Annotated in this window: 220 protein-coding genes, 4 tRNA genes and 1 other RNA gene (1 of these 225 cut by a window edge); 110 read left to right on the forward strand and 115 right to left on the reverse strand. The window is 66.4% G+C overall.

The genetic code is table 11. From position 1 onward, the window contains the following. Positions 1–117: 117 nt before the first annotated feature. Positions 118–405, reverse strand: a complete 288-nt coding sequence (locus IE224_RS07590; RefSeq protein ID WP_167622607.1) for a co-chaperone GroES — start codon at positions 403–405, stop codon at positions 118–120. Positions 406–597: 192 nt separating this feature from the next. On the opposite strand from IE224_RS07590, the gene IE224_RS07595 reads away from it, so the two are divergent. Continuing rightward, the gene (locus tag IE224_RS07595; protein WP_191309212.1) at positions 598–1611 is read left to right on the forward strand and encodes a TraB/GumN family protein; all 1014 of its coding nucleotides are present in this window, start codon (positions 598–600) and stop codon (positions 1609–1611) included. Here the strand turns inward: IE224_RS07595 and IE224_RS07600 are convergent. After that, a complete protein-coding gene (locus tag IE224_RS07600; protein ID WP_191309214.1) occupies positions 1608–4586 on the reverse strand; it encodes a hypothetical protein in 2979 nt (992 codons plus the stop codon). The two genes, IE224_RS07595 and IE224_RS07600, sit on opposite strands and share 4 nt — an antisense overlap. A 188-nt stretch (positions 4587–4774) precedes the next feature. Between IE224_RS07600 and IE224_RS07605 the strand changes: the two genes are divergently transcribed. Next, positions 4775–5836, forward strand: a complete 1062-nt coding sequence (locus IE224_RS07605; protein ID WP_191309216.1) for an SIMPL domain-containing protein — start codon at positions 4775–4777, stop codon at positions 5834–5836. A gap of 30 nt (positions 5837–5866) precedes the next feature. Here the strand turns inward: IE224_RS07605 and IE224_RS07610 are convergent, their stop codons facing one another. Continuing rightward, positions 5867–7147 carry an O-acetylhomoserine aminocarboxypropyltransferase/cysteine synthase family protein gene (locus IE224_RS07610; protein WP_191309218.1) on the reverse strand — a complete coding sequence of 427 codons (1281 nt, stop codon included), beginning with the start codon at positions 7145–7147 and terminating at the stop codon, positions 5867–5869. A 129-nt stretch (positions 7148–7276) separates the two neighbouring features. Here IE224_RS07610 and IE224_RS07615 point away from each other — a divergent pair, with 129 nt between their 5' ends. Further along, positions 7277–7936, forward strand: a complete 660-nt coding sequence (locus IE224_RS07615; protein ID WP_191309220.1) for a hypothetical protein — start codon at positions 7277–7279, stop codon at positions 7934–7936. Between the two features lie 3 nt (positions 7937–7939). On the opposite strand, the gene IE224_RS07620 is transcribed toward IE224_RS07615, so the two are convergent. Then, positions 7940–8779, reverse strand: coding sequence for an AAA family ATPase (locus tag IE224_RS07620; RefSeq protein ID WP_191309222.1), 840 nt, complete (start codon positions 8777–8779; stop codon positions 7940–7942). A 162-nt stretch (positions 8780–8941) separates the two neighbouring features. Here IE224_RS07620 and dksA point away from each other — a divergent pair, with 162 nt between their 5' ends. Both dksA and IE224_RS07630 read left to right on the forward strand, forming a co-directional pair. Continuing rightward, positions 8942–9364 carry an RNA polymerase-binding protein DksA gene (dksA, locus tag IE224_RS07625; protein ID WP_167622600.1) on the forward strand — a complete coding sequence of 141 codons (423 nt, stop codon included), beginning with the start codon at positions 8942–8944 and terminating at the stop codon, positions 9362–9364. 4 nt (positions 9365–9368) lie between these two features. Then, complete coding sequence (locus IE224_RS07630; protein ID WP_191309225.1) at positions 9369–10502, forward strand: FAD-dependent oxidoreductase; 1134 nt, start codon at positions 9369–9371, stop codon at positions 10500–10502. 66 nt (positions 10503–10568) lie between these two features. On the opposite strand, the gene glmM is transcribed toward IE224_RS07630, so the two are convergent. The 7 genes from glmM to IE224_RS07665 form a co-directional block, all read right to left on the reverse strand. Further along, complete coding sequence (gene glmM, locus IE224_RS07635) at positions 10569–11915, reverse strand: phosphoglucosamine mutase (RefSeq protein WP_167622598.1); 1347 nt, start codon at positions 11913–11915, stop codon at positions 10569–10571. Beyond that, positions 11912–12889, reverse strand: a complete 978-nt coding sequence (gene folP / locus IE224_RS07640; RefSeq protein ID WP_191309227.1) for a dihydropteroate synthase — start codon at positions 12887–12889, stop codon at positions 11912–11914. The genes glmM and folP overlap by 4 nt, the downstream gene beginning before the upstream one ends. Further along, positions 12886–13668 (reverse strand): dihydroneopterin aldolase, encoded by a 783-nt coding sequence (locus tag IE224_RS07645; protein WP_191309228.1) that lies wholly within the window; start codon positions 13666–13668, stop codon positions 12886–12888. The genes folP and IE224_RS07645 overlap by 4 nt, the downstream gene beginning before the upstream one ends. 42 nt (positions 13669–13710) lie before the next feature. Continuing rightward, the gene (locus IE224_RS07650; protein WP_191309230.1) at positions 13711–14364 is read right to left on the reverse strand and encodes a cell wall hydrolase; all 654 of its coding nucleotides are present in this window, start codon (positions 14362–14364) and stop codon (positions 13711–13713) included. 296 nt (positions 14365–14660) lie between these two features. Next, positions 14661–17204 (reverse strand): putative PEP-binding protein, encoded by a 2544-nt coding sequence (locus IE224_RS07655; RefSeq protein ID WP_191309232.1) that lies wholly within the window; start codon positions 17202–17204, stop codon positions 14661–14663. 76 nt (positions 17205–17280) lie between these two features. Further along, positions 17281–17871 carry a peptidylprolyl isomerase gene (locus IE224_RS07660; RefSeq protein ID WP_167622593.1) on the reverse strand — a complete coding sequence of 197 codons (591 nt, stop codon included), beginning with the start codon at positions 17869–17871 and terminating at the stop codon, positions 17281–17283. After that, positions 17864–18370: a peptidylprolyl isomerase gene (locus tag IE224_RS07665; RefSeq protein WP_167622592.1), complete on the reverse strand. Its 507-nt coding sequence runs from the start codon at positions 18368–18370 to the stop codon at positions 17864–17866. The genes IE224_RS07660 and IE224_RS07665 overlap by 8 nt, the downstream gene beginning before the upstream one ends. A 163-nt stretch (positions 18371–18533) precedes the next feature. Here IE224_RS07665 and IE224_RS07670 point away from each other — a divergent pair, with 163 nt between their 5' ends. After that, complete coding sequence (locus IE224_RS07670; protein WP_191309234.1) at positions 18534–19739, forward strand: phosphoglycerate kinase; 1206 nt, start codon at positions 18534–18536, stop codon at positions 19737–19739. 81 nt (positions 19740–19820) lie between these two features. Here the strand turns inward: IE224_RS07670 and IE224_RS07675 are convergent, their stop codons facing one another. From IE224_RS07675 to mdh, 13 genes are all read right to left on the reverse strand, one after another. Then, positions 19821–20285: a lytic transglycosylase domain-containing protein gene (locus IE224_RS07675; protein WP_167623471.1), complete on the reverse strand. Its 465-nt coding sequence runs from the start codon at positions 20283–20285 to the stop codon at positions 19821–19823. A 70-nt stretch (positions 20286–20355) separates the two neighbouring features. Then, entirely contained in the window at positions 20356–21750 is a 1395-nt protein-coding gene (gene lpdA / locus IE224_RS07680) for a dihydrolipoyl dehydrogenase (RefSeq protein ID WP_191309236.1), read from the reverse strand. Positions 21751–21796: 46 nt separating this feature from the next. Beyond that, a complete protein-coding gene (locus tag IE224_RS07685) occupies positions 21797–22186 on the reverse strand; it encodes an MAPEG family protein (RefSeq protein ID WP_167622589.1) in 390 nt (129 codons plus the stop codon). 2 nt (positions 22187–22188) lie between these two features. Beyond that, a complete protein-coding gene (locus IE224_RS07690; RefSeq protein ID WP_191309238.1) occupies positions 22189–22443 on the reverse strand; it encodes a hypothetical protein in 255 nt (84 codons plus the stop codon). Between the two features lie 56 nt (positions 22444–22499). After that, on the reverse strand, positions 22500–24092 hold the full coding sequence (odhB, locus tag IE224_RS07695; protein WP_191309240.1) for a 2-oxoglutarate dehydrogenase complex dihydrolipoyllysine-residue succinyltransferase: 1593 nt from the start codon (positions 24090–24092) through the stop codon (positions 22500–22502). Positions 24093–24096: 4 nt separating this feature from the next. Then, positions 24097–27063, reverse strand: coding sequence for a 2-oxoglutarate dehydrogenase E1 component (locus tag IE224_RS07700; protein ID WP_191309242.1), 2967 nt, complete (start codon positions 27061–27063; stop codon positions 24097–24099). A gap of 50 nt (positions 27064–27113) precedes the next feature. Further along, a complete protein-coding gene (locus tag IE224_RS07705) occupies positions 27114–27578 on the reverse strand; it encodes a hypothetical protein (protein ID WP_191309244.1) in 465 nt (154 codons plus the stop codon). Between the two features lie 7 nt (positions 27579–27585). After that, the gene (locus tag IE224_RS07710; protein WP_167622583.1) at positions 27586–27984 is read right to left on the reverse strand and encodes a hypothetical protein; all 399 of its coding nucleotides are present in this window, start codon (positions 27982–27984) and stop codon (positions 27586–27588) included. A 63-nt stretch (positions 27985–28047) separates the two neighbouring features. Further along, positions 28048–28395 carry a hypothetical protein gene (locus tag IE224_RS07715; RefSeq protein WP_167622582.1) on the reverse strand — a complete coding sequence of 116 codons (348 nt, stop codon included), beginning with the start codon at positions 28393–28395 and terminating at the stop codon, positions 28048–28050. Positions 28396–28469: 74 nt separating this feature from the next. Next, positions 28470–29354, reverse strand: a complete 885-nt coding sequence (gene sucD, locus IE224_RS07720; RefSeq protein WP_167622581.1) for a succinate--CoA ligase subunit alpha — start codon at positions 29352–29354, stop codon at positions 28470–28472. A gap of 6 nt (positions 29355–29360) precedes the next feature. After that, complete coding sequence (gene sucC, locus IE224_RS07725; RefSeq protein ID WP_191309247.1) at positions 29361–30554, reverse strand: ADP-forming succinate--CoA ligase subunit beta; 1194 nt, start codon at positions 30552–30554, stop codon at positions 29361–29363. Between the two features lie 173 nt (positions 30555–30727). Then, entirely contained in the window at positions 30728–31063 is a 336-nt protein-coding gene (locus IE224_RS07730) for a hypothetical protein (RefSeq protein WP_191309249.1), read from the reverse strand. A 113-nt stretch (positions 31064–31176) separates the two neighbouring features. Then, positions 31177–32139, reverse strand: coding sequence for a malate dehydrogenase (gene mdh / locus IE224_RS07735; RefSeq protein ID WP_167622578.1), 963 nt, complete (start codon positions 32137–32139; stop codon positions 31177–31179). A 160-nt stretch (positions 32140–32299) separates the two neighbouring features. On the opposite strand from mdh, the gene IE224_RS07740 reads away from it, so the two are divergent. The 12 genes from IE224_RS07740 (at position 32300) to IE224_RS07795 (ending at position 40954) form a co-directional block, all read left to right on the forward strand. Beyond that, positions 32300–33046 (forward strand): sulfite exporter TauE/SafE family protein, encoded by a 747-nt coding sequence (locus IE224_RS07740; RefSeq protein WP_167622577.1) that lies wholly within the window; start codon positions 32300–32302, stop codon positions 33044–33046. A gap of 81 nt (positions 33047–33127) precedes the next feature. Further along, entirely contained in the window at positions 33128–33973 is an 846-nt protein-coding gene (locus IE224_RS07745; protein WP_191309251.1) for an HpcH/HpaI aldolase/citrate lyase family protein, read from the forward strand. A gap of 42 nt (positions 33974–34015) precedes the next feature. Next, positions 34016–34564 carry an NnrU family protein gene (locus IE224_RS07750; RefSeq protein WP_167622575.1) on the forward strand — a complete coding sequence of 183 codons (549 nt, stop codon included), beginning with the start codon at positions 34016–34018 and terminating at the stop codon, positions 34562–34564. Between the two features lie 3 nt (positions 34565–34567). After that, positions 34568–34774, forward strand: coding sequence for a DUF1737 domain-containing protein (locus IE224_RS07755; protein ID WP_167622574.1), 207 nt, complete (start codon positions 34568–34570; stop codon positions 34772–34774). Next, on the forward strand, positions 34771–35805 hold the full coding sequence (locus tag IE224_RS07760) for a MaoC family dehydratase (protein WP_191309253.1): 1035 nt from the start codon (positions 34771–34773) through the stop codon (positions 35803–35805). Before IE224_RS07755 ends, IE224_RS07760 begins: the two co-directional genes overlap by 4 nt. 224 nt (positions 35806–36029) lie before the next feature. After that, the gene (sdhC, locus tag IE224_RS07765) at positions 36030–36422 is read left to right on the forward strand and encodes a succinate dehydrogenase, cytochrome b556 subunit (protein WP_191309255.1); all 393 of its coding nucleotides are present in this window, start codon (positions 36030–36032) and stop codon (positions 36420–36422) included. Between the two features lie 13 nt (positions 36423–36435). Continuing rightward, the gene (locus IE224_RS07770) at positions 36436–36822 is read left to right on the forward strand and encodes a succinate dehydrogenase, hydrophobic membrane anchor protein (RefSeq protein ID WP_167622571.1); all 387 of its coding nucleotides are present in this window, start codon (positions 36436–36438) and stop codon (positions 36820–36822) included. Positions 36823–36829: 7 nt separating this feature from the next. Continuing rightward, positions 36830–38632 carry a succinate dehydrogenase flavoprotein subunit gene (sdhA, locus tag IE224_RS07775; RefSeq protein WP_167622570.1) on the forward strand — a complete coding sequence of 601 codons (1803 nt, stop codon included), beginning with the start codon at positions 36830–36832 and terminating at the stop codon, positions 38630–38632. After that, positions 38632–38997 (forward strand): hypothetical protein, encoded by a 366-nt coding sequence (locus IE224_RS07780; protein WP_191309257.1) that lies wholly within the window; start codon positions 38632–38634, stop codon positions 38995–38997. The genes sdhA and IE224_RS07780 overlap by 1 nt, the downstream gene beginning before the upstream one ends. A 4-nt stretch (positions 38998–39001) precedes the next feature. Further along, positions 39002–39316 (forward strand): hypothetical protein, encoded by a 315-nt coding sequence (locus IE224_RS07785; RefSeq protein WP_191309259.1) that lies wholly within the window; start codon positions 39002–39004, stop codon positions 39314–39316. Positions 39317–39319: 3 nt separating this feature from the next. After that, positions 39320–40162 carry a hypothetical protein gene (locus IE224_RS07790; protein ID WP_191309261.1) on the forward strand — a complete coding sequence of 281 codons (843 nt, stop codon included), beginning with the start codon at positions 39320–39322 and terminating at the stop codon, positions 40160–40162. Positions 40163–40174: 12 nt separating this feature from the next. Further along, complete coding sequence (locus tag IE224_RS07795; protein ID WP_103171372.1) at positions 40175–40954, forward strand: succinate dehydrogenase iron-sulfur subunit; 780 nt, start codon at positions 40175–40177, stop codon at positions 40952–40954. A 134-nt stretch (positions 40955–41088) separates the two neighbouring features. On the opposite strand, the gene glyS is transcribed toward IE224_RS07795, so the two are convergent. Genes glyS through IE224_RS07815 form a run of 3 tightly spaced genes read right to left on the reverse strand, consistent with a single transcriptional unit; the run spans position 41089 to position 44923 of the window. After that, a complete protein-coding gene (gene glyS / locus IE224_RS07800; protein WP_229849292.1) occupies positions 41089–43545 on the reverse strand; it encodes a glycine--tRNA ligase subunit beta in 2457 nt (818 codons plus the stop codon). Next, positions 43545–44009, reverse strand: coding sequence for a DUF6446 family protein (locus IE224_RS07810; protein WP_191309263.1), 465 nt, complete (start codon positions 44007–44009; stop codon positions 43545–43547). Before IE224_RS07810 ends, glyS begins: the two co-directional genes overlap by 1 nt. Further along, positions 44006–44923 (reverse strand): glycine--tRNA ligase subunit alpha, encoded by a 918-nt coding sequence (locus tag IE224_RS07815; RefSeq protein WP_191309265.1) that lies wholly within the window; start codon positions 44921–44923, stop codon positions 44006–44008. Before IE224_RS07815 ends, IE224_RS07810 begins: the two co-directional genes overlap by 4 nt. Positions 44924–45029: 106 nt before the next feature. Here IE224_RS07815 and IE224_RS07820 point away from each other — a divergent pair, with 106 nt between their 5' ends. Continuing rightward, positions 45030–46370, forward strand: coding sequence for a peptidoglycan-binding domain-containing protein (locus tag IE224_RS07820; protein ID WP_191309267.1), 1341 nt, complete (start codon positions 45030–45032; stop codon positions 46368–46370). A gap of 32 nt (positions 46371–46402) precedes the next feature. Then, the gene (locus IE224_RS07825) at positions 46403–46894 is read left to right on the forward strand and encodes a hypothetical protein (protein WP_191309269.1); all 492 of its coding nucleotides are present in this window, start codon (positions 46403–46405) and stop codon (positions 46892–46894) included. 2 nt (positions 46895–46896) lie between these two features. Here IE224_RS07825 and IE224_RS07830 read toward each other — a convergent pair whose 3' ends face one another. From IE224_RS07830 to IE224_RS07845, 4 genes are all read right to left on the reverse strand, one after another. Next, a complete protein-coding gene (locus IE224_RS07830) occupies positions 46897–48348 on the reverse strand; it encodes a TrkH family potassium uptake protein (protein WP_191309271.1) in 1452 nt (483 codons plus the stop codon). 66 nt (positions 48349–48414) lie between these two features. Continuing rightward, complete coding sequence (gene ccmE, locus IE224_RS07835) at positions 48415–48864, reverse strand: cytochrome c maturation protein CcmE (RefSeq protein ID WP_167623470.1); 450 nt, start codon at positions 48862–48864, stop codon at positions 48415–48417. Positions 48865–48883: 19 nt separating this feature from the next. Beyond that, entirely contained in the window at positions 48884–49696 is an 813-nt protein-coding gene (locus IE224_RS07840; RefSeq protein ID WP_167622562.1) for a glutamate racemase, read from the reverse strand. A gap of 91 nt (positions 49697–49787) precedes the next feature. After that, complete coding sequence (locus IE224_RS07845; protein ID WP_191309273.1) at positions 49788–53177, reverse strand: indolepyruvate ferredoxin oxidoreductase family protein; 3390 nt, start codon at positions 53175–53177, stop codon at positions 49788–49790. 151 nt (positions 53178–53328) lie between these two features. On the opposite strand from IE224_RS07845, the gene IE224_RS07850 reads away from it, so the two are divergent. The 10 genes from IE224_RS07850 to IE224_RS07895 all read left to right on the forward strand — a co-directional run bounded on the left by IE224_RS07850 (position 53329) and on the right by IE224_RS07895 (position 63383). After that, positions 53329–54252 (forward strand): LysR family transcriptional regulator, encoded by a 924-nt coding sequence (locus IE224_RS07850; RefSeq protein WP_167622560.1) that lies wholly within the window; start codon positions 53329–53331, stop codon positions 54250–54252. Positions 54253–54555: 303 nt separating this feature from the next. Beyond that, positions 54556–56736: a phosphoribosylformylglycinamidine synthase subunit PurL gene (gene purL / locus IE224_RS07855; protein WP_191309275.1), complete on the forward strand. Its 2181-nt coding sequence runs from the start codon at positions 54556–54558 to the stop codon at positions 56734–56736. Next, complete coding sequence (locus IE224_RS07860) at positions 56733–57875, forward strand: bifunctional 2-C-methyl-D-erythritol 4-phosphate cytidylyltransferase/2-C-methyl-D-erythritol 2,4-cyclodiphosphate synthase (RefSeq protein WP_191309277.1); 1143 nt, start codon at positions 56733–56735, stop codon at positions 57873–57875. The genes purL and IE224_RS07860 overlap by 4 nt, the downstream gene beginning before the upstream one ends. Continuing rightward, the gene (locus tag IE224_RS07865; protein ID WP_373305525.1) at positions 57872–58369 is read left to right on the forward strand and encodes a phosphatidylglycerophosphatase A family protein; all 498 of its coding nucleotides are present in this window, start codon (positions 57872–57874) and stop codon (positions 58367–58369) included. Before IE224_RS07860 ends, IE224_RS07865 begins: the two co-directional genes overlap by 4 nt. Beyond that, a complete protein-coding gene (locus tag IE224_RS07870; RefSeq protein WP_167622556.1) occupies positions 58366–58836 on the forward strand; it encodes a CinA family protein in 471 nt (156 codons plus the stop codon). The genes IE224_RS07865 and IE224_RS07870 overlap by 4 nt, the downstream gene beginning before the upstream one ends. Before the next feature lie 74 nt (positions 58837–58910). After that, a complete protein-coding gene (locus IE224_RS07875; protein WP_191309281.1) occupies positions 58911–59522 on the forward strand; it encodes a holin-associated N-acetylmuramidase in 612 nt (203 codons plus the stop codon). Continuing rightward, positions 59513–60034, forward strand: a complete 522-nt coding sequence (locus tag IE224_RS07880) for a holin family protein (RefSeq protein ID WP_191309283.1) — start codon at positions 59513–59515, stop codon at positions 60032–60034. The genes IE224_RS07875 and IE224_RS07880 overlap by 10 nt, the downstream gene beginning before the upstream one ends. Before the next feature lie 101 nt (positions 60035–60135). Next, the gene (locus tag IE224_RS07885) at positions 60136–62097 is read left to right on the forward strand and encodes a heme lyase CcmF/NrfE family subunit (protein WP_191309285.1); all 1962 of its coding nucleotides are present in this window, start codon (positions 60136–60138) and stop codon (positions 62095–62097) included. After that, entirely contained in the window at positions 62094–62549 is a 456-nt protein-coding gene (locus IE224_RS07890) for a cytochrome c-type biogenesis protein (protein ID WP_167622552.1), read from the forward strand. Before IE224_RS07885 ends, IE224_RS07890 begins: the two co-directional genes overlap by 4 nt. A 63-nt stretch (positions 62550–62612) precedes the next feature. Further along, on the forward strand, positions 62613–63383 hold the full coding sequence (locus IE224_RS07895; protein ID WP_191309287.1) for an enoyl-CoA hydratase-related protein: 771 nt from the start codon (positions 62613–62615) through the stop codon (positions 63381–63383). Here the strand turns inward: IE224_RS07895 and IE224_RS07900 are convergent. The 3 genes from IE224_RS07900 to IE224_RS07910 form a co-directional block, all read right to left on the reverse strand. Next, a complete protein-coding gene (locus IE224_RS07900) occupies positions 63380–64111 on the reverse strand; it encodes an NUDIX hydrolase (protein WP_191309289.1) in 732 nt (243 codons plus the stop codon). The genes IE224_RS07895 and IE224_RS07900 overlap by 4 nt on opposite strands. Next, positions 64063–64467 (reverse strand): DUF983 domain-containing protein, encoded by a 405-nt coding sequence (locus tag IE224_RS07905; RefSeq protein WP_167622549.1) that lies wholly within the window; start codon positions 64465–64467, stop codon positions 64063–64065. Before IE224_RS07905 ends, IE224_RS07900 begins: the two co-directional genes overlap by 49 nt. Positions 64468–64552: 85 nt before the next feature. After that, a complete protein-coding gene (locus tag IE224_RS07910) occupies positions 64553–65938 on the reverse strand; it encodes a diguanylate cyclase (protein ID WP_167622548.1) in 1386 nt (461 codons plus the stop codon). Positions 65939–66038: 100 nt separating this feature from the next. Here IE224_RS07910 and IE224_RS07915 point away from each other — a divergent pair, with 100 nt between their 5' ends. Genes IE224_RS07915 through IE224_RS07925 form a run of 3 tightly spaced genes read left to right on the forward strand, consistent with a single transcriptional unit; the run spans position 66039 to position 67901 of the window. Continuing rightward, a complete protein-coding gene (locus IE224_RS07915; RefSeq protein WP_191309290.1) occupies positions 66039–66326 on the forward strand; it encodes a DUF3572 domain-containing protein in 288 nt (95 codons plus the stop codon). Between the two features lie 52 nt (positions 66327–66378). Continuing rightward, positions 66379–66894 (forward strand): heme NO-binding domain-containing protein, encoded by a 516-nt coding sequence (locus IE224_RS07920; RefSeq protein WP_191309292.1) that lies wholly within the window; start codon positions 66379–66381, stop codon positions 66892–66894. Beyond that, the gene (locus IE224_RS07925; RefSeq protein ID WP_191309294.1) at positions 66891–67901 is read left to right on the forward strand and encodes a GGDEF domain-containing protein; all 1011 of its coding nucleotides are present in this window, start codon (positions 66891–66893) and stop codon (positions 67899–67901) included. The genes IE224_RS07920 and IE224_RS07925 overlap by 4 nt, the downstream gene beginning before the upstream one ends. Here the strand turns inward: IE224_RS07925 and tpiA are convergent. The 3 genes from tpiA to IE224_RS07940 all read right to left on the reverse strand — a co-directional run bounded on the left by tpiA (position 67876) and on the right by IE224_RS07940 (position 69581). Then, positions 67876–68619, reverse strand: a complete 744-nt coding sequence (tpiA, locus tag IE224_RS07930) for a triose-phosphate isomerase (protein ID WP_191309296.1) — start codon at positions 68617–68619, stop codon at positions 67876–67878. The genes IE224_RS07925 and tpiA overlap by 26 nt on opposite strands. Positions 68620–68707: 88 nt before the next feature. Then, on the reverse strand, positions 68708–69076 hold the full coding sequence (locus IE224_RS07935; RefSeq protein ID WP_167622543.1) for a HesB/IscA family protein: 369 nt from the start codon (positions 69074–69076) through the stop codon (positions 68708–68710). 151 nt (positions 69077–69227) lie between these two features. Beyond that, positions 69228–69581: an SUF system Fe-S cluster assembly protein gene (locus IE224_RS07940; protein ID WP_167622542.1), complete on the reverse strand. Its 354-nt coding sequence runs from the start codon at positions 69579–69581 to the stop codon at positions 69228–69230. Positions 69582–69704: 123 nt separating this feature from the next. On the opposite strand from IE224_RS07940, the gene tgt reads away from it, so the two are divergent. Further along, positions 69705–70835, forward strand: a complete 1131-nt coding sequence (tgt, locus tag IE224_RS07945; protein ID WP_191309298.1) for a tRNA guanosine(34) transglycosylase Tgt — start codon at positions 69705–69707, stop codon at positions 70833–70835. Between the two features lie 108 nt (positions 70836–70943). Further along, positions 70944–72113 carry a ribonuclease D gene (gene rnd, locus IE224_RS07950; RefSeq protein WP_191309506.1) on the forward strand — a complete coding sequence of 390 codons (1170 nt, stop codon included), beginning with the start codon at positions 70944–70946 and terminating at the stop codon, positions 72111–72113. A 33-nt stretch (positions 72114–72146) separates the two neighbouring features. Here the strand turns inward: rnd and IE224_RS07955 are convergent, their stop codons facing one another. Next, entirely contained in the window at positions 72147–72923 is a 777-nt protein-coding gene (locus IE224_RS07955; protein ID WP_229849294.1) for a PAS domain-containing protein, read from the reverse strand. 203 nt (positions 72924–73126) lie between these two features. On the opposite strand from IE224_RS07955, the gene gmk reads away from it, so the two are divergent. From gmk to IE224_RS08005, 10 genes are all read left to right on the forward strand, one after another. Beyond that, positions 73127–73756, forward strand: a complete 630-nt coding sequence (gmk, locus tag IE224_RS07960; RefSeq protein WP_167622540.1) for a guanylate kinase — start codon at positions 73127–73129, stop codon at positions 73754–73756. Beyond that, a complete protein-coding gene (locus IE224_RS07965; RefSeq protein ID WP_191309302.1) occupies positions 73753–74274 on the forward strand; it encodes a gamma carbonic anhydrase family protein in 522 nt (173 codons plus the stop codon). The genes gmk and IE224_RS07965 overlap by 4 nt, the downstream gene beginning before the upstream one ends. Then, the gene (locus tag IE224_RS07970) at positions 74274–75383 is read left to right on the forward strand and encodes a sensor histidine kinase (protein WP_167622538.1); all 1110 of its coding nucleotides are present in this window, start codon (positions 74274–74276) and stop codon (positions 75381–75383) included. Before IE224_RS07965 ends, IE224_RS07970 begins: the two co-directional genes overlap by 1 nt. 68 nt (positions 75384–75451) lie before the next feature. Further along, on the forward strand, positions 75452–76207 hold the full coding sequence (gene rpiA, locus IE224_RS07975; RefSeq protein WP_191309304.1) for a ribose-5-phosphate isomerase RpiA: 756 nt from the start codon (positions 75452–75454) through the stop codon (positions 76205–76207). 1 nt (position 76208) lies between these two features. After that, a complete protein-coding gene (gorA, locus tag IE224_RS07980; protein ID WP_191309306.1) occupies positions 76209–77606 on the forward strand; it encodes a glutathione-disulfide reductase in 1398 nt (465 codons plus the stop codon). Between the two features lie 104 nt (positions 77607–77710). Beyond that, positions 77711–79006 carry an FtsH protease activity modulator HflK gene (gene hflK / locus IE224_RS07985; protein ID WP_167622535.1) on the forward strand — a complete coding sequence of 432 codons (1296 nt, stop codon included), beginning with the start codon at positions 77711–77713 and terminating at the stop codon, positions 79004–79006. Continuing rightward, positions 79006–80286: a protease modulator HflC gene (gene hflC, locus IE224_RS07990; protein ID WP_373305526.1), complete on the forward strand. Its 1281-nt coding sequence runs from the start codon at positions 79006–79008 to the stop codon at positions 80284–80286. The genes hflK and hflC overlap by 1 nt, the downstream gene beginning before the upstream one ends. Before the next feature lie 173 nt (positions 80287–80459). Beyond that, the gene (locus IE224_RS07995; protein WP_167622534.1) at positions 80460–82019 is read left to right on the forward strand and encodes a Do family serine endopeptidase; all 1560 of its coding nucleotides are present in this window, start codon (positions 80460–80462) and stop codon (positions 82017–82019) included. A gap of 112 nt (positions 82020–82131) precedes the next feature. Continuing rightward, positions 82132–82668 (forward strand): 2'-5' RNA ligase family protein, encoded by a 537-nt coding sequence (locus tag IE224_RS08000; RefSeq protein WP_191309308.1) that lies wholly within the window; start codon positions 82132–82134, stop codon positions 82666–82668. A gap of 70 nt (positions 82669–82738) precedes the next feature. Then, entirely contained in the window at positions 82739–83062 is a 324-nt protein-coding gene (locus IE224_RS08005) for a 2Fe-2S iron-sulfur cluster-binding protein (RefSeq protein ID WP_167622532.1), read from the forward strand. Here the strand turns inward: IE224_RS08005 and hisA are convergent, their stop codons facing one another. Continuing rightward, the gene (gene hisA, locus IE224_RS08010) at positions 83063–83779 is read right to left on the reverse strand and encodes a 1-(5-phosphoribosyl)-5-[(5-phosphoribosylamino)methylideneamino]imidazole-4-carboxamide isomerase (RefSeq protein WP_191309310.1); all 717 of its coding nucleotides are present in this window, start codon (positions 83777–83779) and stop codon (positions 83063–83065) included. It lies immediately after the preceding gene. Positions 83780–83925: 146 nt separating this feature from the next. On the opposite strand from hisA, the gene IE224_RS08015 reads away from it, so the two are divergent. Beyond that, entirely contained in the window at positions 83926–84309 is a 384-nt protein-coding gene (locus tag IE224_RS08015; protein WP_191309312.1) for a DUF2147 domain-containing protein, read from the forward strand. A 234-nt stretch (positions 84310–84543) separates the two neighbouring features. Next, positions 84544–85218 (forward strand): DUF8692 domain-containing protein, encoded by a 675-nt coding sequence (locus tag IE224_RS08020; protein WP_191309314.1) that lies wholly within the window; start codon positions 84544–84546, stop codon positions 85216–85218. Here the strand turns inward: IE224_RS08020 and IE224_RS08025 are convergent. The 4 genes from IE224_RS08025 to IE224_RS08040 all read right to left on the reverse strand — a co-directional run bounded on the left by IE224_RS08025 (position 85215) and on the right by IE224_RS08040 (position 89351). Then, positions 85215–86378 carry an NAD-dependent epimerase/dehydratase family protein gene (locus IE224_RS08025; RefSeq protein ID WP_167622528.1) on the reverse strand — a complete coding sequence of 388 codons (1164 nt, stop codon included), beginning with the start codon at positions 86376–86378 and terminating at the stop codon, positions 85215–85217. The genes IE224_RS08020 and IE224_RS08025 overlap by 4 nt on opposite strands. Positions 86379–86490: 112 nt before the next feature. Beyond that, positions 86491–87507 (reverse strand): choline ABC transporter ATP-binding protein, encoded by a 1017-nt coding sequence (gene choV, locus IE224_RS08030; RefSeq protein WP_167622527.1) that lies wholly within the window; start codon positions 87505–87507, stop codon positions 86491–86493. Next, positions 87504–88352, reverse strand: a complete 849-nt coding sequence (gene choW, locus IE224_RS08035) for a choline ABC transporter permease subunit (protein ID WP_167622526.1) — start codon at positions 88350–88352, stop codon at positions 87504–87506. Before choW ends, choV begins: the two co-directional genes overlap by 4 nt. A 57-nt stretch (positions 88353–88409) precedes the next feature. Then, a complete protein-coding gene (locus tag IE224_RS08040; protein ID WP_191309316.1) occupies positions 88410–89351 on the reverse strand; it encodes a choline ABC transporter substrate-binding protein in 942 nt (313 codons plus the stop codon). 86 nt (positions 89352–89437) lie between these two features. On the opposite strand from IE224_RS08040, the gene betI reads away from it, so the two are divergent. From betI to betA, 3 genes are read left to right on the forward strand one after another with little or no spacing between them, the layout of a single operon-like run. Then, positions 89438–90004 (forward strand): choline-binding transcriptional repressor BetI, encoded by a 567-nt coding sequence (betI, locus tag IE224_RS08045; RefSeq protein WP_191309318.1) that lies wholly within the window; start codon positions 89438–89440, stop codon positions 90002–90004. Next, complete coding sequence (betB, locus tag IE224_RS08050; RefSeq protein ID WP_191309320.1) at positions 90001–91446, forward strand: betaine-aldehyde dehydrogenase; 1446 nt, start codon at positions 90001–90003, stop codon at positions 91444–91446. Before betI ends, betB begins: the two co-directional genes overlap by 4 nt. Positions 91447–91456: 10 nt before the next feature. Continuing rightward, complete coding sequence (betA, locus tag IE224_RS08055) at positions 91457–93076, forward strand: choline dehydrogenase (protein ID WP_191309322.1); 1620 nt, start codon at positions 91457–91459, stop codon at positions 93074–93076. A 72-nt stretch (positions 93077–93148) separates the two neighbouring features. Here the strand turns inward: betA and IE224_RS08060 are convergent, their stop codons facing one another. Then, positions 93149–93889 (reverse strand): DsbA family protein, encoded by a 741-nt coding sequence (locus IE224_RS08060; RefSeq protein WP_167622521.1) that lies wholly within the window; start codon positions 93887–93889, stop codon positions 93149–93151. A 157-nt stretch (positions 93890–94046) separates the two neighbouring features. Here IE224_RS08060 and IE224_RS08065 point away from each other — a divergent pair, with 157 nt between their 5' ends. The 3 genes from IE224_RS08065 (at position 94047) to IE224_RS08075 (ending at position 99022) form a co-directional block, all read left to right on the forward strand. Beyond that, positions 94047–95183 carry a pyridoxal phosphate-dependent aminotransferase gene (locus IE224_RS08065; protein WP_191309324.1) on the forward strand — a complete coding sequence of 379 codons (1137 nt, stop codon included), beginning with the start codon at positions 94047–94049 and terminating at the stop codon, positions 95181–95183. Next, positions 95180–96379, forward strand: a complete 1200-nt coding sequence (locus IE224_RS08070; protein ID WP_191309326.1) for an N-acetylmuramoyl-L-alanine amidase — start codon at positions 95180–95182, stop codon at positions 96377–96379. The genes IE224_RS08065 and IE224_RS08070 overlap by 4 nt, the downstream gene beginning before the upstream one ends. A gap of 93 nt (positions 96380–96472) precedes the next feature. Then, a complete protein-coding gene (locus tag IE224_RS08075) occupies positions 96473–99022 on the forward strand; it encodes a penicillin-binding protein 1A (protein WP_191309328.1) in 2550 nt (849 codons plus the stop codon). A gap of 7 nt (positions 99023–99029) precedes the next feature. Here the strand turns inward: IE224_RS08075 and IE224_RS08080 are convergent, their stop codons facing one another. Then, positions 99030–99533: an MgtC/SapB family protein gene (locus IE224_RS08080; protein WP_191309329.1), complete on the reverse strand. Its 504-nt coding sequence runs from the start codon at positions 99531–99533 to the stop codon at positions 99030–99032. Positions 99534–99676: 143 nt separating this feature from the next. Between IE224_RS08080 and prfB the strand changes: the two genes are divergently transcribed. The 3 genes from prfB to IE224_RS08095 all read left to right on the forward strand — a co-directional run bounded on the left by prfB (position 99677) and on the right by IE224_RS08095 (position 102064). Next, positions 99677–100804 (forward strand): peptide chain release factor 2, encoded by a 1128-nt coding sequence (prfB, locus tag IE224_RS08085; RefSeq protein ID WP_167622516.1) that lies wholly within the window; start codon positions 99677–99679, stop codon positions 100802–100804. 61 nt (positions 100805–100865) lie between these two features. Beyond that, positions 100866–101936, forward strand: a complete 1071-nt coding sequence (locus tag IE224_RS08090; protein ID WP_191309331.1) for a patatin-like phospholipase family protein — start codon at positions 100866–100868, stop codon at positions 101934–101936. Between the two features lie 52 nt (positions 101937–101988). Next, positions 101989–102064, forward strand: a tRNA-Val gene (locus IE224_RS08095). Between the two features lie 131 nt (positions 102065–102195). On the opposite strand, the gene IE224_RS08100 is transcribed toward IE224_RS08095, so the two are convergent. The 3 genes from IE224_RS08100 to IE224_RS08110 all read right to left on the reverse strand — a co-directional run bounded on the left by IE224_RS08100 (position 102196) and on the right by IE224_RS08110 (position 103627). After that, positions 102196–102271 (reverse strand) — tRNA-Ala (locus IE224_RS08100). A 361-nt stretch (positions 102272–102632) separates the two neighbouring features. After that, positions 102633–102707: transfer RNA gene (locus IE224_RS08105), tRNA-Asn, on the reverse strand. A 59-nt stretch (positions 102708–102766) separates the two neighbouring features. Next, a complete protein-coding gene (locus IE224_RS08110) occupies positions 102767–103627 on the reverse strand; it encodes an MBL fold metallo-hydrolase (protein WP_191309333.1) in 861 nt (286 codons plus the stop codon). Between the two features lie 34 nt (positions 103628–103661). Between IE224_RS08110 and IE224_RS08115 the strand changes: the two genes are divergently transcribed. The 4 genes from IE224_RS08115 to IE224_RS08130 all read left to right on the forward strand — a co-directional run bounded on the left by IE224_RS08115 (position 103662) and on the right by IE224_RS08130 (position 108440). Beyond that, positions 103662–105008: an ATP-binding protein gene (locus tag IE224_RS08115; protein ID WP_191309335.1), complete on the forward strand. Its 1347-nt coding sequence runs from the start codon at positions 103662–103664 to the stop codon at positions 105006–105008. Between the two features lie 131 nt (positions 105009–105139). Next, entirely contained in the window at positions 105140–107557 is a 2418-nt protein-coding gene (lon, locus tag IE224_RS08120; RefSeq protein ID WP_191309337.1) for an endopeptidase La, read from the forward strand. Positions 107558–107682: 125 nt separating this feature from the next. Continuing rightward, positions 107683–108078 carry a DUF2147 domain-containing protein gene (locus IE224_RS08125; RefSeq protein WP_191309339.1) on the forward strand — a complete coding sequence of 132 codons (396 nt, stop codon included), beginning with the start codon at positions 107683–107685 and terminating at the stop codon, positions 108076–108078. Between the two features lie 44 nt (positions 108079–108122). Beyond that, positions 108123–108440: a hypothetical protein gene (locus IE224_RS08130; RefSeq protein WP_191309341.1), complete on the forward strand. Its 318-nt coding sequence runs from the start codon at positions 108123–108125 to the stop codon at positions 108438–108440. Here IE224_RS08130 and IE224_RS08135 read toward each other — a convergent pair. Genes IE224_RS08135 through IE224_RS08145 form a run of 3 tightly spaced genes read right to left on the reverse strand, consistent with a single transcriptional unit; the run spans position 108437 to position 110278 of the window. Next, positions 108437–108877: a YcgN family cysteine cluster protein gene (locus IE224_RS08135; RefSeq protein ID WP_191309343.1), complete on the reverse strand. Its 441-nt coding sequence runs from the start codon at positions 108875–108877 to the stop codon at positions 108437–108439. The two genes, IE224_RS08130 and IE224_RS08135, sit on opposite strands and share 4 nt — an antisense overlap. Next, on the reverse strand, positions 108877–109803 hold the full coding sequence (locus IE224_RS08140; protein WP_167622504.1) for a bifunctional riboflavin kinase/FAD synthetase: 927 nt from the start codon (positions 109801–109803) through the stop codon (positions 108877–108879). Before IE224_RS08140 ends, IE224_RS08135 begins: the two co-directional genes overlap by 1 nt. Positions 109804–109834: 31 nt before the next feature. Then, positions 109835–110278 carry a MaoC family dehydratase gene (locus IE224_RS08145; protein ID WP_188715095.1) on the reverse strand — a complete coding sequence of 148 codons (444 nt, stop codon included), beginning with the start codon at positions 110276–110278 and terminating at the stop codon, positions 109835–109837. Between the two features lie 127 nt (positions 110279–110405). On the opposite strand from IE224_RS08145, the gene IE224_RS08150 reads away from it, so the two are divergent. Next, on the forward strand, positions 110406–111269 hold the full coding sequence (locus IE224_RS08150) for a class I SAM-dependent methyltransferase (RefSeq protein WP_191309345.1): 864 nt from the start codon (positions 110406–110408) through the stop codon (positions 111267–111269). A gap of 3 nt (positions 111270–111272) precedes the next feature. On the opposite strand, the gene IE224_RS08155 is transcribed toward IE224_RS08150, so the two are convergent. The 3 genes from IE224_RS08155 to IE224_RS08165 form a co-directional block, all read right to left on the reverse strand. Next, complete coding sequence (locus IE224_RS08155) at positions 111273–112142, reverse strand: TIGR01459 family HAD-type hydrolase (protein WP_191309347.1); 870 nt, start codon at positions 112140–112142, stop codon at positions 111273–111275. Further along, positions 112142–113059, reverse strand: coding sequence for a manganese-dependent inorganic pyrophosphatase (locus tag IE224_RS08160; RefSeq protein WP_167623464.1), 918 nt, complete (start codon positions 113057–113059; stop codon positions 112142–112144). Before IE224_RS08160 ends, IE224_RS08155 begins: the two co-directional genes overlap by 1 nt. A gap of 77 nt (positions 113060–113136) precedes the next feature. Further along, positions 113137–113211, reverse strand: a tRNA-Thr gene (locus IE224_RS08165). Positions 113212–113363: 152 nt separating this feature from the next. Between IE224_RS08165 and IE224_RS08170 the strand changes: the two genes are divergently transcribed. Further along, a complete protein-coding gene (locus tag IE224_RS08170; RefSeq protein ID WP_191309349.1) occupies positions 113364–114239 on the forward strand; it encodes a hypothetical protein in 876 nt (291 codons plus the stop codon). Here IE224_RS08170 and IE224_RS08175 read toward each other — a convergent pair. From IE224_RS08175 to acnA, 4 genes are all read right to left on the reverse strand, one after another. Further along, entirely contained in the window at positions 114236–114976 is a 741-nt protein-coding gene (locus IE224_RS08175; RefSeq protein WP_191309351.1) for a peptidoglycan-binding domain-containing protein, read from the reverse strand. The genes IE224_RS08170 and IE224_RS08175 overlap by 4 nt on opposite strands. A gap of 172 nt (positions 114977–115148) precedes the next feature. After that, entirely contained in the window at positions 115149–115316 is a 168-nt protein-coding gene (rpmG, locus tag IE224_RS08180; RefSeq protein ID WP_089389030.1) for a 50S ribosomal protein L33, read from the reverse strand. A 129-nt stretch (positions 115317–115445) separates the two neighbouring features. Further along, positions 115446–115821, reverse strand: an RNA gene (rnpB, locus tag IE224_RS08185) — RNase P RNA component class A. Positions 115822–115934: 113 nt separating this feature from the next. Further along, the gene (acnA, locus tag IE224_RS08190; protein WP_167622499.1) at positions 115935–118667 is read right to left on the reverse strand and encodes an aconitate hydratase AcnA; all 2733 of its coding nucleotides are present in this window, start codon (positions 118665–118667) and stop codon (positions 115935–115937) included. Positions 118668–118906: 239 nt separating this feature from the next. On the opposite strand from acnA, the gene IE224_RS08195 reads away from it, so the two are divergent. The 3 genes from IE224_RS08195 to IE224_RS08205 all read left to right on the forward strand — a co-directional run bounded on the left by IE224_RS08195 (position 118907) and on the right by IE224_RS08205 (position 121407). Continuing rightward, complete coding sequence (locus tag IE224_RS08195; protein WP_191309353.1) at positions 118907–119893, forward strand: DUF1223 domain-containing protein; 987 nt, start codon at positions 118907–118909, stop codon at positions 119891–119893. Positions 119894–119969: 76 nt separating this feature from the next. Beyond that, on the forward strand, positions 119970–120578 hold the full coding sequence (locus tag IE224_RS08200; RefSeq protein ID WP_191309355.1) for an inner membrane-spanning protein YciB: 609 nt from the start codon (positions 119970–119972) through the stop codon (positions 120576–120578). A 1-nt stretch (position 120579) separates the two neighbouring features. Further along, positions 120580–121407 carry a glycosyltransferase family 25 protein gene (locus IE224_RS08205; protein ID WP_191309357.1) on the forward strand — a complete coding sequence of 276 codons (828 nt, stop codon included), beginning with the start codon at positions 120580–120582 and terminating at the stop codon, positions 121405–121407. Here the strand turns inward: IE224_RS08205 and IE224_RS08210 are convergent. Beyond that, the gene (locus IE224_RS08210; protein WP_191309359.1) at positions 121360–122256 is read right to left on the reverse strand and encodes an alpha/beta hydrolase family protein; all 897 of its coding nucleotides are present in this window, start codon (positions 122254–122256) and stop codon (positions 121360–121362) included. The genes IE224_RS08205 and IE224_RS08210 overlap by 48 nt on opposite strands. A 542-nt stretch (positions 122257–122798) precedes the next feature. On the opposite strand from IE224_RS08210, the gene IE224_RS08215 reads away from it, so the two are divergent. The 15 genes from IE224_RS08215 to recN all read left to right on the forward strand — a co-directional run bounded on the left by IE224_RS08215 (position 122799) and on the right by recN (position 140923). After that, the gene (locus tag IE224_RS08215) at positions 122799–125510 is read left to right on the forward strand and encodes an Rne/Rng family ribonuclease (RefSeq protein ID WP_191309361.1); all 2712 of its coding nucleotides are present in this window, start codon (positions 122799–122801) and stop codon (positions 125508–125510) included. A gap of 111 nt (positions 125511–125621) precedes the next feature. Then, positions 125622–126365 (forward strand): cytochrome c biogenesis CcdA family protein, encoded by a 744-nt coding sequence (locus IE224_RS08220; protein ID WP_191309363.1) that lies wholly within the window; start codon positions 125622–125624, stop codon positions 126363–126365. 106 nt (positions 126366–126471) lie between these two features. Continuing rightward, positions 126472–127635 carry a putative lipid II flippase FtsW gene (gene ftsW, locus IE224_RS08225; protein WP_167622493.1) on the forward strand — a complete coding sequence of 388 codons (1164 nt, stop codon included), beginning with the start codon at positions 126472–126474 and terminating at the stop codon, positions 127633–127635. Then, entirely contained in the window at positions 127635–128735 is a 1101-nt protein-coding gene (locus tag IE224_RS08230; protein ID WP_167622492.1) for a UDP-N-acetylglucosamine--N-acetylmuramyl-(pentapeptide) pyrophosphoryl-undecaprenol N-acetylglucosamine transferase, read from the forward strand. Before ftsW ends, IE224_RS08230 begins: the two co-directional genes overlap by 1 nt. Further along, positions 128732–130159 (forward strand): UDP-N-acetylmuramate--L-alanine ligase, encoded by a 1428-nt coding sequence (gene murC / locus IE224_RS08235; RefSeq protein WP_167622491.1) that lies wholly within the window; start codon positions 128732–128734, stop codon positions 130157–130159. Before IE224_RS08230 ends, murC begins: the two co-directional genes overlap by 4 nt. Further along, a complete protein-coding gene (locus tag IE224_RS08240; protein WP_167622490.1) occupies positions 130156–130413 on the forward strand; it encodes a DUF2484 family protein in 258 nt (85 codons plus the stop codon). The genes murC and IE224_RS08240 overlap by 4 nt, the downstream gene beginning before the upstream one ends. Before the next feature lie 58 nt (positions 130414–130471). Continuing rightward, on the forward strand, positions 130472–130960 hold the full coding sequence (locus IE224_RS08245) for a DUF421 domain-containing protein (RefSeq protein WP_191309365.1): 489 nt from the start codon (positions 130472–130474) through the stop codon (positions 130958–130960). Between the two features lie 32 nt (positions 130961–130992). Further along, positions 130993–131934 carry a UDP-N-acetylmuramate dehydrogenase gene (gene murB / locus IE224_RS08250; protein ID WP_191309367.1) on the forward strand — a complete coding sequence of 314 codons (942 nt, stop codon included), beginning with the start codon at positions 130993–130995 and terminating at the stop codon, positions 131932–131934. 156 nt (positions 131935–132090) lie between these two features. Further along, positions 132091–133026, forward strand: a complete 936-nt coding sequence (locus IE224_RS08255) for a D-alanine--D-alanine ligase (RefSeq protein WP_191309369.1) — start codon at positions 132091–132093, stop codon at positions 133024–133026. Next, a complete protein-coding gene (locus IE224_RS08260) occupies positions 133014–133967 on the forward strand; it encodes a cell division protein FtsQ/DivIB (protein WP_167622486.1) in 954 nt (317 codons plus the stop codon). Before IE224_RS08255 ends, IE224_RS08260 begins: the two co-directional genes overlap by 13 nt. Positions 133968–133971: 4 nt before the next feature. Continuing rightward, positions 133972–135306: a cell division protein FtsA gene (gene ftsA / locus IE224_RS08265; protein ID WP_191309371.1), complete on the forward strand. Its 1335-nt coding sequence runs from the start codon at positions 133972–133974 to the stop codon at positions 135304–135306. A 219-nt stretch (positions 135307–135525) separates the two neighbouring features. Then, positions 135526–137097 carry a cell division protein FtsZ gene (ftsZ, locus tag IE224_RS08270; RefSeq protein ID WP_167622484.1) on the forward strand — a complete coding sequence of 524 codons (1572 nt, stop codon included), beginning with the start codon at positions 135526–135528 and terminating at the stop codon, positions 137095–137097. A gap of 214 nt (positions 137098–137311) precedes the next feature. Beyond that, positions 137312–138241 (forward strand): UDP-3-O-acyl-N-acetylglucosamine deacetylase, encoded by a 930-nt coding sequence (gene lpxC, locus IE224_RS08275; RefSeq protein ID WP_191309373.1) that lies wholly within the window; start codon positions 137312–137314, stop codon positions 138239–138241. Between the two features lie 155 nt (positions 138242–138396). Continuing rightward, positions 138397–139245, forward strand: coding sequence for an outer membrane protein assembly factor BamD (locus IE224_RS08280; protein WP_191309375.1), 849 nt, complete (start codon positions 138397–138399; stop codon positions 139243–139245). A gap of 31 nt (positions 139246–139276) precedes the next feature. After that, entirely contained in the window at positions 139277–140923 is a 1647-nt protein-coding gene (gene recN, locus IE224_RS08285; RefSeq protein ID WP_191309377.1) for a DNA repair protein RecN, read from the forward strand. Positions 140924–140929: 6 nt separating this feature from the next. Here recN and IE224_RS08290 read toward each other — a convergent pair whose 3' ends face one another. The 7 genes from IE224_RS08290 to IE224_RS08320 form a co-directional block, all read right to left on the reverse strand. Next, entirely contained in the window at positions 140930–141649 is a 720-nt protein-coding gene (locus IE224_RS08290) for a sulfate/molybdate ABC transporter ATP-binding protein (RefSeq protein ID WP_191309379.1), read from the reverse strand. 12 nt (positions 141650–141661) lie between these two features. Beyond that, positions 141662–142531, reverse strand: a complete 870-nt coding sequence (gene cysW / locus IE224_RS08295; protein WP_191309381.1) for a sulfate ABC transporter permease subunit CysW — start codon at positions 142529–142531, stop codon at positions 141662–141664. Continuing rightward, complete coding sequence (cysT, locus tag IE224_RS08300; protein ID WP_370528910.1) at positions 142524–143363, reverse strand: sulfate ABC transporter permease subunit CysT; 840 nt, start codon at positions 143361–143363, stop codon at positions 142524–142526. The genes cysW and cysT overlap by 8 nt, the downstream gene beginning before the upstream one ends. 2 nt (positions 143364–143365) lie before the next feature. Then, a complete protein-coding gene (locus tag IE224_RS08305; RefSeq protein ID WP_191309383.1) occupies positions 143366–144367 on the reverse strand; it encodes a sulfate ABC transporter substrate-binding protein in 1002 nt (333 codons plus the stop codon). 22 nt (positions 144368–144389) lie between these two features. After that, complete coding sequence (locus IE224_RS08310; RefSeq protein WP_167622476.1) at positions 144390–144602, reverse strand: hypothetical protein; 213 nt, start codon at positions 144600–144602, stop codon at positions 144390–144392. A 173-nt stretch (positions 144603–144775) separates the two neighbouring features. Beyond that, entirely contained in the window at positions 144776–145906 is a 1131-nt protein-coding gene (locus IE224_RS08315; RefSeq protein ID WP_191309385.1) for an aminotransferase class V-fold PLP-dependent enzyme, read from the reverse strand. 77 nt (positions 145907–145983) lie between these two features. Beyond that, the gene (locus IE224_RS08320) at positions 145984–146580 is read right to left on the reverse strand and encodes a LysE family translocator (RefSeq protein ID WP_191309387.1); all 597 of its coding nucleotides are present in this window, start codon (positions 146578–146580) and stop codon (positions 145984–145986) included. Between the two features lie 164 nt (positions 146581–146744). On the opposite strand from IE224_RS08320, the gene IE224_RS08325 reads away from it, so the two are divergent. The 3 genes from IE224_RS08325 to IE224_RS08335 are packed head-to-tail and all read left to right on the forward strand — an operon-like array spanning position 146745 to position 150102. Further along, a complete protein-coding gene (locus tag IE224_RS08325) occupies positions 146745–147443 on the forward strand; it encodes a type 1 glutamine amidotransferase (protein ID WP_167622473.1) in 699 nt (232 codons plus the stop codon). Further along, positions 147440–148798, forward strand: coding sequence for a glutamine synthetase family protein (locus IE224_RS08330; RefSeq protein ID WP_167622472.1), 1359 nt, complete (start codon positions 147440–147442; stop codon positions 148796–148798). Before IE224_RS08325 ends, IE224_RS08330 begins: the two co-directional genes overlap by 4 nt. Beyond that, complete coding sequence (locus IE224_RS08335) at positions 148795–150102, forward strand: NAD(P)/FAD-dependent oxidoreductase (protein WP_191309389.1); 1308 nt, start codon at positions 148795–148797, stop codon at positions 150100–150102. The genes IE224_RS08330 and IE224_RS08335 overlap by 4 nt, the downstream gene beginning before the upstream one ends. Here the strand turns inward: IE224_RS08335 and IE224_RS08340 are convergent. From IE224_RS08340 to IE224_RS08390, 11 genes are all read right to left on the reverse strand, one after another. Further along, on the reverse strand, positions 150099–150542 hold the full coding sequence (locus IE224_RS08340; RefSeq protein ID WP_167622470.1) for a tellurite resistance TerB family protein: 444 nt from the start codon (positions 150540–150542) through the stop codon (positions 150099–150101). The two genes, IE224_RS08335 and IE224_RS08340, sit on opposite strands and share 4 nt — an antisense overlap. A gap of 103 nt (positions 150543–150645) precedes the next feature. Next, a complete protein-coding gene (gene ppk2, locus IE224_RS08345) occupies positions 150646–151551 on the reverse strand; it encodes a polyphosphate kinase 2 (RefSeq protein ID WP_167622469.1) in 906 nt (301 codons plus the stop codon). Between the two features lie 80 nt (positions 151552–151631). Further along, entirely contained in the window at positions 151632–152102 is a 471-nt protein-coding gene (locus tag IE224_RS08350) for a hypothetical protein (protein ID WP_191309391.1), read from the reverse strand. Between the two features lies 1 nt (position 152103). Then, positions 152104–152490, reverse strand: a complete 387-nt coding sequence (gene mnhG, locus IE224_RS08355; RefSeq protein WP_167622467.1) for a monovalent cation/H(+) antiporter subunit G — start codon at positions 152488–152490, stop codon at positions 152104–152106. Then, entirely contained in the window at positions 152487–152768 is a 282-nt protein-coding gene (locus tag IE224_RS08360) for a K+/H+ antiporter subunit F (RefSeq protein ID WP_191309392.1), read from the reverse strand. The genes mnhG and IE224_RS08360 overlap by 4 nt, the downstream gene beginning before the upstream one ends. Then, positions 152765–153250 (reverse strand): Na+/H+ antiporter subunit E, encoded by a 486-nt coding sequence (locus IE224_RS08365; RefSeq protein WP_167622465.1) that lies wholly within the window; start codon positions 153248–153250, stop codon positions 152765–152767. Before IE224_RS08365 ends, IE224_RS08360 begins: the two co-directional genes overlap by 4 nt. Further along, on the reverse strand, positions 153247–154890 hold the full coding sequence (locus tag IE224_RS08370) for a monovalent cation/H+ antiporter subunit D (RefSeq protein WP_191309394.1): 1644 nt from the start codon (positions 154888–154890) through the stop codon (positions 153247–153249). The genes IE224_RS08365 and IE224_RS08370 overlap by 4 nt, the downstream gene beginning before the upstream one ends. Further along, positions 154887–155231 carry a Na+/H+ antiporter subunit C gene (locus tag IE224_RS08375; RefSeq protein WP_167622463.1) on the reverse strand — a complete coding sequence of 115 codons (345 nt, stop codon included), beginning with the start codon at positions 155229–155231 and terminating at the stop codon, positions 154887–154889. Before IE224_RS08375 ends, IE224_RS08370 begins: the two co-directional genes overlap by 4 nt. Continuing rightward, positions 155231–158113 carry a monovalent cation/H+ antiporter subunit A gene (locus tag IE224_RS08380; RefSeq protein WP_191309396.1) on the reverse strand — a complete coding sequence of 961 codons (2883 nt, stop codon included), beginning with the start codon at positions 158111–158113 and terminating at the stop codon, positions 155231–155233. Before IE224_RS08380 ends, IE224_RS08375 begins: the two co-directional genes overlap by 1 nt. Positions 158114–158396: 283 nt before the next feature. Then, positions 158397–159488 (reverse strand): FAD-binding oxidoreductase, encoded by a 1092-nt coding sequence (locus tag IE224_RS08385; protein WP_191309398.1) that lies wholly within the window; start codon positions 159486–159488, stop codon positions 158397–158399. Positions 159489–159495: 7 nt separating this feature from the next. Beyond that, positions 159496–160728, reverse strand: a complete 1233-nt coding sequence (locus IE224_RS08390; RefSeq protein WP_167623462.1) for an aromatic ring-hydroxylating oxygenase subunit alpha — start codon at positions 160726–160728, stop codon at positions 159496–159498. Positions 160729–161194: 466 nt separating this feature from the next. Between IE224_RS08390 and nrdH the strand changes: the two genes are divergently transcribed. The 4 genes from nrdH (at position 161195) to nrdF (ending at position 165018) form a co-directional block, all read left to right on the forward strand. Continuing rightward, entirely contained in the window at positions 161195–161416 is a 222-nt protein-coding gene (gene nrdH, locus IE224_RS08395; RefSeq protein WP_167622460.1) for a glutaredoxin-like protein NrdH, read from the forward strand. A gap of 6 nt (positions 161417–161422) precedes the next feature. Continuing rightward, positions 161423–161866, forward strand: a complete 444-nt coding sequence (nrdI, locus tag IE224_RS08400; protein ID WP_191309400.1) for a class Ib ribonucleoside-diphosphate reductase assembly flavoprotein NrdI — start codon at positions 161423–161425, stop codon at positions 161864–161866. Then, a complete protein-coding gene (gene nrdE / locus IE224_RS08405; protein ID WP_191309402.1) occupies positions 161851–163974 on the forward strand; it encodes a class 1b ribonucleoside-diphosphate reductase subunit alpha in 2124 nt (707 codons plus the stop codon). Before nrdI ends, nrdE begins: the two co-directional genes overlap by 16 nt. Before the next feature lie 87 nt (positions 163975–164061). Next, on the forward strand, positions 164062–165018 hold the full coding sequence (gene nrdF, locus IE224_RS08410; RefSeq protein WP_370528909.1) for a class 1b ribonucleoside-diphosphate reductase subunit beta: 957 nt from the start codon (positions 164062–164064) through the stop codon (positions 165016–165018). Here nrdF and IE224_RS08415 read toward each other — a convergent pair. After that, the gene (locus tag IE224_RS08415) at positions 165015–166622 is read right to left on the reverse strand and encodes an NAD(P)H-hydrate dehydratase (RefSeq protein WP_191309404.1); all 1608 of its coding nucleotides are present in this window, start codon (positions 166620–166622) and stop codon (positions 165015–165017) included. The genes nrdF and IE224_RS08415 overlap by 4 nt on opposite strands. A gap of 154 nt (positions 166623–166776) precedes the next feature. On the opposite strand from IE224_RS08415, the gene IE224_RS08420 reads away from it, so the two are divergent. Beyond that, complete coding sequence (locus IE224_RS08420) at positions 166777–167115, forward strand: P-II family nitrogen regulator (protein ID WP_103171477.1); 339 nt, start codon at positions 166777–166779, stop codon at positions 167113–167115. A gap of 79 nt (positions 167116–167194) precedes the next feature. After that, positions 167195–168601, forward strand: a complete 1407-nt coding sequence (gene glnA, locus IE224_RS08425) for a type I glutamate--ammonia ligase (RefSeq protein WP_167622455.1) — start codon at positions 167195–167197, stop codon at positions 168599–168601. Positions 168602–168646: 45 nt separating this feature from the next. Here glnA and IE224_RS08430 read toward each other — a convergent pair whose 3' ends face one another. The 8 genes from IE224_RS08430 to IE224_RS08465 form a co-directional block, all read right to left on the reverse strand. Next, positions 168647–169528, reverse strand: coding sequence for a LysR family transcriptional regulator (locus IE224_RS08430; protein ID WP_191309406.1), 882 nt, complete (start codon positions 169526–169528; stop codon positions 168647–168649). Positions 169529–169613: 85 nt separating this feature from the next. After that, positions 169614–169865: a hypothetical protein gene (locus IE224_RS08435; RefSeq protein ID WP_167622453.1), complete on the reverse strand. Its 252-nt coding sequence runs from the start codon at positions 169863–169865 to the stop codon at positions 169614–169616. 121 nt (positions 169866–169986) lie between these two features. After that, a complete protein-coding gene (locus tag IE224_RS08440; RefSeq protein ID WP_191309408.1) occupies positions 169987–170496 on the reverse strand; it encodes a gluconokinase in 510 nt (169 codons plus the stop codon). After that, complete coding sequence (locus tag IE224_RS08445; RefSeq protein WP_191309410.1) at positions 170493–171869, reverse strand: GntP family permease; 1377 nt, start codon at positions 171867–171869, stop codon at positions 170493–170495. Before IE224_RS08445 ends, IE224_RS08440 begins: the two co-directional genes overlap by 4 nt. Before the next feature lie 164 nt (positions 171870–172033). Continuing rightward, positions 172034–172912 carry a transglutaminase family protein gene (locus tag IE224_RS08450; RefSeq protein WP_191309412.1) on the reverse strand — a complete coding sequence of 293 codons (879 nt, stop codon included), beginning with the start codon at positions 172910–172912 and terminating at the stop codon, positions 172034–172036. Beyond that, positions 172912–175299, reverse strand: a complete 2388-nt coding sequence (locus tag IE224_RS08455) for a circularly permuted type 2 ATP-grasp protein (protein WP_191309414.1) — start codon at positions 175297–175299, stop codon at positions 172912–172914. The genes IE224_RS08450 and IE224_RS08455 overlap by 1 nt, the downstream gene beginning before the upstream one ends. A 6-nt stretch (positions 175300–175305) precedes the next feature. Continuing rightward, positions 175306–178638, reverse strand: coding sequence for a transglutaminase family protein (locus IE224_RS08460; protein ID WP_191309416.1), 3333 nt, complete (start codon positions 178636–178638; stop codon positions 175306–175308). Positions 178639–178714: 76 nt separating this feature from the next. Continuing rightward, positions 178715–179629 (reverse strand): threonine-phosphate decarboxylase, encoded by a 915-nt coding sequence (locus IE224_RS08465; protein WP_191309418.1) that lies wholly within the window; start codon positions 179627–179629, stop codon positions 178715–178717. A gap of 198 nt (positions 179630–179827) precedes the next feature. Between IE224_RS08465 and IE224_RS08470 the strand changes: the two genes are divergently transcribed. From IE224_RS08470 to IE224_RS08500, 7 genes are all read left to right on the forward strand, one after another. Beyond that, positions 179828–180331 carry a type III secretion system chaperone family protein gene (locus tag IE224_RS08470; RefSeq protein ID WP_191309420.1) on the forward strand — a complete coding sequence of 168 codons (504 nt, stop codon included), beginning with the start codon at positions 179828–179830 and terminating at the stop codon, positions 180329–180331. A gap of 35 nt (positions 180332–180366) precedes the next feature. Continuing rightward, positions 180367–181179 carry a pyrroline-5-carboxylate reductase gene (gene proC / locus IE224_RS08475; protein WP_191309422.1) on the forward strand — a complete coding sequence of 271 codons (813 nt, stop codon included), beginning with the start codon at positions 180367–180369 and terminating at the stop codon, positions 181177–181179. Continuing rightward, on the forward strand, positions 181176–181508 hold the full coding sequence (locus IE224_RS08480) for a tRNA-binding protein (protein ID WP_191309424.1): 333 nt from the start codon (positions 181176–181178) through the stop codon (positions 181506–181508). The genes proC and IE224_RS08480 overlap by 4 nt, the downstream gene beginning before the upstream one ends. After that, positions 181508–182455 (forward strand): 2-hydroxyacid dehydrogenase, encoded by a 948-nt coding sequence (locus IE224_RS08485; protein ID WP_191309426.1) that lies wholly within the window; start codon positions 181508–181510, stop codon positions 182453–182455. The genes IE224_RS08480 and IE224_RS08485 overlap by 1 nt, the downstream gene beginning before the upstream one ends. 70 nt (positions 182456–182525) lie before the next feature. After that, entirely contained in the window at positions 182526–182729 is a 204-nt protein-coding gene (locus IE224_RS08490) for a CsbD family protein (RefSeq protein WP_167622442.1), read from the forward strand. A gap of 101 nt (positions 182730–182830) precedes the next feature. Continuing rightward, a complete protein-coding gene (locus IE224_RS08495) occupies positions 182831–183793 on the forward strand; it encodes a magnesium transporter CorA family protein (RefSeq protein WP_191309428.1) in 963 nt (320 codons plus the stop codon). Between the two features lie 97 nt (positions 183794–183890). After that, positions 183891–184952 carry a DUF475 domain-containing protein gene (locus tag IE224_RS08500; protein WP_167622440.1) on the forward strand — a complete coding sequence of 354 codons (1062 nt, stop codon included), beginning with the start codon at positions 183891–183893 and terminating at the stop codon, positions 184950–184952. Between the two features lie 76 nt (positions 184953–185028). On the opposite strand, the gene IE224_RS08505 is transcribed toward IE224_RS08500, so the two are convergent. The 13 genes from IE224_RS08505 to IE224_RS08565 form a co-directional block, all read right to left on the reverse strand. Further along, complete coding sequence (locus IE224_RS08505) at positions 185029–185310, reverse strand: protealysin inhibitor emfourin (RefSeq protein WP_167622439.1); 282 nt, start codon at positions 185308–185310, stop codon at positions 185029–185031. 33 nt (positions 185311–185343) lie between these two features. Beyond that, entirely contained in the window at positions 185344–186444 is a 1101-nt protein-coding gene (locus IE224_RS08510) for a M4 family metallopeptidase (RefSeq protein WP_191309430.1), read from the reverse strand. Between the two features lie 67 nt (positions 186445–186511). Continuing rightward, positions 186512–187519, reverse strand: coding sequence for a sn-glycerol-3-phosphate import ATP-binding protein UgpC (locus IE224_RS08515; protein ID WP_191309432.1), 1008 nt, complete (start codon positions 187517–187519; stop codon positions 186512–186514). A gap of 5 nt (positions 187520–187524) precedes the next feature. After that, positions 187525–188373, reverse strand: a complete 849-nt coding sequence (gene ugpE / locus IE224_RS08520; protein WP_167622437.1) for a sn-glycerol-3-phosphate ABC transporter permease UgpE — start codon at positions 188371–188373, stop codon at positions 187525–187527. Next, complete coding sequence (gene ugpA, locus IE224_RS08525) at positions 188373–189251, reverse strand: sn-glycerol-3-phosphate ABC transporter permease UgpA (protein WP_191309434.1); 879 nt, start codon at positions 189249–189251, stop codon at positions 188373–188375. Before ugpA ends, ugpE begins: the two co-directional genes overlap by 1 nt. Before the next feature lie 60 nt (positions 189252–189311). Beyond that, positions 189312–190625 carry a sn-glycerol-3-phosphate ABC transporter substrate-binding protein UgpB gene (ugpB, locus tag IE224_RS08530; protein ID WP_191309436.1) on the reverse strand — a complete coding sequence of 438 codons (1314 nt, stop codon included), beginning with the start codon at positions 190623–190625 and terminating at the stop codon, positions 189312–189314. Positions 190626–190793: 168 nt separating this feature from the next. Next, the gene (locus tag IE224_RS08535; protein WP_191309438.1) at positions 190794–191777 is read right to left on the reverse strand and encodes a DUF808 domain-containing protein; all 984 of its coding nucleotides are present in this window, start codon (positions 191775–191777) and stop codon (positions 190794–190796) included. Between the two features lie 77 nt (positions 191778–191854). After that, complete coding sequence (locus IE224_RS08540; protein WP_191309440.1) at positions 191855–192817, reverse strand: Bug family tripartite tricarboxylate transporter substrate binding protein; 963 nt, start codon at positions 192815–192817, stop codon at positions 191855–191857. A gap of 23 nt (positions 192818–192840) precedes the next feature. Next, the gene (locus IE224_RS08545; RefSeq protein WP_167622433.1) at positions 192841–194349 is read right to left on the reverse strand and encodes a tripartite tricarboxylate transporter permease; all 1509 of its coding nucleotides are present in this window, start codon (positions 194347–194349) and stop codon (positions 192841–192843) included. Between the two features lie 10 nt (positions 194350–194359). Beyond that, positions 194360–194824, reverse strand: coding sequence for a tripartite tricarboxylate transporter TctB family protein (locus IE224_RS08550; protein WP_191309443.1), 465 nt, complete (start codon positions 194822–194824; stop codon positions 194360–194362). Positions 194825–194879: 55 nt separating this feature from the next. Next, positions 194880–195854, reverse strand: coding sequence for a tripartite tricarboxylate transporter substrate-binding protein (locus IE224_RS08555; RefSeq protein WP_191309445.1), 975 nt, complete (start codon positions 195852–195854; stop codon positions 194880–194882). Between the two features lie 131 nt (positions 195855–195985). Then, complete coding sequence (locus IE224_RS08560; RefSeq protein WP_229849296.1) at positions 195986–197932, reverse strand: MacB family efflux pump subunit; 1947 nt, start codon at positions 197930–197932, stop codon at positions 195986–195988. A 3-nt stretch (positions 197933–197935) separates the two neighbouring features. Beyond that, positions 197936–199150 carry an efflux RND transporter periplasmic adaptor subunit gene (locus IE224_RS08565; protein WP_191309447.1) on the reverse strand — a complete coding sequence of 405 codons (1215 nt, stop codon included), beginning with the start codon at positions 199148–199150 and terminating at the stop codon, positions 197936–197938. 206 nt (positions 199151–199356) lie between these two features. Between IE224_RS08565 and IE224_RS08570 the strand changes: the two genes are divergently transcribed. Together IE224_RS08570 and IE224_RS08575 are read left to right on the forward strand one after the other, a co-directional pair. Next, positions 199357–200076 (forward strand): response regulator transcription factor, encoded by a 720-nt coding sequence (locus IE224_RS08570; RefSeq protein ID WP_167622429.1) that lies wholly within the window; start codon positions 199357–199359, stop codon positions 200074–200076. After that, positions 200073–201326: an ATP-binding protein gene (locus tag IE224_RS08575; protein ID WP_191309449.1), complete on the forward strand. Its 1254-nt coding sequence runs from the start codon at positions 200073–200075 to the stop codon at positions 201324–201326. The genes IE224_RS08570 and IE224_RS08575 overlap by 4 nt, the downstream gene beginning before the upstream one ends. A 5-nt stretch (positions 201327–201331) precedes the next feature. On the opposite strand, the gene xylB is transcribed toward IE224_RS08575, so the two are convergent. Then, positions 201332–202783, reverse strand: coding sequence for a xylulokinase (gene xylB, locus IE224_RS08580; protein ID WP_191309451.1), 1452 nt, complete (start codon positions 202781–202783; stop codon positions 201332–201334). Positions 202784–202838: 55 nt separating this feature from the next. Further along, positions 202839–203531 carry an HAD family hydrolase gene (locus IE224_RS08585; protein WP_191309453.1) on the reverse strand — a complete coding sequence of 231 codons (693 nt, stop codon included), beginning with the start codon at positions 203529–203531 and terminating at the stop codon, positions 202839–202841. An 87-nt stretch (positions 203532–203618) separates the two neighbouring features. Here IE224_RS08585 and IE224_RS08590 point away from each other — a divergent pair, with 87 nt between their 5' ends. Together IE224_RS08590 and IE224_RS08595 are read left to right on the forward strand one after the other, a co-directional pair. Then, positions 203619–204368 carry a bifunctional sulfate adenylyltransferase/adenylylsulfate kinase gene (locus IE224_RS08590; RefSeq protein ID WP_191309455.1) on the forward strand — a complete coding sequence of 250 codons (750 nt, stop codon included), beginning with the start codon at positions 203619–203621 and terminating at the stop codon, positions 204366–204368. Between the two features lie 38 nt (positions 204369–204406). Continuing rightward, positions 204407–205864, forward strand: a complete 1458-nt coding sequence (locus IE224_RS08595; protein ID WP_191309456.1) for an MFS transporter — start codon at positions 204407–204409, stop codon at positions 205862–205864. On the opposite strand, the gene IE224_RS08600 is transcribed toward IE224_RS08595, so the two are convergent. The 3 genes from IE224_RS08600 to IE224_RS08610 form a co-directional block, all read right to left on the reverse strand. Further along, the gene (locus tag IE224_RS08600) at positions 205851–206078 is read right to left on the reverse strand and encodes a DUF1150 family protein (protein WP_167622423.1); all 228 of its coding nucleotides are present in this window, start codon (positions 206076–206078) and stop codon (positions 205851–205853) included. The two genes, IE224_RS08595 and IE224_RS08600, sit on opposite strands and share 14 nt — an antisense overlap. An 11-nt stretch (positions 206079–206089) precedes the next feature. Then, positions 206090–206500, reverse strand: coding sequence for an Hsp20 family protein (locus IE224_RS08605; RefSeq protein WP_191309458.1), 411 nt, complete (start codon positions 206498–206500; stop codon positions 206090–206092). A gap of 99 nt (positions 206501–206599) precedes the next feature. Next, the gene (locus IE224_RS08610) at positions 206600–207163 is read right to left on the reverse strand and encodes a hypothetical protein (protein ID WP_191309460.1); all 564 of its coding nucleotides are present in this window, start codon (positions 207161–207163) and stop codon (positions 206600–206602) included. A 150-nt stretch (positions 207164–207313) separates the two neighbouring features. On the opposite strand from IE224_RS08610, the gene IE224_RS08615 reads away from it, so the two are divergent. The 4 genes from IE224_RS08615 to IE224_RS08630 all read left to right on the forward strand — a co-directional run bounded on the left by IE224_RS08615 (position 207314) and on the right by IE224_RS08630 (position 209547). Continuing rightward, entirely contained in the window at positions 207314–207532 is a 219-nt protein-coding gene (locus tag IE224_RS08615) for a YdcH family protein (RefSeq protein WP_167622420.1), read from the forward strand. Positions 207533–207597: 65 nt separating this feature from the next. Beyond that, positions 207598–208083: a 5-(carboxyamino)imidazole ribonucleotide mutase gene (gene purE, locus IE224_RS08620; protein ID WP_191309512.1), complete on the forward strand. Its 486-nt coding sequence runs from the start codon at positions 207598–207600 to the stop codon at positions 208081–208083. Continuing rightward, entirely contained in the window at positions 208076–209110 is a 1035-nt protein-coding gene (locus IE224_RS08625) for a 5-(carboxyamino)imidazole ribonucleotide synthase (RefSeq protein ID WP_191309462.1), read from the forward strand. Before purE ends, IE224_RS08625 begins: the two co-directional genes overlap by 8 nt. Then, positions 209107–209547 carry an NUDIX domain-containing protein gene (locus IE224_RS08630; protein ID WP_191309464.1) on the forward strand — a complete coding sequence of 147 codons (441 nt, stop codon included), beginning with the start codon at positions 209107–209109 and terminating at the stop codon, positions 209545–209547. Before IE224_RS08625 ends, IE224_RS08630 begins: the two co-directional genes overlap by 4 nt. 55 nt (positions 209548–209602) lie before the next feature. On the opposite strand, the gene purF is transcribed toward IE224_RS08630, so the two are convergent. From purF to radA, 3 genes are all read right to left on the reverse strand, one after another. Continuing rightward, the gene (gene purF, locus IE224_RS08635; RefSeq protein ID WP_191309465.1) at positions 209603–211093 is read right to left on the reverse strand and encodes an amidophosphoribosyltransferase; all 1491 of its coding nucleotides are present in this window, start codon (positions 211091–211093) and stop codon (positions 209603–209605) included. Between the two features lie 136 nt (positions 211094–211229). Further along, positions 211230–211823, reverse strand: coding sequence for a CvpA family protein (locus tag IE224_RS08640; RefSeq protein WP_167622416.1), 594 nt, complete (start codon positions 211821–211823; stop codon positions 211230–211232). A gap of 42 nt (positions 211824–211865) precedes the next feature. Beyond that, positions 211866–213230 (reverse strand): DNA repair protein RadA, encoded by a 1365-nt coding sequence (gene radA, locus IE224_RS08645; RefSeq protein WP_191309467.1) that lies wholly within the window; start codon positions 213228–213230, stop codon positions 211866–211868. A 124-nt stretch (positions 213231–213354) separates the two neighbouring features. Here radA and IE224_RS08650 point away from each other — a divergent pair, with 124 nt between their 5' ends. Genes IE224_RS08650 through IE224_RS08665 form a run of 4 tightly spaced genes read left to right on the forward strand, consistent with a single transcriptional unit; the run spans position 213355 to position 216285 of the window. Continuing rightward, positions 213355–214656, forward strand: coding sequence for a lipoprotein-releasing ABC transporter permease subunit (locus IE224_RS08650; protein ID WP_191309470.1), 1302 nt, complete (start codon positions 213355–213357; stop codon positions 214654–214656). Next, positions 214649–215320, forward strand: a complete 672-nt coding sequence (locus tag IE224_RS08655) for an ABC transporter ATP-binding protein (RefSeq protein ID WP_191309472.1) — start codon at positions 214649–214651, stop codon at positions 215318–215320. Before IE224_RS08650 ends, IE224_RS08655 begins: the two co-directional genes overlap by 8 nt. Before the next feature lie 48 nt (positions 215321–215368). Then, entirely contained in the window at positions 215369–215779 is a 411-nt protein-coding gene (locus IE224_RS08660; protein WP_229849297.1) for a c-type cytochrome, read from the forward strand. Continuing rightward, a complete protein-coding gene (locus IE224_RS08665; RefSeq protein WP_229849298.1) occupies positions 215779–216285 on the forward strand; it encodes a phosphatase PAP2 family protein in 507 nt (168 codons plus the stop codon). Before IE224_RS08660 ends, IE224_RS08665 begins: the two co-directional genes overlap by 1 nt. On the opposite strand, the gene IE224_RS08670 is transcribed toward IE224_RS08665, so the two are convergent. From IE224_RS08670 to fabA, 4 genes are all read right to left on the reverse strand, one after another. Beyond that, complete coding sequence (locus IE224_RS08670; protein ID WP_191309474.1) at positions 216282–217103, reverse strand: alpha/beta fold hydrolase; 822 nt, start codon at positions 217101–217103, stop codon at positions 216282–216284. The two genes, IE224_RS08665 and IE224_RS08670, sit on opposite strands and share 4 nt — an antisense overlap. 68 nt (positions 217104–217171) lie before the next feature. Beyond that, a complete protein-coding gene (locus IE224_RS08675; protein ID WP_167622411.1) occupies positions 217172–217960 on the reverse strand; it encodes an enoyl-ACP reductase FabI in 789 nt (262 codons plus the stop codon). A gap of 11 nt (positions 217961–217971) precedes the next feature. Further along, positions 217972–219201: a beta-ketoacyl-ACP synthase I gene (fabB, locus tag IE224_RS08680; RefSeq protein ID WP_167622410.1), complete on the reverse strand. Its 1230-nt coding sequence runs from the start codon at positions 219199–219201 to the stop codon at positions 217972–217974. A gap of 36 nt (positions 219202–219237) precedes the next feature. Further along, positions 219238–219747: a bifunctional 3-hydroxydecanoyl-ACP dehydratase/trans-2-decenoyl-ACP isomerase gene (gene fabA / locus IE224_RS08685; protein WP_167622409.1), complete on the reverse strand. Its 510-nt coding sequence runs from the start codon at positions 219745–219747 to the stop codon at positions 219238–219240. Between the two features lie 158 nt (positions 219748–219905). On the opposite strand from fabA, the gene gshB reads away from it, so the two are divergent. After that, positions 219906–220853, forward strand: coding sequence for a glutathione synthase (gene gshB / locus IE224_RS08690; protein ID WP_191309477.1), 948 nt, complete (start codon positions 219906–219908; stop codon positions 220851–220853). Between the two features lie 52 nt (positions 220854–220905). On the opposite strand, the gene IE224_RS08695 is transcribed toward gshB, so the two are convergent. Next, a complete protein-coding gene (locus tag IE224_RS08695; protein ID WP_089388691.1) occupies positions 220906–221406 on the reverse strand; it encodes an Lrp/AsnC family transcriptional regulator in 501 nt (166 codons plus the stop codon). Between the two features lie 145 nt (positions 221407–221551). On the opposite strand from IE224_RS08695, the gene trxB reads away from it, so the two are divergent. Then, entirely contained in the window at positions 221552–222547 is a 996-nt protein-coding gene (gene trxB / locus IE224_RS08700) for a thioredoxin-disulfide reductase (protein ID WP_167622406.1), read from the forward strand. A 50-nt stretch (positions 222548–222597) separates the two neighbouring features. Here the strand turns inward: trxB and IE224_RS08705 are convergent, their stop codons facing one another. The 3 genes from IE224_RS08705 to IE224_RS08715 all read right to left on the reverse strand — a co-directional run. Further along, complete coding sequence (locus tag IE224_RS08705; RefSeq protein WP_167622405.1) at positions 222598–223545, reverse strand: D-ribose ABC transporter substrate-binding protein; 948 nt, start codon at positions 223543–223545, stop codon at positions 222598–222600. Between the two features lie 88 nt (positions 223546–223633). Further along, positions 223634–224665, reverse strand: a complete 1032-nt coding sequence (locus tag IE224_RS08710; protein ID WP_103171527.1) for an ABC transporter permease — start codon at positions 224663–224665, stop codon at positions 223634–223636. Positions 224666–224689: 24 nt separating this feature from the next. Beyond that, positions 224690–225514, reverse strand: the 3' portion of a protein-coding gene (locus IE224_RS08715; RefSeq protein WP_191309480.1) for a sugar ABC transporter ATP-binding protein. 708 nt of this gene lie beyond the right edge of the window; only the last 825 of its 1533 coding nucleotides appear in the window; the start codon falls outside the window, past its right edge; its stop codon occupies positions 224690–224692.

The following is a 225514-nucleotide window of genomic DNA, read 5'->3' on the forward strand; positions in this document are numbered from 1 at the left end:
TCACGGCATCCGCCAGAATGTTCACGCCCCGAAGCATCCGGTCGCGCGCGTCCGTGTTGAACTTCACTTCTTTCGCAGCCATTTGACTCTCCTGAATTTAGTGGGGAAGGACGCGGATCAGGCGATCACGCCCAGGATGTCGCTTTCCTTCATGATCAGCAGCTCTTCGCCGTCGATCGTGACCTCGGTGCCCGACCACTTGCCGAACAGGACGCGGTCGCCCGCCTTGACCGACGGTGCGATCAGTTCGCCCGAATCCTTGCGCGCGCCTTCGCCGGTCGAGATGACCTCGCCCTCGGCGGGCTTTTCCTTGGCGCTGTCGGGGATGATCAGGCCGCCCTTGGTCTTTTCGTCCGACTGGACGCGGCGGACCAGAACGCGGTCATGCAGCGGTTTGAATGCCATTGGTGAACACTCCGTGTTTCAGGTTGCAGTGTCGCTGTTGGCACTCAAGGCAGGTGAGTGCCAATGGCGGTGAGATAGGGCAACCGGCCGCGGCTGTCAACGGCGGGGCGTCGCCCAGATGTGACCGGCCTCGGCTGGTCAGGCCGGTGTGGTTGTGCCAGCCTGTCGCCGGTTCGATGAAAGGAGAGGGTGATGCGGGCAGTTCTTGCGGGCGTGGTGATGGCATGGGCGGCTGCCGCTGCCCCCGCCCTGGCCGAATGCGTGGGCAGCAACCTGTTCGACACCATGCCCTCCGAACAGCGGGCCGAGATCGAGGCTGCGGTGGAAGGCGTTCCCTTTCACCAGGGTATCCTGTGGCGCGCGACCAAGGCCGGGCAGGAGATGACGCTGGTCGGCACCTATCACTTTGGCGATCCGCGCCATGACCCGATGCTGGACCGCCTGGCGCCGCTGATCCGGCAGGCCGACGCCGTCTTTGTCGAGGCCGGCCCCGAGGAAGAGCGGAGGCTGACCGATGAGCTGTCCTCGGATCCGACGCTGATGGTCGATCCGGCAGGGCCGACGCTGCCCGAACGGCTGGATGATCGGGACTGGCAGGCACTGGCGGCGGCCATGGCGGAACGGGGGATGCCGGCCGTGATGACCGCGAAGCTGCGGCCCTGGTATGTGGCGATGATGCTGGGGATCAGCCCATGCATGATGAAGCAGATGGCCGAAGGCGACGCGCGGGGCCTGGACCACCGGATCATCGAGCAGGCCGGGTCGATGGAGGTTCCGGTCCGCGCGCTTGAACCCTGGGATACGGTCTTCACGCTGTTCAGCCACCTGTCCCCTGGGCAGGAGATCGAGATGATCCGCGCCAGCCTGCCTGCCGCCGCCCATGCCGACGATTACGCCGTCACCCTGACCGAGGCCTATTTCGCCGGCGATGTGTGGGCGATCTGGGAGTTTGGCCGCTTCGATGCCTATCGCAATTCGGGGCTGACCAGGGAACAGGTCGATCAGCAGATGGATCTGGCGCAGGAACATCTGATGGAGCGGCGCAACGAGGCCTGGATCGCGCCCCTGACCGCCGGGGCCAGCGACGCGGCCGACAGGGGCAAGGGCATCCTGGCAGCCTTTGGCGCACTGCACCTGCCGGGCGAGGGCGGCGTGCTTCGCCTGCTGGAGCAGGATGGCTGGACCATCGAGAGGCTGGACGGCTAGCGGCCGCCCAGCACAGACAGGGCCTGCTGTTGCCCGCCCTTCACGAAGGTGATCCGGCTGTCGCCGATATCGGTAATCGTGCCGCCGTTGATCCGGTCGCCTAGACGCAGCGTCAGCACCCGGCCGTTCGACAGCCGCACCAGGGCGCGGCTGGCCTTGCCCGCGCCGATCGTGCCGATGATCTGCGTGCGGTTGATCTGGATGCCATCCTTGACGGTCGCCGCATTGCCCGCGGTCGTGGGGGTCCGGCCGTCAGGGATGTTGGCCGCGACCTCGGGCTCGTCCTCGGCCTCGGGCGGGGCATAGCGTTGCTGGCGGGCGGCGGCGGCGCGCGCCTCGGCCTCGGCCTGGGCGCGGGCGCGGGCCTCGGCCTGGGCACGGGCCTGCGCCTCGGCCTGGGCGTCCTGGGCGGCGCGGGCGCGGGCGCGGGCCTCGGCCTGGGCCTGCAGCTCGGCGTCCAGGCGGCGCTGTTCGGCCAGGGCCGCTTCCTCGGATTGGGCTTGTGCCGCGGAACGCAGGTCGCTGGGCGTCGGCGTCAGTGATGTGGCGGCCAGGGTGGCGGTGCCTGCCGCGCCGGCAACGGCTGCTGCGGCGCCTGCGGCGCGCCGGGGCGGAAGGGCAGATGAACGAAGCGCCGTCAAAGCGACGGCGCCTGCGGGGGGAGAGTTTTCCGAAACGGCTTCGGCGACGGCCCGGTCGATGGCTGCGCCCGACAGGCTTGCGCTGCCGGGGCCGGGATCGCTGCGGGCGACGGTCCTTGCCCCGCCGGGCCGAGCCATCGGTCGAGCGGACTGGCCAAGGCCCGCAGCGGACCGGGTGCGCGGTGTCTCGGCCACGGCGGCCGCGACCGCGTCCTGCACGGCGCGTTGCGATGGACCGCCCACGGCCACCGGCTTGCGGGACGGGCGGGCGTCGGCCAACTGGATCAGGGCTCCGCGTTCTGCCGCGCTGAGACCGCCTGCGCCAGCCTGGGCGGTTCTGAGGTCGCGCAGCAGCTTGGTCAGGGACGCGCGTTCCGCCTGGGTCAGGCGGGTCGGCTGGTCTTCCTCGGCCCGGCTGCCTTCCTCGAGGCTGCTTTGCCGTTCCGGGCGCGCGGGCGGACGGCCCGATGTCCCCACGGACGGCGCGGCGCGGGAGGGCGCCACTGCCGGTGCTGCTGCCGGTGCCGTGGCGGCAGGCGATGCCGCCGGGCTGCTGGCTGGGGTGACCGAAGCGGGACGTTCCGGCGGGCGCGAGGCCGACAGTCGCGACGTCTGCGGACGCGCCGCCGCCGGGCGCGCGGCATCAGCCTGGGCGCGTGCCGCAAAGGGCTGCGGGTTTGCGGGGACGGTCGGCCGGGCATCGGTCCGCGCAGGCGGCGTGGCTCGCACGGGGGCCACGCGCGGCGGGCGGGCCGAACTGGCAAGCCGCTGTTGCGCGGGCGCTGCTGCAGGGGCCGGTGCAGCCGGGGCCACGGCCGCAGGGGGCTGCGCAGGGGTCTGCGTCTGCGCCGGTGCTTGTGTCGGTGTCTGCGCCTGGGCCTCGACCACCGGAGCCGCCATCGTTGCCGCGCTGATGGGGGTCTGCGAAACAGCGCCGGTCGGTGCGGCCATGGCTTCGGTCAGGGCCTGTGCCAGGGCATCGTCACCCTGGGCGACGGGCACTGCGGGCTGCTGCTGAGGCGCGGGCTGCGGCCGGGCGGCCGCGATGGCGGGCGCTGTCGCGGCGGGGGCAGCAGCCACCGGCGCGGGTTCAAGATCGACCGGCGCAGGTTGGGGCGCAACCTGGGGCGCTGCCGTGGCGATGTCGGTGCCCGAGACGGCCGGGCGGGCGTCTGCTTCGGCGGCTTCCTGCGGCCGAGGCTCTGCCGCCGGGGACGGGCTCTCAATGGCCGGGACAGGGGCCTGGGCTTGCTCGACCGGCGCGGCGGGGACAGCCGAAGGCTCGGGCGCGGCGCTCGCTTCGGGCACAGGATCGGTCGCGGCCACCTGCTGGGGCGCGGCGCCCTGATCCGGGGACGAGCCGAAGAAGACCAGAACCGCGACAAGCGCCAGGACCAGCACGCCCATCATCACCGGCAAGCGGCCCGGATCCAGGCGGCGCAGCCAGGCGAGGGCGAATTCACCTTCGTCGTCGCGCGGCGCCTCGGCGGCACGCAGGGCGCGCGCATCGCGGGCGCGGTCATGCACCGCCTGGGCGCGGGGCGACAGGGCGCGTGGGGCCGCAGGGGGCTTGACCTCGCCGTGGCGGATCACCCCGGGCACCGAGGCCGGGGCTGCGATGCTGCCGGCGTCAGCCCGGGCAGGTTCGGCTTTTTCCGCATCGGATCGTGCACTCGCAGGGGTTGCCACGACATGGGGCACGATGCGGCTGACGATGACCGGCGCGGGCCCTGTCATGGCGGGCACCACGGCTTCCGGGTCAGTCACGACCGGATCCGTGACGCGGGCCTGGGCCAGATCGGGCTGGCTGAAGGGCGGGCGGGTGAAGCCTTCCGCGGCAAGACGGCTGGGTCCGAAATCGGGCTGGCCGTCGAAGCGGTCGTCATCCGGACGCGCCACGAAGCCCGATGGGCGAAAGCCTTGGGCGCGGGCGAAATCCTCGGCCTCTTCCAGGGTGCGGCGGGCGACGGCGGCCACGCGCAGCGTCTCGATGTCGCCATTGGCCGAGGGGCACCAGTCATAGGCCAGGTCCGAGGCCGGATAGGGCGTCATCGCCTCAAGCGCGCGGGCCACGGCGGCGGGTGTGTCCGATCCCCTTGGAACGGTCAGCGTGGTATACAGGATCTGGTCGTCGGGGATGACCAGAACGGTGTCCAGATCGCCCGGCTCGACCCCCGCCTGCTCGCGCAGCGCGGCAAGCCGGGCGGTCATTTCCCGGCCCGCGAAGGGGGCTTTGCCAAGCGGCTGCCAGCCGAACCCGTCGCGGCGTTCAAGCAGGACCGCCTCGGGCGTGAAGCTCATGGCGAAATCGGGCGGGGCGATGGGTCTGTTCATGATGGATCACTGCTCGATGACGATCGCGTGTTTTAAGGGTCCGCGATTTGTTTGATTGTCCCAGATCTAGCGGATTTTGCATCCTGTGGAAAGGCAAACTGGCGGATCCGTGAATGCAATTGCTTTGAACTTCATCCTGCCGGATGCTGTTAATGGGCAACGACGATTTCCGCAGAAAGGACAGAGACATGACCAAGCTTCCGCGACGGCTGGCCCGGGCCGCGCTTGTGGCCTCGACCGCCCTGGCGCTTGGCGCCCCCGCCATGGCCGCACCCGGCATGGGCGGTCATTCCATGTGCCATCCGGGCATGTCGCGCCTGACCGTGACCGGCGAGGGCGAGGCGCGGGTGGCCCCCGACCTGGCGATGGTCCAGCTTGGCGTCACCACCCAGGCTGAAAGCGCAGCCGAGGCGATGCGCCAGAACTCGGTCCAGCAGACCGCGGTGATCGAGGCGCTGACCGGCGCCGGGATCGAGCCGGCGGACATCCAGACCTCGGGGCTGAACCTGAACCCGATGATGGATTACGGCGAAGGGCGCGCGCCAGCCGTGACGGGCTATCAGGCCAGCAACATTGTCGCGGTCCGGGTCAAGGACGTGGCACGCCTGGGCGAGGTTCTGGACGCCATTGTCGGCGCCGGCGCGAACGAGATCAACGGTATCAGCTTCACCCGCGACGACAGTTCGGCCACCGAGGATGAGGCCCGCCGCGCCGCCGTCGAGGATGCCCGCCACAAGGCCGAGATCCTGGCCGAGGCCGCAGGGCTGACCCTCGGCCCGGTTCTGGTGCTGCGCGACACGCCTTCCCCCGAAGGCCCGCGCCCGATGATGATGGAGGCGCGCGCAGCGTCAGACGCCGCCAAGGTCCCCGTCGCCGCAGGCGAGGTGGCGCTGTCCGCGATGGTCGAGATGCAGTTCGCACTGACGGGTCAGGATTGCGGGCCGATGGGTGGTCATCACGGCCATGGCGGCATGGGCCACGGACCCGCAGGCGGACACGGCGGATCGGGCCACGGCGGTCCGGACCAGGGCGGCGGTGCGCTGCCCGAGGGGCATCCGCCGGTTCCCGGCCTTGATCCGGCCCCGGCCCCCGACGCCGATGCAGGCCCTGCGCCCGATGCCGATCCCGCCACGCCCCCGGCAGGCGATCTGCCGCCGCCGCTGGGCACGGACACCGGCGCGCCGGAACCTGGCGAACCGGTCGTGCCGATGGGCAAGGCCCCTGCCGAAAGCCCGGCGCCCGCGAACTGAACTGGAACGGGGGCCGCATGGCCCCCTTTCCTATGCCACCGCCGCCGCCAGGGCCTGGTCCAGATCCGCGATCAGGTCGGCGGGATCCTCGATCCCGACCGACAGGCGCAGCAGGTCGGGGGCCGCGCCCGCCGCGCGCTGCTGATCCTCGGTCAACTGGCGGTGGGTGGTCGATGCCGAATGGATCACCAAAGACCGCGCATCCCCCAGGTTCGCCACATGGCTGAACAGCTTCAGCGCGCCGACCACCTTGACCGCCGTCTCATAGCCGCCCTTGACCGAGAAGGTGAACAGCGCCCCGGCCCCCTTGGGATAAAGGCGCCTGGCCGTCGCATTCCAGGGCGAGGATGCCAGCCCGGCATAGGTCACGGCCGTCACGCGCGGGTCGTTTTCCAGCCATTCCGCGACCTTCTGCGCGTTTTCGACATGACGCGCCATGCGCAGGCCCAGCGTCTCGATCCCCATCAGCGTGTAATGCGCGCCCTGCGGGTTCATGGTCATGCCCAGGTCGCGCAGCCCGATGGCGATGGAATGGAAGGTGAAGGCCAAGTTGCCGAAGGTCTCGTGGAACTTCAGCCCGTGATAGGCGGGTTCGGGGGCCGAGAGGCTGGGGAACTTGTCGGATGCCGACCAGTCGAAACGGCCGCTGTCCACGATCGCGCCGCCCGTGACCGTGCCGTTGCCGGTCATGTACTTTGTCAGGCTGTGGACGACCAGCGTCGCGCCCATCTCGATCGGGCGGCACAGGTATGGCGTGGCCAGCGTGTTGTCCACGATCAGCGGGACGCCTGCGGCCCTGGCGATCTCGGCCACCGCCGGAATGTCGGTGACATAGCCGCCGGGATTGCTGATCGATTCGCAGAACACCGCGCGGGTGTCGTCGTCGATGGCAGCGCGCAGGGCGTTCAGATCGTCGAAATCCACGAACTTGGCCGACCAGCCGAACCGCTTGATGGTCTGGCTGAACTGCGTGACCGTGCCCCCGTAAAGCCGGGTCGAGGCGACGATGTTGCGCCCCGGCGCCATCAGCGGGAACAGCGCCATGATCTGCGCCGCGTGCCCTGACGAACAGCAGACCGCCCCCGCGCCGCCTTCCAGTGCGGCGACCCGGTTCTGCAACGCGCCGACGGTGGGGTTGGTCAGGCGGGAATAGATGTATCCCACCTCTTGCAGCCCGAACAGGCGGGCGGCATGGTCGGCGTCCTTGAAGACATAGGACGTGGTCTGATAGATCGGCACCTGCCGCGCCCCGGTCGCGGGATCGGGTTCGGTCCCGGCATGGATCGCGGTCGTGTCAAAGCCCTGGGTCATGTCTCTCTCCTCTCGATGTCGTTTTAGGGGCAGAAGGTCATGACAGCGGCCCGGTTTCAATTGGGATTATGGGGTTGTCCCTGCGGGCCTTGGCCCCGATCATGCCGCGACCGCTTTCAGGAACAGCCCATGCGCATGATCGACTTCAGCAACTGGAACAGCATCCTGTCCACCGTGATCGGGATCGCCCTGTTCGCGCTGATCGGCATCGGCATCCGCGTGCTGGTGATGTTCACCGTTCAGCAGCGCCGCGAGCGGATGAACCGCCAGATCAACGAACGCCTGCGGGTGCTGATCGCCGCCTACAAGGTGCTGGGCGGATCCTTCACGGGCGATCTGGCCGTGGATCCCGCCCATTTGCGCGACCTGCGCCAGCGGGCGATGGACGAGGGGGTTGAGCCTTCTGAAGGCTCGGACCGTCGTCGCCGCATCCGGGACGCGGTGGAAGGCGCACTGTCCGACATCCTGTTGCTGGGAACGGAAACCCATGTCCGACTGGCCGAACGCGCCGCCCGCGACCTGGTGGAAGGGCGGCCGGTTCAAACGGATGAACTGGTGCGGTCCCTGCGCGATTTCATCCGCACGGCCCTGGATTTGGACCCCGTTCCCACGGGCCTTGCCATCCCGCCCCAGGGTCCGACCAGGCCCGCGCCCGGTGGCGGCAAGGGCCGGGGCGGGGACGAGGGACGGTCGCGCGGCGGCGGCGCAGGCGGCGGAGGGGCTGGCGGCGGCATGGGCATGGGCATGGCTGCGGGCCGCCATGCCGACGACCCCGCGACCGGCGCCTGATGCCTACCGCTGGCGCCGCGCCATGAAGGCCAGCTTTTCGAACAGCGCCACGTCCTGTTCGTTCTTCAGCAGCGCGCCATGCAGTTTCGGCAGCATGGTGTGGGGATCGCGCCGCAGATCCTCGGGCGCCAGATCTTCGGCCAGGATCAGCTTCAGCCAGTCCAGCAACTCGCTGGTCGAGGGCTTCTTCTTCAGTCCCGGCGTCTCGCGCAAGTCGAAGAACTGGGTCAGCGCCTGATCCAGCAACCCGCGCTTCAGGCCCGGGTAATGCACGTCCACGATAGCGCGCAGCGTGTCTGCATCGGGAAAGCGGATGTAGTGGAAGAAACAGCGCCGCAGGAAGGCGTCCGGAAGCTCTTTCTCGTTGTTCGACGTGATGATGACGACCGGCCGATGCGCGGCGCGGACCGTCTCGCCGGTCTCGTAAACGTGAAACTCCATCCGGTCGAGTTCCTGCAGAAGGTCGTTGGGAAACTCGATATCCGCCTTGTCGATCTCGTCGATCAGCAGGACCACCTTGCCGGGCGCCGTGAAGGCCTGCCACAGCTTGCCCCGGCGGATGTAGTTCGACACGTCATGGACCCGCGCATCGCCCAGCTGGCTGTCGCGCAGGCGCGAGACGGCGTCGTATTCGTACAAGCCCTGCTGGGCCTTCGTCGTTGATTTGACGTGCCATTCGATGATCGGCAGCCCCAGGCTGGCCGCAACCTGGCGGGCCAGTTCTGTCTTGCCCGTGCCCGGTTCGCCCTTGACCAGAAGCGGCCGTTCCAGCGTCACGGCCGCGTTCACGGCAACCGCCAGGTCGGGCGGGGCGACGTAACGGTCCGTGCCGGTGAAATGCATGAAACTCTCCTTTCAAGTGAAATACTTGTAGCGTGGCAGCGCCAGAGGCGATCTGTCGTCGCGCCACAATCGTTTCGCCTAGTGACAAGCAAGACGTCATACTTTATGGGGGCGCGCAAGGTGCCGGTTTCGCGTTCCACCCGGCGCCGCCGGAGATGATTTATGAAAGCCCAGACCTTCCTGCCCCAGGACTATCGTCCCGCCGAGGATGAGCCGTTCATGAACGACCGGCAGCTTGAATATTTCCGGCGCAAGCTGGAAGCATGGAAGCAGGAACTGCTGGACCAGTCAGCCGAAACATTGGAAGGGCTGCAGGACAGCGCCCGCAATGTCCCCGACATCGCAGACCGCGCGTCCGAGGAAACCGACCGCGCGCTCGAGCTGCGTACCCGGGACCGTCAGCGCAAGCTGGTCAGCAAGATCGACGCGGCCCTGCGCCGGATCGAGACCGGCGAATACGGCTATTGCGAGATGACGGGCGAACCGATCAGCCTCAAGCGCCTTGACGCGCGTCCCATCGCCACCATGACGCTGGAAGCGCAGGAACGCCACGAACGGCGCGAGCGGGTCCACCGCGACGACTGACCCGATGGCCGGCGCGCTTCGATCACGGCCCGTCACGGTCGTCGGAGGCGGCGTCGCGGGCCTGACCGCCGCGATCGCCCTGCGCCAGCGAGGCGCGGATGTGACCATCCTGGAACGTGCCCCGGCCATTACGGAAGTCGGCGCCGGGTTGCAGCTTTCACCAAACGCGACACGGGTGCTGGATGCGCTTGGCCTGATGCCGGCCCTTGACGCGGTATCACTGCCTAGCCAGGCGGTGCGGCTGCGCGATGCTTCCGGCGCCGATGTGGTGCGGCTGGATCTGGCGCGCCACCGCCCGCGGGCCCGGTTCCGCCTGATCCACCGCGCCCGCCTGATCGAGATCCTGGAACATGCCGCCCGGCAGGCAGGTGTCCGGATTGCACTCGGCCAAGCCGTCGATACCCCCCCTGACGGCACCCTGGCGATCGGGGCCGACGGCTTGCACAGTCGCATGCGCACCGCCTTGAACGGGCGAGAGGTGCCCTTCTTCACCGGCCAGACCGCCTGGCGGGCCGTGATTGCAGACGAGAACGCCGCCAATGCCCCCGAGGCCCAAGTCTTCATGGGGCCGGGTCGGCACCTGGTCAGCTATCCTCTGGCGGGTGGGTTGCGCAACATCGTGGCCGTCCTGGAAACCCGCGACTGGCAGGATGAAGGCTGGTCCCGTCCCGACGACCCCGCCAACCTGCGGGCGGCCTTCGGCCGTTTCGGCGGCCCGGTGCCCGGCTGGCTGGCGCAGGTGGACCAGACCCATGTCTGGGGCCTGTTCCGGCACGAGGTCGCGGCCCGCTGGCAGGACGGCCGCATCGTGATCCTGGGCGACGCCGCCCACCCGACGCTGCCTTTCATGGCACAGGGCGCCTGCATGGCGATCGAGGATGCCTGGACCCTTGCCGCCTGCCTGGACCATAGGCCCGACCAGCAGGCCGCCTTGTTGCGTTATGAAAGCCTGCGCAAGCCGCGCACGACGCGGATCGTTGCCGCAGCGAACGACAATGCGCGCAACTATCACCTGACGGGACCGAAACGGCTGGCCGCCCATGCCGCCCTGCGGATCGGCGGCAAGGTCGCGCCTGGGGCGATCCTGTCGCGCTTCGACTGGATCTACGACTTCGACCCGGTGACGGAAGCGCCCTGAACCTTTCACTTTGGGCCAAATATCCCGCGGGGGTCCGGGGGCGCGAAGCCCCCGGCGGTCACGGCCTCAGGCTGCCTTTTCCACCGCCGCAACGATCCCGTCCACGACCTCGCGCAGGACGGTTTCGTTCTCGGCTTCGGCCATGACGCGGATCAGGGGCTCGGTGCCCGACTTGCGGATCAGGACGCGGCCGGTTCCCGCCAGCCGTGCCTCGGCATCCGCGATCACCGCGCGCACCTCGGCAGCCGACAGGGGGTCGGCGCCTGCGGCGTAGCGGACGTTCTTCAGCATCTGCGGCACCGGGTCGAACTGCGCGGCCAGGCTGCTGGCGCTTTGCCCGGTCTCGGCCATGGCGGCCAGGAACTGCATCGCGGCGATCAAACCGTCTCCGGTCGTGGCATAGTCGGTCATCACGATATGGCCGGACTGCTCGCCGCCCAGGTTGAAGCCTCCCTCGCGCATCCGCTCGACCACATAGCGGTCGCCGACCTTGGTGCGTTCCAGCCGCAGCCCGCGGCCTTGCAGGAAATGTTCCAGCCCCAGGTTGGACATGACGGTGGCGACCAGGGCGCTGCCCTTCAGCCGGCCCTGGTCGGCCCAGCGGGCAGCCATCAGCGCCATGATCTGGTCCCCATCGGCCACCTGGCCCTTTTCGTCGATGATGATGACCCGGTCCGCGTCGCCGTCCAGGCTGATGCCCAGATGCGCGCCATGCGTCAGCACCGCCGCGGCGCAGGTGTTAGGATGGGTCGAACCGACGCCCGCGTTGATGTTGCGCCCGTCGGGTTCGACGCCGATGGGGATCACGTCGGCGCCCAGTTCCCACAGCACGTCCGGGGCGGCGCGATAGGCCGCGCCATTGGCGCAGTCGATCACCACCCGCAGGCCGTCCAGGCGGCGACCCGCCGGGAAGGTGGTCTTGGCATATTCGACATAGCGGCCGCGCCCGTCGTCGATCCGCTTGGCGCGGCCGATATTCCCGGGCTGGGCGGGGGCGATCTCGCCCGCGACGATTCGCTCGATCTCGGCCTCGGCCTCGTCCGACAGCTTGAAGCCGTCGGGGCCGAAGAACTTGATGCCGTTGTCCTCGGCCGGGTTGTGGCTGGCCGAGATCATGATGCCCACATCCGCTCGCATCGAGCGGGTCAGGAAACCTACGGCGGGCGTCGGCACCGGCCCCAGCAGCAGCACGTTCATGCCGGTGCTGGTCAGCCCCGCCGTCAGCGCGTTTTCCAGCATATAGCCCGACAGCCGCGTGTCCTTGCCGATCACCACGCGATGCACGCTGTCCTTGCTGTCGCGGCGGAAATACCGCCCCGCCGCCGCGCCCAACCGCAATGCCATCTCGGCGGTCATGGGATGGGTGTTGGCGCGCCCGCGCACGCCGTCTGTCCCGAACAAGCCTCTGCTCATTGTTCTGCCTTTTCGTTGTTGACGGCCTGCCACAGCCGCAGTCCCTGAACCACCGCGCCCACGTCATGAACACGGTGAACCTGCACCCCCTGCGCCACGGCCGCCAGCGTCACCGCCAGCGTGCCCGGCGCCCGGTCTGCCGGATCCTCGGCGCCGCCCAGCGTCCCGATTAACCGCTTGCGCGAGACGCCCAGAAGGACCGGGCAACCCAGCCCATGATACAGCGATATGCGCCGCAGGATCGCAAGATTATGAGCCTGCGTCTTGCCGAAGCCGATGCCCGGATCGACGATGATCCTGTCGCGCGAAATCCCTGCTGCCTCGGCCCGCCGCACCCGCGCCTCAAGCGCGTCATAGACATCCAGCAGCACGTTGTCATAGCGCGGATCGTCCTGCATCGTCTCGGGCAGGCCCTGCGCGTGCATCAGGCAGACCGGGACGCCAGCCTCCGCAACCAACGGAGCCATGGCCGCATCGAAGTCAAAGCCCGACACGTCGTTGATCATCGCGGCCCCGGCGCCAAGCGCGGCCCGGGCGACCGCCGCCTTGCGCGTGTCGGCCGAGACGGGCGCCAGGTCGGCCACGGCGCGGATTGCGGGGACGATGCGGGCGATTTCCTCGTCCACCGCCACCTCGGCCGCACCTGGACGGGTCGATTCGCCGCCGATGTCTAGAATGTCCGCGCCCTCGTCCAGCAGCCGGTGGCCCTGGGCCACAGCCTCATAGCGGCCGCCGTCCGAGAAACTGTCGGGCGTGGCATTCACGATGCCCATGACGCGCGGCCGGTCGAGCGGGAGGCCCAGTATCCCTGCGCGGGGCGTGGTCAGCCGCTCCAGGACTTCGGCTGGGATGTCGTCGGTGACGCTCGGCGACTGGCCGCGCTGCAGCACCTCGACCTGCGAAAAACGGGTCCAGCCGCCTGCCAGCCGATGGCGGCCATGAGCGACAGGAACGGGGCGGTAATAGAGGGTCATTCGTCGCCGCCCCGGATGCGTTCCACCGGAACTGCCAAATCCGGCGGCAGGGCGGGCAGGGGGCCTGCGATGTCGATGCGGTCGGCTGCCAGCCGGGGCGCCAGCCAAAGCGCAAGCGCCGCACCTTCCGGCGCAACATCGGGCGCCTCGACAGCAAGGCGCGCGGGGGCCCAGACGACCGCGCGTCCCGCACGGATCGCGGCGTCAAGCTCCGTCCGGGTCTCGGCCACCTCGATCCCCAGCGTGGCGGCCAGGATCCAGGCAGACTGGTCCAGACCCAGCAGCGCCAAGCGGCGCGCGTCGCCGCCCTGCGGCAGTGGCTGGACGGGGGCGTCGGGCAGGACCACGACCGCACCGGGCGGCAGGTCGGCGGGACGCCCGACGATGATCCGCACCGGCAGATGGGCGGGCGTCACGGCCACCCTGCCTGCGGCGCGGCTGATGGTGATGCCAAGGGCGCCGGGGCCGCGGTCCAGCTTTTCGACGGTGACCTCGATCCGGGCGGCGCGGGGGTCGGCCAGAACCTCGGCGGCAATGCGCTCGGCCAGGGTTTCGACCAGGTTATAGCGCTGATCGGCCAGGGCCGCGTCGATCGCCTGGACCAGCACGTCATAGGACAGGATCCGGTCCACGTGATCGTCCGCCCCGTCAACGGGGTCGCGCAGATCAACGGTCAGGGCAAAGCGCAGGCGCTGCGTCTGGCCCCGTTCGGATTGGAAGGCGCCGATTTCGGCGGTCACGACATGGTCGCGCAGGTGGATGCGGTCGGGTTGGGTCATGCCCGCCATTCACCGCAAATCCGCGCGGCAGGCAAGCCCGCCTTAGTTCGAGGCGACCCGCTGCCCGCCCGGACGATAGAAGATGTGCTGGCCGATCCGCACGGTGCGCTGGAACCGATGCGACCATGAAGGCCGCACGGCAGGCGTGTGGAAATAGGTGGCGCCGCCGGTCAGCACGCGCGGTGCGCCGGCCAGGGCGTTGCGGGCGATGTCGCGGGCGCGCAGATAGGCGGCCTTGTTGCCGATCTTCTTCTTGCCGCCGATCGTATAGCTGAACTGGCTGGGCTGGTTCACGACACCGCAGACCGAGGGCGGGAATTGACGGCTTTCGACCCGGTTCAGGATCACCTCGGCCACGGCGGCCTGGCCCTGCGTGCTTTCGCCGCGCGCCTCGTGATAGATGGCTTCGGCCAGGCAATTCAGGTCGCGTTCGTTGAAGCGGCCCCGGCTGCTGGCAAGGAAGGTCTTGGCCGAAGGAATTTCGTCCGCGACCGGGTTTTCCACCTTCACAGGCTCGGCATCCGTATATAGAAGCGGCGTCGGGCGAGGGCTTTCCGCCCGGTTCGCGACAGCCGCAAAAAGTCCCGCATCGGACGAGAACAGCGATCCGTTGCCCGCCGAGGCGCCTGTGGCCGTAAGGGTCAGGGCAGAGGCGCACAGACAAAGCGGCGCCGTCCGCCGAAGCAGCGTTTTCATAAGCAATCCTATAACCGTGCCAGATGGACAGGGCGTTAACATCGCCGCGGAAACCCGAGCAGATGGCCCCCTTGGCGTCTGCGGAATGATTACGGTTTTACGGATCGTCCGGGCCATGCCACTTGTCCGTGAGACGGGCGTGAGCGCCCGAAACCAAGATTTCCGGCAGCTTCCTGCCGACGACAAAATGGTTAACTGGCAGGAATCAGCGTGACAGCATCCAACAAGGTCCGGTGCGGACCCAATACGGGCGGCTCGAAACAAGGTTTCAGTGATTCGTTGGGCCGGTCGGAAGCCTATCGATCTTCGTGCCGCAAGCGCGCCCGCAGCGACGATTGCGCCGCCGCAAGCCGGGCCACAGGCACGCGGAAAGGCGAGCAGGAGACATAGTCGAAGCCCGCGTCATGGCAGAAGGCAATCGATTCGGGATTGCCGCCATGTTCGCCGCAGACCGAGATGGTGATGCCCGGATGCTGACGGCGTGCCCGCTGCGCGCCCGTCAGCAGCAGTTCGCCCACCCCGTCCTGGTCAAGACAGTGGAACGGGTCTTCGGCATAGACCCCTTGCCCCACATAGGTGGCCATGAAGCGTCCCGCGTCATCGCGCGACAGGCCATAGGTCATCTGCGTCAGGTCGTTCGTGCCGAAGGACAGAAAGGCCGAATGCGCCGCGATGTCGCCCGCCCGCAGGCAGGCGCGGGGCGTTTCAACCATCACGCCCAGGCGATAGGCGAAATCGGCGCGCCGGTCGTTCCTGACGGCGGCCGCGACCGCGTCGATGCGGTTCTTGACCAACTCGACCTCGCGCATGGCGCTGACAAGGGGGATCATGATCTCGGGGACGACGGGGTCGCCCTTGCGGCTGGCCTCGACCGTGGCCTCGAAGATGGCGCGGGCCTGCATGTCATAGATTTCGGGAACGGTGATCCCCAGGCGGACCCCGCGCATCCCGAGCATAGGGTTGAACTCGGACAGGGCCTCGACCCGGCGGGTCACGTCGGAGAGGGGCAGGTCCAGCGAATCGGCCAGGTCGCGCAAGCCTTCGCGGTCGTGGGGCAGGAATTCGTGCAGGGGCGGGTCGAACAGGCGGATGGTGACGGGCAGCCCTGCCATGATCTCGAACAGGGCGGTGAAATCCTGGCGCTGCATGGGCAGGATGCGGTCCAGCGCCAGGCGCCGATCCTCGGGCTTGTCGGCAAAGATCATCTCGCGCATGGCGGGCAGGCGCTCGGCGTCGAAGAACATGTGCTCGGTCCGGCACAACCCGATGCCCTGGGCCTTGAAGCGGCGCGCAGTGCGGGCATCCTCGGGCGTGTCGGCATTGGCGCGCACCCCGATGCCGCCCGCCGCGTCCGCCCAGTCCAGAAGCTGGGTGAAGTTGTCGTCAAGCGCCGGTTCCAGCAGGGGCACGCAGCCGGCCAGAACCTCTCCGGATGATCCGTCGATGGTGATCTCGTCCCCCTCGCGCAGGACGGTGCCGCCTGCGCGCAGCGTGCGCTGCCGGGCGTCGATGCTGATGCCCGTGGCTCCGACAATGCAGGGCAGGCCCATGCCGCGTGCGATCACCGCCGCATGGCTGGTGGTGCCTCCGCGTTCGGTCAGCACCCCCACGGATGCGTGCATCCCGCGCACATCCTCGGGGACGGTTTCGCGGCGCACCAGGATGCAGGCCTCGTCGCGCGCGGCGGCGGCCTGGGCCGCAGCCGAGGTGAAGACGATCCGCCCCGTTGCCGCGCCGGGGCTTGCGTTGATGCCGCGGGCGATCACCTCGCGCGGGGCGCGGGGATCGACCTGCTGGTGCAGAAGGTCGGCCAGGGCGCGGGGTTCGACGCGCATCACGGCCTCGGATTCCGGGATGATGCCGTCACGGGCCAAGGCCACCGCGATCCGCACCCCCGCGCGCGACGTGCGCTGCACGCGGGTCGCATCGATGATGGCGATCTGGCCGTCCATTACCACGAACTCGATCTGCATTTCCTCGCGCAGGCGCTCGCGCGCGGCGACGCCGAAGCGGATCAGGTCGGCAAAGACCTCGGGCGCGGATTCTTCCAGGGAAGGGCCACGGGTGTCGCGGGTCAGGAACTGGGTTTCCGCCCCGGCCCCGTCCGCGCCGCCATGATGCTGGCGGCGGAAGCGGCCGGTGACGCGTGGCGCACCGGTGACGGAATCGGCGAACTGGATGCTGCCCGACCCGCAAAGGCCCGGCCCCTGGCCCAGCACCATCTGCTGCACGACCAGTCCCAGCGGAGCATTCGACGGCGCGCCCTTGGCCTGGCGCAGCAGCCGCGCCGTGGGTCCTTCCCAGGCGCGGGCCATCGACCGCAGCACCTCGGCCAGTTGGGTTGCGGGATCCTGGGGAAAATCCTCGTCGGTTTCCTCTCGATAGCTGCGCAGGGCCTCGGCCAGGGCGTTTTCGCCTTCCTGCGCGAACATGTCGGGATCAAGGCGGGCGATGTTGATCGCGTATCCCTGGACGAAACGGCGATACAGCGTGTCGGCATTGGCACGACCGATGCGGCGGGCCAACCGGTCATGGGTTTGGGCGTTTATGCCCACGTTCAGGACCGTCCCGGGCCCGCCCCATTCCGGCATCAGGGCCGAGGGTCGGACGCTGACCAATCCGTCGCCTTCCGAGAACAGATCCGACAAGGCCCCAAGATCGACGGGTTTCCCCGTGGCGATCGACTGCACGGTTTCCGAGGGGATGGCAAAGCTGCGCGGGACCGGCAGGCGCATCCTGACCAACCGCTGCAGGCATTTCGCACGCCAGCCGTGACAGGCACGTTCAACCCCGGCCGAGGGGGTGATTTCGGTCACGTCGGGAAGGTCGCGCGGTTCCATCTTGCGCGACCATAGGCGGGCCAAAGCCCATGCTGCAAGCGCGAAAAAAGGGGGCCGTGGCCCCCTTAATTCCGTCTTATTCGACGATCGTGACTTTCGCCATATAGTCGGGCTCCTCGACGGCGCCATTGGCGTTGGCATCGCCCTTCTTGATCTGGTTCAGCACGTCCCAGCCCTCGACCAGTTGGCCCACGACGGTATATTGCCCGTCAAGGAAGGTCGCCGGAGCCAGGTCGATGAAGAACTGGCTGTTGGCGCTGTTCGGATCCTGCGCGCGGGCCATGCCCACGGTGCCCGCCTGGAACGAGACGTCGTTGAACTCGGCTTCCAGGTCGGGCAGGTCGGATCCGCCCATGCCGGCCATGTTGGTGCTGGCGCCGTCATGCTTGCCATGTTCCACGTCGCCGGTCTGGGCCATGAAGCCGTCGATCACGCGATGGAAGACCACGCCGTCATAGGCGCCGGCCTTGGCCAGCTCGACCAGCCGGGCGACATGGTTCGGCGCCTTGTCGGCCAGAAGATCCAGCGTGATGGTACCCTTGGACGTGCCGTCGGCGGCAGCCACTTCGATCACCATGTTCGGGCCGGGGCCGTCTTCATGCGCGGGGGCCTGGGCATGGGCCGCCGTTGCGGCCAGGACGAATGCGGGGATCAGCAGCTTACGCATCGGCAGCCACCTTGACGCTGATCATGCGGTCGGGGTTCGCAGGCGGCTCGCCGCGCGCGATCTTGTCCACGTGCTCCATCCCCGAAACGACCCGGCCATAGACGGTATACTGGCCGTTCAGGAAATGGTTGTCCTTGAAGTTGATGAAGAACTGGCTGTTGGCGCTGTTGGGGTTCTGCGACCGCGCCGCGCCCAGGGTGCCACGGTCATGCGGCAGCTTGGAAAACTCGGCCGGCAGGTCCGGCAGGTCCGACCCGCCCGTGCCCGAACGGCCGGGGTTGTAGTTGTTTTCCATGTTGGCGTGCTGCACGTCGCCGGTCTGGGCCATGAAGCCCTCGATCACGCGGTGGAAGGCCACGTTGTCGTATTTCCCGGCGCGCGCCAGTTCCTTCATGCGCTCGGCATGTTTGGGGGCAACATCGGTCAACAGCTCGATGACGACGGGGCCGTCCTTCAGCTCGATGATGATGGTGTTTTCGGGATCCTTGATCTCGGCCATGCGGCCCTCCTTTGCCACGTTCGGTCCTTGGTCTAGGGCTTTGGCGCCCCAAGGGCAACGCGCAAACCCGTTCACGGCGGGATCACCCTTACGCGAGAGTTGACGCCGCCCGCCCCATGCGGGACAAGCCTCGGACGCCCCAAAAGCCCGAAAGGACGACGCGATGGCCGATTTCAAGACGATCGATGACCTGGACATGGACGGCAAGGTCGTCCTGACCCGCGTGGACGTGAACGTGCCGGTGGAAGACGGCCGCGTGACCGACGCGACACGGATCGAGAAGATCGTGCCCACGGTCAAGGACATCCAGGCCAAGGGCGGCATCCCCGTTCTGCTGGCGCATTTCGACCGCCCCAAGGGCAAGCGCGTCGACAGCATGAGCCTGAAGCAGATCGTCCCTGCCCTGGAAGCGGCGCTTGGGCAACAGGTCGTCTTTGCAGACGACTGCATCGGCGGCCCGGCCAAGCGCGTGGTGGCCGACCTGAAGCCCGGAGACGTGGCCTTGCTTGAGAATACCCGCTTCCATGAAGGCGAGGAAAAGAACGACCCGACCTTCGCCGCATCCATCGCAGCACTTGGCAAGGTCTTCATCAACGACGCCTTCTCGGCCGCGCACCGGGCGCATGGTTCAACCGAGGGGCTGGCCCGCCTGTTGCCGTCAGGCGCGGGCCGGCTGATGGAGGCCGAGTTGAAGGCGCTTGACGCGGCCCTTGGCAATCCGCAGCGCCCGGTGATGGCCGTGGTGGGCGGGGCCAAGGTTTCGACCAAGCTGGACCTGCTGATGAACCTGGTGGACAAGGTCGATCACCTGGTGATTGGCGGCGGCATGGCCAACACCTTCCTGGTCGCCAAGGGCGTCGAGGTGGGCAAGTCCCTGGCTGAACGCGACATGGCCGACACCGCCCGGCAGATCCTGGAAAAGGCCGACCAGGGCGGCTGCGTGATCCATCTGCCGCTGGACATCGTGGTGGCGCGCGAATTCAAGGCCGGCGCGGAATCGCAGGTGCTGCCGGTCGATCAATGCCCGGCCGACGCGATGATCCTGGATGCCGGTCCCGCCACCGTGGACGCGCTGCGCGAGGCGATGGGCCATTGCAAGACGCTGATCTGGAACGGCCCCCTGGGCGCCTTCGAGATCGAGCCTTTCGACAACGCCACGAATGCCGCCGCCCGGGCGGCGGCCGAGATGACCGGCAACGGTACCCTGACTTCGGTCGCGGGCGGTGGCGATACCGTCGCTGCACTGAACAAGGCCGGCGTGGCGGGCGATTTCACCTTCATCTCGACCGCCGGGGGGGCCTTTCTGGAATGGATGGAAGGCAAGGAACTGCCCGGTGTCGCGGTCCTGAAGGACGCGCGGAACGGCTGACGAAGAAAGGGGGCGCTCGCGCCCCCTCTTGCGCCCCGGGGCGCAATTGACCCCCGAGAATATTCTAGCACAGAAGATGGGCTAGCCGCGCAGGCCGGTCTGCTTCAACAGGCCCTTTCGCTTGGCCTCATAGTAATAGCCGCGCGAATACCACATCACCGTCCTGTCCGGGTTGCCGTCTGCCACCATCCAGGCGCCGCGCAGGTATTTGACGCCATAGCGCAGGTTGGTATCCGCATCCAGCAGCGCCTCGGGCGATCCGCGATGGCCCATGGTGCGGGCCGTCTGCGGGTTCAACTGCATCAGCCCGTAATAGGGGCCGTTGCGGGCACCAGGCCGGTGCTGGGATTCGCGCAGGATGATCCGCTGCACCATCGCAGGTGGCACCTCGTAATGGCGCGACCAATAATTGATGCGCGCGCGCAACTGCGGCGTCTCGTTGGGGTAAAGCCCGTTGCGGCCCAGCCCGGCCGGCATCTGCTCACGCCGGCCACCCCCGCAGGCGGCAAGCGCCAAAACCGCCAGGATCAGGCCACGTCGCCCCATCTTCTGCGGCGAAGCACCCCGGGGGGTGAGACGCGCCAGCGTCAAGGGGGGCAGCGCCCCCCGTTCCAGGTCAGACATGGATGGCGCCATCCCCGCAGGCAAGCGCCGCTTCCCGCACCGCTTCCGAGGTCGTCGGATGCGCATGGCAGGTCAGGGCCAGATCCTCGGCCGAGGCGCCGAACTCCATCGCCACGCAAACCTCGTGGATCATCTCGCCCGCGTTGGGACCGATGATGTGGCAACCCAGGATCCGGTCGGTTTCCGCATCGGCGATCAGCTTGACGAAGCCGTCGGCCTGCATGACCGCCTTGGCGCGGGCATTGCCCATGAAGGGGAACTTGCCGACCTTGATCTTGCGGCCGCCTTCCTTTGCGGCTTCCTCGGTCAGGCCGACCGTGGCGACCTCGGGCATGGTATAGATCACGCCGGGAATCAGGCCATAGTTCACGTGGCCGTGCTTGCCGGCAATCACCTCGGCCACGGCCATGCCCTCGTCCTCGGCCTTGTGGGCCAGCATCGGGCCGGGCACCGCGTCGCCGATGGCATAGATGCCGGGGACGGACGTCGCCCAATGTCCGTCGACCTTGATATAGCCGCGGTCGGTCATCTGAACGCCCAGGGCATCAAGACCAAGGCCATCGGCATAGGGGCGGCGGCCGGTGGCGACCAAGACCGTCTCGGCCTCCAGCACGTGTTCGCTGTTGTCCTTGCGCAGGGTATAGCTGACCTTGGCCCTGCCATCGGCGGCCTCGACCCCCGATACGGCGGCGCCGAGGACGAATTTCAAGCCCTGCTTGGTCAGGATCTTCTGGAACTGCTTCTGCACCTCGGCGTCCATGCCGGGGGTGATGGCGTCGAGGTATTCGACAACGGTCACCTGGGTGCCAAGCCGGGCATAGACGGAGCCCAGTTCCAACCCGATCACCCCCGCGCCGATCACCACCATCGACTGCGGGATCTTGGGCAGCGCAAGCGCGCCGGTCGAATCCACCACGATGCCCGCGTCATTGTCGACCGTGACACCCTTCAGCGACGACGGAACCGAGCCTGAAGCGATCACGATGTTCTTCGCGTCGTAGGTCGTGTCGCCGACCTTGACCTTGCCCGCCGCCTCGATGACGGCCCAGCCCTTCAACCAGTCTATCTTGTTCTTCTTGAACAGGAACTCGATGCCCTTGGTGTTGCCGCCGACGGTTTCGGCCTTGTAGCCCTGCATCTTCTGCCAGTCGACTTCGACATGGCCCGCCATCAGGCCCATCTTGGCAAAGTTCTCGTGCGTTTCGTGCAGCATGTGGCTGGCGTGCAGCAGGGCCTTGGACGGGATGCAGCCCACGTTCAGGCAGGTGCCGCCCAGGGTCTCGCGGCCCTCGACGCAGGCGACCCTGAGACCCAGTTGGGCTGCCCGGATCGCGCAGACATAGCCGCCCGGTCCCGCCCCGATCACGATCAGGTCATAGGTGGACATCGACTTCTCCTTCATTGTCCCTCATGGCCGGCGTCCAGGGCGATGCCTAGAACAGCGCAGCCAGTATCATCACCATCGTCGCCGCAAATCCCACGGCCCATATGACCGAGCGCCACGGCACCCAGCCAAAGACATAGGCCGGCACATAGAGGATTCGCGCCGCAAGATAAATCCATGCGCAGGCGGCGGTCGTACCGCTGCCTTGACCGCCCAGCGTCACCACCACGACCGCAAGCGTGAACAGGATCAGCCCTTCGAAATGATTGTTCAGCGCCCTCTGCAGCCGTCCTGCGGTGCCCTTCAACGATGGTGCGCTGTCCCGCGGGCCCATCGCCACGCGCGGCCCGACCTGAAGGTTCGCCGCAACCGAAAAGGCTGCAAACTGGACGGCCTGCAACAGCCCCGCAAGCGCCAGGACAGTCAGTTCGGGCGTCATGCTCAGGCCGTTTCCACGAAATGAAAGTCCACGCCCGTCACACCGGCCTGCGCGTTGAACGGTGCCGCGCCGCCGGACAGATAGGCCCGCGCCGCCTTTGCATCCGTCACCTGGAACAGCGCCCAGTGATTGCGGTCATCCTCGCGCCACAATTGCAGCAGCGACAATCCGTTGCGCCCGCGATCCTCGGCATCGGCATCGAATGCCGTGCGGAAGGGGACGGGATCGGTGACGGTATAGTGGGCGATCATTTGCATAGACTGTCCCTTTGTCGAAAAAGGCGCCGCCACGGATGCAGCGGCGCCGTCGGACCTTACAGGTCCATCAGCAACCGGCGCGGATCCTCCAGCGCCTCTTTGACCCGCACCAGGAAGGTCACGGCGCCCTTGCCGTCCACGATCCGGTGGTCATAGGACAGCGCCAGATACATCATCGGCCTGATGACGATCTGCCCGCCGACCACGACCGGGCGTTCCTGGATCTTGTGCATCCCCAAGATCCCCGACTGCGGGGGGTTCAGGATGGGCGAGGACATCAGCGAGCCGTAAACCCCGCCGTTCGAGATGGTGAAGGTGCCCCCCTGCATTTCCTGCATGGTCAGCTTGCCGTCGCGGCCCTTGGTGCCAAGTTCGCCGATTTCCTTCTCGATCGCGGCAAAGCCCTTCTGGTCCGCGTCGCGCACGACCGGAACGACCAGACCCGAAGGCGTGCCCACCGCCACGCCCATGTTGACATAGTTCTTGTAGACCACGTCGGTGCCGTCGATCTCGGCGTTGACCTCGGGCACTTCCTTCAAGGCGTGGCAGCAGGCCTTCACGAAGAAGGACATGAAGCCCAGCTTGACCTTGTGCTTCTTCTCGAAGGCGTCCTTGTATTCGTTGCGAAGCTGCATGATGCCGGACATGTCGGCCTCATTGTAGGTCGTCAGCATCGCCGCGGTGTTCTGCGCGTCCTTCAGGCGACGCGCGATGGTCTGGCGCAACCGCGTCATCTTGACGCGTTCCTCGCGCGCGGCGTCCTCGGCCGGGCGGGGGGCGGCCGGAACGGCGGCCTTGGGCGCGGGCTGTGCCTTGGCCACGTCTTCCTTCATCACGCGGCCGTCACGGCCGGAACCCGTCACCTGGTCGCGGCTGACGCCCTTTTCGGCCATCGCCTTCTTGGCCGAGGGCGCATCCTCGACATCGGTGCGGGGCTGGGTCTGCTCGGGGCCGGCGCCGGGGGATCCGACCTCGCCGGCCGTCACACCGTCCTCGCCGCCCGAGGCGGAACCGACGGGGGCCGCGGCATTTCCGTAGGCGCCCTTGTTGGACGACGCAGGCTGGGGGGCCGATGCGCCGGCATTCCCGGCAGCGCCTTCGGTGATGATGGCCAGGCGCGCCTTGGCATCGACGGTAGCGCCTTCCTCGGCCAGGATGTCGGCCAGGACGCCGGCGGCAGGGCTGGGAACCTCGACCGACACCTTGTCAGTTTCCAGTTCGCACAGCATCTCGTCCACGGCGACTGTGTCGCCCGGCTTCTTGAACCAGGTTGCCACGGTCGCCTCGGTCACGCTTTCGCCAAGCGCGGGCACCATCACGTCCACGGATTTGCCGCTCATCTGTTTTTGTCCTTCCGGGGTCTTCTGGGCCGTCTCGGCCTGCGGGTGGTCTTTGGGGGTATCATTCTGGCCGCCTTGAGAGATCTGGGCCAGCAGGGCGTCGGGGCCGACAGTCTCGCCTTCCGCCGCAAGGATTTCGGCCAGGGTGCCCGCCGCAGGGCTTGGCACCTCGACCGTCACCTTGTCTGTTTCCAGCTCGCACAGCATCTCGTCCACCGCGACGGCGTCACCCGGTTTCTTGAACCAGGTGGCGACCGTCGCCTCGGTGACCGATTCGCCCAGTGCGGGCACGCGGACTTCGATGGGCATCGGATCATCCTTCAAGCGACAGCGCCTCGGACACCAGGGCCTCCTGCTCGGCCTTGTGGCGCGAGGCGAGGCCGGTGGCAACCGACGCGGCTGCGTTGCGGCCGACATAGCGGGCGCGGTTGTGGCGCGCGCCCAGCCGGTCCAGCGACCATTCTAGGTAGGGCTCGACAAAGCTCCAGCCGCCCTGGTTCTTGGGCTCTTCCTGGCACCAGACAATCTCGGCGTCCTTGAAGCGGGACAGTTCCTTGACCATCGACTGCGCGGGGAACGGATAGAACTGTTCCAAACGCAGCAGGTAGATGTCATCGATCCCGGCCTCGTCCCGCGCCTTCAAGAGGTCGTAATAGACCTTGCCCGAACAGATCACGACGCGGCGGATGCGGTGATCCGGAACCAGCGTGATGTCCGAGGCACCATGCTGCGCGTCGTCCCACAGCACGCGGTGGAAGGTCGATCCGGTCTGGAAGTCGGCCGCCTTGCTGGTGGCCTTGGGGTGGCGCAGCAGCGATTTCGGCGTCATCAGCACCAGCGGCTTGCGGAACCGGCGGTGCATCTGGCGGCGCAGGATGTGGAAATAGTTGGCCGGAGTCGTGCAGTTGGCGACGATCCAGTTGTCCTCGGCGCACATCTGCAGGAAGCGTTCCAGGCGGGCCGAGCTATGCTCGGGCCCCTGGCCCTCGAAGCCGTGGGGCAGCAGCATCACAAGGCCCGACATGCGCAGCCATTTCTTCTCGCCTGAAGAGATGAACTGGTCGAACATGATCTGCGCGCCGTTGGCGAAGTCGCCGAACTGGGCTTCCCACAACACAAGCGCATTGGGTTCGGCCAGCGAATAGCCGTATTCGAAGCCCAGAACCGCGTATTCCGACAGCATCGAGTCGATGACCTCGTAGCGGGCCTGACCCTCGGCGATGTTGTTCAGCGGGTAATAGCGATCCTCGGACTTCTGGTCGATGAAGGCCGAATGACGCTGGCTGAAGGTGCCGCGCGTGCTGTCCTGGCCCGCCAGGCGAACCGGCTTGCCTTCCAGCAGCAGCGACCCGAAGGCCAGGGCCTCGCCCGTGGCCCAGTCAAAGCCTTCGCCCGTCTCGAACATCTGCTTCTTGGCTTCCAGAAGCCGGCCCACGGTCTTGTGCAGGTTGTGGCCCTCGGGAACCCCCGTCAGCGCGCGGCCGATCTGGGCCATTGTCGAAGGCTCGATCCCGGTTTCGCCCGACACGTATTCCGCGCCCTCGCGGTCAAGGCCCGACCACTTGCCGTCCAGCCAGTCGGCCTTGTTGGGCTTGAAGGCCTTGCCCACCTCGAACTCCTCGTTGAGGTGGTTCTGGAAGGCGGTCTTCATGTCCTCGATCTCGCCCTCGGGGACAAGGCCGTCGGCGACCAGGCGTTCGGTATAAAGCTGCAGCGTCGTCTTCTGCGCCTTGATCTTGGTATACATCGCCGGGTTCGTGAACATCGGCTCGTCGCCTTCGTTGTGACCGAAGCGACGATAGCAGAAGATGTCGATCACGACGTCCTTCTGGAACTTCTGGCGGAACTCGGTCGCGACCTTGGCGGCATGGACCACGGCCTCGGGGTCGTCGCCGTTCACGTGGAAGATCGGCGCCTCGACCATCAGGGCGATATCGGTCGGATAGGGCGAGGTGCGGCTGAAATGCGGCGCGGTGGTGAAGCCGATCTGGTTGTTCACCACGATGTGGATGCAGCCGCCGGTGCGGTGGCCCTTGATGCCCGACAGTTGCAGGCATTCCGCCACGACGCCCTGGCCTGCGAAGGCCGCGTCGCCATGCAGCAGGATCGGCAGGACCGCGCTGCGGTCATGCATGTCGCCCAGTTGGTCGCCCTTGGCGCGCGCCTTGCCCAGCACGACCGGGTTCACGGCCTCGAGGTGCGAAGGGTTGGCGGTCAGCGACAGGTGGACGGTATTGCCGTCGAACTCTCGGTCGCTCGATGCGCCGAGGTGGTATTTCACGTCGCCCGAACCGTCCACGTCCTCGGGCTTGAACGAGCCGCCCTGGAACTCGTGGAAGATCGCGCGATAGGGTTTCGACATCACGTTGGCCAGCACCGACAGGCGGCCGCGGTGGGGCATCCCCACGACGATCTCCTTCACGCCCAAGGCGCCACCGCGCTTGATGATCTGTTCCATCGCCGGGATCAGCGCCTCGCCCCCGTCGAGGCCGAAGCGCTTGGTGCCCATGTATTTCACATGGAGGAACTTCTCGAAGCCCTCGGCCTCGACCAGCTTGTTCAGGATGGCGCGGCGGCCTTCCTGTGTGAACTGGATTTCCTTGCCATATCCCTCGATCCTCTCCTTCAGCCAGGCGGCTTCCTCGGGGTTCGAGATGTGCATGAACTGGATCGCGAAGGTGCCGCAGTAGGTCCGCTTCATCAACTCGGTGATCTGGCGGATCGAGGCGACCTCCAGCCCCAGCACGTTGTCGATGAAGATCGGGCGGTCCATGTCGCCGGGGCCGAAGCCGTAGGTGGCCGGGTTCAACTCGCCGTGGTCGGGCACGTCGCGCAGGCCCAGCGGGTCAAGGTTGGCGTGCAGGTGGCCGCGGATGCGGAAGGCACGGATCAGCATCAGCGCGCGGATCGAATCCAGCACGGCCTGGCGCATCTGGTCCTCGGTCAGGCTGACGCCCCTTTCCTCGGCCTTGGCGGCGATCTTCTTCATCGCGGCGCGGGCTTCGTCCTTGGAGGCCATCGGCCATTCGCCGGTCAGCGCGGCGGTGGTTTCATCGGACGGCATCGGCGGCCAGTCTGCGCGCTTCCAGCTTGCGCCTTCGGCTTCGCGCGCGGCATCTTCTCCGGCATCACCCAGGCCGCGGAAGAAGGCGTCCCATGCGGCGTCGAAGTTCTGCGGGTTCTGCGCCCACTGGCCGTAAAGCTGTTCGATATAGGCCGCGTTATGTCCTTGCAGGAAGGACGAGTCGTGGAAGTCGGCGTTCTTGGGTTGGTCGGTCATCGGGTCTCGCGTCCTTGACGCAATGGAAGGATAAGGGCGGAATTGCGGCGTCAGGCGGCGCTGCAGGTGACGATCATCATCTGGACGCCGGGCATCGCGCTGCCGGCGCCCGGCTTGTTGGTGCGGCTCTCGGCAACGTCGCGTCCGGCCGCGCGGCAAAGCTGCGCGGGCGCGGCCTCGATCTTGCCGGCGTCGGTCTGGGCAGGGCGGAACAGCACGGTATAGCGGCTGTCGGCATCCCCGGTGACCGAAATCAGCGAAGCCTGGTGCAACCCGGTGCGTCCGTCGACCGGTCCGGTCGGCAGGGCCGGGGCCGCCGGCGCCGCGACTGGCGGCGCAACGGGCACTGTCGGCACCACGACACGCGGCGCAGCCGGCGCGGCGGGGGCTGAGGGCGCGGGAACCGGGGCCGGGGCAGCCGCAGGCTGCATGCAGGCTGCCAGCCCGCAGACCGCAAGAAGCGCCAGGACGCGGGGCATGGTGGGAAGACTGGCTGCTGGAATTCTGGATGTCATGACCGCCTCAGGCACAATAAACGTCGATGATGGCCGCGCCGGGATCGACATAGGGATCCACCCGCGGGATGCGTTCGATCCGCGCCACAGCGCGACGTTCCAGGCCGCACAGCGCACGGGCTGCGCCCTGGTCGGCACCGGCGGGCGCGCGGGCGGGGTGATAGATCAGCCGCCAGCCGAAATCGCGCCGCGCGACGGTGCGGACCGCATCGGGGGGCAGGGTGCTGGCCTGGTGAAGGTTCGTCATGGCGGGAATGCCGCCGGGCAGGATATCGTCGGTGGGCGCGCGACCGCAGGCCGTCAGCGCCAGAAGCGCGGCCAGTGACACGGGCGCAAGACATCCGCCAGCCCAGGCTTGCGCCCGGCTTGTCGCGATTGCTGCCCCGCAGTGCGGCTGGTCGTCCACATCATCCCCCTGGTCCTGCCAGTGCCCCCATACTTAAGTCGGGAGCACGGCTTTTCAAATCCGTCACGAACAGGTGACGGTCATCCTCTGAACGCCGGTCCCGAACTGAGGCGCGGTCGTGTCCACAGCCTGGGCGCTGAAAACGGTCGAGGCGGTGTTGGCGCAGATCGTCCGTGGCGCGGCCGCCAACTGTTCGGCGGTGACGCCGTCGTCGCGGTAGAAGACGACATACTGGTTGTCCGTCCGGGTCACGCCCAGGACCGCGTCGGCCGGAAGGCCGGTCGCCGCGGCAAGCGCCTCGGTCGAGGCCTGGTCGACCGTGACGGCGGTTTCGACGCGGGTGACAGGCTCGGGCGCGCAGGCCCCCAGCACAACAGTCGAGGCGATGATGGTAGCCGAAAGCATCTTCATCTTCAGTCTCCTGTGTTTGATCGCGAAAGGTGATCGTGCCGGGGCAACGCCCGCCCCGCAGGGCGGGTTCAGTCTCAGCCCTTGATGGCCTTCAGCACGGCCTCGCCCAGGCCAGCCGGGCTGTCGGCCACGACGATCCCGGCGCGCTTCATCGCCTCGATCTTCGATTCCGCATCGCCCTTGCCGCCGGACACGATCGCGCCCGCATGGCCCATGCGACGGCCCGGAGGGGCAGTGCGGCCCGCGATGAAGCCTGCCGTCGGCTTCCACTTGCCCTTCTTCTTCTGCTCGGCCAGGAACTCGGCCGCTTCCTCCTCGGCCGAGCCGCCGATCTCGCCGATCATGATGATCGACTCCGTCTCGGGGTCGTCGAGGAACATCTGCAGCACGTCGATATGCTCCATCCCCTTGATGGGGTCGCCGCCGATGCCGACCGCCGAGGACTGGCCCAGGCCCACGTCCGAGGTCTGCTTCACGGCCTCATAGGTCAGCGTGCCCGAACGCGACACGACGCCCACGCTGCCGCGGCGGAAGATGCTGCCCGGCATGATGCCGATCTTGCATTCGTCGGGCGTCATGATCCCGGGGCAGTTCGGCCCGATCAGGCGCGACTGCGACCCTTGCAGGGCGCGTTTCACGCGCATCATGTCCAGCACCGGGATGCCTTCGGTGATGCAGACGATCAGCGGGACCTGCGCGTCGATGGCCTCCAGGATCGAATCCGCCGCAAAGGGGGGCGGGACATAGATCGCGGATGCGGTGGCGCCCGTCTTTGCCACGGCCTCGTGGACCGAGTTGAAGACCGGCAGGCCCAGGTGTTCGCTGCCGCCCTTGCCGGGGGTCACGCCGCCAACCATCTGCGTGCCATAGGCGATCGCCTGTTCGGTATGGAAGGTGCCCTGGGATCCGGTGATCCCCTGGCAGATGACTTTGGTGTCTTTGTTAACGAGAACGGCCATCGTTTCTTATCCCTTCACCGCTTTCACGATTTTCTCTGCCGCATCCGACAGGTCGTCGGCAGCGATCACGTTCAGGCCGGACTTCGCGATGATTTCCTTGCCCAATTCGACATTGGTGCCTTCCAGACGCACGACCAGCGGAACCTGAAGCCCGACTTCCTTCACGGCGGCGATGATGCCTTCCGCAATGATGTCGCAGCGCATGATGCCGCCGAAGATGTTGACCAGGATGCCCTTCACGTTCGGGTCCGAGGTGATGATCTTGAAGGCTTCCGTCACCTTCTCCTTGGTCGCACCGCCGCCGACGTCCAGGAAGTTCGCGGGTTCCGCGCCATACAGCTTGATGATGTCCATCGTGGCCATGGCCAGGCCCGCGCCGTTCACCATGCAGCCGATCTCGCCGTCAAGGGCGATGTAGTTCAGGTCGAACTTGGAGGCGGCCAGTTCCTTGGGGTCTTCCTCGGTCTCGTCGCGCAGGGCCATGATGTCGGGCTGGCGGTAAAGCGCGTTGTTGTCGAAGCCCATCTTCGCGTCCAGGCACTTGATGTTGCCTTCGGGGGTGACGATCAGCGGGTTGATCTCCAGCATCTCCATGTCCTTCTCGATGAACATGCGATACAGGTTCTTGACCAGGGCGACGCATTGCTTGACCTGCGCGCCTTCCAGGCCCAGGGCGAAGGCCACGCGGCGGCCGTGGAAGTCCGACAGGCCCGAGGCCGGGTCAACGCTGAAGCTGACGATCTTTTCCGGCGTGTGGGCGGCCACTTCCTCGATGTCCATGCCGCCTTCGGTCGAGGCGACGAAGCTGACGCGAGAGGTCTGGCGATCCACCAGCAGCGCCAGATACAGCTCGCGCGCGATGTCGCTGCCATCCTCGATATAGATGCGGTTGACCTGCTTGCCGGCAGGTCCGGTCTGGTGCGTGACCAGCGTCCGACCCAGCATCTGGCGGGTCAGTTCCTCGGCTTCCTCGACCGACTTGGCCAGGCGGACGCCGCCCTTTTCACCGGCTTCGGCTTCCTTGAAGCTGCCCTTGCCGCGACCGCCCGCGTGGATCTGGGCCTTGACCACCCACAGGGGGCCGTCCATCTCGCTTGCGCAGGTCTTGGCTTCGTCAGCCTTCATCACGATCCGGCCGTCGCTGACCGGCGCGCCGTATTGACGCAGCAGCGCCTTGGCCTGGTATTCGTGGATATTCATCCTGACCCCCTTTTTCGGTTCGACAGATTTGCGGGGGGTCTTGCCACATCGGGGGCGGGCCGGGAAACGGTTTTCCCCTAAAATGCAGGAAACCCGCAAGAAGTCGCCTATTGTGATCACGGCTGGAAATCCCGTGATCACAAAGGTCAGTATCCCAGGATTCGCCTGCCGATCTAGCCTGCGACCCGGGCGCAGTCGAAGCTGTCGCCCGTGGTCTGCGAGGTGAAGGTCATCTGGTTGTCGTTCTGCCACTGCACCTGGATGACGGCCCCGTCAGCCAGCGTCATGGTCGTGACCCGGTTCTGGGTCGAGAACCTGGCGATGCGGATGGGCGAGGCGTCGTTCGCGGGCAGATAGGATTCGGGCGTGAAGGTCATGGTCGTGGCGCCGCAGTTCCATGAGCCCATGAAGGGCAATTGGTCGGTCGGGCGGGGGCTGGAGGGCGGCGCGGAACAGGCGCCGATCAGCAGGGCAGAGAAAAGCGCAGCAGGCAGGACGGTTCGGGTCATGGTCGCCTCCGGTTCACTGGATGCGGAAATGCTACGACGGAACCGGAAAGATGAACATCATCAAATGCAAAGGCGCGCCCCGGGGGACGCGCCTTGCCGATCTGCGGGACCCGTCAGGCCAGCGAGCCGTCGATGCCCTTGCAAGCCTCGACCAGGCCCTTCACCGCGTCGACCGACTTGGTGAACATCGCCTGCTCGTCGCCGTCCAGCGTGATGTCGATGACCTTTTCCACGCCGCCCGCGCCGATCACGGTGGGCACGCCCACATACATGCCGTCCAGGCCGTATGCGCCGTCGACATAGGCCGCGCAGGGCAGGACGCGCTTCTGGTCCTTCAGATAGGCTTCCGCCATCTCGATGGCCGAGGTCGCGGGCGCATAGAAGGCGCTGCCGGTCTTCAGCAGGCCGACGATCTCGGCCCCGCCGTCACGGGTGCGCTGCACGATGGCGTCCAGCTTTTCCTGGGTGGTCCAGCCCATCTTGACCAGGTCGGGCAGGGGGATGCCGGCCACGGTCGAATAGCGGGTCAGCGGGACCATCGTGTCGCCGTGGCCGCCCAGGACGAAGGCGGTGACGTCCTTCATCGACACGCCGAATTCAAGCGACAGGAAGTGGCGGAAGCGGGCCGAATCCAGCACGCCGGCCATGCCGCAGACCTTTTCGCGCGGCAGGCCCGAAAATTCGCGCAGCGCCCAGACCATCGCGTCCAGCGGGTTGGTGATGCAGATCACGAAGGCGTCAGGCGCGTGCTTGGCAATGCCTTCGCCCACGGATTTCATGACCTTGAGGTTGATGCCCAGAAGATCGTCGCGGCTCATCCCCGGCTTGCGCGGGACGCCGGCGGTGACGATGCAGACATCCGCGCCCGCGATGTCGGCATAATCGTTGGTGCCCTTCAGGACCGCGTCGAAGCCTTCGGACGGACCGGATTCGGCGATGTCCAATGCCTTGCCCTGGGGCGTGCCTTCGGCGATGTCGAACAGGACGACGTCGCCCAGTTCCTTCATCGCGGCCAGATGCGCCAGCGTGCCGCCGATCTGCCCCGCACCGATCAGTGCGATTTTGGGTCGGGCCATGGATAACCTCCGGGTGTCATGGATGATTGTTGCGGGGTTGGTTACGGGGTCGTGAAACGAATCGCAAGCCCGCGCCACTGCCGCGCGCCACTGTTGGCGCTGACACTTGTCATTCACCATCCGGGCGCGCATTCCTGGCCGGCGCGGACGGAGGGTGGCGATGCTGGAACTGACGGTCGGGGGATGGGTGCTTGCGGTGCTGGCCTCGATCTCCGTGGGGCTGGCCAAGGGCGGGCTTGCGATGGTGGCGATGCTGGCGGTGCCGCTGCTGTCGCTGGTCATGTCGCCGGTGCAGGCGGCGGGGCTGATGCTGCCGGTCTATGTCGCCTCGGACGTGGGCGGGCTGATCGCGTTCCGCCGCAACTTCGACCTGCGGGTTCTGGCCACCGCCTTGCCGGGCGCAGTGGCAGGCATCGGCCTGGGCTGGGCGGGTGCGCATCTGGTGCCGGTCTGGGGCGTGACGCTGATCGTCGGGCTGATCGGGGTCGTCTTTGCCCTGAACGCGCTGATCCGGCCGCAACTGGCGGGTGCCGCGCGGGAACCGTCCGCCGCGAAGGGCAGCGTCTGGGGCGGCATCGCGGGCTATACCAGCTTTGTCAGCCATTCGGGCGCGCCGCCCTGGCAGGTCTATGTCCAGCCGCTGCGCCTGTCGCCGGTGATCTATGCGGGCACGACGACCTGGTTCTTTGCCATCTGCAACTGGGTCAAGCTGATCCCCTATGCCGCGCTTGGGCAGTTGTCGGTCGCGAACCTCAAGGCGGCGGCGGTGCTGACGCCGGTCGCTTTGATCTCGGTCTGGGTCGGGCTGCGGCTGGTCCGCATCATCCCCGAGGCGCTGTTCTACAAGCTCATCACCTGGGGGCTGCTGGTGGTGTCATTGCGGCTGGTCTGGCAAGCCCTGGCATGATGCCGCAGCGCAGCAAAATTGCACTTGCCAAATCTGGCGCAGCAGGGCAGCGTCACGCAAGATTGTTGCGAGGAGGATCTGATGGCGCGGCCCTATCGTTCGGTTCTGTATATTCCGGCAGCCAATGCACGGGCGATGGAGAAGGCCCGGGGTCTGCCCACCGATGCGATCATCTTTGATCTCGAGGATGCGGTCGCGCCCGCCGAAAAGCCAGCCGCGCGCGACGCCCTGGCTGCGGCACTGGCCGATGACTATGGCCCGCGTGCGCGGATCGTGCGGATCAACGGGCTGGCCACGGAATGGGGCGGGGACGACGCCCGTTTCTGCGCCGGTCTGGACGGCGCGGATGCCGTGCTGATCCCCAAGGTGGACAGCGCCGCCGACCTGGACCGCGTGGCCGCGATCATCCCCGACCTGCCGCTGTGGGCGATGATGGAAACGCCTTCGGGGATGCTGAACGCCCCGCAGATCGCCGCGCATTCCCGGCTTCAGGGGATGGTGATGGGCACCAACGACCTGGCCAAGGAACTGAACAGCCGCTTCCGCCCCGACCGGCTGCCGATGCTGGCAGGCTTGGGCCTGTGCCTGCTGGCGGCCAAGGCCCATGGCAAGGTGATCGTGGACGGCGTCTTCAACGCCTTCAAGGATGACGATGGCCTGCGCGCCGAATGCGAACAGGGCCGCGACATGGGCTTTGACGGAAAGACGCTGATCCACCCCGCCCAGCTTGCCATCGCCAACGAGGCCTTCGCCCCGACTGAAGCCGAGGTTGACCTGGCCCGCCGCCAGATCGACGCCTTCCAGTCCGCCGCGGCCGAGGGCAAGGGGGTCGCCGTGGTCGACGGCAAGATCGTCGAGAACCTGCATGTCGAGACGGCCCGCAAGACGCTGGACCGCGCCAAGGCAATTGCGGCAATGGCAGGATAAGGGCAGGGTGCGCCCCAGGACATCCAGCGAAAGGAAAGCCAGATGGTTCTGCTGATTTCGGGCGTGGCCCTGTGGTGGGCGGCGCATCTGTTCAAGCGGGTGGCACCGGACCGCCGCGCCGCCTTGGGCGACAAGGGCAAGGGGCTGGTTGCGATCCTGCTGATCCTGTCGGTCTTCATCATGGCGCGAGGCTATGGGCAGGTCGATGGGCCGGTCTGGTGGGGCAGGTCGCCTGCGACGACCGGCATCAACAACCTGCTGATGCTGCTGGCCTTCTATCTTTACGCGGCCGACGGAATGGGCACGCGCGTCACCGCCTGGATCCGGCATCCGCAGCTGACCGGCTTCTCGCTCTGGGCCGTGGCGCATCTGCTGGTGAATGGCGATCTGGCGTCGCTGATCCTGTTCGGCGGGCTGTTGGCCTGGGCGCTTGTCGAAATCGTCCTGCTGAACCGGGCGGGCGCCTGGAAGCGGCGCACGGGGCCATTCCCGGTCCGCAAGGAAATCATGGCGGCCGTTGGCGCGGTTGTCGTCATGCTGGTCGTGGGGCTGATCCACGGCTGGATCGGACCCTGGCCATTCGGAGGCTGAACCATGACCACCCTATACCGCTGCATCACCGAGGACGACACCTCGCAATTCTGCCACCGCGTCAGCGAGGCGCTGTCGAAGGGCTGGTCCCTGCATGGCAGCCCGACCATGGCCTTCGATCCCGTCAAGGGCGTGATGCGGATGGGCCAGGCCGTCACCAAGCAGGTTCAGGCCGAATACCATCCCGACATGAAGCTGGGGCAGCAATGACCAAGACCAATCCGGGCCGCTTCTTCGAGGATTACCAGCTTGGCCAGGTGATCCGCCATGCCGTTCCCCGCACGGTGGCCGAAGGGGAACGGGCGCTGTATCACGCCCTGTATCCGGCCCGGCACGCGCTGTATTCCAGCGACGAATTCGCGGCGAACTGCGGGTTGGAAAGCAGCCCCCTGGACGACCTGCTGGCCTTTCACATCGTCTTCGGCAAGACCGTTCCCGATGTCAGCCTGAACGCGGTGGCGAACTTGGGCTATGCCCAGGGCCGATGGCTGGCGCCGGTCTGGCCGGGTGATACGCTGCGGTCGGAATCGCAGGTGATCGGGCTGAAGCAGAACTCGAATGGCAAGTCGGGCGTGGTCTGGGTCCGGACGCAGGGGCTGAACCAGATGGACCAGCCGGTGCTGGACTATGTCCGCTGGGTGATGGTGCGCAAGCGCGACACCGATGCGCCCGCGCCTGAGACGGTCGTGCCTGACCTGCCGCCCGTGGTCGCGCCCGAGGATCTGGTGATCCCCGACGGACTCGACTTCACCGAATACGACTTCGACCTGGCCGGGGAGCCGCATCGCTTGGGCGATTACCAGATCGGCGAGAAGATCGACCATGTCGACGGCGTCACGGTCGAGGAGGCCGAGCACATGCTGGCCACGCGCCTGTGGCAGAACACCGCCAAGGTGCATTTCGACGCAACCAACCGCGACGACGGGCGGCGGCTGATCTATGGCGGCCATGTCATCAGCATGGCCCGCGCCCTGTCCTTCAACGGGCTGGCCAATGCACAGATGATCGTCGCGCTGAACGCCGGCGCACATGCCAACCCATGCTTTGCGGGCGATACCGTCCGCGCCTGGTCCGAAGTGCTGGACAAGGCGGAAACCGATGCGCCGGGCGTTGCTGCAATCCGGCTGCGGCTTGTGGCAACCAAAGGGAACAGCAGGGATTTCGCGCTGAAGGATCCTGATGGGCGCTACCAGCCGGACGTGCTTCTGGACCTGGATTACTGGGCCTTGATGCCGGTCTGAAAGTCCGAGTCGGCACAGGCCGGCACAAGGCGCAACCATGTGATCACGACCCGCAGGGGTGTGATCACAAAGGACTGAAAGCAGCGAAAATTCGGTCCATGCTATGGCATCTGGCGGTGACAGATGCCACAAGACAGGACAAATACGCGCCAATCGCCAGCCTGCGGGGCCAGCTTCGTGCCTGCTGCGGGTCAAGCCAGAACCGTTTAAAGGAGCGCCGCATCATGGCCGACGTGAACCGGGGCAACCGGCCGCTTTCCCCCCATATGCAGGTTTACCGCCTTCCCTTGGCGGCGATCACCTCGATCATGACGCGGATCACGGGGCACGCGCTTGTCGCGGGCATCCTGCTGCTGGTCTGGTGGCTGGTCGCTGCCGTCACCGGCCCCCAAGCCTTTGCCGCCGCCGACTGGGTGGTGCGGTCTTGGATCGGCTTCATCGTGCTGACCGGATCGGCCTGGGCGCTGTGGTTCCACGCGCTGGCCGGCATCCGGCACCTGTTCTACGATTCCGGCAAGCTGCTGCGGATCGAGGAAGCCGAACGTGCAAGCTGGGCCATCATCATCGGGTCGGTGGTGCTGACGCTTCTGTCACTGATCCTGTTCTTCTTTGCATAAGGGCAAGGCAACCATGCGCTATATCACACCCCGCAAGGCGGCCATGGGCCTGGGTTCCGCCCACAGCGGCACGGCCGACCACTGGTTCCTGACCGTCAGTTCCTGCGCCCTGGTCCTGTTGGTGCCGGCCTTCATGCTGGTGATCGGCAATGCCATCGGCCTGCCTCATCCCGAACTGGTGGCTTACTTCGGCCGTCCCTATCCGGCGCTGATCACGGCGCTGTTCATCGTCGTGGGCATGGTGCACTTCATCAAGGGCACCCGGATCATGATCGACGATTATTTCCAACACACGGCGCGCAAGGTGGCGATCATCGTCTCGGTGGTCTTTTCCTGGGCGGTCATTGCGGCGGCAGTCTTTGCGCTGGCCAAGATGACCCTCGTCACCGTCGCGATCTGAGGGCATCATGGCAGCATACGATATTCATACGCATGATTACGACGTGGTCGTGGTGGGCGCCGGCGGTGCGGGCCTGCGGGCGACGCTGGGCATGGCCGAACAAGGGCTGCGCACGGCCTGCGTGACCAAGGTCTTCCCGACGCGGTCCCACACGGTTGCCGCGCAGGGCGGCATCGCCGCCTCCTTGTCGAACATGGGCCCGGACAACTGGCAGTGGCACATGTACGACACCGTGAAGGGGTCGGACTGGCTGGGCGACACGGACGCGATGGAATACCTGGCGCGCGAGGCGCCCAAGGCCGTCTACGAGCTTGAACATTACGGCGTTCCCTTCAGCCGGACCGAGGAGGGCAAGATCTACCAGCGTCCCTTCGGCGGCCACACGACCGAGTTCGGCGAAGGCCCCCCGGTGCAGCGCACCTGCGCCGCGGCCGACCGGACCGGCCACGCCATCCTGCACACGCTTTACGGCCAGTCGCTGAAGAACAACGCGGAATTCTTCATCGAATACTTTGCGATCGACCTGATCGTCACGGACGGCGCCTGCACCGGCGTGGTCTGCTGGAAGCTGGACGACGGCACCATCCACGTCTTCAACGCCAAGATGGTGGTGCTGGCGACCGGCGGCTATGGCCGGGCCTATTTCAGCGCGACATCGGCCCATACCTGCACCGGCGACGGCGGCGGGATGGTCGCGCGTGCGGGCCTGCCCCTGCAGGACATGGAGTTCGTGCAGTTCCACCCGACCGGCATCTATGGCTCGGGCTGCCTGATCACCGAAGGCGCGCGGGGCGAGGGCGGATACCTCACCAATTCGGAAGGCGAGCGTTTCATGGAACGCTATGCGCCGACCTACAAGGATCTGGCGTCCCGCGATGTGGTCAGCCGCTGCATCACCATCGAGATCCGCGAAGGCCGCGGCGTCGGTCCCGACAAGGACCACATGTATCTGAACCTGATGCACCTGCCGCCCGAGGCCTTGGCCGAACGCCTGCCCGGCATCAGTGAATCGGCCAAGATCTTCGCAGGCGTCGATGTGACCAAGCAGCCGATCCCGATCCTGCCGACGGTCCATTACAACATGGGCGGCATCCCCACGAACTATTGGGGCGAGGTGCTGGCGCCGACCGCCGACAACCCGGACGCGATCTTCCCTGGCCTGATGGCCGTGGGCGAGGCGGGCTGCGCATCGGTCCACGGCGCGAACCGCCTCGGCTCGAACTCTCTGATCGACCTTGTCGTCTTCGGTCGCGCCGCCGCGATCCGGGCGGGGCAGGTGATCGACCGCGAAAGCCAGGTCCCCTCGACCAACCAGGCATCGGTCGACCAGGCGCTTGGGCGTTTCGACGCGCTTCGCCATGCCCAGGGCACCGTTCCGACTGCCGAGCTGCGGCTGGAAATGCAGCGCACCATGCAGGCTGACGCGGCGGTGTTCCGCACCGACAAGACCCTGGCCGAGGGCGCCGAGAAGATGACGGCGATCGCCGCCAAGATGGACGACATCAAGGTGACCGACCGCAGCTTGATCTGGAACAGCGACCTGATGGAAACGCTGGAACTGACCAACCTGATGCCCAATGCGCTTGCCACCATCGTCGCGGCCGAGGCGCGCAAGGAAAGCCGGGGCGCCCATGCGCATGAAGACTGGCCCGAGCGGGACGACGCCAACTGGCGCAAGCACTCGCTTGCATGGGTCGATGGAAACGCGGTTAAACTGGATTACCGCCCCGTCCATCTGGACCCCTTGACCAAGGAAGAGGATGGCGGGATCGACCTGAAGAAGATTGCTCCCAAGAAAAGGGTTTACTGATGCGCTTCCAGACTTTCGCCGCCCTGGGCCTTGCGGCCGCCACCCTGGCGGCCTGCGCCGCACCGATGCCGCCGGCGACCACCGTCACCGTGCCCCCTGCGGTCGTCACCACGCCGACCGTGCTGGACGCGGCCTCGCGTCAGGTTGCCCGGACCGTCATCAACGCCGAGATGGAAAAGCGCCTGCCCGGCGCCAATGTCGCGCCCTATACCGACTGCGTCGTCAACAACGCCACCACGGCGGAACTGATCGACATCGCCCAGGCCTCGCGCGCGGGCGTTTCCGGCACGGCGGACAGCGTGGCGGCCATCGTCTCGCGCCCGGCGACCACGCAGTGCATCGCTGCGGCGGCACGCACGGCCTGATGTGATGCGCGCGCGGGCGGGACATACGGCCTTGGCGCTGATCGGGACGCTGGCTGCCTGCGGCCCCGTCCCGGTCGAACAGGCCGAGGTGACCTGCCTGCGCGACGCCGAACTGGCCGTCCGCCCGCAGACCAATGTGGCGGTCGGCATCGGCACCGGATCGTCCGGCACGCGCGGCTTTGGCAGCGTGTCGGTCGATCTGTCGGGCGACTACCTGATGGGGCGCGACCCGTCGCAAGTCTATGACCGCTGCGTGCAGCGCCGGTCTGGCCAGCCTCCACGCCGGCCGCTGACCCAGCAGCCGGGCTGGACGGGCTGAGCCATGGCGGGGCAGGCAGGGACAGGGCAGGGGGCGCGGCGCCTGATCGTTCATCTGGGCGTCCAGAAGACCAGCAGCACCTCGATCCAGCGGCATCTGCGCCGCAACGCCGACACGCTGGCGCATCACCTTGTGGTCCGCACGCCTGAGGAAGGATCGCCCATGCGCCCGCTGGGCCGCGCGGCCATCGCCTTCAGCCTGGCGCCTTCGGACGACCGGGCCCAGGCCTTGCGGCTGGCCTTCCGCGACGTGCTGGACAGTCTGCCCGCAAACGCGGTGCCGGTCCTGATCAGCCACGAGAACCTGGCGGGCGCCATGCCCGGCAATGGCGGCGAGACGCGGCTTTACCCCGCGCTTCCGCAGATCGCCGCGCTGCTGATGGCCGAGGCACGCGAGTTCACGACTGATTTCGTGATCTATACGCGCAGCCGGAAAAGCTGGCGTCCCTCGGTCTGGGCGCAGGCGGTCCGGACCGACGGTTATACCCGCAGCCTGCTTGAATTCGAGGCCGAGACTGCCGATCTTCCAGGCTGGGGCGACCTTGTCCGCCGCATGACCGCCGAGACCGGCGATCGCGTGACCCGCTTCCGGCTGGAGGATGAGACGGATCCCCTGCGCCCCGGCCGCCAGCTTCTGCGCCATGCCGGTCTGGACGATGCCCCGATCGACGCGCTTCAGCCGCTGGACGGGCCGACCAACAACCGCCTGAATGACGGGGCGACGGAATTTTTGCGCAGGCTGAACGGCCTGTCTCTGAACCCCCACGCGCATGGCCGGATCGTCGATCTGGTCGCGCGCGCCGAACATCTTTTCGCGGCGGACGTGACGTCGCAAGGCACTTCCTGAGAGGAGCACCCAATGGTCCAGTTCACCCTGCCCAAGAACAGCCAGATCCGGGTCGGCAAGACCTGGCCCGCGCCTGCGGGCGCCACCAATGTCCGCAAGTTCAAGATCTATCGATGGGATCCCGACACGGGCGAAAACCCGCGGCTGGACACCTATTTCGTCGACCTGGACAAGTGCGGGCCGATGATCCTGGACGCGCTGATCAAGATCAAGAACGAGATCGACCCGACCCTGTCCTTCCGCCGGTCCTGCCGCGAAGGGATCTGCGGGTCCTGCGCGATGAACATCGACGGCGGCAACCACCTGGCCTGCATCTATGGCATCGACGAGGTGAAGGGCGACGTGTCCATCTATCCGCTGCCGCATATGCCGGTGGTCAAGGACCTGGTGCCCGACCTGACGCATTTCTATGCCCAGCTTGCATCCGTGAACCCTTACCTGATCACCAAGTCGCCCACGCCGGGCAAGGAATGGAAGCAGTCCATCGAGGACCGCAAGAAGCTGGACGGCTTGTATGAATGCATCCTCTGCGCGTCCTGTTCGACCTCCTGCCCGTCCTACTGGTGGAACGGCGACCGTTATCTTGGCCCGGCAGCGCTGCTGAACGCCTATCGCTGGATCATCGACAGCCGCGACGAGGCCACGGGCGAACGGCTGGACGAGCTGGAGGATCCCTTCAAGCTGTACCGTTGCCACACGATCATGAACTGCACCAATACCTGCCCCAAGGGGCTGAACCCCGCCAAGGCGATTGCCTCGATCAAGCACATGATGGTCGACCGGATGGTGTGATCCGCGTCCCGCGGTGGCCGGGGGCCAGCCCCCGGACCCCCGGGGTATTTGGGCAACGAAGAAGGGCCGGAGGTTTCCCCGGCCCTTTTTGCTGCGCGTCTTGCGTTTGCTTGACGGATCCTTCCCCAGCAGCCTTACCCTTCAACCTTGGTGAAGTCGGCGATCTGCTGGCCTGCGGCGCGGATGCGGTGCAGCAGGTTCAGGCGGTTGCGGCGGACGATCTGGTTGTCGGTATTGACCTGCACGGTGTCGAAGAAGGCGTCGATGGGGGCGCGGAGGCCTGCGATGGCGGTCATGGCGGCGGGGAAATCCTCGGCCTTGATCGCGGCCTTGATCGCCGGTTCGGCGGTGTCGAGGGATGCGAAAAGGGCGCGTTCCTCGTCGGTTTCGGCGAATTTCACGTCGGCGCCGAAGCTGTATTCGACGCCGTCCTTTTCCTCGGCCTGGGCCAGGATATTGCCCGCGCGCTTGAGACCCTGGGTCAGGTTCCGCCCGTCATCCGTCTGCAGCATGGCGTTCAGTGCGGTCGCGCGGTTCACCACCAGCACGAGGTCGTCGTTACCGGGTTGCGCCAGCACGGCGTCGATGATGTCGTGGCGGATGCCTTGGTCGCGGAGATAGACCTTGAGGCGGTCGTGGAGGAAGGAGAGGAGGTCCAAAGATACTTTGTCATAATTGATGGTTGAACCATCGAAGAGGGGATTTTTTTCTGTCTCAAGGGATGTCGGACCAAGACGTTGTGTTGTCCACTCGTGAAGAGCATCAATACGCTTATCTAGATCTTTACTCCGAGTGCGAGGTAGGCTCTCGCCTCTTAGGAAAGCAGTCATCAGTTCGCTGCTAGCGGCTTCGTCAGTGCTTCGAACGGTTTCTGCATAATCAAGAACAAAGCGTTTGTAGGCTGCTTGCTCAGTGAAGCTGCGCAGCCTGATGGTCACTTTGCTTGCAAGAATAAGTCGAATTACCCCTAACGCCGCGCGCCGCAGCGCATAGGGATCCTTCGATCCTGTAGGCTTCTCATCAATCGCCCAGAACCCGGTCAGCGTGTCGATCTTGTCCGCGAGTGCCACCGCCACTGACACAGGCGCGGTCGGCACTGCATCCGACGGCCCAAGCGGCGAGTAGTGGTCGCGGGCAGCATTCGCCACGGCCTCATCCTCGCCAGCCGCAAGCGCGTAGTAGCGACCCATCGTGCCTTGCAGTTCGGGGAACTCGCCGACCATGGCACTGCGCAGGTCCAGTTTCGCAAGCTTCGCGGCCCGTTCGGCCTGATCCGCATCGGCGCCGACCAAGGGCGCGATCTCTCGGGCAAGGGCGGCGATGCGTTCGATGCGGTCCGCCTGCGAGCCCAGCTTGTTGTGGAAGGTGACCGACTTCAGGCCCTCGGCCCAGGCCTGCATCCCGGCCTTCGCCTCGCGCAGGTCGTTCTGCCAGAAGAACGCTGCGTCCGACAGCCGCGCCGCCAGCACCCGCTGGTTGCCAGCCAGGATCGTCGCACCGTCGTCGGGGGTCTCGATATTGGCGACGGTGACGAAGCCCTCGATCCGGCCGGTCCTGGGATTGCGGGCCGAGAAGAACTTCTGGTGTTCCTTCATCGAGGTCTGCAGCACCTCGGGCGGCAGGTCCAGGAAGCGTTCCTCGATCACGCCCATCAGGGGGACGGGCCATTCGACAAGGCCCGCGACCTCGGACAGCAGGGCGTCGTCGGGCACGATCTGCCAGCCGCGCGCGAAGGCGAGGTTTGCGGCGCCCTGGCGGATCGTCTCCTCTCGTTCGTGGCTGTCGAGGATGACATGGGCGCGGCGCAGCTTGGCGGCATAGTCATCGAAGCCCGTGACCGTGAAGGCGTCGGGGGACAGGAAGCGGTGGCCGCGCGTGCTGTTGCCGGCGGCGATGCCCTCGACCGTCAGGGGGACCACTGTGGCGCCGGATTCGTCGGAAAGCAGGCAGATGATGGAATGCAGCGGGCGGACCCAGCGGAGGCTGCCCGCGCCCCACCGCATCGACTTGGGCCAGGGAAAGTTGCGGATGGCGGCGTCCAGAACCTCTGCCACGATCTCGGCCGCGGGGCGGCCGGGCTTTTCAACAAGAACAAAGATAACAAACTGACCTTTGATTTTCTTAATCTCAAAGGGGACATCGCCGATAACCAGATCAGCACGAATTTCTCGACTGCCAATTCTAACTTTATGCTCAGCTTGCACAGTCCCATCATAGCCTTGTGCCTTTAGATACGAAGCAATTGAGGAAAGCGCATCGCGTTCTGCCAGCGAGCCATCAAGTTCGTCAGGAATTAAAACTGGCACTTTACTAGGATCAAGACTCAATGACCGCAGGAATCCTTCAACTGCCTTGAGCGGTGCGTCTGTGCGGGGGCCCTTGCGTTCCTCGCGCGTGGTGGGGCTGTGGGCGGTCAGCCCCTCGACCGTCAGGGCCAGGCGGCGGGGGGTGCTGAAGGCGCCCGCGCTGGCATAGGTCAGCCCGGCGTTCACCAGACCGTCGGTCACAAGCTTCTTCAGATCCTCGCGCGCGCGGGCCTGCATCCGGGCGGGGATTTCCTCGGAGAACAGTTCGATCAACAGGTCGGGCATCAGTCCATCACTCCGCGTTCCGGGGTCTTGTCGTTGTATTGGTGCCAGCCATAGACGCGGCCGTCGGGATAGATCGCCAGAACGCGGTCCACGTCGGGGCGGATCTCGGCCTGACCCAGGACGGCCTGGGCGGCGCCCGAGGCGAGGTCGGCGGTCAGTTGCCCGTGGTCGAAGCAGTCGAACCAGCCGGGTGCGCCAAGCGGTGTCGCACCGTCGAACGGCACGGGGTCAGCGGGCTGCTGGTCCACCACCGCGCAGGCCCGCCAGCGAAGCGGAGAGCTGTCGGCGTCGATGCCCTGGAAGTCGCGGACAGGCAAGGTGGCGGGGCCGCCGTCGGTCTGGACGGTGATCGTGTCGGCGGCGGGGATGCGGTCGTAGAAATGGTATTCCTGCAGATACCACATGCCCCCGCCCGCGATCACGCCGATGGCCAGCAGCCCGATGCCGACGATCTTGCCGTTCATGCTTGCGCGGCCTCGGTTGTGACGAACAGGTCGGCGCAGGCCTTCGCCAGGGCGCGGACCCGGCCGATATAGGCCTGGCGTTCCGTGACCGAGATCACGCCGCGCGCGTCCAGCAGGTTGAAGATGTGGCTGGCCTTGATCGCCTGGTCATATGCCGGATGCGCCATGGGGATGGTGCGGCCAGCGGCGTCCTCCGGATCGGCGGCGAGGATCCGGGCGCATTCGGCCTCGGCGTCCTTGAAGTGCTGGAACAGGGTGTCGGTGTCCGCCTGGTCGAAGTTCCAGCGGGAATATTCACGCTCGGTCTGGCGGAAGATGTCGCCATAGGTCAGCGGGATCGGCGCGTCGGGATCGTTGAAGGGCATGTCCATGACATGTTCCACCCCCAGCACATACATCGCCAGCCGTTCCAGGCCATAGGTCAGCTCGCCCGACACGGGGCGGCAGTCATGGCCGCCGACCTGCTGGAAATAGGTGAACTGGCTGACCTCCATCCCGTCGCACCAGACCTCCCATCCCAGGCCCCATGCGCCCAGGGTCGGGGATTCCCAATCGTCTTCCACGAAGCGCACGTCGTGGACCATGGGATCCAGGCCGATGGCGCGCAGGCTGCCCAGATACAGGTCCTGCAGGTTCGCGGGGCTTGGCTTGATGATGACCTGATACTGGTAATAGTGCTGCAGGCGGTTCGGGTTTTCGCCATAGCGCCCGTCGGTCGGGCGGCGCGAGGGCTGGACATAGGCCGCGGCCCAAGACCGGCCGCCCAAGGCGCGCAGCGTGGTCGCCGGGTGGAAGGTGCCCGCGCCCACCTCCATGTCGTAGGGCTGCAGGACGGCGCAGCCCTGGGTGGCCCAGTAGGTCTGCAACCGCAGGATGACGTCCTGGAAGCTGCGGGGTCGGTTTGGGCTGGTCATCGGGGCCGTCCTTTGCATAGATCAGCACATGCTTGCGCGCCTTCTAGGCGGGGCGGGGAACGGGGTCAATAAAGGCCGCAAGAACGGCCTGGACAGGGGGACGGGAATGCGGCGCTTGGCTTTCTTGGTGATGGCGGCAGGTCTGCCGGTTGGCGCTTTGGCGCAGGAGGCCGTCATCCGCATCGAGGCCAAGCGCGATGCCGAGGCATCCGAGGCCGCCGCCCGCTGGGCCAGCCAGTTCGACGAGGTGGTGACCTTTCCCCTGCCGGGCGGCTGGACGGCCATCGGGATCGGTCCCCTGTCGGCCGAGGAGGCTGCCGCGCAGATCGGGGCGCTGAAGGAAGCGCGCCGCATCCCGGCCGACAGTTTCGTCGCCGTGCCGGGCGATGATGTGGTGCTGACCCCTGTGGCCGGGGATGCGGCGACTGTCGCCGATGCACCCGCTGCCGCCGCGCCCCAAGCCGAGGCTGCCCAGCCTGCCAAGCCGCAGGCGGACCTGCCCGCGCCCGGGACCTATCTGCGGCTGCAATCGGTTCAGGCGCGGGCCGAGGCCGATGCCGCGCTGTCCGAATGGCGCAAGATTTTCCCCGAGGCTGGGCTGGCGGAACTGCCCAACGGCTGGTTCGGAGTCGTGCTGGGTCCGGTGGACCGCGCCGCCGCCGATGCTTGGCTGCGCGTCTTCAAGGACCGTCACTTGGTGCCCGGCGATGCCTTTGTGTCCGACGCCGGCGAACTGGGCGCTGTGGTCGAGGCCGGGAAGGCGCCGGATCTGCCCGCGCCACCTGCCGCGCCTGCCGAGATGCCGCCGCTGGACCAGGTGCAGCGGGCGCTGCGGTGGGCCGGCCATTACGACGGGGCGATCGACGGAAAGACGGGCCCCCGCACCCGCGACGCCATCCAGGCCGAGATCCTGGGCAGCCGCCGGTCCACCGATCCCGGCACTGCGATGCGCGACCTGATCGCCCGCCGCGATGCATGGCGGTCCGAGATGGGGCTGACCACGCTGGGCGACCGGGCGACGGGTCTGTCGGTCATCGCGCCAATGGACCGGCTGGCCTTCGACCGGACCGAACGGGCGCTGTCGATCTATGGCCCCAGGGACGGGTCGGGCGCGGCGCTGATCCTGTTCAGCCAGCCCGGGGGGCAGCAGGAACTGCTGGATCTGTCGGGCCTTGTCACGGCCCTTGGCTGGGTGCCGCAGCCGGTGCGCGACATCAAGCCCGGTCATGTCCTGCTGGAAGGCGCGAACGAGGCCCATATCGGCCGCGCCGAAGGCTGGGTCCGCGACGGCCGGGCCGAAGGGTTCGTGCTGATCTGGCCTGCGGCGGATGCGGAAGGTCAGGCGCGAATCGCGGCGGAAATGTCGGACAGTTTCGCGCGTCAGGGGCCGGCTGCGAATGACAGGGCAGCGACTGAACCAGCGACGCCCGTAGCAGAAGCGCAGTGAAACGAAGGGCGAGCAAGGCCGCATGGCTTGCCGTGGTCCTGCTCATGGTCTTCGTGGCAGTTGTGGCCTGGCCACCCGCAGCTACGCGCACGGATATTGCCGCCCTGTCGGAAGAACGGCTTGTGACTCTGGAGGGCGTCGTTCCGGCTGTCTCGCTTTTGTCTGTCGCAGACTACGACTTCATCTGCCTGCTGGGGCCGTATGATGAGGTCGCCATGCAATCTTCCGACAACACGACGCCGACCGGGCTTCGGCTTGATCTGCTCGCCCCATTGTTCCCGATAGACGACTCTGAATTTCATATCGTCGGGCTGACTGCGACCAATGCCGATTTCAACACCTATGATCGCCGCGGCATGGATGTCTTGTCCGGGTTTGCCGATCTGGATCAGACTGCGCGCCATGTTCGCGACAACCGCACCCTTTGCGGGCGAACGGCGGATGTCAGTTTTTATGTTCTGCCACAGGGAAATCATCGGGCGGTGGGGATCGGACTGATCGAGACGCGCATTTCCCCCTCGTGATGCTAACCCCGCCAGAAGCGCGGCAGCAGCAGGACCAGCACCGATACCAGTTCCAGCCGGCCCAGATACATCCCCAGCGTCATCAGCCACTTGGCCGCGTCGGGGAATTCGGCGATGGATCCGTTCGCCGTGATCTCGGGACCCCAGACGGGGCCGATATTGGCAATGGCGGTCCAGGCGCCGGTCAGCGCGGTGCGGGGATGCAGCCCGGTCAGCGACAGGCCCACGATCAGCAGCCCGAAGGTCAGCATGAACAGCGTGAAGAAGGCCATGACGGAATCGATCACGTCCTGATCCAGCGGGCGGCCTTCATAGCGCAGGGCATAGACGCGGTGGGGCGAATGCATCCGCCGCAACTGCGCGCGCACCGCCTGGAACAGCACCAGGTATCGGAACACCTTGACCGAGCAGCCCGTGGATCCGGTGCAGCCGCCGATAAGACCGCAGATGATCAGCACCGCCAAGGGCAGGTGGCCCCATTCCATCACATTGGTCGAAGAAAAGCCCGTGCCCGAAAAGGTCGAGATCACGTTGAAGACGGTTTCGCGAGCAATCTCGGCAAGGCTGCCCTGATGCTGCAGGAAGACGATCCGATAGATCAGGATGATCACGCAGGCATAGCTGATCCACCGCAGATAGGCCCGGATCTGCGTGTCTTGCCAGATCGGTGTGAACTGCCCGTGCAGCGCCTGCACCATGCGAATGAACGGGATCGAGGCCAGGATCATGAAAAACGACGCCGCCCATTCCAACGGCCCCAGGAAGGCCCCGAAGCTGGCGTCGTAGTTCGAGAAACCGCCGGTCGAGACCGTGCCGAAGGCCTGCACAATGGCGTCGAAGCCGTTCATCCCCAGCAGCAGATAGGTGATCGTGCAGAACCCCGTCAGCATGATGTAGATGCGGGTCATCTCGGCCGCGATCTCTCCGGCACGGGGCATGATCTTGCCCAGCGTGTCAAAGCCCTCGGACCGGAAGAACTGCATCCCGCCCACCTTCATGATCGGCAGGAAGACCATGGCGACCACGACGATCCCCAGGCCGCCGATCCAGTGCAGGATCGCGCGCCACAGATGCGTGCCGCGCGGCAGGTCGTCCAGTTCGGGGAATGCGGTGGTTCCGGTTGTCGTGACCCCCGACATGGCCTCGAAATAGGCGTCCACAAAGGGGGCATCGGGCTGGCCCAGCATGAAGGGCAAGGCGCCGAAGACCGGCAGCACCGCCCACAGCCCCGAGGTCAGCAGGAAGGCCTGCTGGATCGACAGGCTGCGGTAATCGCCCCAGGTCGCCACCGACACCAAGGTTCCTGCGACAACCGTCAGCGCGGCACATTGCAGAAAGACCACCCAATGCGGATCGCCATGCCACCAGTCCACCAGCATGGGCGCCAGCATCGAGGCCCCCAGGGTCACGATGATCTTGCCGATCGGATGGGCCACGGGGCGCAGGTCTGTCATGCCGATTGCTTGCCCGGCGCTGTCGCGGGCGTCAAGCGCCCTGCAAGGCCGGGGCCAGGGCTGCGGCTAGCTGTTCGGATCCTGATACACGCCGGTTTCCTTCAGCGTGTCCATGACCTCGCGCGGCATGTAGGTCTCGTCGTGCTTGGCCAGCAGGTCGCGCGCCTCGAACCGGCCGTCGCGGAAATAGCCCTTGGCGATGGTGCCCTGGCCTTCGGTAAACAGGTCCGGGCGCGGGTCGCGGCCAACATAGCTGACAGGGATTTCCGCCGCGCCGTCGGTGATGACGAAGTCGAATTCGACCCCGTCGCGGTTCACGATGGACCCGTCCTTCACCAGGCCGCCAAGCTGGAAATACTCGTCCGGGTCGGGGGCGGCCTGGGTCACCTGGGTGGGCGAGCGATACAGGTTGATGCCGTCGCGGAAGCCGTATCCGATCAGCACGGCCGCGATCAGCAGCGCGACGGTCGCGGCAACGATGACCTGGATGCGGCGGCGTTTCTTCAGGGATTTCATGCCAGCCATGGACTTGACCTCATGCTGCCTCGAAATGGATGGGACGGCGCAGGAACTGCGTGGCCTTGCCGGAGACCCGGACCGGATCGCCCGTGGTCAGGTTCTTGGATTCGGTGCCCGAGCCCAAGAATTCCGGCCTGCGCTGCAGATAGTCGGCCAGGCTTTCCGCGACCAGTCCCGCCTGGCTGAAAACCTTGACATCGGGGCCAAGCGCCTTCTGGAACGCGGCTTCCACCAGCGGATAATGCGTGCAGCCCAAGACCGCGGCTTCGGGATAAGGCATCCGGCGCAGCAGCGCCTCGACATGGGACGCCACAAGCGCCTCGGCCAGGATCTCGTCGCCCATCTCGATGGCATCGACCACGCCGCCGCAGGGCTGGGCCTCGACATCGACGCCCACGGCGCGGAAGGCCAGTTCCCGCTGGAAGGCGCGGCTGGCGACGGTTGCCGGGGTGGCGAACAGCGCCACATGCTTGACCGCGACCTCGCGCGGCGGCGAATTGTCGCCCCAGCGGCGTTCGGTCAGCGCCTCGATCATCGGCACGAAGACACCCAGAACGCGCTTGTCGGCGGGCAGCCAGGTTTCCTGCATCCGCTTCAGCGCGGCGGCGGACGCGGTGTTGCAGGCCAGGATCACCAAGTCGCAGCCTTCCTGCCACAACCGTTCGACGCCCGCGCAGGTCAGGTTGAAGATGTCCTCGGCCGTGCGGGTGCCATAGGGGGTGTGGGCGTTGTCGCCCAGATAGACCAGCGGCAGGTCGGGCAGGCGGGCGGCGATGGCCTGATGGACCGTCAGCCCGCCCAGCCCCGAATCGAAAACGCCTACTGCCATGGTCCGTCACTCCTGCCTGTCGCGAGGCGCCTTTCTAGGGCGCATCGCGGTTCTTGGGAATGACATAGATCAGGCGGCCATCAAAAGGTCGTCATTCGGCCGCCTGCTGCAGGGGTGCCTGGCCGCTGCGGAGTTGCGACAGCAGTTCGCTGCGCCGCGCCGCCGCCGCGGCCTCGGCCTGTGCCTTGACCGGGCCGAAGCCTCGCACCGTCAGGGGCAGTTCCGCCAGTTCGAGGGCGACAGGCATGGTGGCGTCGGTGACATTGGCCAGAACCTCGCGCATGTCGGCCTCGTATTCGCGGATGGCGGCGCGTTCGCGACGGCGTTCAGCGGCATAGCCGAAGGGATCGAAGGGCGTGCCGCGAAGGAACTTCAGCCGCGCCAGCAGCTTGAAGCTGCGCAGCATCCATTCGCCGTATTCCTGTTTCTTCGGTCGGCCGTCGGCCCCCGCTTTGGACAGCATCGGCGGGGCCATGTGCAGGGTCAGCTTCGTATCGCCGTCCCATTGCAGGGCAACCTGTTCTGCGGTGGACAGATGCAGCCGGGCGACCTCGTATTCGTCCTTGTAGGCCAGCAGCTTGTAGTAACCGCGCGCAACGCTTTCCCGCAGGGGTGCGGGGGCCGCGTCCACCAGCTTGCGGAAACGCTTCGCCAGCCGCTTGTTCTGATAGCCCACCAGCCGCGCCTCGCGATAGGCGACGGGATCGGGGGGCAGTTGCGTAACCGGGGCGGGCTTGCGGGTCTGGTCGGGGAAGGCCATGGCCCAGCGTCCGATCTGGAAGGCCCGCTGGTTTTCCGCCACCTTGGCGCCGTTCAACTCGATCGCCTGCATGATCGCGTCCAGCGACAGGGGGATCAGCCCCTGCTGCCAAGCCGCGCCCAGCACCAGCATGTTCGAATAGATCGAATCGCCCAGCAACCGCAGCGCCAAGTCATTGGCGTCGAAGAAGGCCACGCGGTCGCGCAGCCGCGCCTGAAGCGATACCTTCAACTGGTCCGAGGGCACGCGGAAATCACGCAGGCGGGTGAAGTCGCCGGTGATGATCTCGTGATCATTGACCACCGCGCCGGTGCGGTTCGTGGTCATCAGCCCGATGGTCTTGGCGCCTGCGGTCACGACCAGATCGCCGCCGATGATGCAGTCTGCCTCGCCCACGGCGACGCGGATGGCGCTGATGTCCTCGGGGCGGTTGGCCAGGCGCAGGTGGATATGGACCGCGCCGCCCTTCTGGGCCAGTCCTGCCATCTCCATCATGCCGGCGCCCTTGCCGTCGATATGGGCAGCCTGGGCCAGCACCGCGCCGATGGTCACGACCCCGGTGCCGCCGACGCCGGTGATGACGACGTTATGGGTGCCGGTGATCGCGGGCAGGGCCGGGCTTGGCAGGTCGGGGATCTCGAAGGCCTCGGCCTTGGGCTTCCTCAGCTTGCCGCCTTCCACCGTGACGAAGCTGGGGCAGAAACCCTTGAGGCAGGAGAAATCCTTGTTGCAGGACGACTGGTCGATCTGGCGCTTGCGGCCCAGTTCGGTGTCCAAGGGCACGATCGACACGCAGTTCGACTGGATGCCGCAATCGCCGCAGCCTTCGCAGACATCGGGGTTGATCCAGACGCGGCGGTCGGGATCGGGAAACTGGCCCTTCTTGCGGCGGCGGCGTTTCTCGGCGGCGCAGGTCTGGATATAGAGGATCGCGCTGACGCCCTCGGTCTGCGCAAGATCGCGCTGCACCGCCATCAGTTCGGCCCGTTCCTCGAAGCGAAGGCCAGCCGGGAATTGCTTGCGGTCGATGTCTTCCTTTTCGTCATAGACGACGACCAGGGACTTTACGCCCATCGCCACCAGTTCCTCGGCGATCTGGGGGGCGGTCAGGCCGCCTTCGTTGGGCTGCCCCCCGGTCATGGCGACCGCGTCGTTGAACAGGATCTTGTAGGTGATCGTGGTGCCCGCCGCGATGGCCGCGCGGATCGCCAGCGAGCCCGAATGGTTGTAGGTGCCGTCGCCCAGGTTCTGGAAGACGTGCTTGGTCTTGCTGAAAGGCGCCTCGCCCACCCAGTTCACGCCCTCGCCACCCATATGGGTGAAGCCGGTGGTTTCCCGATCCATCCACTGCACCATGTAATGGCAGCCGATCCCGGCATAGGCGCGGCTTCCCTCGGGCAGGCGGGTCGAGCTGTTATGCGGGCAACCCGAGCAGAACCAGGGGGTCCGGGTCGCGATTTCCGGCGCGTTGTCGGCGCGGCGAACCTCGGCCAGGCGCGACAGGCCCGCCTTGATGTGGTCAGTGCCGCGGCCTTCCTCGATCAGGATCTCGCCGATCTTCTGGGCGATCATCACGGGGTCAAGGGCATAGCGGGTGGGGAACAGTTCCGCGCCGGTGCGGTCGTGCTTCCAGCCATGGACGCGGCGGCCGTGGCGGTTGTCGAAGATCGCCTCCTTCAGCTGCACCTCGATCAGCTTGCGCTTTTCCTCGACGCAGACGATCAGTTCAAGGTTTTCGGACCATTCCTGGAATGACTTCATGTCCAGGGGCCAGGTCTGGCCGACCTTGTAGGTGGACAGGCCCAACCGCTCGGCCTCGGATTCGTCAATGCCTAGCAGGGACAGTGCATGGACCAGATCCAGCCAGTTCTTGCCCGCCGCGACAAAGCCGATCTTGGCGCCGGGCTTGCCCCAGACCTTGTGGTCGATCTTGTTGGCGCGCGAAAACGCCTCGGCCGCCCAGCGTTTATAGTCGATCATCCGCGCTTCGGACGCGACGGGCGTGTCGTGCAGGCGGATGTTCAGCCCGCCTTCGGGCATCTGGAAATCGGGCGCGACGAAGGACAGCCGGAACGGATCGCCGTTCACGACCGAGGTCGCCTCGACCGTGTCCTTCATGGTCTTGAGGCCGGTCCAGACGCCCGCGAAACGCGACAGGGCAAAGGCATAAAGGCCGTAATCCAGGATCTCCTGCACGCCCGCGGGCGACAGCACAGGGATATAGCGGTCGATCATCGCCCAGTCCGACTGGTGCAGCACCGAACTGCTTTCGCCGGTATGGTCGTCGCCCATGGCCATGACCACGCCGCCGTGCTTCGACGTGCCCGCCATGTTGGCATGGCGCATCACGTCGCCAGAACGGTCGACGCCTGGCCCCTTGCCATACCACAGCGCGAAGACGCCGTCGTATTTGCCTTCGCCGCGCAACTCGGCCTGCTGGCTGCCCCAGATGGCGGTGGCGGCCAGATCCTCGTTCAGGCCTGGCTGGAACAGGATGTTGGATGCCGACAGGCGCTTGCCTTCGCGCATCATCTGCAGGTCGACGCCCCCCAAGGGCGAGCCGCGATAGCCGGTCACAAGCCCCGCCGTATCCAGCCCCGCCGCCTTGTCGCGCGCCGCCTGCATCAGCATCAGCCGGACCAGGGCCTGGGTGCCGTTCAGAAGCACCTGCGGCTTGGTCAGATCGAAACGGTCGGCTAGCGAAAATTCCTGCTTGCTCATCTGGCGTCTCCTCCACCCTTGCCCTGCAGTATAGGTCAGGTTTGCTGACCGAAGAAGGAAAATATTCGTGCGTGGCTTTTACTTGCCGGGGCAGGGCATTCGGGTTAGGTCTGCAAAAATTGCATGGCAGTCACGGCAGGATTGTAACAGCATGGACTGGGACAAGCTTCGAATCTTTCACGCCGTTGCCGATGCGGGCAGCCTGACCCATGCCGGCGATACGCTGCACCTGTCGCAATCCGCCGTCAGCCGGCAGATCCGCGCGCTCGAGGAGTCGCTGGGCACCACGCTGTTCCACCGCCACGCCCGCGGCCTGATTCTGACCGAACAGGGCGAATTGCTGTTCGAGGCCACATCCTCCATGGCCCGCAAGCTGGACACGGCATCCGCCCGCATCCGCGACAGCGAGGAGCATGTCTTCGGCGAGCTGAAGGTCACGGCCACTGTGGGCTTCGGCACCCTGTGGCTGGCCCCGAAGCTGGTGAAGCTTTATGAAAAATACCCCGATCTGAAGATCGACCTGATGCTGGAGGAACGCGTGCTGGACCTGCCCATGCGCGAAGCCGACGTGGCGATCCGCATGAAGGAACCCAGCCAGTCCGACCTGATCCGGCGCCGCCTTCTCAGCGTCAGGATGCGGCTTTATGCGACGCAGGAATATCTGGACAAGGCGGGTGTGCCGGAAACCATGGCCGACCTGTCGCCCTATCGCCTGATCTGCCAGCGTCCCGACCAGCCGCAGGTCGCGGCAGGCGCGCGGCTGGTGCAGGAAATCATGGCCCAGAACATCGGATCCACCCTGACGGTGAACAACTATTTCGGCGTTCTTCAGGCGGTGCTGGCGAACCTGGGGATCGGCGTGTTGCCCGATTACCTGACCGCCGATCACAAGCGCCTGGTCCGCGTCCTGCCCAATATCGAATCCGGCGAGGTGCCGGTGTTCCTGGCCTATCCCGAGGAATTGCGCCAAACCCGCCGCGTCGCGGTGTTCCGCGATTTCGTGCTGGAGGAAATCCAGGCATTTCGCCGCAGGCAAAGCGAGGCCCTGCTGCAAGAGGCAGTCGGCAGCGACTAAAGTCGCAGTCAAACCGGGAAATCTGCAACTTTCGCGTGTAGCCATTCCGCAACTGCATGGCGGGTATGCTGCAACTGCGGCAGCACGGGTCTTGAACCGTTAACAACCTGCCCATAAATCAAGCGTCGAAGGCGATGGTCAGCGTAATCGCGCATCACCTTCTACCTCCCTGTTGGACTTAGGCCGGGCCTTGTGCCCGGCTTTTTTTTGTCCCTGTCCGGGCGGGTGGCGGTGCGGGCCTTCCCATATGCGGCATCTGGCCATAAAAGGCGCCCTGATCCACCCCGGCAGGAAGGCACCACGATGCAGGAACCGACGATCACCCCCGACCTGATCGCCGCGCACGGGCTGAAGCCCGACGAATACGACCGCATCCTGGACATCATCGGCCGAGAGCCGACCTTTACCGAACTGGGCATCTTCAGCGCCATGTGGAACGAACATTGTTCCTACAAGTCATCCAAGAAATGGCTGCGCACGCTGCCCACGACCGGCCCCCAAGTGATCTGCGGCCCCGGCGAGAATGCGGGCGTGGTGGACATCGGCGACGGCCAGGCCGTGGTCTTCAAGATGGAAAGCCACAACCACCCCAGCTATATCGAGCCGCACCAAGGCGCCGCGACGGGCGTGGGCGGCATCCTGCGCGACGTCTTCACCATGGGCGCGCGTCCGATCGCCGCAATGGACGCGCTGTCCTTCGGGCGTCCCGAACATCCCAAGACCCCGCATCTGGTCAAGGGCGTGGTGGAAGGCATCGGCGCCTATGGCAATGCCTTCGGTGTGCCGAATGTCGGCGGCGAAGTGCGCTTCCACCGCAGCTATGACGGCAACTGCCTGGTCAACGCCTTTGCGGCTGGCCTGGCCGATGCGGACAAGATCTTCTATTCCGCCGCTTCGGGCATCGGGATGCCGGTGGTCTATCTGGGCGCCAAGACCGGTCGCGACGGCGTGGGCGGTGCGACCATGGCCAGCGCCGAGTTCGACGACACGATCGAGGAAAAGCGCCCGACCGTGCAGGTGGGCGATCCCTTCACCGAGAAGTGCCTGCTGGAAGCCTGCCTCGAGCTGATGCAGACGGATTCCGTAATTTCCATCCAGGACATGGGCGCGGCTGGCCTGACCTGTTCCGCCGTGGAAATGGGCGACAAGGGCGGACTGGGCATCAAGCTGATCCTGGACAACGTGCCCCAACGCGAAACCGGCATGACGGCATACGAGATGATGCTGTCGGAAAGCCAGGAACGGATGCTGATGGTCCTCAAGCCCGAGAAGGAGGCCGAGGCCCGCGCCATCTTCGAGAAATGGGATCTGGACTTCGCCATCGTGGGCGAGACGATCGCCGAGGACCGCTTCCTGATCCTGCACGGCAATCAGGTCAAGGCCGACCTGCCGCTGTCGAAGCTGTCCTCATCCGCGCCGGAATACGACCGCCCCTGGGTGGAAACGCCTGCCGCCGGGGCCATGCCCCACCTGCCTGCGATCACGCCCATAAAGGCGCTGCGGGCGCTGATCGGCAGCCCGTCCTATGCGCACAAGGGCTGGGTCTGGGAACAGTATGACACCCAGGTCGGCGCCGACACGATCCGCCGCCCCGGCATGGGCGCGGGCGTGGTCCGCGTTCACGGCACCAACAAGGCGCTTGCTTTCACCAGCGACGTGACGCCGCGCTATGTCAAGGCCAACCCCTTCGAGGGCGGTAAGCAGGCCGTGGCCGAGGCTTATCGCAACCTGTCTGCCGTTGGCGCGGTGCCGCTGGCCACTACCGACAACCTGAACTTCGGCAATCCCGAAAAGCCCGAGATCATGGGCCAGTTCGTAGGCAGCATCAAAGGCATCGGAGAAGCCTGCAAGGCGCTGGACTTCCCCATCGTGTCGGGGAACGTGTCGCTGTATAACGAAACCGACGGCAAGGGCATCCTGCCCACGCCCACCATCGGCGGAGTGGGCCTGATCGACGACCTGTCGAACCTGATCGCGGGCCTGCCAGGCGAAGGCGACGTGGCTGTCGTCATCGGCCGCACGCAGGGCCACCTGGGCCAGTCCGCCCTTGCTGCCGAGGCCTTCGGGATCGAGGAGGGCGACGCCCCCCATGTCGATCTGGCGGCCGAGCGCAAGCATGGCGAGTTCCTGCGCGCCAACCGTGCCCACGTGAAGTCCGCCACCGACCTGTCAGACGGCGGCCTTGCCCTTTCCGCCTTCGAGATGGCCGAGGCCGCGGGCATCGGCATCCGCCTGGACAGCGGCGACATCGCGCAACTGTTCGGCGAAGATCAGGCCCGCTATCTGGTCGCCTGCGACGCCGCCGGGGCCCAGGCGCTGCTGAAGGCGGCCGATGCTGCGGGCGTGCCTGCCGCACAGGTCGGCGTCTTTGGCGGATTGGCGGTGCAGATGGGCGACGACGCGGGCGATCTGGCGGAACTGTCGCAGCTTTACCGCACCGCCTTTGCCCGCGCGATCCGGGGCGACATGCCCGACCACGCATGACGGTCAAGGCGCCCTCGGGCTATGCCGCCATCATCACCGGCGCCGGCCGCGGCACCCGCGCGGGCGGTGAGCCGAAGCAGTGGCGCGACCTTCGTGGGCGCAGTGTCCTTGCGCGGTCGCTTGACGCCTTCGCGGGCTTTGACCGCGTGGTGCTGGTGGTCCATCCCGACGATATGGCCCGCGCAATCCGCGACTTCGCGGGCGGGGTGACCATCGTCACCGGGGGCGAGACACGCGCGGCCAGCGTCATGGCGGGGCTTCAGGCCTTGGACGGGCAGGCGAGCCACGTCCTGATCCACGATGGCGCGCGGCCCCTGGTCAGCGATGCGGTGATCCAGGGCGTGATCGACGCGCTGCAAGGCGGCGCACAGGCCGCCGCCCCGGCATTGCCGGTCAGCGACGCCTTGTGGAACGGCGCAGAAGGCGCGGTCACCGGCACGACCTCTCGTGCAGGTTTGTTCCGCGCGCAAACCCCGCAGGGTTTCACCCTGGACCAAATATCCAATGCGCACCGCCTGCACCCGGACGACGCTGCCGACGACGTGGAACTGGCCCTCAAGGCCGGGATCCCCGTTGCGATCACCCCGGGGTCCGAGGACAATCTGAAGATCACCTTTCCCGCCGATTTCGCGCGGGCCGAACGGATACTGGGGACCGCGATGGATATTCGCCTTGGCAATGGCTATGACGTTCACGCCTTCGGGCCGGGCGACCATGTCTGGCTCTGCGGCGTGCAGATCGCGCATGAAGCCGGGCTTGTCGGCCATTCCGACGCGGATGTGGGAATGCACGCGCTGACAGACGCGATCTATGGCGCGCTGGCCGAAGGCGATATCGGCCGCCATTTTCCCCCCTCGGACCCGCAATGGAAGGGCGCCGACAGCGCGATCTTCCTGGCGCATGCGGCGGACCTGGCCCGCGAACGGGGCTTCACCTTCGGCAATGCCGATGTCACCCTGATCTGCGAGGCCCCCAAGATCGGCCCCCACGCGGTCGCCATGCAGGCCCGCCTGGCCCAGATCATGGATGTTGACCCAAGCCGTATCAGCGTCAAGGCCACGACCTCGGAACGGTTGGGCTTCACCGGCCGGCGCGAGGGCATCGCGGCCATCGCCACCGCAGCTTTGATCAGGGCGTGAACATGGACCGTCTTTTGGCGACCTGGTTCTATTCGGGCCTCTTGCGCCCCGCGCCCGGCACATGGGGATCGGCCGTCGCCGTCGCGATGGGGCTGGTCCTGCACAGGATCGGGCATTTCCCGCTGCTGGCCCTGGCGACCGGGCTGGTGATCGTCCTGGGGTTCTGGGTCGTGCCGCGCTATACCGCCGGCATGGCCGATCCCGACCGCAGCGAGATCGTCATAGACGAGGTCGCGGGACAATGGCTGGCGCTGATGGCGCCGTCCTTCGGCTTCTGGCACGCTGGCCTGCCGGCCGACAGCTTTCCTTATCCGGGCTGGGTCGCGGCCTTCCTGTTCTTCCGGCTGTTCGACATCTGGAAGCCCTGGCTGGTGGGCCGCGCCGACCGACGCCATGATCCGGCAGGGGTGATGCTGGACGACCTTTGGGCCGGGATTTTTGCAGCCATGGCGACGATGGTCGCGGCGGGCTTAGCGCATGGAGTGCTGATGTGACCCTTGCCGCCGAGATTCTCGACGCCGCCCGCGCCCGCGGCGTAATGATCGCCACCGCCGAAAGCTGCACCGGCGGGCTGATCGCGGGCGCCCTGACCGAGGTGCCGGGATCCTCGGACGCCGTGGACCGCGGCTTCGTCACCTATTCCAACGCCGCCAAGCAGCAGATGCTGGGCGTGCGCGCCCAGACGCTGGAAGCCCACGGCGCCGTCAGCGAACAGGTCGCGGCGGAAATGGCCGCGGGCGCGTTGCGCCTGTCCCAGGCGGGCATCGCCGTGTCCGTCACCGGCATCGCTGGCCCCGGCGGGTCCGAACACAAGCCCGAGGGCCGCGTCTGCTTCGGCGTCGCCCAGCCCTTCGGCACGCATACCGAAACGGTCGAGTTCGGCGCCATCGGTCGCCGCCAGGTGCGCGAGGCAACCGTGGACCACGCCCTTCGGATGCTGCTGGACGCGCTGCGCGTCTAGCAACGCACGCAGGGTTAACAGCCCCTTAACGCAGGCCCGCCACCCTTCTGCCTTATTTGCAGGACGGGGTAGCCATGCCAAGCGTTGAAGAAGTCGCAGCCCAGATCGTCGCGCGCGAGGGCGGATATGTGAACGATCCCGAGGACCCGGGCGGTGCCACCAACTATGGCGTCACGATCGGGACCATGAAGTCCCTGGGGCTGGATTTGAACAAGGACAGGCGCGTCGACGCGACGGATGTCCGGATGCTGACCCGCGCGCAGGCGCAGCAGATCTTTGTTGAACATTATTTCCGGCGTCCGCGCCTGTCGGACCTGCCGCCTGCAGTGCAAGCCAGCGTGTTCGACATGTATGTGAACGCCGGCACCAATGCGGTGAAGATCCTGCAGCGGCTGGTCGCGCGCATGGGCTTTTCCGCGACGGCCGATGGCGTGATCGGGCCGCAGACCGTGGCCGCCGCCCATGACGCCGCCGCCGCCGCGCCCGATCACTTCGCCGATGCCTACGGGATCGCGCGGCGCAATTACTACTACTCGCTGGCAGATCAGCGCCCCGCCAGCCGCAAATACGCGCGCAGCAAGTCGGGCGGCAAGGGCGGCTGGATCACCCGGGCCGAGGAGTTCATCAGTCCCCGCTATCACCTGACCGAGGCCGAGCATCGCGAAAGGACCGCCAAATGGGCATGATCGACCGCTTCATCGGCCTCGGCCAGGGTGTCACCGCCCTTGGCAGCGCCGCCACCGGCATGGCCGAGGTCTTCACCCAGAACGCCACCCGCAAGATGGAGCTTGAGGAGGAAGCCTATGCCCGCGCGATCAATCAGCTTGGTCAGGAGTTCCAGACCGTCCGGCCCGGCTTCTTCGACAGCTTCGTCAATGGGTTGAACCGCCTTCCCCGACCGCTTCTGGCCTTGGGGACCATGGCCCTGTTCGTCTATGCCATGATCGAGCCCGAGGGGTTCGGGCTGCGCATGATGGGCCTGCAACAGGTGCCCGAACCCTTGTGGTGGCTGTTGGGCGCCATCGTCGGCTTCTATTTCGGCGCACGAGAGGCGCATCATTTCCGTCATCGCGTCTGGCCCGCCCAGCAGGTTAAGACCAGCGTCACCACGACCCAGCAGGTCGCGGTCCGCAAGCCGGACGACGATTTCGCCGACAATGCCGCCTTGCGCGACTGGGCGGCGGGCCTGCGCGAATAGGCCGCAGCCCCACCCACGCGAAACTGATCCGGGCGGTCAAGGGGGGACTTTTCCCCCCTTTTGCATGGTCCTATGCTGGGCAGGCACCAAGGGATCCCGCCATGACAGCAGAATTCGGCCATTTCGCCCTGATCCTCGCCTTTGCGGTGTCGCTGTTCCAAATGGTGGTGCCGATGGTCGGCGCCTCCAAGGGCTGGGGAGCTTGGATGGACAGCGCCCGCCCGGCCGCCGTGGCGCAGTTCCTGCTGGTCGGCCTGTCCTTCGCGGCGCTGACGGTGGCCTTCGTCACCTCGGACTTCTCGCTGAAGCTGGTCTACGAGAACTCCCACACTGCCAAGCCGATGCTCTACAAGATCAGCGGCGTCTGGGGGAACCACGAAGGGTCAATGCTGCTGTGGGTGCTGATCCTGGCGCTGTTCGGGGCGGCAGCTGCGGCTTTTGGCGACAACTTGCCGCCTGCCCTGCGGGCGCGGGTGCTGGCGGTGCAGGCGGCGATCGGCGCTGCCTTCTATGCCTTTATCATCTTCACCTCAAACCCGTTCCTGAGGCTGGCAAGCCCGCCTTTCGACGGGCGCGACCTGAACCCGCTGCTGCAGGATCCGGGCCTGGCCTTCCATCCGCCCTTCCTTTACCTGGGCTATGTTGGGCTCTCGATGGCCTTCAGCTTCGCCGTCGCCGCCCTGATCGAAGGCCGCGTGGACGCCGCTTGGGCGCGATGGGTCCGCCCCTGGACGCTGGCTGCCTGGATGTTCCTGACCATCGGCATCGCGCTTGGCAGCTGGTGGGCCTATTACGAGCTTGGCTGGGGCGGCTTCTGGTTCTGGGACCCGGTGGAAAACGCCAGCTTCATGCCCTGGCTGCTGGCCGCGGCCCTGCTGCATTCCGCCATTGTGGTGGAAAAGCGCGAGGCGCTGAAAAGCTGGACCATCCTGCTGGCGATCATGGCCTTCGGCTTTTCCATGATCGGGACCTTCATCGTCCGGTCCGGCGTCATCACATCCGTCCACAGCTTTGCCAGCGACCCGGCGCGCGGCGTCTTCATCCTGGGGATCCTGGTGGTCTTTACTGGGGGCGCGCTGACGCTTTACGCCGCGCGCGCCGGACAGATGACTGCCAAGGGTGTCTTCGCCCCGGTGTCGCGGGAAGGGGCGCTGGTCCTGAACAACGTCCTGCTGGCGGTGTCGGCCTTCGTGGTCTTCATCGGCACGATGTGGCCCCTGATCGCCGAGATGCTGTGGGACCGCAAGCTGTCGGTCGGCCCGCCCTTCTTCAACCAGGCCTTCACCCCCTTCATGATCGTGCTGGCGATCGTGCTGCCGCTGGGTTCCATCATGCCCTGGAAGCGCGCCGCCCTGTCGCGCATCATGCGGCCGCTTTGGGGGGCTTTCATGCTGGCCGGGGCGGTGATGGCGCTTGTCTTTGCCGTCTCGACCGGGCGCTCGGCCGTCGCGGTGATCGGCGCGGGCCTGGGCGCCTGGATCATCTTCGGCGCGGTGGCGGAACTGGTCCACCGGACCGGCCAGTCGGGCCTGTCGCGCCTGCTGCGCCTGCCGCGCGCGGATTGGGGCAAGGCCACAGCCCATGCCGGCATGGGCGTGACCTTCATCGGCGTCGCCCTGCTGACGGCCTGGCAGGTCGAGGATATCCGCGTGGCGCAAGTGGGCCAGCCCTTCACCGTCGGGGGCTATGACATCACCCTGGCCTCGGTCGACGAGGTCGAGGGACCGAACTTCATCTCGACCACGGCAACGATGCAGGTGGCGCGGGACGGCCGCCCGGTGGCGGTGCTGCATCCCGAAAAGCGCGTCTATCCGGTCCAGGCCATGCCCACGACCGAGGCCGCGATCGACAACGGCATCTTCCGCGACATCTACCTGGTGATCGGGGATGCCCAGGCCGATGGAGGCTGGGCCGTGCGGACCTATATCAAGCCCTTCGCCAACTGGATCTGGGCGGGTTCGCTGCTGATGGCGCTTGGCGGGATCATCAGCCTGTCCGACCGCCGCTATCGCGTGGCTGCTGGTGCCCGCCGCGCACCCGCCAAGACGGTGGCCGCGGAATGAGGCGGCTCCTGATCCTTCTGGCGCTGCTGCTGCCGGTTGCGGCCTTTGCCGTCCAGCCGGACGAGGTCCTGCCCGATGCCGGGCAAGAGGCGCGGGCGCGCGAAATCTCGCAAAAGCTCCGCTGTCCGGTCTGCCAGGGCGAGAATATCGACGAATCCAATGCACCCATCAGCCGCGACCTGCGCCTGTATGTCCGCGAAAGGATCGTGGCTGGCGACAGCAACGACGAGGTGATCGACGCGGTGGTGGACCGCTTTGGCGAGTTTGTCTTGTTCGAACCGCGTGCCAGGGGCGGGAACCTGGTCCTGTGGCTGGCCGGGCCGGTCATGGCGCTGCTGGCCTTGCTGGGCGCCTGGCGCTTCCTGCGGTCCCGCGCCACCGCCCGCCCCGAGGAGGCGCAGGCGCTGAGCCAGGCCGAGCGCGAGCGGCTGGACCAGATCATGCGCGACTGACGCGGGGTCGGGCTTTTCCCGCGCGCGGTTTGCGTCATGATGCCCCGCAAAAGGGGGACCGACATGAGCTTTGAAACCATCGAATTTGCCATCCAGGACGGCGTGGCGACGCTGACGCTGAACCGCCCGCAGGTGATGAACGCGCTGAGCAGCCGGATGCGGGTCGAGATCACCGAGGCGGTGACGACTCTGCCCGCCGAGGCCCGCTGCCTGGTCATCACGGGGGCCGGGCGCGGCTTCTGTTCGGGACAGGATCTGACCGACCGGGCTGCGGCGGCCGATCTGGAAGGCACGCTGCGGGATGAATACGAGCCGATGCTGCGGGCGATCCGCGCCTGCCGCGCGCCGGTCATCGCCGCGGTGAACGGCGTGGCGGCGGGTGCAGGGGCGAACCTTGCGCTTGCGGCCGACATAGTGATCGCTGCCGAAAGTGCCAGCTTCATCCAGGCCTTCACGCGGATCGGGTTGGTTCCCGATGCGGGCGGAACCTTTGTCATTCCACGCGCCGTGGGCATGGCCCGGGCCATGGGGATGATGCTGTTCGCCGAACCCGTCAGCGCGCGCCAGGCCGCCGACTGGGGCCTGATCTGGGAAGCCTTGCCTGACGACGCCTTTGCCGAAGGGGTGGCCCTGCGTGCCCGGCAACTGGCCCAGGGTCCGACTGCCGCCTATCTGTCGATCCGCGAGGCGGTGCAGGCCTCGACCCAGAACGACATGGACGCGCAGCTTGTGCTGGAAGCGCGGCTGCAAGGCGCGGCTGGCCGGACGGCTGATTTTGTCGAGGGCGTGACGGCATTCCTGGAAAAGCGCCCGGCGCGGTTCACCGGCCGCTAGGCGATTTGCGCGAAACGCGGGGCCAGGGTGCGGTTGTCGAAGAAGGGCACCGTGTCCGGCACCGGCAAGGGCGCGCCGGGGGCCAGGCCTGCGATCAGGTCCGACAATTCGGCCAGCACGACCTCGGTGATGAAGGGCAGGTCAAGCGCGCGGGCCTGGGACAGCGGCACCCAGTGCAGGTGCGAAAGCTCGTCGCAGGCGCGGCTGAAATCGTCGGGATCGGTCGCAAGCGCCGCCGCATCGGCCAGAAAGAAATGCGCGTCGAACCGGCGCGGGCGGCCGGGCGGCGTGATCGCCCGGAACAGATAGGTCAGGGCCGAGGCGTCGGGGGCAAGCCCCGCCTCGGCAAAGCCGGTCATGTCGCTGGCGCCGGGGCGGCCGATCAACTGGCCGGTTTCCTCGGCCAGTTCGCGCAGGGCCGCGGCGGCGATGGCATGGGCATCGGGGGCCGATCCGGGACGCGGCTGTTGCAAAAGACGGCTGCGATGCGGCTCGACCAGGGGCGCCGCCAAGGGCACCGCTGCATCGGCGGCGTCCACCGCGCCGCCGGGGAAGACATATTTCGACGGCATGAACACCGCACCAGCGCCGCGCATTCCCATCAGGACCGAGGAACCCGACGCGTCGCGCCGCAACAGGATGATGGTCGCGGCGTCGCGGATGGGCGGGTTGGCATCACTCACGAGGGCAGGGGCTCCGCGCCGAAGCCGTGCATCCGGCGCGCCCATTGCAGGCCCACGAAGGCGCCCTTGATGCGGGGCAGCAGCAGCATCGACAGGATGATCGAGCCGAGCCCGAAGGTCCAGATCATCGTCATGGCCGACGGGCGCCAGGCGATATAGCAGGCCAGCAGCAAGGGCGCGCCCAGATGCGAGACCAGCAGGATCGTCAGATAGGCCGGCCCGTCGTCGGCCCGCTGATGATGCAGCGCTTCGTTGCAATGGGGGCAGTGGTCGGCGACCTTCAGGAAGGACCGGAACAGCTTGCCTTCCCCGCAGGCCGGGCAGCGGCCAAGGGCGCCGCGCAGCATTGCCTGCCCCGTGGGCCGTTCGTTCGAGTCGAGGGTTGCGGCGGGCGATGGCATGGCGGTCTCCGGCAGGGGTGGACCGTGCCAATGTAGGCATGGATGCGGACCGTTGCCAGTCCTCCGTTCCGGACGATTGGTCGCATCAGCAGACCGGCTGCGTGGGCGCCATCAGCACGCGGTTCCGGCCCAGCGACTTGGCCGCGATCATCGCGCGGTCCGCGCGTTCCAAGGCGATCTCGGCTAGAACGTCGGGCCTGCTGATGCAGAAGGGCGCTTGTTCGAAGGCCACTCCGATCGACAGCGTGGCTTGGACCTGCCCCCCGCCCGAGATCGGCGGCAGCAGCGTCGGATGGGTCTCGACCTCTTGTCGGATCTCCTCGGCCAGGCGGAAGGCGTCAGCCTCGGTTGCGTGGGGCAGGACCACCAGGAACTCCTCGCCTCCAAGGCGCGCGGTCAGGCCCTGGCTGGCCACGATCCCCTCGACCCGCCGGGCGATGTCGCACAGAACCGCGTCGCCTGCGGCATGGCCGAAATTGTCGTTGATCGCCTTGAACCGGTCGAGGTCAAGCGCCATGACCGCGAAGCCGTCCTGGCGCCGCATCGCGCTGCGGGCGATCTCGGCCAGCCGGGGCATCGCGTAGCGGCGGTTGTGAAGGCCGGTCAGCGGATCGGACATGGCCCAGGCCATGTTGCGCTTCATCTCCTGGCGCCGGCTATCTGCCCGGCGCTTGCGGTCCAACTGGTTGCGCAGCGCCAGGGCGGCGATCTCTGCGTTATTGTCCCCGGCCGGGTCCAGGGGCAGGACCTCGCCCGCGCCCAGATCCAGGGCGATCGCGCACAATTCCTCACGCTCGGGCGCGACAAGGACGGCGAAGCCCGCTTCCTTTGATCCATTGCGGGATCGCAATTCGGACAGCAGCCGCAGCCCGTCGCCCTTCTGCTCGATATCGGCAGCGATGATATACAGGTCCGCCCCGTCGCCATGCGCCGCCGCGCTGAGCGTCTCGTCCGGACTGGCGATGGCAAAGCGGCAGTTCAGGCGCGGCTGCAGGATATGGCGCCAGCGCTGCGCCCGACCCGGCTGGTCGGCCACAAGCACAACATTGCCGGACGGGGCGTGGACAAAGCCGCCCGCATCCTCGGCCAGGGCGAAGTCGGGGGCATCGTCAGCCTCGGCATCGCGCAGCAACCCGCGGACACGGGCCAGCAGCATCTGTTCGGCCACGCGCGGATCCAGCACGGCGGCGGCCCCTGCCTGAAGCGCCTCGACCCGGCGTTCCCCGTCGGCAAGCACCAGAACGGGCGTGCGGGGCCGCTCGACCGAGATCATGTGAAAGGCGTCCGCCAGGCGAAGCCCCGTGAAACCCGGTCCCAGCAGGATCAGGTCGGGGCGCCCCTGGCGCAGTTGCGACAGCAGGTCGTCGCCCGTCGCCGCCGTCAGCACCTCGTAGCAGGCGCCCGACAGCTTGACCTTCAGGCTGATCCTGCTTGTCGCACTGCCTTCCGCGATAAGGATACGCGCAGTCACCGATAACGCCCCCTTTTCGACGACATGTGCAGAATGGCATTGATTCCTTAACAAAGCGTTTCCAAACAGGGGCGGCAGCCGCCCGATCCAAGGACCCACGATGACATATTCGAGAGAAGCCGCCCAAAATCTGGCCACCTCGGTCCTGATCTACATGGCGGAACGGCCCGACCTGATGGCCGGGTTTCTGGAGGCATCGGGCCTGAACCCGCAAGACTTGCGAAAGATCGCGGCAGATCCGGAAATTGCGCTGCATGTGCTGGACTTCCTGCTGGAAGACGACCGGCGCGTCCTGGACGCCGCCGCCGATCTGACCATTCCCCCCGGCGACCTGATGCAGGCGCGGACGGCCCTTGCCGGACCGGGCAGCTATGGCTGGGACGTCTGAAATTTGCGATTTGTTCACCCCTGTTGCCTATGAAGGGCGGCGGAGGTGATCCATGAACGATCTTGTCAGTCGCGCAATAGAACGGTTCTTGGCCGAGGAATCGGTGCCCCTTCAGGCCGGGGCGGAAAACCTCGACCCCGCCGGAATGCTGCATGACGCCGCGCGCCGCCTGGACAAGCCGGTGGATGAACTGGTCGAGGATCTGGGTGCCTGGCTGGTGCGGCAGGACGAGATCTGGCGCCTGCTGCGGTTCTGCGGACAGGATTTCCTGGATTTTCTTCTGCGGCTCGAGGAATTGCCGGACCGGATCCGGCTGGTCACCGATGATCTCGACATCCCCGAAATTGGCTTGTCACGCAGCGATGACGGCCTGCTGTGGATCAGTTTCTCGCACGGGCAGGCGGTCTGGACAGCGCTTCTCAGCGGGCTCCTGCGGGCGATGGCCGATGACTATGGCGCGCTCTGCGTGATCACCCCCCGGGATGGCGGATTGTGCGTGGACATATCTGACTCCGCCTTCGCGACGGGGCGGACATTCCATCTTTCGCCCAGGATCCAGGCGTCATGAGCCACGGCTTGACCTTGGGGCAGGATGTGCTGGACCGGCTGATGCCCATGCATCTCTGCGTGGCCGACTGCGGCCTGATCCATTCCGCCGGGCCGACCATGCGAAAGCTGATGCCCCCGGATGCGCAGGATGTCGAGGATGTCTTTGTCGAGGGGCGGGGCGCGGCCTCGGGCCATGTGATCGGGGCGATCCGCGCCGCGAAGGGCGGCAACCGGCTTGCCTTGCGGCTGCGCCACCATCGGCGCCTTTCGCTGCGGGGCCATGTCGTGGCGCCGGGATTTGGCGGGCTTCTTCTGAACTTCTGCTTCGGGGTATCGCTGTCGGAAGCGGTGGCGGTCTTCGGCCTGACCGAATCGGATTTCGCGCCGTCGGAACTGGCGCTTGAGCTGATGTTCCTGCAGGAAGCCAACCGAGCCGTCCAGCAAGAGCTTGCGCGCTTCAACCGCCACCTGATGCTGGCCCGCAAGGATGCCGAGCGCGAGGCCCATACGGATGCCCTGACCGGCCTGCTGAACCGCCGGGGGCTGCAGGCTGCGATGCAGAACGCCTTCGAGCCGCAGCACGGGACGCCCGGTTTCGCCCTGGCGCATCTGGATCTGGACAACTTCAAGCAGGTCAACGACCGCATGGGCCATGCCGCGGGCGACCGCCTGCTGGTCGAAGTCGCGCGGGTGCTGACCCGCACGGTAAGGGCGCGCGATGGGGTTGCGCGGATCGGCGGCGATGAATTCGTGCTGATCCTTGACGGCGCCTGGACCTGCCAGGCCCTGACCGATATCGGAACGCGCATCATCCAGGGGATCGAGGACGTCTCGCCAGCCGATTGCAATGTTTCGACCAGCATCGGGATCGTGCTGTCGGCGGGTTACAGTGCCGATGCGATCGACCGGATGCTGGAAGACGCGGATGTCGCCCTTTATCGGTCAAAGCGAGAGGGCAAGGGCCGCGTCTCGATTGCGCCCCTGCCGGTCGCGGCCAGTCCTAGCTCCTTGCAAGGGCTGCGATGATGGGTTCGAAGTCCGCGGCTTTCAGACTTGCCCCGCCCACCAGGGCTCCGTCCACATGCGGGATCGCAAAGATTTCCGAAGCATTGCCCGGCTTCACGCTGCCGCCATAAAGCAGCCGCACCTCCGCCGCATCTGCGACCTTGCCCTCCAGCCGGTCACGCATCAGAGCATGAACCTCGGCAATCTGGTCGGTGGTGGGGGTGCGGCCGGTGCCGATCGCCCAGACCGGCTCATAGGCAATGACGGTGTTTGCTGCCGTGGCCCCGGCGGGGATCGATCCATGAAGTTGCGCAGCAATCACGTCCAGCGTCTCGCCCGCGTCGCGCTGCGCCTCGGTCTCGCCCAGGCAGATGATCGCGACCAGCCCGGCCGCATGGGCCGCAGTCGCCTTGGCAGCCACCGTCGCATCCGTTTCGCCATGACCGGCGCGACGTTCGGAATGGCCCAGGATCACATAGGTGGCGCCTGCATCGCGCAGTTGCGCCGCAGCGATGTCTCCCGTATGCGCGCCAGAGGCCTGGTCATGGCAGTCCTGCCCGCCGATGGCGATGACATCGTCCGCACGCGCCTTCGCCGGATGGATCAGCAGCGCAGGCGGGCAGATCAGGATCTCGCAGCCGGGTGCCGGGTACGCCGCCACAAGAACGTCGATTTCGGCCAGGGCGGCCAGATTGCCGTTCATCTTCCAATTGCCAGCGGCCAATTTGCGCGGTGCCATGCCATTCCTCCAAAACCTTTGGCGGGCTTAGGGGCAGGGGGCGTCCTGCGCAATCATGGTAGCGCCGAAACCGGCCACACAATCCGCGTCAGACGGCGCGGCTGCCTTCCAGCGGCTCGAACCGGACCGATTCGCCGCAGCCGCAGGCGTCGGTCACATTCGGATTGCGGAAGCGGAAGCCCGATTCCAGCAAACCGTTTTCGTAATCGATCTCGGTCCCGAACAGGAACATCTGGGCCCGTGGCGCGATCAGCACCCGGGCGGCACCCTGTTCCACGACCTCCTCGTTCGGCTCGGCGGCCTCGACCAGGTCCATCGTGTATTCCATGCCCGCGCAGCCGCCCTTTTTCAGCCCGATGCGCAGGCCAAAGGCGTTCCTGCCCGTCATCAGCCGGGCGATCTGGCGTTCGGCGGCAGGCGTGATCTTGACCGGAGACGATCCGGGAATGGCAAACATGGCGCGTTCCTTCTGTTCACCCGTAAAGATAATCCCGCCCCCCGCCTCCATCAAGGCACATGGCCTTTCGCCTTGGTGCAAATATCCTCGGGGGAGGTGCCGGAACGGCACCCGGGGGTAGACAGCCCCCGCCACCGCCGCTGCAGGCGGCCTACATGAAGCCCAGTTCCAGCCGGGCCTCGTCGGACATCATGTCCATGCCCCATTGCGGCTGGAAGGTCATTTCCACATCGACCTGCTTCACGCCCGGAATGGCCTCGACGGCGTCGGCGACCCAGCCCGGCATCTCTCCGGCGACGGGGCAGCCGGGGGCGGTCAGGGTCATGACCACCCGCACCTCGTTCTGGTCGTTGATGGCGATGGTGTAGATCAGCCCAAGGTCGAAGATGTTGACGGGTATTTCCGGGTCGTAGACCGTCTTGCAGGCCTCGACGACGCTGTCATACAGCGGATGGTCGGTGGACGAGGGCGCGATCAGCGGGGCGCCTTCCTGCAGCTCGGTCATGGCGAAATCCTGTCAAATGCGACCCTGATATAGGTGGTCGCCTCGCCTGCGTCCAGAGCAGGGCGGATTGCGAAGCCCCCTCGCATTCGCTAGACACGGCCGGTTCAAGAAACAGGCACCACCATGAGCGAGCGTTTCCACTTCAGCCTCCAGGCGACCGACGGGCAGGCCCGCGCCGGCACGATCCACACCCCGAGGGGAGAGATCCGCACGCCCGCCTTCATGCCCGTGGGCACCGCCGCCACGGTCAAGGCGATGCTGCCGGAATCGGTGCGCGCGACAGGTGCGGACATCCTGCTGGGCAATACCTATCACCTGATGCTGCGCCCCGGCGCGGAACGCATCGCGCGTTTGGGCGGCCTGCACCGCTTCATGAACTGGGACCGGCCGATCCTGACCGATTCGGGCGGCTTCCAGGTCATGTCGCTGGCCGCGCTGCGCAAGCTGACCGAGGACGGGGTCACCTTCTCGTCCCATATCGACGGGTCCAAGCACATGCTGTCGCCCGAAACCAGCATGGAGATTCAGCGTCTGCTGGGCAGCGACATCGTGATGTGCTTCGACGAATGCCCCGCGCTTCCCGCGACCGAGGAAGCGGTCGCCCGGTCCATGCGCCTGTCGATGCGGTGGGCGCAGCGGTCGCGCGACGCCTTTGGTGACCGTCCCGGCCATGCGCTGTTCGGCATCATGCAAGGCGGGGTGACGCCCGAACTGCGCGAAGAATCGGCCGAGGCGCTCAGGGCCATCGGCTTCGACGGCTACGCCATCGGCGGCCTTGCCGTGGGCGAGGGGCAGGAGGCGATGTTCGGCGTCCTCGACTATGCGCCCGGCTTCCTGCCCGCCGACAAGCCGCGCTACCTGATGGGCGTGGGCAAGCCCGACGACGTCGTGGGCGCGGTCCAGCGGGGCGTGGACATGATGGACTGCGTCCTGCCCTCGCGGTCGGGGCGGACCGGGCAGGCTTGGACACGGCGCGGGCAGGTCAACGTCAAGAACGCGCGCCACGCCGATGACCCGCGTCCGCTGGACGAACATTGCACCTGTCCCGCCTGCACGGGCTATTCCCGCGCCTATCTGCACCATGTCTTCCGCGCGGGCGAGATGATCAGCGGGATGCTGCTGACCTGGCACAATCTCCATTATTTCCAGGAGCTGATGGCGGGCTTGCGCAGCGCCATCGCCCAAGGCCGGCTGGACGAATTCGTGGCCGATTTCCATGCCCAGCGGGCCGAGGGCGACATTCCACCCCTGTGATCCGTCAGTCCCGCTGACCAAAAACACTTTCCTTTGAGAAGGCCCGGGCTTATCGGTGTCCGGTTGGCGGACGAACCGCCCTGGGCGAAAGACCACATGAGCGACGACATCATCACGATCACCCGCACCGAAGACCTGGCGCTGTTCTGCGAGAACGCCAAGGCAGCCCCTTATGTCACGGTCGATACCGAGTTCCTGCGCGAGCGGACCTATTGGTCAAAGCTGTGCCTGATCCAGCTGGCGCTGCCGCCCGCATCGACGCCCAAGGCCGCAGGAGGCGAGGCCGTGCTGGTCGATCCCCTGGCCGAGGGCCTGTCGCTCGAGCCGCTCTACGACCTGTTCCGCCATCAGGGCACGGTCAAGGTCTTCCACGCCGCCCGCCAGGATCTCGAGATTTTCTTCCACGACGCCGCGCTGTTCCCGCAGCCGCTGTTTGACACCCAGGTCGCCGCGATGGTCTGCGGATTTGGCGAACAGGTCGGCTATGAAACGCTGGTGCGCAAGATCGCGCGGGCGAACCTGGACAAGTCGTCGCGCTTTACGGATTGGTCCCGCCGCCCGCTGTCGGACGCGCAAAAGGCCTATGCGCTGGCCGACGTGACCCATCTGCGCGTGATCTACGAGTTCCTGTCGGCCGAACTGCGCAAGAACGACCGCGAAAGCTGGCTGGCCGAGGAAATCGCGGTTCTGGAAGACCCGGAAACCTATATCACCCGCCCCGAGGAAGCCTGGCTCAAGGTCCGCACCCGCACCAACTCGCCCCGGTTCCTGGCGATCCTGCGCGAACTGGCGCGCTTCCGCGAAGCCTATGCCCAGGAACGCGACATCCCCCGGTCGCGCGTGTTCAAGGACGATGCCATGATCGAGGTGGCCTCGACCAAGCCCGCGACCGAGGCCGATCTGGGCCGCTCGCGCCTGCTGCTGCGCGAGGCGCGCAAGGGCGACATCGCCAATGGTATCCTGGCGGCGGTGAAGGCCGGGGTAGACTCCAAGGATCTGCCGCAGGCCAAGGCCGAGGAACCGGGCAAGCCCGGCAATGCCGCGCTGTCGGATCTGCTGCGCGTGCTTCTGAAGGCCAAGGCCGATGCGGCAGGGGTTGCGCCCAAGCTGATTGCCTCGGCCGCGGAACTGGATGCGATTGCCCAGGGGGAACGCGACCTGCCCGCCCTCAGGGGTTGGCGGGCCGAGGTCTTCGGTCAGGACGCCCTGCGCCTTGCCGCCGGAGAGATTGCCTTGTCGGCCAAGGGCGGCTCTGTCCGGGTCGTGCCAGTCCCCTGACGCGCCTTTCCGCCCGTCAGGCGACCAGGCACATCAGCCAAGCGGCGGATTGCGCCTGGCGGCCTGGTCCAGGGGCTGGGGGGTGATCAGGCGAAACCGTGACCGCCGTGATTCGGGGCTGTCGGTCCGCTTGCCCGGCAATTCCGCAGGCAGAGGCGCCTGAAGCTTTGCCGGCCGTGCCGACCGCCAGTCCTGTCCCAGGTCGGAAGGCGAGGGCGTCAGCGTCTTGCCCCCGTCGATGATCGGCAGAACCTGGTCCGCCACCAGATCAAAGCGGCGCGGCGCAATGCCGATCTGGCCTTCCGCGATGATGCAGCCCAAGGCCCGCGTCACGTCCCCCAGATCCGAGGCCAGCGGCAGCAGCAAAAGCCGGGCCGACAGTTCGGGACGGGCATAGTCGGCCTTGGCATGAAGCGTCATCTCGGCAATCTGGGGTGCGCGGAAGACCGATTCCAGGACGTCGGACCACCGCCCGCGAGAGCTGGGATTGGCCAGCGAACAGAAGGCCATGCCCCGCACCTCCATGCCCATCAGGTCGATCAGGTGCTGGCCCGCAAGGCGAAAGCGGCCAGCGCCGGGCGCGATCCGTTCAAGGATGAAGGCATGGTCAAGCGCGCGGTGGATGCCATGCGGATGAACGTCCGCGCGCGCGGGAACGGCACGGCCCTTGCGAAGGCTGTCCCAATAGGCGCGAAGATCGGCCATGATGCGGGCAGGTTGGTCGGGATTGAAGTCGGCAAGTTGCAATACCTGACCCATGCCATCCGCCCCGGGCGGATGCGACGCGTTGTCGTCCTGCCATTTCGACACTGTCTGACCCTCGTTACTGGCGCGCCCAGAAACACGGACACGCTATACACTCCAACAGCATGATAAACATAAGTTCAGCCCATGCCGAGTCGTTTTCCTAACGAATGGTTAAGACATTTGGTTCAACACCTGGCCCTGCCCGGGACTTGACCACTCGGCGCCGCTGGTCCATCCCGCCGCAAGGCAAAGAAAGGGCACGATCCATGGACAGAACCGGCTTGTTGATCATCCTGTCGTCCCCTTCGGGCGCGGGGAAATCGACGCTGGCCCGGCGGCTGATGGACTGGGATCCTTCCTTGCGTTTCTCCGTATCCGCGACAACCCGTCCGCCCCGACCGGGAGAGGTGGACGGGCAGCATTATTATTTCACCAGCCCCGGCGCCTTTCACCAGATGGTCGAACAGGGCCAGATGCTGGAACATGCCGAGGTGTTCGGAAACCTGTACGGCAGCCCCCGCGCCCCGGTCGAGGCCGCGATGCGCGACGGGCGCGACACGCTGTTCGACGTGGACTGGCAGGGTGGCCAGCAGATCCGTGCCTCGGCCCTGGGCGGGCATGTCGTGTCGATCTTCGTGCTGCCGCCGTCGCTGCCGGAACTGGAACGGCGCCTGCGGTCGCGCGGGCAGGACAGCGACGCCGTGATCGCCGGCCGGATGGAGAAAAGCCGGGCCGAGATCAGCCACTGGGCCGAATACGATTACGTCCTTGTCAACGACGACCTGGACGAAACCGAGGCCCGGCTGCGCGCCATCCTGACGGCGGAACGCCTGCGCCGCGAACGCCAGGGCGGGCTGGGCCGCTTCGTGAAGGGCTTGATGGAGGAACACGCATGATCTGGGAACTGGACGGCCAAACCCCCGAGATCGCGCCCGACGCCTGGGTCGCGCCGGATGCGCAACTGATGGGCCGGGTGGTGCTGGAGGCCGAAGCCTCGGTCTGGTGGGGCGCGATCCTGCGCGGCGACACCGAGGAGATCCGCGTGGGGCGCGGCAGCAACGTCCAGGATCTGAGCGTGCTGCACACCGATCCGGGCTGCCCGCTGGTCATCGGTGCGGATTGCACCATCGGCCATCGCGCGATCCTGCATGGCTGCACCATCGGCGACGGTGCCCTGGTGGGGATGGGCGCGACGATCCTGAACGGCGCCAAGATCGGGGCGGGGGCGTTGATCGGTGCCGGCGCCCTGATCGCCGAGGGAAAGGACATCCCGCCCGGCGCCCTGGTCATGGGCGCGCCCGGCAAAGTCGTACGGATGCTGGACGAGGCCGCGCTTGAAGGCCTGCGCCAGTCGGCGGCGCGTTACCGCGCCAATGCCGCCCGTTTCCGCACGGGCCTGCGGCAGGTCCGCTGATGCAGCAGGGTCATCGCCGGGCCTCGGACCTGCTGGAAGGGGTGCCCGTGGCGATGCTGGCCGTGGATGGACGCGCCCGCACCATCGGCGCCAACCGCGCGGCCGTTGCCCTGTTCGGCGAGGGCGATCTGCTGAACCGACCCTTTGTCACCGTCCTGCGCCATCCCGCGGTGGTCGCCGCCGTGGACTGGGTGCTGGACCCCGACCGCCATCCTGCGCCGGTGCCCGACCCCTCGCTGCCGCCGCCGGTCGAGGGCGTGGCGCGGCTGAACGCGGTCTTTTCCGCCGACGGACGCGATATCGCGGCCGAGATCACGGTGGCGCGGCTGCCCTCGCCCCTGGGAAAGGGGGCAACGATCGCCGTCATGGACCGATCCGCCGCCGAAGAGGCCGAGCAGATGCGACGCGATTTCGTCGCCAATGTCAGCCATGAACTGAAGACGCCTCTGACCGCGATGATCGGCTTCATCGAGACGTTGCGCGGCCCGGCCCGCGACGACGCCCGCGCGCGGGACCGCTTCCTGGATATCATGGAACGCGAGGCCGGGCGCATGAACCGGCTGGTCAGTGACCTGCTGTCGCTCAGCCGCGTCCAGGCCGAGGAGCGGCGCCGTCCGCTGGGCCGGGTCGACCTGCCGCTGCTGTTGCGGGGCGTGCTGGCGACGCTGGGCCCCGCCGTCCAGGCTGCGGGGGTCGCGGTCGAGACGCAGGGCATCGACGGCAGCCGCGAGGTGCCGGGCGACCCCGACCAGCTGGTGCAGGTCTTCCAGAACCTGATCGAGAACGCGCTGAAATACGGCGGCTCGGGCGGCTATCTGGGTGTCGCCATGCGCCGGATCGACCACGAGCCCCTGCTGCGCGGTCCTGCCTGGGCCATCGAGATCCGCGACCGGGGCGAAGGGATCGAGGGGATGCACCTGCCGCGCCTGACCGAACGCTTCTATCGCGTGGACACGCACCGGTCGCGCGCCCAGGGCGGCACCGGGCTGGGCCTTGCCATCGTCAAGCATATCGTCAACCGCCACCGGGGCCGGCTGCGCATCGACAGCGCGCGGGGCGAGGGCAGCACCTTCACGGTCATCCTGCCCGAAAGCGCCAACCGGGGCTGAGGTTTGCCGGTGGCGGGCGGCCCGCCCCTGGCCTATAACCGTCCAAGCTGATCCGGAGGAGCCCGCAGATGACCCAGACCCCCCAGACCGATCCCGCCAAGCTGGCGGCCGCGCGCGCCGCGGTGGCGCTTGTCCGTGACGGCATGAAGCTGGGCCTGGGCACCGGATCGACCGCCGCCATCATGGTGCGGGAACTGGCCGCCCGCGCCCGGGCCGAGGGTCTGTCGCTGCGCTGCGCCGCGACCTCGAAGGGCACTTGCGACCTGGCCGAAAGCCTGGGCCTGTCCATCGAGAGCCTGGACGAGATCGGCTGGCTGGACATGACCATCGACGGTGCCGACGAGGTTGACCCCGACCTGCACCTGATCAAGGGCGGCGGCGGGGCGCATCTGCGCGAAAAGATCGTCGCCGCCGCCAGCCACCGCATGGTGGTGATCGCCGATCCCGGCAAGGTCGTGGAACAGCTGGGCACCTTCCCCCTGCCGGTCGAGGTGCTGCAATTCGGCTTCGAGACGACGCGGACCCTGATCCGGCGCGCCCTTGCGGATCTGGATCTGGGCGATCGCGACGTGCTGCACCGCCTGAAGGGCAGCGAGCCCTGGGTCACGGATGAGGGGAACTGGATCCTCGACCTGCATCTGGATTGCATCCCCGATCCGGTGGCCCTGGCCCGCGCGCTTGCGGCCATTCCGGGCGTCGTGGAACACGGGCTGTTCCTGGGCATGTGCCATGTCGCCATCATCGGCAAGCCGGATGGCACGGTTGTCCAGCTTGACCGCAATGCCGATATTGATGCCGACATGCTTGCGGGCGAGGGGGACTGACGTGACTTTCGACTTTGACCTGTTCGTGATCGGCGGCGGATCGGGGGGCGTCCGGGCCGCCCGGATCGCAGCGGGCGAACACGGCGCCCGCGTCGCCCTGGCCGAGGAAAGCCGCATGGGCGGCACCTGCGTCATCCGGGGCTGCGTTCCCAAGAAGCTGATGATCTTCGCATCCCAAGCCGGCCTGATGGCCGAGGAAATGCGCGGCTATGGCTGGGAAGGCGCCCAGGCCGGTCGGTTCGACTGGCCGGTCTTCAAGCACAAGCTGGATTCCGAACTGAACCGGCTTGAGCTGATCTATACCGCAAACCTTCAAAAATCCGGGGTCCAGATCTTCCACCAGCGGGCCACCATCGTCGATGCCCATACGGTCGCCTTGGCAGACGGCACGCGGAAGACCGCCAAGCATATCCTGATCGCCGTGGGCGGGCGTCCCGCGCTGCCGGGCATCCCGGGCGAGGAACTGGGCCTGATCTCGGACGACCTGTTCCTTCTGGACCGCCTGCCGCGCCGGGTTCTGGTGGTGGGCGGCGGCTATATCGCCTGCGAATTCGCGACCATCCTGACGGGCCTGGGCTGCGAGACGGTGCAGGTTTATCGCGGCGACGCGGTGCTGCGCGGCTTTGACCGGCAGATGCGCGACATGGCGACCCTGCAACTGAGCGGCATCGGCATCGACCTGCGGCTGAACGTCAACCTGACGCGGCTGGAACGGACGGGCGACCAGACCCGCGTGACCTTCAGCGACGACAGCCACGAGGATTTCGACGCGGTCATCTGGGCCACCGGCCGCGACCCCTATACCGGCGGGCTGGGGCTGGAGAATACGGGCGTCCATCTGCGCGCGAACGGTGCGATCCAGGTAGACGAATGGTCCCAAACCTCGGTCCCGTCGATCTTCGCGGTGGGCGACGTGACCGACCGCGTGAACCTGACCCCTGTGGCGATCCGCGAAGGCCATGCCTTTGCCGATACGGTCTTTGGCGGCAGGGCGCGCAGGGTCGCCCATTCCAATATCGCAAGCGCCGTCTATCTGCGCCCGCATGAAGCCGCCTCGGTGGGCCTGACCGAGGAGCAGGCCTGCGCGCGCGGCGATGTCGACGTCTATGCGACCACCTTCCGCCCGATGCGGTCGATGTTCGCGGGCAGCGACGCCAAGGTGATGATGAAGCTGCTGGTCGAACCCGAAACCGATGTCGTGCTGGGCTGCCACATCTTCGGTCCCGACGCGGGCGAGATGATCCAGCTTGCCGCCATTCCCATCACCATGGGCGCGACCAAGGCCGATTTCGACGCGACGATGGCCGTGCATCCCACCGCGGCCGAGGAACTTGTGACGATGCGCCAGCCGTCCCGGCGTCACCGGCTGGAGATTCCTGCACAGGCTGCAACTGCCTGACAATTGCGACAGATGCGCGCGCTGAGGGGGCCTTCGGGTTGACATTTCGCCCTGCCGGCCCAGTTTCAAGTGACGGATTTTCGAAGAAGAAAGAAGGACCACGGATGGCAAGTCAGGGCCCTTGGGGCGGCGGAAGCGGCGGAGGAGATGACGGGGATCGCGACAAGCGTCCGACCAACCGCCCCTGGGGACAGCAGCAACCACCAAAGGGACCGCAGCGCCCCGGTGGCCCGCAGCAGATGCCCGAGATCGAAGAGCTGATGAAGAAGGGCCAGGAACGCCTGCGCGTGCTGATGGGCGGGCGCGGCGGCGGCGGGCCGACCGGTGGCGGCGGCGGACGCCGGGGCCCCAGTGGCCCGGCGTTCCAGATGAACCGCTCGACCCTGACCATCGCGGGGCTGATCCTGCTGGCCTTGTGGGCATTTGCCAGTTTCTACCGTGTCCAGACCAACGAACGCAGCGTCGAGTTCCTGTTCGGCCGCGCCGTGGCGGTGGGGACCGAGGGTCTGAACTTTGCCCCCTGGCCCGTCGTCACCGCCGAGGTGATCCCCGTGACCAACGAACGCGTGACCGAGATCGGCACCGGCGCCCAGGGCGAGATGGACAATGGCCTGATGCTGACCCGCGACCAGAATATCGTGGACATGGAATACCAGGTCGTCTGGAACATCTCGGACCCCGAGAAATTCCTGTTCAACCTGGCCGACCCGGCCGACACCATGCGCGCCGTGGCCGAATCCTCGATGCGCGACATCATCGCGCGCAGCGAACTGGCGCCGATCCTGAACCGCGACCGGGGCACCATCGCCAACGACCTGCAGCAATCCGTGCAGCAGACGCTGGACGCCTATGAATCCGGGATCAACGTGGTCCGGGTCAACCTTGACCGCGCAGACCCGCCTGCCGAGGTGATCGACGCCTTCCGCGAAGTCCAGGCCGCCCAGCAGGAACGCGACCGGCTTGAGAAGGAAGCCGATGCCTATGCCAACCGGGTGCTGGCCCAGGCCCGCGGTGACGCCGCAGCGACCTTGGAACAGGCCGAGGCTTATCGCGCCCAAGCCGTCAACACCGCCCAGGGCGAGGCGGCGCGCTTCAATTCGATCTACGAGGAATATGTGAAGGCGCCCGACGTGACCCGCCGCCGGATGTATCTGGAAACGATGGAAACCGTGCTGGGCCGCGTGGACAAGGTGATCCTTGGCGATTCGGTGAACGGTCAGGGATCGGGCGTGGTGCCCTATCTGCCGCTGGACCAGTTGCGCCGCCAGGGCACCGGCACGCAGAACACGGGCCAGCAGAACCGGGCCTTGCCGAACAGCGGTCAGCAGACCCTGGGCCAGCCCGCCACCGGCCTTCAGAACCAGGGCCAGACCGGCACGAATATCGGGGGTAACAACTGATGGCCACTGCTCGCAGAATCACGGCCGCGACGCTGGCCATCCCGTTCCTGATCGTGGTCGCGGTGCTTGTCGCTTCGTCGCTGTTCATCGTGGACGAGCGCGAAAAGGCGCTTGTGCTGCGACTGGGTCGCGTCGTGGACGTCAAGGAGGAACCGGGCCTGGGCTTCAAGGTGCCCTTCCTCGACAATGTCGAGAAATACGACGGCCGCATCCTGGGCCTGCCGACCGTTCCGCTGGAAGTCACCCCGCTGGACGACCGCCGCCTGATCGTTGACGCCTTTGCCCGCTGGCGGATCACCGATGTCGTGCGCTTCCGCCAGGCGGTCGGCGCGGGCGGCATCCAGGGCGCCCAGGGCCGTCTGGAACCCATCGTGCGCAACGCCATCCGCGAGGTTCTGGGCACCGTGCCGTCCACCAGCGTGCTGTCGGACGACCGGACCGCGCTGATGAACCAGATCCGGGACGAGGCGCGCAACAATTCCGAAGGGCTGGGTGTCGAGATCATCGACGTGCGCCTGACCCGCACCGACCTGCCCGAGCAGAACCTGAACGCGACCTATGCACGGATGCGGGCCGAACGTCAGCGCGAGGCCGCCGATGAAATCGCCCGGGGCGGTGAGGCCGCGCAGCGCGTTCGCGCCGCAGCCGACCGGACCGTCACCGAGCTGACCTCGGAAGCGCAAAAACGGGCCGAGATCGTCCGAGGCGAGGCCGATGCGCAGCGCAACGCGATCTATGCCGATGCCTTCGGCCGCGATCCCGAGTTCTTTGCCTTTACCCGGTCGATGACCTCGTATGAACGCGCGCTTCAGGGCGACAACAGCACGATGGTCCTGCAGCCCGAGGGCGAGTTCTTCAGCTATCTGCGCGACGATGGCGCCAGCCGGGCCAACCCCTCGCCCACGCCTGTCCCGGCAGGCAATTCCGCGGCCGAGGTGCTGACACCCGCCGCGGGCGAGGAGGAGGAAGGCCTGGTCACGCCCACCGTGACCGACCGCGAAGGCAATCCCTTGGGCGAAAGCGCGGGCGTCAAGCTGACCCCGGTGCCCGAGATGCTGACGACCCCGCCCCAGCAAAGCGACGGCGTCGTGGCGCCGGTCAGCGGCGCGGCTGATCCCGCCTCGCCCGAAGCTGCCCCGGCAGAAGCCGCACCGCCGCCAGCCGATGGGGCGGCGGAGCCCGCCCCCCAGCCCGTGGAGACTGAACCCGCGGCGGAACCGGCGCCGGAAGCCGCAGCAGGGGCAGGCGAACCCGCCCCCGAGGCCGAGCTGACGCAGTAACATCAGGCGAAAGGGCGGGTGGCGACATCCGCCCTTTTGCAATGAAAGTCACGATCAGTTCACTGGCCGAGAGCGTGGTTTATTTGCAACGCTTCCCTATTTCTTCTTCATAACAACCGCGGTCCCCGGCCCCCTGTCAGGATCGACGAACTGCGAAAGATGAGGACATCCGCATGAAGACGTTTTCTCCTCGGCACCTTCTGACCGCCTCGGCACTGGCCGTGACCGTCGGCCTTGGTTACGCGGCCGCGCAGGATGCGCAGCCCGACATCACGCCCGAGGCCAGCCAGCAGGCGCAAGAGGCGGCCAACAACAACGAACCCTTGAAGGCAGAACCCCAGGCCGGCGCGTCCCAGGTCATGCCGGACAGCTTTGCCGATCTGGTCCAGCAGGTCGCCCCTGCGGTCGTCAACATCACCACAAGCGCAGTGGTGGCCCAGCCCACCGGCGGCGAGGGCGGCCCGATGTTCCCCGAGGGCAGCCCGTTTTCGGACCTGTTCCGCGACTTCGGCTTTCCGGGCGTTCCGGGCCAGCCGGGTCAGGGCGGCCCGCGGATGCCGCAGCGGTCCAACGCGCTCGGCTCGGGCTTTGTCATCTCGGCGGATGGCTTCATCGTCACGAACAACCACGTGATCGAGGGCGCCGACGAGATCGAGATCGAGTTCTATTCGGGCGAAACCCTGCCTGCGACGGTCGTGGGTACCGATCCCAACACGGACGTGGCCCTGCTGAAGGTCGAAAGCGACGAGGCGCTGCCCTTCGTGCAGTTCGGCAATTCCGACGAGGCCCGCGTGGGCGACTGGGTGCTGGCGCTTGGCAACCCGCTGGGGCAGGGTTTCTCGGCCAGTTCGGGGATCGTGTCCGCACGGAACCGCGAACTGTCCGGCACCTATGACGACTACCTGCAGACCGACGCCGCCATCAACCGGGGCAACTCGGGCGGGCCGCTGTTCAACCTGCAGGGCGAGGTTGTGGGCGTGAACACCGCGATCCTGTCGCCCAATGGTGGATCGATCGGCATCGGCTTCTCGATGGCCTCGAATGTCGTGTCCACGGTCGTGGACCAGTTGCGCGAATTCGGCGAAACCCGCCGCGGCTGGCTGGGCGTCAAGATTCAGGACGTGACCCCCGACATGGCCGAGGCGCTTGGCCTGGCCGCCGAAGCGGGCGCGATGGTCACCGACGTGCCCGAAGGCCCCGCGCGCGAGGCCGGGATGCGGGCGGGCGATGTGATCACCAGCTTCGCCGGTTCCCCGGTCGAGGATACGCGCAGCCTTGTCCGCCGCGTGGCCGAGGCCCCGGCGGGCGAACCTGTCGATGTCGTGGTGCAGCGGCAGGACGGCCCCGTCACCCTGTCCGTGACGCTGGGCCGCCGCGAGACTGCCGAGGGCGCCAGCCCCACGCCGTCCGGTTCGGACCGCGAACCGGCGCAGCAGGACATCCTGGGCCTGTCGCTGTCGGTCCTGACGCCCGAGATGGCGCAGGACATGGGCCTTCCCGATGACGCCAAGGGCCTGCTGATCCAGGAGGTCGATCCTGAAAGCGAGGCTGCCGAAAAGGGCCTCGCCCCCGGCGACGTCATAACCGAGGCGGGCCAGCAGCCCGTCGCGACCATCGCCGACCTGAACGCCCGCATCGACGAGGCGCGCGAGGCCGGACGCAAGTCGCTGCTGGTGCTGGTGCGCCGCGACGGGGAACCGCGCTTCGTCGCCCTGCCGGTCAGCGAAAGCTGATCGCCAGGGGCGCAGGCCCGGCAAGCATGACTGAAAGGGCGGCCCGGAAGTTCGGGCCGCCCTTTGCATGACCGGCCGACAGGAGGGCCAGGGACCGAAAGGAGATCCAGGTATGGCCGACGACGACCCGCTGATCCTGACCGCCCAGCTTGACGATGCCAGCTTTGCCCATTTCCAAGCCATGCGGCAGCGGCATTTCCCGCCTGCGCGCAATCACATCCCCGCGCATCTGACGCTGTTTCATCATCTGCCGGGCGACCGAATAGGCTGGGTGGTTCAGGAGCTGCAAGGGATTTGCCTCACCGCCGCGCCCCTTCCGGGCCGCGTGGCAGGCCTGCGCTTTCTGGGCAAGGGCGTTGCCTATGACCTTGACTGCCCCGGGTTGGAGCAGTTGCGCAGCAGGCTGGCCGCCATCTTCGCCACCGTCCTGACCCCGCAGGACCGCCAGCGGATCAGGCCCCATGTCACCATCCAGAACAAGGTCGCACCTTCCGAGGCGCGCCGGCTGTTCGACGATCTCTCTACCGGCTTCCAGCCCTTTCCCTTCACTGTGACCGGGCTGCTGTTGTGGCGCTATCGTGGCGGGCCGTGGGATCCGGCCGGGCGGTTTCCCTTTCCTGGCGCGGCCGATGCGCCCGGACCGGGGTAAGGGCGCTGCCCCTTTTCTTTGCGGGGGCGATGGCCTATCTGCCCCCTGCACAGCAAAGGATACGCAAGCCATGGCCCGCATCACCTATATCGAGCATAACGGAACCCGCCACGAGGTCGACGTGAAGCCCGGAATGACGGTGATGGAAGGCGCGCGCGACAATGGCGTGCCCGGCATCGACGCCGACTGCGGCGGCGCCTGCGCCTGTTCGACCTGCCATGTCTATGTCGATCCCGCCTGGCTGGACCAGCTTCCCCCCAAGGATCCGATGGAGGAGGACATGCTGGACTTCGCCTATCAGCCCGATCCGGAACGGTCGCGCCTGACCTGCCAGATCAAGGTGACGGATGCGCTTGACGGGCTGGTCGTCCAGCTTCCCGAACGCCAGATCTGATCACTTCAGCAGCGACAGCGCCTGGCCCAGGTCGATTGCGCCGTCATAAAGCGCCCGGCCCGAGATTGCTCCGGCGATGACCTGCGTGCCGGCAAGCGCCCGCAGGTCGTCCAGCGACGAAACCCCGCCCGAGGCGATCACCGGGATGCTGACCGCGCGGGCTAGCGCCTCGGTCGCGGCGATGTTGGGGCCTTGCATCGCGCCGTCGCGGTCGATGTCGGTATAGATGATCGCGGCGACGCCCGCGTCCTCGAACCGGCGGGCAAGATCGGTCGCCATCACCTCGGTCTCGGTCGCCCAGCCACGGGTCGCGACACGGCCCCCGCGCGCGTCGATGCCGACCGCGATCCGGCCCGGAAAGGCTGCGGCCGCCTGCCGCACCAGGTCGGGGTTTTCCACCGCGACAGTGCCCAGGATCACCCGCGACAGGCCCTTGTCCAGCCAGCCTTCGATCGTCGCCATGTCGCGGATGCCGCCGCCAAGCTGGGCGGGTATGTCTATGGCGGCCAGGATCGCCTCGACCGCCGCGCCATTGACGGGACGGCCTGCGAAGGCGCCGTTCAGGTCCACCAGATGCAGCCATTCCGCGCCCGCATCCTGGAAGGCGCGCGCCTGCGCCGCCGGGTCGGTACCGAAGACGGTCGCGGCCTCCATCTCTCCGCGCAGCAGGCGTACGCAGTTGCCGTCCTTCAGGTCGATGGCGGGATAAAGGATCATGGCACGGCCTCCTGGTTCGCGGATCGCGCTTCCTTTGCCATGCGGACGGGCGGAACGGAAGGGCGGGCCGCGACCTGACGTCACGCTTGCCAGAATCCGGGCGCCCCCCGCAGCATCCGCCCATCCCAGGGAGGAGGGAAACCACCATGCGCCACATCATCATCGCCGCAGTTCTTTCGCTTGCCGCCACCGTCGCCACCGCCGACCCGATCGAGGGGATCTGGCAAACCCAGCCGGACGAGGGCGCCTTTGCCCATGTCACCATCGCGCCCTGCGGCCAGGCCTATTGCGGAACCATCACCCGCGCCTTCAAGGACCGGGCGGAATACCAGTCGCCCAATGTCGGCCGCCAGATCGTCATCGACATGGCGCCCCAGGGTGGCGGCAACTATTCGGGCAAGGTCTGGCGGCCCGCCAATGACAAGATCTACAATGGCAAGGCCAGTGTCCAGGGCGACCGGATGAGCCTGTCGGGCTGCGTCGCCGGCGGGCTGATCTGCAAAAGCCAGACCTGGGCGCGGGTGCAATGACCAGCCGCCCTTGTCGATGACCGCCAAGGCGGCACCTAGGTGATCCGGCGCCTGCCGGACCCTGGGGTATGACTTTATCTACAGGTCCGGCAGTTTTTCATGGCAAGACAGGCAGACCCCGTGTTCATGTCACGAAAGTGTCATGTTCATGTTTGGGGTTTGCTCGTCATGTTATACGACCGTTCGGAACCGCTGGTTCCAGCATCCGGAAACTCAGTCTGGCGCATTGCCCTGATGGACCGCCCGACTTTTGTCGTCGCAACCGCACTTATCGGCGGAATTGCAGCTCTGGTCCTGATCAACCTTGTGCTGGACGGTATGAGGGCGTCGCCTGACGACTGGGAAACAGTTCCTGCCCGCCTTTACGGGATGGTCCATATTGGTGCCGAACGATCACTGGCGGAAAGCTATAACTACGGGCTGGCCTTTGGCGCCGGGATCATGTTCCTGGCGGCGGGGATCTCTTCCAGGTCCAGAACCTGCCTCGCGATGGCCGGGGCCATGATGATCGCGTGGTTTGATGATTCAGGCCAGTATCACGAGCGAATGGGAACGGTCTTTGCCGAAAGCCTGCCAACGCTCAGGTTCATGGCCCTGGACGCCCATACCTTGGGGGAACTGTTCGGCTGGCTGACGATCGGCATCGTCTTCGCCGGACTTTTCCTCTGGGCAAGCCGACGGTTCGACCGGATCGACCGCATCGTCGTCAAACTGGTCAAGGGGCCGCTGCTTCTGTTGATCGCCTGCGCCAGCATCGTCGATCTTGTCCATGCCTTGGCGGGCGGCGTGCTTCTCAGCTACCTGTTCCTCTACCTCGAGGACGGAGGAGAAATGCTGGCGATGGCTTTGCTTGCCACCGCCAGCCTTTATCTTGCCCGGAATGTCGAGCGAATCGACGACAAACCCTAAGCCGTCCGCCATTGCGACACGCAAGGGATCTTGTCCCGGTCGCAGCGGTCGGCGTATTTGCGGGCGATTTCCTGCACCTCGGCCAGCAGGCCGTCGGCCAGCTTGATCGGCTCGAGCCCCATGCCAAGGAAGCGGTCGTTGGCGACGTGCAGGTCGTTCTCGTCCGCCTCGTTGCGGGGGTTCTTCAGGAAGGCGACCTCGACCCCGGTCTGGTCGGCGATCATCTGCGCCAGGTCGCGGACGCGATGCGTTTCGGTCATCTGGTTCAGGATGTTGACCCGGTCGCCCTTGGCAGGCGGGTTGGTCAGCGCCAGTTCGATGCAGCGGCAGGTGTCCTGGATGTGGATAAAGGCGCGGGTCTGGCCGCCCGTTCCATGCACCGTCAGCGGATAGCCGATGGCCGCCTGCATCAGGAAGCGGTTCAGCACCGTGCCGTAGTCGCCGTCATAGTCGAAGCGGTTGATCAGCCGGTCGTCGAGGCGCGTTTCCTCGGTCTGGGTGCCCCAGACGATGCCCTGATGCAGGTCGGTGATCCGGACCTTGTCGTTCTTGTTGTAGTAGAAGAAGAACAGCTGATCCTGGGTCTTGGTCATGTGATAGATCGACCCGGGATTGGCAGGATACAGGATTTCCTGCCGGTGGGGGCCGTTCTCGGTCTCGACCAGGACATCCAGGTATCCTTCGGGGATCTTCATGCCCGCCGTGCCATAGCCATAGACGCCCATGGTGCCCAGGTGGACCAGGTGGATGTCCTGGCCGCTTTCGACGATCGCGGCCAGCACGTCGTTCGTGGCGTTCAGGTTGTTGTTGACCGTGTACCGCTTGTGCCAGCTGGATTTCATCGAATAGGGCGCGGCGCGCTGTTCGGCGAAATGGATCACCGCGTCGGGCTTTTCGTCGCGCAGCAGGGTCAGCAGGCGGTGGTAATGCTTGCCCACCGTGAAGTTCTCGACCCGGATGGTGTGGTTGGTCAGTTCGTGCCAGGCCTTCACGCGTTCGCCCAGGGGGCGGATCGGGGTCAGGCTGTTCACCTCAAGTTCGACGTCGATCTTGCGGCGCGACAGGTTGTCCACGATGATGACGTCATGGCCCCGCGCCGAAAGATGCAGTGCCGTCGGCCATCCGCAGAAGCCGTCTCCACCCAGAACGATGATCTTCATGAACCTGCCTATCAAGGACCGCGTTTCGGCGTCTTGTAGAATGCCGAAATGGCGGATGCCATAGCTGCCATGCAGGTGACATCCGGCTGTCGCAATCGCCCGCCGACAGGCGTCAGCCCCGCGGGTCTATCAGCCGGGCCAGGACCGCGTCGCGGGTGATGCAGCCGCCGCCCTGAACGGGCAGGGCGGTCCTGCCAGACAGAAGGCCCATCACCTCGCGCACGGGCATGTCGCGGGGGACAGGATCGCCCGGCGCGTCGCCCGGCTGGACAACATCGGCGGCGGTCAGCACACCAAGCGGGTTCATGTGGGCCACGAAATCGGCCACATACTCGTTCACCGGGTTGGCGATGATCTCTCGCGCGGTGCCGATCTGGACGATGCGGCCGCCTTCCATCAGGGCGATGCGGTTGCCCAGCTTGAAGGCCTCGTCCAGGTCATGGCTGACGAAGATGATGGTGCGGCGCGTCTTGGCCTGAAGTTCCAGCAATTCGTCCTGAAGCCTGGCGCGGATCAGCGGGTCAAGCGCGCTGAAGGGTTCGTCCATCAGCAGGATCGGCGCCTCGGTCGCGAAGGCGCGGGCCAGGCCCACGCGCTGCTGCATCCCGCCCGACAGGTCTCCCACCTTGCGTTCGGCCCAATCGTCCAGCCCCACCGTCGCAAGCTGCTGGTCCACGCGCGCCTTGCGTTCGGCGGCGGGCATCCCCGCCAGTTCCAGGCCCAAACCCACGTTCTCGCGGACGGTGCGCCAGGGCAGGAGGCCGAATTGCTGAAAGACCATCGCCACGTGGCGCAGGCGGATGTCGCGCAGCGCCCGCTTGCCCGCCCCGCTGACCGAGATCATCTTGCCGCCGTCCCAGACCCGCACCTCGCCCCGGCAGACATGGTTCAGGGCGTTGACCGCGCGCAGCAGCGTCGACTTGCCGGACCCGGACAGGCCCATCAGCACGAGGATCTCGCCCTGCTGGACGTTCAGGCTGCAATCATGGACGCCCAGGACCTGGCCGGTGGCCGACCGAATCTCTCCGCGTTCCTTGCCCTGGTCCATCATCGGCAGGGCCTGTTCGGGATGGTCGCCGAAGACGATGCTGACGCGGTCGAATTCGACGGCATTGGGTATGCTGTTCATTTGCGGCCCTCCATCCGCAGCATCCGGTCCAGAAGGATCGCCACCACGACGATCACGAAGCCCGATTCGAACCCCAGCGAGGTGTTCACGCTGTTCAGCGCTCGGACCACCGGCACCCCAAGGCCGGACGCGCCCACAAGCGCGGCGATCACGACCATCGACAGCGACAGCATGATGGTCTGGTTCAGGCCCGCCATGATCTGGGGCAAGGCGCTTGGCAGTTCGACCTTCCACAGAAGCTGGCGGGGCGTCGCGCCAAAGGCGGTGGCGGCCTCGACCAGGGCGGGCGGGGTGGAGGCAATGCCAAGCTGGGTCAGCCGGATCGGCGCGGGCAGCACGAAGATCACCGTCGCCAGCAGGCCCGGCACCATGCCGATGCCGAAAAAGACGATGGCGGGAATCAGATAGACGAAGGTCGGCAGCGTCTGCATCAGGTCCAGCACAGGCCGCATCCAGGCGTAAAGCCGGGGCCGATGCGCGGCGGCGATGCCCACCGGCACACCGATCGCCATGCAGACCAGGCAGGCTGCCAGGACCAGGGTCAGTGATTGCTGCATCTCCTCCCAATAGCCCTGGTTCAGCACGAACAGCAGGCCGGCCGCCACCAGCAGGCAGGTCTTCCAGTTGCGCTGCAAAAGCCAGGTCAGCGCCACGGACAGCAGGATGAACAGAAAGGGATGAGGCGCCTCCAACGCGGCGAGGATCCGGCCGATCAGCCAATCGAGCGCGTTCGAGATCGTATTGAACAGCCCGGCAGCATTGGCGTTCAGCCAGTCGAAAACCGTCTTGGCGGTTCGTCCCACCGGGATCTTGTTATCCGTCACCAACGCCGTCAGCTGCTCCATGCGGACATCCTTGCTCCGTTGTTATGGCTTGTTCGGTCGTGGCGCGCGGCCCGGCGGTCAGCCGGACAGCGCCTCGGTCAGCGCGGCCTGGGCGTCATTGCCGTCAAAGGTCGTCACGCCGTCCAGCCAGGGGGTCGCGGCATCGGGATTGGCCGAAAGCCATGCCTTGGCGGCGTCCATCGGATCCTGCCCGTCGTTCAGGATCATGCCCATGATCTCGTTCTCCATGGGCAGGGTGAATTCCAGGTTCTGCAGGAACTTGCCGACATTCGGGCATTCCTGGACATAGCCCTGGCGGGTGTTGGTACGCACCTCGGCGCCGCCCAGGTCGGGGCCGAAGATTTCGTCGCCGCCGGTCAGGTAGGTCATCTCGAACTGGGCGTTCATCGGATGGGGTTCCCAGCCCAGGAAGACGATCGGCTGGCCCGCCGCATCGGCGCGGGCGACCTGCGCCAGCATCCCCTGTTCGCTGGATTCAACCACCTCGAAGGTGCCAAGGCCGAACTGGTCTTCGGCCACCATCTCCAGCAGCAGGCGGTTGCCGTCGTTGCCCGGCTCGATGCCATAGATCTGGCCGGACAGGGCGTCCTTGTGTTCCGCGATCTTGCCGAAATCGGTGATGCCCAGGTCGGCGCCCGCCTTGTTCGTGGCCAGCGTGTATTTCGCACCCGTCAGGTTGGTGCGGACCGTGTCCACCGTGCCCGCGTCGCGATAGGGGGCGATGTCGGCCTCCATCGTGGGCATCCAGTTGCCCAGGAAGACGTCCACGTCATCGGTGGAAAGGGCCGTATAGGTCACAGGCACCGACAGCAGCTTCGTCTCGGTCTCGTATCCCAAAGCCTGCAACACGGTCGAGGCAAGGGCCGTCGTCGCCGTGATGTCGGACCAACCCACATCGGACAGGACCACCTGGCGGCATTGGTCCGGTTCGGCGGCCAGGACGGGTCCGGCAAGTGCGGCGCCCATCACCACGGAAAGGGTCAGGCTTTTGCGGATCATGCGAGGCTCCCTGTTCTTGATTGGTCAGTCAATTAAAGTTACATAGGACCTGAATAGCAACCTTATTTTTCGAAGCAGGTGCCACATTGCCCAAGATCGGGGCCGAGCCTATCCGAAAAGCGGCACTAATCAACGCCACGATCTTCGAGATCGGGCGGGCCGGTTCTCTGGATGTCACAGTGGCGCAGATCGCCCGCCGCGCAGGCATGTCGCCGGCGCTTGCGCATCATTACTTCGGGTCCAAGGAACAGATTTTCCTGGCCGCGATGCGCTATATCCTGCGGGTCTATGGCCGGTCGGTGGCGGAACGGCTGCCGGGCCACGGACGGCGCGGGCGGCTGGACGCGATCATCGGCGCCAGCTTCGCGCCCCAGAACTTCCAGCGGGAAACGGTCAGCGCCTGGCTGAACTTCTATGCCCTGGCGCTGATCAACCCCGAAGCCGGGCGCCTGCTGCGGGTCTATCACTTTCGCCTGCGGTCGAACCTGATGCTGGCGCTGCGGCCGCTGACCAGCGAGCCGGCCCAGGTTGCCGAGACCCTGGGCGCGCTGATCGACGGCCTTTACCTGCGCGCCGTCCTGACTCCGGGCGGCATCGACGCCCAAACCGCCGAAAAGCTGATCTTCGATTATCTGGATGAAACCCTGACATGACCCACGACGCCCAACCCAAGGCCAGCCTGTTCATCGACGGACGCTTCGTCGAAGGCGAGGGCGCGGTCCTGCCCGTCCTTTATCCCTATACCGGCGAGGAAATCGCATCCCTGCGCGAGGCATCGGCGAATCAGGTGGCCCAAGCCTGCCAGGCAGCCGCACGGGCCCAGCCCGGATGGGCCGCGATGGCGTCCGCCGACAGGGGCCGCGTGCTGTCCCGTGCCGCACAGATCATCCGCGACCGCAACGAGGAATTGTCCCGGCTGGAGACGCTGGATACCGGCAAGCCCATTCAGGAAACGCTGGTGGCCGACTGGGCATCCGGGGCTGCGGCGCTGGAGTTCTTTGGCGGGCTGGCCGCCACCGTGACGGGCCAGATGATTCCCTTGGGCCGCGACTGGGCCTATACCCGGCGCGAGGCGCTGGGCGTCTGCGCGGGCATCGGCGCCTGGAACTATCCCAGCCAGATCGCCTGCTGGAAGGCCGCCCCCGCGCTTGCCATGGGCAATGCGATGGTCTTCAAGCCGTCCGAGGAAACGCCGCTGGGCGCGTTGAAGCTGGCCGAGATCCTGCTGGAGGCCGGCGCGCCGCCGGGCATCTTCAACGTGGTGCAGGGGCGCGGCCAGGTCGGCGCCGCGCTTGTGACCGACCCATGCGTCGCCAAGGTCTCGCTCACCGGATCGGTCCCCACCGGCCGCCGCGTCTATGCCGCCGCGGCCGAAGGGATGCGCCACGTCACGATGGAACTTGGCGGCAAGTCGCCGCTGATCGTGTTCGACGATGCCAGCCTGGACGATGCCGTTGGCGCGGCGATCCTGGCCAACTTCTATTCCTCTGGGCAGATCTGTTCCAACGGCACGCGGGTGTTTTTGCAGCAGGGGATCGCGCAGCGGTTCCTGGCCCGGCTGGCGGAACGGCTGGCGACGATCCGCACGGGCGACCCGCTGGACCCGAACACGCAATTCGGCCCGATCATCAACGGCACCCAGGCTGCCAAGATCCGCGCGGCGATCACTGCCGGGCAGGACGCAGGTGCGCGGCTGGTCTGCGGCGGCGCGGGCGAAGGGGCGTTCATCCCGCCCACCGTCTTTGCCGACGCCACCGACGACATGACCATCACCCGCGACGAAATCTTCGGCCCGGTGATGACCGCCCTGACCTTTGCCGACGAATCCGAGGTCGTGGCCCGCGCCAATGCCACCGGCTTCGGGCTGGCCGCCGGTGTCTTCACACAGGATCTCACCCGCGCGCATCGGGTGGTCGCCGCGCTGGAAGCAGGCACCTGCTGGATCAACGCCTATAACCTGACCCCGGTCGAGATGCCCTTCGGCGGCGTCAAGATGTCGGGCCTGGGGCGCGAGAACGGCACCGCCGCGATCGAGCATTATTCGCAACTCAAGACCGTTTATGTCGGGATGGGCGCCGTCGAGGCGCCGTATTAGGGGGATCGCCATGACCGCTGATTACGTCATCGTCGGGGCAGGGTCCGCCGGATGTGCCCTGGCCTATCGCCTGACCGAGGCAGGCCACGGCGTCACGCTGATCGAATATGGCGGCAGCGACATCGGCATCTTCATCCAGATGCCAGGCGCGCTGTCCTATCCGATGAACATGCCGCGATACGACTGGGGCTTCGCGACCCAGCCCGAACCGCATCTGGGCGGGCGCAGGCTGGCCACGCCGCGCGGCAAGGTGCTGGGCGGGTCGTCATCCATCAACGGCATGGTCTTCGTGCGCGGGCACCGCAAGGATTACGATCACTGGCGCGACAGCGGCGCGGCGGGCTGGGGCTATGATGACGTGCTGCCCTATTTCAAGCGCATGGAAACCTGGCATGGCGGCGCGTCCGAATGGCGCGGCACCGACGGCCCCTTGCACGTAACGCGCGGCAAGCGCCGCAATCCGCTGTTCAACGCCTTCATCGAGGCCGGGCAGCAGGCCGGTTGGCCCTATACGCCCGACTATAATGGCGAACAGCAGGAAGGTTTTGGCCCGATGGAGGCCACCATCTGGAAGGGCCGCCGCTGGTCCGCCGCCAATGCCTATCTGCGCCCGGCGCTGAAGACCGGCCGCCTGACCATCCTCCGGGGCTTCGCCCGCCGCATCCTGTTCGAAGGCAAGCGCGCCACAGGCGTCGAGATCGAGACCAAGCGCGGCATCGAACAGATCCGTGCGAACCGCGAGGTCATCGTCTCGGCCAGTTCGATCAACACGCCGAAGCTCTTGATGCTGTCGGGGATCGGCCCGGCCGACCATCTGCGCAAGCACGGCATCACGCCGCTGGCCGACCGGCCGGGCGTGGGGTCGAACCTGCAGGATCACCTTGAAATATACATGCAGTACAAGGCGCTGAAACCGATCACGCTCTACACTTATTACAACCTTCTGGGCAAAGGCCGGGTGGGTGTAGAATGGCTGTTGCAGAAGACCGGGCTTGGCGCGTCGAACCAGTTCGAAAGCTGCGGCTTCATCCGGTCCTCGGACGGGGTGGATTATCCCGACATCCAGTATCACTTCCTGCCGCTGGCCGTTCGCTATGACGGCAAGGCAGCGGCGCAGGGGCATGGCTTCCAGGCCCATGTCGGCCCGATGCGGTCGAAATCGCGCGGCACTGTCCGACTGGCGTCAGGCGATCCTGCCGCCGCACCCGAGATCCGCTTCAACTACATGTCCCATCCCGACGACTGGGCCGAGTTCCGCGCCTGCGTGCGCCTGACCCGCAGGATCTTCAACCAGCTGGCCTTCGCCGAATACCGCGGCGACGAGATCCAGCCGGGCGCCGCCGTGCAGACCGACGACCAGATCGATGCCTTCATCCGCGAGCACGCCGAATCGGCCTATCACCCCTGCGGCACCGCGCGCATGGGGTCGGCCACAGATCCGATGGCGGTGGTCGATCCGGATCTCAGGGTGATCGGCGTGGAAGGCCTGCGCGTGGCCGACAGTTCGATCTTCCCGCGTATCACCAACGGCAACCTGAACGGCCCGTCGATCATGGTCGGCGAAAAGGCCGCCGATCACATTCTGGGCCGCGCCCTGCACCGCGACGAAGGCCGGCTTGCCGCCGAATAGGCATTTTCTGTGCTGCAAACACCCCCGCCGGAGGCACCTGCGATCACAGCAGGCGCTACCCCGGCGGCCGGGTCAGCCGTTCCCCCCGCGCGCGGCAGCGACCACGGGTTCCAGGCCGTCCGCAGGCATCCCGCGCAGCAGGGTGTCGCCGATGATGAAGGTGGGCGTGCCCATGATCGCCATCCGCTCGGCCAGCTGGCGGTTCTCGCGCAGGACGGCCGAAACGGATTCGGTGTTCATGATGTTCAGCGCCTCGGCCCCGTCAACGCCGATGTCGCCCGCGATCTTCCCCAAGGCCTCGGGCGAGGGAGAGCCGCGCAGGTCCATTAGCGCATCATGCGCCTTCACATAGGCCTCGTCCCCGGCAAGCTGCTTGACCGCCACCGCAAAGCGGGCCGAGGTTTCGCTGTCCTGGCCCAGGATCGGAAATTCCTTCAGGATCAGCCGGATGTTGCCGTCGCTTTCGACGATGTCATGGACCTGCTGGTTGAACTTGCGGCAATAACCGCAGCGATAATCAATGAACTCCACCATCGTCACGTCGCCGTCCGGGTTGCCGCCGACCCAGCTGTGGCCGTCGTCGAAGATCGCGTCGCGGTTCGCGGCCACAAGGGCCACGTCGTTCTGCGCCTCGGACGCGACGCGGCGTTCCTCCAGCACGTTGATCGACTCCACCAGCACTTCGGGATTGGCCATCAGGTATTCGCGCACGGCGTCCCCGAAGGCGGCTTTCTCGGCCTCGGTCATGGCGGAAATGTCAAAGGCCATGACAGGGGTCGCGGTCAAAAGCAGCGCGGCGATCAGGCGTTTCATCGGGATCCTCGTGTTCCGGTCGCATTGACCTTGGCGCGCGCGCGCGGGCTTGGCAAGAAAGCCGCTCACAAAGCTGCGTGACCGAAGGGTGTCATGGGCCTTTTCGCCTGGGCCCTGGGGGCGTAAGACAAGGGAAAAAGACAAAAGGCATCCGAGCATGAAGAAATCCCTTCGCGGTCAGGTCGATCCCTTCATCGTCATGGACGTGATGGAGGCCGCCAGCCGGGCCGAGGCCGCAGGCCGCCACATCATCCACATGGAGGTGGGCCAGCCCGGCACCCCCGCACCCGAAGGCGCGCGCCGCGCGCTGGCTGCCGCGCTGGAACAACCGCTGGGCTATACCGTGGCGCTTGGCCTTCCCGCGCTGCGCCAGGGGATCGCGGATCTTTACCGCCGTTGGTATGGCGTGGATCTGGATCCGGCGCGCGTGGTGGTAACGCCCGGCAGCAGCGGGGCCTTTATCCTGGCCTTTTCGGCCCTGTTCGATGCGGGTGACAAGGTGGCGATGGGCTATCCAGGATATCCAAGCTATCGCCAGATCCTGCGGGCCATGTCGTTGGAACCTGTGGGCATTCCGACGCGGGCCGAGGACCGCTATCAGCCGCGCGCCCAGGATCTGCCCGAAGGTTGCGCGGGACTGATCCTTGCCTCGCCGGGCAACCCGTCGGGCACGGTGTTGCGGACCGACGAACTGCGCGCGCTGTCGGATGCGGCCCGAGCGAAGGGCATGGCACTGATCTCGGACGAAATCTATCATGGCCTGTCCTATGGCGACCGCTGCCATTCCGCGCTCGAGGTGACGGACAATGTCTTCGTCATCAACTCCTTCAGCAAGTATTTCTCAATGACCGGCTGGCGGGTCGGCTGGATGGTCGTGCCGCCGGACCACATTCGCACGGTCGAACGGCTGGCGCAGAACATGTTCATCTGCCCGCCCCATGCCAGCCAGGTCGCAGCCCTTGCCGCATTGGATTGCACGGGCGAAGCCGATGCCAACCTGGCCGTCTATGCGGAGAACCGCCGGCTGATGCTGGAAGGGCTGCCCAAGGCGGGCTTCCACCGCATCGCGCCGCCGGAAGGGGCCTTCTACATCTATGCCGACGTGTCGGATCTGACCGACGACTCGCTGGCCTTCGCGGCCGAGATCCTCGACAAGGCAGGCGTGGCCGTGACGCCGGGGCTGGACTTCGATCCCGACCGGGGTGCGCGGACACTGCGCTTTTCCTATGCCCGTGCCACGGCGGACATCGCCGAAGGCCTGCGCCGCCTGACGGAGTTCATGGCTGCGCGATGACATGGCTTGCGCTGATCCTGTCGCTGCTGATGTCGCTGCCCGCCTGGGCAGAGGATCCGGCGCGGCTGGATCTGGGCGGCTCGGCGCTGGTCACGACGGGGCGCGGCTGGGGCGGGCCACAGCCGCTGGAGCTTCGGCTTTCGCTGACGAAGCCCGTGCCCTATCGCACTTTCCTGGTGGACGGCCCGCCCCGGCTGATCGTCGATCTGAAGGGTGCCGATCTGGGGTTGGCGCACCCGCAGGACATGTTCGGCGCGGACAATGCACCTGCGATCCGCTGGGGGGCATACCGCCAGGGCTGGTCGCGCGTGGTCGTGGAATTGCCCGGCCCCTATCGCATCGACCGGGCGGGTCAGGCCGCGCGCGCGGCCTTGTCGCAGATCACCGTGGCCCTTGCCCCCGTCGCCGCCGAGGACTTCGCGCCACGTCCCTCGGCCACGGCTGCGCTGCGCGACCTGCCCGAACCGGCCGAAACGCCCGATGCCCCGGCGGACGAAGCCTTCACCGTCGTCCTTGACCCAGGCCATGGCGGCTTCGACCCCGGCGCCCTGGCCGAGGGCGAAAGCGAGGCGAACCTGGTCCTGGTCTTCTCGCTGGAACTGCGTGCCGCCTTGCAGGCGCGGGGCATCAATGTCGTGATGACGCGCGAGGATGACAGCTTCGTGGCCCTGGAGCGCCGCATGACGATGGCGCGGCAGGCGGGGGGCGATCTGTTCATCTCGCTTCATGCCGATGCGCTGCCGGAAGGGCAGGCGGCGGGGGCGTCCGTCTATGTCTGGAACCCTTCGGCGGACGGGCGGGCGACGGAACAACTGACCCTGCGCCACGAACGGGACGACCTGATGGCGGGCATGGACTTTTCCGGCCATGACGATGCGCTTGCGGGCGTGCTGATGGACTTCGCCCGCACCGACACCCAGCCCCGGTCGGAAAGCTTCGCCCGCTGGATGACCTCGCGGATGTCGCTGCTGGGAATCGTGATGCATGAACGGCCGGTCCAGCGCGCGACCTATTCGGTTCTGAAATCGCCCGACATGCCGTCGGCGCTGCTGGAACTGGGCTTCATCTCGGACCATGACGACCGGGCGAACCTTTTGAACCCGCAATGGCGCGAACGGATGGTGCGGGCGGTGGCCGAGGCGATCGTGGGCTGGGCGCGCGACGAATCCGCGCGGGCCGCGATGCTGCGCCGCTAGGGCCCATCACCGGCGCGTGATCGCTTAGTGTTGTTTTGACCGGGGCAGGCCGTGCCGCTATAGACGGGACCAAGTCCACGGAAAGGCCCTTCCTTGCTGCGCAGCATCCTGTCCTTCTTCGGCGCCATCTTCTCGTGGTTCGTCACTGCGAGCTTCTTCATCGCGCTGACCGTGGGCGCGATCTTCTGGATCTATTCCCGCGACCTGCCCAGCCACGAGACGCTGGCCCAGTACACGCCCAAGACCATCAGCCGGATCTATTCGGGCGAGGGGATGCTGATCGACGAATTCGCCGAGGAACGCCGCCTGTATGTTCCGGTCGAGGAGATCCCCGACCTGGTCAAGCACGCCTTTATCAGCGCCGAGGACAAGAACTTCTACAACCATCCCGGCTATGACGTGCGCGGCATCATCAGCGCGGCCTATCAGGCGGTGGCCTCGCGCGGGTCGTCGGTGCGGGGTGCGTCCACGATCACGCAGCAGGTGATGAAGAACTTCCTTCTGTCCTCGGACCGCAGCGTGGAACGCAAGGTCAAGGAACTGATCCTGGCATCGCGGCTGGAACGCACGCTGTCCAAGGACCAGATCCTGGAACTGTACCTGAACGAGATCTTCCTGGGGCAGAACAGCTTTGGCGTGGCCGCCGCCGCCCAGACCTATTTCAACAAGTCCCTGTCGGAACTGGCCCCGCACGAGGCCGCGATGCTGGCCGCCATGCCGCAGGCGCCCGGCCGCTATCACCCGGTCACGGCCAAGGACCGCGTGACCGAACGGCGCAACTATGTCCTGCGCGAGATGTGGCAGAACGGCTATATCGAAGAGGCGACCTATCAGGCCGAAGCCAGGCTGCCGCTGAAATCAGTGCAGAACGGCGACTACCCGGCCTTTCGCCAGCAGCTTCCGCCGCGCGACTATTTCACCGACGAAATCCGCCGCCAGCTTGCCGCCCAGTTCGGCAACGAGGAATTCTTCGGCGGCGGCCTGACCATCCGCGCGACCGTAAACCCCGACCTGCAGTCGGCGGCGGCCGATGCGCTGCGGGACGCGCTCGAGGATTATGACCGGGGCACGGGCGTCTGGCGCGGCACGGGCGAAACGATCCCGGCCGAACAGTTGACGGACGAGGCCACCTGGCGCGGCGCCTTGTGGCAAGTTCAGGTGCCGCGCGACGTCCCCGGCTGGCATCCCGCCGTGGTGCTTGAGGTGGGGGCAAGCGATGCCCGTATCGGTATCGAGGGGATCGAGGAAGATCCCGACGGGCACTGGATCCCCGCCGAGGATGTGCAATGGGCGCGCAAGCGCGGCCCCGACAACAGGCTGGGCCCGCGCGCGCAGGTGGCGGGCGATCTGGTCGCGGTGGGCGATGTGGTTCTGGTCCGCGCCATGACGCGCGACAGCGACGGCAGCTTCATCCGCTGGACCCTGCGCCAGGTGCCCGAGATCCAGGGCGGCTTCATGGCCATGGACGTGAACACCGGCCGCGTGATGGCGATGCAGGGCGGGTTTTCCTACCAGTCCTCGGTCTTCAACCGGGCGACGCAGGCGCAGCGCCAGCCGGGGTCCAGCTTCAAGCCCTTCGTCTATGCCGCCGCGCTGGACAACAACTATACCCCCGCCACCATCGTGGTGGACGAACCAATCACGCTGAACACCCCCTTCGGCCTGTGGGAGCCCAAGAACTCGACCGGGCAGACCTATGGTCCGACGCCCCTGCGCACCGGCATCGAGATGTCGCGGAACCTGATGACGATCCGCATCGCCCAGGACATCGGGATGGAGCGGGTGGCCGAATATGCCGAAAGCTTCGGCGTCTATGACGAGTTGAAGCCGTTCCTGGCCAACGCCCTGGGCGCGCAGGAGACGACCCTGTTCAAGATGGTGGCCGCCTATGCGATGTTCGCCAACGGCGGCGAACGGGTCGAACCCACGCTGGTGGACCGCGTGCAGGACCGGCGCGGGCGCACGATCTATCGCCATGACCAGCGGGTCTGCGAGACCTGCGGCCAGCAGGCGCTGCCGGTGGGGCAGGGGCCGGTGATCGACACCAACCGCGAACGGGTCATGGATGCGGTGACGGCCTATCAGCTGACCTCGATGCTGGAAGGGGCGGTGGAACGCGGGTCGGGAAGCGGGGTCGATCTGCCGGTGCCGATCGCTGGCAAGACGGGCACCACGAACGATGCCAAGGACGTGTGGTTCATCGGTTATTCCAGCAACATCGTCGCGGGCTGCTATCTGGGCTATGACCAGCCGCGCACGCTGGGCAGCAACGCCTATGGCGGGACGCTGTGCGTGCCGGTCTTCAACGCCTTCATGCGCAAGGCCGTGGCCGAGTTCGGCGGCACCGACTTTGCCGTTCCGCCCGGCGGCTACTGGGTCAAGATCGACCGCACCACCGGGCAGCGGCTGCCCGACAGCGCCACCGGCCCCAATGTCGTGGCCGAGTATTTCCGCAACGGCACCGACCCCGATTGGGGATCGCCGCTGATCGTGTCGGGCTTTGGCGACGACAATGTGGTCCTGCCCTGGCAGGCGGGGGCGGGATCCGCAACGGGGACCGCCATCACCACCTCGACCGGGGAACGCAAGGTGATCCCCAGCCGGACCGATTTCGGCACCATGTCCTCGGGCGGGCTGTACTGACCAGCGGTCAATCCTTGGGATCAGCGCCGGGTTTTCCTTGATGATGCGCGGGGGTCCGGACGATCCGCACCATCCACAGGATCAGCACCGCCAATGCCGTCCCCATCACGGCCAGCAGCCCGTCCCCCGTGCCCGAGGCCAAGCCAACGGCGCCCGCCAGCCACATCGACGCGCCGGTCGTCACGTTGCGCACGGTTCCGCCGCTGAAGATGATCGACCCTGCCGCCAGGAAGGCCACGCCGGCAGTCACGGCCTCGATCAGGCGCAGGGGGTCGATGCGCAGGGCCTCGCCCTCGTCTGCGGGGAAATGGGTCAGTTCCATCGCGACCACCGTGAACATCGCTGCCGCAAGCGAGATCAGCATATGCGTGCGCAGCCCGGCCGCGCGGGCGCTGACCTCTCGTTCCCAGCCGATCAGGCCGCCCAGCACCACCGCCAGGGCAAGACGCATCGCCACCACGGGCAAGGGCATGGATTGCAGCGGCTGGAACAGATCCTCGATCAGGGGCATGGCAGTCCGTGACGGTTTCGTGACGATGCGGGTCAACGTGGGACGGTGCCACAGGGTTGCAGGCCCGGCCCTTGCCCGGCAGCCCCGCGCGCGTTATCACCCCTGACCTGACGCCCGTCCGCCCGAACCCCAAGGATCCCGCCATGCGCGCCGAAACGCAGTCCACAATCGAGGCCATCCGCAAGTCGCTGACCCTGCTGGGGCAACGGATGGATTGGCAGACCGCGCCGCACCGGCTGGAGGAGATGAACGCCATGATCGAGGCGGGCGACCTGTGGTCCGATCCCGCCCGCGCGCAGAAGCTGATGCGTGAACGCCAGGCCCTGCTGGACGCGCTTGAAACCTATCGCCGCATCGACGGGGACTTGGCGGCCAATGCCGAGATGGTCGAACTGGCCGAGGAGGAAGGCGACGCAGACCTGGTGGCCGAGGCCGAAGCGAACCTGAAGTCGCTGGCCGAACTGGCCGCGCAAAAGGAACTGGAAGCCCTGCTGAACGGCGAGGCGGACGGCAACGACACCTTCCTGGAAATCAACGCCGGCGCGGGCGGCACGGAAAGCTGCGACTGGGCCTCCATGCTGGCGCGCATGTATGTCCGCTGGGCCGAGAAGAAGGGCTACGAGGTCGAGCTTCTGTCCGAAACCTCGGGCGACGAGGCCGGCATCCGCAGCGCCGCCTATAAGGTCAGCGGCCACAATGCCTATGGTTGGCTGAAGTCGGAATCGGGCGTGCATCGCCTTGTCCGCATCAGCCCCTATGACAGCGCGGCGCGGCGGCACACGTCCTTCAGTTCCGTCTGGGTTTATCCTGTCGTGGACGACAACATCGAGATCGACATCCCCGACCGCGACATCCGCATCGACACCTACCGGTCGTCGGGAGCGGGCGGTCAGCACGTCAACACCACCGACTCGGCCGTGCGGATCACTCACCTGCCGACCGGGATCGTGGTCACCAGCTCGGAAAAGTCGCAGCACCAGAACCGGGCCAATGCCATGGCCGCCCTGAAGGCGCGTCTGTACCAGATGGAACTGGACAAGCGGAACGCCGAGATCAACGCCCAGCACGCCGCCAAGGGCGATGCCGGCTGGGGCAACCAGATCCGCAGCTATGTCCTGCACCCGTACCAGATGGTCAAGGATCTGCGCACGGGCGAGGAGACCAGCGACACGCAGGGCGTGCTGGACGGCGACCTGGACGCCTTCATGGCCGCCACCCTGGCCCTGGATGTCGCCGGGAAAAGCCGGGCCGAGGCCAACGCCGAGGACTGAGGCCGGGGATAGACCGGACCGCCAATCGCGTTATGCTGCACCTGCGAAGAAAGGGGCAGCGATGGACGAAAAGCGGATCAACCTGGCCTTGCAGGGCGGCGGCGCGCATGGCGCCTTTTCCTGGGGCGTCCTCGACCGGCTTCTGGACGAGGATTGGCTGACGATTTCCGCCATCAGCGGCACCTCGGCCGGTGCCCTGAACGCTGCGGCCCTGAAAGGCGGGCTGGCGCGGCATCCGGGCCGGGCGGGGCGCCGGGCGGCGAGGGAAAACCTCGATTTCCTGTGGGCGCAGGTCGGGCAGCGCAGTGACAACCGTCTGGTGCGGTGGATGCATTCGATCTTTCCGGCCCCGCAAGGCATGGACCGGCTGACTGAACTGTTCTCTCCGGCGGCCTGGCTGGACAGCCTGACGCGGGTTTTCAGCCCCTATGACTATGGTCCCTTCTACGTGAACCCGCTGGGGGCGGTGCTGCGCGAGTTGCCCCATCCCGATTTCAGCAACGACCGGGGACCGCGCCTGTTCGTCGCGGCGACCAATGTGCGCACGGGCCGGATCCGGGTGTTCACCCGTGCCGCCGCTACGGTTGACGCCGTCATGGCCTCGGCCTGCCTGCCGACCCTGTTCCGCGCGGTCGAGATCTGCGACCCTGATACCGGCGCGCTCGAAGCCTTTTGGGATGGCGGCTTCACCGGCAACCCGGCGATGTTCCCGCTGTATGACCAGAGCTTGCCGCGCGACATCGTCATCGTGAACATCAACCCCCTGCTGCGCGACGGAATCCCCCGCACGCCTGCCCAGATCGCCGACCGCGTGAACGAGGTCAGCTTCAATGCCTCGCTGATGGCCGACCTGAGGGCCATCAACTTCGTCAAGCGCCTGTTCGCCGAAGACCGGCTGCAGAACCGCACCATGAAGAACCCGCTGGTCCACATGATCCTGGACGACGTGCTGATGAACGACTTGACCGCCCGGTCCAAGCTGATGCCCGCCCCCGGCCTGCTGGCCCGCATGAAAGAGGCAGGACAGGTCGCGGCGGACAGCTTTCTTGCGAAACACGCCGACGCGCTGAACCGCCGTGACACGGTGGACCTACCGGCCTTGTTCGCAGGATCGGGCGTGATCGGCGCGTGATGGGGCACGCAGCTTGCCAACCCCTGCGTGCCCGGCTAGAAGGCAAGCCGGCGGGCGGTTAGCTCAGTTGGTAGAGCGCTTCGTTTACACCGAAGATGTCGGGGGTTCGAGTCCCTCACCGCCCACCATCACCCCGATATTGCGGATGTGGCCCAAGCGGGCTTGCGCTTGTTCGCAAACGCCTGCGGCGAAACATGGAACATCGCCCCAGGACATCGTCCCGGGCATCCGCATTCTGATGAAATGGCTTGAAGTTCTTTGGTGGAGCCAAGGGGAGTCGAACCCCTGACCTCTTGAATGCCATTCAAGCGCTCTACCAACTGAGCTATGGCCCCACCGGAGGTCTGCAGCGTCTTTCGACGTTGTGTGGGGGGTCTATAGGGGTGGCCAAAGCGGGGCGCAAGCGGAAAATTCATTCCGAAGGGAAGATTGCGTGCGGAATGGAGGATCAGCGAATTATGCTTCTGTTCCTGCTGGATATTCGGTGGGCGACAAGGGAACGAGCTTCGGGACAAGAGCGGGAAGGCGGAGGACCGAGCCACCGATCCCGATGCTTGCTCGAAACACTCGCAATGGACCTTTCAGGTCTGCGATGCGATATTCTGCTTCGTTACTGGACGGGATCCAGGCAATGCCGACGATCTTCTGCAAACCGACAGAGTATCTCGGGGCAAGTAGCTTATTCGCTTGGAATATTGGCTCCGGCGGTAGGGATCGAACCTACGACCAATTGATTAACAGTCAACTGCTCTACCGCTGAGCTACGCCGGAACACGGGGGCCGTATAGCAATGGTCTTTGGGGGCGTCCAGAGGGAGCGCGCCGATTTTTTCACAAAGATGCAAAACTTGTTTCGGGACCCAGCAGACCGAGGGGCGCGATGGCCCCGAGGTCGGCCAGGGCCAGCAGATGCGCCAGCACGTTGCGGGTTGCCGCCGGCATCAGGTGCGGGGCCACGTCGTAGATCCGCGCGGCAATGGTTGCTGCATTGGATGGGCCATCGCGCAGGACCGCAAGGATCTGGGCGCTGCGTTGGCGGCGGTGCGCGGCAAGTTCCGACAGCCGGGCCAGCGGATCCTCGATCGGTGCACCATGTGCGGGCAGCAGGCGGCGGGCACCCGTCTGCGCCAGCCGATCCAGCGAGCGCAGGTAGTCGGCAAGGTCGCCGTCCGGGGGCGATATGATGGTCGAGGACCAGCCCATCACCAGATCTCCGCAGAAGACCTGATCGCCCCATTGCAGGCTCAGATGGCCGCCGGAATGGCCCGGCGTGTGCAGGGCGGTCAGGCTCCAGTCGGCGCCGCGGATCACATCGGCATCGCGCAGCCTGATATCGGGGGTGAAGGTCAGGTCCAGTCCCTCGCCGCCGCCCACTCCGTGATCTGAAAGCCGCTTCATCAGGGGGGAGCGCCCGGACAGCGCGTCCCCGAAGGCCAGGACCGGCGCGCCTGTCATGTCGGACAGGCGCCGGGCGCCGGCGCTGTGGTCCAGATGGGCATGGGTCACGATGATGTGGCTGATCCGCCCCCGCGCCGCTTGGCGGATCGCCGCAAGGTGGCCCGCATCGTCGGGGCCGGGGTCGATGACGGCGGTCTCCTCTTGCCCCAGAAGGAAGGTCGTGGTCCCCGGCCCGGTCAGCGGCGACGGGTTCGGGGCCAGGATTCGCAGCAGGTCTTTCGTCTGTCCGTCCATGCCGCTAGCCTTAGCATGGAAGTGAAGGGTTGCCATGTCGAACCACACCGACAACGGTTGGCTGAAGGGCTTTTTCCCGCGCGGGCTTTACGGCCGCGCGGCGCTGATCCTGTTCCTGCCGGTCGTGGTGGTGACGCTGGTGGTCAGCGTCATGTTCCTGCAACGCCATTTCGAGGGCGTGACGCGGCAGATGACCACCAGCATGGCGCGCGAACTGGCCTTTGTCGCGGCACGCATCGACCGGGCAGGGGGCCAACGCGACGCGGGGCGCGAGATTGCGGTGCCGCTGGACGTCACCATCGGCGAACCCACCGGCAACCAGGCTGGCGACAGCCGGCTGTTCTACGACTTTTCGGGCCGCGTGGTGATCGAGGTCCTGCGCGAGACCCTGGGCAACATCCGCGCCATCGACCTGGCCAGCGACGACAAGCGGGTGGTCCTGACGATCGACGGCGTGGCTGGCCCTTATACCCTGGCCTTCGACCGGCGGCGGGTCAGCGCCTCGAACCCGCATCAGTTGCTGGTCCTGATGGTCTTCACCTCGTTCCTGATGACAGGGATCGCCACGGTCTTCCTGCGCAACCAGCTGCGCCCGATCCGCCGCCTGGCCGAGGCCGCCGAGGATTACGGCAAGGGCCGGATTGTGCCTTATCGTCCGTCCGGCGCGTCGGAGGTGCGCAGCGCGGGCACCGCCTTCCTCGACATGCGCAACCGGCTGGAACGCCAGAACGAGCAGCGCAAGATGATGCTTTCGGGCATCAGCCACGACCTGCGCACGCCGCTGACCCGGCTGAGGCTGGGCCTGTCGATGATGTCGCCAGACATGCCCCCCGACGACGAGGATCTGCGCGCGATGGAGGCTGACATCGCCGAGATGAACCGGATGGTGGACGCCTTTCTGGATTACGCGCGTGACGATGCGCAGGAAAGCCCGCCCCAGCCGGTGCGGGTGGCAGATTTCGTGGATGGGGTGGTGGCCGACGCGCAGCGGGCGGGCCAGCAGGTGTCGCTGCGCAGCCTGGACGGCGATGTGGCGGGCCGCGCGACCTTCCGGGCCGACATGCTGCGCCGGGCCCTGGACAATCTTCTGGGCAATGCCGCCCGCTACGGCACCCGGGCGGAACTGGACGCCACCCTTGGCCCGCGAAGCCTGCGCATCGGGATCGAGGACGACGGCCCCGGCATTCCCGACGACAGCCTGGACGCGGCGATGCGGCCCTTTACCAGGCTGGACCCCGCGCGTGGCCGCAACAGCGGCGGCGGCGCCGGGCTGGGCCTTGCCATCGCCGCCGATGTCGCGCGCGCGCATGGCGGGCAGTTGCGGCTGGGACGGGGGCAGCGCCTTGGCGGCCTGCGGGCCGAGATCGTCATTCCGCGATAAGCCAGCGGCGCAAAGTAGCGGGCATTTTGCGCGTCATATTGAACGCGGGGTGCCACAGCCCTAGATTGACGGAACGCAGGGGCCGTGTGTCGCCAAGACGGGGCCACGGCTTCGGGCAGAAAGGAACGCATATGAACGAATTCGCATCTTCGACCTATCCGGTGCTGCCGCTTCGCGACATCGTGGTCTTTCCGCACATGATCGTTCCGCTGTTCGTGGGCCGTGAGAAATCGGTCCGCGCCTTGGAAGCGGTGATGGAATCGGACAGCCCGATCCTGCTGGCCGCGCAGAAGGATGCCTCGGTCGACGAACCCACGGAAGACGGCATCTTCCGCGCCGGCGTGCTGGCGAATGTCCTGCAACTTTTGAAACTGCCCGACGGCACCGTCAAGGTGCTGGTGGAAGGGCGCGAGCGCGTCCAAATCACCGAGTTCGTCCCGAACGAGGATCACTTCGAAGCCACCGCTATCCTTCTGGCCGAGACGCCGGGCGATGGCGCGACCGTGACGGCCCTTGTCCGCACCGTGGCCGAGGAGTTCGAGCGTTACGTCAAGGTCCGCAAGAACATCCCCGAGGAAGTCGTGACCGCCGTGGCCGAGGCGAAGGAGCCCGGCAAGCTGGCCGACCTGGTCGCCGGCCATATGGGCATCGCGCTGGACAAGAAGCAGGATCTGCTGGACACGCTGGACGTGGCCGAGCGGCTGGAGAAGGTCTATTCCCTGATGCAGGGCGAGATGTCTGTCCTGCAGGTCGAGAAGAAGATCAAGTCGCGCGTCAAGACCCAGATGGAGAAGACGCAGCGCGAGTATTACCTGAATGAGCAGATGAAGGCCATTCAGAAGGAGCTGGGCGACGGTGAGGACGGCCAGAACGAGATCGCCGAGCTTGAGGAAAAGATCGCCAAGACCAAGTTCAGCAAGGAAGCCCGCGACAAGGCGGAATCCGAGCTGAAGAAGCTGAAGTCGATGTCGCCGATGTCGGCCGAGGCCACGGTCAGCCGCAACTACCTCGACTGGCTGCTGTCGCTGCCCTGGGGCGTAAAGTCGCGCACCCGCAAGGATCTGGTCGCTGCCGAAAAGGTGCTGGATGCCGATCACTATGGCCTGGAAAAGGTCAAGGAGCGGATCGTCGAATACCTGGCGGTGCAGACCCGCAGCCAGAAGCTGAAAGGCCCGATCCTGTGCCTCGTCGGCCCTCCGGGCGTCGGCAAGACCTCGCTGGGCCGTTCGGTCGCCAAGGCCACGGGGCGCGAATTCATCCGCATCTCGCTGGGCGGCGTGCGTGACGAATCGGAGATCCGCGGCCACCGCCGGACCTATATCGGGTCGATGCCGGGCAAGATCATCCAGGCCCTGAAGAAGGCCAAGACGACCAACCCGCTTATCCTGCTGGATGAGATCGACAAGATGGGCCAGGACTTCCGCGGCGATCCTGCAAGCGCGATGCTGGAGGTGCTGGATCCCGAACAGAACGCGACCTTCGTGGACCACTATCTGGAAGTGGAATACGACCTGTCGAACGTGATGTTCGTGACCACGGCCAACAGCTATAACATGCCGGGGCCGCTTCTGGACCGGATGGAGATCATCAGCCTGTCCGGCTATACCGAGGACGAGAAGCGCGAGATCGCGCGCCAGCACCTGCTGCCCAAGCAGATCGCGGCGAACGGCCTTCGCAAGGACGAGTTCGAGGTGACAGACGACGCGCTGACCCATGTGATCCGCTACTACACGCGGGAAGCCGGGGTGCGTTCGCTGGAACGCGAGATCGCCAAGCTGGCCCGCAAGGCCGTGACCGAGATTCTGAAAGGGCAGTTCAAGTCCGTGACCGTGGATGCGGCAAAGGCCGAGGAATACTTGGGCGTGCGCCGCCACCGTTACGGCCTGGCCGAGAAAGAGGATCAGATCGGTGTGGTGACGGGTCTGGCCTGGACCTCGGTCGGCGGGGATCTGCTGCAGATCGAGGCGCTGAAGCTGCCGGGCAAGGGCCGGATGAAGACGACCGGGAAACTGGGCGACGTGATGAAGGAGTCGATCGACGCGGCCTCCAGCTATGTCCGGTCGATTGCGCCGCAGATCGGGGTCAAGCCGCCAAAGTTCGACGCGCTCGACATCCACGTCCACGTTCCGGACGGCGCCACGCCCAAGGACGGCCCCTCGGCCGGCCTGGCAATGGTGACCTCGATCGTGTCGGTCCTGACGCAGATCCCGGTCCGCAAGGACATCGCCATGACGGGCGAGGTGTCCCTGCGCGGCAATGCGATGGCCATCGGCGGGCTGAAGGAAAAGCTGCTGGCGGCCCTGCGGGGCGGCATCAAGACCGTGCTCATCCCGGCCGACAACGAAAAGGACCTGGCCGACATCCCGGCCAACGTCAAGGAAGGCTTGACCATCATCCCGGTCAACCACGTCCGCGAGGTCCTGAAGCACGCCCTGGTTCGCCAGCCCGAGCCGGTCGAATGGGACGAAGCGGCCGAGGAAGCGGCCGAGGCCGCCCGCGTCGCCGCCGCGCGTGACGAACGGGCAGGTGGCAGCGCCGTCGCCCATTGATCGCGGCGATTTGATCCGATGACGCAGGGCCGGTTCACGCCGGCCCTGTTTTCATTGCGGCAATGGAATGCTTGTCGTTAATCGGGCGTCTTTCCCGCGCATGGAAGCCGCGCTAGGATCACGGCATGAAGCTTGCATCCCTCCTGTTCCCCTTGGCACTGATTGCCGCCCAGCCTGCCTTCGCGGCGGATCCGCTGGCGGGCATCTGGCAAACCAGCCCAGGTCGCGACGGCGGCTTCGGCCATGTCCAGATCAAGCCCTGCGGTGCCGGCTTGTGCGGCACGGTCGTGCGCACCTTTGATGCCTCGGGCAAGGCCGTGCAGGCCAGCGACCTGGGGGCGGCGATCCTGGACCAGGTGCAGCCAACTGGTGGCGGCGGCTATGGCGAAGGCCGCATCATCAACCCGGAAAGCGGGCGAAGCTATACGGCGCGCCTGACCCTGCGCGGTGACCAACTGGACGTCGGCGGCTGCATCCTGATGATCTGCCGCAATGCCGGGACCTGGCAGCGGGTCAAATAGCCCCGCCGGGAACCGTTGCAGGCGTCGGGCATTGGCTTCCCGCCATGCCGCCGCTGACGCCTGACCAACGCTATATCGTCGTTCGCGGCCGGCTTTGGCGCGCGGCCAATCCGCATCTGCCGCAGGCGGAACGGGATCGGCTGGTCAAGGCGCTGATGGATGCGCGGCGGGCAGTCAAGGTTGCGAAGGCTGCCGGGGACAAGATGGCCGAGGATGAGGCGCACCGGGCGGTGGACCAGGCCAAGATCGCCCTGGGCGAACGCGGCCCGGTCTGGTGGAGCGACGGCGCCCCCGACATGAACCGCCGGATGGTCCGGAACACGCTTTATGCCGACTGGTTCGCCGGGCTGGAGGAGGACTAGGCCAGATCCTCGATGATGTAGTCGTCCCAGTCGTCCTCGGTCACCTCAAGCTCGCTGACGGTCCAGCCCCGCACGCTGGCGCCCGCCCGGTGGACCGATTCCGAATCGCCCGAGATCAGGTGGTGCCACTTATAGAGCGGCCGCCCCTCGTGGCGCAGGCGGTATGCGCAGGTCGAGGGCAGCCACCAAGCGATCTCGGCCAGCTTCCTCGGGGTCAGGACCACGCAGTCGGGCACGAAGTTGTGCCGGTTGGCATAGCTGCTGCACTGGCATTTCTCGCCGTCCAGAAGCTTGCAGGCCACGCGGGTGAAGGCCAGTTCGTTCGTATCCTCGTACTCGATCTTGTTCAGGCAGCACTTGCCGCAACCGTCGCACAGCGCCTCCCATTCGTCGGGTTGCAACTGCGGCAGGGGCAATTCCCAGAACCGGTCGCGCATCAGGCGCCCGCCAGCACGGCGCGGGCCTGTTCGGCATCGGCGGCGATCTGGTCGATCAGGACCTGCACGCTGTCGAACCTGGCCTCGTCGCGCAGGAACTCGACCAGGCCCACAGACAGGTGCTGGCCGTAAAGATCGCCGTCGAAGTCGAACAGATGCACTTCCAGGTTGGGTTCGTTGCGGCCGAACATGGGGCGCACGCCCAGGCTGGCGACGCCTTGGCAGGACAGCTTGTCCGGCCCAGTCAGCACGTCCACCACCACGGCATAGACGCCAAGGCGCGGCAGGTGCAGGTCGTGGATATGCATGTTCGCGGTGGGCCAGCCGAATTCGCGGCCGCGCTTGTTGCCGTGGACGACCTCGCCCTCGATCCGGTGCAGGTGGCCCAGCATCCGTTCCGCGTCGCGGGGGCGGCCGTCCGACAGAGCCTGCCGGATCGCAGTCGAACTGTAGTCCTGTCCGCCGGTGCCGACCAGCGGCACGACCGTGACACCAAAGCCCAGCATTTGGCCCAACTCGCGCAGCGTGGCGACGTTGCCGGCCCGGTCCTTGCCAAAGACGAAGTCAGCGCCCACCGTGACATGGCTGACGCCAAGACCCGTCACCAGCACGTCGCGGGCGAAAGCCTCGGGCGACAGGCCCGCCAGCACCGCGCCGAAGGGCAATTCGTATAGCTGTTCCACCCCCAGCCGGGCCAGGCGGTTGGCGCGGGATTCCGAATTCATCAGCCGGAAGGGCGGGGCGTCGGGTGCGAAGAACTGGCGGGGATGGGGCTCGAATGTCACGATGCCCAGCGGCGTCCCGGCCTGGCGCGCGGCTTCGATCACGGCCCGGTGGCCCAGATGGACGCCGTCGAAATTGCCCATGGCGACGGATGCGCCGCGGGCGCCTGCCGGAAGTCCTGTCCAGTCGCGGTGGATTTGCAAAGGGTGCCCCCACTGGGGCGCGCGCGCCCCGTCAGTCGAACTTGCGGCTTGGCGCCAGAACGACCGCCTCGCCTTTCAGGACGACCGTATCACCCACGAGGCAGCGGGTTGCAAGCGTGACCCGCCGTTTCGCGTGGTCGATCGTGTCCACCGTCACCTCGGCCCGGACGGTGTCGCCGGGGCGGACGGGGGCCATGAACTTCAGCGTCTGGCCCAGATAGACCGTGCCATGCCCCGGCAACTGTTCCCCGATCACGGCCGAGATCAGCCCGGCGGTCAGCATCCCATGCGCGATGCGTCCTTCGAAGATCGTGTCGCGGGCATAATCATCATCCAGATGCACCGGATTGCGATCCGTCGAGACCTCGGCGAACAGGTCGATGTCGCGGTCGGTCACCTGCTTTTGCAGATAGCGGGTCATGCCCACCTCGAGATCCTCGATGACGATGGTGCCGCGGGGAAGGTTGTCCAGCATGATGCGTTCCATGGGGCAAAGAACCGTTGTCGCCAAGATGCTGCATAGCAGCGAAACCCCCTTAAAGCAATAAACTTATACAGTGGCAGACTTAAGCATAATATTGTTACCTGATAGGGTGAAGGTGATGATGGCGCAGATCGCGAACCAGCCGCAGGCCGAATTCTGGACCTCGCCCGCCGGGCGGGCCTGGGTGGACCATGAACAGGCCCTGGATGCCACGATGGAAGGGCTGCTTCGCCCCCTGCTGGACGCTGCGGATCTGTGCGGGTCCGAGGACATGCTGGATGTCGGTTGCGGCACCGGGGCCAGCACGCTGGCCGCCGCGCGGCGGGTGCCGAGGGGCACGGTGCTGGGGCTGGACATCGCCGCGCCGATGCTGGACCGGGCGCGGCACCGCGCGCAGGCCGAAGGGGCGGCGAATGTCGCCTTCCACCTGTGCGATGCCCAAGTCGAACGCCTTGCCCCCGACAGTCGCGATGTCATGATCTCGCGCTTCGGGATGAGCTTTTTCGACGACAGCGTGGCGGCCTTTCGCAATCTGTCCCAGGCGCTTCGCGACGGCGGGCGCATGGTCTTTTTGTCTTGGGCGCGTCTGGCGGACAATCCCTGGTTCACCATCCCCGAAAAGGCCGCGCGGGACTGGCTGACTGCCCCGCCCGAGCCGCCGACGAAGGGTCCCGGCCCGCTGGCCTTTGCGGATGCGGATCATGTGCTGGCTCTGATAGCGCAGGCGGGGCTTGTCGAAGGGCGGGTCGAGACGCTGCAAATCGACCTGACGCCGCCCGGCGGTCCATCGGGGGCAGCACGCCTAGCCACCCATGTCGGACCAGCCGCGCGCCTGCTGCGGATCTGCAATGCCACCCCCCAGGATCGAGAGGCGATCGTCGCCCGGATCGAAGACGATTTCACCGGCTTCGGCCACGGCGCGGATATGCGGATTCCGTCATCCGTGCATCTGTTTTCCTGCCGCGCCGGGCGGCAGGAATAGGCGTCAGCGCAGCCGGCCGATGCTGTATTGCGGGGCCATGGCATGGTCCTCTAGCCAGCCCAGCAGCAGGGCATTGTCGGGATTTTCCACGTCCGGCCCAAGCGCGTCCGCCGCAAGCCCGCCGGTCACGAACAGCGCGTCGATGCCCTGGTCCAGCGCGCCTTTCACATCGGTGAAGATGCCGTCGCCGATGGCCAGGATGCGTGCGTCCGGCCCCAGGTCCAGCAGCCGTCGCGCCCGGTCATAGATCGGAGGATGCGGCTTGCCGAAGTAAAGCGACGTGCCCCCCAGCCCTTCGTAATATTCGGCCAGGGCACCTGCGCAATAGATGCGCGTCTCGCCCATGTCCACGACCACATCCGGGTTTGCGCACAGCAGCGGCAAGCCACGATCGCGCGCCTGCATCAGCCGGTCGTGGTAGTCCGCCGGCGTTTCCGTCAGCTCCTCGAAGGGGCCGGTGGCGACGATCCCCTCGGCCTCGTCCAGGGGCACGCGGGTGATGGCGGGGCTGCCGGCGAACTCGGCGGGAATGTCGTCGAAGAAGCCGTCGTCCTTGGCGGTGCCGATATGCCAGACCTTCCGCCCGACCGTGCCCGCAAACATCGCCTCCTGCGCGGCATCGCCCGAACTGACGACGATGTCCCAGGCGTCGCGGGGCACGCCCATGCGGTCCAGTTGCGCGATCACGAACTGGTTGGGGCGGGGCGCATTGGTCATCAGCACGACCTTGCCGCCCCCCTGGCGGAAGGCTTGAAGCGCCGCGACGGCGGCGGGATAGGGCTGCTTGCCGTTATGCAGGCAACCCCAGAGGTCGCAGAACAGGACGTCGTAATCGCCGCCGATCTGCGACAGGGACTGGATGATGCGGGTCATCAGACGGCAAGCACCGGGATGATCTGCTTCTTTCGGCTCATGATGCCGGGCAGGACCACGCTGTCGCCGGTCACGGTCACCCCGAAGCTGCGTTCCGCGACCTGGCGGACGAAATCGTTGGGGACCAGCAGGGTCGCTTCCTCGCGCAGGATGTCGACGATGAACAGCAGCACCTGGTCTGCACCATCGGCGGCAGCGACTGCAGGCATGGCGGCCAGCAGCGCGTCCTTGCGGGCCAGCAGGACCTGCGGCGCGGTGGTTTCCAGGACCGAGATGCGCAGCTGCTTGCCGCCCAGCTCGTATTCCTTGCTGTCCAGGCGCAGCAGCGCGTCTTCGGCGAAGGCGCTGACATCGGACTTGGCCGCGAACATCTCGGCCGCATAGTCGGCGATGTTGACGCCCAGGTCGGCGGCCAGCTTTTCGGCTACGGCGCGGTCATGGGCGGTGGTGGTCGGGCTGCGGAACTCCAGCGTGTCCGACAGGATGCAGGTCAGCATGGCGCCCTTCACGGCCTGGGGCGCGCGGGCCATGTCGTCACCGATGAGGTCGTGCATGATCGTGGCTGTGCTGGCCAGCGGGCGCACGGTGATGTTGATCGGCTGGCGGGTCTTGATGCCGCCCGCCAGCAGGTGGTGGTCGATGATCTCGATCACCTCGGCCTTGTCCAGACTGGCAGGAAGTTCGGCTGGATTGTTGGTGTCGACCACGACGCACTGGTCGCCCTCGGCCACGTCGGCGATGATCTGGGGCTTGTCCAGGCTCCAGCGGTTCAGCATCCACAGGGCTTCGGTATTCGGTTCCCCTTGCAGGACGGCCTGGGCGGGCGTCTTTCGGACCTCGTTCAGGTACCAGGCCCAGATGATGGGGGAACCCGTCGAATCCGTGTCGGGGGCGGTATGGCCGAAGACCTTGATCATGATGCACCTTCGCAGCGTCTGGATGTCGGCGGCGTTATAGGGCCGCCCGGGGGCGATGTCCAACGGCGAGGGTGGAATGGTGCCGGTTGAGGGGATTGAACCCCCGACCTTCGGTTTACAAAACCGCTGCTCTACCGCTGAGCTAAACCGGCGTTGCGCGTAAGGCGCGCGTTCTGGCGATACCCCGTGATCGCGATTACTGCAAGCGTTGCTGCAACTGGCAAAGCGATTTGACTGCACCGGCAGGGTGGATACTGTGCAGCGGCACACGCCGGGGTTGCGGCGACGAAAGGACGGTTCCGGAATGCAGATGGTCTTTCACCTGGGAGTTCACGCCACGGATGGCGACAGGCTGCTGAAGACCCTGTTGAACAACCGCGACTGGCTGATGCAGCACGGCACCGACATCATCACCCCGAACCGCCATCGCGGTTTGTTCGAAGAGGCGCTGATGTCGCTGAACGGCGGGCGGGCGAGCGCCGAGATGCAGCAGATCATGCTGGACGCCGTGCTGAACGCCGACAGCCCTGAACGTGCGGTCTTCTCGACCCCCACATTCATGGGCGCACCGGGCCGCGTGGTGGGGCAGGCGGGGCTTTACCCGCAGATGGGCGCGCGGGCGGCGGCACTGGCCAACCTGTTTCCCGACCACGAGGTCGAATTCTTCCTGGCCATGCGCAATCCCGCCTCGCTGATCGCCGAGGTGCTGCCGGTCTTCACGGGCGGGGGCTATCACGTGCTGATGCAGGGCCGCCAGCCGCTGGAACTGCGGTGGCGCGACGCGATCCAGGGCCTGCTGCGCGCCGTGCCCGGGCGGCGCATGGTGATCTGGTGCCACGAGGACGTGCCCCTGATCTGGCCCGAGATCGCCCGGCTGGCGGGCAACATCCCCCCCGAGGCGCCGCTGAAAGGGGCGATGATGTATCTTGAGGACATCCTGACCGGGGCGGGCCTGGCGGAACTGAAGGAAGCGCTGGCCGCGCAGGACCAGATGACGATCGCCAGGCGGCGCGACCTGTCATCGCAGATGATCCGGGACCACGGGCTGCCCGCGGTTCTGGACCAGGTCATAGACCTGCCGGGCTGGACGCAGGATCTGGTGGACCGCGTCACTGCGCAGTATCGCGCCGACGTGGCCGAGATCGCGGTCCTGCCCGGCGTCGAGTTCGTGCTGCCCTAGCGCGCGATGAGCCGGTCGTATTGCGCGGCGGTCAGGTAGCCGGTGGCTTCCTGGTCGTTGGCACGCTGCCATGCGGCAATGGCGTTGCGGGTGCCCTGGCCGAAGATCCCGTCCACGCCGCGCGTGTCGAAGCCCCGGCGCGTCAGCCCCGCCTGCACCGCCCGGCGCTGTTCGCGGCCAAGCCCCAGGTCGGCCTCGGCCCCTGCCGCGCCAACCGAGGGGGCGGGGGCCGATGGCGTGGCGGCGGTGCCGCCCGTGCCGCGCAGGATCTCGTTCGCCTGGGCGGTGGTCAGCGATCCGGTCTGGGCATAGTTGCGGTCGCGCTGCCACAGGCCGATGGCCCGGCGGGTGCCCGGGCCGAAGTTGCCGTCGGCGCCATTGGTGCTGTAGCCCAGCCCGTTCAACTGCCGCTGGATCTGCAGGCGCTGCTCGCGGGTCAGACCGGCGGTGTCCGTGTTGGTCGGGTTGGCAGGCGCCGTCGCCGGGGTGCCGCCGCCCAGACGCTGGATCCGGTCGCGCGCCTGCGCGGCATAGGCGCCATTGGGAAACTGGCGCAAATAGGTCTGATAGGCCGCGCGCGTATCGGCGCTTTGCGCCTGGGCATAGGCGGCGCGGTCCTGTTCCTGCTGCAGATACTGGCGGGCGATCCCGCCCACGACATCGCCCAGATCCTGTGCCTGCACCGGCGTGAGGGTGACAGCGGCGGCGAATGCCGCGGTAAGCATCGTTCTGACCATCGGAGGGCCCTTTCGCGTTCAAGCCCCAAGCCGGGGCGTCAAAGCTATATCGCAAAGACGCGCTTCGGGTTCCACTGCCGGATCAAGATGATATGCAACGGAAAAAAGGGCGCCCGAAGGCGCCCCCAAGTCCTGGCCGGACCGCGAAGGCCCGCCCCATTCCGGCAGGATCTTACTTGATCTTGCCTTCCTTGTATTCGACGTGCTGACGGACGACCGGGTCGAATTTGCGAACGGTCATCTTTTCGGTCATGGTGCGGGCGTTCTTCTTGGTCACATAGAAGTGGCCCGTGCCGGCGGTCGAGTTCAGCCGGATCTTGATGGTGGTCGGCTTCGCCATGTCATTGCTCCTGCTTCGGGGCAATCGCGCGGCGCAGACCCCGTGGAATTCGTTTGAAGCCCGCCTTTTACCCACGGGCAGGCCGAAGTCAACCCGAATCGCCGGGGAAATCACGGCAGAAGGGCCAGATTGCGCGGAGGGCCTGTAAGCCGGATTCTGTCCACCGCCATTGGCGGCTGGATGACCATTCCTCTGGCCCGGCGGTTGCCCGCCGGATCAAGCTGCCTACCCGGACCTGCTGGGGCAAGGCGGCCCTGCGGGGTTGCCCCCGCGCGCGGTCCCTATTCGGCATTGCTCCCGGTGGGGCTTGCCATGCGGGGCCTGTTGCCAGGCCCCCGGTGGGCTCTTACCCCACCGTTTCACCCTTGCCCATGCGGACATGGGCGGTCTGTTCTCTGTGGCGCTTTCCCTGGGGTTGCCCCCGCCGGGCGTTACCCGGCACCGTCGCCTCATGGAGTCCGGACTTTCCTCGACGGCGCACCGCCGCGGTCATCCAGCCCTCCGCGCCAGGCGGATATGGCGGGGATGGGGACGCGCGTCAACGAAAAACCCCCGCCGCAGGGCGGCAGGGGCGGGGGGTAGGGTGCGTGCTTGCACGCACCGTTGCGGCGATGCGGATCAGCCCTTGGCAAGGTTGCGCAGCACGTAATGCAGCACGCCGCCGTTCTTGAGGTATTCGATCTCGACCTCGGTATCGACGCGGGCCTTGAGCTGGATTTCCTTCACCGTGCCGTCGGCATAGGTGATGGTGCAGGGCACCAGCGACAGCGGCTTGAAGTCCCCCGCAAGGCCGTGGATCGACACGGTCTCGTCGCCCTTCAGGCCCAGGGTCTTGCGGTTCTCGCCCGGCAGGAACTCGAACGGGACGACGCCCATGCCGACCAGGTTCGAGCGGTGGATACGCTCGAAGGATTCCGCGATGACCGCCTTGACGCCCAGCAGGTTCGTGCCCTTGGCTGCCCAGTCACGGCTGGAGCCGGCGCCGTATTCGATGCCGCCGAAGATCACCAGGGGCGTGCCGGCATCCTGATAGGCCATCGAGGCGTCGAAGATCGTCGTCTGCTGCCCGTCCGGACCCTTGGTGAAGCCGCCCTCGACCCCGTCCAGCATCTCGTTCTTGATGCGGATATTGGCGAAGGTGCCGCGCATCATGATCTCGTGGTTGCCGCGGCGAGAGCCGTAGCTGTTGAAATCACGCGGCGCGACCTGCCGTTCGATCAGGTATTGGCCAGCAGGCGTGGTCGGCTTGAACGAGCCGGCGGGGCTGATGTGGTCGGTGGTGATCATGTCGCCCAGGATCGCCAGGACGCGCGCGCCGTCGATGTTGCTGATCACGCCTGCTTCCTTGGGCATTCCCTGGAAGTAGGGCGGGTTCTGGATATAGGTCGAAGTCGGCGGCCAGTCATAGGTTTCGCTGTCCGTGACATCGACCGCCTGCCAGCGTTCGTCGCCCTTGAACACGTCCGCATATTTCGATTGGAACGCCTCGCGCGTCACCGTCGCATGGACCAGGTCGGCGATCTCCTGGTTGGTGGGCCAGATGTCCTTCAGATAGACGTCGCGGCCTTCCGGGGTCTGCCCGATCGGATCCTTGGTCAGATCCACGTTCAGGTCGCCCGCGATGGCATAGGCCACCACCAGCGGGGGCGAGGCCAGGAAGTTCGCGCGCACGTCGGGGCTGATGCGCCCTTCGAAGTTGCGGTTGCCGGACAGAACGGCGGTCGCCACCAGGTCGTTGTCGTGGATCGCCTTGCTGATCGCCGGATCGCCCAGCGGCCCCGAGTTGCCGATGCAGGTGGTGCAGCCATAGCCCACCAGGTTGAAGCCCAGGGCGTCCAGATCCTCCTGCAGCCCCGCCGCTTCCAGATATTCGCCCACGACCTGCGAACCGGGCGCCAGCGAGGTCTTGACCCAGGGCTTGCGGTTCAGGCCCAGCTGGCGCGCCTTGCGGGCGACCAGCCCGGCCCCGATCATCACATAGGGGTTCGAGGTGTTGGTGCAGCTTGTGATCGCCGCGATCACGACGGACCCGTCGGTGATCGTGTAGTCCTGGCCTTCCACCGCGACGACGCGGCGGGCGTCGGCGCGGGTCAGGACGTCGCCTTCCTCCGCGGGGACGCCGCCGCTGCGATAGTCCGACACCAGCTTGGCAAAGGTCTGCGCGGATTCCGTCAGCGGCAGGTAATCCTGCGGGCGCTTCGGACCGGAAATCGCCGGCACGATGGTGCCCATGTCCAGTTCCAGCGTCGAGGAATAGACCGGAGCGTAATCCGCGCCGCGCCAGAAGCCGTTTTCCTTGGCATAGGTCTCGACCAGGGCGATGCGGTCTTCCTCGCGGCCGGTGTTGCGCAGATAGCGCAGCGTTTCGTCGTCGATGGGGAAGAAGCCGCAGGTGGCGCCATACTCAGGGGCCATGTTCGCGATGGTCGCGCGGTCGGCCAGCGGCAGGTTGTCCAGGCCTTCGCCGTAGAATTCGACGAACTTGCCCACGACCCCGTGCTTGCGCAGCATCGCCACGACCTTCAGCACCAGGTCGGTGGCGGTGGTGCCTTCGACCATCTTGCCGGTCAGCTTGAAGCCCACGACCTCGGGGATCAGCATGGACACGGGCTGGCCCAGCATCGCGGCCTCGGCCTCGATCCCGCCGACGCCCCAGCCCAGGACCGCCAGGCCGTTGACCATGGTGGTGTGGCTGTCGGTGCCCACCAGCGTGTCGGGATAGGCGACCAGATCACCGTTCTGGTCGGTGTCGGTCCAGACGGTCTGGGCCAGGTATTCCAGGTTCACCTGGTGGCAGATGCCGGTTCCGGGCGGCACCACGCGGAAGTTCTGGAACGCGTTCTGGCCCCATTTCAGGAACTGGTAGCGTTCGATGTTGCGTTCGTATTCCAGATCCACGTTCATCTGGAAGGCGCGCGGATTGCCGAATTCGTCGATCATCACCGAATGGTCGATGACCAGGTCCACCGGGTTCAGCGGGTTGATCTTCTGGGCATTGCCACCCAGCCCGATGATGCCGTCGCGCATCGCGGCCAGATCCACCACGGCGGGAACGCCGGTGAAGTCCTGCATCAGCACGCGGGCGGGGCGATAGTTGATCTCGCGCGGGTTCTTGCCGCCAAGGCTGGCCCATTCGCCGAAGGCCTTGATGTCATCGACAGACACGGAAAAGCCGGCATCTTCGAAGCGCAGCAGGTTTTCCAGCACGACCTTCAGCGAGGCAGGCAGCTTCGAGAAATCGCCAAGCCCGGCCTCGGTGGCGGCGGCGATCGAGTAATAGGCATATTCCTTGCCGCCCGCCGAAAGCTTGCGGCGCGTCTTGGCGGTATCGGTTCCGATCTGGATGGGCATGGGGGCCTCCCTGTCTGCGAAATGGATGGGTCGGGCTTGCGTGGCCCTGCTTTGCCCGATGCTGCCGGGCTGCGCAAGATGCCGCAGGCCAAATTGTATGCAATCGCATACCATACTTGCCGCTGTTGCTCAAGAGGCACGGGCACCGGTTCGGCTGTCCCTTAACGAAGCCTTGATTTGTTCACCGCGCGGGCAGGGGGCTATGCAAGGGGCAGTTCAATCACGCATCGGAAGCCGGAATGTCCACTGGAGCGGCAGCCAGACAATCCAGAACCTTGCTTGGCGCGGCCCTGTGCGGCCTGACGATGACGCTGGGCGGCTTTGCCTGGGCGCAGCCGGAAGGACCGGCCGCGGAAGGATTGCCCGCCTTGGCCGGGTCCGGGCCGGCAACTTCCGAAGCCGGCGGAACGCCGATCATCGCCGCACCCCGCGAACCCGCCCGGATGGCGCCTTCGGCCTCGTCCTCGCATCTGTCGTCGGACATGGGGGGCTTCAACAGCTTTGCCGCGGGCGATCCCGCCGCCGCCCCGCCGCCGCTGGAGCGTCTTGGCCTTCATGCGACGCCCGTGGTGGTCGAACTGTTCACCTCGCAGGGCTGTTCGTCCTGTCCGCCCGCCGATGCCATGCTGGCGGGGCTGGCCGATGCGCCCGATATCCTGCCGCTGTCCTTTCACGTGGACTATTGGGATTACCTGGGCTGGGCCGACAGCTTTGCGCGGCCCGAATTCACGGCGCGGCAGGAACGCTATGCCCATGCCGCGGGCGAACGGTCCGTCTACACGCCGCAGATCATCGTGGACGGGCAGGACACCGCCGTCTCGCTGGGACCGGCGCAACTGACGGCCCTGATCGACGCCAGCCGCCTGTCGCCCGCGATGGTCAGCGTTCAGCGCGACACCACCCCCCGGGGCGAGGTGATCGAACTGATGCCCCTGTCCGATCTGGGCGGAACGGTCGAGATCCTGATGGTCCGTTACGCCCCCCGGCGAGAGGTCCGCATGACCGCCGGTGAAAACCGCGGCAAGGTGATCACCTATACCAATGTCGTCCTGTCGCTGGACCGGCTGGCGGAATGGGACGGCCATGCCGCCCTGCGCGTCACTGTCAGTCCAGCGAAGACCGCCGATGACAGCTTCCCTGCCGATACCCGCCATGCCTTGCTGGTTCAGAAGGAAGATGACGAAGACATGCCGGGCCCGATCCTGGCGGCGGTCCGGCTTGATTGACGAAAGGCCGGGGCTTGCCCGCCCGCCCGCGATGCGGGACAAGATCGCCATCACGCGACCGGAAAGGGATGATGCGATGAAGGAACCCAAGGCCTGGGTGCTGCAAGTGCTGGAATGGGGGCCGCTGCTGCTGTTCTTCGGCGTCTTCATGCTGAATCGCGGCGGCGATGTCGCGCTGTGGGGCCAGTCCTACACGCCGCTGGTCTTTGCCACGCTTGTCTTCATTCCCGCGCTTGCCCTGGCCACGCTGGTCCGCTGGCGGCTGACGGGCAAGCTGGCGCCGATGCAGATCGCGACGCTTGTGCTGGTGGTGGTCTTCGGCGGCCTGTCCGTCTGGCTGAACGATCCACGCTTCTTCAAGATCAAGCCCACGATCATCTATCTGCTGTTCGCGGGCCTGCTGGGCTTCAGCTACCTGGCCCGCCGCAACTGGCTGCAGGCCGTCCTGTCCGAAGCCCTGCCGATGGATGCCGAAGGCTGGCGCAAGCTGACGATGCGCATGGCGCTGCTGTTCCTGGGGCTGGCCGTCGCCAACGAGGTGGTCTGGCGCGGCATGTCGGAAACCGCTTGGGTGTATTTCAAGACCTTCGGGATGCCCCTGGTGATCTTCGTGTTCCTGATGGCGAATGCCGGCCTTTACCGGGCCCATGCCTTGCCTGATCCCAACGACAAGGCCGGCGGATAGGATGTCCGGCGAATCGCTGGTGTTGCCGGTCAGCCAGGTGCGGCTGGCCGTTTTCCTGATCAACATGGACGGCGCGTCCGAACGCCTTGCGGCGATGGAGCACAAGCTTGCCCGCGCGAACCTTCCGTTTCGCCGCATCACGGGCGTCGACGGGCGCGCCCTGACCTACCCGATCCCCGAATTCTGCGAACGGAGCTATCGGCTGCTGCACGGCCGGCGCACATCGCCCGCCGAGATCGGCTGCTATCTCAGCCACGTGGCCGCTGCGCGCGCCTTTCTGCAAGGTGACGCGGATCTGGCCCTGATCCTTGAAGACGACGTGTCCTTCGAGCCGGATTTCCTCGACACGCTGGACCGGGCTGCGATGCAGCGCGACCTGTGGAACCTGCTGCGGCTGACGACGGTCAACCGGGGACGGCGGTTCCCGGTGCGCGACCTGGGCAATGGCCGGTCGCTGGCCCTGACCCTGACGCGCGAAAAGGGGGCGGGGGCCTATGTGATCGATCGCCGTGCGGCGGAATGGATTGTCAACGATTTGATCCCGATGCGGCTGGCCTTCGATATTGCCTTCGACCTGGAATACTTGGCCGGGTTGCGGGCCTGCTTCGTTCACCCCTTGCCCGCAAGCCAGGCGTCGGATCACCCCACGCAGATCCAGGACAAGCGCCTGGCCTACAAGCTGCCCCGCTGGCGCTATGCGACGGTGCTGCCCTATCGGGCCTGGCTGGAATTGTCGCGGGTGGCATGTCGGGGGGTGCGACTGGTTGCGGCGCGGCGGCGGTCAAGCCTTGACCCCGCCCAGTTGCGAGGGCGCGGCCAGCAAACGTGACCATCGCGGCTGCGCGCGGCCCGGCAGCCTGGCGCGCAACAGCGACAAGGGAAGCGCCCAAGGCTGGGCCATGGCCGTCCGATAGAAGTCGAACAGCCCGTGGCGCAGATAGGGCGACCAGTGCGACAGCCGCTGGGCCGGACGCTCGGCCGGGAAGCCCAGCCGGTCAAGCGCGGCCAGCGTGTCGCGGTCGTCGATCTGCACGTCAAGCCAGTTCGAGGCCGGTTGGTCCAGACCCAAGCCAAGCGCCTGCCTGCGGCCCCCGTCCAGCCAAAGCTCCATCGCGAAGTCGAACAGGTCATTCTCGCGCGAGGTGATGTTCAGCACCTCGGCCCTTCGCCCGGCGGGGGTTTCCAGGGCGGCTGCGGCCGTGTCGCGGAATTCGGCCCCCGCCAGCAGGACGACGCGGCCGATGCTGCCCTGATCTGCGTGACGCAGCGCCTGCAGGGCCACCCGCGCACCCAGCGAATGCCCGATCAGCGCGACGGGCCGGCCGGCACGGTCGGCAAGGTCCGACACAAGCGCCCCGACCCCCCGGCCCACCTGGCCAGCGCGGGCATAGGCCTGCCCCAGCATCCCGCGCGCTTCCCAGCCAAGCGCGACGGCCAGCCCCTCGTCCGGGTCGCCGCCGCCAAAGCCAAGCGCGCGGGGCCAGGACAGCACCCGGCGTTGCGACGGATCAGGGTCCAGGGACAGGATGTGCCGGTGCGGATCGCAATGGGGAACGGACGGCGAATAGCGATATCCGTGGATCATCACGATCAGCGGCGCATGTCCGGGCAAGGCGCGGGCAAGCTGCGCCAGTTCCCCTGGCTCAGCGCGATCCGCATCGATCTTGACCACCGGCATGACGGCCCCCTTTCCCGTGCCCGCAGGCATGGACCCAGGGTGCGACAGGGGCGTGAAAGAAGCGTTAAGCCTGCGTGACGCACGGTGCGCAGGTGGTGCAAAGGCAGGCTGAAAGCCGCGTAATCCCCCGCAGGCCGTTTTCACCATTGAATTTTCCTGCCCTCCGCCTCTATGTTGCCCTTATGCGTCATGCGACCTTCAATCGCGGGTTGTGGGCGCTTCCAGTTTCGCAGCGCGGCACCTCTGGCACCGGATTCACGGAAGGCGGCATGTGTCACGCGGAAAGCCCGCCCGTGGCGCATCACCGTGCGACCGGGCGAAACCAGACAGCGGCGCGCCCGGCCCGACAGCCACGCGCCAACCGTAAGGAACAGACGCGATGACGCGCGCAAGGGACGGTCAGGATCGGAACGGGGGGGCGTGCTGCCTTTTCCGTTCCGTCCCCGTTGCCCCAGCCGCGCCCGCGTCCCCATCACATCGCAGCCGTCGCTTGGGGGTGCCGTTGGCGCCGCCCGGCCCTTGGCTGCGCGAAAGATTTGAACATGGCAAAGAAAATGCTGATCGACGCCACCCATGCCGAGGAAACTCGGGTGGTCGTGGTGGACGGAACCAAGGTCGAAGAATTTGATTTCGAGACTGTAAACAAGCGCCAGATCTCGGGCAACATCTACCTGGCCAAGATCACGCGGGTCGAACCCTCGCTTCAGGCGGCCTTTGTGGATTACGGAGGAAACCGGCACGGCTTCCTGGCATTTGCGGAAATCCACCCGGATTACTACCAGATCCCGGCCGCCGACCGCGAGGCGCTGATCGCCGAGGAACGCGCCTATGCCGAGGCCCAGGAGGCCGAGGACGCCGCCCGTGCCAAGCGCCGCCATGCCCGCGCCCAGAAGGCCGAGACGGGCGACGAGACCGTCAGCGCCGAGGTCGAGGACGGCGAAGCCCCCGAGGCGGTCGAGGACGAGAGCGCCAGCGCCGCCCCGGACGATGGCGCGGACGCGGACCAGGACAATGCGACCCGGAACGAGGATGAAGGCGAGGAAGCCGGCTCTGAATCCTCGGCCTCGGACAAGGACGAAGAGATCGAATCGGTCGCCGACGAGGACGTGGCCGAGGAAGTCCGTGCGCCCCGCAAGCCCCGCGCCCGCCGCTACAAGATCCAGGAGGTGATCAAGGTCCGGCAGATCATGCTGGTCCAGGTCGTCAAGGAGGAGCGCGGCAACAAGGGCGCCGCGCTGACCACCTATCTGTCGCTGCCGGGCCGCTATTGCGTCCTGATGCCCAACACGGCGCGCGGCGGCGGCATCAGCCGCAAGATCACCAATGTCGCGGACCGCAAGAAGCTGAAGGACATTGCGTCCGAACTGGACGTGCCCAAGGGCGCGGGCCTGATCATCCGCACGGCGGGCAGCCAGCGGACCCGGACGGAAATCCGCCGCGACTACGAATACCTGCTGCGCCTGTGGGAACAGATCCGCGACCTGACCTTCAAGTCGGTGGCCCCCGCCCCGATCTATGAGGAAGGCGATCTGATCAAGCGGACCATCCGCGACCTGTACAATTCGGAAATCGACGAGGTCCTGGTCGAGGGCGAGCGCGGCTATCGCGTCGCCAAGGACTTCATGAAGATGATCATGCCGACCCATGCCCGGGCCGTCCAGCAATATACCGACCAGATGCCGCTGTTCGCGCGCTACCAGGTGGAAAGCTACCTAACGGGGATGTTCAACCCGGTCGTGCAGCTGAAATCGGGCGGCTATATCGTCATCGGCGTGACCGAGGCCCTTGTGGCCATCGACGTGAACTCGGGCCGGGCCACCAAGGAAGGCTCGATCGAGGAAACGGCGCTCAAGACCAACCTGGAGGCCGCCGACGAGGTGGCGCGCCAGTTGCGCCTGCGCGACCTCGCGGGCCTGATCGTCATCGACTTCATCGATATGGAGGAACGGCGCAACAACGCCGCTGTCGAGAAGCGGATGAAGGACAAGCTGAAATCCGACCGCGCGCGGATCCAGATGGGCCGCATCTCGGGCTTCGGCCTGATGGAGATGTCGCGCCAGCGCCTGCGGCCGGGGATGTTGGAATCGACCACGCAGCCCTGCGCCCATTGCCACGGCACCGGCCTGATCCGGTCCGACGACAGCCTGGCGCTGACCATCCTGCGCGCCATCGAGGAAGAAGGCACCCGCAAGCGGTCGCGCGAGGTGCTGGTCAAGGCGCCCGTGGCGGTGATCAACTATCTCATCAACCAGAAGCGCGAGCATATTGCGGGCATCGAGGCGCGCTATGGCCTGTCGGTTCGGCTTGAAGCTGATCCGTCGCTGATCTCGCCCGATTTCGCGATCGAGAAGTTCAAGACCGCGACCCGCGCCGTCCCCGAGGTCTCGGCCTCGGTCCTGTCGGTCGACGCCGACCTGATGGCGCAGATCGACGACGAGGACGTGGATCTGGCCGAGGAAGTCGAGGCGGAAGCCGAAGCCGAGGTCGAAGCTGCAGAACCGACCGAAGGCGCATCGGCCGAGGATGACGCCGAGGGACGCGGCCGCCGCCGTCGTCGCCGCCGTCGGCGGAAGTCGGGCGACCGCCCCGAAGGTGAGTCCGCCGAGACGGGCGACGAGGCCGAGGAAGCCGCAGGCGATGCCCAGGCCGGTTCGGCCGACGCCGCGCAAGGTTCCGACACCGACGCCGATACCGACGAAGAGGCCAATGGCGCCGAAGGCGAGACCGACCGGAACGGCCGCCGCCGCCGTTCCCGTTCGCGCAACCGCCGTCGGGGCGGCGATCTACCCCAGGCCGAGGGCCTGCCCGAGGTCGTGGACCTGCACGACCAATCGGCCGAGCCCGCCGAATCGCTGCCGGGTCTGAACGCCCGCCGCGACCCGGCCGAGGAGGGCGAGATCGTCCCGCTGTCCGAGATCGCTTTGGAACCGCAGGCCGAACCGCAAGCTGCCAAGCCGCAAGCCGCCGAACCCGAGCCGCAGCCGGACGCCTTCCTGCCCGGTGATGTCGTGGCGGCCGAGGAAGCGGCAACCGCAGAGGTCGAGGCCGCGGATCTGGCGGCACCTGAAGCGGTGGCACAGCCCGAGCCCGTGGTCGAACCCGCCCAGCCCGACCTGTCCCAACCGGCCCCCGCAGTCGAACAGCAGCCCGGGCAGCCTGGGCAATCGATGCAGCCTGCCGAACCCGAGCCCGAAATGGCCGAGGCGGAAAGCGGGCGTCCCAAGCGCCGCGGCTGGTGGTCCAGCAAGGGCTAATCCGACAGTATGCTGATCCGGCAGGAAGGGCGCGGGAAACCGCGCCCTTCGCACAAAGGCGTGACGCCATGACCCATGGCCCCGGCCGCGCCAGGCGCTAGACTGCGGGCCATGTTGGGAATCGACCTTGTCACCGCCGCCTTCCTGCCTGCCGCCCTTGTGGCGTTGCTGGCCGGCATCCTGTCCTTCCTGTCGCCCTGCGTGCTGCCGATCGTGCCGCCCTATCTGGCCTACATGACCGGCGTTGGGGTGAACGGCCTGAAAGCGCAGGAACGCAGCGCCGTGCTGCCCGCGCTGTTCTTCGTGATGGGCCTGTCTACGGTCTTTCTGGTCATGGGTTTCGCGGCCTCGGCCTTTGGGCGTGCATTCCTGCAATATCAGGATTACCTGGCCAAGGCGGCAGGCGTCATGGTGGTGGTGATGGGCCTGCACTTCCTGCATGTGATCCGCATCCCGATCCTGGATCACGAGGCGCGGATAAATGCCGGCAAGCAGGACGGAGGGGCTTTCGGCGCCTATATCCTCGGCCTCGCCTTCGCCTTCGGCTGGACCCCCTGCATCGGTCCGCAACTGGGCATGATCCTGTCCCTGGCCGCGACCGGGGGCGAGTTGTCGCGCGGCACCGCGCTGCTGGCGGTCTATGCGCTTGGGCTTGGCATCCCCTTCCTGCTGGCCGCGATCTTCGTCAACCGCGCCATGGGCGTGATGAACCGCATCAAGCCCTGGCTGCGCGTGATCGAACGGGCCATGGGGGTGCTGCTGCTGGTCGTGGGCGTGATGCTGCTGACGGGGGCATTCTCGGCCTTTTCCTATTGGCTGCTTGAAACCTTTCCTGCCCTTGCCACGCTAGGTTGAACGACCCTTGCAATCGCCAGTAGCGCCGAGTCTGAAATCAGGCTATGCTGTCTGCCAGACCCGGATAAACCGGGCGTTTCTCTGAGGCAGTGACGGCGGTTTTCCCATGACCGAGATGGTCTTTGGCACGACGCCCGTACGGGCGGGCGACCCGATTCTTCCGCGCTGGTGGCGCACGCTGGACAAGTGGTCCCTGGCCTGCGTCCTGGGCCTGTTCGCGATCGGCATCCTTCTGGGACTGGCGGCCTCGGTGCCGCTGGCGGAAAAGAACAACCTGCCGCGCTTCTACTATGTCCAGCGCCAGGCGGTGTTTGGCGGCATGGCCCTTGTCATCATGCTGGTGATATCGATGATGTCGCCGCGCCAGATCCGGCGGATCGGCGTGATGGGCTTTGCGGCGGCATTCGTGCTGATCCTGCTTCTGCCCTTCATCGGCGAGGACCACGGAAAGGGCGCGACCCGCTGGCTGTCCATCGCCGGGATCTCGATGCAGCCGTCCGAGTTTCTCAAGCCCGGCTTTGTTGCCATCTGCGCCTGGTTCCTGGCCGCCGCGCAATCCATCGGCGGGCCGTCCGGCAGGCTGTATTCCTTCATCACCGCGATGGTGGTGGTGATCCTGCTGGCGCTTCAGCCGGACTTCGGGCAGGCCTCGCTTGTGCTGTTTTCCTGGCTGGTGATGTATTTCATCGCCGGTGCGCCCATGGTTCTGCTGGTCGGCGTGGCGGGGCTGGCGATCGGCGGGGGCATCTTCGCCTATAATGCGTCGGAACACTTTGCCCGCCGCATCAACGGCTTCCTGTCGCCCGAGATCGACCCCCGCACGCAGATCGGCTATGCCACCAAGGCCATCCAGGACGGCGGCTTCTTCGGCGTGGGCGTGGGCGAGGGGTCGGTGAAGTGGTCGCTGCCCGACGCGCATACCGACTTCATCATCGCCGTCGCGGCCGAGGAATACGGCACCGTCATGGTGCTGCTGGTGATCGCGCTTTACTGCACCATCGTCGTGCGATCGCTTTTGCGGCTGCTGCGCGAGCGCGATCCCTTTGCGCGCATCGCCGGGGCGGGCCTTGCCTGCGCCTTTGGCGTGCAGGCGCTGATCAACATGGGCGTGGCCGTGCGCCTGCTGCCCGCCAAGGGCATGACGCTGCCCTTTGTCAGCTATGGCGGGTCATCCGTCATCGCATCCGGCATCGCCGCCGGGATGCTGCTGGCGCTGACCCGGACAAGGCCGCAAGGCGAATTGGCCGAGATCCTGCGTCGGGGCCGCTGATGCCGCGCGACCTCAAGACCGCCCCCTTGGCCCTGATCGCCGCCGGCGGGACCGGTGGCCACATGTTTCCCGCCCAGGCCCTGGCCGAACTGCTGCTGTCCGAAGGCTGGCGCGTCAAGCTGTCCACCGACGACCGGGGCGCACGCTATGCAAGCGGATTTCCCGATGCGGTCGAACGCAGCATCGTGCAATCCGCCACAACGGCGCGCGGCGGGATGCTGGGCAAGCTGACCGCGCCGCTGAAGATCGCCGCAGGAGTCGCGGCCGCGCGGACCAGACTGCGCCGCGACCGGCCCGCCGTGGTGATCGGCTTTGGCGGCTATCCCACGATCCCGGCGCTGTCGGCGGCCCTGACGCTGGGCCTGCCGCGCATGATCCACGAACAGAACGGCATCATGGGCCGCGTCAACAGCATCTTCGCGTCCCGCGTCCACCGCATTGCCTGCGGCACCTGGCCAACCGCCCTGCCGGCAGGCGTCAGCGCCAGCCATACCGGCAACCCCGTCCGCCAGGCGGTGCTGGACCATGCCGCCGCCCCCTATGCGCCGCCGGGGCAGGGGGCGCTGCACGTCCTCGTGATCGGCGGCAGCCAGGGCGCGCGGGTGCTGTCGGACGTGGTGCCCGCCGCCATCGCGGCCTTGCCCGATGACATGCGCGCCCGTCTGCGCGTCAGCCACCAGGCCCGGGCCGAGGACGCCGCCCGCGTCACCGCCGCCTATGCCGATGCAGGCGTCGCGGCCGAGGTCCAGCCCTTCTTTTCCGACGTTCCCGAACGCCTTGCCCAGGCGCAACTGGTCATCAGCCGGTCCGGCGCATCATCGCTGGCCGACATCACGGTGATCGGGCGCCCCGCGATCCTGATCCCCTTTGCGGCGGCGGCAGGCGATCACCAGACCGCCAATGCCCAAGCCCTTGCCGAGGCGGGCGGCGCCCTGATCCACCCGGAATCGGTGCTTGACGTCCCCGGCCTGACGCGCGACATCCGCGCGATCCTGAATGACCCCGCGCGTGCCAGCCAGATGGCCAGCGCCGCGCTGTCCCTTGCCCGGCCCGATGCGGCGCGGCGCCTTTACGACCTTGTCACGGAGATTGCCCGATGAACGCCGCAACCAAACTGCCGCACGAGTTGGGGCCGATCCACTTCATCGGAATCGGCGGCATCGGCATGTCGGGCATTGCCGAGGTGCTGCTGACGCTGGGCTATGACGTCCAAGGCAGCGACGCCAAGAAATCCAAGATCACCGACCGGCTCGAAACCCTTGGCGCCCGCGTCTTCGAAGGCCAGCGGGCCGAGAATATCGGCCAGGCGGGTGTTATCGTCATCTCGACCGCGATCAAAAAGGGCAACCCCGAGCTTGAGGAGGCGCGCCGCCGCGGCCTGCCCGTCGTCCGCCGGGCCGAGATGCTGGCCGAACTGATGCGGATGAAGTCGAACATCGCCATCGCCGGAACCCACGGCAAGACCACGACGACCACGATGGTCGCGACCCTGCTGGACGCTGGCGGGCTGGACCCGACTGTCATCAACGGGGGCGTGATCCATGCCTATGGGTCCAACGCGCGGGCGGGCGCGGGCGAATGGATGGTGGTCGAGGCCGACGAAAGCGACGGCAGCTTCAACCGCCTGCCCGCCGACATCGCCATCGTCACCAACATCGACCCCGAGCATATGGAGCACTGGGGCAGCTTCGACGCGCTGCGCCAGGGTTTCCTGAACTTCGCCTCGGGCATCCCGTTCTATGGCCTTGCCGTCTGCTGCACCGACCATGCCGAGGTCCAAGCCCTGGTCGGCAAGCTGACCGACCGCCGCGTCGTGACCTTCGGCTTCAACGCCCAGGCGGATGTGCGGGCGATGAACCTGCGCTATGAAAACGGCATCGCGCATTTCGACATCGCGCTGCAGGGCGAAGGCCCGACCGAGACGGGCGATGTCGAGATGATCGAGGGCTGCACCCTGCCCATGCCGGGCGACCACAATGTCTCGAACTGCCTGGCCGCCGTGGCTGTCGCTCGGCACCTGGGCATCAAGAAGGCCGAGATCCGCGAGGCGCTTGCCAAGTTCGGCGGCGTCGGCCGCCGCTTCACCCGCGTAGGCGAAATCAACGGTGTCACCATCATCGACGATTACGGCCACCACCCGGTCGAGATCGCCGCCGTGCTGAAGGCCGCGCGCCAGGCCACCAAGGGCCGCGTGATCGCCGTCCACCAGCCGCATCGCTATTCGCGCCTGTCGAACCTGTTCGACGACTTCTGCACCTGCTTCAACGAGGCCGACGTGGTCGCCATCGCCGAGGTCTATGCCGCGGGCGAGGATCCGATTCCCGGCGCCACCCGCGACGACTTGGTGGCGGGCCTGATCGCCCACGGCCACCGCCACGCCCGCGCCATCCTGGACGAGAACGACCTGGAACGGCTGGTCCGTGAACAGGCCCGGCCCGGCGACATGGTGGTCTGCCTGGGGGCGGGGACGATCTCGACCTGGGCGAACGGGCTGCCGGAACGGCTGCAAGGACGGGCCGCGTGACGCAGGCGGGGCTTGTCACGGTGGCGGTGGTGCTGGGCTGGTTGGTCCTGGCGACCATGCAGCGGCGCTTGCAGCCGCGCCACCGTATCCGTGCCTTCTGGGCGCTGATCCTGATCGGCATCCCCGTCCTGGGCTGGCTGACCCTGAACGGCGGCCCCATGGCGGGCGTCGCGGGCCTGGCCGCCGGCATCGCCGTGCTTCTGCGGGCGCCGCGCCGCCCTGCCCGCAAGCGGGCCGCCCCGCCGGCCGAGTGACCGGGAACCTCACGCAAACCCCGACGGTTGGTCTTGTCAGGCAGACCAACGGGACGCAATGGATCAGCCAATCTTTTTCGACACCTGGGCCAGCCTTGGCAGGGTCATCCTTGTCGGCACCCTGGCCTATGCCGGGCTGGTGGTGATGCTGCGCGTGTCGGGCAAGCGCACGCTCAGCAAGATGAACGCCTTCGACCTGATCGTGACAGTCGCCCTTGGTTCGACCCTTGCGACCGTCCTGCTGAACCGTTCGGTCCCGCTGGTCGAGGGGTTGGCCGCCTTCGCCCTGCTGGTCGGGCTGCAATACGTCATCACCTGGCTGTCCGTCCGGTCGGACCAGTTCCAGGATCTGATCAAGGCGGAACCGACGGTGCTGATCAGCAAGGGCAAGCCGGTCCCCGGCGCATTGACGCGCCAACGGGTCACGATGGAGGAAATCCGCGCCGCGATGCGCCAATCAGGACATGCGGAACTGAACAGCGACATCACTGTGGTTCTGGAAACCGACGGATCCCTCAGCATACTGGCCCACGGTGGCGATGGTTGACCGGGGCCGCCCCGCTGGCTACCACATCCGCCATGATGACTGATCTTCCCCCCACCCGTGGCACGCTGACCCCCAACCGTCCCTTGGACAGCCTGACCTGGCTGCGCGTCGGCGGCCCGGCCGATTGGCTGTTCCAGCCCGCGGACGAGGATGACCTGGCCGATTTCCTGCGCGATCTGGACCCTTCGATCCCGGTCTTTCCGATTGGCGTTGGTAGCAACCTGATCGTGCGCGACGGCGGCATCCGGGGCGTGGTGATCCGTCTGGGGCGCGGCTTCAATGCCATTACCGTGGAAGGCGACCGCGTCACCGCAGGCGCGGCGGCGCTTGACGCCCATGTCGCGCGACGCGCGGCGGATGGGGGTTGCGACCTCACCTTCCTGCGCACGATCCCCGGCAGCATCGGCGGGGCGGTCCGCATGAATGCGGGTTGCTATGGCAGCTATGTCGCCGACCACCTGGTCGAGGCTCGCGCAGTCGCTCGTAATGGCGAGCAGATCGTGCTGACGCCGGATGACCTGCGCTTTGCCTATCGCCATGCCGAGCTGCCCGAGGGCTGCGTGCTTACCGGGGCGACGTTCCGCCCCACGGAAGGCCAGCCCGATGCGCTGCACGCCAGGATGGCGGATCAATTGGCCAGGCGCGACGAAACCCAACCCACCAAGGAACGCAGCGCCGGATCGACCTTCCGCAACCCGGCGGGCTTCAGTTCGACCGGACGGGCGGATGACGTCCACGACCTCAAGGCCTGGTCGCTGATCGACCGCGCGGGCCTGCGCGGGCACAGCTGGGGCGGGGCGCAGATGTCGGAAAAGCACCCGAACTTCCTGCTGAACACCGGCGGCGCCACCGCGGCCGAGCTTGAGGCCCTGGGCGAACTGGTCCGCCGCCGGGTCATGGAGGACAGCGGCCATGATCTGCAGTGGGAGGTGATCCGGGTGGGCGAGTTTCTGCCGGGTGCAACTGCAAGCTGATTAACGATTTTCGCAACAATCTTTGGCAGATAGCTAAAAATCTCCTTTTGTGATTTCCGTGCATCAGGTATCCTGATTCCATAAGCGCAGATCGGGGTGAACCCGGCGGCGCGGGGACAGGAAAATCCCGGGATCAACCGGGTCGAAAGGCGAAACGTGGCGGGCAGGTCGAGCAGGACAGCCCATACCGTAGCCGTTCTGATGGGCGGACCCTCGGCTGAACGCGAGGTGTCTTTGTCATCGGGGCGCGAATGCGCGAATGCGCTGCGGGTGGCGGGCTATGAGGTGATCGAGGTCGAGCTTGGCCCTGAACGGGGCGGCGATCTGGTGGCTGTCCTGGCCGGTCTTCGCTGCGACGTGGTCTTCAATGCCCTGCACGGCCGCTGGGGCGAGGATGGCTGCGTCCAGGGGATCCTGGAATGGCTGGACCTGCCCTATACCCATTCGGGCGTGCTGGCCTCGGCCCTGGCGATGGACAAGACGCGGGCCAAGGATGCGCTGCGGGCGGCTGGTTTGCCGGTGGTCGAAAGCGTCATCGCCTGCGCGGCCGATGTTCGCGCCCGTCACGTCCTGACGCCGCCCTATGTGGTCAAGCCCAATGACGAGGGTTCGTCGGTCGGCGTCTATATCGTCCATGACGGCGCGAATCAGCCGCCGCAACTGGCCGATACCATGCCCCGGCATGTCATGGTCGAAGCCTATGCCCCCGGCCGCGAATTGACGACCGCCGTGATGGGCGACCGCGCCCTTGGCGTCACCGAGATCGTGACCGAGGGCTGGTATGATTACGCCGCCAAGTATTCCGTCGGCGGGTCGCGCCACATCATCCCCGCCGATATTCCGGCCCAGATCGCCCAAGCCTGCCTGGACTACGCGGTTCGCGCGCACCGGGCGCTTGGCTGCCGCGGCCTGTCGCGCACCGACTTCCGTTGGGACGACACGCGCGGGCTGGACGGCCTGATCCTGCTCGAGGTGAACACGCAGCCGGGCATGACGCCGACCTCGCTTGCGCCCGAACAGGCGGCCCATGCCGGGATCGGGTTCCCCGACCTGATGCGCTGGATGGTCGAGGACGCGCTATGCCCGAGGTGATCGACCATCGCCCGAACCGCCCCCAGCCACAGCCGCAGGGGGACCGCGTCAAGCGCGACCCGGCGCCGACGCGGCTGCAATACCGGCTGGAACGCATGTGGCTGCGCCCGATCTGGCGGCGGACCTTGCGCATCGGCGTGCCGGCATTCTTGGTCGCCATGACCGCCGGCCTGTGGCTTGCGGACGAGGATCGGCGCGCCCTGTTGTCGGACGGCGTGCAGCAGGTCATGCACAAGGTGCAAAGCCGCGAGGAGTTCCAGGTCCGCACCATGATGGTCGAAGGTGCCTCGCCCGTGGTGGACAAGGCATTGCGGGCCATGTTGCCGGTGGAACTGCCGGCTTCCAGCTTCGACATCGACCTGACGGCGTTGCGCCTGCAGGTGATGCAGCTGGACGTGATCGAATCCGTGGACCTGCGCATCAAGCCGGGGGGCATCCTGTCGGCCGTGGTCAAGGAACGCGAACCGGCGATCCTGTGGCGCCATGCCCGCGGGATCGAGATCCTGGACAAGACGGGTCACCGCGTCGCCTCGGTCACCGCGCGCGACGTGCGCCCCGACCTGCCGCTGATCGCGGGCGAAAGCGCCGACATGGCAGTCCCCGAGGCCTTGGCCCTGATCGACGCGGCAGGGCCGATCCTGCCCCGCGTCCGCGGCCTGGTCCGCCGGGGAGAGCGCCGCTGGGATCTGGTGCTGGATCAGGGCCAGCGGATCATGCTGCCCGCCCAGGGCGCGCTGACCGCGCTTGAGGCAGCGATTGCCCTGGATCGCGCGCAGGATCTGCTGGGCCGCGACATTGCGGCGATCGACCTCCGCAATCCGTCGCAACCAGTGATGCGGCTGGGCATCGATGCGCGCAACAGCCTGCGGCAAGCGCGTGGAGAGCCGCTGCTGGGGCCTGACGGCAAGATCATTCAAGAAGAAGAAAAGAAGGGGGGCTGAGGCGATGGCGGAACTTTATCAAACGCAGCGGGCGATGCGGAACATTCGCCGGGCGGCCCTGCAACGCGGCGTGATCGGCATCCTGGATATCGGCACGTCCAAGATCGCCTGCTTGGTGCTGCGCTTCGACGGCACCGGCACCTTCCGCGAGACCGACGGAGTGGGGCCGATGGCGGGGCAGGTGAATTTTCGCGTGATCGGCGCGGCCTCGACCCGATCGCGCGGGATGCGCCGGGGCGAGATCGACGTGATGGCCGAAACCGAACGCGCGATCCGCACCGTCGTCGCCGCCGCCCAGAAGGTCGCGGGCGTGCGGGTCGATCACGTCATCGCCTGCCTTTCAGGGGGGCGTCCCTCGTCCTATGGCCTTGCGGGCGAGATCAACCTGGATGCTGGGCGGGTCCATGATCATGACGTGGCGTCGGTGATGGCGGCCTGCGATGCGCCCGATTTCGGGCGCGGGCGCGAGGTGCTGCACGCCCAGCCCGTCAATTTCGCCGTCGACAACCGCACCGGCCTGGGTGATCCGCGCGATCACGTCGGCAATCGGCTGTCCTGCGACATGCATGTGCTGACGGTCGATGGCGACGTTATCGGCAACCTGATCCAATGCATCCGGCGCTGCGACCTTGAACTGGCGGGGGTGGCCTCGGCCTCTTATGCGTCGGCGCGGGCTTCGCTGGTCGAGGATGAGCAGGAACTGGGGGCAGCCTGCATCGATTTTGGCGGCGGCGGCACCGGGGTTTCGATTTTCATCAAGAAACACATGATCTTCGCCGACAATGTTAACATCGGCGGCCAGCTTGTCACGCAGGACATCGCCCAGGGGTTGCGGATTCCGCTGCCCGTGGCCGAGCGGCTGAAGACCCTGAACGGCGGCCTCGAGGCTACCGGTCGAGACGACCGCGACCTGTTGGAGATCGGCACGGGCAGCGGCGAATGGGACACGGACCGCCGGTCGGTCAGCCGCGCCGACCTGATCGGGATCATGCGTCCGCGCGTCGAGGAGATTCTGGAAGGCGTGCGCGAAGTGCTTGATGCCGCGGGCTTTGACGCCATGCCCAGCCAGCAGATCGTGCTGACGGGCGGGGGCAGCCAGATCCCCGGTCTGGACGGACTGGCGGCCCGAATCCTGGGTCCGAACGTCCGCTGCGGGCGGCCCTTGCGGATCGATGGGCTGGCGCACCAATTCACCGATCCCGGCTTTTCCAGCGCCGTCGGCCTGGCGCTGTTCGCGGCACATCCGCAGGACGAATGGTGGGATTTCGAGATGCCCGCCAGCAGCTATCCGACCCGCAGCCTGCGCCGCGCTTATCGCTGGTTCAGGAACAACTGGTGAGGGCATGGGGCCGTTATGGGTCGATTGAAGGCGGGGCACCGCATTCAACCGAATTGGCAAGATACCGCCGAAAACCCCAGCAAATACCACCAGATTTTGGGGTGGGCGGCCTCTTTTTAAGTGACGCAGCGGCGGCCGGCCGTTAGGATTGGAACTGATACGAGGGATTCGACGGGCGGCAGGACAGGACCCGTCGACATAGCAAAAACAGGCGGAACCATGAACCTCAATCTGATGATGAACGACGAAGACGAGCTGAAGCCCCGTATCACCGTCTTCGGTGTTGGCGGCGCGGGCGGCAACGCGGTCAACAACATGATCGAGAAGAACCTCGACGGTGTCGAGTTCGTGGTGGCCAACACCGACGCGCAGGCGCTTGCCAGCTCGCGCGCGACCAACCGCATCCAGATGGGTCCGAAGGTGACCGAAGGCCTGGGCGCCGGCGCCAAGCCCGTGATCGGCGCCAAGGCGGCCGAGGAAACGATCGAGGATATCGTTGATCACCTGATGGGCGCGCATATGTGCTTCATTACGGCGGGCATGGGCGGCGGCACCGGCACCGGCGCTGCCCCGATCATCGCCCAGGCCGCGCGCGAGATGGGGATCCTGACCGTCGGCGTCGTGACCAAGCCCTTCCAGTTCGAGGGCACCAAGCGGATGCGCCAGGCCGACGAGGGGATCGAGGCCCTGCACAAGGTCGTGGACACGCTGCTGATCATCCCCAACCAGAACCTGTTCCGCATTGCCAACGAAAAGACCACCTTCACCGAAGCCTTCGCCATGGCCGACGACGTGCTGTATCAGGGCGTCAAGGGCGTGACCGACCTGATGGTCAAGCCGGGCCTGATCAACCTTGATTTCGCGGACGTGCGTTCTGTCATGGACGAGATGGGCAAGGCGATGATGGGCACCGGCGAAGCCTCGGGCGAGAACCGCGCCCAGGAAGCCGCCGAACGCGCCATCGCCAACCCGCTGCTGGACGAGGTCAGCCTGAACGGCGCCAAGGGCGTGCTGATCAACATCACCGGCGGCTATGACATGACCCTGTTCGAACTGGACGAGGCCGCGAACGTCATCCGCGACAAGGTCGACAGCGACGCCAACATCATCGTCGGATCGACGCTGGACCCGGACATGGACGGCTCGATCCGCGTGTCGGTCGTGGCAACCGGCATCGACGCGGCCGCAAGCGTGGCCGAGGTTCCCGCACCCCGCCGCAGCATGGCCGAACCGCTGACCCAGAACCCCGCCGTGTCCCAGAAGGTCGAGCCCGCCGCCCAGCAGGACGACCTGCCGCCGCGCCGCGTGGCCCCGCCGCTGACCCAGCCCGCCGCACCCGCCGCCCGGGTCGAGGATGACATGCCCGCCCCCGCCTATCAGCGCAAGGAACCGGCCCAGCCGGCGATGCTGAACGTCAAGGAGGACGCGGGCTTCATCGCGCCGCGCGCCCCCCAGGGCGCTTCGCGCGGCCAGGCCTCGCCCGAGACGCTGGAGCGCCTGCGCCGCGCGGTCGAGCACAAGGGTGAGCGTCAGCAGGCCCCCGCACCGCAGCCGCAGGAACCCGCGCGCCCGCAAAGCCGCATGGCCGGTCTTGGCCGGATGCTGGAGCGGATGGCAGGCCATGCCGACCACAGCGCGAAACCCCCCGCAGCCTCGATTTCCGAACGCGTGAACGAACGTGTGGCGGTTCGTGCCCGCCAGCAGGAAACCGATTTCGACGATCTGGCCAGCCCCGACTCGGCCCAGGACAATGTGGAAATCCCTGCCTTCCTGCGCCGCCAGGCGAACTGAATCCTCCATCGTGACGATCCGGGAAAGGGCCGCCTTGGGCGGCCCTTTTTCTTGCCGATCACATCTTTGGACGGGCCTGTCGTGGCCTGCCGCAAGGGTGCATCCGAATGTTTCATGCCGTTACAAATCGTTAATTGAACGCTTGGCACCTTGGGCCTAGGTGATCCGTTGAGCGACAAGGTTATCTGTCGCATTTGGTTGAAGGCTGGTTGTCATGCAGGCGACGTTGAAAAAGATGGTTGCGTTTCAAGGTGTGGGCCTGCATTCCGGGGCCCCCGCCCGGCTTGAGCTCCATCCCGCGCCTGCCGGTCACGGCATCGTCTTCCGCCGCACCGACCTGTCACCTGCCGTGGACATTCCCGCTCGCTGGGACCACGTGAGGCCGTCGAAGCTTTGCACGCTGATGGACGACGGAAAGGGCACGACCCTTTCCACGGTCGAGCATGTGATGGCTGCCCTGGCAGGCACTGGCATCCACAATGCCCTGGTCAAGGTCGACGGTCCCGAGGTCCCGATCCTGGACGGATCGGCAGCGCCCTTCGTCCGCGGCATCCTGCGCGCCGGGATCGCGCTGCAACAGGCCGACCTGCGGGCGATCCGCGTGCTGCGCCCGGTCGAGGTCCGCGAGGGAGACGCCTTTGCCCGGCTGACCCCGGCCGACCATCTTGAGATCGATTTCCAGATCGACTTCACCGATGCCGCCATCGGCCATCAGGAAAAGCGGCTGGACATGGCCAACGGCGCCTTTCTGCGCGAACTGGCCGACAGCCGCACCTTCTGCCGCCAGGCCGATGTGGATGCGATGCGCCGGAACGGGCTGGCCTTGGGCGGCACCTACCTGAACGCCGTGGTCGTCGATGGCCCCCGCGTCCTGTCGCCGGGCGGCCTGCGCCATGCGGACGAGGCCGTGCGCCACAAGATGCTGGACGCGGTGGGCGATCTGGCGCTTGCCGGGGCGCCGCTGCTGGCGCGCTATACCGGGCATCGGGCGGGTCATGCCATGACCAACAAGCTGCTGCGGGCGCTGTTCGCGGATCCGGCCGCCTGGACCTGGGAAACCTGTTCGCCCGCGCTTGAGGATCGGTTGCCGGGCGCGGGAATCGCCGCCTATGACCTGGCCGCGACGGCTTGGGCGGCCGCCTGAAGGGGCGGCCTTCCGCTACGTCAGGCAGGGCGCCGAAAGCCGCACGATATTCAACGGATTGCCATTTTGCGCCCCCTGATGTTCTGTGCTAGAGGGTCCGGGCAACCCTGCCGCAAAGGGTCGGTTGCAAGGAAGAAGTCTTAGGCAGGGTGAAGATGGCGCGCTCGAAAATCTTGGCTTCCACGATGGCGGCGGCTCTTTGCTTGGTGCTTGCGGGTTGTTCTGGGTCCGGATCCTCGGATGCGGACAGGCAGAACCTGGACCGCTTCACGGCCGAGGAAATCTACAAGCGCGGCGAGTTCGAGCTGGAGAACAGCCGCAAGCCCGAGGACGCGGTCTTCTATTTCAGCGAGGTCGAGCGGCTTTATCCCTATTCGGAATGGGCCAAGCGCGCGCTGATCATGCAGGCCTATTCCAACCACCGCGCCCAGAACTATGAGGAGGCGCGGGGTGCCGCGCAACGCTTCATCGACACCTATCCGGGCGATGAGGACGCGGCCTATGCGCAATACCTGTTGGCCCTGTCCTATTACGACCAGATCGATGAGGTGGGCCGCGACCAAGGCCTGACCTTCCAGGCATTGCAGTCCCTCCGCAGCGTCATCGAGCAATATCCCGACAGCGAATATGCCCGCAGCGCCATCCTGAAGTTCGATCTTGCCTTCGACCATCTGGCGGCCAAGGAAATGGAGATCGGGCGCTATTACCTCAAGCGCGGGCACTATGCCGCATCCATCAACCGCTTCCGCGTCGTGGTCGAGGAGTTCCAGACCACGACCCAGACGCCCGAGGCGCTGCTGCGGCTGGTCGAGGCCTATCTGGCGCTTGGTCTGACGGACGAGGCGCAGACGGCTGGCGCGATCCTGGGCTATAACTTCCAGTCCTCGCCCTTCTACCAGGACGCCTATCGCCAGCTTCGCGGTCGCGGTCTGGAACCCGAGGCGCGCGGCGACAATTGGCTGACGAATGTCTATCGCCAGATGATCCAGGGGCGGTGGCTTTAAAGGCGGGAATCCGCCCCCTGAAGGACAAGCCATGCTGCGATCGCTCGACATCCGGAACATGCTGCTGATCGACCGGCTGGGGCTTGCCTTCGGCCCCGGCCTCAACGTGCTGACCGGCGAAACCGGGGCGGGCAAGTCGATCCTGCTGGATTGCCTGGGCTTCGTGCTGGGCTGGCGCGGCCGGGCCGACCTGGTGCGGCAGGGTGCGACCCAGGGCGAGGTGACGGCGGTCTTCGACCTGCCCGCAGGCCATCCCGCCCGCACCGTCCTGTCGGATGCCGGGATCGAGCTTGAGGATGACGAACTGATCCTGCGCCGCGTGAACGCGGGCGACGGGCGCAAGACCGGCTATGTCAACGACCGCCGCGTGTCGGGCGAGGTCTTGCGGCAGTTGTCGGAAACGCTGGTGGAATTGCACGGACAGCATGACGACCGCGGGCTGCTGAACCCGCGCGGCCATCGGGCGCTGCTGGATGCCTTTGGCGCGATCGACCTTGCCCCGGTGCGCGAGGCTTGGGCTGCCCGCCGCACCGCGCGCCGCGATCTGGATGGGGCCGAAGCCCGCCTGACCGCCGCCCGCGCCGAGGAGGATTTCCTGCGCCATGCCGTTGCCGAACTGGACGACCTGTCCCCCGAGGCGGGCGAGGAGGCGACGCTGGACACCCGCCGCCGCGCGATGCAGGGCGCCATCCGCATCCGCGAGGACGTGGCGCGCGCGCTGAAGATGCTGGGCGGCGAGGGGGCCGAAGGCGCGATGCTGGACGCGACCCGTTGGCTGGAAGGCGCGTCGGACCGCGCCGAGGGACGGCTGGACGAACCCCTGGCCGCGCTGTCCCGCGCCCTGGTCGAATTGGGCGAGGCCCATCGCGGGGTCGAGGATGCCTTGTCCGCGCTTGACGTGGACCCCAGCCAGCTTGAGGCGACCGAGGAACGGCTGTTTGCCCTGCGCGCCTTGGCCCGCAAGCATAATGTGCTGGCCGACGATCTGGCGGGGCTGGCCGACGAGTTGCGGGAACGCCTGGGCCGCATCGATGCAGGAGAGGCGCAGATCGCCGCATTGCGCCGGCAGGTGGAAGAAGCCGAGGCCCGATATGACGCCGAGGCGGACGAGGTGACTCGTGCCCGGACCGAGGCCGCCATCGCCCTGGATCGTGCCGTCACCGCGGAACTGGCGCCCTTGAAGATGGAACGCGCGGTCTTCCAGACCCTTGTCACGCCGGGCGAACCCGGCCCCGACGGGCGCGACGACGTGGCCTTTACCGTGGCCACCAACCCTGGCGCACCTGCGGGGGCCTTGGACAAGATCGCCTCGGGCGGGGAATTGTCGCGCTTCCTGCTGGCGCTGAAGGTCTGCCTGGCGCGCGGCAACGACGCGCTTGTGCTGATCTTCGACGAGATCGACCGGGGCGTGGGCGGGGCGACCGCCGATGCCGTGGGCCGCCGCCTCAAGCGGCTGTCCGAAGATGCGCAGGTGCTGGTCGTCACCCATTCGCCGCAGGTGGCGGCGCTTGGGGCAAACCATTTCCGGGTGTCGAAGTCGGTGCATGACGACATGACGACATCCACCGTGGCCGCGCTGTCGCCGCCCGAACGGGTCGAGGAGATCGCCCGGATGCTGTCGGGCGACCGGATCACCGATGCCGCCACAGGGGCGGCACGGGCGCTGTTGCAGGGCTGACGCCGATCAGGCGGTGATGAAGTCGCGCACGAATTCCGTGGCGGGCTTGCTGCGGATGTCCTGCGGGCGGCCGATCTGTTCGATCCGGCCCATAGACATCACCACCACCAGGTCGGCCAGTTCCATAGCCTCGTCCTGGTCATGGGTCACGAAGACCGTGGTCAAACCGGTTTCGTCATGGATGTCGCGCAAGCCCTGGCGCAACTCCTTGCGGACCTTGGCGTCAAGCGCGCCGAAGGGCTCGTCCAGAAGCAGCATCCGGGGTTCGATGGCAAGCGCGCGTGCCAGAGCCACGCGCTGGCGCTGCCCGCCCGACAGTTGCGTCGGATAGCGGCCCGCGATGTCGGGCAACTGGATCAGGTCCAGCAGCTTGGTGACGCGGCGGGTGATCTCGGCCTTGGGGGGACGCTGGCCGCGCGGGCGGGCGCGCAGGCCATAGGCGATGTTGTCGAAGACCGTCATGTGCCGGAACAGCGCATAGCTTTGGAAGACAAAGCCCGCGCGGCGTTCCTGGACCGTCATGCCGGTCGCGTCCTGGCCGTTGAACATCACGCGCCCCGAGGTCGGAAACTCCAGCCCGCCCAGGATCCGCAACAGCGTGGTCTTGCCCGATCCCGACGGCCCCAGCAGCGCGACCAGGGCGCCCGAAGGGATGTTCAGCGAGACGGGATGCAGGGCGGTGGTGGCGCCGAAGGTCTTTGCGATTTCGTCGATGTCGATATGCATGGACGGTTCCCCTTAATGGCGGCGGGTGGCTGCAAGCTGGTCGGCGTGACGCAGCTCGAGGATGGTTTTCAGAAGCAGGGTGACAAGCGCAAGCGCGGTCAGCAGCGCAGCCATGCTGAAGGCCGCGACGGACAGGTATTCGTTATACAGCATCTCGATGGTGATCGGCATGGTCGCGGTCTGGCCGCGGATCTTGCCCGACACCACCGCCACCGCGCCGAATTCGCCCATGGCGCGTGCCGTGCACAGCAGCGTGCCGTAAAGCAGCGCCCAACGGATGTTGGGCAACGTGACCGTGCGGAAGGTCCGCCAGCCGGACGCACCCAGGGTCACCGCCGCTTCCTCCTCGGCCCGGCCTTGTTCGATCATCACCGGGATCAGCTCGCGGGCGACAAAGGGAAAGGTCACGAAGATCGTGGCCAGCACGATGCCGGGGATGGCGAAGACGATGGGCCAGCCGTTCGCCACCAGCCAGCCGCCGATGGCGGAATTGGCGCCGAACAGCAGCACGATGCAGAGGCCCGCCACGACCGGGCTGACGGAAAAGGGCAGGTCGATCAGGGTGATCAGGAAGGCCTTGCCGCGAAAGTCGAACTTGGTGATGAACCAGGCGCTTGCAATCCCGAAGGCGGCGTTTGCGGGCACGGCAATGGCGGTGATCAGCAGCGTCAACTGGATCGCGGATCGCGCGTCGCGGTTGCCAAGGGACTGGATCGAGGCGGACCATCCTTGCTTCAGCGCCTCGGCGAAGACCACGGCCAGGGGGGCGAAGACAAGGACGGCCAGGCCCGCGACCGCGATGCCGATCAGGGCGATGCGCAGAAGCGGCGCCTCGTCGGTGGCGGCGCGGAAGGCGGGGCGGGGCAGGGCGGTATCAGACATGGCCCATCTTCCTTCGGCTGACGATCTGGATCAGGTTGATCGCCAGCAGCATCGCGAAGGATATCACCAGCATGGCGATGCCGATGGCGGCTGCGGCGTCATAGTTGAATTCTTCAAGCTGGATCACGATCAGCAGGGGCGCGATCTCGGTGCGCAGGGGTATGTTGCCCGCGATGAAGATGACCGATCCGTATTCGCCGACAGCGCGGGCCAGCGACAGGGCAAAGCCCGTCAAGGCGGCGGGGGTCAGCATCGGCAGGATCACATGGCGCAGCGTATGCAGGCGCGAGGCGCCAAGGGTGGCTGATGCCTCCTCGACTTCCTGCTCGATCTCCTCGATCACCGGCTGGACGGTGCGGGTCACGAAGGGCAGGCCCACGAAGACCAGGGCGATGAAGATGCCGACTTGGGTATAGGCGATCTTCAGGCCGACCTGTTGCGCAAGGCTGCCGAACGCCCCGTTCGGCGCGTAAAGCGCGGTCAGCGCAATACCCGCCACGGCGGTGGGCAGGGCGAAGGGCAGGTCCACCGCGGCGTCCAGGATCCGCTTGCCCGGAAAGCGGTAACGCACCAGCACCCAGGCCAGCAGTACGCCGAAGACCAGGTTGAACAGGGCCGCCAGCAAGGACAGCTTGAAGGACAGGTAAAGCGAGGCCATCACCCGCTCTCGTCCCACCACTTCCAGCACGTTCGTCAGGCCGAAACTGGCGCCCTTCAGAAGAAGGGCGCCGATCGGCAACAGGACGACGATGGACAGCATTGTCAGGGTGATGCCGGCCGACAGGCCGAGGCCGGGCATCGCCGTCTTGTGGACCAGGGGTCGCGCGGTCATGGTCATTTCGCCGTATAGATCTGGTCGAAGATCCCGCCGTCACCGAAATGTTCGGGCTGCACCTTCTTCCAGCCGCCGAAATCTTCGATGCTGACCAAGTCAAGCTTGGGGAAGCGGGCGACGTCCTCGGGGGCGGCGGCGCTGTCGTCCCAAGCTCGGTAGAAGTGCTTGAAGGCAAGCGCCTGGCCTTCGGGGGAATACAGGAAGTCCAGATAGGCCGTCGCCAGTTCCCGCTGTGCGTCATTGGCGATGTTGCCTTCGACGATGGCGACCGGGGGTTCGGCCAGGACGCTGACGGAGGGCACGACGATGTCAAACTGATCCTCGCCGATTTCCTTCAGCGCCAGATAGGCCTCGTTTTCCCAGGCCAGCAGCACGTCGCCGATCCCGCGTTGTGCGAAGGTGGTGGTCGATCCGCGCGCGCCGGTGTCCAGCACCGGCACATGGGTGTAAAGATCGGCCACGAAGGCCTGCGGGTCCTGGCCGTTCTTTTCCGCCCAAGCCCAGGCGGCAAGGTAATTCCACCGTGCCCCACCCGAGGTCTTGGGGTTCGGCGTGATCACCTCGACCCCGTCCTTGACCAGGTCGCCCCAGTCCTGGATGCCCTTGGGATTGCCCTCGCGCACCAGGAAGACGATGGTCGAGGTATAGGGGCTGGAATTGTGCGGCAACTTCGACTGCCAGTCGGCGGGCAGTTTGCCCGCCTCGGCGATGCGGTCGATGTCGGATGCAAGGGCCAGCGTGACCACCTGCGCGTTCAGCCCGTCGATGACCGACCGCGCCTGCGCGCCGGATCCGCCGTGGCTGGTCTCGATGGTGGGGGCCTCGTTGCCGGCGGCAGTCCAGGCCTCGGCAAAGGCTTCGTTGACCTCGCGGTAAAGTTCCCGGGTCGGGTCGTAGCTGACGTTCAGCAGCGTTTCGGCCTGGACCGGGGCTGAAACCGCCAGGGCCAGGACCAAGGCTGACAAGGGGGCGCCAAAGCGGCTGGAAGGGGTGATGAACATGAACCGTCTCCTGAAGGTCTGTTTATTGCCGGGTCCGGGTCGCGAGGGGCTGGATCCGGGCTTCCCACAGATCGGGGTCGCGCCCCTCGAGCAGCGAGGCCGCGGCTGCCTGCGGTTCCCGAGACAGCGCCAGAAGCGGCGCACCATTGACGCGGTGTACCTGTCCTGTCCGCCGGTCGATCAGGCTGACCGAATAAAGCGGGTTGGCGTCGAAGCCTGGGCCTTGGATCGTCATCTTGCTCGCTCCTCTGACTCACCGGCTGCTTATTCCGCAAATAACGACAGGCAAAGTCGTCTTTAGCAAGAGCAAAGATTTGTCGATTTGGTGGGCGGCAAGAGAAGAAGATTCTTCTCCAAAATGTAAAAGGCCCGCCAGTGCGGCGGGCCTTGTCGTTCAGGACTGGCCGGTCAGGCCGGTATCACCTTGTCCACAACGGCCCGAAGTCGGGCCAGAGTGCCGTCCACGTCCTTCAGCTTGTCCAGCCCGAAAAGGCCCAGCCGGAAGGTCGAGAACTGGTCGCCTTCATTCACTGCCAGCGGCACCCCTGCCGCGATCTGCATTCCTTCGGCGGCGAACTTCTTGCCGTTCTTGACCTCGGGGTCTTGGGTATAGCTGACCACAACGCCCGGCGCGGCAAAGCCCGGTGCCGCGACCGACCTGACACCGCGTTCGGCCAGCATCTCGCGAACCGCGTTGCCCAGCCGCCACTGCGCATCGCGCGCGGCGTCGAAGCCCATCGCCCGCGTTTCCTCCATCGCGTCGCGCAGGCCCAGCAGGGCGTCGGTGGGCATGGTGGCGTGATAGGCGTGGCCGCCATCTTCATAGGCCGCCATGATCGCGCGCCATTTCTTCAGATCCAGCGCAAAGCTGGTGCTGCCGGTTTGCGCCAGCCGTTCCGCGCCGCGTTCCGACAGCATCACCAGACCGGCGGCGGGCGATGCCGACCACCCCTTCTGCGGGGCCGAGATCAGCACGTCCACGCCCGTGGCCTTCATGTCCACCCAGACGGCGCCGGATGCAATGCAGTCCAGCACCATCAGTGCGCCCACATTATGCGCGGCCTGCGCGAGGGCACGGATGTAGTCGTCCGGCAGGATCAACCCGGCCGAGGTTTCGACATGGGGCGCAAAGACCGCATCGGGTCGCGTCTCGTGGATCTTGGCCACGACTTCGTCGATGGGGGGCGGGGCGTAGGCGGGCTGGGGCTCGTTCCCGGCGGGTCGCGCCATGACGACGGTCGTTTCGCGGGTGAACCGGCCCATGTCGAAGATCTGGCTCCAGCGATAGCTGAACCAGCCGTTGCGGACGATCAGCGCGTGGCCGGTGCCGAACTGGCGGGCGACGGCCTCCATCGCATAGGTGCCGCCGCCGGGCACGATGGCGACCTGGTGGGCGGAATAGACCTCGCGCAGGGTGGCGGACAGGTCGCGCATCACCTGCTGGAACCGCTGCGACATGTGGTTCAGCGAGCGGTCGGTGAAGACGACCGAGAATTCGTCCAAGCCCTGCGGGTCGATGTGGGGGTGAAGATGGGGCATCGCATTCTCCTGTCCGATCGGTGGCAGACTAGCCCGTGGCGTGGTCCGCTGCCAGACAGCCAAAGGCCGCAGGGGGATCAATGGGCGATCAGGGCGTTCAGCCCGATCAGGATCATCGTCCCCGCCCCGATCTGGCGCAGGCTGCGTGCCGCCCCGAAGACCCGCCCGGGCAGCGTCGAGGATGACAGCACCGCCAGCAGGAAATACCAGGCCGTGCTTTGCAGGATAATCAGCGCGAATATCGTTGCGTAAAATCGGTCCGTGGCCGTCGGGGGCATCGCGGTCAGGAATGTTCCCAGCCAGAAGGCAAGCGCGACCGGGTTCGACAGCGCCGTCAAAAGCCCCAGCAGGAAGGGTTGCCCGCAGGCCCGCGGGCTGTTCCAGGCGGGCGGCGTCACCAGCATCCGAAGACCGATCCCGGTCAGGTAAACGCCTGACGAGATGCGAAGAATCACAAGAAGATGCTCGTGACGCGCGACCGCTGCGCCCGCGCCCAGCAGCGCCATGCCCGCCCACAGCCCGGTTGCCGTCACGACCCCGGCCGCGACCGAAAGGCCCGCCCTGCGCGAGACCACGCTGGCGCTGCAGCATATTGCGACGGTATTGGGGCCCGGGCTGACGGCTATTGCAAGATGCAGGCCGCAAATAAAAAGAATATCGCCAAAGTAAATCATGATAATATATCCAGAAAAGATATATTATATTAAAACAATCCATATTAATTTCACATTATATAATATGGTGAGATATTCACGACTTGGCGAAAGCATGTTGCCCCCTTGCAGGCCCCCCGTCCGCGCGACTACCTTCCTGCCTGCAGCAACATCGCAGGTTTTTCATGCGCATCGGCATTCTTCAATGCGGCCAGGCGCCCGCCGAATTGAAGCAGGACATGGGCGATTACCCGGACCTGTTCGTCCGGCTTCTGGACGGGCGCGGCTTCCAGTTCCGCACCTGGCATGTCGAGGAGATGGAGTTCCCCGCATCCGTCCACGACGCCGACGGCTGGCTGCTGACGGGGTCGCGCCACGGCGCATACGAGGATCACGACTTCATCCGCCCGCTGGAACGCTTTATCCGCGACGCCTATGACGCAGCGGTGCCCATGGTCGGCATCTGCTTCGGCCACCAGATCATCGCGCAGGCACTTGGCGGAACGGTGACCAAGCATCCGGGCGGTTGGGCCGTCGGCACGCATGACTATGACTTCGGCGGCGAGACGCTGCGCCTGAACGCCTGGCACCAGGATCAGGTGGTGGTGCTGCCCAGGGACGCGCAGGTCGCGGGTCGCAACGAGTTTTGCGAGAACGCCGCCCTGATCTATGGCGACCGCGCCTTCACGGTGCAGGCCCATCCCGAGTTTTCGGACGACTTCATCCTTGCCTTGATGGACAAGCGCGGCAAGGGCCGGGTGCCGCAGGAACTGATGGACCGCGCCATCGACCGCATGGGCGAGGCCAAGGGATCGGCCGCCATCGCCGAGCGGATCGAGGCCTTCTTCAAGCAGCCCCGCGCCATCAGCAGGGGTGCCGCATGAGCGACTGGATCGACAGGCTGCCCCAGGCCGCCCGCGACTTCGTGGCCGGCCGCCGGCTGGACGAGGTCGAATGCATCCTGGCCGACATCGCGGGCGTCGCGCGCGGCAAGGCCATGCCCGCGTCGAAATTCGCGCGGCAGGAAAAGTTCTATCTTCCGAACTCGATCTTCCTGCAGACGATCACCGGGGAATGGGCCGACAACCCGGCGGGGGCGTTCACCGAACCCGACATGATCCTGACGCCGGATTTCACCACCGCGACCGCCGCGCCCTGGACGGCGGACTGGACGCTGCAGGTGATCCACGACGCCTATGACCAGCAGGGCAACCCTGTGCCCATCGCGCCGCGCAACGTGCTGAAGCGGGTGGTGGACCTGTATCGCCAGCGGGGATGGAAGCCGGTCGTCGCGCCCGAGATGGAGTTCTTCCTGGTCGCGCGCAACATCGACCCCAACCAGCCGATCATCCCTCCGATGGGCCGCACCGGCCGGCGGGCAGCCGCCAAGCAGGCCTATTCCATGTCCGCCGTGGACGAATACGGCAAGGTCATCGACGATATCTATGACTTTGCCGAAGCCCAGGGGTTCGAGATCGACGGCATCCTGCAGGAAGGCGGCGCGGGCCAGGTCGAGATCAACCTGAACCACGGCGATCCCGTGGCCCTTGCCGACGAGATCTTCTACTTCAAGCGCCTGATCCGCGAAGCCGCGCTGCGTCACGACTGCTTTGCGACCTTCATGGCCAAGCCCATCGAGGGCGAGCCGGGCAGCGCCATGCACCTGCATCATTCGATCATCGACGTGGCCACGGGCCGGAACATCTTTTCCGACGAAAAGGGGGCCGAGACGCCCCAGTTCCTGCATTTCATCGCAGGAATGCAGAAGCACCTGCCCGCAGCCATCGCGTTGCTGGCGCCCTATGTGAACAGCTATCGCCGCTATGTCCCGGACTTCGCCGCGCCGATCAACCTGGAATGGGGCCGCGACAACCGCACCACCGGCCTGCGGGTGCCGATTTCCAGCCCCGAGGCGCGGCGGGTCGAAAACCGCCTGGCGGGCATGGACTGCAACCCCTACCTGGGCATCGCTGCCAGCCTCGCCTGCGGTTACCTGGGACTGGTCGAGGGCGAGAATCCGCGCGGCGAGTGCTTGGGCGACGCCTATATGTCGTCGCAGGACGAACTGCCCTACAACCTGGGCGACGCGCTTGACATGATGGCTGAAAACACGCCGATGCGGGGCGTTTTGGGCGAAGATTTCACCGCCGTCTACGAATCCGTCAAGCGCAACGAATACAAGGAGTTCCTGCAGGTCATCAGCCCTTGGGAACGCGAACATCTGCTGCTGAACGTATGAAGCTGCTCTACGCCAACGACCGGCGCGGGGAGTATCCGCCCAGCATCTATGCCGAGACCTGCGCGGCCCTGGACCGGTTTCCCCCGCTGAAGGGAGAGGTGCGTGCCGATGTGGCGGTCGTCGGCGGCGGCTATACCGGCCTATCGGCGGCGTTGCATCTGGCGCGGGCCGGGCGCGACGTGATGCTGGTCGATGCGCATCGGGTTGGCTTTGGCGCATCCGGCCGCAATGGCGGGCAGATCGGATCGGGCCAGCGGCAAGAGGTGGACTGGCTGGAACGCCAGTTCGGCGCGGACACGGCCCGCCGCCTGTGGGATCTGGCCGAGGACGCAAAGGCCCTGGTCCGGGCGCTGGCTGCTGAATCCAGCGTGCCGATCCGCGACGGCGTGGCCCATGCCTGCCGCAGCGGGTCCGAAGTCCGGCACAGCGCGCAGATGGCCGCGCATCTGGCCGGGCGTTACGGCTATGACAAGGTGCAGCCCTTGGATCGCGATGCCCTTGCGGCGCATCTGGGCAGCACGGCCTATGTCGGCGGTGACGTGGACTGGGGTGCGGGCCATGTCCATCCGCTGAACCTCGCGCTCGGCGTGGCGCGGCTGGCGGCGGCTGCGGGCGTGCGGATCCATGAAGGCACCCATGTCCACCGGATCGAGCATGGCACGGCCACTCAAAAAAGCCGGGTGCTGTGCGACACCGGCAGGATCGTCTGCGACCATGTGATCCTGGCCGGGAACGGCTACCAGGGGCGGCTGGACGCCAAGGTGGCCGCGCGGGTCATGCCAATCAACAACTATGTCGTCGCGACCGAGCCGCTGGGCACCGACTTCGCCGAAATCCTGCCGCGGAACATCGCCGTCGCCGATACCAAGTTCGTGGTCAACTATTGGCGGCTGGACGACGACCGCCGCCTGATCTTCGGCGGGGGCGAGACGGCGACCTATCGTTTCCCCAAGGACATCGCCGCTTTGGTCCGGCCCCATCTTCTGTCGGTCTATCCTCAGTTGCGCCACATCAGGATCACCCATGCCTGGGGCGGGACGCTGGCGATCACCATGAACCGGATGCCGCATTTCGCCCGGCCCGCGCCAAATTGCCTGTCGGCGGGCGGTTATTCCGGGCACGGGGTCGCGATTGCGACGCTTGCAGGCAGGCTGATGGCCGACGCGGTGGCGGGACAGTCCGACGGGTTCGACGCTATGGCGGCCATTCCGGCGCGGCCCTTTCCGGGCGGGTCGATGCTGCGCAGCCCGCTGCTGGTGGCTGGCATGGCATGGTATGGATTGCGCGACAGGCTGGGCTTCTAGCGTCCGGCGACGCGGCGGCGCTGCAGCGCGGAATCCCGGTCCGTCACGCCCAGAAGGGCGGAAACAAGCCGGATCGCCGTTTCCTCGTTGGCGCTGCGGTGGTTGTCGGCAAGCGAGATTTCCCACATTGCCCCGATGATGGCCGCGCGATCCTCCAGCGAGACCCGATCCTTGATAAGGCGGGTGAAGCGTACGGTGTCGGGGGCCTCGGCCTCGATCATCTCGGCCACAAGGCGGCGTTCGGCGGCATCGGCAAGGCCCAGGCCGTGCAATTCGGCCAGAACCTCGTCTATCCGGCGCTTTTCGGTCTGATGATAGTGATCGTCGGCCCGCGCCACCCGAACCAGAAGGGCGGCAACCGCCACTTCGGCATCGTCCGTGGCAAGCGGCCTCGGGCTGGGGTCGTCCGTGAACAGGCGATCAAGCAGGTTGCGGAACATGTCCCCAGCTTACGCCCTTGAACCGCACATTCAAGGATTAAGGGCAGAGACACGCTTTTATTATACCGCACGTTGATCGGCCGATCAATAACCCGGACCGCCCCTAGTATTTCTGCGGCACATAAAGATCGCGGGACAGGACATCGCGTTCATAGTCCGGGTTGAAGACCCGGTTGGGCAGCGTGACCTCTTGATGGGGGACCTCGCCATAGGGGATCATGCTCAGAAGGTGGCTCATGCAGTTCAGGCGGGCGCGCTTCTTGTCGTTTGCGGGCACGATATACCAGGGGGCTTCGGGGATGTTGGTATGTTCCAGCATGTCTTCCTTGGCCTTGGTATAGGCTTCCCAGCGGACGCGGGATTCCAGATCCATCGGCGACAGCTTCCACTGCTTCAGCGGATCATGAATGCGCATCAGGAAGCGCATCTGCTGTTCCTCGTCGGTGATCGAGAACCAGTACTTCACCAGCCGGATCCCCGACCGGACCAGCATCCGTTCGAATTCGGGAACGTCCTGGAAGAACTGGTCCACCTGGTCCTCGGATGCGAAGCCCATCACGCGCTCGACGCCGGCGCGGTTGTACCAGCTTCGGTCGAACAGCACGATCTCGCCCCCGGCGGGCAGATGGGGGACGTAACGCTGGAAATACCATTGGGTTTTTTCGCGGTCCGAGGGCGCAGGCAGGGCCACGGTGCGGACCACGCGCGGGTTCAGCCTCTGGGTGATGCGCTTGATCGCGCCGCCCTTGCCTGCGCTGTCGCGGCCTTCGAAGATGACGACGACCTTCTGCTTGTTATGGGCCACCCAGTCCTGCAGCTTGATCAGTTCGGTCTGAAGGCGCAGCAATTCGCGGAAATACAGCTTGCGGTCCATCTGCTCGGGCCGCTTTTCGCGATAGATGCGGCGGATCTCCTCGGACAGGACGGCGTCTTCCAGCTCGATCTCGTAATCCTCGTCCAGGGTTTCCTGCAGCTCGGCTTCCAGCCAGTCCCTTGGTTCGTCGGTCATGGTGTTCCCTTGGCAATAGAACCGCCCGTCTAAGGCGCGATGGTAACGATTTTACGGCAGGGGATTGTTCCGCCGCGGCCCTAGCGGCCAAAGCGTGCGGCGCAGGACGGGGTTACGGCCAGCACGAAGTCGGTCCGCCCGCCATCGACGGTTCCGCACCATTGGCCGGTCACGGTGAACAGGCTGCGGGTGCCGCGGGCAGGGCGATAGGCGACGCGGCGGCCGTTCACGTCGAACAGGTTCAGGACGCCCCCCGCATTGGTCGCGTAATAGCCAAGCACGCCGCCGTCTGCGGTGATGATCAGCCGCTGTTCGTTGTCGGGGTTCGAGGGCCGGTTCTGCCAGGCCGTGCCTGCATTCGCGGTGTTCCCGGACGAGTTCCAGGCGGCATGGGGCGAATTGGCGGGGCTGGCGGGATTGTTCGCCGGATGGCCCGGCCCCAGGTCAAAGGGCAGGCGCGTCTGGTCCAGCACGATCAGCGGCGCATCCGCCCAGGCCGGCAGGGCCAGGCACAGGGCGCAGATGCGGGCAAGAAACGCAGCCCCGCGCATCCTAGTCCCCCGCGGGCGTGTCGGCCGCGGGATCGCGCCTGCGGCGCATGTCTTCGGGCAAGGCATCCGATCCCTCGGTCCGGTCGCGCATCAGGGCGGCCCGGCCCAGCATCATCAGCGTGACGGGCGTGGTCAGGACGATGCAGAAGCCGATCACGAATTCATGGAGGATGACCCGCCCGTCGATGAAGCTGAACATCAGGGCCGAGGCGATGATCGTGGCCCCGGTCCCCCAGCTGGTCGCCAGCGTCGGCGCGTGCAGCCGGTCATAGAACGAGGTCAGCCGTGCAAAGCCAAGCGCGCCGATCAGGGTCAGCGTCGCGCCCAGCACCACGAAAAAGGCCACCGGGATCGCGACGATCAGGGGGACGGTTGCAAGGGGGCTCATTCGATCACCTCGCCGCGGAACAGGAACTTGGCCAGGGCCACTGACGACACGAAGCCGATGATCGAGATGATCATCGCCGCCTCGAAGAAGAAGGCGGTGCCAAGCTGCATCCCCGTCACCAGGAACAGCAGCATGATCGAGACATAAAGCGAATCAAGCGCCAGGACCCGGTCCTGGGCGCGCGGTCCGCGCAGGATCCGCGTGCCGACAAGACAGCCCGCAAGCGCAAGCGCGATCTGGGCATAGCCAAGCGAAATCGTCAGGATCGTCTCGCTCATTCGAAGATCTCCATCAGCATCGGTTCATAGGTGTTGCGGATCACGTCGTGGTAATGATCGGTCTCGGCCGCATCGAAGATGTGCAGGGTCAGGACGCCCGTCTCGGTCTCGTACTCAACCCAGGCGGTGCCCGGAGTGGCGGTCAGGATGATCGCCAGGACCGCCAGGGAATTGCCGCTGGTGATCTGCAGCGGGACGCGGATAAAGGCCGATTGCCGCCCGCTGCGTCCTTCGGTCAGCAGAAGGCGCGTCACCGCGACGTTCGACCGGATGATGTCCAGGAACAGGGTGCCGATCAGCCGGGGGATGGCGGACCATCGGCGGATGCGCGGCTTGGCCGAATGCAGGGCGGAATAGGCCCAGCCCGCGACCAGCGACAGCACGGTGCCCAGGATCAGGTATCCCAGCGAAAAGCGCGTCAGCATCAGCCAAAGGAAGACAAGGGCGACCGACAGGACCGGATGGGGGAAAAGACGGCTCATTCCTGGGCTTCCCCTTCGTCATCCGGGCGATCGGCGGCGCGCGGCGTGGCAAAGACCCCGTATGCATAGGCCGCGGTGTCATGCAGGGCATGGGCCGTCCCGATGGTGTAACGCAGCATCGCCTCGGCCTTGAAGCTGATCAGCGACAGGACCACCAGCAGCGCGATGATCGGCGCGATCTCGAAGGCCAGGACGCGGGGCAGGGGCACGTCATTGGCCCAGAAGGTCTGGATGCCGATGCGCGCCATGCCGATCAGCGTGGCAAAGCCCGACAGGATCAGCAGCGCGACAAAGGACCAGGCGAAGCCTGCGGGCAGCGCCGACTGTTCGATCAGGGGCTGGATCATCGCGATCTTGCCGATAAAGCCCGGCAACGGCGGCAGCCCCGCCAGCATCAGCACGCAAAGCGCGAAGCAGATGCCCAGCACGGTCATGGTTCCGGGGATGGCCAGGCCCACGTCCGGCACCTCGTCGATCTCGCTGTCGTCGATGCCATAGGCGTCGGCCGTCAGGGCCAGCATGGCGGCGATGCCGCCGTCCTCGCGGTTCATCGGCTCGATCAGCAGGAACAGCGCCCCCGTCGCCAGCACCGATCCCACCATGTAGTAGAGCGCGCCCGCCAGCATGGCCTGGCCGCCGCCCGCAAGTGCAAAGCCGGTGATCCCCAGCACCGTCCCCGAGGAGACCAGCACCGAATGCGCGGCCATCCGACCCAGGCTTTGCGAGGCAAGGATGCCCAGCAGCCCGAACAGGATCGTGGCCATTCCCAGGAGGATCAGCACCCCCGCGCCAAAGCCCGCGGAGGCGCCGCCGGTTTCCCCGAACAGCAGCATCGCCAGCCGCAGGATCGCGTAGACGCCGACCTTGGTCATGATCGCGAACATCGCGCCGACCGGGGCGGCGGCGGCCATGTAGGCGGTCGGCAGCCAGAAGTTCAGCGGCCAGCTGCCCGCCTTGACCAGGAAGGCGATGGCCAGGATCGCCACGCCCGCGTGCAGCAGGGGCCGGTCCTCGCCCGGCATGGCCGAGATCAGGTTCGCCAGATGCGCCATGTTCAGCGTGCCCGTGACGCCATAGATCAGCGCGACGCCGATCAGGAACAGCAGGGAGGCTGCCAGGTTGATGGCGATGTAGTGCAACCCTGCCCGAACCCGAAGCTGTCCCGATCCGTGCAGCAGAAGGCCATAGGACGCGGCCAGCAGGATCTCGAAGAACACGAACAGGTTGAAGATGTCGCCCGTCAGGAAGGCGCCGTTCAGCCCCACCAGCAGGAACTGGAACAGCGAATAGTAATGCGGCCCCTGCCGCGCCCAGCCCGCACCGGAATAGACCAGGGACGGGATCGCTAGCAGCGCGGTCAAGACCAGCATCATGGCGGCAAGCCGGTCCAGCACCAGCACGATGCCGAAGGGCGCCGCCCAATCGCCAAGCAGATAGAAGCTGATCCCTTCGGCGTCGCTGATGTCGCCGCCGGTCTTGGCACGCACCACCAATTCGACCGCGATCAGAAGCTGCGCCGCGACCGAGACAAGGCTGAGCCAGAACTTGGCCTGCCGCTGCCGGTCGTCGTAAAGCAGCATCAAGGCACCCACGACGAAGGGGATCAGGATCGGCGCGATGATGAGATGTTCGCTGATCACTGGCTGCGCTCCTTCCCGTCGACATGGTCGGTGCCGGTCATCCCGCGCGAGGCGATCATCACCACCAGGAACAGCGCCGTGGTGGCGAAGCTGATGACGATGGCCGTCAGGACAAGCGCCTGCGGCAGCGGGTCGGCATAGCGGGTCGGATCGACGAAGCCGCCCTTGGGCATGATCGGCGGCGCGCCCGGCGTCAGGCGGCCCATCGAGAAGATGAACAGGTTGACCGCATAGGACAGAAGGCACAGCCCGATGATGACCTGGAAGCTGCGCGGACGCAGCAGCAGCCAGATCCCCGAGGCGGACAGGATGCCGATGGCGGCGGACAGGATGATTTCCATCAGGCGGCCTCTTTCCGTGCTGCGATCTCGTCCTGCTCGCGCCTGCGGCTCGCGCGCAGCGACTGGTGGGCGATGGCGACCAGCATCAGCACGACCGCGCCCACGACGGTTGCGAAGACGCCGATGTCGAACAGCAGCGCCGTGGCGGCGGGTACCTGGCCCACGAAGGGCACATCGACATAGCGCGCGTGCGCCGTCAGGAAGGGATAGCCGAACAGCCAGGCGCCCATGCCGGTGGCCACCGCGCCCAGAAGGCCAAAGCCCATCCAGCGGATCGGCAGCACGGTTATGCGGGCCTCGACCCAGCGGACATTGGTCGCGATGTACTGGATCAGGAAGGCGATCGCCAGCGTCACCCCGGCGGCGAAGCCCCCGCCCGGCAGGTCATGGCCGCGGAAGAAGAAGTATCCTGCCACCATCACCAGGATCGGGAACATCCAGATCATGATGACCGAGGGCACGTAAAGGTAATCGTCCAGCGAGGGGCTGTCGCCGGTCTGCTGGTCGGGCGCCTCGATGCTCTCGGGGGCGGGGCGGAAGCGGCGCAGCAGGCCGTAGACGGTCAGGCCCACGATCGCCAGGACCGAGATCTCGCCAAAGGTGTCGAAGGCGCGGAAGTCCACAAGGATCACGTTGACCACATTGGTGCCGCCGCCTTCGTAATAGGCATTGCCAAGGAACCAGTCGCCGACATTGCTGATGACGGGCCGCGTCATGACCGCAAAGGCAATGGCCGCGATTCCCACCCCTCCGACAACGGCGATGACCAGATCACGGCCGCGGCGGATTTTGGCTGGCAGCAGCTTGTCCTCGGGGATCTCGGAACGGCGCTTGGGCAGCCAGCGCAGGCCCAGAAGCAGCAGGACCGTCGTCACCACCTCGACCAGAAGCTGCGTCAGCGCCAGGTCGGGGGACGAGAACCAGGCGAAGGTCAGGCAGGTCACCACCCCCGCACCGCCCAGCAGGACCAGGGCCGCGAAGCGGTGATACTTGGCCTGCCAGGCCGCGCCGATGGCGCAGGCCGCGCCCACCGTCCACAACAACGCGAAGGCCGGGTTGAACGCGTGCAGCCGCAGATCCTGCGCCCAGGTCAGGCCCGACCACAGCGATGCCACCGCAACGGCAATCCCGCCCAGCACAAGCAGTCGCAACTGTGGTTGCAGGGCTTCGGTGGACATCAGGGCAAGGGCCATGCGCGGCAGGCGCCAGGACAGGCGGAACAGCAGCCAGTCATAGATGCGTTGCCCGCGGATCCGGTGCAGCAGGAACGGACCCTCGGGCCCGGTCGGGATCGACTTCGCGCTGAAGGCATAGATCAGCGTTCCCACCGCCAGGGCGATCATGCTCAGCATCAGGGGGGCATTGACGCCGTGCCAGATGGCGATCTTGTAATAGGGCAGGTCCGGCCCCGCCACGGATCGGGCAGCCGTGTTGACGATCTGGCCAAGGGTCAGCGCGGGCAGGATGCCTACGACCAGGCAGATCAACACCAGCAGCTCGACCGGGCGGCGCATCCAGGCGGGCGGCTCGTGCGGTGTCTTGGGCAGGTTGGTCGCCTGCGGGCCAAAGAACACGGTCGCGATGAAGCGCAGCGAATAGGCCACCGACAGGGTGCTGCCGACGATGGCGAAATAGGGCAGGGCGTTGTCCAGCCAGGTGCCGTTGTGCCAGTCCACCGCCTCGGCCAGAAACATTTCCTTGGACAGGAACCCGTTCAGCAGCGGCACGCCCGCCATGGCGCCTGCGGCAACGATGGCCAGGGTCGCGGTGAAGGGCATCGGCCGGAACAGGCCGGACAGGCGGCGCATGTCGCGCGTGCCGGTCTCGTGGTCGATGATGCCGGCGGCCATGAACAGGGACGCCTTGAAGACCGCGTGGTTGCAGATGTGGAAGATCGCGGCCAGGATCGCCATCGGCCCGCCGATCCCCGCAAGCGCCGTGATCAGGCCCAGGTGGCTGATCGTCGAATAGGCCAGAAGCCCCTTGAGGTCATGGCGATACAGCGCGACCGCCGCGCCCAGGATCAGCGTGGCCATGCCGATGCTGGTGACGACATAGAACCAGGCCTCGGTCCCGCCCAGCACGGGCGAGAAGCGCACCAGCAGGAACACCCCGGCCTTCACCATGGTCGCGGAATGCAGGAAGGCCGACACCGGCGTCGGCGCGGCCATGGCGCCGGGCAGCCAGAAATGGAACGGGAACTGCGCCGACTTGGTGAAGGCGCCCAGCAGGAACAGCCCCAGGATCGCGCCGTACCAGGGATGCGCCCGGACCGCGTCGCCCGACCGCAGGATGATCCCCAGGTCATAGCTGCCCGCGACATAGCCCAGGATCAGCATTGCCGTCAGCAGGCAAAGCCCGCCCAGGGCGGTGATGATCAGCGCCGTCCGCGCCCCGTCCCGCGCCGCCGCCCCCTGGTGCCAGAAGCCGATCAGCAGGAAGGACATGAACGATGTCAGTTCCCAGAAGACGACCATCCCCAGCACGTTGCCGGAAATCAGGATGCCCTGCATTGCCCCGGTAAAGGCCATCAGCAGCGCATAGAAGCGGGGCAGGTTGTCGCCCGCCGACATGTAGTAGCGCGCATAGATCACCACGAGGATGCCGATCGACAGCACCAGCGTCGTGAACAGCCAGGAAAATCCGTCCATGCGCAGCGCCAGGTTCATCCCCAGCGAAGGCACCCATTCCATGCTGGCGCGCAGCACCGTGCCGTCTCGGATGTCGGACAGGAAGCCCGCCTGAACCACCAGCCCGGCCGCCAGCGAGGCGCCCGACAGCCAGGCCGAGGCGCTGCGCGAGGTTGGCGAAAGGGTCAGAAGGATCAGCGCGGTCGCGAAGGGAAGGCTTGCCAACAACAGGAACAGATTGTGTTCGGCCATCTTCGCCTTGCCCTTACCTCAATGAATCAAGTCGCTTTTCCCGAAACATGACGGTTCTGCCTTGTTCTTCGATGGAAAGAAGACAAGCTTTGCCAGGCATTCGGGGGTCAGGTCCGAATGCCTTTCGTCCCGCTCAAGATCAAGGCCAGATTGACGGCAGAATCAGGATTTTTCCAACTTTTCCGTTATCGGCACCAGTCCTGAAAAATATGCCCCGGCAGATCCTCCGACCGTCGAACCTGATGCGCTGCCGCGGCGTTGGGGATCGGTCCGGAAGCCGCCCTCAGACCGCCACCTCGACCTTGCCCAGCGGATGCGAACAGCAGGCGAGGATGAAGCCCTCGTCGATATCCTCGTCGCTGATGCCGCCGTTGTGGACCATGTGAACCTCTCCGGACAGCTTGCGGATCTTGCAGGTGCCGCACAGGCCGAAGGTGCAGCCCGACGGGATGTTCAGCCCCGACCGCTTTGCCACCGCCAGGACCGTGTCGGTTTCCGCGCAGGGCGCGGTGACGCCGCTGTCGGCAAAGGTGATCTGCGCCTTGGCGCCTTCCTCGGGGACCGTGTCCTCGATCACGGGGGCGTCGGCCTCGGTCTTGATGGGCGCGCCGAAGCTTTCCTGGTGGTAGTGGTCCATGTCGAAGCCCAGCGACACCAGCATGTCGCGCACGGCCTGCATGAAGGGCTCGGGCCCGCAGCAGAAGACCTCGCGCTCAAGGTAATCCGGGGCCATCAGGCCCAGCATGATCTGGCTGAGCCTGCCGCGATAGCCGTACCACGCGCCGAAGGTGTCCGGTTCCTCGACCGTGAAATGCAGTTGCAGGTTCGTGGTGCGGTTCACGAACTGCTCTAGCCGGTGGCGGAAGATGATGTCGGATGGACGCCGCGCGGCATGGACGAAGACGATATCGGATGCCTCGCCCGAATCCCAGGCCCAGGTGGTCATCGACATCATCGGCGTGATGCCCGACCCGGCCGAGATGAACAGGTATTTCCGCGCCGGGTGCTTGTGGAAGCTGAAGATCCCCGACGGCCCGAAGGCCTTGATCCGCACGCCGGGCTTGAGGTTCTGCAGCATCCACCGCGTGCCCACCGACAAAGGCTGCGCCTTCACCGTCACGGAAATCGACAAGGGCCGCGAGGGCGAGGACGAGATCGTATAGGTCCGCTGGACATTGCCCGCCGCGCCCCTTGCGGGATCGACCGGCAGATCCAGCGTGATGAACTGCCCCGGCTGGTAATCGAACCACGCCCCCGACGGCGCCCGGAAGGTGAAGGTGGCGGTGTCCGGCGTTTCGGGAACCACCATCGTGCATTCCAGCAACTCGTCGTCGGACCACGGCTCGGCGGCCCAGTTCAGGCGTGGCTTCTTCATGCGTGTCTTACTCCGCCGCGACCGCGTTGGGCGACAGGCGGCGGCTCATCAGCCCGCAATACCAGTCGATCAGGTGGATGACGCCCGCTTCCTGCGTCGGCGAATAGGGGCCGGGCTGATAGGCGGGGGAAAGGATGCCCTTCTGGTTTTCCTCGACCACCTGCCGGTCCTCGTCATTGGTGGCAAGCCAGACCTCGGTCAGCTTCTGCAGGTCGTAGTCCACGCCCTCGACCGCGTCCTTGTGGACCAGCCACTTGGTCGTGACCTCGGTTTCCGTGGGGCTGATCGGCAGGATGCGGAAGACGATGGCATGGTCGGGCAGGAAGTGGTTCCACGACGACGGGAAGTGATAGAACATCAGGCTGCCCGCGTCGTTCCAGGGGATGGTCCCCATGCGCCGCGACACGGCGGCCTTGCCCGACATGGTGAAGCTTTCCTGGTTGTCCATCAGCGGCACGCGGGCCATGCGCCACTGCATGTCGGGCGCGTTGGTGAAGCGCGACGGCAGGTTGGCCGCGTCGCAGCGCGCCCAGTGGTCGAGGATCTCGGGCGAGGCCGAATTCGGGCCTTCCATCACCGTCATCAGCGGATCGTCGGAATAGGTCCGGCACAGCGAAGGATGCGAGCCGCCGCAGTGATAGCATTCGCGGTTGTTCTCCATCACCAGCTTCCAGTTGCCCTTCTCGATGATCGTCGAGGAGAAGGCGACCTTGCTGTCCGCGATGCCCGAGGGCTGGACGAAGCGCGTCAGGTTCGCAGCCAGTTCGTTGATCGCGGGCGGGATCTGGGCCAGGCAGATGAAGACCATCCCGCCCAAGTCGATGCAATGGACCGGCTTCAGCCCGTATTTGCTGGCGTCGAAATCCTCGCCCATGTCGCGGGCATACAGAAGCTTGCCGTCAAGGTCATAGGTCCACTGGTGATAGGGGCAGACCAGCTTGGGGTTGGACCCGTTGGTCTTGGCGCACAGCCGCTGCCCACGATGGCGGCAGACATTGTGGAAGGCGCGGACACGCCCGTCGCCGCTGCGCACCACGATCACGGGATAGGCGCCGACGTTCAGGGTGACGAAGTTGCCGGTCTTCGGGATCTCGCAGGACGGCAGCGCGAACAGCCATTCGCGGTACCAGATTTGCTCCAGATCATCCTGGAAGGCCTGCTGGCCGCAATACAGATCGCGGGGCAGGGAAAAGCCAGGGATGCGTTCTGCGATCAGGCTGGCGGTCGAGGTCGTATTCATGTCTGGACCCATGGAGGTGCTGGCTGCTATGGGGGCAAACTAGCCGGTTTGCGACGCCATGCTGGACAAATTGCGACCTTGTGTCGCGCGATTCAGACATGGCCGGCGATCGCACTGGAATCTGCTGTGGCACCTGGTGCCGAAAAAGCAACAACCATGATTTTCGCCAAAGTCAGAAACCGAATCGCATGTCAACATGTTGACGTGATGCTGGCAGATATGGCTAGATGATGTGGTGATGCCCCCTTGCGGTTGTCGATATGCAACAGCTAGAAGGGCCACCGGATCACGCAAGAAGAAGGCCGTTGGCAGCCGGAAAACGGCGCGGCAGTCTGTGCAGAACGACCTTGGCCGCCATCGGCCCTGACATGAAAACGACACCGGGCAGCGAAACCCGGCGGTATGGTCGCGGGAACAGGCCTGCGGCTGCTGCCTTCGCGTGCCCAATGCAAAAGGAGCAGTGCGCATGACCATCATCGTTTATTCCAAACCTGCCTGTGTGCAATGCACCGCGACGACCCGTGCCCTGGATGCGCGCGGCCTGTCCTATGACGTGATCGACCTGACCGAGGATGCGGCGGCGATGGAACGCGTGACCGCGCTTGGCTATCGCCAGGCCCCGGTGGTGATCGCCGGCGACGCGCATTGGGCGGGTTTCCGGCCCGACATGATCGGCCGCCTGGGCTGATCCGCGATGGGCTGGGATGGGCCTGGCGACGCGCCGCCTTGCGGGCTGGTCTATTATTCCTCGGCCTCGGGGAACACGGCGCGCTTCGTGGCGCGCCTGGGCCTTCCGGCGCTGCGAATTCCCATTCGGCCCACGGATCCGATGCCTGTTGTGGACGTGCCCTTCGTGCTGATCTGCCCGACCTATGCGGACGGGCAGGGGCGCGGCGCGGTGCCCAAGGCGGTGATCCACTTCCTGAACGATCCCCGCCGCCGCAGCCACCTGCGCGGCGTGATCGGCGCGGGAAACCGCAATTTCGGCGCGACCTTCGCCCTTGCGGGCCGCGTCATCGCAGAGAAATGCAAGGTCCCCGTGCTGTGGCGGTTCGAGCTGGCGGGGACGGACACCGACATTCAAAAGGTCCGCACGGGCCTTCATCAATTCCGGGGGTTGGAATGCTTGACGGCCTGAAGCCTGAACTCGATTACCACGCGCTGAACGCGATGCTGAACCTGTATGACGCCGACGGGCGCATCCGGTTCGATGCCGACCGCATGGCCGCGCGGCAGTATTTCCTGCAGCACGTGAACCAGAACACCGTCTTCTTCCATTCGCTGGACGAGAAGCTGGATTACCTTGTCGAGGAAGGCTATTACGAGCCCGACGTCCTGGACCAGTATTCCAAGAATTTCCAGCGGGCGATCTGGGACGCCGCCTTCAAGCGCAAGTTCCGCTTTCCGACCTTCTTGGGCGCGTTCAAGTACTACACCAGCTATACGCTGAAGACCCGTGACGGGCAGCGCTACCTGGAACGGTACGAGGACCGCGTGGTCATGGTCGCCCTGACGCTGGCGAGGGGCGACGAGGCGCTGGCGATGCGCTTCATGGAGGAGATGCTGTCGGGCCGCTTCCAGCCCGCGACGCCGACCTTCCTGAACGCCGGCAAGAAGTCGCGGGGCGAGCTGATTTCCTGCTTCCTGCTGCGGCTTGAAGACAACATGGAATCGATCGGCCGGTCCATCAACTCGGCCCTGCAACTGTCCAAGCGCGGCGGCGGCGTGGCCTTGATGCTGACCAACCTGCGCGAGGCCGGCGCGCCCATCAAGGGGATCGAGAACCAGTCGTCCGGAGTCATCCCGGTGATGAAGCTGCTGGAAGACAGCTTCAGCTATGCCAACCAGCTTGGCGCGCGGCAGGGGGCGGGGGCGGTCTACCTGAACGCCCACCATCCCGACATCATGCGCTTCCTGGACACCAAGCGCGAGAACGCGGATGAGAAGATCCGCATCAAGACCCTGTCGCTTGGCGTGGTGATCCCCGACATCACCTTTGAACTGGCGAAAAAGAACGCCGACATGTACCTGTTCTCGCCCCATGACGTGCAGAAGGTCTATGGGGTGCCCTTCTCGGACATCTCGGTGACCGAGAAATATGCCGAGATGGTGGACGACAAGCGCATCAAGAAGAAGAAGATCAACGCGCGAGAGTTCTTCCAGACCATCGCGGAAATCCAGTTCGAATCCGGCTATCCCTACATCATGTTCGAGGACACGGTGAACCGGATGAACCCCGTGCACGGCCGCATCGCCATGTCGAACCTGTGCAGCGAGATCCTGCAGGTGAACGAGGCCTCCGAGTTCAACGAGGATCTGAGCTATTCGCACCTGGGCACTGACATTTCCTGCAATCTCGGGTCGCTGAACATCGCGGCGACCATGGACGGCCCCGACTTCGGTGCCACCATCGAGGCCGCGATCCGCGCCCTGACCGCCGTGTCGGAAATGTCGGCCATCGACGCGGTGCCATCCATCCGGCGCGGCAATGACGAGGCCCATGCCGTGGGCCTTGGCCAGATGAACCTGCACGGCTTCCTGGCGCGCGAGCGGATTCATTACGGGTCGCCGGAAGGGGTCGAGTTCACATCCGTCTATTTCGCCGCCGTGGCCTTCCACGCGATCCGCGCGTCGAACCTGCTGGCGCAGGAACATGGCAGGACCTTCAAAGACTTCGAGAAGTCGAAATATGCCGACGGCACCTTCTTCGACAAATACACCACCCGCGACTGGCTGCCGGTGCTGCCGGACGTGGCGCGCGTCTTCGAGAACGTGGCCCTGCCCACGCGGGACGATTGGGCCGCGCTGAAAGCGGACGTGATGAAGCACGGGCTGTACAACCGCAACCTGCAGGCAGTGCCGCCCACCGGGTCGATCAGCTATATCAACAACTCGACCAGTTCGATCCACCCGATCGTGTCCAAGATCGAGATCCGCAAGGAAGGCAAGATCGGCCGCGTCTATTACCCCGCCGCCTTCATGTCGAACGAGAACCTGGAATACTATCGCGACGCCTACGAGATCGGGCCCGAGGCGATCATAGACACCTATGCCGCCGCGACCGAGCATGTAGACCAGGGCCTGAGCCTGACGCTGTTCTTCCCGGCCGAGGCAACCACGCGGGACATCAACCGCGCCCAGATCTATGCTTGGAAAAAGGGCATCAAGACCATCTACTACATCCGCCTGCGCCAGACCGCGCTGGAGGGGACCGAGGTCCAGGGCTGCGTGTCCTGCACCTTGTGACGCCGAAGCCGGGGGCTGTCTGCCCCCGGACCCCCGAGGATATTTTTGCCAAGATGAAAGGGGTTCTTCGCGATGAAGGATCATGTGATGCAGACGGCCGCCCGCGCGATCAACTGGAACCGGCTGGACGACGAGAAGGACCTTGAGGTCTGGAACCGGCTGACGGTGAACTTCTGGCTGCCGGAAAAGGTGCCGCTGTCGAACGACGTGCAAAGCTGGGCGACGCTGCGGCCGGCGGAGCGCGAGTTGACGATCCGCGTCTTCACCGGGCTGACGCTGCTGGACACGGTGCAGAACACCGTGGGTGCGCCCTCGATGATGCCCGACGCGATCACCCCGCACGAGGAAGCGGTTTTGTCCAACATCGCCTTCATGGAGGCGGTGCACGCGCGGTCCTATTCCTCGATCTTCTCGACCCTGTGCCTGACCAAGGAAGTGGACGAGGCCTTCCGCTGGGCCGAGGAGAACCCGCATCTGCAAGCCAAGGCGCGGCTGATCCTTGAGGAATACAAGGCGGGCAGCGACCCGCTGAAGCGCAAGATCGCATCGGTCTTCCTGGAAAGCTTCCTGTTCTATTCGGGTTTCTACCTGCCGATGTACTGGTCCAGCCGCGCCAAGCTGACCAATACCGCCGACCTGATCCGCCTGATCATCCGCGACGAGGCGGTGCATGGCTATTACATCGGCTACAAGTTCCAGCGGGCGCTTGAGCGCGAGAGCGAGGAACGCCGGGCCGAGTTGAAGGATTTCGCCTTCTCGCTGATGTTCGAGTTGTACGACATCGAGCAGCGCTATACCGCGGAACTTTACGACGGCATCGGCCTGACCGAGGACGTCAAGGCCTTCCTGCATTACAACGCCAACAAAGCCTTGCAGAACCTCGGATACGAGGCGCTGTTCCCGCCCCAGGTCTGCGAGGTGAACCCGGCGATCCTGGCCGCGCTGTCGCCCGACAGCGAGAACCACGACTTCTTCAGCGGATCGGGGTCGTCCTATGTCATCGGCAAGGCGGTCGCCACCGAGGACGAGGACTGGGATTTCTAGGCTAGGTCGCGCAAGACCTGCGGGATCATCTCCGACAGATCGTCCGCGATCAGGCCGGGGCCAAACAGGCGCGCAGCCTGGGCATGGATCAGCGTGCCCAGGCTGGCGGCATCCAGCGGCTGAAAGCCACGCGCCAGCAGGCCGGTGATGATCCCCGCCAGCACATCGCCCGCGCCCGCGGTGGCAAGCCAGGGGATGTCGAAGGCGGAATGGATGCGGGCGCGGCCGTCGGGGGCGGCGATCACCGTGTCGGGGCCTTTCAGCAGGACCACCGCGCCGCAGCGGGCGGCGGCCTCGCGCGCGGCGTCGAGCTTGGAATAGGCGGGCCATTGCGAGGGTGTGGCCTCAACCTTTTCGGCAAGGTCGGGAAACAGTCGCGCAAATTCCCCGCCATGCGGCGTCAGGATGCATCTGCCGTGCAAGGCCGCCATCAGGCCAGGGTCCTGCGACAGGGCAGTCAGGGCGTCGGCGTCCAGGACCGTGCCTCGCCCGGTGGGCAGCAGGACCGCCAGCAATGCTGCGGCACGGTCAATGCCGCAGCCAGGCCCGATGCAGGCAGCATTGATGCGGGTGTCGTCCAATGCCCCGCGCAGGGCATCGCCATCATCGAGGGCGCGGCGCATTAGGGCATCGGGCGGGCTGGAGTATTCGGGCAAGGCGTCCTGGGGCGGGGCGAGGGTCACAAGGCCTGCCCCGATCCGCAATGCTGCGCGGGCGGACAGGCGCGCGGCGCCACCCTTGGCAGGGCCTCCGGCCAGAACAAGGGCGTGGCCGTGGCTGTATTTGTGCTGGCTGGCAAATGGGTGTTTCCCAAGTCGATCCGTCAGCGAAAATTCGATCCGCCTTGCGTCCGGAATGTCGAACCTTGGCCAGATCGCTTCCAGTCTGACGGGCCGCCGGCCCCGGCTGGCAAGATTGCGCTCTCTCCACTGTATCAATCCGATGTCGGCCACGATCAACTCGCCGCACAGCATCGGGCCAAGCCCGATCAGATGGCCGGGCTTGGGGCTGTCAAAGGCCACCGTCAGCCGGGCAGGACTATCAAACGTGCCGCGCCCCGGCGGAAGGGCAGGGGCCTTGCCGCTGTCCATGCAGAGCCCGCTTGGGCAATCCACGGCAACCACGCGACTACAATGATAGGCTCCATCTCCGCCCCGTCCGAAGATCCGGGCGAGAATGCTGGCAATCTCTCCCTCGGGCGGACGGGTCAGGCCGGTGCCGAAGATGGCATCGACATAAACATCGCTTTCAGGACCGCCCTGTAACCCGCGTTCGGTCAGCGGGCCGATCCCCCCGATCTCGGCCCACCGCTGCTTCATCTCGGCCGCGTCCGGCCCAGGCATGTTCTCGGTGCCCAGCACGCGCACGCGCCAACCCGCCCGGTGCAGCAGCCGTGCCACCACATAGCCGTCGCCGCCGTTGTTGCCCGGACCGCACAGCACAGTGACGCACCCCGCTTTGGGCCAGCGCAGGCGGATATGGCCTGCCACGGCGCGGCCCGCGCGCTCCATCAGTTCCAGTCCCGTCACCTGTCCGCTGGCCATGGCGGCGGATTCGATGGCGCGCATTTGGGCGGTGGTCAGGACTTCGGTGCCGGTCAGCATGGCCTCTGCCTTTTTATTGATCTTGTCGCACAAAAAACAGGCACAATCCCGCAGGGCATCTGATTGCTGTCGCAAATGGCGCCGTCGCCCGTTTACCCGTGCCATGAAACCCGCCAATCAGGCTTCAGGCAAGCCGCGAGGAAGGATCATTGCGATGAAGAAGGTCGAAGCGATCATCAAGCCGTTCAAGCTGGACGATGTGAAGGAGGCGCTTCAGGAAGTGGGCGTGCAAGGTCTTTCCGTCACCGAGGTCAAGGGCTTTGGCCGCCAGAAGGGCCATACCGAGCTTTATCGCGGCGCGGAATACGTGGTCGATTTCCTGCCCAAGGTGAAGATCGAGATGGTGCTGCCCGACGACCAGGTCGAGGCCGCCATCGACGCCATCGTCAGCGCCGCCCGGACCGAGAAGATCGGCGACGGCAAGATTTTCGTTTCGCCTGTCGAGCAGGCAATCCGTATCCGCACCGGTGAAACCGGCGACGACGCGGTCTGAGCACAAGAAGAACAACATCCCAACAGGATTATCGCGCCCGGCGAACCAGCCGGGCCGCATCTACGCAGAAAGGGAAGAGATGACGGTCAATGACGTTTTGAAGCTTCTGAAGGACGAGGAGGTCGCCTATGTGGACGTCCGCTTCACCGATCCCAAGGGCAAGCTTCAGCATGTGACGCTGGATGTCGATCTGATCGACGAGGACTTCTTCGAGGAAGGCTTCATGTTCGACGGCAGCTCGATCGCGGGCTGGAAGTCGATCGACCAATCCGACATGAAACTGATGCCGGACCCCTCGTCGGCCTATCTGGATCCGTTCTATGCGGAAAAGACGCTGTGCGTGCATTGCAACGTGGTCGAGCCGGACACGGGCGAGGCTTACGCACGCGACCCGCGCGGCACCGCCGTGAAGGCCGAGGCATATCTGAAGTCCACCGGCATCGGTGACGCCTTCTACTGCGGCCCTGAGGCCGAGTTCTTCATCTTCGACGACGTGCGCTATCAGGTCACGCCCCAGAAGGTGTCCTACCAGATCGATTCCGTCGATGCGGCCTGGAACACCGACACCGAATACGAGATGGGCAACCAGGGTCATCGCGCGGCCCACAAGGGCGGCTACTTCCCGGTCAACCCGATCGACGCGGGCCAGGACATCCGCGGCGAGATGCTGTCCACCATGAAGCGGATGGGCATGAAGGTGGACAAGCACCACCACGAGGTCGCGTCGGGCCAGCACGAACTGGGACTGATTTTCGGCGGGCTGACCGAGCAGGCCGACAACATCCAGAAATACAAATACGTCATCCACAACGTCGCCCATGCCTATGGCAAGACGGTAACCTTCATGCCCAAGCCCATGAAGGGCGACAACGGGTCGGGGATGCACGTCAACATGTCGATCTGGAAGGACGGCAAGCCGCTGTTTGCCGGTGACAAATATGCCGACCTGAGCCAGGAGGCGCTGTATTTCATCGGCGGCATCCTGAAGCACGCCAAGGCGCTGAACGCCCTGACCAACCCGTCCACCAACAGCTACAAGCGGCTGATCCCGGGCTTCGAGGCGCCGGTTCTGCGCGCCTATTCCGCGCGCAACCGGTCGGGCTGCGTCCGCATTCCGTGGACCGAATCGCCGAAGGCCAAGCGCGTCGAGGCCCGCTTCCCCGATCCGGCGGCCAACCCCTATCTGGCCTTCGCGGCCCTGCTGATGGCGGGCCTGGACGGGATCAAGAACCGGATCGATCCCGGCCCCGCGTCGGACAAGGACCTGTACGACCTGCCCCCCGAGGAACTGGCCGAAATCCCGACCGTCTGCGGCAGCTTGCGCGAGGCGCTCGAGGAGCTGGAGAAGGACATGGACTTCCTTCTGCAGGGCGATGTCTTCACCCGCGACCAGCTGGAAGCCTATATCAAGCTGAAATGGGAAGAGGTTTATGCCTACGAGCATACGCCCCACCCGATTGAATACGCGATGTATTACAGCTGCTGAGGCTGCGGGACACGGACCGGAAAGGCGCCCCCCGGGGCGCCTTTTTCAATCCAGCCGCAGCTTGGTGGCAAAATCCAGAAAGCTGCGCATCGCCCCTGTCATCAGCTTGCCGGACGGATAAACCAGGTTCACCGGCAGGTCGGGCAGGGCATATTCGCACATCACGACTTCCAACTGGCTGGCGGCGATCCCGTCGCGCACGACGAATTCGGGCAGAAGCGCCAGCCCCTTGCCGTTCAGCGCCATGGAATGCAGCATCTCGGTATTGTTGCTGAAGAAGATCGGCCGCACCGGCTGGCGGATGGTGCGGCTGCCCCGGCGCAGCGGCCAGGTCAGGTTGCCGGGCAGGTTGGTGTAGTGCAGGCAGTCGTGGCGCAACAGGTCGGCGGGCTTTTCCGGCCGCCCGTTCCGCGACAGGTAGTCGGGCGCGGCCACCAGCATGATCCTGACCGCGTGCAGTCGCCGCGCATGCAGCGTCGAATCCTTGAGGTTGCCGATGCGGATCACCGCGTCGAAGCCGTCGCCGACGATGTCGCTGGCACCATCGTCCAGCACGATCTGCAACTGCACGTCTCGATAGCGCTCCATGAAGTCCAGAAGATGCGGCTGCAGAACCTTCAGCGTATAGAAGATCGGGCTGCCGATCTTGAGCGAGCCGGACAGGCTTGCCGAGGTCGCCTTGACTGCCTCGGTCGCCTCGTCCAGCCGGGTCAGCACGTCGCGCAGGGCCTGGCAATAGGACAGGCCCGTGGCGGTGGGGGTGACCTTTCTGGTCGTGCGGGTCAGCAGCCTGACGCCCAGGTCAGCCTCCAGATCGGCGACATGCTTGCTGCACAGGCTGCGGGAAATCCCCATGCGCAGTGCTGCGCCCGAAAAGCTGCCCTCGTCGATGACGCTGACAAAGGTGCGAAGAACGCTGATATCCATGCGCGCCACAATGCCCTGGCCTTGGACAAAGGAAAACCGCCCCGATCAGGGGCGGCCAAGATTTCCTGCAGTGAAACGGCGCGCCTTAGCGGACGTAGGTCGAACGCGGGCCAGGGGCCGAGAAGTCGCTGACGGTCAGGTCGGCGTCGGCCGCGACATGGGCGCGCTCCCGTTCCTTGGCGGTCATCACGTCCGAAGCCTTCACGGTGACGGTGTTGGCGGCAACGACCGGAGCGGTCGGCATATCGGCGTCGGGATTACCCGTATTATAGCTGGCGGCCTGGGCTGCGCCGGTGGCGAGGATCAGAGCGGTCATGACGGTTGCGATGCGTTTCATGATGTGTCTCATTCATCTGTCGTTTCTATGACAGAGGATATAAGCCCCTGATTTCGCCGCCATTAGACCAGGATCGATGTCTTCAGTGTTCGATGATCCTGCACAATCGCCAGGGGTTTCGTCATCTCAGCCCCAGCATTCGCACCGCCGCCTGCACTTGATCCTGCACCGGAAGGGCCAGTTCCACGATCGCGCCATCCTCGTCCGGCCCCAGAGGTTCCAGCGTGGTCAGTTGCGAATCCAGCAGCTTCGGCGGGAAGAAGTGTCCCGCCCTGTGGTTCAGCCGTTCCGCCAGCAGATCGCGGGTGCCGTGGATATGCAGAAAGCGGACCCGCGACCCGCCGCTGCGCAGGATGTCGCGATAGGACCGCTTCAGGGCCGAACAACCCATCACAAGGCATTCGCCCCGCGCCTCGGCCGCCGCGATCTGGTCGGCCAAGGCCTGCAGCCAAGGCGCGCGGTCGTTGTCGTCCAGGGGGATCCCTTCCGCCATCTTGCGCAGGTTCGCGGCCGGGTGGAAGCTGTCGCCTTCGATGAAGGGCCAGCCCATCAGGTCAGCCAGGGCGGTGCCGGTGGTGGTCTTGCCGCTGCCCGACACGCCCATCACGACGATATGTTGCGGGGCGGTCATAGCAGCCACCATCCGATCAGGGCAAAGCCGAAGCCGATGCTGCCCAGCAGCGTCTCCATCACGGTCCAGGTCTTCAGCGTGGTCTTTTCGTCCATGTTCAGGAACCGACCCACCAGCCAGAAGCCCGAGTCGTTGAAGTGGCTGAGAACGGTCGCCCCGCCTGCGATGGCAATGACCAGGAAGCAGCGGTCCAGTTCCGAAAGCCCCGTCGTGGCAGCCACCGTTGGCGCGATCAGGCTCGCCGTGGTGGTCAGCGCAACCGTAGCCGACCCTTGGGCCACCCGCAGCGCGGTCGAGATGACGAACGCGGCGACGATCAGCGGCAGGCCCACGGCCTCCAGGCTGCCCGCAAGGGCCTGGCCCATGCCGCTGGCGCGCAAGACGCCGCCGAACATGCCCCCCGCGCCGGTGACCAGGATGATCGCGCAGATCGGACCCAAGGCGCGGTCCACGATCTTCTCGATCTCGCTGCGCGTCCGGCCGCGGCCCAGGATCGACATCGCGACCAGCAGGGTGATCAGCAGCGCGACGGGCGTCTGGCCCAGCAGGCGCATCGCGGTCACCCAGCCGGCTTCTCCGTCGACGATGCCGATGGTGGCCAAGGTGTTCAGCCCGGTGTTCAGGAAGATCAGCGCCAAGGGCATCAGCAGGACCAGCATGACCTGGCCGAAGCTGGGCACGGGCCCAACCGTCTTGCCCGAGGTGTCGGCCCCCAGCAGTTCGGGAACCGGGATCACGAAGCGCTTGCCCGCCCAAAGCCCGAACAGATAGCTGCCCAGATACCAGGTCGGGACCGTGACGATCAGGCCGACGATCAGCAAAAGCCCGATATCCGCCCCCAGCAGGTCGCCCGCCGCGACCGGCCCGGGATGGGGAGGCACAAAGGCGTGCATCACCGCGAATGCCCCCGCCGAAGGTAGGGCGTAAAGCAGGACCGATCCGCCAAAGCGCAGCGCGACGCTGAAGATGATCGGCAGCATCACCACAAGGCCCGCGTCAAAGAAGATCGGAAAGCCGAACAGCAACGAGGTGACGCCAAGCGCCAAGGGCGCGCGTTTCTCTCCGAACCCGGCGATCAGCCGGTCGGCCAGCACCTGCGCCCCGCCCGTCACCTCGAGCAGGCGGCCGATCATCGCGCCGAAACCGACCAGCAGCGCGACCGAGGCCAGCGTGCTGCCGAACCCTTGCAGCAGCACGTTCATCACCTCGTTCAGCGGGATCCCCGACACGAGGGCGGTGGCAAGGCTGACCAGCACCAGGGCGATGAAGGCGTGCATCTTCAGCCGCATGATCAGGAACAGCAGCAGAAGGATCGCCAGGGCGGCGATGACCAGCAGGGTGACTGTCCCGTAGACGGGCTCGATGGGCGTCATGAAAACCTCCTGAAGGCGTTAGCGCAATCAAGGCGCGCCCTTACAAGGATAATGGTGACTGCGTAAGCCACTATTGCCAGAAAGCAGCGAAGTTGTGCAGCCATAAGCATGGCATGGCCTTGCGCGGGGAGTCATCCCGCTTGTGCCTGATGCGGCAGGGAATGCTAATCTTCGGCCAGGATATCGACGCTGTGGCTGGTCGACTGCCCCCCGGCCAGCCGCATGGATCCGGTGACGGGTGCCACATCGCCATAATCGCGGCCATAGCCGATTGTGACGTGATCGGCCCCCACGAAGCAGGCATTGGTTGGGTCGTATTCGCACCAGCCCGCCTCGGCCCCGGTCCAGGCGCGGACCCAGGCATGCATGGCGTCGGCCCCTTCCAGCCGGGGCTTGCCAGGCGGGGGAACCGTGCGCAGGAAGCCCGAGACATAGGCCGCCGGGATACCAAAGCTGCGCAGGCCCGAGACCATGATCTGCGAAAAATCCTGGCATACCCCGTGCCGCCCGGCAAAGGCTGCGGCGACGGGCGTGTCCACTTCGGTCGCGCGGGCGTCAAAGCGCATGTAGTCGTGGAGGGCAAGCCCCAGGCATTCCACAGCCTCGCGCATGGTGGCGGCGGCGGTGCAGGCCTTGCGGGCAAAATCGGCGATCGGACCCACCTGCGGGATGCGGGGCGAGGGGCGCAGGAAATGATGGGGCGAATGGGGGCCAAGATCGGTGACTTCGTTCAGGTCGGCCCGCAGCCCGTCCAGCGTGGCGGACAGATCCAGTTCCGTTTCATCCTCGAGACGCAGCACCCGGCCCGCCATGTCGAAGCGCACCTGCGTCAGCCCGGCGGGCAGGACAAGCTGCGTGACCTCGTTCCCGAAGAAATCGGTGAAGGTGCTTCGTTCCGTGGGCTTCGGGGTGATGGTGATGCTGGCCTGCTGGACCTCTTGCAGGCCGGGAAGGTCGGCAGGACTGATGCGCAGAAGCTGCCGCCCCGCGCCAGTAGGGCGGGCGAAGTCGTATCCGATGGACAGGCGCAGGCGATACAGCATCAGTGGAAATAGGTGGTTGTCAGAACGTCGGACAGGCTGGCGATGCGGCCCCGCAGCGCCCACAAGGCCTCGGTCGTCAGCGTCTCGGGCTCGGCGGTGGCAAGATCGGTGTGCAGCCGCAGCGCGTCGCGGGCCAGCGGCGACAGCGCGCCATGGTCGTTGGCCGCAGGCAGCATGTCCACCTGTTCGCGCAAGCCGTCGATCTGGTGGCGCAGCGCGCGCGGGTTCAGCGGGTCCAGGACCAGCAGGTCGATCACCGACGCCCGGGACGCGTTCAGCGCAAATCGACGGCGATGGGTCAGCACGCTGTCGCCCACCTCGATCGCCAGATCCAGGGCGCCTTCGGGGGCGTCCGGGTCGCACAGGACCGCAAGCAGCGCGGCCATGCCCATCGCGCGTTCGTGCAGCCGCCCGATGGTCAGGAACCGCCAACCGACGAAGCGGTACATGTTTTCATGCACAAGACCCGAAATCCCCGCCAGCTTGCGCAGCAGCGCCGACAACGCGCGGGCCGCATCGTCGCCGGGTGACACGGTGCGGGCCATGCGCCGCGCGCTGCGGTCGATGTCGTGCAGCGCCGACCAGGCATCGGGGGAAAAACGGTCGCGCACGCTGCTGGCGCTGCCGATGGCGGCGGCCAGGTTGTCCAGCAGCTTCTGCGGGATGGGATCGGGCGTGTCGATGCCCATCTGACGCAGCAGCGGATCGAAGCCCGCCAGCAGCGGCGCCCCCGCCGCGCCCGCTTCGGCCATCCGCGTGTGATAGGCGCGCATCAGGCGCACGATCCCTTCGGCCCGCTCGGCATAGCGGCCCAGCCAGAACAGGTTGTCGGCAGCCCGCGCGGGCAGGCCGCCCGCGGCCTGACGCTTGTCGGCGCTGCCGGCCTGCCGGGCCAGGGTGATGACGGGCACCGGATCGCGCCCCACCACCCAGACATCCGCCGCCGCGCCGCCCTTCTGCATCGCGACGGCCGAGGCCTCGGATGCCGAGCCGATCCGCGCGAAGCCGCCGGGCATCACGGCCCAGCCATCGGCGGTGCGGGCCAGATAGACGCGCAGGGTCATGGGGCGGGGGACCAGCTTGCCCTCGACAAGGGCAGGGGTCGTGGACAGGGTGACGGCCTCTTGCGCGACCAGGTCACCGCCCTGCCGTGACAGGCGGCGGTCCAGTTCCTGGGGCGACAGGGTGACGGCGCGGGTCAGGTCATCTGCGGGATCAAAGGGCGGGTGGGTGGTCAGCGCGTCCGCCAGAACCATCCGGCGCGGGCTGGACCGCACCGCCGCCCGTGCCGTCTCGGTGCCGCACCACCAGGTGGCGATGTTGGGCATGGCCAGCGGCGCGCCGACCAGATCCGGGGCAAGCTGCGGCAGGAAGGCCATCAGGGCCCGCGTTTCCAGCACCCCCGAGCCCAGCGAGTTGACCATCGCCACCGCCCCCGACCGCAGCGCCGCCACCATGCCGGGCGTGCCGATGCGCGAGGCGGGGTTCAGTTCCAGTGGGTCGGCATATTGCCCGTCAAGCCTGCGCCACAGCACATCGACCTGCCGCATCCCCTGCACGGTGCGCACCATCAGCCGGTCGTTCGACACGCCCAGATCGTCGCCCTCCAGCAGCGTAAAGCCAAGGTAGCGGGCGATATAGGCGTGTTCGTAATAGGTTTCGTTCATCGGGCCGGGCGTCAGGATCGCCACTCGCCCATCCCGTTCGCGCGACTGGGCCTGCAGAGCGTCGCGGAAGTCGCGGAAGAAGCCCGCAAGACGATGGACGTTCCCGTCCGGATAAAGTTCGGAATAGGCGCGGGAGATGGCCACACGGTTTTCCAAGGCATAACCCGCGCCCGAGGGCGCCTGCGTCCGGTCGGCCAGCACCCACCACTGCCCATCCGGGCCGCGTCCCAGTTCGAACGCCAGAAAGTGCAGGAAATGCCCGCCGCGTGGCTTGATGCCCACCATCGGGCGCAGCCATTCGGGATTGCCCGCCACCAGCGTGGCAGGCAGCCGCCCCGAGGCCACCAATTCGTTCGGACCGTAAAGATCCGCCATCACCGCTTCCAGCAAGTCGGCCCGCTGGGTCAGGGCGCGGCCGATCCGCGCCCAGTCGTCCTCGGCCAGAAGCACCGGGATATGGCTCAAGGGCCAGGGCCGTTCCGTCGATTGGCCTTCGCCGTATTGGCGATAGAAGACGCCGCTATCCAGCAGATATCGATCGGCGCGCGCCAGGTCGCGGGTCAGATCCTCGTCCGACAGCGCGTCAAGATGCGCGACCAGGTTGCGCCACAGCGGACGGACCTGGCCGTTCTTGTCCAGCATCTCGTCCGGGACGCCGGGCAGGGGGCGATAGCCTGCAACCCGTCTCCGGCCCGTGGCGATGGCGCCTTCGCCGCCCATGCCGGGTCAGACTCCCGTGGCGCGACGCAAATCCAGCGTCAGCGGGAATTCGCGATGAATGCGCTCGGGACGGGGAACAAGCCCCTGGCCCGGGGTATGGCCATGCGGGCTGAAGCGGGCCAGCCTGCGCGCCTCGGCCTCGTTGCCGTTGACGGGGAAGGTGTCGTAATTGCGCCCGCCGGGATGCGCGACATGATAGATGCAGCCGCCAAGCGCGCGGTTCGACCAGGTGTCGAGAATGTCGAAGGTCAGCGGCGCATCGACCGGAAGGACAGGATGCATCGCGGATGCCGGCTGCCAGGCCTTGTAGCGCAGGCCTGCCACGGCTTCCCCTGCGCCCACATCCGTCAGCGGCACCGCGCGCCCGTTGCACAGCACCTGGTAGCGACTGGGATCGGGCGAGGCCAGCTTGACCTGCAGCCGTTCGGTGGAGCTGTCGGTATAGCGGACCGTGCCGCCGATCGCGCCCGTTTCCCCCAGCACATGCCAGGGTTCAAGCGCCTGGCGCAGTTCCAGATGGACCCCCTCGATCTCGACCTCGCCGCAGAAGGGGAAGCGGAATTCGGCCTGGGCCTTGAACCATTCCTCCTGCATGGGGAAGCCGTGGTCGGTCAGGTCGCGCAGCACGTCCTGGAAATCGGCCCAGACGAAATGGGGCAGCATGAAGCGGTCATGCAGCGCCGTTCCCCAGCGGGTCAGATCGCCTGTGGCAGGCGTCTTCCAGAACCGCGCGATCAGGGCGCGCAGCAGCAATTGCTGCGCAAGGCTCATCCGCGGGTCGGGCGGCATCTCGAAGCCGCGGAACTCGACAAGGCCCAGGCGGCCGGTGGGACCGTCGGGGGAATACAGCTTGTCGATGCAGATTTCCGCCCGGTGGGTATTGCCGGTGACATCGGTCAGGATGTTGCGCAGCAGCCGGTCGGTCAGCCAGGGCAGGGGCGGCGTGCCCCGGTCGGGCGAGGGGATCTGCGCAAGCGCGATTTCCAGTTCGTAAAGCGCGTCGTGCCGGGCCTCATCGATCCTTGGCGCCTGCGAGGTGGGCCCGATGAACAGGCCCGAGAACAGGTAGGACAGCGACGGGTGCCGGTTCCAGTGCCGGATCAGGCTGGCCAGCAGGTCCGGGCGGCGCAGGAACGGGCTGTCATTGGTGGTGGCACCGCCGACGACCACATGGTTGCCCCCGCCGGTGCCGGTGTGCTTGCCGTCGATCATGAACTTTTCCGCACCCAGGCGGGACTGGCGCGCATCCTCGTAGACGCCCTGGGTGATCGCCACGCAGTCGTCCCAGTCAGAGGCCGGGTGGATGTTCACCTCGATCACGCCGGGGTCGGGGGCCACCCGGATCACGTTCAGGCGCGGGTCGTGCGGCGGCGCATAGCCTTCCACATGCACCTTGAGGTTCAGGCGCAGGGCCGCAGCCTCGACCGCGTGCAGCAGGTCCAGGTATTCCTCGAGCGTCGCCACCGGCGGCATGAAGACGCAAAGCCGCCCGTTCTTGGGTTCGACCGACAGGGCGGTGCGGACCATGCCCTGCAATTCCGCCTCTCCCATGCCGGGCACCTGTTCGACCAGGTCCTGCGTCGGCGCATTGGCGACGAAGCTGGCCATGGGCTGCGACTTGCGATCGGGTGCGATCTCGCCCGGATTGGCCAGGGGCGCACGCTCCACCGTCGGGTCGGTGGGGTTGATGTAGGGATAGACTGATTCCGGCAGATGCGGCAGCGAGGCCAGAGGCAGCCGATACCCGACCGGGCTGTCGCCGGGCACAAGGAAGACATGGCCGCGCCGCAGACGCCAGCGTTCCGAATACCATTTCAGCTTCGCTTTCGACTGCCAGGCCTGGACCGGCAGCACGAAGCCCGTGGGCGTGGTCAGGCCCCGGTCGAAGACGGCGGCAATACGGTGGCGCGCCTCGGGGTCGGCCAGTTCGCTGTTTTCGGGCGTGACATTGGCTGGCAGGTTCGCCTCGCGCACCAGCCATTCTGCGGGGTCTTCATAGGCGGGCAGGACATTGTCGTCGGGAACGCCCAGTTCGGCGGCCATCTCGCGCAGCAGTTCCTGCGCGTGCAGGGGCGTCACCGCCTCGGCCGCGCTTTCCTGCGCGATCAGGTCGGGGTTCTGCCAGACCGGCTGGCCGTCCTTGCGCCAGTAAAGCGAAAAGGTCCATCGGGGCAGCGTCTCGCCCGGATACCACTTGCCCTGGCCGTAGTGCAGGAAGCCGCTGGGGGCGAAGCGCTGGCGCAGCTTGCGGATCAGGATGTCGGCCCGGTCGCGTTTCGTCGGCCCCACGGCGGCGGTGTTCCATTCGGCGGATTCGAAATCGTCGATGGACACGAAGGTCGGTTCGCCCCCCATGGTCAGGCGCACGTCGCCTTCGCGCAGGGCGGCGTCGACCTGCTGGCCGAGGCGGTTCAGGTCGGTCCAGGCCTCTTCGCTGAAGGGCTTGGTGATGCGCGGATGTTCGGCCACCCGCCGCACCTGCATGTCGAAGTTGAAATCGACTTCGGCAAAGCTGGCGGCGCCGGAAATGGGCGCGCAACTGCGGTAATGGGGCGCTGCCGCAAGCGGGATATGGCTTTCCCCGGTCAGCAGGCCCGATGTCGGGTCAAGCCCGATCCAGCCTGCGCCGGGAATATAGACCTCGGCCCAGGCATGCAGGTCGGTGAAGTCATGGGCGGTGCCCGACGGACCGTCAAGCGCCTGCAGATCGGGCTTCAACTGGATCAGATAGCCCGACACGAAGCGCGCGGCAAAGCCCAGATGCCGCAGCGCATGGACCAGCAGCCAGGTTGAATCGCGGCAGGATGCGCTGCGCAGGGTCAAGGTTTCCTCGGGCGTCTGGACCCCCGGCTCCATCCGGATCGTATAGGCCGTCTCGCCCGCGATGCGCGCGTTCAGCGCCACCACGAAATCGACGGTGCGGGTTTTCGTGCGCGGGATGCTGTCCAGAAACGCCCGCAGCATCGGCCCGGCGGGTTCCGTGGCGCGATAGGGGATCAATTCCTCGGCCAGTTCGGGGGCATAGTCGAAGGGCCAGGTTTCCGCGGCATCCTCGACGAAGAAGTCGAAGGGGTTATACACGGTCATGTCGGCGACCAGATCGACCTCGATCTTCAACTCCCGCACGGGTTCGGGGAAGACGAAGCGGGACAGCCAGTTGCCGAAGGGATCCTGCTGGTGGTTCACGAAATGGCCTTCGGGCGCGACCTTCAGCGAATGCGACAAGACCCTTGTGCGGGAATGAGGCGCGGGCCGCAGGCGGATCACCTGCGGGCCAAGGACCACCGGACGGTCGTATTTGTAATGCGTCAGGTGATAGATGCTGGCCTTGATCGACATGATGTCAGTTCCCGCTGCTCTTTTGCCCCAGCTTACACAATGTGATCAGGGGGGCGAGGGATCCCGGCGCCCCTGCCTATATTTCGCGCATTGCCGCTGAAACGCGATCCCATTCCCGGCGCAACGGAATGTCCATCCGCAGCAGCCTGTCGCTGCCCGCCGCCCGGCGCGTCCAGAGATGGACGCGCGCCAGCCGGTCCTGCGCCGCCCGCGCATCGCCCGTGTCGTAAAGCCGGAACAGATGCGTCCCGCCCGCCATCCGCCATCCTGCGGCCGCAGCAATGCGGTCAAGGCGCAGCGATGCCTCGGTCATGTACAGCACCATGTCATCGGCCCAGCTGCGGTCGGCCAGGGCTGCCGCCGCCTGTCCCAGGATGCAGCCCTGGACCGGGCAAGGGTCCGCAATGTCGGCCAACAGCGCGGGATCCCCCAGCACAAGGCCCAGTCCCGGAAGGCCCCAGAACGGCTGAAGCTCGCGCAGGACCAGGGCATTGGCGGGCAGGATCGGGGCCAGGGACAGGTCGGGGCGCGGGTCGGCCAGGCTCTCGTCGACAACCAGGCGCGGCACGTTCCGGGCCAGTTCCGCAAGCGCGCCCGGCTGCCATTCCCGCCCGTCCGAACCGGCGGGATTGGCGACCACGACCAGATCCGCGCCTGCCGGATCCAAGGGGGCCAAGCCCGGGCGCAGCGCCCAACCCGCTGCGCGCAGGCGTTCTTCCGCATGGCTGGATCCCAGGACCGCTGCCTGGCCGGGCGGCAGGCGCAGGACGGCGCACCAAGAATCAGCGACGGGCAGAACCTGCGCCGGATCGCAATCCAGCCATTGTGCCGCAGCCCGGCGCAGGGCCGCCGTGGCCGATGCCGCGGGTTGCGGCGGCAGCGACTTCACCGGCCAGCGGTGCCGGTTCAGTCCCGTGGACAGGTCGATCCAGTCCCCCGGACCAAAATCCGCGATGGCCTGGTCAAGCCCCTGGTCGTCGTCCCGCTGCATGATCCGTCCATGACGCCCCGCATCCGCCATGGCGGGGCAGGGGCTGCAGCCCCGCCCACCGTTTCAGCAGATTTCGCTTTACAGCAGAGCAAATCGGAACGACGATATCTAGTAAGAACATTCGGGCTACCAACCCGCCTGTTGTGGCACGACCTAGGGCAAGCGGCGTCAGAATCGCTCCCGACTGAGGATGCAGGAATGGCACAGACGGAAGCGATAATTCCGACCGATGAGATTCATCCCATCGACATTGTCGAGGCGGTCGCCGCGCATCACGACTGGCAGTTCGACCGCCTGGCCGACGACCAGATCGCAATGTCGGTGGATGGCCAGTGGCGGCGCTATTCGCTGACGCTCGCCTGGTCCGCCGGCGAGGAGGTTTTGCGCCTGATCTGCACCTTCGACCTGGACCCGCCCGCGGACCGGCTGTCCGCGATCTACGAGACGCTGAACCTGGCCAATGACCAGGTTTGGGACGGCGGCTTCACCTTCTGGTCCAAGCAGCGGCTGATGGTCTGGCGCTATGGCCTGGTGCTGGGCGGCGACGCAGTAGCCTCGGCCGAACAGGTTGACCAGATGATCGGCAACGCGCTGATGGGTTGCGAACGGTTCTATCCGTCCTTCCAACTGGTTGCCTGGGGAAACAGCAGCCCTGCCGCCGCACTGGACATCGCCTTGGGCGAGGCCTACGGACGGGCATAAGGGGCAGACGGCCCCGGCAACGGATGGGGGGCCGGATGGGCGAATTCGACGATATCAACAGGCGCGGCCTGGTTCTGGTCGGCTGCGGTCGCATGGGCGGCGCGATGCTGCGCGGCTGGCTGGCGCGGGGGCTGGAACCTGGCGCCGTCACGGTGATCGACCCGCGGCTTTCGCCGGAATGGCAGGACAAGGGCCTGCGCGTGAACGCCGACCTGCCTGCCGATCCCGCCGTGCTGGTTCTGGCCGTCAAGCCGCAGATGATGGCCGAGGCCTTGGGCGGCGTGCCCAGGCTGTCCGACACGCTGGTCCTGTCGGTCGCGGCAGGCACCACCATCGCCACATTCGAGGCCGCCTTTCCCGGTTCCCCGATCATCCGCGTGATGCCCAACACGCCCGCCGCGATCGGGCAGGGGATCAGCGCCATGATCGGGAATGGCCTTGCCACGGATGCGCATCTGGATCTGGCGCAGGCGCTGATGGCCGCCGTGGGCCGGGTCGTCCGGTTGGAGCGGGAAGACCAGATGGACGCCGTCACCGGCCTGTCGGGCAGCGGCCCGGCCTATGTCTTCCACCTGATCGAGGCGATGGCCAAGGCCGGCGAGGCGCAAGGCCTGCCCGCCGACCTGTCCCTGGAACTGGCGCGGATGACGGTCGCAGGGGCGGGTGCCCTGGCCATCGACGCAGACGAGGATCCGGCGGTCTTGCGCGAAAACGTCACCTCGCCCGGCGGGACGACCGCTGCCGGCCTGCGGGTTTTGATGGATCCCGACAGCGGCCTGCCCCCCCTGATGGCGCGCACGGTCGCTGCTGCCACCGAACGCGGGCGCGAACTGGGGCGCGGGCAATGACCATCAGCTTCGACGATTTCCTGAAGGTCGACATCCGGGTCGCCACCATCACCCGCGCCGAACCCTTCCCCGAGGCGCGCAAACCCGCGATCAAGCTGTGGCTGGACGTGGGGGATCTGGGCGAACGCAAGTCCTCGGCCCAGATCACGCGGCATTACGACCCCGAAGCCCTTGTGGGCAAGCAGGTGCTTTGCGTGGTGAACTTTCCGCCCCGCCAGATCGGCCCCGTCCGGTCCGAGGTTCTGGTCCTGGGCGTCCCCGACCCGGACGGAGAAGTCGTGCTGATCCGTCCCGATCTGGATGTCCCGAACGGAGGAAGGCTGTACTGATGCGCCTGCTTGTCACCCGTCCCATGACGGACCGCGCGACGCGCGCCATTGCCGGCCGGTTCGACGCGACCTTCCGCGACAACACCCGCCTCTCCGAGGCCGAAGCCTCTGCTGCCCTGCGCGACTATGACGCGATCATCCCGACGCTGGGCGATGCCTTCACCGCCGCAGCCTTTGCCGATGCGCCGCGTTGCCGAATCCTGGCGAACTTCGGGGCGGGCTTCAACCATATCGACGTGAAGGCGGCAAAGGCGGCCGGGGTCGTGGTCACGAACACACCCGATGTGGTGACCGACGCCACTGCCGACATTGCCGTCATGCTGATGCTGATGACCACGCGTCGCGCGTCCGAGGGCGAGCGGATCCTGCGCGCGGGCGACTGGACCGGCTGGAACCCCACGCAGCTTCTGGGCGGGCATCTGTCGGGCCGGACGGTTGGCATTGTCGGCATGGGCCGGATCGGGCAGGCCATCGCGCGCCGCTGCCATTTCGGCTTCGGGATGCAGGTGGTGTTCTTCAACCGCTCGACCGTGACGGGGCTGGATTTTCCCGCCCGCCAGATCCCACAGTTGGAGGCGATGCTGGCCGAGGCCGATATCGCCGTCCTGGCGGTGCCGGGCGGGCCCGGCACGCGGCACCTGATCGGCACGCCCCAACTGGCGGCGCTTGGGCCGCAGGGTTACCTGGTCAATATCGCGCGCGGCGATGTCGTGGACGAGGCCGCGATGATCGAGGCACTGCAAAGCCATGCCATCGCCGGGGCGGGGCTGGACGTCTATGAGCAAGAGCCGGTCGTGCCGCAGGCGCTTCTGGATGCGCCCAACACGACGCTGCTGCCGCATCTGGGGACCGCGACCGACGACACCCGCACCGCCATGGGGCTGCGCGCGCTTGATAACCTGGTGGCCTATGCCGAGGGGCGCGCACCTCGTGACCGGGTGAACTGACCGCGTCCGTGGAACCGCGGTGAATTGAGAAATGTTAATTCCTCAGATCACAGCTTCGAAGGAGCGAAGAATGAACTGGGATATCATCCAAGGCAAATGGAAGCAGGCCAAGGGCACCCTGAAAGAAAAGTGGGGCGACCTGACCGACGACGACCTCGACCGCCTGGACGGCAACAAAGACCAACTGGCCGGCAAGCTGCAAGAGAAATACGGCTGGTCCAAGGACGAGGCGAACCGCCAGATCGACGATCACTTCCGTGACCGCACGTTCTGATCGCGGCCGCGCCTGATGGCGAAGGGTGCCTTGCGGGGCACCCTTTTTCTTTGCCCGGCGGCAGGCTACGAAGGCCGGAAATCCGCAGCGGGGGTGCCGCCATGATGTATGCCTATGTCATCCGCGATGGTCGCATCGCCTGCCAGGATCAGGCCGCCTCGCTGGCCGACGCGATCTGGATCGACCTGATCGCCCCCGACAAGGCCGAGACCGCGCTGCTGCGCGACCTGGGCGTCGACGTTCCCACCCTGGCCGACATGGAAGAGATCGAGATCTCGAACCGGCTTTATCGCGAAACGGGTGTGGACTACATGACCGCCGTGCTGCCGGGTGAAAGGGGCGACGGCAACCGGGTCACGATGCCCGTCAGCTTCATCCTGTCCCCGCAGCGCCTGGTGACGGTGCGCCACCATTCGCCGCGCCCCTTCCTGACATTCCCCGAACGCGGCGAACGCTCGACCCTGGGCTGCGGGACGCCACACCGCCTGTTCATCGGCCTGATCGAGGAGATCATCGCCCGCCTCGCCGACATCCTCGAAGGATCGGGGCGGCTTCTGGACAACACCACGATCACCGTCTTCGAGACGCCATCGATCCGGGGGCAGGGCGATCGCCTGCAATCCGCCCTGCGCGAGGTGGGCCGCGAGGCCGAGGCGATGGCCCGGGTGCGCCTGTCGCTGCTCACGATCGAGCGGATGCTGGCCTTCTATATCGCGGCAGTCGACGAGCAGCGCGAATCCGGCCGGCTGCGCCCGGTGGTCAAGGGACAGTTGCGCGATGTTCAGGCGCTTGAAGTCCATGCGGATTTCCTGGGTTCACGCGTCAGCCTGGCCGTGGACACGACCCTTGGCCTGATCAACCTGGAACAGAACAACACCGTCCGGGTTCTGTCGGTCGTGGCGGCCTTGTTCCTGCCGCCCACCCTGATTGCCAGCATCTACGGGATGAACTTCGAATCCATGCCGGAACTGGACGAACCCTGGGGTTATCCCATGGCCATCGCGCTGATGGCGGCCACTGCGGGGGCCACGTGGCTGGTCCTGCGATGGAAGCGTTGGCTGTGATGGTCAATCGGCCCCGGCCTGTGCCAAGATGTCGCAATTCGGCTTGCCGCTGTGGCGCCATGCCCCTATTGGGGCACGACCTTACCGGGAGGATTTCATGCGCTCGTCCTTGTCCTATCTGCGGTGGCCGCTGATCACCACCGTCGCTGGCGTCGCCCTGGCGGGCTGGCTGGGTTACCGCTTTACCGGATCGACCACCGGCCTCTTGTCCTTCCTGATGATCGCCATCGTGCTGGCGGTCCTGGAAATCTCGTTGTCCTTCGACAATGCGATCGTCAACGCGAACAAGCTGAAGGAGATGACGCCGGTCTGGCAGCGCCGCTTCCTGACCTGGGGGATCCTGATCGCCGTCTTCGGGATGCGGATCGTCTTTCCGCTGCTGATCGTCGTCATTGCTGCAAAGATCGGGCCCCTGGCCGCGATCCAGTTGGCCGCGACCGACCCCGAGGAATATTCCCGCCTGATCCACGAGGCGCATCTGCCCATCGCCGCGTTCGGCGGATCCTTCCTGATGCTTGTGGCGCTGACCTTCTTCTTCGACCAGTCCAAGGAAGTGGACTGGATCGCCAAGATCGAGCGTGCGCTGCGGGCCGCGGGTTCGGTCCGGGGGATGGAAGTGGGATTCGTTCTGGCCATCATCCTGCTGTTCGTCTGGCTGCTGCCGGAAAACCGGGACGAGCAGGTGTTCATGTACAGTGCCATGTGGGGCATCGTGACCTTCCTGGCCGTCGACGCGCTTGGCCACATCCTCGACCGCTGGGGCAAGGCACAGGAAGCATCGCACACGGCGGCGCAGGCTGGCTTGGGCGGATTCCTGTATCTCGAGGTGCTGGATGCCTCGTTCAGCTTTGACGGCGTGATCGGGGCCTTCGCCCTGACGCAGAACCTGTTCCTGATCGCCATCGGCCTGGGCATCGGCGCGATGTATGTGCGGTCCATGACCGTCATGCTGGTCGAACGCGGCACCTTGGCCGAGTTCCGTTATCTGGAACATGGCGCCTTCTGGTCCATCCTGATCCTGTCGATCATCATGTTCGGCCAGACCATGTGGCACCTCCCCGAAGTGGTGACGGGGCTTCTGGGCGCGGTCTTCATCGCCACGGCCTTTGTCAACTCGGTCATGTGGAACCGGCGCCACAAGGATGTCGCGCAGGATTGATCCGCTCAGGTGGGGGCGCTTCCCCCCGAAGATAATCGCGCAACGAAGATAAGGGCAGTCCTGCGGGCTGCCTTTTCTACATCTGGTCGATCAGATCCAGCATGTCGGGCGGGATCTGCTGTTCCTGCAGGGTGAAGCTGCAGCTGTCGCGATCCTCAGTCACGGTGATGCGATAGGTCATGCGGTCGGCGCAGTCTCCGCAGGGCTGGCTGGCAAGGCGGGCCAGTTCCTCGGGCTCGAAAGCCTCGGCCAGATCCTGGCGCATCTGCTCGGGCTGGTGGGCCAGGTCGATGGTCTTGTGCAGCCGCCCGGCGGTGATGCCGCCAAAGCCGCCCTGCGCCGCGATTTCGATGATCATGGCATGATCCCCCTTGTCGGGGGGAATCTAGGCCTAGATCGCGATTCCGACAAGTTTCCAGGCGCGGCGCAGCATCACCGTCTCTATGCTGCCGCGGCCCGCCAGTTCGATTGCCGAATCCATCGTCTGGTCGGCCCAGTCGGAAAAGCTGGCCATGGGGTTGTTCAGCGTCTGCAGCGCACGGTACCAGATGCGGCCCGGCAGTTCCCAGGCCCGTCCGCCCAGATAGGCGCAGAACAGGTAGAAGGCGTGGTTGGGGATCCCCGAGTTGATATGAACGCCGCCATTGTCGTCGGTGGTGGTGACGAAATGATCCATGTGCCAGGGCTGGGGATCCTGGCCCAGCATGTTGTCGGAATAGGCCGTGCCCGGTGCCTTCATGCTGCGCAGGGCCGCGCCGTTGATCCCGGGGCCCAGGATGCCGCGGCCGACCAGCCAGTCGGCCTGATGGACCTCTTGCCCAAGGGCGCGTTGCAGCGACAGCGACCCGAAGACATCGGCGATGCTTTCGTTCAGCGCGCCCGACTGGTTTTCATAGATCAGCCCGCCGGAATGCTGGATCACGCCGTGGGCCATCTCGTGCCCGATGACCGACAGTTCAAGGAAGGTCCGGAAGACCTTGCCGTCGCCGGTGCCATAGGCCATCTGGGTGCCGTTCCAGAAGGCGTTGTTGTAATCGCGCCGGTGATGGACCGTGGCGACCAGCGGCATTCCTTCCCCGTCCAGCGAATTGCGGCCATATTCCTCGGCGAACAGTGAAAAGACCTGACCCGCCGCGTCATAGGCCGTGTCGGCATCGGCAATGCCGGTGGGACCGTCGCCTTCCGATCGGACCAGCTTGCCGGGCAGGGCGGCGCGGAACTGGCCGTCATGGATGCGGCGGTCGGGGCAGCACAGGCCCTCGGCCGGAAAGACGGCGGTTGAGGCAAAAGCACCGGACAACGGCTTGTCCGGCGGCAGACCCGCGCGCGTCAATTCGGCGCGGTCGTCGCGCAGTTTCTCGGTCTGCTTCAGCAGGCTCCGCGCCATCTCGGCGGTTCTTGGATCGCCGCGCAGGGCCAGCACCCGCAGCATGTAGGGCGGAACGATGCAATGGATCGAATGGCGATGCGAACCGTTCAGCGAAAAGCACATGAGGCGAATCCCTTTCTGGAAACTCGCCTTATGATACCATGGCGTCACCTAGAACAAAACTAGAACATCAGTCGATGCGCCGACCCTCGCCGGCAGTGAAAAGGTGCAGCGACCCCGGGCGGTAGTCCAGGCGCAGGCTGTCCGACAGTTCCGCGTTCGAGGACAGAGTGACCGTCAGCCGCTCGCCCCCCGTCTGGCCGTGGACCAGCCGTTGCGCGCCCAGTTCCTCGACCGCAAGGACATCCATCAGGATCGGACCGGTGGCAGAGACCGTCAGATCCTCGGGGCGGATGCCGATGGTGCCTGCATGGGCGACGCCCGGCAGATGGGGCAAGGCGGTGCTGCTGATGAGATTCATCGCCGGGCTGCCGATGAAGCTGGCCACGAAGGTCGAGGCCGGCTTGCGATAAACCTCCAGCGGGGTGCCGATCTGTTCGATCCGTCCCGCGTTCAGTACAACCAGCCGGTCCGCGAGTGTCATGGCTTCCAACTGGTCATGCGTCACATAGATCGAGGTGGTGCGCAGCCGGCGCTGCAATTCCTTGATCTCAAGCCGCATGGTGACGCGCAGCTTGGCGTCCAGGTTCGACAGCGGCTCATCGAACAGGAAGGCCGCCGGTTCGCGCACGATGGCGCGGCCCATGGCGACGCGCTGACGCTGGCCGCCGGACAGGGCGCGGGGCTTGCGGTCCAGGAAGGGGCCGATCTGCAGGATCTCGGCGGCCTCGGCCACGCGGCGCTCGATCTCGGGTTTTGGGGTGCCGCGGTTCTTCAGCCCATAGGCCAGGTTCTGGCGCACGGACATATGCGGATAAAGCGCATAGTTCTGGAACACCATGGCGATGTCGCGGTCGGCGGGTTCGATGTCGTTGACCACGCGGTCACCGATGCGGACCGTGCCTTCGCTGATCGATTCCAGCCCGGCGACCATGCGCAGCAGCGTGGACTTGCCGCAGCCGGACGGGCCGACCAGCACGATGAATTCCCCGTCCGCGATGTCGATGTTCACGTCGCCAACGGCGCGGGTGCCGCCGGCATAGATCTTGCCGACCTTGTCGAGGGTTATTGATGCCATTTTTCTTACTTCTCCGTCTCGACAAGACCTTTGACGAACAGGCGCTGCATCCCGATCACAACGGCAACGGGGGGCAGCATCGCCAGCATGGCGGTCGCCATCACCAGATGCCATTGCGGCAGCCCGTCCACGGCGTCGGCCATGCGCTTGATGCCCGCGACGATGGTGTAATAATCGCTGCTGGTCGTAATGAGCAGCGGCCACAGGTATTGGTTCCAGCCATAGATGAACAGGATCACGAACAATGCCGCGATGTTGGTCCGCGACAAGGGCAGCAGGATGTCGCGGAAGAACTTCATGGGGCCCGCACCATCGATCCGCGCGGCCTCGGTCAATTCGTCCGGGATGGTCAGGAAGACCTGCCGGAACAGGAAGGTCGCGGTGGCGGACGCGATCAGCGGGATCGACAGCCCGGCATAGCTGTTCAGCATCCCCAAGTCGGCCACCACTTGGAAGGTCGGCACGATCCGCACCTCGACCGGCAGCATCATGGTGATGAAGATGCACCAGAAGGCCATGTTGCGGAGCGGAAAGCGGAAATAGACGATGGCGAAGGCCGAGGTGATCGAGATCGCGATCTTTCCGCAGGCGATCAGCAGCGCCATGATCAGGCTGTTCAGCATCATCGTGCCCACGGGGGGCGTGCCGCTGGTGGACACGCCCGCGCCCAGCATCTGGCTGTAATTCTCGATCAGGTGCGGGCCGGGCCACAGCGGGATCGTGCCCGACATGAAGTCGGTCGCGGTATGGGTGGATGCGACAAAGGCCACCCAGACGGGCAGGGCGACGATGGCCACCCCTAGCATCAGGGTCAGGTGCGCCAGAAGGTTCAGGCCGGGACGGTTCTCGATCATCAGTAGGCCACCTTCTTTTCGACATAGCGGAACTGGACCACCGTCAGCGCGATCACGATCAGCATCAGGATCACCGACTGGGCGGCGGACGATCCCATGTTCTGCCCCACGAAGCCGTCGAAATAGACCTTGTAGACCAAGATGTTGGTAGCCTGCGCCGGGCCCCCCTCGGTCGTGGCGTCGATGACGCCGAAGGTGTCGAACATGGCGTAGACGATGTTGACGACCAGCAGGAAGAAGGTCGTGGGCGACAGAAGCGGCACGGTGATGTCGAAGAAGCGCCTGACCGGGCCGGCGCCGTCGATGGCGGCAGCCTCTCGCAGGCTGGCGGGCACGGATTGCAGCCCAGCCACGAAGAACAGGAAGTTGTAGCTGATCTGCTTCCAGGCGGATGCGATCACCACCAGCGTCATCGCGTCGGTCTTGGAGCTGATGTGGTTCCAGTCATAGCCGATGGCGTCCAGGAAATAGGGCATCACGCCGATGGTCGGGTTGAAGATGAACCACCACAGGATTCCCGCAACCGCCGGGGCCACGGCATAGGGCCAGACCAGCAGCGTGGTATAGACGCTGGTCGACCGGATCATCCGGTCCACGGCCACCGCCAGCAGCAGGGCGAAGCCCATCGACAGTACCGTGACCAACACCGCGAAGACCGCCGTGACCTGAAGCGAGTTGAGGTATTCCGGGCTGTTCCACAGCGCCTGGAAGTTCGACAGGCCCACGAAGGTGGTGTTGATGCCGAAGGCGTCCTGGCGCAGGAAGCTTTGCCTTACTGCCTGGGCCGCAGGCCACAAGAAGAAGATGAAGGTGATCGCCAGCTGTGGTGCCAGCAGCAACCAGGGCAGCAACTGGTTTCGAAATAAGGTGCGCTTCATCCAGCCCTGCCTTCAGAAATGGAATGGGGCCGCGCGGATGGCGCGGCCCCAGGATGGTGCTTACTGGTTCTGCGCTTCGAATTCGGCGATCAGCGCGTTGCCGCGTTCGACCACGGAATCCAGCGCGCCTTGGGCGTCCTTGGAGCCGGACAGCAACTGCTCGAACTCCTCGTCGATGATGCCGCGGATCTGGACATAGTTGCCAAAGCGCAGCCCCTTCGAGTTCTCGGTCGGCTCGTTCAGCGTGATCTGCTTGATGCCGGTGTCCGCGCCGGGGTTTTCCGAATAGAAGGTGGCCATCTGGTCCATCGCCGCCTGGGTTATCGGCAGATAGCCCGAGAAGGACGCCCAGTCCGCCTGCACCTCGGGCGAGGACAGGTATTCGAAGAACTTCGCGACGCCTGCATATTCCTCGTCCGGCTTGCCCGACAGCACCCAGAGCGAGGCGCCTCCGATGATCGAGTTCTGCGGCGCGCCCTCGACGTCGTCGTAATAGGGCAGCATCCCGTAGCCGACTTCAAAGTCCTTGGCGTTCGCGATCACGCCCGCGCGGCTGGCCGAGCTTGCCATGTACATGGCGCAGTCCTGGGAATAGAACATCGGCGCCGCGTTGTCGCCGCCCACCGGGCCGCCATACTTGAAGATGCCTTCGTCGGACAGGCGCTTCAGGTTTTCCCAATGCTTGACCTGGACCGGCCCGTTCAGCGTCAGGCGCGCGCTTGTGCCGCCAAAGCCGTTCTGCTCGGTGCCGATCGGCTGGTTGTGCCAGGCCGACAGGTTCTCGGTCTGGATCCAGCTGATCCACTGGGTCGTGAAACCGCAATTGGCCGCGCCGGATTCCTTGATCTTGGTGCTGAACTCTTCCAGTTCGGCCCAGGTCTTCGGCGGGGAGTTCGGGTCCAGGCCGGCCTTTTCGAACACGGTCTTGTTGTAATAGACGATCGGGGTCGAGCTGTTGAAGGGCAGCGACAGCATGTTGCCGTTGGTGTCCGTGTAATAGCCCACGACGGACGGCAGATAGGCTTGCGGATTGAAATCGGCGCCCTGTTCCTCCATCAGCTGGTGGACCGGGACGATGGCGCCCTCGGCGGCCATCATGGTGCCGGTCCCGACCTCGAAGACCTGCACGATGGCGGGCTGCTGCTGCGCACGGAAGGCGGCAATCGCGGCGGTCATGGTCTCGGGATAGGTGCCCTTGTAGGACGGCACGACCGTGTATTCGTCCTGGCTGTCGTTGAAGCCCTTGGTGATTTCTTCCAGCTTCGCACCCAGCTCGCCGCCCATGGCGTGCCACCACTGGATTTCGGTCTGCGCATTGGCCGCGGACAGCGACGCGATCAGCGCCACGGTGGACGCTGCGAAAAGTTTGTTCATGATTTCCTCCCCTTATGGAGTTGCTGTTCGCGCCGGGCCTAACGGACCAAGGTGACGCGAACGCAACATCCGCATGACAGGAAGGTGACACCCTTTGACCACATGGTCAATCTTTCCAAGCCACCACCGGGAAAGAGAGATTTCATGCCGTTGCGTCAGGGTGCCGCTTCAAGCCCCGCGCAGGCGGGCCATCAGCGGGGCCACCGTCGCCTGCAAAAGCGGGTTGATGATGTAATGGGCGATCGGGATCAGGATCATGCCCAGGACCAGCCCGAAGATGCCGTCGAAGAACGCCGTCACCAGCCAAGCGATCAGCCCCGGAGCCTGCGGAACGGCATGGGCCGCAGCCTCGGCCTGGTAGTGGATCCAGTCATAGGGACCGGCCCAGCCCATTTCGGCAAAGCCATGCAGCACGATCTGGCCGCCGACCCAGATCATCGCCGCCGTGCCCACGACCGTGAGGGTCTTCATGAAGCCCGGCATCACCTTGACGATGCCGCGCCCCAGGGCCGAGGAGAAACCGTTCTTCCGCGTCGCCAGATGCACGCCCAGGTCGTCGGCCTTAACGATCAGCGCGACAAAGCCGTAAACCGCGACGGTGATCCCAACCGCCACGACGGCCAGGATCAGCGCCCGCATCCACAGCGTGTCCGTCGCAGGGATCGTGGACAGCGCGATGGTCATGATCTCGGCCGACAGGATGAAGTCGGTCTTGATGGCGCCTGCCACGCGCGCTTCCTCCAACGCGGCGCCATCGCCTTCGGCGTGGGTATGCTTTTCGCTGTCATGGGTATCGCCATAGCCCAAGGCATGGGCGACCTTTTCGGCGCCTTCATAACACAGGTAAGCCCCGCCCAGCATCAGCAGCGGCGCGATCGCCCAGGGCGCGAATTGCGACAACAGCAGCGCCACGGGCAGCAGGATCACCAGCTTGTTGAACAGCGATCCCCGCGCGATCTTCCAGACGATGGGGATTTCGCGGCTGGCATCGAAGCCGTGGACGTATTTAGGGGTCACCGCCGCGTCGTCGATGACCGCGCCCGCGGCCTTGGCCCCGGCCTTTACGGCCTGTCCGGTCACATCGTCGATGGACGCTGCCGCGACCTTGGAAATGGATGCCACATCGTCCAGAAGTGCCAGAAGTCCGCTCATCCATCCCTCGTCGGCTGTATCGTGCGCGGCCCGTCAGGCAGGCCGCGCCCAGTCAAACACCTGTCAGGCCAGTTGGTTCAATCCATGCTGACGTTGGCGTCGCGGACCACGGGCTCCCACTTGGCCATTTCGGCTGTCACATGTTCGCCCAGTTCGGCGGGGGTCGATGCGACGACGGTGGCCGAAAACTCTCCCATCCGCTCGACGACGGCCGGATCGGCCATGGTGGCCTGGGCGGCGGCGGCAAGCGCCTCGATCACTTCGGGCGGCGTTCCGGCCGGGGCGAATAGGGCGTTCCAACTGTAGGTTTCATACCCCGGCAGGGTTTCCGCAATGGCGGGCACGTCGGGGAAGCTGGGCGCGCGTTCCGCCGTGGTCACGCCCAGGGCGCGCAGCTTGCCGCTGGAGATATGGCCCGAGGCCGAGGGCAGGTTGTCGAAGATGATCGGCACCTGGTTGCCCAGCACGTCGGTCAGCGCGGGACCGGATCCCTTGTAGGGAATGTGGTCGATCTCGACGTCCGCCATCGCCTTGAACAATTCGCCCGACAGGTGCAGCGGCGTGCCGTTGCCGGACGAGGCATAGGCCAGCGGTTCGGCCTTGGCCAGGTCGATCAGTTCCTGCACGGTCTGGGCGGGCACGTCGGGATGGACCGCCAGCACGTTCGGCACCAGTACCAAGAGCGACACCGGCGCGAAATCCGCCACCGGGTCATAAGGCTTCTGCTTCAGGATCAGCGGGTTCAGCGCATGGGTCGCCACCGTGCCCATCAGGATCGTGTAGCCGTCGGGCTCGGCATTGGCGACCTGTTGCGCGCCAAGGCTGCCGCCCGCGCCGCCGACGTTCTGCACGACGATCTGCTGGCCCAGTTCCTGGCTCATCCGGTCGGCGACGATGCGGCCCACAACATCGGTTGAACCGCCTGCGGCGAAGGGGATGACCAGGGTGATCTGGCGTTCGGGAAACTCGGCGGCCGCAGCCCCGGCAAGGCCAAGGGCCAGGGCCGATCCCAGCAGGATCCTGCGGGTGATGGATGTCATGGTGATCTCCGTTCGTTGGGGTTTCAGGCGTCGCTTTCGGTGAAGACCTCGTCGCGGCGCTTGCGGATCTGGGGCAGGAAGACCAGCACCAGGATGGCCAGCGACAGCAGCAGCAGCGTGGCGCTGATCGGACGGGTGACAAAGGTGGTGGGATCGCCGCGCGACAGGATCATGGCCCGGCGCAGGTTCTCCTCGAGCAGGGGGCCAAGGACGAAGCCCAGCAGCAAGGGTGCGGGTTCGCAGCGCAGCTTGGACAGGACATAGCCAAGCAGGCCGAAGAAGGCGACCGCGAAAAGGTCGTAGGGGTTCGAGTTGACCGAATAGACCCCGATCGAACACATCGCCATGATGATCGGGAACAGGACGTAGTATGGCACGGTCAGCAGCTTCACCCACAGCCCGATCAAGGGCAGGTTCAGCACCACCAGCATCAGGTTGCCGATCCACATGGACGCGATGATGCCCCAGAACAACTGCGGCTGCTCGCTGACCACGTTCGGCCCCGGCACGATCCCCTGGATGATCATCGCCCCGATCATCAGCGCCATCACCGGGTTCGCGGGAATGCCCAGCGTCAGCAGCGGGATGAAGCTGGTCTGCGCGCCCGCGTTGTTGGCGCTTTCCGGCCCGGCGACACCCGCAAGCGCCCCCTTGCCGAATTCTTCGGGGTTCTTCGAAACCTTCTTCTCGATCGTGTAGGACGCGAAGGATGCCAGGATCGCGCCCCCGCCCGGCAGGATCCCCAGCACCGACCCGATGCCGGTGCCGCGCAGGACGGGGCCGATCATCTGGCGGAACTCGTCCCGGTTCGGGAACAGGCGGGTGATGTTCCTGGTCATCACCTGCCGGTCGTGTTCGTCCTCCAGGTTGCGCAGGATTTCCGCGATGCCGAAGACGCCCACGGCCACGGCCACGAAGTTCAGCCCGTCGGCAAACTGGTTCATGCCCATCGTGAAGCGCGGCGCGCCGGTATAGACATCGGTGCCGACCATGCCCAGCAACAGGCCCAGCACCACCATGGCAAGCGCCTTCAGAACCGACCCGTGGGCAAGCGCCACCGACATCACCAGGCCCATGACCATCAGGCTGAAATATTCGGCCGCGCCGAACTTCAGCGCGATGGTGGTCAGGGGCGGCGCGAAGATCGCCACCAGGAAGGTCGCGACGCTGCCCGCGAAGAAGGACCCCAGGGCGGCGGTGGCAAGCGCCGTGCCCGCGCGGCCCTTGCGCGCCATCTGATAGCCGTCGATGGCGGTCACGGCGGAACTGCTTTCGCCCGGCATGTTGATCAGGATCGCCGTGGTGGACCCGCCGTACTGGGCGCCGTAATAGATCCCCGCCAGCATGATCAGCGACGACACGGGTTCAAGCTGGAAGGTGATGGGCAGCAGCATGGCGATGGTCGCCGTGGCGCCGATGCCGGGCAGCACGCCGATCAGCGTGCCCAGCAGCACCCCGATCAGGCAGAACATCAGGTTGGCCAGCGACGACGCGACGCCGAAGCCCATCGCAAGGTTGGAAATCAGATCCATCTGCGCGCCCTCAGATCGGCAGCCAGGGGCCGAAGCGCCGGAACGGCAGGCCCAGGCCATAGCTGAAGATCAGCGTGGACAGGATGGTGACGACGATCGCCAGGATCAGCGCGGGCAGCGGGCGCATCCGCATCGAGGCCTGCGACGCGATCAGCGTGGTGATGAACAGCGCGGGGACGAAGCCCAGGCCGCGCACGGTCAGGCCGAAGAAGATCGGCGCGGGCAGGATGAACAGGATGCCCCGCCAGGCGAAGCGGCCGATGGGTTCGTCGTCCGGCCGCCCGAAGGCCTTGAACAGGATCACCGCGCCCAGGATGAACAGAAGGCCGGACAGGACCATCGGGAAATATCCCGGTCCCATCCGCAACGACGTGCCCATGTCCAGGCCCAGCCCCTGCCAGGCGAAAAAGGCCGCGATGGCCATGAACAGCAGGCCCGCGGCGATATCCGTGCCGTCTTTCGGTTTCGTGGACATGGTTCCCCCGCATGTCAGGTGGACCCGCCGCCAGGGCATGGCGGCGGGTGCTTGGTCAGTCGGCGTAGACGCCTGCGGCCTCGATCACCGGCTTCCAGCGGGCAATCTCGGATTCCAGCTTGGCCTTCAGCGCCTCGGGCGTGGCGTCCTCGGCCGGCGAGGGCGAGGTGCCGAGGTCTGCCATGGCCTTTGCCACGCCTTCGTCGGCAAGCGCCTTTTGCAGGGATTCCGACAAGCGCTGGTTCACCTCGGCCGGGGTGCCCTTGGGCGTGTAGATGCCGTGCCAGATGCCGAACTGCATCGTCTCGAGGCCGCTTTCGGTGGCGGTCGGCAGGTCGGGGAACAGCTCCAGCCTTTCCGGCGTGGTCACGGCATAGGCCTTGATGGTGCCGCCCTTGATCTGCTGGGTGGTGTTGGTGGTCTGGTCGCACATGATGTCGACCTGCCCGCCCAGAAGATCGGTCATCGCGGGGCCGGTGCCCTTGTATGGGACGGTGACAAGCGGCGCTTCCAGGGCCTGCATCAGCAACATCCCGCACAGGTGGCTTGCCGCGCCGATGCCCGCATTGGCCAGCGTCAGGCTGTCGGCGTTGGCCTTGACGTATTCGATGAAGGCCGAAAAGTCGGCGGGTTCGAAATCCTGCCGGGCGGTGACCACCATGGGGACCTCGGTGACGAGGCCCACATATTCGAAGGCGTCCAGCGTTTCGTATGGCAGGTTGCGATACAGCGTGTCGGATGTCGCCATGCCGATGTGATGCAGCAGCACCGTATAGCCATCGGCTTCAGCCTTGGCGACGTTGCCCGCGCCCAGCGTGCCGCCGGCGCCGCCGACGTTCTCGATCACGATCTGCTGGCCCAGGTCGGCCGACATCCGTTCGGCCACCAGGCGGGCCACGGTATCGGTGGGACCGCCGGCCGAAAACGGCACCACCATCGTGATCTGGCGTTCGGGATAGCCCTGCGCGAAAGCAGGCGCAGACAGGATGGTGGCGGCCGCAAGGCCCGCCATCAGCTTCGTCAGTTTCATGTGTCCTCCCAGACTGCTGTGCGGCGCTTCGGGGCGCCGTCGTGCTGGAACAGACTTTGCGCAGCTTGTCCGGGGGACACAACGATTTTTTCAGCCGGTTTTCACGTCGCGTGCATTTCGACGCTGCGGCGTCACCCCCTGGACAGCGCAGCCACCGGGTCCATGCGCGAGGCATTGCGCGCCGGCAGGAAGCCGAAGGTGATTCCGATCAGGGTCGAACTGACCAGGGCCGCGATCATCGCCCAAGGCGACTGGATCATCGTGAAGCTGGTCGACAGGCGGTCGAACAGCAGGTTGAAGCCAAGCGCCGCGGCAATCCCCAGCAGGCCGCCGATCATGCAGACCAGCACGGCCTCGATCAGGAACTGCTGCAGGATGTCGCTGCGACGCGCGCCCACGGCCATGCGCAACCCGATTTCGGAGACCCGTTCCGTGACCGACACCAGCATGATGTTCATGACCCCGATCCCGCCCACCACCAGCGAGATCACCGCGATGGCAGAGATCAGCAGCGTCAGCGCCCCGGTCGTGCTGGTGATGGTCTGGCGGATCTGGTCGGTGTTGACGATGAAGAAGTCCTTGGTCCCGTGCCGCTGGGTCAGGAACTGGGTCACGGCATCCTCGGCCGCGGCCATGTCGGCGTCATCCGCGATCCGCAGCGTCAGGCTGGACAGCGTCGTGGTCCCCAGATAGCGCGCCTGAACGGTAGTATAGGGTGCGTAAAGCCGCAGCGTCTGGCTGGCGCCGGGCCCGCGCGAGGCGATCTCGGCCACGCCGATCACCCGCAGCATGGCATTGCCCGCATAGATCACCTGGCCCACGCCGCTGTCCGCGCGGCCCCCGAACAGGCTGTCGCGGGTGTTGGTGTCGATCACCACCTCTTGCGCCATGCGGCTGACCGCGGATGCATCGAAGCTGCGCCCGGCAATGATCGTCGATCCGGTCACCGTGAAGTAATCGCCGCCGACGCCGCTGATCTGGGCATTGGCCTCGGCCGCGCCGAAGCGCACGGTGGCCGTGGTCGCGGTGCCGGGCGTCGCGGCCGCGACAAAGGGCAGGCGGCCAAGCGCCTCGGCGTCGGATGCGACCAGCGTCTTGATGCGGCCCGACCGCATGTCGCCGAAGTCGCGGCCCGGAAAGACCTCCAGCGTATTGGTGCCCAGTGACGAGATATTGGCCAGCACCTGCTGGCGCGAGCCTTCGCCAAGCGCCACCACCGACACGACGGATGCGATACCGATGATGATGCCCAGCATGGTCAGGAAGCTGCGCAGCTTGTGGGCGCGCATCGAGACGACGGCCATCCGCAGCGCTTCCCAGAAGGCGCTGCCGGGCAGGGCGGGGGCGGGTTTCGCGGCGGGCGTGCGGGACGCCGGGGCAGGGGCGGGCTGGTTCCGGCGGTCGCCGATGATGCGGCCGTCGCTGATCTCGATGATGCGGCGGGCGCGGGCGGCGACCTTGGGGTCGTGAGTCACGACGATGATGGTGCGGCCGTCGGCGTTCAGCTCGTCCAGGATGGACAGCACCTCCTCGCCGCTGCGGCTGTCGAGCGCGCCGGTAGGCTCGTCCGCCAGGATCACGCTGGCGTCGTTCATCAGCGCGCGGGCGATGGAGACACGCTGCTGCTGGCCCCCCGACAGGGCCGAGGGCCGGTGCCCCAGCCGCGCGCCCATGCCCAGCCGGTCTAGCAGCCGCGCCGCCCGCGCCCGGCGATCCGATGCCGCCTCGCCGCGATAGACGGCCGGGATCTCGACATTGCCAAGGGCGGTCAGTTCCGGCAGCAGGTGGTATCGCTGGAAGATGAAGCCGAAGCGTTCGCGCCGCAGCGCGGCCAGTCGGGTGTTGTCGAAGCTGCCGATATCCTGGCCCGCAAAGCGGTAGGTGCCGGTGCTGGGGCGGTCCAGGCAGCCCAGGATGTTCATCAGCGTGGTCTTGCCCGAACCCGATGCGCCGATGATCGCCACATATTCGCCCGGCATGATCGCCAGGTCCACGTCGCGCAACACGGTCAGGCTGCCTTCGCCCTGGACATAGCTGCGCCCGATGCCCGCCAGTTGGATGATCGGCTGCCCGTCCACGGATCAGCCCCGCATTCCGCGCATCCCGCCCAAGGGGTTGCGGCCTGACGGCCCGCCCTGGCTTGTGCCGCTGCCTGTGACGATCTGCTCGCCTTCCTGCAGGCCGTCGGTGATCTCGGCCATGACCTTGTCGTTCAGGCCCACGCTGACCGCGCGTTCCTGAAGCGAACCGTCGCTGCCCTGCACCTGAAGCCGGTATTGCCCGTCCGCACCCGGCGCGCCAAGCGCGATGGACGGCACCGTCAGCACGTCCCGCGCCTGGCCCAGGACGATATGCACCTCGGCCGTCATGTAGGTGCGCAACCGGCCGTCGGGATTGGGAACGGAAAAGCGGCCGTTGTAATAGATCGCCTCGGACGCCGTGCTGCCCGATCCGGTGCCGCCGCCCAGGCTGGAGTCGTTCACGATGGATTCGGGGGCAGGGGCCACGGCTTCCAGCACCGCTTCATATCGGCGGTCGGGGGCGCCCAAGGTGGTGAACCAGACCTTCTGGCCGGGTTCGACCCGTCCGATATCGGCCTCGGAAATCTGGGCAAAGACCTCCATCTGGGTCAGGTCGCCCAGCACGACGATCGTGGGGGCGGATTGCGCGGCGTTGACGGTCTGGCCCTGCTGGGCGGTGATCGCCAGCACGGTGCCGTCGGCGGGCGCGGTGATGCGGGTATAGGCCAGGTTCGCCTCGGCCGTCTGGATCGCGACTTCGGCCTGGGCGATCTGGGCATCAAGCGCGTCGATCTGCGCCCGGGCCACCGCCACATTCGAGACGGCGGTGTCATATTCGTTCTGCAAGGTCAGGTTCGAGCTTTGCAACTTTTCCAGCCGGTCCAGCGTCCGCAGCGCCAGATCCAGCGTCGCCTCGCGCTCGACCCGCTGGGCGCGGGCGACGGCCAGATCCGATTCCGCGGATTTCAGCGCGTTCCGCTGGTTGACGGAATCGATCTCGGCAATCAGATCGCCCTGGCGGACGGTCTGGCCCAGTTCCACCGCAATGGTGGTGATCCGCCCCGATGCCTGCGCGCCGACCGCGACCAGATTGCGGGGCTTGATCGTCCCTTGGGCCAGCACCGTCACCTCGATATCGCCGCGCGCGACGGGGGCGGTCAGCACCTGCGATCCGTCGCCGCCCTGGGATTGCCCGACGCCAAGTGCCGCGGCCCCCGCCGCAAGCGCGCCGCAGACCGCCAATGCCGCCACGCCGTGACGAAACCCGAAGCGCATCCAGTTGATCCCCGATCCAGCCGATCTTCCCCATCAGTAGATAGCGCCGGCAGGCCCGGATCCAATGGGGCCAGCCCGGCGCGGCGGACCAGATTTGTAAATCAACATTTCCAGCGGCGGCACGGAAACGTTCGGTTGCAAAAATGCGGGCAGGGGGGCGGCACGCCCCCTATATTGCGGGTGGCAGAAAGGCGATCAGGACCGACATGACCGGCAACCCGCATATCCTTGTCGTCGACGACGACGCCGAAATCCGCAGCCTTCTGGCCCGCTATCTGGGCGGGCAGGGGTTTCGCGTCACCACTGCGCAGGACCGGCGCGAATGCCTGGCACGGGTGGCCGACGCGCCGCCCGACCTTATCGTGCTGGATGTGATGCTGCCCGATGGCACCGGGTTGGAGATCTGCCGCGGCCTTCAAGACCAGCGGCCGCGCATCCCGGTGATCCTGCTGACGGCCTTGAAGGAAGATGTCGACCGCATCGTGGGGCTGGAGATCGGCGCCGACGATTACCTGGGCAAGCCCTTCAACCCACGCGAATTGACCGCCCGCATCCGCGCCGTCCTGCGCCGCAGCGGCGGCGATGAACCCCCTCAGCCTGCCGGCAGCTATCTGTTCGCGGGCTTCCGGGTGCTTCCGGACCAACGCCGGGTTGTCGCGGGCGGGGCCGACATCGACCTGACCGGGGCCGAGTTCGACCTTCTGATGGCCTTCCTGGTGCGCCCCGGCCGGGTCCTGTCGCGCGATCTGCTGCTGGATCTGACGCAAGGCCGGGACCGCGACCCGCTCGATCGGTCCATCGACGTGCTGATGAGCAGGCTGCGCCGCAAGCTTGCCACCGATGCCGTGCCCGCCGTCTTCAAGACTGTGCGGAACGGCGGCTATCAGCTTGCCGTCCCCGTCGCGGTCGAGGCGCCGGGCCCATGACCTCGCTGCGCAACCGGATCGCGGGCTTCATGATCCTGGCCATCGTCGTGGTGATCGCCCTGGCGACGCTTGTCGCGGTGCAACTGGTCCAGCGACCGTTGCCCGAGGCCGCGGTGATCCCCGTGGCCCGACAGATCGCCTGGAACGTCCGCTTTGCCCAGACCGATCGCGCGGCGGCCGAGGCTGCGGGAATGCTGTTCGCCGACCGCCCTGCCGCCGGCGAGGTGCGCGACCGATCGACCCAGCGTTGGACCCGAACGCTTGCAAAGCAGGGCCTGCAGAACCGGTTCGTGGTGACCGAGGATCCGCAGGGGACGACGCGGCGCATCTCGGTCGACCTTGGGGACGGCTGGGTGATCCTGCCCTTGCCGGACCTGCGGCCGCCGCGCGGGGGGTGGCGCATCTTCGCGGCCTGGATGGCGCTGATCGTGACCGGGGCCACGGCCGTGTCGCTGGTGGCCGCCACGCGGATCACCGGGCCCTTGCGGATCCTGGAAGGCGCCGTGGACCGAATCGGCCGCGACGGCGTGCTGGTGCCGATCCCGGAAACCGGACTGCCCGAAACCCAAGCCACGGCGCGGGCGCTGAACCACCTGTCGGCGCGGCTGAAATCGGCGATGGAAAGCCGGATGCGCCTTGTCGCGGCGGCGGGCCACGACCTGCGCACGCCCATGACCCGGATGCGCCTGCGCGCCGAATTCGTCGAGGACGACGCCGAGCGCGAGAAATGGCTGGCCGACCTGGCCGAATTGGACGCCATCGCCGACAGCGCGATCCGGCTGGTCCGCGACCAGGTGACCCAAGGAGAGGCGCAGGATCTGCGGCTTGACCGGCTTGTGGGCGAAATCGTCGCCGAGTTGCGCGCCCTGAATTACCTGGTCACGCTTGGACCGCTTGCGGCGCTGGTGGCCAGCGCCGATCCGTTGTCGCTGAAGCGCGCCATCCGCAACCTGGTCATCAATGCGGCGACCCACGGCAAGGCCGCGCGCGTCCGTCTGCGCCACGACGGGGAAGGGGCCGAACTGGTGATCGAGGATGACGGCCCCGGCATCCCCGAGGCGCTGATGGAACGCGCCTTCGAGCCGTTCTTCCGGGTGGACAAGGGCCGCCGCAAGGCGCTGCCGGGCGCAGGGCTGGGCATGGCGATTGCCCGGCAGATCCTGGACCAGCTTGGCGGCCGGATCGCGCTTGCGAACATCCAGCCGCGCGGGCTGCGCCAGACCGTGACGCTGCCCGCGCGGATCGCCTGACGCGCCTACTGCGCGCCGCGAATCGCCGGGTAGGCCGCGCGGAAGGCGTGATAGGCGGCCTCGAAATCGTCGCGCAGGGTGGCATCGGGGGCGATTTCCTCGACCATGTCGGGGGCGGTCATGACCTGGGCCATGCTGCCCGCGCCTGCCGCGACCATGCCCAGCCGAGCCGCGCCCAGGGCTGCGCCGAATTCGCCATCGGCGGGCAGGGTCAGGGTCACGTCCAGCGTCGTGGCGATCACCCGCAGCCAGTAACGCGACCGCGCCCCGCCGCCGATCGCCATCATCCGGTCCAGCCGGGCGCCCGTTTCCTTCAGCGCCTGGTGGCTGTCGCGCAAGCCGAAGGCCACGCCTTCCAGAACGGCGCGGGTCATGTCGTCGCGCGTGGTGCCCGACCCCAGGCCGGTGAAGGCGCCCCGGATCACCGCATCGTTGTGCGGCGTCCGTTCGCCCGACAGATAGGGCAGGAAGCGCACCGGCCCCGGCGCGCGCAGCGTCTCGCCCAGGGAGGCGGTCAGGTCGGCAGGGCGCGCGCCGGTGATCCCGGACAGCCAGTTCAGGCTGTCGGTCGCCGACAGCATCACGCCCATCTGGTACCAGGTTCCCGGCACCGCGTGGCAGAAGGTGTGCAGCGCCGTTTCCGGCGCGGGGTGATAGCCGTCGCGCGCCGCCAGCAGCACGCCCGATGTTCCCAACGACACGAAGCCCTGGCCTTCGCGCATGGCGCCGATCCCGCAGGCGGCGGCGGCATTGTCGCCCGCGCCCCCGGCCACCACTACCGGCTGCGACAGCCCCCAGGCCTGCGCCAGGTCCGCGCGCAGTCTGCCTGCGGGGGCCGAGCCTTCGACCAGCCGGGGCATCTGGTCGCGCCGCATGTGGCCCGCAGCCAGCAGCGCGTCCGACCAGTCCCGCGCGCCCGTATCCAGCCAGGACGTGCCTGCCGCATCAGACATGTCGGTCACATGATCGCCGGTGAGATACAGGTTAAGATAGGCAGCGGGCAGCAGCACCCGTGCGATCCGGGCATGGTTCTGCGGTTCATGCGCGCGGACCCATTCCAGCTTGGGCGCGGTGAAGCCCGGAAAGACGATATTGCCCGACAGATCCCGCACCCCCGGCGTCGCGTCCAGCCTTGCGGCCTCGGCGTGGCTGCGGGTGTCGTTCCACAGGATGCAGGGCCGGATCACCCGATCGTCCGCGTCCAGCAGGGTCGCGCCATGCATGTGGCCTGCAACGCCAATGCCGCGAAGGCCGGCAAATTCCGGGTGGCGGTCGCGCAGTTCCGCAATGGCCCCTTCAAGTGCGCCGATCCAATCGGCGGGATCCTGTTCCGACCAGCCGGAATGGGGATGACTGACCGGATAATGCCGTTCCGTCGATCCGACGGGCCTGCCGCCTTCCTCCACCAGCAGCGCCCGCAGCCCCGACGTGCCCAGATCGATTCCCAGATAGCTCATCTTCCCTCTCTCCCCTGCGGCCTTGCCGCCCTTGTCTTGCGAATGATGGTCGCCGTCAGACCCGTCCCGGCCTGTCCAGCAGTGCCGCCGCCATCCCATCCAGATCCGGCAGCACGATCGCCGCGCCAGCCTCGCTCAGGCGGCGGGCATGGTCGTCCTGCATCCCGACAAGATGGCTGCCGCCGGTGAAGCCCACCGCGCGCATCCCTGCGGCGCGGGCGCCGGTGATCCCGTGCGGGGAATCCTCCATCACCGCGCAGGCTTCGGGGGCGATGCCCACGCTTTGGGCGGCCAGCAGGAACAGGTCGGGGGCGGGCTTGCCGCGCCGCACCTGATCGGCGCTGAAGATGCGGTCGCCGAACTGGCCCGCCAGACCCGCCACATCCAGCGTGATGCCCAGCCTGCGGACCGAACTGCCGGTGGCGATGGCCACCGTCACGCCGCGCGCGGCCAGATCGTCCAGCAGTGCCGGAATGCCGGGGATCACCCGCAATTCGGAAGGATAGCGCGCCAGCAGCCGTTCCTCGAAGATGCGGGCGAAGTCGGGCAGGTCGGGCCGGTCAAGCGCCTCGCTGAGGTGCCGGACAATGGCCTGAATCGACATGCCCAGGAATTTGCGGCGCAGCTCGTCCGGGGTGGCATGCAGCCCCTCGACCGCCATCATCTCGGCCAGCGTTTCCAGCGACATCGGCTCGCTGTCCACAAGGCAGCCGTCCATGTCGAAGATCACGGCGCGGATATCGGTCATGCGGCCCCCTGGTTGCGATAACGGCCTGATGCCTACACGGATCGGGCGCGGATGACAAACGGCGCCTGCTGCGCTAGGCGGGTGGGCATGACGCATTTCCTTCCTGTCCGAGAGCTTTTCGTGTCCCCCGACGCCGCGACCGCCCTGGGGGCCGAGGCCGAGAAGCTGCCCGCATGGGCGCTGGATGCCCGCCAGGTGGCCGAGCTTGACCTGCTTCTAAGCGGCGGCTTCACCCCGCTGCGCGGCTACATGACCGAGGCCGATTATCGCGCGGCTTGCGAAGGCGGGGACAGGGGATGGCCAGTGCCCTTTGCCCTTCGGGTCGCGGCGGATTTCGCCCGGGGGGTCGAACCCGGCCACGACATTGCGCTGCGCGACGCGGGTGGCGTCGTGGCGGTGCTGTCGGTGACCGACCGCTGGGGCGACCCGACCCGCTTAGGGGGCAAGGTCAAGGGCCTGCGCCGCCCCGGCAGCGGCCCGACCCCCAACGCGCTGCGCGCCCTGTTCCGGGGCCGAGGAACCGGTCAGGTGCTGGCAGTCCTGCCTGCGTCCCAGGCGGATGTGGAGATGGCCGCGACGCTGGTCGCCCGCATGGGCGCGGCGCTGCTGGTCCAGACCGCGCCAGGTGTCGTGGTCGATGCGCCCGGCGATGCCGTGCTGGCGCCCCTGGCCGCAGGACCGCCCGAAGGTCCCCGCGGCCTGCTGTGGCAGGCGCTTGTCGCGCGCAATCATGGGGCGACGCATCTGTTCCTGCCCGACGCCGCCGCACGGGAAATTTACCGCCCGCATCAGGACCGGATCGGGCTGCCGATGGTTCTGCCCGACGGGAACCGCTAGGCCGGGCCTGATGTCACGATCTGCAGGAAAGGCGGCCCATGTCCCTGGTGCGTGCAGGCGATCCCGCCTTCAACCCCTGGCTTGCAGCGGTCCTGCTGCTGCTGGGCAACTTCATGAACCTGATCGACGTCAGCATCGTGAACGTCGCGCTGCCCTCGATCCGGGAAAACCTGGGGGCCACTGCGGCCGAGATCGAGTGGGTGTCGGCCGCCTATGTGCTGGCCTTCGCGGCGGGGCTGCTGCCCTTCGGCCGCTTCGGCGACAAGTTCGGGCGCAAGCGGCTGTTCCTGCTGGGCATCGGGCTTTTCACGCTGGCCTCGGCGCTGTGCGGCTTTGCGCTGTCGATGCCGATGCTGATCTGGTCGCGCGCGCTGCAGGGGGTGGGCGGGGCGATGGTGGTGCCGCAGGTCATGGCGATCATGCATGTGATGTTTCCGCCCGAACAGAAGGCGCGCGCCTTTGCCCTGGCGGGCGTGGTGGCAAGCCTTGGGGCGGTCACCGGGCCGCTGATGGGCGGCGCGCTGATCACGGGCGACATCGCCGGTCTTGACTGGCGGCCGATCTTCCTGGTGAACCTGCCGGTCGGGATGGTCGTCATCGCGGCGGGGCTTCGCTGGATCCCGGCGCTGTCATCGGATCGGAAGATGCGCATCGACTGGATCGGCGTCGGGCTGTTCTCGCTGGCTGTGGTGCTGGTTGTCCTGCCGGTGATCGAGGGCGCGCTGCTGGGCTGGCCCTGGTGGTGCATCGCAATGCTGGTCGCGGCGCTGCCGGTGGGCGGGCTGTTTGTCTGGCGGCAGGTCCGCCTGGCGCGCCAGGGGAGAGAGCAGCTGCTGCCGGTCGCGCTGATGCGCAACGCGGCCTTTGTCACGGGCGTGCTGATGGTCATGCTGCACTTTTCGGCCATACCGGGAATGTTCCTGGTGCTGGCGATCTATCTGCAGACCGGCTTCGGGTTGGACCCGATGCAGTCGGGCATCGCCACCGCGCCCTTTCCGCTGGGCATCATGCTGGGCAGCTACATCACCGGGCGCTTCGGGACGAAATGGATGCCGGGACGCATGGCGGTGGGCGTGGCGACGCTTTTGGCGGGGATGGTCTTCCTGCGCCATGTCACCGGCCATCCGCCGCAAAGCTTCACGCCTGCAACCCTGATCGGGCCATTGGCTGTCTGCGGCTTTGGCATGGGGCTGACGATCTCGCCGTTGTTCCAGACGGTGCTGCAATCGGTGCCGGGACGGGATGCTGGGGCGGGATCAGGGGCGATGCAGGCCTTCCAGCAGGTCGGCGCGGCCATCGGCATCGCGGTGGTGTCCAGCCTGTTCTTCGTGCGCCTGCACGGGCAGGGCGGCAACGATTATCCTGCCGCCATGTCGCACGCCCTGACCTATCAGGTCTGCGCCTTTGCCGCGATCCTGACGGTGCTGGCGCTGCGGACCGGCCTGCGGGGCAAGGCGGACACTCCGCCCCGCCCCGAAAAGGTCAGTGGACGCTGACCGGGGTCAGTTCGTTCTGGCGGGCCAGCACAAAGGCCAGTTGCCGGTCCTTGACCAGGGCCAGGCGTTCGCCGTCGATGTCGTGGACGGCATACATGCTGTCGATCCCGTCAAGCTGCTGACGCAGTTCCTGGGGCAGGCTGCTGGTTTCCACCTGACGGATATAGACCGTCCTTTCGGCGTCAATGCCGCCGAAGTCGAATTTGGTATCCATGATGATCCCCTTTACTTGCGGCTGATCGGAATGGTCTGGACGACCTGCTGGGGCTGGATGCGCCTCAGGTCCACATGAAGCAGGCCGTTCCCCATCTGGGCGCCCTCGACCTCGACCCCGTCGGCCAGGACGAAACTGCGCTGGAAGGCACGGGCGGCGATGCCCCGGTGCAGGAAGACGCGCTCGCTTTCGGGTTCGGCCATGCGGCCGCGGATGACAAGCTGCCGGTCCTCGGTCGTGACGGACAGATCCTGTTCCGCAAAACCCGCGACCGCCAGCGTGATCCGGAACCCGTCTGGCGCGACATGTTCGATGTTATAGGGGGGATAGCCCTCGGCGCCCTTTGCGGCCCGTTCGGCCAGACGCTCTAGCTGGTCGAACCCCAGCAGATACGGATGCGCCCCCAGCGAAATCTTGGTCATGCTCAGCCCTTTTTGCGACAAGCGACTGTTCTGCGGACCCCTTGGCGGCGATCCGCTTGGCATCAATATGTGGACGAAGCCGGCGCCTTGCAAGTCCGATCACGGCCGTATCCCGCAGGCCTGGGCCGCCGTTTCGATCGCCGCACGAGAGCCGGTCAGGGGAAACGTGCTGCTGCGGCCCCCCGCCGCGACCTCGACCCCGTTGCCGGACATCAGCGCGCCGACCAGCGGCGATCCGGCGTCGGCGGTGGTATAGAGGATCCCGTTGCGCGCCACGAAGGGCTGCGCGAAGAGACGGCCGTCCACGCTGATGCGCGTGTCATCTGCCGCCCCGCCCAGACCCGAGATGCCGATCAGCGCCGGCCCGCCGGGCTGGCACATGTAGTTCAGCGACCTGTCCCCCGCGTCGATCACCGCCGCATGGGCGCCCGAGACGCTTTCGTTTCTCCAGCGGGGCGCAGTCGCATCGCGCCGGGGGCTAGCTTCGGGCGTGTCGCTGCACATCCGTTCGATGCAGGCCTGATAGGCCGGGCTGGTCGCCGGGCCGTGGTTGAACAGGCACTGGTTGACGCAAAGCTGCGCCCTGTCCTCTTGGGCCTGGGCAGACGCACCCATGGCCAATGCCGCAACGGCGAATGCCGCCAGACCCCAGACATCCTTCATCGCCCGTCCCCTTTCTGCAACACCAAGCCTTCCGGCAGAGGGACAAGAAGCAAGTCGGTCCTGTCCCTCGCTAAGCATCTTGTTAACATGTGCCGTGCTAGGATCTATACTTGGCGCAAAGACCTCATGCGTCGAGCCAGGCCAAGCCAGATGAACATGCACCACGAGATGTCCCATGACGAAATCATCCGCGCCAAGCTGGCGGCGCTGCGTTGCGAACACCGCGACCTGGATGAGGCGATCGCGGCCCTGTCGGCGCAGCAGCTGACATCCTCGCTGGCGTTGCAGCGCCTGAAGAAGCAGAAGCTGATGCTCAAGGACCAGATCGCCCGGCTTGAGGACGAGATCACCCCCGACATCATCGCCTGATTGCGGCCCTGCGCCCAGCGCGCTATGGCGGGCGCAGGAAACCGGGTTCGGGATCGGGACGAATGATGGAAAAACCTGTGGGAATCATCATGGGCAGCCAGTCCGACTGGCCCACGATGAAGGAAGCCGCCACGATCCTGGATGAACTGGGCGTCCCTTATGATGCCCGCATCGTCAGCGCCCACCGCACCCCCGACCGGCTGTGGGATTACGGCAAGACCGCCGTGTCGCGCGGCTTGAAGGTCATCATCGCAGGTGCAGGGGGCGCGGCACACCTGCCGGGGATGATGGCATCAAAGACCCGCGTGCCGGTCATCGGCGTGCCGGTCCAGACCAAAGCACTGTCCGGCGTCGATTCGCTTTATTCGATCCTGCAGATGCCCAAGGGATATCCCGTCGCCACAATGGCCATCGGGGCTGCGGGCGCGGCCAATGCCGGGCTGATGGCAGCGGGCATCCTTGCGCTGTCCGATCCCGCGCTTGCTCAACGCCTGGATGCCTGGCGCCAGGCGCTGTCCGATTCCATCCCCGAGGAGCCGCGCGATGAATGATGTCCGGACGATCGGTATCCTGGGCGGCGGCCAGTTGGGCCGGATGCTGTCGGTGGCGGCCAGCCGCCTGGGCCTGCGCTGCCATATCTATGACCCGGGTGCCGCGCCTGCGGGCGACGTGGCCTGGCGCGTGACCACCGCGCCCTACGAGGACGAGGCCGCTCTGCGTGCCTTTGCCGAAAGCGTCGATGTCATCACCTATGAATTCGAGAACGTCCCGACCTCGGCGCTGGACCTGCTTGAATCGATCCGCCCGATCCGCCCCGACCGCCGCGCGCTGGCGGTGTCGCAGGACCGGCTGACGGAAAAGACCTTCCTGAACGACATCGGTTTGGCAACCGCGCCCTTCGCCGACGTTCCGGCCGAGACTGACCTTGACGCAGCCGTTGCGCGGATCGGCCGCCCCTCGATCCTCAAGACCCGGCGACTGGGCTATGACGGCAAGGGCCAGGTCCGGATCGGCGACGGCCCCGCCGAATGGACCGGCGCGCCGTCCGTGCTGGAAGGCTTCGTCGATTTCTCGGCCGAGATCAGCGTCATCATCGCGCGCGGCACCGATGGCCAGGTCGCGGCCTTCGACCCTGGCCTGAACGTCCACCGCGAAGGCATCTTGCGCACGACCACCGTGCCCTGCGGCCTGCCCGGCAAGGTCACCACCGATGCCGTTCTGATCGCAGCGCGCATCGCAAACGCGCTGGACTACGTCGGCGTCATGGGTGTCGAACTCTTCGTGACCCCCCAGGGCCTGATCGTCAACGAGATCGCGCCGCGCGTCCACAACACCGGCCACTGGACCCAGGCGGGCTGCGCGGTCGACCAATTCGAACAGCATATCCGCGCCGTGGCGGGCCTGCCGCTGGGCGACGGCAAGCGCTACGCGGATGTGGTGATGGAAAACCTGATCGGCGACGATGTCGCCCGCATCCCTGATCTTCTGAAAACGCCGAACACGCAGGTCCATCTTTACGGCAAGGGCGATCCGCGACCGGGGCGCAAGATGGGCCATTTGAACCGGATCACCGGATGAAGCCGCCCCGACTGGCGGTCCGCGCGGCGATCCTGCGGGACGACCGACTGCTGCTGGTCAACGCCTATCCGGGCCAGCAGTCCGACCTCTGGTGCCTGCCCGGCGGCGGGGTCGAACCCGGCCAGTCCTTGCCCGAAAACCTGATCCGCGAAGTGGCCGAGGAAACCGGCCTGGCCATCACCGTGAGCGCCCCGATCCTGGTCAACGAATTCCACGACCCCGAACGCGGCTTCCACCAGGTCGACATCATCTTCCGTGCCTCGCTGAACGGCGATGCCGGCATCATCCTGGAAGACCCCGAACAGGTGGTGAACCGCTTCATATGGGCCACGCGCGCGGAACTGGCCAAGCTGCGCCACAAGCCCGGAATGCTGGCCCGCGCCGTCTGGGGCCAATACGCCGCCTGGTACGACCCGCTGGAACAGATCGTCAGCTAACTCTTCTTCTCAAAAAAATATCCCACAGGGGGTCCGGGGGACGTGAAGTCCCCCGCTACTCCGCCGCCTCGTTCATCGCCGTTTCCGATCCCGACTTCATGCGGAATCCACGTTCAAGCTGATCAAAGGGCGCCACCGGATAGTCGCCCGAGAAGCAGGCGTCGCAATATTGCGGGCAGGCCTTGTTGCGGCCCCCGGCCTCGCCCACGGCGCGGTAAAGCCCGTCCAGCGACACGAAGGCCAGCGAGTTGACGCCGATCCAGTCGCGCATCTCGTCGGGCGACATGTTGGCCGCCAGCAGCTTGTCGCGGTCGGGCGTGTCCACGCCATAGAAGCAGGGCCAGGCCGTGGGGGGCGATGCGATGCGGAAATGCACCTCGGCGGCGCCCGCGTCCAGGATCATGTCCTTGATCTTGCGCGAGGTGGTGCCGCGCACCACGCTGTCGTCCACCAGCACCACGCGCTTGCCCGCGATCAGGGACCGGTTCACGTTCAGCTTCAGCCGGACGCCCATGTTGCGGATCTGCTCGGTCGGCTCGATGAAGGTGCGGCCCATATACTGGTTGCGGATGATCCCCATGCCGTAGGGGATGCCCGATTCCTGGGCGTATCCAATGGCCGCGGGCGTGCCGCTGTCGGGGACGGGACAAACCAGGTCCGCCTCGATCGGCGCCTCGCGGGCCAGTTCCACGCCGATCTGGCGGCGGGTTTCATAGACCGAGCGCCCGCCGATGATCGAATCGGGACGCGAGAAATAGACATGCTCGAAGATGCAGAAGCGGCCCGTCGAGGGGCCGAAGGGGCGCGAGGATTCAACCTCGCCCTTGGAAATCACCACCATCTCGCCGGGCTCGATCTCGCGGATGAACTCGGCGCCGATGATGTCCAGGGCGCAGGTTTCCGACGCCAGCACGAAGCCATCCTCGCCCACCTTGCCCAGCACCAGCGGTCGCACGCCCAAGGGGTCGCGCACGCCGATCAGCTTGGTGCGCGTCATGGCGATGACGGAAAACGCGCCCTCGACCCGGCGCAGCGCGTCCTTCATCCGTTCGGGGATGTTGCGCTGGATCGACCGCGCCATCAGGTGGATGATGCATTCGCTGTCGCTGGAGGACTGGAAGATCGAGCCGCGCTCGATCAACTCGCGCCGAAGCGCCGCAGCATTGGTGATGTTGCCGTTATGGGCGATGGCGCAGCCGCCCATGTGAAACTCGCCAAAGAAGGGCTGCACGTCGCGGATGGCGGTCGCGGCCTTGGTCCCGGCAGTGGAATAGCGCACATGGCCGATGGCCAGCGGGCCGGGCAGGGTGGCCATTACTTCGGCCTTGGTGAAGTTGTCGCGGACATAGCCGAAGCGGTGGGCGCTGTTGAACCCGTGTTCCGCGTCATGGGCGACGATGCCGCCCGCTTCTTGGCCGCGATGCTGCAGCGCGTGCAGGCCAAGGGCCACGAAGTTCGAGGCATCGGTGACGCCGATGGCGCCGAAGATGCCGCATTCTTCGTGCAGGCGGTCCGAATCGAACGGATGGGCCAGGAATGGTTGCATCACGGCGTCCTGAATGGCTTTGGGCTGTCCCGCACCATGTAGTGCGGGTGCGTCCCAAAGTCACGCCCCCGCACGATGGCGGGGGCGGTTTTTCGTCACGGAAGCATCACAACAGGGCAGCCATGCAGTCGGCGCATCAGTTGGCGGGCGGGGTTTCCTGCGCCGAGGGGGTTGCCGTGGCCGTGCAGCCCGCCACCATCTGTTCGTAGCGGCTGACGATCCAGCCCGGCGCATCGTCGGGGATCTGCTGGTCCATCTGGCCGCGCATCCGCTCGAACACCTGGGCGCTGCGGCTGTTTTCCACCACCGCGACCTGCTGGCTTGTCATCACGCGGTCATAGACGATGAAGGCGATCGCCACCAACAGGATGCCCCGGGCAACGCCGAACAGGAAGCCCATCCCCTGGTCCACGCCCCCAAGGGCCGAACGTTGCACGACCGACGAGAACAGCGGCGTGATGATTGAGAAGACCACAAGGGCCAGTGCGAAGACCACGGCAAAGCCCGCAATGGTCGCCAGTTCGCAACTGTCGCCCAGGAAGCGGTCGAGGACCGGAAGCTGCGCGATCAGCGGGCGCATGGCTGCCGCGAAGATGAAGGCCAGGATCGCCGCCCCGATCCAGCCCAAGATTGCCAGCGATTCGCGCACAAAGCCGCGCGACCAGGCCAAAATGGCCGAAAGGATGATGACCGCAGCCACCACCGCGTCAATAACTGTGAATCCGTCCATCGCCTGTCCCCATGCGCCGGTTGTCTTTTCGTTTCAGGCACTTCAGCCGGCGCCGAAGACCTCTCCTGCAAATCCTGTCAGGTCGGCGATGCGCCTGACGCTCATCCCCCCTGCACCCTCGACCTTCTGGCTGTCGGGCAAAATCGCCTGTGAAAAACCAAGTTTCTGCGCCTCTTTCAACCTGTTTTCCGCCTGCGCGACGGGACGCAGCGCGCCCGACAGGCTGATTTCGCCGAACAACACCGCCTCGGGCGGCAGGGCGCTGTCCTCACGCGCGGACAAAAGCGCGCCCGCGATGGCCAGGTCGGCGGCGGGTTCATTGACGCGCATCCCGCCGGCGACGTTCAGGAACACGTCGAGCCCCGCGAAGGGGATGCCGCAGCGGGCTTCCAGAACGGCCAGGATCGTGCTGACGCGACCGCTGTCCAGGCCCACCACCGTGCGGCGCGGAGATGCCAGCGTCGATGGCGCCACAAGCGCCTGCACCTCGGTCAGGACGGGGCGCGTGCCCTCGATCCCGGCAAAGACGGCGCTGCCGGGGACGGGCTGGCCGCGTTCGGACAGGAACAGGGCGGACGGATTGGCGACCTCGGCCAGGCCGGCCCCAGTCATCTCGAAGACGCCGATCTCGTCCGCCGGGCCGAAGCGGTTCTTGACCGACCGCAGGATGCGGAACTGGTGGCCGCGCTCGCCCTCGAAATAGATGACGGTGTCGACCATGTGCTCGACCACGCGGGGACCGGCGATCTGGCCTTCCTTGGTAACATGGCCCACCAGGAAGATCGCCACGCCCTTGCGCTTGGCGAAGGTGACAAGCTCATGCGCGGCGGCGCGGACCTGGGCCACGCTGCCCGGCGCGGCCTCGACCTGGTCGGACCACAGCGTTTGGACGGAATCGATGATGGCAAGGTCGGGACGTTCATTGTCGAGCGTGGTCAGGATGTCGCGCAGGTTGGTTTCCGCCCCCAGCCGCACCGGCGCATCCGCCAGCCCCAGGCGCTGCGCCCGCATCCTGACCTGCGCGCTTGCTTCCTCGCCGCTGATATAGACGGCGTTCAGGCCGCGCCGGGCAAATGCCGCCGCACCCTGCAACAGCAGCGTCGATTTGCCGATGCCGGGATCCCCGCCGATCAGGACCGCGCTGCCGGGCACAAGGCCGCCGCCCAGAACGCGGTCCAGTTCCTCCATGCCAGACAGGCAGCGGGGGGGCGGGGCTTCAGTCGTCATCAGGCTGGACAGGGGAACGGCGCGGCCCTTGTGGGCGCCCAGGCCCCGGCCCGGACCCTGGGACAGGGGCGCCTCCTCGACGATGGTGTTCCAGGCGCCGCAGGCGTCGCAGCGTCCGGCCCATTTCTTGTGGGACGCGCCGCAGGCGGTGCAGGTGAAAGCATTGGTGGATTTTGCCATGTCCGTCATGTGGCATCTGCGGCGCGCCGCCGCAAGTTCCCCCTTCGTTCAAACTCACGCCTTTGTCGGCTTGATCTTTGGGGCCTGTGCGGTCAGGTTCCGCCCGAAAAATCAAGGCGTCCCAATGGCCACACCTCGTCCGTTCTCTCGCTATGAATTCACCATCGCCTGGCGATACCTGCGCGCCCGCCGGGCCGAGGGTGGGGTCAGCGTGATGACCTGGATCAGCCTGATCGGCATCGCGCTTGGCGTGATGGCGCTGATCGCGACGCTGGCCGTGCGCGCGGGTTTCCGGGCCGAGTTCGTGGACACGATCCTGGGCGCCAATGCCCATACGACCGTCTATATGGCGCCCCAGCAGATCGAGAACGAGTTTACCGAGGACGTTTATGTCGTCCCCGGCCGCATCGCCGATTACGACGCAATGGCCGCGAAATTGGCGCAAGTGCCGGGCGTCACGCGGACGGCGCCTGTGGTGCGTGGTCAGGTCATGGCCACCGCCAACGACAGCTCGAACGTGGCCGAGGTGTTCGGCGTAAGTCTCGATGATCTCAGGGCAATGCCGCGGATCGTGGATCCTTCCACCTCGGTCGGCAACCTGGACGACTTCGGCCGCGGCATTGCCATCGGCTCGGGCATCGCGCGTGAACTGGCGGTGGGCCTGGGCGACCGCATCCGCCTGATCGCCCCCGAAGGCGCGCGCACCGCCATCGGCACCACGCCGCGCGTCAAGGCCTACGAGGTGACCTATATCTTCAGCGCCGGGCGATACGATATCGACCGCACCCGCATCTACATGCCGATGGCCGAGGCTCAGTCATACTTCAACCGCGAGGGTGTCGCCGACGAGATCGAGGTCTTCGTCACCGACCCCGAGCAGGTGGACGACTGGACGGTGCCCCTGATGAAGGCTGCGGGCGAGGGGGCGCAGGTGTGGAACTGGCGAGACTCCTCGGGGTCGTTCCTGGCGGCACTGGACATGGAGGACGACGTGATGTTCGTCATCCTGTCGGTGCTGGTCTTGATCGCGTCCATGAACATCACCAGCGGGTTGATCATGCTGGTCAAGAACAAGGGCCGCGACATCGGCATCCTGCGCACCATGGGCCTGACCGAGGGCGCGGTGCTGCGGGTCTTCTTTCTGTGCGGGGCCTTCACGGGCGTCATCGGCACCATTGCGGGCGTGGTCCTGGGGGTGCTTCTGGCGCTGAACGTGGACAATATCATGGCCGCGCTGAACGCCCTGACCGGCGGGGGCGCCTGGCAGCCCGAGGTGCGGGGCATCTATCGCCTGCCCGCCGAACTGCGCGCCTGGGACATCTTCCGCGCGGTGGCGCTGTCGCTGTTCCTGTCCTTCGTCGTCACCATCTTTCCCGCGCGCCGCGCCGCGCGCATGAACCCGGTCGAGGCCCTGCGCTATGAATGACGTGTTGCGGCTTGAAGGGGTCGGCAAGACCTATGGCAAGGACGGCCCCGCCCCAGTGCCGGTGCTGCGCGGGCTGGACTTGTCCGTCGCGCGAGCGGAGGTGGTGGCCTTGGTCGCGCCGTCGGGCGCAGGAAAATCGACGCTGCTGCATATCGCGGGGCTGCTGGACACGCCCGACACAGGGCGCGTGATCCTCAACGGCCGCGACATGACCGGCCTGCCCGACAAGCCCCGGACCGAGGCGCGGCGGGCCGAACTGGGCTTCGTTTATCAATTCCACCACCTGCTGCCGGAATTCAGCGCGGCGGAAAACATCATCCTGCCGCAGCTTGCCAACGGCGTTCCCCAACGCGACGCCGCCGCCCGCGCCGCCGATCTTCTGGCCCGCGTGGGCCTGTCGGCGCGTGCCGATCACCGCCCGGCGGCGCTGTCGGGGGGCGAACAGCAGCGGGTGGCCTTCTGCCGCGCCCTTGCCAATGCGCCTTCGCTGCTGCTGGCAGATGAACCCACCGGGAACCTAGATCCCGAGACTTCGGACCGGGTTTTCGACATGCTGATGGCACTTGTCCGCGACACGGGCCTGTCGGCGTTGATCGCCACGCACAACCACGACCTGGCCCGGCGCATGGACCGGGTGATCCGTCTCGACCAGACGGTTGCGTGACCCGTCCGGCCGGGGCAAAGTCGGGAAAACATCGGTAAGGGGCAGGGGATGAAGGCAACATATGGGGCAGCTCTCACGGGGCTGGCGATGGCGGGCCTGATTGCCGCCTGCGCGCCGCAGATGTCGGGCCGGGTGCAGGCGCGCAACGACTTCAACGCGCTGTGCGTCGACTGCCACGGAGCAGATGGCCGGGGCAATGGTCCAGCGGCCGGGGGAATGACCCCTGCGCCGGTCGATCTGACCCGTGTCGCCGCCAGCAACGGCGGCACGTTCCCGCGCCTGCAGGTGATGGGCCACATCTATGGCTTCACGCCGGGCCGCAGCGAATCGCCGATGCCAGAGTTTGGGGATCTGCTGGACGGGCCGACCATCCCCTATGACGCGGGCGACGGCAATCCGACGCCCACGCCCGTGCGACTGGTCGCCCTGATGGAGTATGTCGAGGCGATGCAGCAATAATGCTGCGCCGTCCCCTGCTGGCCGCCGCCGCTGTGGCAGCCCTGGCGCAACCCGCCGCCGCCGATCCCTTTGCGGATTTCGGCACCGCGATGAAATATGGCCTGCCGCTGGCTGCAGCAGTCTGCGCCGCCCGCGACGACCGGCTGGAGGATTTCGCGGTGCGCGGTGCCTTGCAGACGGTGGTGGTGCTGGGACTGAAGACCTGGCTGGACGGCACCCCTGTATCGGTCCGGCCCAATGGCGAGGGGAAGGGTTTTCCGTCCGGCCACTCCGCAGCCGCGGCCTTCGGCGCGGCGGATCTGGCGGGCAAGTGCTTTCCCGACGACCGCGCGGCGGGCATAGGCCTTTACGGCGCGGCGGGGCTGACGGCGGCAAGCCGGGTCCATGCGGGCGAACATACCGCGCAACAGGCGCTGGCTGGCGCTCTGATCGGCTTTTCCTTCGGCGCCGCCGATTTCGGCATCGGGACCGAGGGCGCAAGCTTCAGCGTGGGAATGCGCTTCTAGCGCCCGCAGCGGTCCAGCCAGGCGTTGATCGCATCCAGCGATTCCGGCTCGTCCAGCCAGGGCACATGGGCGCGGCCCGGAACCTCGGCAAAGATCGTGTCGGGGCGGCGGCGCAGCATCTCGGCGGCAACCGTAGCAGACAGCAGGTCGGAACTGGCCCCCCGGATCAGTGCGACGGGCAGTCCCGCAGTCGCATCCCACAGCGGCCACAGATCCGGCGCAGCGCCCTCGAAGGCTGCCAGGAACGCCTCGCGCAGGGCAGGGTCATATTTGATCCGCAGCCCCTCCGGCGTTTCGTCGTAATGCTGCTGCGCATCCGCCAGCCAACGGCCATCGGGGACATTTGTGAAGCCGGGCATGGCCGCAGGCAGCCGTTCCGCCAGCGCCTCATGCGTCCGCGCCGCCGGGTTGCGCCCGACATAGTCGAAGATCCGCTCCAGCCCCGCGCGCTCGATCACCGGGCCGACATCGTTCAGGCACAGCCCCAGCAGCCGGTCATGCGCCACGGCGGCCAGCAGCATCCCGATCAGCCCGCCGCGAGACGTGCCCAGGATCGCGGCCCTGTCCACCCCCAGGTGATCCAGCAGCGCCAGCGCATCCTTGCCTTCCTGCGGGACAGTATAGGTCGCTGAGCCGGTGAATGCCGACTGCCCGCGTCCGCGATAGTCCATCCGGATCAGCCGCACGCCCGACAGATGCGGAGCGACGTAATCGAAATCGCCCATGTTCCGCGTCAGCCCGGCCAGGCACAGGACCGGCAGCCCCTCACCCTGGTCAGAATAGGCCAGCCGCGCCCCGTCATCTGCGGTGAAGAACATCGCTTGGCCCATCTTCCGTGCGGAAATATCCTCGGGGGGTGCGGGGGCGAAGCACCCCCGCGGCGGCATCACAGGTTCTCGCTCTGCGGCATTCCCAGGACGTGATAGCCGCCATCGACCAGCACGATCTCGCCCGTGGTGCAGGCGCCCCAATCCGACAGCATCCAGACCGCAGTGCCGCCGATCGCGTCGAGCGTGGCGTTCTTGCGCAGGGGGGCATTGGCCTCGGTGTGGCGGAAGGTCTTGCGCGCCCCGCCAATGGCAGCGCCCGCCAGGGTCTTCATCGGGCCCGGGCTGATCGCGTTCACGCGGATGCCGTCCGGGCCAAGGTCGTTGGCCAGATAGCGCACCGTCGATTCCAGCGCGGCCTTGGCAACCCCCATCACGTTGTAGAAGGGCGTCACCCGGTTCGACCCGCCATAGGTCAGCGTGATCAGCGACCCGCCCGCCGACATCAGGGGATGGGCGCGCCGCGCGACCTCGATCAGGGAATAGCAGGAAATCTCAAGGCTGTGCTTGAAGTTCGCGCGGCTGGTGTTCATGAACCGGCCGGTCAACTCGTTCTTGTTGGAGAAAGCGATGGCATGGACCACGAAGTCCAGGCTGCCCCAGCGTTCCGTGATCGCCCCGAAGGCCGCGTCCAGCGAGGCATCGTCGGTCACGTCCACGTCCAGCAGGAAATCCGACCCGACCGAAGCCGCCAGGGGCTGCACGCGCTTGCCGAAAGCCTCTCCCTGATAGGAAAAGGCAAGTTCCGCCCCCTGGTCCGCCACCGCCTTTGCGATGCCCCAGGCGATGGAATGGTCGTTGGCGACCCCCATCACAAGCCCGCGCTTGCCTTGAAGAAGATCGCCCATACTGTCCCCGCTTACTCCAGGTATTTCGACATCAGCAGGGTGGCGTTCGTTCCCCCGAACCCGAAGCTGTTCGACAGCACGGAATCAAGACCGGCATTGTCCACCCGGCTTGTCGCAATCTCGCCCGGCTGGATTTCGGGGTCTAGGGTGGTCACGTTTGCAGATGCTGCAATGAAGTCATTTTGCAACATCAACAGGCTGTAGATCGCCTCGTGCACACCGGTTGCGCCCAGCGAATGGCCGGTCAGCGACTTCGTGGAACTGATTGGCGGGGTGTTTCCCTCGCCCCAGATGCGGCGTACGGCCTTGACCTCGCCCACGTCGCCCACGGGGGTCGAGGTGCCATGGGCGTTGATATAGCTGACCTTGCGGCCTTCGGGCAGGGTGTCCAGGGCAAGCCGCATCGACCGCTCGCCGCCTTCGCCGGACGGGGCGACCATGTCATAGCCGTCGCTGGTCGCGCCATAGCCGGTCACCTCGGCATAGATCTTGGCGCCGCGCGCCTTGGCGTGCTCCAGTTCCTCCAGCACGACGACGCCGCCGCCGCCTGCGATGACGAACCCGTCGCGGGTCGCGTCATAGGGCCGGGACGCGGTTTCAGGCGTGTCGTTGTATTTCGACGACATGGCGCCCATCGCGTCGAACAGGCAGGACAGCGTCCAGTCCAGTTCCTCGCCGCCGCCCGCAAAGACGATGTCCTGCTTGCCCAGTTGGATCTGTTCGACCCCGTTGCCGATGCAGTGGGCCGAGGTCGAACAGGCCGAGGTGATGGAATAGTTCACGCCCTTGATCTTGAAGGGCGTGGCAAGCGTCGCCGAGTTGGTGGACGACATGCAGCGCGTCACCATGAACGGCCCCATGCGCTTGGGGCTGCCCTTTTCGATGACGGTCTGGTGCGCCAGGAAGAAGTTGCTGGTGGACGGCCCGCCCGATCCCATGATCAGCCCGGTGCGAGGGTTGGACACGTCGCCTTCCTCAAGCCCGGAATCCTTGATCGCCTGTTCCATGGCCAGGAAGTTGTAGGCCGCGCCCGGACCCATGAAGCGCAGGTTGCGCTTGTCGATGTGATCCTCCAGCACGATCTGGGGCATCCCGTGGACCTGGCTGCGGAACCCGTGTTCGGCATATTCGGGCGCGAAGACGATGCCCGACCGGCCCGCCTTCAGGCTTTCCGTCACCTCGTCGGCATTGTTGCCGATGGGCGAGACGATACCAAGGCCGGTGATGACGACGCGTCGCATGGGCCTTCCTCCTTGCTTATGTTCAGTGGGCCGCCGTCAGTTGGACGACAGCGCGACCTTCATGTCCTTGACCTGGTAGATGGTCTCGCCATCCGCCTCGACGCGGCCGTCGGCCACGCCCATCGTCAGGCGCCGCGTCTGCACGGCCTTCGTGAAATCGACGTGATAGCGCAGCAGCTTGCGGTCGGGGCGGACCATGCCGGTCAGCTTGACCTCGCCCACGCCCAGGGCATAGCCGCGCCCCTGCCAGCCGCGCCAGCCCAGGTTGAAGCCGGTCAACTGCCAAAGCCCGTCCAGGCCAAGGCAGCCGGGCATGATCGGGTTGCCCGGGAAATGGCAGGCGAAGAACCACAGGTCGGGGGTGATGTCGAATTCGGCCACCACATGGCCCTTGCCATGTTCCCCGCCGTCTTCGGAAATGTCGGTGATGCGGTCCATCATCAGCATGGGCGGTTCGGGCAGTTGCGCGTTGCCGGGGCCGAACAACTCGCCCCGGGCGCAGGCCAGCAGGTCGTCGCGGTCGAAGCTGGTCTTGTCCATCGCCATGCAGTCTTGCCTTTCTTGCAGGCCATCGGCCAGCTTTCACAAAATCGACGCCCGTCTATCACTTGGGGTAACGCGCGTGCAAGTCAATGCAGCGGCGGCTTGCATCCCGCAAATGGCCGGGCGACAAGCGTCCCTGTGCCGCCCCCAAGGAGGATGTGATGAGCCTGTATGTCGCCCTGCAGATGGACCCGATCGAACATGTCTCGATCACAGGGGACAGCACCTTCCGCATCGGGCTGGAGGCCGAGGCCCGCGGCCATCGGCTGTTCCAATACACCGTCGATCAGCTGCGCTATGACGAGGGCCGGGTGATCGCGCGCGGCCGCCCCGTGACCCTGCGCCGCGAGCAGGGCAACCACGTCACCTTCGGCGACTGGGCCGAGGTGGACCTGTCCGACTTCGACGTGGTCTGGCTGCGCCAGGATCCGCCCTTTGACATGGCCTATGTCACCTCGACGCATCTGCTGGACCGGGTGCATCCGGGGACGCTGGTGGTGAACGATCCCTTCTGGGTCAGGAACTGCCCGGAAAAGCTGATGGTGCTGGATTTCCCCGACCTGACGCCGCCCACCATGATCGCCCGCGATCCTGCCGCGATCCGGCGCTTCCGCGACCGGCACGGCGACATCATCGTGAAGCCGCTTTACGGCAATGGCGGGGCAGGGGTCTTCCACCTGGACCCCGAGGACCGCAACCTGTCGGCGCTGCTGGAACTGTTCGCGGGCATCAACCGCGAGCCGATGATCGCGCAGAAATACATCCATGCCGTGAGCCAGGGCGACAAGCGCATCATCCTGGTGGACGGCGAACTCGTCGGCGCGATCAACCGCGTCCCCCAGACGGGCGAGGCCCGGTCGAACATGCATGTCGGCGGCCGCGCCGAAAAGATCGGCCTGACCGAGCGGGAATACGAGATCTGCAAGCGGATCGGACCGGTCCTGCGCGAAAAAGGCCTGATCTTCACCGGCATCGACGTGATCGACGGCTGGCTGACGGAAATCAACGTGACCTCGCCTACGGGGATCCAGGAACTGGAACGCTTCGACGGGATCAACGCGGCGGAGAAGATTTGGGAGGCGATTGAGCGGCGGGTGCCTGCGCGCTGATCCTCACCTTGGCCTAAATTTCCCGGGGGTGCGGGGGCTGGCCCCCCGGCCTTTACCCCGCCTCCCTTACCCTCTCCTCCACCACCTCGAACGGCACCCCCGGCTGATCCTTCGCCGCCCGGATCACCAGCGAGGTCTTGACGCTGGCCACGTTCGGCGCCGCTGTCAGCGACTGCGTCAGGAACCGCTGGAAGCTGGACAGATCAGGCGAGACGCATTTCAGGATGAAGTCGATCTCTCCGTTCAGCATGTGGCATTCCCGGACCAGGGGCCAGCCCTGCACCAGGGCCTCGAAGGCCGACAGGTCGCGTTCGGACTGGCTGGCAAGGCGCACCATGGCAAAGACCTGCACCTCGAATCCCAGTTCGCGCGCGTCGATGTCGGCGTGATATCCGCGGATGAAGCCGGTTTCCTCAAGCGCGCGGACGCGGCGCAGGCAGGGGGGCGCGGAGATACCCACCCGGCGGGCCAGTTCGACATTGGTCATCCGGCCGTCAGCCTGAAGTTCGGCCAGGATCTTGCGGTCGATGTCATCCAGTTTCGCGCCGGCCATGCTGCTCTTTCTTGATCGGGTCTTTGGCGTTTCCGGAAACTACAATGCAGGCACACTGCGCGCAATATTCTTTCTGCGCGCGTCCCGCGTTGCGATTTCCGGGCGGAAGCACTACCTCATGCACAAACACCGGATGGGACGCAAGATGACCGAACGCACGCATGTGAAACTTCTGATCGTGGGGTCCGGCCCCGCGGGCTATACCGCCGCCGTCTATGCCGCGCGGGCCATGCTGAACCCGATGCTGATCCAGGGGATGCAGCCCGGCGGACAACTGACCATCACGACCGAGGTCGAGAACTGGCCCGGAGAGACCGAGATTCAGGGCCCCGAGCTGATGGTCAAGATGGAGGAGCATGCCCGCGCCATGGGCACCGACATCGTGATCGACATGGTGACCTCGCTTGACCTGCAGCGCCGCCCCTTTACCGCCACCTGCGACAGCGGCCGCGTTGTCACGGCCGACGCGGTGATCCTGGCCACCGGAGCCCAGGCCCGCTGGCTGGGCCTGCCCTCCGAGGAAAAGTTCAAGGGCTTCGGCGTTTCCGCCTGCGCCACCTGCGACGGCTTCTTCTATCGCAACCGCGAGGTTCTGGTGATCGGCGGCGGCAACACCGCGGTGGAAGAAGCGCTGTTCCTGACCAAGTTCGCGAGCAAGGTGACGCTGGTCCACCGCCGCGACAGCCTGCGGGCCGAGAAGATCCTGCAACAGCGCCTGTTCAAGAACCCCAAGGTCGAGGTGATCTGGAACCACGCGCTGACCGAGGTCCAAGGCACCGATACCCCGGCAGGCGTGACCGGCGCGGTCCTGACCTCGACGGTGGACGGCAGCACGCGCACGGTTCCGGCAGACGGCGTTTTCGTGGCGATCGGCCATGCGCCCGCCAGCGAACTGGTCAAGGACCAGCTCGAGCTGCACAACGGCGGCTATGTGAAGGTCGAACCGGGCAGTACCCGCACCTCGATCCCCGGCGTCTTCGCGGCGGGCGACCTGACCGACCATGTCTATCGCCAGGCGGTGACAAGCGCGGGCATGGGCTGCATGGCGGCACTGGATGCCGAGAACTGGCTGGCCGAACATGACGACGCGGGCGAGCCCGATCCCGACCATGCTTGGCGCGAAGACGAAATGGCCGAATGAACGAAAAAGGGGCGCGGTGATCCGCGCCCCTTTCTGCTTTTCCGGCGTCCTTACTGTTCCAGGACAAAGGGGCCGGTGTAGTTGTCCACGTTGTCGGCGGTGATCAGCAGGCAGTCGAACAGTTGCTTTTCCGTATCCACGCCAGTCGTGCCGTTCTTGATGAAGTTGTCGGCCTGGCGGACGGCTTCCTCGGCGAAGACGGCGACGGGCTGCAGGACGGTGTATTGCAACTCGCCAGCCTTCACGGCCTCGACCGCGTCGGGGGATCCGTCGAAGCCGCCGACCTTGACCTGTTCCAGCTTGCCGGCTTCCTTCAGCGCGGCGATGGCGCCCAGTGCCATTTCATCGTTGCCCGAGATCACGCCGATGATGTCGGGATTGGCCTGCAGCAGCGACTGCATCTTCTGATAGCCCTGGGTGCGGTCCCAGTTGGCGACTTCCTGGCCGACCTTCACCAAGTCGGGATACTGGGTCAGCACGGTCTCGAAGCCGTTGGACCGGGTCTGGGCGTTGTTGTCTGACGGCGCGCCGAACAGCTCGACATAGTTGCCCGCATCGCCCACGGCCTCGACCCAGGCCTGCGCGCCAAGGGCCGCGCCCTGCGCGTTGTTAGACACCAACTGCGCCTTGGCCAGACCTTCCTGGTTGATCTCGGCATTGACCAGGAAGACGGGGATGCCCGCGTCAACGGCCTTCTGCACCGCGCCCACGGACCCGTCGGCATTGGCCGGGTCCAGGATCAGCGCGACCGACTGGTTGGTGATCGCGGTATCGACCAGGGTGCTTTCGGTGTTGGTGTCGCCCCGGTGCGCGGCCACGTTGGCGGTGTAGCCCAGTTCCTCGGCGGTCTTCTTGGCGACCTCGCCTTCCGTGAACCAATAGGGGTTCGCGGGGTCGTTGACGATGATGGTGATCAGCCCCTCGGCCGAGGCGGCGCCTGCCATCATCGGCATGGCGACGGCGGCGGCAAGCAGCGCGCGGCGGGTCATGGTGAACATTACTCTCTCTCCCCTTTGGGTTGTTACACTGCCGGAAGGCAGGCTTTCCGCCCGGCGTCCCGCGCCGGACGGCGAAGGTCGTGGGCCGTCAGGACTTGCGCCCGCCGCGCCCGTATTGGATCGAGTTCATCAGCACGGCCAGCACGATCACGGCGCCGGTGAAGACCGTCTGCCAGTATGAACTGACGCCGATGATGACCAGGCCCGCCGACAGGAAGCCGATCACGAAGGCGCCCAGCATCGTGCCGCGCACGCCGCCGCGCCCGCCGGTCAGCGCCGCGCCGCCGATCACCACAGCCGCAATGGCGGTAAGTTCATAGGTGGTCCCCGCCGTCGGCCCCGCCGATGTCAGCTGCGAGGCCAACACAAGCCCCGCCACCGCCGACAGCGCCCCCGAGATGGTGTAGACCGTGATCTTGACCAGCCGCACCGGCACGCCCGACAGTTCCGCCGCGCGTTCGTTCCCGCCCGAGGCATACAGCCAGCGTCCGAAGGCCGAACGCGACAGCATCAGCCCCGCCAGCACCGCCACCACGGCCAGCACGATCACGCTGATGGGGATGCCCCACAGCCGGTTGAAGCCCAGCCAGTTGAAGCCGGTATTGCCCAGGGCTTCCTGGCCGCGCAGGTTGTTGTAAGTCAGCCCGTTCGTCATCAGAAGCGCGACCCCGCGCGCCACATACATCACGCCCAGCGTGGCTACGAAGGGTGGCACCTTGAAGAAGGCCACCAGAACGCCGTTCAGCGCGCCGACCGCGGCGCCGATGGCGATGGTCAGCACGACCACTGCCCAGACCGGCGGGTAAAGGATCACCCCCGCCCATTCCAGCGTGACGCCCTGCATCATCGCGCCCGCGCAGACCCCGCAAAGCGCGAGGATGGATCCGACCGACAGGTCGATCCCGCCGTTCAGGATCACCAGCAGCATCCCCACCGACAGGATGCCATAGATCGCCACCTGCGACGACATGATCAGGAAGTTCGACACCGTGAAATAGTTCGGCGACAGGAAGGAAAAGACCGCGATGATCGCGATCAGGGCGAAAAAGGCGCGGCCTTCCAGCAGCAGGCGGCCGATGCTGAAGCCGTCCTGTTTGGGCGCGGTGGTGGTGGCAGACATAGGTTTTCCTCGCTCAACGGCCCATCAGGCAGCCACGGACTCGCCCGAGGCGGCCATGATCTTTTCCTTGGAAACGGTGGAATCGAATTCGGCCGAGATGCGGCCCTTGTGCATGACGATGATCCGATGCGCGATGGACAGGCATTCGCTGACCTCGGATGTGGAATAGATGACGGCAAGGCCCCGGCGGGCGCCTTCGGCCAGCAGGCGGAAGACCTCGGCCTTGGCGCCGATGTCGATGCCGCGCGAAGGTTCGTCCAGCATGATGACGCGGGGGTTGGTGGCCAGCATCTTGCCGATCACGACCTTCTGCTGGTTGCCCCCCGACAGCGATCCGATGGGCGCGCCCCCGCCCGAGGTCTTGACCGTGACGCTGCGGATGCTGTCGTCGACCAGCGTCCGTTCGGCGCGGCTGGACGTGAACAGCCCGCGCGTGAAGTTTCGGATGGAAGCCAGCGAAAGGTTCTGGCCCACGCTCATGGTCTGGACCAAGCCGTCGCGCTGGCGATCCTCGGGCACCAGGGCAAGGCCGCGGGCGATGCGTTCGCCGATGGGCAGGTGGGAAATCTCCTGCCCTTCCAGCACGATCTCTCCACCCGACGCGCGCAACCGGCCCGCGCAGGTTTCCAGCAGTTCGGTCCGCCCCGCGCCCATCAGGCCATAGATGCAGACGATTTCCCCGGCGCGCAGGTCCAGCGACAGGTTGCGGACCAGATCCTGCCCGGTCTGGTCGGGCACCGACAGGTTGCGGATTGACAGGGCGACCTGCCCCCTGGCGCTGTCGGGCGGGCTGCCCAGGTCGTAGTTCTCGCCCACCATGTTGCGCACGATCCATTCCAGGTCGATGTC

The organism is Paracoccus aerius, assembly GCF_014656455.1.
GTDB classification, from domain to species: Bacteria; Pseudomonadota; Alphaproteobacteria; order Rhodobacterales; family Rhodobacteraceae; genus Paracoccus; species Paracoccus aerius.

Coding starts and splice junctions, on each gene's coding strand:
- IE224_RS07590 (WP_167622607.1), bottom strand. CDS start 405: ATGGCATTCAAACCGCTGCATGACCGCGTTCTGGTCCGCCGCGTCCAG.
- IE224_RS07595 (WP_191309212.1), top strand. CDS start 598: ATGCGGGCAGTTCTTGCGGGCGTGGTGATGGCATGGGCGGCTGCCGCT.
- IE224_RS07600 (WP_191309214.1), bottom strand. CDS start 4,586: ATGAACAGACCCATCGCCCCGCCCGATTTCGCCATGAGCTTCACGCCC.
- IE224_RS07605 (WP_191309216.1), top strand. CDS start 4,775: ATGACCAAGCTTCCGCGACGGCTGGCCCGGGCCGCGCTTGTGGCCTCG.
- IE224_RS07610 (WP_191309218.1), bottom strand. CDS start 7,147: ATGACCCAGGGCTTTGACACGACCGCGATCCATGCCGGGACCGAACCC.
- IE224_RS07615 (WP_191309220.1), top strand. CDS start 7,277: ATGCGCATGATCGACTTCAGCAACTGGAACAGCATCCTGTCCACCGTG.
- IE224_RS07620 (WP_191309222.1), bottom strand. CDS start 8,779: ATGCATTTCACCGGCACGGACCGTTACGTCGCCCCGCCCGACCTGGCG.
- dksA (WP_167622600.1), top strand. CDS start 8,942: ATGAAAGCCCAGACCTTCCTGCCCCAGGACTATCGTCCCGCCGAGGAT.
- IE224_RS07630 (WP_191309225.1), top strand. CDS start 9,369: ATGGCCGGCGCGCTTCGATCACGGCCCGTCACGGTCGTCGGAGGCGGC.
- glmM (WP_167622598.1), bottom strand. CDS start 11,915: ATGAGCAGAGGCTTGTTCGGGACAGACGGCGTGCGCGGGCGCGCCAAC.
- folP (WP_191309227.1), bottom strand. CDS start 12,889: ATGACCCTCTATTACCGCCCCGTTCCTGTCGCTCATGGCCGCCATCGG.
- IE224_RS07645 (WP_191309228.1), bottom strand. CDS start 13,668: ATGACCCAACCCGACCGCATCCACCTGCGCGACCATGTCGTGACCGCC.
- IE224_RS07650 (WP_191309230.1), bottom strand. CDS start 14,364: ATGAAAACGCTGCTTCGGCGGACGGCGCCGCTTTGTCTGTGCGCCTCT.
- IE224_RS07655 (WP_191309232.1), bottom strand. CDS start 17,204: ATGGAACCGCGCGACCTTCCCGACGTGACCGAAATCACCCCCTCGGCC.
- IE224_RS07660 (WP_167622593.1), bottom strand. CDS start 17,871: ATGCGTAAGCTGCTGATCCCCGCATTCGTCCTGGCCGCAACGGCGGCC.
- IE224_RS07665 (WP_167622592.1), bottom strand. CDS start 18,370: ATGGCCGAGATCAAGGATCCCGAAAACACCATCATCATCGAGCTGAAG.
- IE224_RS07670 (WP_191309234.1), top strand. CDS start 18,534: ATGGCCGATTTCAAGACGATCGATGACCTGGACATGGACGGCAAGGTC.
- IE224_RS07675 (WP_167623471.1), bottom strand. CDS start 20,285: ATGGGGCGACGTGGCCTGATCCTGGCGGTTTTGGCGCTTGCCGCCTGC.
- lpdA (WP_191309236.1), bottom strand. CDS start 21,750: ATGTCCACCTATGACCTGATCGTGATCGGGGCGGGACCGGGCGGCTAT.
- IE224_RS07685 (WP_167622589.1), bottom strand. CDS start 22,186: ATGACGCCCGAACTGACTGTCCTGGCGCTTGCGGGGCTGTTGCAGGCC.
- IE224_RS07690 (WP_191309238.1), bottom strand. CDS start 22,443: ATGCAAATGATCGCCCACTATACCGTCACCGATCCCGTCCCCTTCCGC.
- odhB (WP_191309240.1), bottom strand. CDS start 24,092: ATGCCCATCGAAGTCCGCGTGCCCGCACTGGGCGAATCGGTCACCGAG.
- IE224_RS07700 (WP_191309242.1), bottom strand. CDS start 27,063: ATGACCGACCAACCCAAGAACGCCGACTTCCACGACTCGTCCTTCCTG.
- IE224_RS07705 (WP_191309244.1), bottom strand. CDS start 27,578: ATGACATCCAGAATTCCAGCAGCCAGTCTTCCCACCATGCCCCGCGTC.
- IE224_RS07715 (WP_167622582.1), bottom strand. CDS start 28,395: ATGAAGATGCTTTCGGCTACCATCATCGCCTCGACTGTTGTGCTGGGG.
- sucD (WP_167622581.1), bottom strand. CDS start 29,354: ATGGCCGTTCTCGTTAACAAAGACACCAAAGTCATCTGCCAGGGGATC.
- sucC (WP_191309247.1), bottom strand. CDS start 30,554: ATGAATATCCACGAATACCAGGCCAAGGCGCTGCTGCGTCAATACGGC.
- IE224_RS07730 (WP_191309249.1), bottom strand. CDS start 31,063: ATGACCCGAACCGTCCTGCCTGCTGCGCTTTTCTCTGCCCTGCTGATC.
- mdh (WP_167622578.1), bottom strand. CDS start 32,139: ATGGCCCGACCCAAAATCGCACTGATCGGTGCGGGGCAGATCGGCGGC.
- IE224_RS07740 (WP_167622577.1), top strand. CDS start 32,300: ATGCTGGAACTGACGGTCGGGGGATGGGTGCTTGCGGTGCTGGCCTCG.
- IE224_RS07745 (WP_191309251.1), top strand. CDS start 33,128: ATGGCGCGGCCCTATCGTTCGGTTCTGTATATTCCGGCAGCCAATGCA.
- IE224_RS07750 (WP_167622575.1), top strand. CDS start 34,016: ATGGTTCTGCTGATTTCGGGCGTGGCCCTGTGGTGGGCGGCGCATCTG.
- IE224_RS07755 (WP_167622574.1), top strand. CDS start 34,568: ATGACCACCCTATACCGCTGCATCACCGAGGACGACACCTCGCAATTC.
- IE224_RS07760 (WP_191309253.1), top strand. CDS start 34,771: ATGACCAAGACCAATCCGGGCCGCTTCTTCGAGGATTACCAGCTTGGC.
- sdhC (WP_191309255.1), top strand. CDS start 36,030: ATGGCCGACGTGAACCGGGGCAACCGGCCGCTTTCCCCCCATATGCAG.
- IE224_RS07770 (WP_167622571.1), top strand. CDS start 36,436: ATGCGCTATATCACACCCCGCAAGGCGGCCATGGGCCTGGGTTCCGCC.
- sdhA (WP_167622570.1), top strand. CDS start 36,830: ATGGCAGCATACGATATTCATACGCATGATTACGACGTGGTCGTGGTG.
- IE224_RS07780 (WP_191309257.1), top strand. CDS start 38,632: ATGCGCTTCCAGACTTTCGCCGCCCTGGGCCTTGCGGCCGCCACCCTG.
- IE224_RS07785 (WP_191309259.1), top strand. CDS start 39,002: ATGCGCGCGCGGGCGGGACATACGGCCTTGGCGCTGATCGGGACGCTG.
- IE224_RS07790 (WP_191309261.1), top strand. CDS start 39,320: ATGGCGGGGCAGGCAGGGACAGGGCAGGGGGCGCGGCGCCTGATCGTT.
- IE224_RS07795 (WP_103171372.1), top strand. CDS start 40,175: ATGGTCCAGTTCACCCTGCCCAAGAACAGCCAGATCCGGGTCGGCAAG.
- glyS (WP_229849292.1), bottom strand. CDS start 43,545: ATGCCCGACCTGTTGATCGAACTGTTCTCCGAGGAAATCCCCGCCCGG.
- IE224_RS07810 (WP_191309263.1), bottom strand. CDS start 44,009: ATGAACGGCAAGATCGTCGGCATCGGGCTGCTGGCCATCGGCGTGATC.
- IE224_RS07815 (WP_191309265.1), bottom strand. CDS start 44,923: ATGACCAGCCCAAACCGACCCCGCAGCTTCCAGGACGTCATCCTGCGG.
- IE224_RS07820 (WP_191309267.1), top strand. CDS start 45,030: ATGCGGCGCTTGGCTTTCTTGGTGATGGCGGCAGGTCTGCCGGTTGGC.
- IE224_RS07830 (WP_191309271.1), bottom strand. CDS start 48,348: ATGACAGACCTGCGCCCCGTGGCCCATCCGATCGGCAAGATCATCGTG.
- ccmE (WP_167623470.1), bottom strand. CDS start 48,864: ATGAAATCCCTGAAGAAACGCCGCCGCATCCAGGTCATCGTTGCCGCG.
- IE224_RS07840 (WP_167622562.1), bottom strand. CDS start 49,696: ATGGCAGTAGGCGTTTTCGATTCGGGGCTGGGCGGGCTGACGGTCCAT.
- IE224_RS07845 (WP_191309273.1), bottom strand. CDS start 53,177: ATGAGCAAGCAGGAATTTTCGCTAGCCGACCGTTTCGATCTGACCAAG.
- IE224_RS07850 (WP_167622560.1), top strand. CDS start 53,329: ATGGACTGGGACAAGCTTCGAATCTTTCACGCCGTTGCCGATGCGGGC.
- purL (WP_191309275.1), top strand. CDS start 54,556: ATGCAGGAACCGACGATCACCCCCGACCTGATCGCCGCGCACGGGCTG.
- IE224_RS07860 (WP_191309277.1), top strand. CDS start 56,733: ATGACGGTCAAGGCGCCCTCGGGCTATGCCGCCATCATCACCGGCGCC.
- IE224_RS07875 (WP_191309281.1), top strand. CDS start 58,911: ATGCCAAGCGTTGAAGAAGTCGCAGCCCAGATCGTCGCGCGCGAGGGC.
- IE224_RS07880 (WP_191309283.1), top strand. CDS start 59,513: ATGGGCATGATCGACCGCTTCATCGGCCTCGGCCAGGGTGTCACCGCC.
- IE224_RS07885 (WP_191309285.1), top strand. CDS start 60,136: ATGACAGCAGAATTCGGCCATTTCGCCCTGATCCTCGCCTTTGCGGTG.
- IE224_RS07890 (WP_167622552.1), top strand. CDS start 62,094: ATGAGGCGGCTCCTGATCCTTCTGGCGCTGCTGCTGCCGGTTGCGGCC.
- IE224_RS07895 (WP_191309287.1), top strand. CDS start 62,613: ATGAGCTTTGAAACCATCGAATTTGCCATCCAGGACGGCGTGGCGACG.
- IE224_RS07900 (WP_191309289.1), bottom strand. CDS start 64,111: ATGGGCGCGCCGGATGCACGGCTTCGGCGCGGAGCCCCTGCCCTCGTG.
- IE224_RS07905 (WP_167622549.1), bottom strand. CDS start 64,467: ATGCCATCGCCCGCCGCAACCCTCGACTCGAACGAACGGCCCACGGGG.
- IE224_RS07915 (WP_191309290.1), top strand. CDS start 66,039: ATGACATATTCGAGAGAAGCCGCCCAAAATCTGGCCACCTCGGTCCTG.
- IE224_RS07920 (WP_191309292.1), top strand. CDS start 66,379: ATGAACGATCTTGTCAGTCGCGCAATAGAACGGTTCTTGGCCGAGGAA.
- IE224_RS07925 (WP_191309294.1), top strand. CDS start 66,891: ATGAGCCACGGCTTGACCTTGGGGCAGGATGTGCTGGACCGGCTGATG.
- tpiA (WP_191309296.1), bottom strand. CDS start 68,619: ATGGCACCGCGCAAATTGGCCGCTGGCAATTGGAAGATGAACGGCAAT.
- IE224_RS07935 (WP_167622543.1), bottom strand. CDS start 69,076: ATGTTTGCCATTCCCGGATCGTCTCCGGTCAAGATCACGCCTGCCGCC.
- IE224_RS07940 (WP_167622542.1), bottom strand. CDS start 69,581: ATGACCGAGCTGCAGGAAGGCGCCCCGCTGATCGCGCCCTCGTCCACC.
- tgt (WP_191309298.1), top strand. CDS start 69,705: ATGAGCGAGCGTTTCCACTTCAGCCTCCAGGCGACCGACGGGCAGGCC.
- gmk (WP_167622540.1), top strand. CDS start 73,127: ATGGACAGAACCGGCTTGTTGATCATCCTGTCGTCCCCTTCGGGCGCG.
- IE224_RS07965 (WP_191309302.1), top strand. CDS start 73,753: ATGATCTGGGAACTGGACGGCCAAACCCCCGAGATCGCGCCCGACGCC.
- IE224_RS07970 (WP_167622538.1), top strand. CDS start 74,274: ATGCAGCAGGGTCATCGCCGGGCCTCGGACCTGCTGGAAGGGGTGCCC.
- rpiA (WP_191309304.1), top strand. CDS start 75,452: ATGACCCAGACCCCCCAGACCGATCCCGCCAAGCTGGCGGCCGCGCGC.
- hflK (WP_167622535.1), top strand. CDS start 77,711: ATGGCAAGTCAGGGCCCTTGGGGCGGCGGAAGCGGCGGAGGAGATGAC.
- hflC (WP_373305526.1), top strand. CDS start 79,006: ATGGCCACTGCTCGCAGAATCACGGCCGCGACGCTGGCCATCCCGTTC.
- IE224_RS07995 (WP_167622534.1), top strand. CDS start 80,460: ATGAAGACGTTTTCTCCTCGGCACCTTCTGACCGCCTCGGCACTGGCC.
- IE224_RS08000 (WP_191309308.1), top strand. CDS start 82,132: ATGGCCGACGACGACCCGCTGATCCTGACCGCCCAGCTTGACGATGCC.
- IE224_RS08005 (WP_167622532.1), top strand. CDS start 82,739: ATGGCCCGCATCACCTATATCGAGCATAACGGAACCCGCCACGAGGTC.
- hisA (WP_191309310.1), bottom strand. CDS start 83,779: ATGATCCTTTATCCCGCCATCGACCTGAAGGACGGCAACTGCGTACGC.
- IE224_RS08015 (WP_191309312.1), top strand. CDS start 83,926: ATGCGCCACATCATCATCGCCGCAGTTCTTTCGCTTGCCGCCACCGTC.
- IE224_RS08020 (WP_191309314.1), top strand. CDS start 84,544: ATGGACCGCCCGACTTTTGTCGTCGCAACCGCACTTATCGGCGGAATT.
- IE224_RS08025 (WP_167622528.1), bottom strand. CDS start 86,378: ATGAAGATCATCGTTCTGGGTGGAGACGGCTTCTGCGGATGGCCGACG.
- choV (WP_167622527.1), bottom strand. CDS start 87,507: ATGAACAGCATACCCAATGCCGTCGAATTCGACCGCGTCAGCATCGTC.
- choW (WP_167622526.1), bottom strand. CDS start 88,352: ATGGAGCAGCTGACGGCGTTGGTGACGGATAACAAGATCCCGGTGGGA.
- IE224_RS08040 (WP_191309316.1), bottom strand. CDS start 89,351: ATGATCCGCAAAAGCCTGACCCTTTCCGTGGTGATGGGCGCCGCACTT.
- betB (WP_191309320.1), top strand. CDS start 90,001: ATGACCCACGACGCCCAACCCAAGGCCAGCCTGTTCATCGACGGACGC.
- betA (WP_191309322.1), top strand. CDS start 91,457: ATGACCGCTGATTACGTCATCGTCGGGGCAGGGTCCGCCGGATGTGCC.
- IE224_RS08060 (WP_167622521.1), bottom strand. CDS start 93,889: ATGAAACGCCTGATCGCCGCGCTGCTTTTGACCGCGACCCCTGTCATG.
- IE224_RS08065 (WP_191309324.1), top strand. CDS start 94,047: ATGAAGAAATCCCTTCGCGGTCAGGTCGATCCCTTCATCGTCATGGAC.
- IE224_RS08070 (WP_191309326.1), top strand. CDS start 95,180: ATGACATGGCTTGCGCTGATCCTGTCGCTGCTGATGTCGCTGCCCGCC.
- IE224_RS08080 (WP_191309329.1), bottom strand. CDS start 99,533: ATGCCCCTGATCGAGGATCTGTTCCAGCCGCTGCAATCCATGCCCTTG.
- prfB (WP_167622516.1), top strand. CDS start 99,677: ATGCGCGCCGAAACGCAGTCCACAATCGAGGCCATCCGCAAGTCGCTG.
- IE224_RS08090 (WP_191309331.1), top strand. CDS start 100,866: ATGGACGAAAAGCGGATCAACCTGGCCTTGCAGGGCGGCGGCGCGCAT.
- IE224_RS08110 (WP_191309333.1), bottom strand. CDS start 103,627: ATGGACGGACAGACGAAAGACCTGCTGCGAATCCTGGCCCCGAACCCG.
- IE224_RS08115 (WP_191309335.1), top strand. CDS start 103,662: ATGTCGAACCACACCGACAACGGTTGGCTGAAGGGCTTTTTCCCGCGC.
- lon (WP_191309337.1), top strand. CDS start 105,140: ATGAACGAATTCGCATCTTCGACCTATCCGGTGCTGCCGCTTCGCGAC.
- IE224_RS08125 (WP_191309339.1), top strand. CDS start 107,683: ATGAAGCTTGCATCCCTCCTGTTCCCCTTGGCACTGATTGCCGCCCAG.
- IE224_RS08130 (WP_191309341.1), top strand. CDS start 108,123: ATGCCGCCGCTGACGCCTGACCAACGCTATATCGTCGTTCGCGGCCGG.
- IE224_RS08135 (WP_191309343.1), bottom strand. CDS start 108,877: ATGCGCGACCGGTTCTGGGAATTGCCCCTGCCGCAGTTGCAACCCGAC.
- IE224_RS08145 (WP_188715095.1), bottom strand. CDS start 110,278: ATGCTGGACAACCTTCCCCGCGGCACCATCGTCATCGAGGATCTCGAG.
- IE224_RS08150 (WP_191309345.1), top strand. CDS start 110,406: ATGATGGCGCAGATCGCGAACCAGCCGCAGGCCGAATTCTGGACCTCG.
- IE224_RS08155 (WP_191309347.1), bottom strand. CDS start 112,142: ATGACCCGCATCATCCAGTCCCTGTCGCAGATCGGCGGCGATTACGAC.
- IE224_RS08160 (WP_167623464.1), bottom strand. CDS start 113,059: ATGATCAAGGTCTTCGGCCATACCGCCCCCGACACGGATTCGACGGGT.
- IE224_RS08170 (WP_191309349.1), top strand. CDS start 113,364: ATGCAGATGGTCTTTCACCTGGGAGTTCACGCCACGGATGGCGACAGG.
- IE224_RS08175 (WP_191309351.1), bottom strand. CDS start 114,976: ATGGTCAGAACGATGCTTACCGCGGCATTCGCCGCCGCTGTCACCCTC.
- rpmG (WP_089389030.1), bottom strand. CDS start 115,316: ATGGCGAAGCCGACCACCATCAAGATCCGGCTGAACTCGACCGCCGGC.
- acnA (WP_167622499.1), bottom strand. CDS start 118,667: ATGCCCATCCAGATCGGAACCGATACCGCCAAGACGCGCCGCAAGCTT.
- IE224_RS08195 (WP_191309353.1), top strand. CDS start 118,907: ATGTCCACTGGAGCGGCAGCCAGACAATCCAGAACCTTGCTTGGCGCG.
- IE224_RS08200 (WP_191309355.1), top strand. CDS start 119,970: ATGAAGGAACCCAAGGCCTGGGTGCTGCAAGTGCTGGAATGGGGGCCG.
- IE224_RS08205 (WP_191309357.1), top strand. CDS start 120,580: ATGTCCGGCGAATCGCTGGTGTTGCCGGTCAGCCAGGTGCGGCTGGCC.
- IE224_RS08210 (WP_191309359.1), bottom strand. CDS start 122,256: ATGCCGGTGGTCAAGATCGATGCGGATCGCGCTGAGCCAGGGGAACTG.
- IE224_RS08215 (WP_191309361.1), top strand. CDS start 122,799: ATGGCAAAGAAAATGCTGATCGACGCCACCCATGCCGAGGAAACTCGG.
- IE224_RS08220 (WP_191309363.1), top strand. CDS start 125,622: ATGTTGGGAATCGACCTTGTCACCGCCGCCTTCCTGCCTGCCGCCCTT.
- ftsW (WP_167622493.1), top strand. CDS start 126,472: ATGACCGAGATGGTCTTTGGCACGACGCCCGTACGGGCGGGCGACCCG.
- IE224_RS08230 (WP_167622492.1), top strand. CDS start 127,635: ATGCCGCGCGACCTCAAGACCGCCCCCTTGGCCCTGATCGCCGCCGGC.
- murC (WP_167622491.1), top strand. CDS start 128,732: ATGAACGCCGCAACCAAACTGCCGCACGAGTTGGGGCCGATCCACTTC.
- IE224_RS08245 (WP_191309365.1), top strand. CDS start 130,472: ATGGATCAGCCAATCTTTTTCGACACCTGGGCCAGCCTTGGCAGGGTC.
- murB (WP_191309367.1), top strand. CDS start 130,993: ATGATGACTGATCTTCCCCCCACCCGTGGCACGCTGACCCCCAACCGT.
- IE224_RS08260 (WP_167622486.1), top strand. CDS start 133,014: ATGCCCGAGGTGATCGACCATCGCCCGAACCGCCCCCAGCCACAGCCG.
- ftsA (WP_191309371.1), top strand. CDS start 133,972: ATGGCGGAACTTTATCAAACGCAGCGGGCGATGCGGAACATTCGCCGG.
- ftsZ (WP_167622484.1), top strand. CDS start 135,526: ATGAACCTCAATCTGATGATGAACGACGAAGACGAGCTGAAGCCCCGT.
- lpxC (WP_191309373.1), top strand. CDS start 137,312: ATGCAGGCGACGTTGAAAAAGATGGTTGCGTTTCAAGGTGTGGGCCTG.
- IE224_RS08280 (WP_191309375.1), top strand. CDS start 138,397: ATGGCGCGCTCGAAAATCTTGGCTTCCACGATGGCGGCGGCTCTTTGC.
- recN (WP_191309377.1), top strand. CDS start 139,277: ATGCTGCGATCGCTCGACATCCGGAACATGCTGCTGATCGACCGGCTG.
- IE224_RS08290 (WP_191309379.1), bottom strand. CDS start 141,649: ATGCATATCGACATCGACGAAATCGCAAAGACCTTCGGCGCCACCACC.
- cysW (WP_191309381.1), bottom strand. CDS start 142,531: ATGTCTGATACCGCCCTGCCCCGCCCCGCCTTCCGCGCCGCCACCGAC.
- cysT (WP_370528910.1), bottom strand. CDS start 143,363: ATGACCGCGCGACCCCTGGTCCACAAGACGGCGATGCCCGGCCTCGGC.
- IE224_RS08305 (WP_191309383.1), bottom strand. CDS start 144,367: ATGTTCATCACCCCTTCCAGCCGCTTTGGCGCCCCCTTGTCAGCCTTG.
- IE224_RS08310 (WP_167622476.1), bottom strand. CDS start 144,602: ATGACGATCCAAGGCCCAGGCTTCGACGCCAACCCGCTTTATTCGGTC.
- IE224_RS08315 (WP_191309385.1), bottom strand. CDS start 145,906: ATGCCCCATCTTCACCCCCACATCGACCCGCAGGGCTTGGACGAATTC.
- IE224_RS08320 (WP_191309387.1), bottom strand. CDS start 146,580: ATGATTTACTTTGGCGATATTCTTTTTATTTGCGGCCTGCATCTTGCA.
- IE224_RS08325 (WP_167622473.1), top strand. CDS start 146,745: ATGCGCATCGGCATTCTTCAATGCGGCCAGGCGCCCGCCGAATTGAAG.
- IE224_RS08330 (WP_167622472.1), top strand. CDS start 147,440: ATGAGCGACTGGATCGACAGGCTGCCCCAGGCCGCCCGCGACTTCGTG.
- IE224_RS08335 (WP_191309389.1), top strand. CDS start 148,795: ATGAAGCTGCTCTACGCCAACGACCGGCGCGGGGAGTATCCGCCCAGC.
- IE224_RS08340 (WP_167622470.1), bottom strand. CDS start 150,542: ATGTTCCGCAACCTGCTTGATCGCCTGTTCACGGACGACCCCAGCCCG.
- ppk2 (WP_167622469.1), bottom strand. CDS start 151,551: ATGACCGACGAACCAAGGGACTGGCTGGAAGCCGAGCTGCAGGAAACC.
- IE224_RS08350 (WP_191309391.1), bottom strand. CDS start 152,102: ATGCGCGGGGCTGCGTTTCTTGCCCGCATCTGCGCCCTGTGCCTGGCC.
- mnhG (WP_167622467.1), bottom strand. CDS start 152,490: ATGAGCCCCCTTGCAACCGTCCCCCTGATCGTCGCGATCCCGGTGGCC.
- IE224_RS08360 (WP_191309392.1), bottom strand. CDS start 152,768: ATGAGCGAGACGATCCTGACGATTTCGCTTGGCTATGCCCAGATCGCG.
- IE224_RS08365 (WP_167622465.1), bottom strand. CDS start 153,250: ATGAGCCGTCTTTTCCCCCATCCGGTCCTGTCGGTCGCCCTTGTCTTC.
- IE224_RS08375 (WP_167622463.1), bottom strand. CDS start 155,231: ATGGAAATCATCCTGTCCGCCGCCATCGGCATCCTGTCCGCCTCGGGG.
- IE224_RS08380 (WP_191309396.1), bottom strand. CDS start 158,113: ATGGCCGAACACAATCTGTTCCTGTTGTTGGCAAGCCTTCCCTTCGCG.
- IE224_RS08385 (WP_191309398.1), bottom strand. CDS start 159,488: ATGAAGAAGCCACGCCTGAACTGGGCCGCCGAGCCGTGGTCCGACGAC.
- IE224_RS08390 (WP_167623462.1), bottom strand. CDS start 160,728: ATGAATACGACCTCGACCGCCAGCCTGATCGCAGAACGCATCCCTGGC.
- nrdH (WP_167622460.1), top strand. CDS start 161,195: ATGACCATCATCGTTTATTCCAAACCTGCCTGTGTGCAATGCACCGCG.
- nrdI (WP_191309400.1), top strand. CDS start 161,423: ATGGGCTGGGATGGGCCTGGCGACGCGCCGCCTTGCGGGCTGGTCTAT.
- nrdE (WP_191309402.1), top strand. CDS start 161,851: ATGCTTGACGGCCTGAAGCCTGAACTCGATTACCACGCGCTGAACGCG.
- nrdF (WP_370528909.1), top strand. CDS start 164,062: ATGCAGACGGCCGCCCGCGCGATCAACTGGAACCGGCTGGACGACGAG.
- IE224_RS08415 (WP_191309404.1), bottom strand. CDS start 166,622: ATGCTGACCGGCACCGAAGTCCTGACCACCGCCCAAATGCGCGCCATC.
- IE224_RS08420 (WP_103171477.1), top strand. CDS start 166,777: ATGAAGAAGGTCGAAGCGATCATCAAGCCGTTCAAGCTGGACGATGTG.
- glnA (WP_167622455.1), top strand. CDS start 167,195: ATGACGGTCAATGACGTTTTGAAGCTTCTGAAGGACGAGGAGGTCGCC.
- IE224_RS08430 (WP_191309406.1), bottom strand. CDS start 169,528: ATGGATATCAGCGTTCTTCGCACCTTTGTCAGCGTCATCGACGAGGGC.
- IE224_RS08435 (WP_167622453.1), bottom strand. CDS start 169,865: ATGAAACGCATCGCAACCGTCATGACCGCTCTGATCCTCGCCACCGGC.
- IE224_RS08440 (WP_191309408.1), bottom strand. CDS start 170,496: ATGACCGCCCCGCAACATATCGTCGTGATGGGCGTGTCGGGCAGCGGC.
- IE224_RS08445 (WP_191309410.1), bottom strand. CDS start 171,869: ATGACGCCCATCGAGCCCGTCTACGGGACAGTCACCCTGCTGGTCATC.
- IE224_RS08450 (WP_191309412.1), bottom strand. CDS start 172,912: ATGCTGTATCGCCTGCGCCTGTCCATCGGATACGACTTCGCCCGCCCT.
- IE224_RS08455 (WP_191309414.1), bottom strand. CDS start 175,299: ATGGGCGGCGAAGGCGCCATCGCCACGGGCCGGAGACGGGTTGCAGGC.
- IE224_RS08460 (WP_191309416.1), bottom strand. CDS start 178,638: ATGTCGATCAAGGCCAGCATCTATCACCTGACGCATTACAAATACGAC.
- IE224_RS08465 (WP_191309418.1), bottom strand. CDS start 179,629: ATGCAGCGGGACGACGACCAGGGGCTTGACCAGGCCATCGCGGATTTT.
- IE224_RS08470 (WP_191309420.1), top strand. CDS start 179,828: ATGGCACAGACGGAAGCGATAATTCCGACCGATGAGATTCATCCCATC.
- proC (WP_191309422.1), top strand. CDS start 180,367: ATGGGCGAATTCGACGATATCAACAGGCGCGGCCTGGTTCTGGTCGGC.
- IE224_RS08480 (WP_191309424.1), top strand. CDS start 181,176: ATGACCATCAGCTTCGACGATTTCCTGAAGGTCGACATCCGGGTCGCC.
- IE224_RS08485 (WP_191309426.1), top strand. CDS start 181,508: ATGCGCCTGCTTGTCACCCGTCCCATGACGGACCGCGCGACGCGCGCC.
- IE224_RS08490 (WP_167622442.1), top strand. CDS start 182,526: ATGAACTGGGATATCATCCAAGGCAAATGGAAGCAGGCCAAGGGCACC.
- IE224_RS08495 (WP_191309428.1), top strand. CDS start 182,831: ATGATGTATGCCTATGTCATCCGCGATGGTCGCATCGCCTGCCAGGAT.
- IE224_RS08500 (WP_167622440.1), top strand. CDS start 183,891: ATGCGCTCGTCCTTGTCCTATCTGCGGTGGCCGCTGATCACCACCGTC.
- IE224_RS08505 (WP_167622439.1), bottom strand. CDS start 185,310: ATGATCATCGAAATCGCGGCGCAGGGCGGCTTTGGCGGCATCACCGCC.
- IE224_RS08510 (WP_191309430.1), bottom strand. CDS start 186,444: ATGTGCTTTTCGCTGAACGGTTCGCATCGCCATTCGATCCATTGCATC.
- IE224_RS08515 (WP_191309432.1), bottom strand. CDS start 187,519: ATGGCATCAATAACCCTCGACAAGGTCGGCAAGATCTATGCCGGCGGC.
- ugpE (WP_167622437.1), bottom strand. CDS start 188,373: ATGATCGAGAACCGTCCCGGCCTGAACCTTCTGGCGCACCTGACCCTG.
- ugpA (WP_191309434.1), bottom strand. CDS start 189,251: ATGAAGCGCACCTTATTTCGAAACCAGTTGCTGCCCTGGTTGCTGCTG.
- ugpB (WP_191309436.1), bottom strand. CDS start 190,625: ATGAACAAACTTTTCGCAGCGTCCACCGTGGCGCTGATCGCGTCGCTG.
- IE224_RS08535 (WP_191309438.1), bottom strand. CDS start 191,777: ATGAGCGGACTTCTGGCACTTCTGGACGATGTGGCATCCATTTCCAAG.
- IE224_RS08540 (WP_191309440.1), bottom strand. CDS start 192,817: ATGACATCCATCACCCGCAGGATCCTGCTGGGATCGGCCCTGGCCCTT.
- IE224_RS08545 (WP_167622433.1), bottom strand. CDS start 194,349: ATGGATCTGATTTCCAACCTTGCGATGGGCTTCGGCGTCGCGTCGTCG.
- IE224_RS08550 (WP_191309443.1), bottom strand. CDS start 194,824: ATGTCCACGAAACCGAAAGACGGCACGGATATCGCCGCGGGCCTGCTG.
- IE224_RS08555 (WP_191309445.1), bottom strand. CDS start 195,854: ATGAAACTGACGAAGCTGATGGCGGGCCTTGCGGCCGCCACCATCCTG.
- IE224_RS08565 (WP_191309447.1), bottom strand. CDS start 199,150: ATGCGCTTCGGGTTTCGTCACGGCGTGGCGGCATTGGCGGTCTGCGGC.
- IE224_RS08570 (WP_167622429.1), top strand. CDS start 199,357: ATGACCGGCAACCCGCATATCCTTGTCGTCGACGACGACGCCGAAATC.
- IE224_RS08575 (WP_191309449.1), top strand. CDS start 200,073: ATGACCTCGCTGCGCAACCGGATCGCGGGCTTCATGATCCTGGCCATC.
- xylB (WP_191309451.1), bottom strand. CDS start 202,783: ATGAGCTATCTGGGAATCGATCTGGGCACGTCGGGGCTGCGGGCGCTG.
- IE224_RS08585 (WP_191309453.1), bottom strand. CDS start 203,531: ATGACCGATATCCGCGCCGTGATCTTCGACATGGACGGCTGCCTTGTG.
- IE224_RS08590 (WP_191309455.1), top strand. CDS start 203,619: ATGACGCATTTCCTTCCTGTCCGAGAGCTTTTCGTGTCCCCCGACGCC.
- IE224_RS08595 (WP_191309456.1), top strand. CDS start 204,407: ATGTCCCTGGTGCGTGCAGGCGATCCCGCCTTCAACCCCTGGCTTGCA.
- IE224_RS08600 (WP_167622423.1), bottom strand. CDS start 206,078: ATGGATACCAAATTCGACTTCGGCGGCATTGACGCCGAAAGGACGGTC.
- IE224_RS08605 (WP_191309458.1), bottom strand. CDS start 206,500: ATGACCAAGATTTCGCTGGGGGCGCATCCGTATCTGCTGGGGTTCGAC.
- IE224_RS08610 (WP_191309460.1), bottom strand. CDS start 207,163: ATGAAGGATGTCTGGGGTCTGGCGGCATTCGCCGTTGCGGCATTGGCC.
- IE224_RS08615 (WP_167622420.1), top strand. CDS start 207,314: ATGAACATGCACCACGAGATGTCCCATGACGAAATCATCCGCGCCAAG.
- purE (WP_191309512.1), top strand. CDS start 207,598: ATGGAAAAACCTGTGGGAATCATCATGGGCAGCCAGTCCGACTGGCCC.
- IE224_RS08625 (WP_191309462.1), top strand. CDS start 208,076: ATGAATGATGTCCGGACGATCGGTATCCTGGGCGGCGGCCAGTTGGGC.
- IE224_RS08630 (WP_191309464.1), top strand. CDS start 209,107: ATGAAGCCGCCCCGACTGGCGGTCCGCGCGGCGATCCTGCGGGACGAC.
- purF (WP_191309465.1), bottom strand. CDS start 211,093: ATGCAACCATTCCTGGCCCATCCGTTCGATTCGGACCGCCTGCACGAA.
- IE224_RS08640 (WP_167622416.1), bottom strand. CDS start 211,823: ATGGACGGATTCACAGTTATTGACGCGGTGGTGGCTGCGGTCATCATC.
- radA (WP_191309467.1), bottom strand. CDS start 213,230: ATGGCAAAATCCACCAATGCTTTCACCTGCACCGCCTGCGGCGCGTCC.
- IE224_RS08650 (WP_191309470.1), top strand. CDS start 213,355: ATGGCCACACCTCGTCCGTTCTCTCGCTATGAATTCACCATCGCCTGG.
- IE224_RS08655 (WP_191309472.1), top strand. CDS start 214,649: ATGAATGACGTGTTGCGGCTTGAAGGGGTCGGCAAGACCTATGGCAAG.
- IE224_RS08660 (WP_229849297.1), top strand. CDS start 215,369: ATGAAGGCAACATATGGGGCAGCTCTCACGGGGCTGGCGATGGCGGGC.
- IE224_RS08665 (WP_229849298.1), top strand. CDS start 215,779: ATGCTGCGCCGTCCCCTGCTGGCCGCCGCCGCTGTGGCAGCCCTGGCG.
- IE224_RS08670 (WP_191309474.1), bottom strand. CDS start 217,103: ATGTTCTTCACCGCAGATGACGGGGCGCGGCTGGCCTATTCTGACCAG.
- IE224_RS08675 (WP_167622411.1), bottom strand. CDS start 217,960: ATGGGCGATCTTCTTCAAGGCAAGCGCGGGCTTGTGATGGGGGTCGCC.
- fabB (WP_167622410.1), bottom strand. CDS start 219,201: ATGCGACGCGTCGTCATCACCGGCCTTGGTATCGTCTCGCCCATCGGC.
- fabA (WP_167622409.1), bottom strand. CDS start 219,747: ATGGCGATGGACAAGACCAGCTTCGACCGCGACGACCTGCTGGCCTGC.
- gshB (WP_191309477.1), top strand. CDS start 219,906: ATGAGCCTGTATGTCGCCCTGCAGATGGACCCGATCGAACATGTCTCG.
- IE224_RS08695 (WP_089388691.1), bottom strand. CDS start 221,406: ATGGCCGGCGCGAAACTGGATGACATCGACCGCAAGATCCTGGCCGAA.
- trxB (WP_167622406.1), top strand. CDS start 221,552: ATGACCGAACGCACGCATGTGAAACTTCTGATCGTGGGGTCCGGCCCC.
- IE224_RS08705 (WP_167622405.1), bottom strand. CDS start 223,545: ATGTTCACCATGACCCGCCGCGCGCTGCTTGCCGCCGCCGTCGCCATG.
- IE224_RS08710 (WP_103171527.1), bottom strand. CDS start 224,665: ATGTCTGCCACCACCACCGCGCCCAAACAGGACGGCTTCAGCATCGGC.